The following is a 230,686-nucleotide window of genomic DNA, read 5'->3' as shown; positions in this document are numbered from 1 at the left end:
GAACGGTGTTTACGGATACCCCTGCATCTTTACATCGGGCTACATTTACATTGACTTCCAATTCTGGGAAGCCATTGTTGAATGGGCTGGTGGCATACATAATTTCCGGACGTTGATTGATGCCGGCCATGAATTTCCCAATAGACTTGCCAAAAGCTTCGTAATTTCCACCAGTTTTGTCTTGTAGTTGTACTTCAAAGCCGTTGCTATTTCCGAAGCCCTGCAAGGTTGGTGCGGCAAAAAAGATAATCTTAGCGCCCTTAATATGTGCGGTTTTCGCAAACAGCTGATTGACAACGCTGCCAACATCCTGATTTGGCCCTTTACGTTCGCTCCATGGTTTTAAACGGATAAACAATGCACCATAAGAACCGCCAAAACCATTGATCAGGTCCATTCCTGCAAGTCTGGAGGACAGTTCAACTTCAGGAATACTCCTAACAATACTGTCCACCAAATTGGTGATTTCTTCTGTGCGTTCCAATGTTGCGGCCGGTGGTAAAATGACGTCTCCATAAAGTGCGCCACCATCTTCATTAGGAACGAAACCGGTAGGTGTAGTTTTCAAAAGCATATAAAATACCAATCCAAAAACCGAGATACTCATAATGGAAAGCCATTTTCTACGTAAGAGGAACCTTACTGCCCGTAAATATTTACTGGTCAGGGATTCAAATGAAGCATTGAATCCTGCATAAAAACGGGTCATAAAACCTTGTTTTGGCTGCTCTTTGTGGGATTGATGAGGTTTTAAGAGCAGTGCACATAGTGCCGGACTTAAAGTCAGCGCATTTACGGCAGAAATCACGATGGCTACTGCTAAGGTTAATCCAAATTGTTTGTAAAATACCCCAGCAGAGCCGGTGATAAAAGTAACAGGAACAAACACTGCTGACATGATCAGAGTAATGGAAACAATTGCACCACTAATCTCAGACATCGCATGGATGGTTGCCTTTTTAGCAGATTTTGCTCCCTGGTCTAGCTTTGCATGTACGGCTTCGACCACTACAATGGCATCATCCACCACGATTCCTATGGCCAGTACCAAGGCAAAAAGGGTCAGTAAATTAATGGTAAAGCCGAAGAGTTTTAGAAAGAAGAAGGTACCAATGATGGCGACGGGTACGGCAATTGCGGGGATTAAGGTAGACCTGAAATCCTGCAGGAAAATAAATACCACTATGAATACCAGGATAAATGCTTCTATAATGGTATAGATTACCTTTTCAATAGAAGCGTCCAGAAATTCATTGGCATTTAGGAAGGTTTGGTATTCTACTCCCGGTGGGAAATCTTTGGAGGCTTCTTTCAAAATATTTTCACAGGCAATGATCAATTCTCTGGCATTGGAACCAGATGACTGGCTAACATCACCGCCGGAAGAAACTTTTCCCTGGGTCACTAGACTGGTTGTATAGTCCAATGCGCCAAATTCTACGCTGGCAATATCTTTTAAGCGAACCAGGCCACCTTGTCCAGCACTGCGGAGCACGATATTTTCAAATTCCGATGCCTCTTCCAATCTGCCGGTATATTTTAAAGCATACTGAATTGACTGCTTGCTGTTTTCCCCAATTTTACCAGGTGCTGCTTCTATATTTTGTTCTTTTAGGGCAGCGATCACATCATCAGGTACCAGGTGGTAACTGGCCATGGCATCTGGTTTTAGCCAGATCCTCATCGAGTATTCCTGATTTCCATAGATACTTGCTTCACCGACACCTTCCACACGTTTCATTTGTGGCATGATGTTAATCCTCAGGTAATTGTCCAGGAATTTCTGGTCATAAGCCCCATCTTTACTGAATAGTAGAAAGCTAAAAGCAGTGCTGCTCAGTTTTTTACTGGTAGTAATTCCCGCTTTAATCACCTCATTGGGCAACAGGCTTGTGGCTTTAGTGACCCGGTTTTGCACGTTTACTGCTGCCTGATCCGGGTCTGTTCCTTGTTTAAAATAAATGGTAATGGTGGCACTTCCGTTGTTACTTGCTTTAGAAGTCATGTAGGTCATGTTTTCTACCCCATTAATTTGTTCTTCCAATGGTACAATTACACTTTTCATGACCACATCTGCATTGGCACCCTGGTAAGCTGCAGACACTGCAACTGTAGGTGGGGCAATTTCAGGATATTGCGATATTGGGAGGGAGAATAGGCCTAAAAGACCAAGTATGACAATAATAATCGATATGACCGTAGACAATACCGGGTTTTCTATAAATTTTCTTAACATCTCTTTTATTATTTTGCAGCCAGAGTAGACACTTTTGCAGGTTTTGCTGACACTTTGATTTTCATACCATCTTTTAAATTGTCCAGTCCTTCGGTAACGATTTGATCGCCGGATTTTAAGCCCTTGCTTACGATATAATCTTTTGCTGTTCCGGTATTCATTACCTCAATTGCGGTATGGTGAACGGTAGCTTCAGGGTCGACGGTAAAAACAAAATATTTGCCCTGTAATTCGAAAGTAGCGGTTTTGGGTACCATAATGGCTGCGTTAAGCAGTGTTGGAATGCGCAATACTGCTGTCGCGCCGCTCCATAGTTTTCCTTCGGGGTTTGGGAAAATTGCTTTAAAGTTTGCGGCACCAGTACTGGCGTTCAATACCCCACTTAGTGTTTCAATTTTTCCTGCTGTTGGATATTCCGTTCCATCTGCGAGGATTAAAGAAACCTGGGGCATGTTTTTAAATTTATCATTTGCCTGTTTGCCATCATATTTATTTAAGAAAGCAGCGAGTTGCTGCTGACTTAAAGAGAAAAAGGCGTAGATTTTTGCGGTATTGGCGATACTGGTTAGTGGTGTTTCAGCGCTGCTGCTCACCAAACTTCCTATTTTATGAGGCAAGCTACCTACTACACCATTTATTGGACTTACGATATGCGTAAATGCCAGGTTAGATCTGGCGGCAGATAGACTGGCTTTTGCCTGTAATAGTGATGCTTTTTTAACGCGTACTACATTTTTAGCGGCAGTGAGCTCGAAATCGTTCACAATTTTTTTATCTACCAGCGCTTTTGTTCTTTCTGCCTGGATGCTGGCTGTTTCTAAATCTGCTTCGGCAGCAAGCACCGCAGCCTGTTTGCTGTTCATTTCTTGCTGGAAACTGTTGGCATCAATTTTAAATAAGGCTTGTCCCTTTGTTACGCTGGTACCCTCAGTTACATATACTTTTTCGATGTAGCCATCTACTTTCGATCTGATTTCTACCGTTTCTTCGCCCTGAAGGATGGCTGGGTATTCTACTGCTACTTCAGTTTTGCTGGGTTCAATCAACAGGCTTGGGTATTCCGGAAGTACTGTTTGCTGCGCTGGCTGCTGAGGTGCGGCGCAAGCACTGAAAATTGCGATTAATAATAGAGGGTAAGCGAGCAGTTTTGTTTCTTTAATGTTCATTGGATGACGTTGTTGTTGGTAAATAATTTGCTATTGTTCTTAAAAATTTGGGCATAGGGATACCTGCTCAATGAAATCTATAAAGATTACTGAGTGAAAGGTGAGGCGGTTCTGATCGCCGTAAGCAGGAAAAGCTTAGGTGTTACTTAAAGAGCACGTTCCAATAGGGAACGATGTAAACAGGCAGCAGGCCTGTTGCAGCAAAAGGAATAGTCATTGTATTTTTTTGTAACTTAATTTTCATAATCCTTGTGATCAATATTCAATAATTGTTAATCTCCCATTTCTTGACGTTATTAAAGCATAATTATCAGTTGATGGGCTTGATAAGTTCGACAAAGTTAGTACTTTTGTTAATATAACAAGCAAACACTTGTTTTATTAGATTATGAAGACAAACAGATTTTTAATGTTGCTAAAAACCAGGGGGGCACTCACTGCTGCTTCGATAGCGAAGGAGCTGGGGATCACGAATGAAGGGGCGAGGTTACAATTATTGAAATTTACGGAAGAGGGATTGGTGAATTCATTTAATGAATCGACAGGAGTAGGGAGGCCTAAGCAGTTTTTTAAACTGACAGCTGAGGGCAATGCCCAATTTCCAGACACCCATTCTGAATTAACGGTAAAGCTCATTGCGGGAATGCGTGATGTATTGGGGGAGGCTGCATTACAAAAAGTAATTGATGTTACTGAACAAGCGGGAAAAGAACGTTATTTCCAGGAATTATCACCGCTTAGGGATTTAGAGGATCGCATTGCAAAACTGGCAGAGATCAGGACCCGGGAGGGATACATGGCGGAATATACGAAAGATGAATCTGGGTATTTGCTGGTGGAGAACCATTGTCCGATTTGCGCTGCTGCAAAAACTTGTCAGGGGTTTTGTACAGCAGAGCTGAACATATTTAAATACGTTCTTGGAGAAAGTGTCAGTATTGATCGCATGGACCACATTGTGACTGGTGATCGGAGGTGTGCGTACCGGATTGCTAAAATACAGGATTAATTAACTGCGGATTAACTGCGGATCAGCAATTCGGTATCCAATACCTTATTTTCAAATTCCGTGACCGGATATTTGCTTTCAATCAGTTTGATCAGCATTTCTGTGGCCATACGGCCCATTTCGTAAGCGGGCTGTCTGACTGAGCTTAGGGGAGATTTGAATAAATCCAATACATCGGAATTGCTAAACCCAGAGACTGCAACTTCTTCAGGTACTGAGATGTTGAATTTCTTCAATACCGTTAAACAGCCAATACTTAGCCGGTCGCCGGCCACAAAGATTGCATCTGGCTTATCTTCCAGGGACATGAGTTCCTGAATGGCCTGTTCGGTTTCTTCCTGGAACATTCCTCCATGCGGGCAATATTTGATATATTCCTGCTGAACGGGAATTCCATATTTATTTAAAGCGGCAGTATAGCCTGCCAATCTTTCGATACTGATTGAAAGGTGGTCTGAGCTGGTCAGGTGGGCAATTTTTCTGCGTCCGGATTCCAAGAGCTGGATCGTAGCATCATAAGCACCCTGTTCATTATTGGCACTGATTTTATGTGTTTCAATATCTTTAGCTACCCTGTCGAAAAAGACCATCGGTAATCCGCGTTCGTGTAAACGCGCCAGATGACTGGTATCACTTGTCTCCGCAGATAAGGAGACCAATAATCCATCTACCCCTCTGGAAGCCAAATGCTGAATGTTTATTTTTTCTCTTTCGTAAGATTCATGTGTTTGCGTGATGATGACATGATACCCTCTATCATAAGCAATAGATTCAATTCCGCCAATGGCCTGGGAGAAATAATGGTTGGCTACTTCACTCACCAATACCCCAATAGATTTGGTCCGCCTTTCTTTTAAGCTTAAAGCAATGGGATTTGGTCGGTAGTTGATTTTTTCTGCGTATTCCAAAACTACTTTTTTTGTTTCCGCACTGATTTCGTGGGTGTCTCTTAAAGCCCTTGAAACGGTGGAAGTAGATAGGCCCAAGGCCTTTGCTATATCTTTTAAAGTAGTTGGTTCGAACATGAAAAAAGGAGGAAGAAGTTAAAATTTGGTCTATACAGGGCAATATAACAATTATCCTCCTAATTAAAAGCATCCGATTTCCAGGTCGGCAACGTTGTCGGGAACGATTGCGCAAATTTATCTGGCGCTACCATTACTTTATTAATAAAAACAATGTAGAATTGTTAATGGAAGGTTGAGCAGCCTTTCTACTAACCAAAATAAACTAAACCACCCCATATCCTAAATCTGGGGATTCTTAACCGAACGAGTATGAAAAAATTTTTACTACTGTTTGTATTGTTGGCTATCGTAATTTTCGAGGCGGATGCCCAGAAAATTCGCCAGGTAACTGGAAAAGTCACTGATAAAGCAAACAAGGAATCTATTCCTGGAGTGAGCATTTCGATCAAAGGTACTGCCATTGTGGTGAGTACAGATGATAAAGGCCAGTTCAAGATTTCTGTTCCTGACCAGGGGGAGACGATATTAATGGCCAGGTATATTGGTTATGTTCCACAGGAAATAGCCGTAGGCAATCAATCAAAAGTCAATTTCATTTTACAGGAAGATGTCTCTCAGCTGAATGAGGTGATGATCAATATTGGATATGGTACTGTAAAGAAAGAAATGCTGACCGGTTCGGTATCGGTATTGTCTAGTAAGGATGTGGCTGATTTTCCGGTAGGTACTTTAGCACAGGCATTGGCAGGCAAAATGGCCGGCTTATCAGTAACCACACCGGAGGGTAATCCGGGTGCCGATATTCAGGTAAAAGTGCGTGGTGGGAGTTCATTAACTGGTGATAACGCACCTTTATATATAGTAGATGGAATTCCTGTAGAGAATGCGCTGTCTATTTTATCCCCTGGGGAGATTGAATCGATCAATTTATTGAAAGATGTCGCTTCAACAGCAATTTATGGTTCCAGAGGTTCAAATGGAGTAATGATCATTACCACTAAAATTGGAAAACCGGGTAAAACCATGGTTTCTTTTGATGTATTTGGCGGTGCTCGTCAGATCGTCAACAAACTGGAGGTAATGGATCCTTACGATTTTGTAAAGTATCAGTATGAATTGTACAATAACAATACTTCTCAGCAAGTAAAAGATGATTTTACAAAAGCTTATGGAACTTATGAAGATTTAGATATTTATAAGAACATTGAGAAAGTAGATTGGCAGGATAAAGTCTTTGGTCGCCAGGCATGGTCAAGTACCCAGGTTCTGAATATCTCTGGAGGAACCGATAAAACGACCTTTAATTTTTCATTAAACAATACCAAAGAAGAAGGCATTATGCTGGAGTCTGGTTATAGAAGAACCTTTGCTTCTTTTCGTTTTGACCATAAGATCTCCGATAAATTACGTTTTGGTTTGAATGCAAGATATAGTCGCCAGCGTGTAGATGGGATTGGTACCAGCAGTACGCAATCTCAGAGTGCCAATCGTTTACGGAATGCGGTGCGTTACCTTCCTTATCTGGGTGGTGGTGATTCAGGTGATTTATTTGATGCAGATTTCCTGGCTACACAGTTGACCAATCCCATCAGTTTAGCACACAATGAACTAAAAGCCGATTACCGTAATGATTTAATCAGCAGTGCGTATGTGAGCTTTCAGATTTTAAAGAATCTAAGTTTAAAAAGTACGTTAGGGATGAACTTTAACGATCGTAATGTAGATATATTTAACGGTCTGCTGACTGGTGTGGCGAGAAACAACGCGAATATGCCGGCCATTCAGTTGGACAATTCCAATACCACTTCCTTTATCAATACCAATACTTTAACCTACAGACCGGATTTAGGAAAAAACCATAGTCTGGAGCTTTTGGCCGGACAGGAGCTGCGCAGAGATGATGTGAATTCCAATAGCATGACGATTAAATGGTTCCCGGCAAACATCAGCCCAGAGGAAGCTTTTGCCAATATTCAAAAGACAGACTTGCCAAATGGTGCGGTGCAGGATAAACCAACTTCTGCTGTAGCAGGGACTAGAAACCTTTCTGTTTTTGCACGTGCAGCTTATGCTTATAAAGGAAAATACCTGGCCACTTTCAACTTTAGAAGAGATGGTATTTCCGTATTTGCGCCAGAAAACCGTTACGGTAATTTTCCTTCTGCCCAAATTGCCTGGCGTACCTCCGAAGAAGAGTTTTTTAAACAAGCCAATATAAAATGGTTTAACAGTTTAAAACTTCGAGTGAGTTATGGTGCTGCAGGAAATAGCAGGATTGGACAGGATTTATTCAGAACAGTATTCCTGGCAAGTTCTACCGCAGGAGGCTATGCTGTAAATGATGCGTCCGTAAGTACAGGATTAATTTCGAACAAACTGGCCAACCCAAAAATTAAATGGGAAACCAACATGTCTGCGAATTTCGGTATGGATATGGAGTTTTTCGACAGCCGTTTAACAGCAACTGTTGATCTATATCAAAACAGGACGAAAAACCTATTGTTGGATGCGAATATTTCCACTATCTCCGGGTATCCTACACAACAACAAAATGTAGGGAAAACCCAAAATAGAGGATTGGAGCTGCAATTGGGTTTATTAGCGGTGAAAAGCAGGAATTTTACTTATAATACCAGTTTCAATATCTCCTTCAACCAGAATAAAATTCTTGAATTGCAAAATGGTGTGAATGCTTACCTGACACAATCAGGATGGGTAAATAGCCTTGCTGATGTGAAAGTAGAAGTAGGAAAACCGGTTGGACAATTCTATGGCTACATTTCTGATGGCAGATACACTGTCAATGACTTCAACTATGTACAGAATACCAATACCGGAGCCTATACCTATACATTGAAATCTGATGTACCTAATAGCAGGTCTTTAATCGGAAACAGAGAGCCACAGCCTGGAGACATGAAAGTGAGAAAGCTTTCTTCTTCGGAAAGCATGGTAATTACTGAAGACGACCGTACCGTATTAGGGAATGCACAGCCAAAGTTTATTGGTGGCTTCAACAACCAGTTTACCTATAAGAATTTTGACATGTCAGTATTCCTTAATTTTTCTGTTGGAAACAAGGTATACAATGCGAATACTTTAGAGTTTACTTCTCAGTTTAATGTGAAAGACAACAATCTGTTGAATATCATGACTGATCGCTGGCAGAACTTTGATGCTAAGGGGATTAAAGTAACAGATCCTGCGATGCTCAGTGCAATGAACGAAAATACAACTTACTGGACACCAACTCCAGGAAACTATGCACTAACTTCTTTTGCGGTAGAGGACGGTTCTTTCCTGCGCATTACCAATGTCACTTTGGGTTATACACTTCCACAAAGCCTATTGAAACGCAGCGGATTTATTTCCAAACTTCGCGTATATGGTACTGTAAATAATCTATTGACGATTACAGGTTATTCAGGATATGATCCGGAAGCGAATACCCGAAGGAACAATCCATTGACACCAGGAATCGATTATGCCGCTTATCCACGCAGCAGATACATTCTTGCCGGACTTAATCTTGTTTTTTAATCTACTCAGAATTAAAGAAATGAAAACGAAAATATTATCAGCGGCCGTTATGGCTTTTGCGATTGGTACTTTAAGCGTACTTCCTTCCTGTAAAAAAGCGTTGGAATTTGAATCTCCTTCTACTTCTTCGCCTACTACGGTTTTTGAAAGTACGGTATATACAAACAATGCCTTGATTGGCGTGTACAATAGGTTGGTGGGCGATAACGGCTATGGCAATAGATTGGCAACGATTTTAAACCTGAGTGCAGATGACTTCAAAACCTCCGGCAGTTACAGTTCTTCTGATCGCAGAGGGGTGAGCATGTACGGTGCCAGTGCAGACAATACAGAGCTTGCGAACCCTTTTGCACAATTGTATTCAGGTGTAGAGCGTGCCAATATTTGCATTAAATATATTCCTTTATCCAATATATATCAAAATGGCAGCACTAGCCAGAAAGAAGAAATGGGCAGATATTATGGAGAAGCATTGGCTTTAAGGGCTTTGTTTTACCATGAACTGATCCGCAATTGGGGTGATGTTCCGGGGACCTTTGTACCAGCTTCTGACGCACCAACTTTAAACTTTAGCAACAGTAACCGCGACGAAACTTACGATCAGCTCCTGAAAGACCTGGAACTGGCTGCTACGCTGGTGCCCTGGCGGTCTTTAACGAGCAATGATGGCAGCTTCCGTTTTACGAAAGGCGCTGTTAAAGGACTAAGAGCGCGTATTGCATTGGCTAGAGGTGGGTATTCCTTACGTACGGACAGTCGTAAAATGGAACGTAGGGCAGATTATTTAACCTATTATAAGATTGCTGCTACAGAGTGTGCAGAGGTGATTGCAGCGGCAGGTGTACATAATTTAAATCCAAACTATGAGGATGTGTTTAAGACTTTGCATGGCCAGCGTTTAGATGATGCCCATGAATTGATGCTGGAAGTGGCTGCTTATGGCGCCAATGCTTCTACAGATAGTAAATTGGGTTATTATAATGGTTTAAGGTATTCTGCAAAATCTACTTTCGGACAAGGTGGAGGAGGGATGAATGCGATTGCTACTTACTTTTATGAATTTGATCCTTCAATGGATTGCCGCAGGGATGTAACCATTGGTGTATTTGAGATCAATGACAATTCTAAGAAAACACTGAATACTGCGAATACCCTGACTGATGGGAAGTTCAGAAAGGCATGGACTGCATTTAACAATTCTTCTACCTCTCAGAATTTCGCAATCAACTGGCCAATTTTACGCTTTTCTGATGTGCTGCTGATGTTTGCAGAAGCGGAGAATGAAGTGAATGGTGGACCTACTGCAGCTGCACAAACAGCATTAGAAAGAGTACGCAGACGCGCTTATAAAGGTTTTGAAAATCTGATTCCAGCGACTCCGCAGGATAAACAAGCCTTTTTTGAGGCGATTGTAAAAGAACGATTGCTGGAATTTGGTGGAGAAGGGATTCGTAAATACGACTTGATCCGCTGGAACCTGATGGAGACTAAATTTAAAGAAACACGCGATAAATTGAGGGCTTTTATGCTGGGGCAGGGACCTTATGAAAATGTACCGCTATACATTTATGTGAAAGAAAATGATTATCTGAGAACAAACAGCGTAGCCGAAGTGGCGAATCTCGACCTGTATGGTGGTACCCCAAATACCGTGTTTTATACCAAAGGATTGGGAACATCTGGAGCGCCTGCAGGTGGTTATGTAACTAAAGCGTGGCGTTTTGCGGTCAATGATGATCCTATTTCCGGCTCTATTTCGGGTACCGCAAATGGTTTCGTTACCTACTTTAAAGCGAATGAAAGGGAGTTGTTGCCTTATCCTAGGACGGTAATGATTGAAACTCCGAATCTGATTCAAAATAATGGTTATTAAGTCTATACAATCATGAAAAGAAATATAATCACCGCTTGTCATTGCCTGATGATGGCAAGTTTATTCTTCTGCATTTCTTCCTGTAAAAAGGACGAACAACCAACTGAAGCCCCAAGAATTTTCAAGGTTTCTGCAGTGAAAGTCGTAGTTTCAGAAAACTCCGCGAAGTTAACCTGGGTTGCACCTTTGTTTACAGGGAATAATCAATATAATTACACCGTAGATTTCTCTACAGATTCGCTGTTCTCTACGACGGACTTTAGCGCCAAAACAGATACTACTGGTTACACCGTGAAAGAGGGAGACCTTAAATTAAGGCTTAAATATTTTGCCCGTGTAAAAGCAAATGCGACTGCATCACAACCGGAATCTAAATACATTGTCACCAATGGTGGATTTAAGATTGTAGGCACGCAGTTGTTCCGTGACGACCTGACTGTAGCTAGAGAAAGCAGTGTTACCTTATATTTTTCGACGGTACCTGAAGGTTCAAAAATTGTGGTTACCCCTGAAACAGGGCCGGCAATTACGACTGCCTTGAGCTCAGCAGATATTGCCAACAAGAAAGTGACCATTTCCGGACTCAGCAACAGCACGAAATATACTGCAGAACTGTTTTCCGGAACAAAAAGCAATGGTTATACAACTTTTAGCACTACTGCAGTAATTGTATACACCGTTAAAGTGAGTCCTGGAGATAACCTGGCTGCCATTATTGCGAATGCCGGAGATAATGCAGTGATCGGTCTGGAAAATGGAACTTACGAATTACCGGCAGTCATCACGCTTAGCGGGAAAATGATCAATTTGAGGTCTGTAAATGACAATCCAGAATTGGTAAAAGTAAACTTTAAAGGATTTGCATTATTTGGTACCGGAGCAGGCTTGGCAGTTACTGGGATTAACTTTGACGGAACAGCCTATATCGCTACTTATTTCTGCGATCTGACCAGTGCCAATTCAAATGCGGCAGCGGCGGCTTTCAAAACTGTGAGGGCAACCAACTCCTGGATTCACGGCATCAGTACTGGTATTGTAAGGTGTGATCGTGGCAGTCTGTTCACGATGGAAGATCTTGCCTTTAATAATTGCCTGATTTATGAGATATCGGGTGCGAATTATTACCTTTTTCACATGGATAAGCTGGCCTATAAATCATTAACCATTACCAATAGTACCATCTTTAACAGTTCTCCAGGCTTGGTGAGTTGTAGAACGGTGATACCTGGAACACCTGCTGAAATCACTATTCGCAGCTGTACCATCAATAACATTGGCTTTAACAGCAATTATCTATTGATTAATGCAGCAGCAAATCCAGTGAACTTTACCTTTAGAAATTCGATTCTAGCCAATGGGCCGCGCTCAGGGGTGATATTGGGAGTGATCAATAGTACTGCGGGATCTTCATCTATCTCTTTTACCAATAACAATACCTTTAACCTGAAAACAGCGATAGGTGGAACGGCATTGCCTTTGCCAGGCGCATCTACGCAGGGACAAACAGTTGATCCGGGATGGAATGCAGCAACGGTTAAGTTTAATTTACCTGCAGGATCATTACTATGGACGAGCAGTACAAGTGGAGGGCCCTTGGGTGATCCAAGATGGACATTTTAAAATATAATGATGAAAAGATATAATTGGCCGGTTGTTTTTATTTGTTTGGCTTTAGGAATGGTATCTTTTATTCCTGCCAGTAAAAAATTGACCATATACCTGATTGGGGATTCCACGCTTGCTGTTAAGTCAGCAAGCGCCTTCCCTGAAACAGGATGGGGAATGCCTTTTGCGAACTTTTTCAGTAAAGAAGTTCTGGTTGATAACCGGGCGAAGAATGGTAGAAGTACCAAAACCTTTATTGCAGAGAACTTATGGGCACCGGTGGTTTCGGAGCTTCAAAAAGGTGATTATGTGATGATTCAATTTGGACATAATGATGAAGTTAAAACCAAGGCTAGTTATACATCCGAAGTGGATTTCGTAAAGAACTTATCGAAGTTTGTTCTGGAGAGCCGGGCAAAGGGAGCGATACCCATATTGATTACGCCAGTCGCCAGAAGAAGTTTTGATACAGATGGAAAAGTTAAAGAAACACATCAGGTGTATGCTGATCTGGTTAGGGAACTGGCAAAATCAGCGGCAGTTCCGCTGATTGACCTGGACTTAAAGAGTCAGGTGTTATTACAGCAGTATGGTCCTGAGCAGAGTAAATTACTGTTCAATCATTTGGAACCGGGAGAGCATCCGAATTATCCGGAGGGAAAAAAAGACGATACACATTTTAATGAGCTTGGTGCAAGGGAAATGGCTCAGCTGGTTTTAAAGGAAATGAGGGCATTGCATTTACCGGTATTAGCGTATCTGGTTAAATAAGCAAAAGTAAATTTTACTATACTTCAGTAAAAAGATGATTAAATAAGCTGAATTGGAGGGTTGGTTTGTATGAAGATGGGGTTTGGCGAAATGAAAAATGAAGCAAGAAATGATTCAAATCTCTCGATTTAGAAAATTTAAAATAGCTGCAGTTGGCCTTTTGTGGGTATGCAGTGCATTTATCCCTTTCCGAAAACCAATTAATGTTTGGATGATTGGGGATTCGACGATGTGCAACTACGAAAGTTCCAGAGCACCATTAACGGGTTGGGGGATGCCTTTTGCCGGTTTCTTTAGTACGGAGGTGCAATTTAACAATCGTGCGAAGGGTGGTCGAAGCACCAGGACGTTCCTTTCTGAAAAACGTTGGGAAAATCTGGCAGACAGCTTAAGCAAAGGGGATTATGTACTGATACAGTTTGGCCATAATGATGAGGCTAAAGAAGAAAAGTATAAAGACAGGTATACACCTGTGGCCGATTATAAAGTAAACCTTGGTCGGTTTATCAAAGAAAGCAGGGCGAAAAATACGATTCCTGTGCTGATTACACCAGTATCCAGAATGAGCTTTGATCAAAACGGACAGGCAAAAGAAACACATGCGGAATATACCGCTGCGGTATACGAAGTGGCAAGAATGTATGGGGTACCTTTAATTGATTTGGATAGAGACAGTAGGGCGCTCTATCAGAAAATGGGTCCAGAGGCTACTAAAAAGTTGTTTATGCAGCTTGAACCAGCTGCTCATCCAAATTATCCGGAAGGAAAAAAAGACAATACTCATTTTAATGAATTTGGCGCCAGAAAAATAGCGCAGCTTGTGCTCTCGGAAATGAAAAAGCAACAACTGGAGCTTTGTAATTACATTGTTAAACCAAAACCAGCAAAGAAATGAAGATGATATTATGGCTCGCGGTCTTTGGTGTTTTTAGTCTTGGACAGCTAAAAGCGGAAGATCGGCGACTTGTGGTTGCCCAGGATGGCAGCGGTGATTTTAAAACGGTCCAGGAAGCGATCAATGCCGTTCCAGATTTTAGAAAGGTGACTACTACCATTTTTATAAAAAATGGAAAATACAAAGAGAAGCTGAATCTTTCGGCTTCTAAGAAAATGGTGACACTGATTGGGGAAGATGTAGAGAAGACTATCCTCACTTACGATGATTACGCGCAAAAGAAAAACCGCTTTGGTGAGGAAATGGGCACCTCAGGATCTGCTGGATTTTACATCTATGGAGATGAATTTACTGCAAAGAACATCACTTTTGAAAATACAGCTGGGCCGGTAGGTCAGGCTGTAGCGCTATGGGTAGCTGGTGATAAAGCCAGCTTTTTGAATTGTAGAATGCTGGGTTTTCAGGATACTTTGTATACTTATGGTCAGGGCAGTAAACAATACTTTTACCGGTGTTTTATCAGTGGAACGGTAGATTTTATCTTCGGATCAGCCACTGCGGTATTTGAAGATTGCGAGCTCTTTTGTAAGTCGCCGGGATTTGTTACTGCTTCTTCTGCACCGGATTCAGTAAAACATGGCTACGTGTTTTTGAATTGTAAGCTGACCGGAACTGCGGCTGCACAATCTGTTTATTTAGGCAGACCATGGCGTCCGTATGCTAAGGTTGTTTTTCTGAATTGTGACCTTGGTGCAATGATTAACGCAGCAGGATGGAACAATTGGGGTAAAACAAGCAATGAGCAAACTGCTTTTTATGCGGAATACAAGAATACAGGGCGAGGAAGTTCCATTGCTAATAGAGTGAGTTGGTCTAGGCAGCTGAATGATCAGGAAGCTGCAGAGTATACATTAGAAAAGATATTTAAAGGATGGGTGCCAGCAAAAAATTAATCTTATTCCTTTTGTTTTGCGTTTGTTTTGAAACGAAAGCACAGGATCAGAAAAAGGTTCAAAAGGTCCCTAGATCTTTTACCGTAAGTAAAGATGGTACTGCTGATTTTCAAACGATTCAGGCAGCCATCAATGCGGTGCGCGATTTCTCTGATTCAGTAGTCACCATCCACATTAAAAAAGGAGTTTATCAAGAGAAGCTGATCGTGCCTTCCTGGAAAACGAAAGTCTTTCTTTTAGGAGAAGATTCTGCTAATACGGTGATCTCTAACGGTGATTATTCGGGCAAGGAAGGTTTTAATACTTATAATTCCTATACGTTATTGGTTCAGGGAAATGATTTCAGGGCTGAACGACTGACGATTGAAAATAGCGCAGGACCGGTTGGCCAAGCGGTTGCGTTGCATACGGAGGGCGACCGCGTGGTGGTTAAGAATTGCCGGATATTAGGGAATCAGGATACACTTTTCCCTGCTGTAGATACCAGCAGGCAATATTATCTGGACTGTTATATCGAAGGAACCACTGATTTTATTTTTGGTGCAGCAACCGTCGTTTTTGAACGTTGTCATATTCATAGTAAGAAAAACTCCTACATCACCGCTGCTTCAACCACAGCGGCACAACGCTACGGTTTTGTCTTTATTGACTGTAAACTAACGGCAGCTCCTGGTATAGAAAAAGTAAACCTTGGCAGGCCATGGCGTCCTTATGCAAATACGGTATTTATAAACACGGATATGGATTCCCATATTTTACCTACGGGTTGGCGTGCCTGGAATGAAAACGATAACCATAAGTCCAGCTATTATGCAGAATATGGTTCGAAAGGTCCGGGAGGAGTTGCTAAGGAAAGAATCGAATGGTCAAAGCAGTTGTCAAAGCAAGAAGCCAAAGCATATACATTAGTCAAGATATTTTCAGGAAATAGTTTATGGAAGCCGAAACAATAATTAAAAATCGCCCTTTATGGAGGAGTAGTTTATGGATGGCAAGTTTTCTCCTTTGCGGAGGAACGGTGATGGCACAAGCTCCGAAAGATGTAAAAGGAAGTGTGGTCAAGATTGGAAGCACAGCAAGGGAAAGATCAGTCCCTGCTAAAACCAGCATCAGTAAAGTCTGGGTGGCCGACCTTGGGAATGGAAAGTATAAAAACCCAATTTTGAACGCTGATTATTCAGATCCAGATGCAATTCGTGTAGGCGATGATTATTACATGATTGCCTCAAGTTTTGATGGCGTACCTGGTTTGCCGATCCTTCATTCGAAAGATCTGGTGAATTGGTCAATTATCGGCCATGCTTTAACGCGTCAAATTCCGGAAGCTCATTTCTCGAAAACGCAACATGGAAATGGGGTTTGGGCACCAGCAATTCGTTATCATAAAGGAGAATTTTATATTTATTACCCGGATCCGGACTTTGGGATATACCTGATTAAAGCGAAAGATCCGCGCGGAGAATGGTCTGCACCAGTCATGGTGGCCGCAGGAAAAGGATTGATTGATCCTTGTCCGCTTTGGGATGAGGATGGCAAAGTTTATCTGGCATATGCTTATGCCGGTAGTCGGGCGGGAATTAAAAGTGTGCTAGCGGTTAAAAGGCTTAATGAAGCTGGAGATCGGGCCATCGATCAGGGCCAGTTGGTTTATGACGGTCATGAAGATGACCCAACCATTGAAGGGCCTAAATTTTATAAGCGAAACGGTTACTATTATCTGTTTGCACCTGCAGGGGGTGTTGCTACCGGATGGCAGCTGGTATTGCGTTCGAAAAACGTGTATGGTCCTTATGAAAGAAAAGTTGTGATGGATCAGGGGAAATCTCCAATAAACGGCCCTCATCAGGGGGCTTGGGTAGACACGCCAGGCGGTGAAGACTGGTTCTTGCATTTCCAGGATAAAGGCGTTTATGGCCGTGTGGTACATTTACAACCGATGAAATGGATTAAAGACTGGCCGGTCATCGGAATTGATCCTGCGGGAACAGGAATTGGAACTCCAGTTTTGGAATATAAAAAACCGGCTGTGGCAAAGGTTTACCCAATAACTACGCCAGCAGAAAGCGACGAGTTTAATGAAAATAGGATGGGCCTTCAGTGGCAGTGGCAGGCGAATCCTGAAGCGACCTGGGCATTTATGAATCCTGGAAAAGGAAGCTTAAGGTTTTTCACCCAAGCGGGCCCAGAAGAAATGAATAATTATTGGGAAGTACCCAACCTGCTCTTACAAAAATTCCCTGCAGAGGAGTTTATGGCTACGGCAAAAATTACATTTAATGCGAGTGTAAAATTGGAGGAAGAAAAAGTGGGTCTGATTATAATGGGCAGAAGCTATGCGAACCTTGCTTTGAAAAGTAATAAAGGAGTACTCTCTTTAGTGTATACCAACTGTATGGATGCAGCTAAAGGCAAAAGGGAACAGGAAATCAAGATTGCGGATTGGAAAGAGGTATTGGCAAAAGAAAAGATAAAAGGAAATTTCGCACCTCCAATCAGTCATGTTCAGGCAGAGGACGTTTATTTGCGGGTTCAGGTAAAGGAGGGAGCTGTCTGTACCTTTAGTTACAGCCTTGACGGGAAGGACTTTAAAGCGATTCCGGGATCTTTCCAGGCAGAAGAAGGGCAGTGGATAGGCGCAAAAATGGGCCTTTTTGCGGTTAAAAAAGGAAAAAGCAATGATTCTGGATATGTTGACCTGGATTGGTTCCGTGTAGAACCAATTAAATAGCAGCAATACGGGAACGATTGCGCAGTTATTTTGAGCGCTTTTGTTTTATTCTCTCACAAAACTATGTAGAATTGTGAACCAGCTGAAATCAGCGGTCACCAAATATATTACGATACCTAAACCTCCTTGTATGAACAAGATTAACCCTATGTTCTGGTCTTTATCTGTGGCGCTTTTGTTATGGAATCCGATGGTTTCCAAAGCACAAGCTTCCAGCAAAGAACAGCAGTATTCATTTGACAACTTACCGACAGTAAAAGGAACATCGTTTAAAAAAGATACGATTAATATTCTTAGCTATGGTGCAAAAAATGATGGCATCACTTTAAATACTAAAAGCATTAATTCTGCGATCCAGGCCATGAGCAAAAAAGGTGGGGGTGTTGTGGTCATCCCTGCTGGCTTATGGCTGAGCGGACCTGTAGAGTTAAAAAGCAATGTGAACCTTCACTTACAGAAGAATTCCTTACTGCAATTTACCAAGGATTTCAAACAGTATGAACTGGTGAAGGGAAATTGGGAAGGATTCCCTCAAATGCGCAATCAATCTCCAATCTGGGCAAATGACCAGGTAAATATTGCCATCACTGGTTTTGGAATTATTGATGGCGGCGGTGATGCCTGGAGAATGGTAAAAAGAGATAAGCTGACGGAAAGCCAATGGAAGAAATTATTGGCTTCAGGTGGTTTGGTAAGTGAGAATAAGAAAATATGGTATCCTTCGGCATTGACAATGAAAGGATCAACAATGAAGGATCCTGGAAAAATCAGTGCTGATAAAACTCCGGAGTTCTATGAAAGTATTAAAGACTTTTTACGTCCTAACTTAATGGTATTGTACCGTTGCAAGCAGATTTTGCTGGAGGGCGTGACTTTTCAGAATTCTCCGGCATGGAATCTCCATCCTTTGATGAGCGAGGACATTACCGTTAGAAATATTTACGTTAAGAACCCCTGGTATGCCCAGAATGGGGATGGTATAGACATTGAGTCTTGTAAAAATGTATTGATTGAAGGCAGTACATTTGATGTAGGTGATGATGGGATTTGCATTAAATCCGGTCGAGATGCTGCGGGAAGAGAACGTGGGGTGCCTACAGAAAATGTAATCATTAGAAACAGCACGGTTTACCATGCGCATGGTGGTTTCGTAATCGGCAGTGAAATGTCTGGCGGTGCTAAAAACATCTTTATCTCTGATTGTACTTTTATTGGGACTGATATCGGTTTGCGATTTAAAACTACCAGAGGAAGAGGCGGGGTTGTAGAAAACATCTACGCTAAAGACATCAATATGAAAGATATAGCTGGTGAAGCGATTCTTTTTGACATGTACTATGCTGCGGTGGATCCGGTTCCTCTAACAGGCGAGCAACGTACAGCGCCTAAAGTAGAATTATTACCTGTTACAGAAGAAACACCAGTATTCAGGAAGTTTTATATCGAGAATGTAGTTTGCGATGGAGCGGCCAAAGCTGTGTTTGTACGAGGTTTGCCGGAGATGAGTATTAGCGATATTTATCTCAATAATTTAGTGATTAAAGCTGATGAAGGTGTTGATATACAGGAGGCTAAAAATATTCAGTTGACGAATGTGCATTTGGATGTACCGAAAGCAAAGCCACTATTGTATGTCCAAAACGGAAAATCTGTTTACTTCAAAAATATAGACTATACCAATGCAGAAATACTGATCCGTGTTTCTGGAGACCAGAATAAAGACCTTAAAATGTCTGGTACTGCAACTGCTAAAGCCAGGGCACTTTCTGAATTTACCCATGATGCTAAGCCGGCGGTACTCGAAATAAAGAAATAATTAGGTAGGTACAAAACAGCTTGCTCCGGCAAAATGAGTTAAACTGAATTTCAATTAAAGAAATAAAATGAAAATAACCTGGATAAATACTGCGGCTGCTGTGCTGCTCCTGCAGGCAAGCTATGCTCCTGTAGCCAATGCGCAGGCGAATAAGCCGCTCTCAGCGCGTATGGCGGCTACAGTAATGGAAATATGGGCAGATTCACTGAACCTTAATCCTGAGCAGCCTAAGCCTGTAAAATGGGCTTATGACCAAGGGGTAATCTTGGAAGGAATTGATGGGCTTTGGAAAAGAACCGGAAAAGGCGAATATTTCAAATATATGCAGAAAAGCATGGACTTTTTTGTGACAAAAGACGGAGTGATTCAACGCTATAAGCCACAGGATTATAATATTGACAATATCAAGAATGGTCGGTCGCTGCTGACTTTATACAAAGTAACCGGTCAGGTGAAATATTTTAAAGCGGCTACCGCATTAAGGGAGCAGCTAAAGGGTCATCCTAGAACCAAAGAAGGCGGTTTCTGGCATAAAAAGATTTATCCTAGTCAGATGTGGCTGGATGGCTTGTACATGGGGCAGCCTTTTTATGCGGAATATGCCGCTTTAGTAGGTGATCAGGCTGCTTTTGACGACATTGCGAATCAGTTCATTCTGATGGAGAAATATAGTAAAGATCCGAAAACTGGTTTACTATATCATGGATGGGATGAATCTAAAGAACAGAAATGGGCAAATCCGGTGACGGGACAATCGCCTAATTTCTGGGGAAGGGCAATGGGTTGGTATGCTATGGCTTTAGTAGATGCCTTGGAATATTTCCCTAAGGACCATCCAAAACGAAAAGAACTTCAGGCGATTTTAAACAGGACAGCCGTAGCGATCAAAAAATATCAGGATCCTAAAAGCGGACTCTGGTATGATATATTAGACAAACCGAATGCGAAAGGAAACTATCCGGAAGCTTCTGCTTCGGCAATGTTTGTGTATAGCCTGGCTAAGGGGGTAAGGACTGGTGATTTGTCTAACATATATCTTGCTGTTGCAGAGAAGGCTTATCGCGGTATGGGTAAGGTATTCGTGGAGCAGGTTTCCGCAGACAGGGTAAACCTGAAAGGTACCGTTAGTGTTTCCGGTTTAGGCGGCAAACCTTACCGTGATGGCAGTTTTGCTTATTACATGAGCGAGCCGGTCATCACCAATGATCCTAAAGGTGTTGGCGCATTTTTACTAGCTGCGAATGAAATGGAGTGGGCAGCATCAGCAAAACCTGGTCAAGGAAAAACGGTGTTGCTCGACAATTACTTTAACCATGAAATCAAGAAAGACCAAAGTGGAAATGACCTGTCCTGGCATTATAAATGGGCAGAACGGGCAAATGGGGGCTTTTCTATGTGGGGTGGTATCTTTGAAAGGAATGGTTTCAAAACTAAAGAGTTGGATGAAGGACCAACCTTAAAAAACCTCAGCGATGCTGCAGTATACATTATTGTTGACCCAGATACAGAGAAAGAAAGCCCAAAGCCGAACTATATTGAGGTAAATCATATCAAAGACCTGACTGCCTGGGTGAAAGCAGGGGGCTTATTGGTGCTGATGGCGAATGATACTGGAAATACGGAATTGGATCATTTTAATCAACTGGCTAAACCTTTCGGTATACAGTTCAATAAGGATAGTAAAGGGCGGGTAAATAAGAACGAATATGAAACTGCTAGGATCGATATTCCTGCAAGAAATTCTATCTTCAAGAATTCAAAGCAGTTGTTTGTGAAGGAGTTTAGTAGTCTTTCATTAAGTAGTCCTGCAGTAGCGATTGTCAAGGATAGTGCCGGGAATAATGTCATTGCGATCTCTAAGTATGGCAAAGGGACGGTCTTCGTAATTGGCGATCCCTGGTTGTATAATGAGTATGTAGACGGTCGGAAATTGCCAGCCGACTATGATAATTTTGCTGCAGCAACAGACCTGGTTCAATGGCTTAGTCAGCAGTTACCTTCTAACTTAACAAAATGAAAAGATTAATATTCGCTCTTTTACCTGCTTTGCTGAGTTCTTGCGCAGTGGCGCAGAACCTCAGCGGGTCAGCTTTACAGCTGGATAGTACTGCAGAAAAGATGTTGGTTTATCAGCGTAGTGTGGGCGGATGGCCAAAAGCTGTTGGAAAGGTGCCAATTGATTATGACCAGCCGATTTCTACGAAGCTTCGACTGGAGATTAAAGCGGATTCTTTACATGATGATGCGACTATTGACAATAAAGCAACTACAAAAGAGCTGCGGTACTTAGTGAAAGCCTATGCGAATACCCGAAATCCAGCTTACCTTGCTGCGGTAAAAAAGGGTATCAATTACCTATTTAAGGCACAATATGAAAATGGCGGCTGGCCTCAATATTTCCCAGATCATCATTTATACCGTGCTCAAATCACCTATAACGACAATGCGATGGTGAATGTGTTGAATGTCATGCAGGATCTGGCAGAGGGAAAAGAGTGTTTTGAAGTATTGCCGGAAGCAGAACGTAAGCGCGCCCTGGCAGCCATTGATAAGGGGATTTCCTGCATTTTGAAGACACAGGTGCTACAGGATGGAAAGTTAACCGTATGGTGTGCACAATATGATCAGCATACTTTAAAACCAGCCCAGGCCCGTGCATTTGAGCCGATTTCATTGAGTGGTATGGAATCTGTGTATATTGTAGAATTTTTAATGCGCCAGAAAAATCCTTCTGCTGCAGTTGTAACGTCTATAAAATCTGCTGTAGACTGGTTTCAAAAGTCTAAGATTACAGGTTATGATTTTGTTTTCATCAAAGATCCTAATCAAGTTGGAGGTAAGGACCGAGTGTTGAAACCTGATGCTTCGAGTGTGATCTGGGCTAGGTTTTATGAGATTACAAATAATACACCTATTTTCATGGGCAGGGAAAGTATTCCTAAAAAGACACTCGCAGAGATTGAAGTGGAAAGACGTACAGGTTACGCCTGGTATGGCAAATGGCCTGAAAGTCTGATAGATAAGAAATACCCGGCATGGTTAAAAAAGCTTTAAGTACGGTTGGCCTGTTCCTTTTTGCTATGGCAATCAGTTGTGCTCAAAAGCCCTTTGATGTGCTGGATTGGAAGGGAGAGGCCAGTTTAAATACTTACCTCATTGGGAAAATGACCGCTCAATATGAAGCGAGGAGCAGCATGTTGAATGCTGCTAAGGGATCCAGGGACGCCACACTCCGTTATCAGGCCAAAGTGAGGGCTGGTATTGATGCGGTAATCAAAGGATTTCCTCTTAAATCGGCGTTAAATCCGAAGATTTCAGGAACTATATTACAGCCTGGTTATCGGATTGAAAAGATCATTTACGAAAGTTTCAGGAACCATCATGTGACTGCAAATCTTTACCTGCCAGCAGGTAAAGGGCCTTTCCCGACAGTGTTGATGTTTTGTGGACATGAAGATGCCGGAAAGGCGACACCGTCTTATCAGCAAGCTGCCATTCTTTTTGCAAAGAATGGTTTTGTTGTTTTTGTGATAGACCCGATTTCACAGTCGGAAAGGCATCAACTGCTGGATGAAGGAGGTAAGCCTCAAACTAAAGGAGGAACAACAGAGCATACGCTGCTCAATCAATCTGCCAATCTTTTAGGAAGTTCAGTGGCTGTATATGAGCTTTTCGACAATATGCGGGGACTCGATTACCTCTGTACAAGAAAAGAAGTAGATCCTTCCAGGATTGGCTGTATAGGAAATAGTGGTGGAGGGATGCAGGTGATCTATTTTGCAGCTATGGACGCGCGTGTAAAAGTACTTGCTCCCTGTAGTTATCTGGGTAGCAGAGCGCGTACCTTAGCCATGACTGGGCCTGCAGACGGCTGCGCACAAATACCTGGGGAGGGCGAAGCCCAATTGGAAATGAGCGATTATCTGATTGCGGCAGCACCGAAACCCTTGTTGGTATTGGCTGGGGAATACGATTTTATTGACTATCAGGGAACGCTGGAGTCTTATAGGGACCTTAGACAGGTCTATTTGGATTTGGGTGCTCAGGACGACTTGTCGCTGTTTAGCTATGCAGATGGTCATGGTTTATCTCAACCTAAAAGGGAGGCTGCTGTGACTTGGTTTCGTCAGCATTTTTATAAGGATTCCAGTCCGGTAAAGGAAGGAGATATGGAGGTGCTGCCAGCAGAGAAATTATTCGTTAGTCCGAAGGGATTACTGCAGTCTATCTATCCTAATGAACGAAGTTTGGCAGACTACCATCTTTCTTTATACCAGGATTTAGCCCCGCAAAGAACTGCTTTTTCCAACCAGGATCAGAGGGTTAGGCGCAACAAAATCAAACAATTATTGGCTTTGCCTGCTGGTAAATTAAAAGTAGAGTCATTTGTGGTTGACTCTTTGTGGCAGAATGGATTAAAGTTTTATAAAGTGATCCTCAGGACTCCGGGGGAAATCCCTTTGCCTTTCCTCTTGTTAAAGCCGACCGGTCAGGTTAAACAAGTTTTAATCTGGACAGCTGAGGCTGGTAAAGAGAGTCTGGCTATGGATACTGTTTCATTAAAGCAGTACCTGGATCAGGGCTGTGCATTGGTCCTGCCGGATTTGAGAGGGATGGGGGAAACCAAAGATAAAGCTGGTTTAAATGACCCTAAATATCAGAACAAAGAATACAGAAATGCAATGTTTGCCTTGCACATTGGAAAGCCGCTAGCTGGACAACGGGTTTATGATTTACTTTGCTTAGTTGAGTTTATTAAAACCAATCCATATTTTGCGAATGAAGCGGGGGCTTCTGGCGGCGAAGCTATAAAAGAATCATTTGCGGCTAAAAAAATAATGATTCGCAGTAATGGCTTGTTGAATGTTCCGGCAATGCATGCTGCCTTTCTGGAACCTGCTATTGTTCAGCTCGATTTATACCAAGGTACACCTTCTTACCTCAGCAGGTTACAAAATCCCTTACAAAAGGACGGATATAGCGAACTGATTCCGGGTGTGCTCGCGTATTATGACCTTCCGGATCTGATCCGCTGGTTGTCGCCAATACCCCTGAATTTCTTTAAATAAAGCCCTTTCTGATGAAATAGCCTGATATATTTTGCACGATAACGTTCCCGATAACGATTGCGCAAATAATTTCCAGTCAAGCCGATCATTCCTTATAATTATTATGTAGAATTGTTTCTAACCGAATGTAATTTAACAGATGATACTATCCAAAAACACCTTAAATGGTATGGGATCAGCGAAGCTAATCGTTCCTGATCAAAGGCATTTTAACCTTCCTGAAAGGGTCTTACAATTTGGAACTGGCGTACTATTACGTGGCCTCCCAGATTATTTTATCAATAAAGCAAATCTTATTGGTGCTTTTAATGGTAGGATTGCGGTGGTAAAATCGACCAGCAAGGGAGATACCAGTGCTTTTACCAAGCAAGATAGTTTGTACACGATATGTGTCCGAGGAATTGAAAAAGGAGAGAAAATAAAGGAAAATATTGTTTCTTCAGCGATCAGCCGTGTGTTAACAGCAGATAAAGATTGGGAGCGTATTTTAGCTATAGCGGTTAGCAAAGATTTAAGGTTGATCGTTTCTAATACAACTGAGGTTGGGATACAGCTGGTTAAGGAGGCTGTTCAGCAAGGTTCGCCCAGTTCATTTCCGGCGAAATTGCTGGCGGTACTGTACACGAGATTTAAAGCTTTAGCAAGCGAAACTGATGAATATGATTTGGTGGTCATTGCCACAGAATTGATTCCCGATAACGGAAAAAAGCTGGAAGCGATCGTTTTTGAATTGGCTGAGTACCAGGGTTTGGGAGTTGAATTTGTGGCTTGGTTGAAACAACATATACATTTTTGTAATTCATTGGTAGACAGAATTGTGCCCGGAAAACCTGATGCTGTGGTATTGAAAGAATTGGAAGAGGAGTTGGGTTATACCGATCAGCTGTTGATTATGGCCGAACCTTATCGCCTCTGGGCAATTGAAGGAGGGCCAAAAGTAGAAAGACTGCTTGGCTTAACAGGAGTTGATGAAGGGATTATTGTAAAACCTGATATTGAGATTTACAGAGAGTTGAAAGTTCGGCTGTTAAACGGATCGCATACCCTTGCAGCGGCAATTGCTTTTCTTTCTGGCATTCCAACAGTGGCTGAAGCGATGACAGAGGCACCTTTAAAAAGATACATTACCAAGGTGATGCAAAAAGAAATTGCCCCTGCAATTCCTTATGAGGTGGCTGTAGCGTTGTCTGCTGCTTTCGCGGATAGTGTAATTGATCGTTTTGCAAATCCTTTTATTGCACATTCCTGGATCAATATTACCTTCCAGTACACGATGAAAATCAAGATCCGTGTGATTCCGGTATTGCTGAATTACTATAAGAAGTACCATCAGGTTCCGACAAATATTGCCCTTGGTTTTGCTGCATATCTGGTATTTATGCGGGTAAGCAGGGCTTCTTCAAATGGACAGTACTTTGGGGCTTATCAAGGTAGAGAATATCAGATTACTGATGACCAAGTCGCTTATTTCCATGAAAAAAGCAGGTTGCCACAGGAAGAGTATGTGCAGCAGGTATTGGCGGATGCCGGGTTATGGGGAGCAGATTTGTCTGGGTTACCGGGTTTGAAAGAAACAATAACAGAACAATATCAACTGATTTTAACTTCAGGAATGAAGGAAGCATTACAGCAATCAGAAAAACATTTACAAAGCAATTAATGAAGCAAAGAATATTAAAGGTTCATCCAAAGGATAATGTGCTAGTGGCGTTAACAGACCTGTTGCAGGGCGAGACATTGAGCTATGATGGTGTGGATTATCTGTTACAAGACCAGGTGGCTGCTAAACATAAGTTCAATACGGTGGATTTAAAACCGAATGATGAATTGATCATGTATGGCGTGTTGGTGGGTAAAGCCCAAACTGACATTCCGGCTGGTTCTCTATTGACCACCACCAATATCAAACATGCAGCAACCAGTTTTGAAACCAATGAAGCACATTTATCATGGAATAAGCCGGATGTATCGGCTTGGAAAGACCGCACATTTAATGGTTTTCACCGAAGTGACGGGCAGGTAGGCACTGCCAATTATTGGTTAGTGATCCCAATGGTTTTCTGTGAAAATAGAAATCTGGAGGTCATTCAAGAGGCTTTGTTGAATAATTTAGGCTATGGTCGCAACGAAACTTATCAGCAGCAGGCCAAAGCGCTGATTTCTTTATATGAGGAAGGAAAAAGTCTGGACGATATTTTGAACGCCCAGTTGAGTTATACGGAGCAAAAAGAAAAGACAAACCGTTTGTTCCCGAATGTAGATGGCATTAAGTTTTTAACCCATACCGGTGGTTGTGGGGGCACGAGGCAAGATTCACAGACATTGTGTGGGTTATTGGCGGGGTACATTACACATCCTAATGTGGCTGGAGCAACGATTTTAAGTCTGGGTTGCCAGAATGCCCAGGTCAGTATTCTACAAGAGGAAATCCAAAGGCGTGTGGCCAATTTTGACAAACCTTTATACATCCTGGATCAGCAGACGATTGGCAAGGAATCTGAGTTGTTGAGTCTGGCAATTAAGCAAACGTTTGCAGGTTTAATTCAGGCGAATGAAAATTTTCGAAAACCGGCACCTTTGAGTAAATTATGCATCGGACTGGAATGTGGTGGTTCAGATGGATTTTCTGGAATTTCTGCAAACCCTGCAATTGGCTATACCTCTGATTTATTAGTGGCTCTGGGAGGTTCAGTAATTCTGGCAGAGTTCCCTGAATTGTGTGGAGTAGAGCAGAATTTAAGCGACAGATGCATGAACCGTGACGATGCGGCACGTTTTTCAGACCTGATGACTACCTATAGCAGCAGAGCAACTGCTGCAGGATCTGGATTTGACATGAACCCTTCTCCTGGAAATATTAAAGATGGATTGATTACAGATGCCATTAAATCAGCTGGTGCGGCAAAAAAGGGCGGTACTTCGCCGGTGGTCGCTGTATTAGACTATCCCGAAAAAGTGACAAAGCCTGGATTGAACCTTTTATGTACGCCTGGCAATGATGTTGAATCAACTACAGCTGAGGTTGGATCGGGTGCGAATGTAGTTTTATTCACCACAGGCTTGGGAACGCCAACCGGAAATCCCATCGCTCCAGTAGTGAAAATTGCGAGTAATACCCGCTTATTTGATAAAATGAGGGACATTATTGACCTGGATACGGGTTCTATCATCGATGGTGATGAAAGTATTGAAGCTGCAGGGATACGTATTTTAGAATACGTGATCGAAGTAGCCAGTGGAAACGTAGAGGTGAGTGCCTTACGTCATAGACAAGATGATTTTATTCCCTGGAAAAGGGGCGTTTCTTTATAAAATTTTATACATTTAGAAATATTATTGTGAAAAACTTTTTAGATAGCAACTTCTTACTACAGACAAAAACAGCGCAATCGCTGTATCATAACTTTGCAAAACAGATGCCCATTATTGATTATCATAATCATTTAATGCCGGATCAGATTGCAAACGATTTCATATTTGAAAATATTACTCAGGTCTGGCTTTATGGCGACCACTATAAGTGGCGTGCGATGCGTGCTAACGGCATTGATGAGTATTACATTACTGGAGGGGCAACCGACCTCGAAAAGTTCAAGAAATGGGCAGAAACGGTTCCTTATACCCTAAGAAATCCTTTATATCACTGGACCCACCTGGAATTACAGCGTTACTTCGATATTCATGAAGTACTTTCTCCTGAAAATGCGGAAAGGATTTATGAAGAATGTACCGCTAAATTGCAAACACCTGAATATTCTGTGCAGAACTTATTGCGCAAAATGAATGTAAAGGCCTTGTGTACTACGGATGATCCATTGGATTCACTGGAGTATCATCAGAAAATAAAAAGAGATCAGCTGGACATTAAAGTCCTGCCTGCTTTCCGTCCTGATAAAGCGATGAATGCTGATGATACGACTTTGTTAAATAAATACATAGACCAGCTGGCTGTTTTAACAGGTGCCGCACTGGAAGACCTGGATGCTTACCTGGCGGCTCTGAAGTCAAGACACGATTATTTTGCAGAAAATGGCTGTTCGGTTTCTGATCATGGTTTAGAGCAAATCTATGCTGAGGATTACACAGAGGAAGAAATCAAAGCAATTTACTTGAAAATAAGAAAGCAATCTGCGCTTACACCTGTTGAAATTGGGCAATTTAAATCAGCATTGCTGTTTCAATTTGCATTATGGGATCATGAAAAAGGATGGGTGCAACAATATCATTTGGGTGCTTTAAGAAATAATAATGATCGTTTATTGAGTCAGTTGGGGCCAGATACCGGCTTTGATTCAATAGGCGATTTTTCTCAAGGGAAAGCCCTGGCTAAATTCTTAAATAGACTGGATCGTGAAAATTGCCTGGCAAAAACGATTCTGTATAATTTGAATCCTGCGGACAACGAATTGATGGCCACCATGATTGGTAATTACAACGACGGTACTGTAGCTGGAAAAGTGCAGTGGGGTTCTGGGTGGTGGTTTTTAGATCAAAAGGACGGCATGATCAAACAATTAAATACCTTATCAAATATGGGCTTACTGAGTCGATTTGTAGGGATGTTAACCGACAGCAGAAGCTTCCTTTCTTATCCACGTCATGAATATTTCAGAAGGATTTTATGCAATCTGTTTGGGGATGATGTAGAAAATGGCGAATTGCCTGATGATCAGGAATGGCTAGGGAAAATAATTCAGGACATCTGCTATAATAACGCAAAAGAATACTTTAATTTTTAATAAATATGGGAAAGGTTTTAAACTTTGGTGAACTGTTATTGAGAATATCTCCGGATTTGGATGGGAACTGGCTCAAAGAAAACAACCTGTCCTTTTATGTAGGAGGTGCGGAGGCAAATGTTGCGGCTGCACTAGCGCTTTGGGGCGTCCCTTCGTCCTACCTTTCGGCAGTGCCAGATAATTTTATGAGTAAACAGGTGGTGAACTACCTGAATAAGCTGAACATTGATACCAGTCCGATGCAATATACGGGCGAGCGTATCGGTTTGTATTACCTGCCTAATGGCAAGGATTTGAAAAATGCAGGAGTGATCTATGACCGTAACCATTCTTCCTTTTCTAGCCTGAAAACAGGAACTATTGATTGGGATAAGGTATTGGAGGATGTTTCCTGGCTGCATTTTAGTGCAATTTGTCCGGCATTAAATGAAGGGGTTGTTGCGGTTTGTGAAGAGGCTTTAATTGCTGCTTCCGAGCGTAATATCCAGATCTCACTAGACCTGAATTTCAGAAGTAAACTCTGGCAGTATGGTAAAAAACCGTTAGAGGTTATGCCTGCATTGGCTAAATACTGTAACCTGATCATGGGCAATGTCTGGGCAGCAGAGCAGATGTTAGGTATTCCGGTAACTCCTGGATTAGCAGAGGAAAACCGCAAAGAAGCTTACCTGGAGCAATCTAAAAAAAGCGCGCAGGCCATTATGGCCGCTTTTCCAAAGTGTACTGCAGTAGCCAATACTTTCAGGTTTGATTTTAAGGAATCTGGAGTGAAGTATTATTGCGCATTGCATACTGCAGATGAACATTTGGTCTCTAAGGAATACCGTGCGGAAAGAATTATTGGAAAAATTGGTAGTGGCGATTGCTTTATGGCCGGCTTAATTTACGGTTTTTACAAGGAGCATTCTAAAGAAGAAATACTCGGTTTTGCTACCAGAGCGGCTTTTTCAAAGCTATTTACCCATACCGATTTTACGACTACCAAAATGGAGGATATTCCTAAGGTGGCTAAGATGTACGAAGCCGCCATTTAATGAAACACTCAGGATAAAATGGGGCGCATCATAGGACAATGGAAAGATGCAAAAATACTACAATAGAAATAGACCATAAGAACCGATACAAAACGATATAGAAATGAAAACGAAAGAAAACTCTTTAAAGGCCATTACAGATCAGGGAATCCTTCCTTTATTCTACTTTGAAGATGCGCAGGTGAGCCTGGAGATCATTAGAACCTTATATAAAGCAGGAATCAGAGTATTGGAGTATACCAATCGCGGGCCGGCTGCATTGCCGAATTTTAAAATCCTGATTGATGCTTTAAAAACAGAAATGCAAGACCTGTACCTAGGCATAGGAACCATTAAAACCATCGCAGAGGCAGAAGAATTTCTCGCTGCTGGTGCCCATTTTATCGTTTCTCCGATTGTAAATGAAGAAGTTGGAAAACTGGTTCATGAGCAAGGTATGCTGTGGGTTCCTGGCTGCTTTACACCAACGGAAATCAATACTGCACATCAAATGGGTGCTGGATTGATTAAGTTATTTCCTGCAAATATCCTTGGCCCATCCTATATGGCTGCCATTAGAGATCTTTTTCCAGGACAATTGTTCATTCCTACAGGTGGTGTTGAAATTGAGCAGAGCAACATCAGTAACTGGTTCAAATCAGGCGTGTGTGCCGTTGGAATGGGCAGTAAACTCATCAGTAAAGACATTTTAGAAAACAAAAACTATAACGAACTAGCGAATCTCACCAGAAAAACGATTGAACTGGTAAAAGCGGGTAGATAATACCCGTACAATCGAACCACAACCAACCAAAAACCAAATATAATGAAAGAGACTAAAATGAGTAATTACAGGTGGACAATCTGTGCATTACTGTTTTTCGCAACCACAGTCAATTACCTTGACCGACAAGTGTTAAGTCTCCTGCATCCCATGCTGGAGAAAGAATTTAACTGGACTAATAGTGATTATGCCAATATAACTGCTGCATTCCAATTCGTTTATGCAATTTCAATGCTCTTTGCAGGGCGTTTTGTAGATAAACTGGGTACGAAATGGGGCTATACCGTAGCCCTGATCATCTGGTCTATCGGGGCAATTATGCATGCCGTAGCCATTCCAATTGGAGAGGGGGCAACTACAGTGCTCACCTGGATTGGATTGGGTGCAATGCCGGTCTCTGTAGTCGGATTTATCATTGCGAGAGCGGTTCTTGCTTTTGGAGAATCGGCAAATTTTCCGGCAGCTATCAAAGCTACAGCTGAGTATTTCCCTAAAAAAGAACGTTCATTTGCTACGGGTATATTCAACTCTGGTGCCAATGTAGGTGCAATTTTAGCACCACTAACTGTGCCTTGGATCGCTACGGTTTGGGGATGGGAAGCCGCTTTCTTAATCATTGGTGCTGTGGGATTTGTTTGGCTTGCATTTTGGGGTATTTTCTATGAAAAACCTGAAAATCAGAAAAGAATGTGTGCGAATGAGCTGGCCTATGTGAATAGTGACCAGAATGATGAAGCACCCGTAGAAGTCATTGACGAAGGAAAAAAAGTGCCATGGACTAAGTTATTAGGTTATAAACAAACCTGGGCCTTTGCTTTTGGTAAATTTATGACTGATGGCGTATGGTGGTTCTTTTTGTTTTGGCTACCTTCTTACCTTAAGGTACAGTATAATTTACAAGGAACAGACATTATGCTGCCACTGACTGTATTGTATAGTATGACCATGATTGGCAGCGTTGGTGGTGGCTGGTTCCCGATGTATTTTATCAATAAAGGATATTCTCCTTACGATGGCAGGATGCGCGCCATGTTTGTGATCGCGTTATTCCCGCTGTTGGTATTGCTGGCACAGCCACTTGGGCATTACAGCTTTTGGATTCCTGTAGTATTGATCGGTATTGGTGCTTCTGCGCATCAGGCATGGTCCGCTAATATTTTCACTACAGTTTCAGATATGTTTCCTAAGAAAAGTATTGCTTCAGTGATTGGAATTGGCGGTATGGCCGGGGGAATGGGTGGAGTGGTGATGTCTAAACTAGGTGGTGCATTGTTTGACCATTATAAGTTGTTGGGGCATACCCAAACCGGTTATACAATTATGTTTGCTATCTGTGCTGTAGCTTATTTATTGGCTTGGATCGTGATGAAATCATTGGTTCCTAAATATGCACCGATCACTGATTTATAAATTTGAACTACTTACCTAACCGACTATATTACTATGAATTTTAATGACCGGCTCCAAACTATTTTTGTAGAGGAGCATCAAATTCCGGAGGAATTTAAATTGGCAGAAGAGGTTCACCAGCGCGAATATCTAAGCGATGGGGAACTACGTGCATGGGATGGAGAAATACATGAAGTTTTATCACCGATCTGCATCAAAACCCCAGAGGGGTTGAAGCGTAAAGTGATCGGAACCTACCCATTATGTAGCGAAAAGGAAGCGGCAGCAGCGCTGGCAGCAGCTGTGAAGGCGTACGATAATGGAAGAGGCGAGTGGCCGACCATGAGCGTTGCTGACCGGATCAATTGTGTAGAGAAATTTACGCACCGTATTATAGAGAAGAAAGCAATCGTTGTTAAACTCCTGATGTGGGAAATCGGCAAGTCTTATGCTGATTCTGTGAAGGAGTTTGACCGTACCGTAGAATATATTCATGCCACTATTGATGCTTTAAAAGACCTGGACAGACAATCGTCCAGATTTAGCATTGAGCAGGGGATTGTGGCGCAAATCAGACGTTCTCCCTTAGGCGTTGTTTTATGTATGGGGCCGTTTAATTATCCCTTGAACGAAACCTTTACCACTTTGATCCCGGCCTTGATCATGGGAAATACCTTGTTGTTCAAACCGCCTAAACATGGTACTTTATTGCATTATCCCTTGTTAGAGGCCTTTCGTGATTGTTTTCCGAAAGGAGTGGTAAATACCATTTATGGCAGAGGGAACAAGATTATCCCAGACCTGATGAAATCTGGTCAGATCAATGTATTGACTTTGATTGGTTCTAGTAAAGTGGCCAATGAATTGAAAAAACTCCACCCCAAAGTAAACCGCTTACGTGCTATTTTGGGCTTAGATGCAAAGAATGCCGCGATCATTACTGCTAAAGCAGATGTTGAACTGGCAGTTCAGGAAACCGTATTAGGCTCTTTGTCGTTTAACGGACAGCGTTGTACGGCTTTGAAAATCATATTTGTACACCGTAGTCTGGCAGATGAGTTTTTAAAACAGCTGACTGTAGCTGTTGGGCAGCTAAAGTTTGGAATGCCTTGGGAAAATGCAGTATCATTAACGCCATTGCCAGAACCTCATAAGCCGGCTTATCTGCAGGAATGTATTGCTGATGCGATTGCCCATGGTGCAAAAGTGATCAATGAAAACGGAGGAGCGGTAAACGAATCTTTTGTATACCCGGCAATTGTGTATCCGGTTACGAAAGACATGAAACTGTATACGGAAGAGCAATTTGGACCAGTTATCCCAGTTGTTCCTTTTGATGATTTGGAAGAAACAATTGAGTACCTGATTGAATCTACCCACGGACAGCAAGTGAGTATTTTCAGTAATGACAATGAAGAAATCGCCTCGCTGATTGATCCATTGGTGAATCAGGTGAGTCGCGTAAATATCAATTGTCAGTGTCAGCGTGGACCAGACGTGTTTCCATTTACCGGGAGAAAGGATAGTGCCGAAGGGACCCTTTCCGTAGTGGATGCATTGAGGTCATTTTCTATCCGTTCCCTGGTGGCTACGAAACTAAATGAAAATAATAAACACCTGATTAACGAGATTGTAGACAGTAACAGTTCAAACTTTTTAAGTACAAAATACCTGTTTTAATAGATTTATTAATGAAGCACAAATGATGTGATTGGAATAAAAACGCTCTATGTACTCTAAAAGCGAGTCTTTAAAATTGCATTGGCTTTAAATTTTGAACTCATTTTAGCCGGAATCATGGAATTTTTTTATTCCAATTTGATTCCGGCTTCTTTATAGGCTTTTAAACTTTCATCATTAGGGTCAATGTCTGTGATGATGATGTCAATATCGCTCATGCTGGTAATGTAATAAGGTTCTGTAGTCCCTAGTTTTTCTACAGTGGCCAATGCTACGATCTCTTTTGAAGTTTCTACCATTGCTTTTTTCACCTGGCAATCCTCATAATTGATTCCGGTTACACCAGAAATCAAGTCTATGCTACAAATTCCAAGAAAACAAAGGTCGGGACGTATGCCGCGGATCGTTTGAATCACTTCGAATCCTGTGGTAGAGAAAGAGGTTTTGTTTAATCTGCCGCCTAAAAAGATGACTTCTATGCAAGGATGATCCTCTAACACGGTTACTACCGGAAAACTATTGGTAATTACTGTGATTTGCAAATCCCGGGGCAGAAGCGTTGCTATTGCCAATGCAGAAGTTCCTGCGTCAAATAATACCACTTGTCCGTTTTTGATCAGTTTGACTGCTTTTTCGGCGATTATACCTTTATGGCTCATGTCATAATGCTCGCGTTCTCGAAAATGGTGCGGGATAGGAGACCTGGAAATGGCACCTCCACGAACGGCTTTCAGTAATCCCTGGTCAGAAAGCTCCTTGATGTCTCGCCTTACGGTGTCCTCAGAAACGCCCAGTATAGTGCTCAGGTCACCTAATAACACTTTTTTCTCTTTGCGAATGTGCTCTATGATCAACTGTAATCTTTCTTCCTTTATCATATTATTGCAAATGTAGGTAAATATTTCGAGCAATATCATGCAATATGTTGCAAAATATTGCTATATTTGTTGCAAGATATTACAATAGTATATGAACGAAATCAAAAAAACAATAGGAATTGACATGGATGGTGTTCTTGCAGATATAGAAGAGCAATTCATGGACTGGTATGAAAAAGAATATGGTGTGAGAGTGCCTAGATCAGAAAGATTAGGTGTATTGGAGCCTGAGGGTTTTCCTGAAAAAGGAGCAATCAGGAGGTATGTAAATACTCCTGGGTTTTTCAGAACCATCCCGTTAATGGAGGGTGCAGTGGAAGCAGTGAAAAAGTTGATGGAAGATTACGAGGTATACATCGTTTCTGCAGCAATGGAATTTCCACAGTGTTTATCAGAAAAACATGAGTGGTTAGCGGAACACTTCCCTTTCATCAACTGGAGAAATATCATTTTCTGTGGAGATAAGAGTGTGGTGGTTACAGATTACCTTATTGATGACCACTGTAAAAACCTGGACTTTTGTAAAGGAAAAGCAATTATGTTCGACGCTTCACATAATGTAAACCAACATCATCATGTAAGAGCGAAAAGCTGGACAGAAATTCTCGCTTTTTTTGAGCAAGAGAAATCAGGCGAGGAGCGCTTGGTGAATATTGAAACGGTTTAATCTAACTCTTTTAGGCCATAAATGAGTCTAGACTCTAGTTTCTTTTATCTATATTTCAAATTCCTAAAGGAACCACAAATATATGATAGAAGAAATAAAACAAAAGTATCCTAAGGCCTATATGGCTATTGATGAGGCGACTAAAGAAGCCGGTTTTTCTATGGCCTCTGCAACAATGACTTGTTCTTTGCTGCAAACACTGGCTGCTTCGAAACCTGGTGGCCGATTTCTGGAATTGGGAACTGGAACAGGTCTTTCTACTTCCTGGATATTGGAAGGGATGGATCAAGAGGCCAGTCTTTTATCCATTGACAATGATGCGCAATTTTTGGACATTGCAAAACGTTTTCTAGGTCAGGATAATCGCCTGGAGCTGCAATGTATGGAAGGGGAAGACTGGGTGCTTCAAAATGCAGGTCAGAAGTTCGACTACATTTTTGCAGATACCTGGCATGGAAAATACCTGCTGTTGGGCGAGGTATTGGACATGTTGAAACCAGGTGCGTTTTATATCATTGATGATATGCTTCCTCAGGAGAATTGGCCAGAAGGGCATGCTGAGAAAGCTACTCGCCTAATAGAAACCTTAGAACAACGCGAAGATTTGGTCCTCACCAAACAATGCTGGGCAACTGGAATTGTAATTGCTACAAAAAAAGCAGTATAGGTATTTCAAAATTGGACTACCTTTAGGGCTTGGAATCCGGAGCAAATGGAGGTTAGAAAAGAATACGTATTAGCAGATTTTGATTTCTCAGAATTAACAGACTTATATATACTAAAACACGTCAATGATCGGGTGGATACGGGAGTAAAGGGGTTTTATGACCTAGTTCCGCAGCACATAGACATTGACGTTGTTTTTTTTACGGATCCTGGAAGCAGTATTCCATTTCCGGGTGTGGGAATCAGCCAAAGAGACCGTAAAACGGTCATTACCTGCGGATGTTCAGATGCAAACCCTAAATTATGCAGTCACCAGGCTCAAGCCCTGCACAATATTTTGAATAGGCCTTCTTTACGTCTTTTCTTCGATTATAAATTGCGGCAAGAGCGGATGCTGCTGCAAGCGAAAGATTATGGATTAGAAACTGAAGCCAATCTGACTGATTTTTTCGAACTGGAATATCTGCAAGGGCAGACACAAATTAAAGCTAAAATGAGGGAGTTATATCCCTTGACTGGTCAGAGCAGACATGACCTTAAAAAGAAACTGCTTCCAAAAGAAGGATTGCAATTACCGGTTTCTGGAGGCTTAAAATCCAGACATAAAATGGGTCTCGTGTTCGGTCAGCACCGTTTCTATAGTCACCTAACGTTAGAGATTATTGAGGCGCAGACCACGCTTGAGGGCAAGTTTAAGAACCCAATTCAAACCATCAGTCCTTCTGATTTGCTTTGGAAAGCAGAAGACAATGCTGTGATAAAATTCTTTAGCGGGGTATTAAAATTTCAGAACAATTACAATGCAGAGCGTGCTGATTCAGATTTGGATGCACTTAGGGCTGTGGCAAAGAATCCCCTGAAAATGGAGGTCTTTTTACATGATACAAAAGTATCGATTAATGTGACTGCAAATGCGATCATTCCAATAAAACTAAACACACTAAATGTAGATATGGCGCTCCATGTGAGTCAGAGGCATGAATTTTATGAAGTCTCTGGGAAACTTACACTCAATGGAACGGTTTTTTCATTGGATCATATTCAGCTGAAATACAATTATTTTATACAAATAGACCAATGTCTGCATTTGATTGATAACCCTAACTATTTAAGGGTGATTGATTTCTTTAAGCAGCACCATGATCGGATATTGATCCACCATTCCAAATTCGAAGCTTTTCAAGAGGAGATTCTTTCTAAGTTAGAAAATAAAATCAAGGTGACTTATGATTACCTTAAACCTGCTACAAAAAAACAAATTGAAGAAAAAGGTTTTGACCTAGAGAATGAGCAGCTTATCTACCTTTCCGAATCTGAAGATTTTGTACTGCTGACTCCGGTTATGCGTTATGGAAGCCTGGAAATACCAGTGCTATCTAGGAAGCAAATCCAGTCGAGGGATAAAAATGGTAATTTATTTACTTTGAAAAGAGATACGGAAACGGAGCTTCAGTTTATTTCTAATATCATGAGGCAGCATCCTTATTTTGAGGATCAGATGGAGAGTAACGATTGCTTTTATCTGCATAAAACCAGACTGCTGGAGGATCAATGGTTTCTTCATGCTTTTGAAGAATGGCGGAATAAAAATATCAGTATCCTGGGATTTAATAAACTGAAAGACAATAATCTCAATCCCTATAAAGCTAATATTTCTATCAATGTGATGAGCGGAATAGACTGGTTTAAAACCGCGGTAAAGCTGAAATATGGCAATCAGGTAGTTTCTTTAAGACACTTACACAAATCTATCCGCAATAAAAGCAAGTTTATAAAGCTGGATGATGGGACGATGGGAATTCTTCCGGACGAATGGATTGAGAAATTCAGTAAGTATTTTAATGCTGGTGAAGTGGTAGAGGAGCACATTCAAACGCCAAGAATAAGCTTTACAGCTATAGAAGAGCTTTATGAAGCTCAGGTACTGGACGAATCGGTGAAAGATCAGTTGGCCATGTATAAAAGCCAGCTTTCTGGTTCTGCGAGTATGATCACCGCTATTAAGGTTCCAGAAGGATTAAACGCAACACTCAGACCATACCAAAAAGAAGGATTGAACTGGCTAAGTTTCCTAGATGAATTTAACTTTGGTGCTTGTCTGGCAGATGATATGGGCCTTGGAAAGACTATTCAGATCATTGCTTTTATTCTGGCACAAAGAGAAAAGGCACATCACAATACTAATTTGATTGTGGTACCAGCTTCCTTGATCTTCAATTGGCAACAGGAAATTCAAAAATTTGCACCATCTATCAAAGTAATGACAATATATGGCGCAGACCGGATTAAAGGCCATAAAGATTTCGATCAGTATGAAGTGATACTAACTTCCTATGGTACTTTGCTTACGGACATCCGGTTTTTAAAAGACTATAGGTTTAATTATGTCTTTTTAGATGAGTCGCAAACTATTAAGAATCCAGAATCCCAGCGATATAAAACGGTTCGTTTATTGCAATCCAGGAATAGGGTAGTGTTGACAGGTACGCCTATTGAAAACAACACTTTTGACCTTTATGGGCAATTGTCTTTTGCTTGTCCAGGTTTACTGGGCAGTAAACAGCATTTTAGAGAGATTTATTCTACGCCGATCGATCAGTTTAAAGACAAAAGAGCGGCCACACAATTGCAGCAGCGCATTAGTCCTTTCTTGCTGCGAAGAACCAAAGAACAAGTAGCAAAAGAATTACCGGATAAGACAGAAATGGTGATTTATTGTGAAATGGAGGCTGATCAGCGCAAAGTATACGATGGTTATGAAAAGGAAATTCGGGATTACCTGACCAATCAAACAGACGAAGAAGTAGCTAGTAACACGATGAACGTCTTAAAAGGCATTACTAAATTAAGGCAGATTTGTAATTCACCAGCGCTATTGAGCGAGGATGAGTTTTACGGCAGTTCTTCTGCTAAAATGGAGGTGTTGCTGGAGCAGATTGAAAACAAATCTTCAGCACATAAGATCCTTGTTTTTTCCCAATTTGTGGGCATGTTGGACTTGATTAGAAAAGAGTTGAAAGACCGCGGGATTAGTTTTGCTTACTTGAGCGGGCAGACAAAAAACCGGGAGGCAGTGGTCGATTCTTTTCAGAATGATCCGGAAATAAGGGTGTTTCTAATCAGCTTAAAAGCAGGAGGAGTGGGGTTAAATCTTACCCAGGCAGATTATGTGTATTTGGTAGATCCATGGTGGAACCCTGCAGTTGAAAATCAAGCTATCGATCGTACTTATCGAATCGGTCAGCAAAAGAATGTAATTGCTGTACGTTTGATTTGTCCTGATACTATTGAAGAGAAAATAATGAAACTACAGTCTTCGAAGAAAGACCTGGTCAAAGACCTCATCAAAACCGATCATTCCATCTATAAATCCTTATCTAAAAAGGACTTGTTGGGACTGTTCAGTTAAATAGGAATGCAAACGGTTGTGTGAAATTTGATGGGTTTTTCGGCTTGATGAATTGCGATTTCTGCCTAGTTCGCGCTGAATAGTAAAAAAACGTTAGAAATTTGAGTTGACCTATGGCTTAACATTAAATTTACGTATATTTAATAGGAAGCAATCCTTGGGTTATGGGCCATCTCTTAAAAATATTCGGGACTTTATCTTTAATGTTTACGCTGAGTACTAGTTATAGCCAGGGTAAGCAAGATATTTCCTTTGAGTTTTATGGGGGAATGTTCCATACCACATTGGATACCTCGGTTGTTGTTGTTGCTCCGGAACTTTCTATGGCTTCTATAAAACAGGCTTATAACCGTTTGAACTCTGCGGATTATCAACCTATTATAGATTCACTTTTAGCTTATAAAATAAAGCTAGAGCTAAATGATTGGTTGTACTATCAATTGATCAGAAGGACTGCAGAGCAATTGAGTCCTAAACTTGTGAATTATAGCCGTTATACTTTGTATAAATGGTTCTTGCTGGCAAAATCAGGTTATGATGCCCGTTTGGCATTGAGTAAAGATAAGATCATTTTCTACGTTTTTAATGATGAAGATATTACTGATATCCCCTTTTTCATGGTGGATAAAAAGAAATACATGTGCCTGAATTACCATGACTACCCTAAAGCCGACCTCAATCTTGATCCACCTGTTCCGGTAGAGATAAAGGTTCCTGAAGCTACGAAATCCTTTTCCTACAAAGTGACCAAACTGCCTGATTTCAAGCCAGAAAATTACCTGGAAAAGAAATTGGAGTTTGTATATAAACATAAAGCTTACCACTTCAATGTGAAGCTAAGCAAAGATGTGGAGGCCATATTTACCAATTATCCAGGAGTAGATTTTGAAACTTATTTTAACATTCCTTTAAGCAAAGAAACGTATGGTTCTTTAATTCCCTTGCTAAAAAAAAACACAAAAGGGATGAGTCAGAAAAAAGGAGTGGATTACCTGATGCGTTTCACCCGTTATGCTTTTCTTTATCAGGATGATGAAGAGAATTATGGTGGAGAGAAACGTCTTTCACCGGAAGAGACATTATTCGCAAGCCACAGTGATTGTGATGACCGTGTGGCCCTATTTTTCTATCTTGTAAAAGAGATCTACAATTTGCCCATGATTGCGATGCTTTATCCTACACACATCACCATGGGCGTTCAGTTTGATCAGCCCATTGGCGATGCAATTGTTTATAAAGGAAAGTTGTATTCCGTGTGTGAACCTACACCACAAAAGGAGGATCTGCCGATTGGTACAATTTCGGCCAAACTAAAAAACATTCCTTATCAGATTGTTTACCAGTATGATCCAAGCCATTAAATTCTTATCTTAATTGCTGAATAATTTCTGAAAATTTATGAACAAGGTACTTTTGTGTTTTTGCAGCAGTTTGCTATGCAGTATAATTATGTGTTATGGGCAAGTAAAATCATTGGATGATGGCAACTATATTGAGCATAGAGCTGGTTTAATTCATGCGGTTAAAGTTTTTCAACAAGGTAAAAAAGCCAGGGTTGCCTTTTTAGGTGGATCTATTACTTACAATCCAGGCTGGCGAGATAAAATATCGGCAGATCTGCAAAGCCGTTTTCCGGAAACCCAGTTTCATTTTATCGCGGCTGGAATCCCATCTTTAGGGAGTTTGCCTCATGCTTTTCGCTTGAAGCAGGACGTACTTGATTCTGGAAAGGTAGATTTACTATTTATTGAAGCCGCCGTAAATGATGAAGTTAATGGGACAGACAGCCTCACTCAAATCCGCGCTTTGGAAGGTATAGTAAGAAATGCTAAACTACATCAGCCAAAGATGGACATTGTTCTGATGTCTTTTGCAGATCCTGATAAAACAAAAACTTATTCTGAAGGAAAAATACCGGTATCGGTACATAATCATGAACTCGTGGCTGCACATTATGGTTTACCATCTATTAATCTCGCAAAAGCAGTGAGCGATAGGTTGGCAAATCAGGAATTTAGCTGGGAAAAAGATTTCAAAGATTTACATCCTTCGCCGTTTGGACAAGAACTCTATTATAAAGCGATACAACGTTTGTTAAAAGATGAAATCGGCTTAAAGAAAGGGCTGGCAACTAAATTGCCTGCACCTTTAATTGGCGGCAGTATTGAAAACGGTCATTATGTAGGTGTAGGAAATGCAAAACTCTCCAATGGCTGGTCGGTAAAAAATGACTGGAAACCAGAAGATGGAGGAAATACCCGCAAAGGTTTTGTGCATATTCCTATGCTGGTTTCTACTCAGCCTGGATCGGAATTGACACTTGACTTTAAAGGAAATGCTATAGGTATTGCTGTAGTTTCAGGTGCTGATGCTGGCATCCTTAAATATTCAATTGATGATAAACCAGAACAGGAAATTGATTTATTTACTAAATGGAGTAAGTCTCTTCATTTGCCTTGGTATCTATTGTTAGGCAGCGACTTAACCACAGGGCCTCATCAACTTAAATTAACAGTCAGCGGAAAGAAAAATGAAAACAGTAAGGGGAATTCAGCTCGCATCGCCCACTTTCTCGTGAATTGAGCATAATTTTTAAATTAACCACCTTTTATATAAGCTTAGGAGAGTTCCAAATTTTGGATTATTTTAGCGCCACACAAATGAACCATGAACAGACGATTTGCCATTAAACAGGTATTAATATTTGCAGGGGGAATGGCATTGTTGCCTTCCTGTTTGAGAGAGGAAGGAAAAGTTTCCATCCAACTTAAAAACCTCGATATTTCTGCTGCACAAGAAGGTCAGCTTGCAGAGATTGCCGAGTTGATTATCCCTAAAACTGATACATCCGGAGCTAAAGACCTAAAACTCCATTTGTATGTACTAAAGATGCTGGACGATTGCTTTGGCCCAGAAAGGCATCAGCAATTTCTTGCAGGCTTGAAAACTTTTGAAGGACTGGATAGTAAAGCACTTGCTCAATTGGTGATAGATGCCAATAGTGCTAAAGCTGGGCTTTCAGAAGAAACCATTGAGTTTTTCAAGTTTATGAAATGGAAAACCATTGATGGCTATCTCAATTCTAAATATGTGATGAGTAATCTCGTGATCTGGGAACTCGTTCCAGGTAGGTACAATGGTTTTTTTCGGGTTAAATCAGCTTAATTAATAGCAAAGAAATGTCAAACTTAAACATAGATAGTATTAAAGAACATACCTATGATGCCATTGTAATTGGCTCTGGGATTAGCGGTGGCTGGGCAGCTAAAGAATTTACAGAAAAAGGCTTGAAGACTTTGGTTCTGGAAAGAGGAAAAGACGTTAAACATATTATAGACTATCCAACCACAAATAAATACCCTTACGAATTTGAACATCGTGGAGAACCTACTTTTGCGATTCGTGAAGCGAACCCTGTGGTTAGTAAATGTTACGCCTTCAGAGAAGATGCAATGGATTTCTTCGTGAAGGATCAAGAGCATCCATATGTGCAGGAGAAACCTTTCGATTGGATCCGTGGTTATCAGGTTGGCGGTAAATCTCTGCTTTGGGCCAGACAAACCCAACGCTGGAGTGACCTGGATTTTGAAGGACCTTTACGTGATGATTTTGCAGTAGACTGGCCAATTAGATATAAGGATCTTGACTCCTGGTATACTTATGTGGAGCAGTTTGCAGGAATTTCTGGTAATAGGGATGGCTTGGCATCATTGCCTGACGGTGATTTCCTACCTGCTTTTCCACTCAATGCTGTAGAAGATTATTTTAGAAATACTATGAGGGATAAATATACAGGCCGTCATGTAATCAGTGCCCGCTGTGCACATTTATCTCAACCTAAGCAGATTCATTTTGATCAGGGCAGGGCGAAGTGTCAAAACCGTACTTTATGTCAGCGAGGTTGCCCATTTGGCGGCTATTTCAGTAGTAACTCTTCTACTTTACCTTGGGCAGAAAAGACAGGTAACTTAACTTTAAGGCCGTTTTCGGTAGTCGAATCTATCATTTATGATGAGAAATTAGGGAAAGCATCCGGTGTTCGGGTGATTGACACCAATACTAAGGAAGTTCGGGAATATCATGCGAAAGTGATTTTTGTAAATGCAGCGGCCATCAATACCAATTTGATTTTATTGAATTCTACTTCTTCACGTTTCCCGAATGGATTAGGAAATGACAGTGGAACTTTAGGGAAATATGTTGCTTTTCACAATTATAGTGCAAGGATCGGAGCGGAATATGATGGATTAAAAGAATTTACTACTGATGGCAGGAATCCCGCAGGTGGTGGATATATTCCGAGATTTAGAAATTTGCTGAAACAAGAAACGAACTTTAAACGTGGTTATGCCGCTGGATTTTCTGCCTATAGAAATACGGAAAGAGATACTTCTGGTTTAGGTACAGCTTTAAAATCACAATTGCTAAGTAAAAATCTGGGTCCCTGGCAAGTTGGCTCTCACATGATGGGAGAAACGATTCCTAAAGAAAGCAATTATGTGAAATTACATGCGGATAAAAAAGATGCCTGGGGAGTTCCATTGCTTCAAATTTCGGTGGACTATGACGATAATGATGCAAAAATGAAGAAGGATTATCTGGAGCAGATGACGGAGATGTTTACGGAAGCTGGATTCAAAAATATTCAGGTAAATGACGGCGGACAAGCACCAGGTTTAGACATCCATGAAATGGGTGGCGCTAGAATGGGACTTGATCCTAAAACGTCTATTCTGAATAAATGGAATCAGCTACATGATTGTAAGAATGTATTCGTTACTGATGGGGCTTGTATGACCTCTACGTCAACACAAAACCCATCATTAACTTATATGGCGCTTACTGCGCGTGCGGTTGATTACGCGGTTCTTTCGATGAAGAAAGGGGAGTTGTAAGCGCTTCCTCCATCTTTAGATATTCTTTTAACAGGGCGATTTGATTTTTTGCCCTGTTAAAATTATGCCCTTCATATTTAGCACCATAATAAATGTCGTTTTGTAGGTAGTCTGCCAGGAATCGAATGGCCTGCATATAGATGATGAACTTTCCTGCATAACTGAAATATTGTTTTTCAGTATCGGTCAATACATCAGCCATTTCTTCCATATAGCCTTCATAAATGGCTTTAAAAAAGTCTTTTCTGATGCTGATTTTACTCAAGTCATTTTCTTCTTCACTTGCAGCACATAAATAGGTTCTCATCATATCACCAACATCACTGATGAAATAACCCGGCATTACTGTATCCAGGTCAATGACACAGATGCCTTTATTATGTGCATCGAAAAGTACATTGTTGATTTTCGTATCATGGTGAATTACTCTTAAAGGGACTTCCTTGTTCGCTACCAGGTCCAGATAGGTGTCTACGATACTTTTGTTTTCGTTGATAAATTCCACATATTCCTTTGCCTGCTCCATTCGTTCTGGATTGGCATTTGCACAAGCTGTTTTAAACTGCTCGTACCTTAAATTGAGGTTATGAAAATCAGGGATAGTGATGTTTAATTCTTCTGCATTAAAGTCTGCCAGTAGAGCTGAGAATTTTCCAAATTGCCTAGCGGCTTCATAGGCTTCTTCTCTTTTCGTCAGTGCATTTAAAGAAATTGAGCCTTCTACGAATGGTGTCATACGAAAATACCCATCAGGTGTCTTCAATAGTGATGCACCAGATAAGGCATTTATTGGTGAAACAAACAGATATTTTGGATCTTTTTTATTTAAAAAGTCTTTTAACAGACAAAGGTTTTTATCAATATTTGAAGGCTCTTTAAATACATCGGTATTTACCTTTTGCAGGATATAGCTTTGCTCAGCGGCAGTTACTTTCCATGTATGGTTTATTAGGCCATCGCCAAATAGGTTAACAGTCGTATCATCAGAATTCAGGCCATACAATGGTAAGATATTTTCGAACATGCGTCTTTTCAAGATTGGTTATAGATTCAAACGTAATTATTTATGTGATTAAACCATTGAGCAAACGTTTGCGCAAAATTACTTAATGTTTGAAATAATTAATTCCGATTCCACAACTACGTTAAAATAAGCCTGTTCCGTTCCAGTTTCATTTTTAGGTCTGTTGATCAGATCAATTAGTATATCTGCTGCCTTCTTTCCTTGCTTGTAGGGAAACTGTTCAACAGAGGCAATCGGCGTATAATCCATATAATTAATAATGGGCAGATTTGCATAGCTGACGAAGTCAATTCCTTCCAGCTCCAGAGATCGGGTATGTCTCATCGCAAATAAGGCAACGTAATCATTAAAGGTGACGATGGCCGTCGGCTTACGTCTGTGGTTGAGCATGGTATTCATTACTTCAATTGTGCCGCTTTCAGAAAGATCACAGCTAACGATTAAAGATGGGTCAAATTTCAAGCGGTTAGAAATCATGGCTTTAATATAACCTTCCTTTCTTTCATGGCTGGCTACCAGTGTAGTAGGTCCATTGATCATTCCGATAGTACGGTGCCCTTTCTTTAGCAGGAAGTTGACTGCTTCATAAGTGCCATTTTCCAGATTCGAAGCCACATAGTGGATGTCTTTAATAGGGGGAATCCGATCGAAGAATACCACTGGGATGTTCAGCTTTTTAAATATCTCAAAATGTTCGTAGGTACTGGTTGTTTTTGAAACAGAGACCAATAGCCCATCTACACGCTGTGTTTTCATTTTTTCTACCAACAGCTTTTCGCGATCCGCATCATCATGTGATTGCGCAAGTAATACCGTATAATTTCTCTTATAGGCAACATCCTCAATGCCGCTAATGGCAGTAGAAAAGAAAGATTCAGATAATTCCGGTAAAATCACACCTATAATATGTGATTTTCCCTGTAGAAATTGTATCGCTTTCTGATTTGGTTCATAGTTTAACTCTGTAGCGAGCTTCTTGACCCTCATCTTTGTTGTTAAACCGATACTGGAATGATCATTTAAAGCCCTTGAAACGGTAGAAACCGAAATCTTGAGTATTTTGGCTATTTCTTTTATCGTGGTTGGTTTATCAGACATGATGTTCAAATATTGGCATAAACTTTCAATAACCTTCAATTATTTTAAAAAAACAATTCATGTAAAACTCAATTGTTTGATGCTTAGGTCTAAAATGTGCGCAAACGTTTGTTTGAAAATATAAGCCTGAATTCATGTTTAAGCGGACATTTTTTAAAGGTCAATGTCGTTTTTTTGATCTTCAGAAGCGTATTTTGGTGAATTATGTAAGATTTGTCTCGTAAAACGATCATGAAATTGTTACAAATATACTTAAGAACTATATTTTTCAGGAATTCTCTTTTTTTAATTATATAATATTAAAATATCAAACGTTTGCGTGTATTTTTTGAAGCGCGATGTGCAGGGGTTTTGGATATAGTCTATACCTTGTAATCGGATAATCGTGTATGGATACCATAATACCGATACTTTTGAACCGAACATATATAATGAACTGAATATTATGAATAGAAGACAATTTGTTAGAAATAGCGGGATTACTGCCGCAGCTATAACTGTTTTACCTGAGCAATCTATTTTTGCGAGCACTAAAGGTGAAAAGATTAAGGTAGCAATGATTGGAGTGGGAATGAGAGGCCAAAATCACCTTGATCTCTTATTGAAAAGAGATGATGTGGATTTAGTAGCAATCTGTGATGTAGATGAAAGAATGCTAAATTCGGCTAAAGCGCTGATTGCAAAATCGGGTAAAGCAATGCCAAAGATTTTTACTGGTGATGAGCATGCCTGGAAGAAACTTTTGGAAACAAAAGGGTTAAAAGCGATTGTAATTTCTACACCTTGGGAATTACACAAACCGATGATTATCAAATCTATGGAGGCTGGTCTTAAATATGTAGCTACTGAAGTGATGTTAGGAATTACGCTTCAGGACCACTGGGATGTAGTACAAGCAGCAGAAAAACACAATGCTCATGTGATGATGTTAGAAAACGTTTGTTACAGAAGAGACGTATTAGCTGCGTTAAATATGGTACGTCAAGGCGTATTCGGTGAAATTATGCACTTACAAGGAGGATACCAGCATGACCTTAGAGAGGTTAAATTTAACGATGGCAAAGGGCCTTATGGTGGTGGTGTAGAATTTAATGAGAAAGGTTTCTCTGAAGCAAAATGGAGAACGAACCATTCTGTACACCGTAATGGTGATTTATACCCAACTCATGGAATCGGTCCTGTGGCACAATGTATCAACATCAACAGAGGTAATAAATTCTTAAAATTGAACTCCTTTGCCACTAAAGCAAGAGGCCTACATAACTATATTGTAGAAAAAGGTGGTGAGAGTCATCCAAATGCGAAAGTAAACTTCCGTTTAGGAGATATCGTAACTACGACTATCGACTGTGCCAATGGCGAAACCATTATCTTGCAGCATGATACAAATCTTCCGAGACCTTATTCACTGGGCTTTAGAGTTCAGGGAACTAAAGGTCTATGGATGGATGTGAACAAAAGTGTCTACGTAGAAGGAGTAAGCAAACCTCACCAATGGGACCCTGCTGCAGCCTGGTTAGATAAATATGACCACCCACTTTGGAAAAAATATGGCAATGATGCACAAGGTGCAGGACATGGGGGAATGGACTTCTTCGTAATTCATGCTTTTATTGAAGCGGCAAAAAGAAATGAACCTACACCAATGGATGTTTATGATGCTGCAGCATGGAGTGCAATTACGCCATTAAGTGAGCAGTCTATAGAATTAGGAAATGAAACCGTTGATTTCCCTGATTTTACTAGTGGAAGCTGGATGACTAGAAAACCAATTTTCGCCTTAAACGACGATTATTAATCTTATTGAACTTTAGTGTCAATTTTGGAGGATTCTTAAGATGAATTAATTTAGTGTCAAAATTCTCCGAGATTACTAAATCTTCAATCCTCATATTTTCATAAAAGGAGCAAGTGATTTTTTACGTTTGCTCCTTTTTTTTGATAAAAAAAATGAAGGAAAACGTTTTTCTTAACGTTAACTTAACATTGGAAACGCATCTTTGTATATGTTTTTAACCATTCTTGCTTTAACCTTTTTATTGTTCGCTTTAATCGCAGCTTTTAAAATGGAGTCTTTTTTACAGGGATTCCTATTTATTGTTGCTTTAGCCGTCGTTGCTGGGATATTATATTTGTTTATTCTTTTTCCAGGATTCTCAGGGTTAGCGGTAGCCTTAATGTTGGGCGCTTTTATCTTTAGGCAGACTAAGAAATAATTGGCTTATCTAGCTACTGTGCAGCGATTTACCTGGTGACTAGCCTGGGCTTTCCGATGTTTTTTTACCTTTTGCAGCGTAAAAAAACACCGGGAATTTTACTCCTTTTGGTGTGATTTTTTTGCTAAAAAGTTTAGTTTTAAAAAGCTGTTTCAATTATTAATTTCAAAATTTTGTAATAATATGATAATATTATATTTAATATTTCTTAAATTTATTTCAATTAGGGGTTATTAAAAAATAATAATATTCATTATGAAAACATTAGGGGAGAAATTTAGAATTTTACGTCAAAAAAAAGGGGTCAACCAAAAAGCGATGGCCGATCTGTTGGATATCTCAATTCCAGCATACTCAAAACTAGAAACCAGCATTACTGATCCTAACTTTAGCCGCATCAATCAGATTGCTGAAGTGCATGGACTCAGCTTGAGAGAGTTTCTAGATGTAGGGGAAGAAGGCGTAAGTGAACACATCCAGATCATCGAACAATTGAAGGAAAAAATCAGTCAATTGGAGAGTTCTGTGATTCGTTTGCAAAGTAAACTGATTGATTTATATGATAAAGAAGATCAGCGTAATAAAAACGCTTAATCTTTAGCGAATCTGTAAGTGTCGGTGTTTCTGATTTATTTATAAGTATTTGATTGCTTTGGATTTATCTTGGCTATTGGTATTTCTTTTGAATATTTTAGGGATACTGATACTTATAAAATTTATCTACAGTTTTACTACAGAATAGGGGCCTATATTTGACCATATTTATTTGGTTTTATGAGCTTTTCTTTTCTGTTTAAATCAAGGTACAGTGTGCTTTTTTCTTATGTAGCAACCTTCATTGCCGGGTCGTTCCTGATTCGTCTTGGATTGATGGCTGCTACATTGGAAAAAACTGATTTTTCTTTTCTTTCCATCCTGCGTATTTTTGGTCAGGGCTTCATTTACGACTTTGGTGTGGCCATGTTCCTGGTTTTGTTTTACGCCATCTACTTGTGTTTTCTTCCTCAGCGATTTCTAAAATCCTGGTTCAATATTTTCCTTAGCTATTCGGTTTTATTTATAATGATATTGATTGCTATGTTTTCTTTTTTTGCAGAACTAACTTTTTGGCAGGAATTTGAAAGCCGCTTTAATTTTATTGCTGTTGATTATCTGGTTTATACTTACGAAGTGATAAACAATATCAATGAATCTTATCCTTTACCCTTTCTAATCGGTGGGGTGATGCTGATTAGCTTGCTGGTGTTGTTTGGTTTAGTAAAAATTGGTGCATTTAATCGTCATTTTCAGTCAGCTACTTCATTTAGGAAACGTGGAGCGACCTCTGGTATAATCGTATTGATCTCTTTGATTTTTGGGTTTTTTATCCCCAATTCATGGGCGGAAACAGGTTCCAATCGCTACCAGAATGAATTAGCTAAAGCCGGAATTTATTCCATCTTTTCAGCCTTTAAAAATAATGAACTTAATTACAATCATTTTTATAAAATGCTGGATAAACAGGAGGCTTTTCGAGTGATTAGGTCGATTCTTCAGGAAGATAATAGTCGGTATTTACAGTCTGATAACGGCATAAAAAGGGAGATCATAGGAACTGGTAATACGGCTTACAAACCGAATGTGATCATGATCACCGTGGAGAGTTTAAGTGCAGACTTTATGGCCCGTTTTGGAAATAACGAAGGTTTAACACCTGTCCTGGATTCTTTAGCTTCCACAAATTTAGTGTTTACTAATATGTATGCTACAGGAACAAGGACAGTAAGGGGGATGGAAGCACTTTCGCTAGCTATTCCACCAACACCTGGCAGCAGTATTGTTAGACGTCCTGACAATGACAGTTTAACTACTATAGGAAACATTTTTGCAAAAGAAGGTTACCATCGCAGTTTTTATTATGGAGGAGATGGATACTTTGATAATATGAACCAATATTTTGGCAGTAATGGTTATGATATTATTGACCGTGGCAGAAAGGTGATGGCCGGTGATCACTATCTGACCAAGCGAACTATCATTACCGATGATCAGGTCCATTTTGAAAATGCCTGGGGAATCAGTGATGAAGATCTTTATAGCGCTGTAATCAAAGGGTCTGATCATCAATTTGAAGAAGGAAAACCATTTTATAGTTTTGTGATGACCACCTCAAACCATCGGCCATTCACTTATCCGGCAGGAGAAATTAACATTCCTTCGGGAACAGGCCGAAATGGTGCTTTAAGGTATACAGATTATGCCATTGGTAAATTTTTGCGTGAAGCCAGCAACAAACCCTGGTACAAAAATACGGTTGTGATTATTGTGGCAGACCATTGCGCCAGTAGTGCGGGTAAAAATGAAATCGACATCGGCAAATATCATATTCCTTGTATAATATTGAATTTACCTGCGGCTAAAAGACGGGAAATTACCCCCTTATGCTCTCAAATAGATCTTTATCCAACTTTATTCAATTTGATGGGCTGGAGCTACGAAAGTAATATTTTTGGCAAAGATGTATTGGCTAAGTCTTATGTGCCAAGGACTTTTCTAGGCACTTATCAAAAGCTTGCCTATCTTAAAAATGACAGCTTAGTGGTACTGAGTCCACAGCAAAAAGTGGAAACTTATTTATACAACCAGAAGAAAAATGAACAGCTTCCCCGAAAATTCTCTGGGGAAGTAGTAAAAGAAGCCATTGCGAATTATCAAACTGCTTATGATCTTTTCAAGAATGGTGGTCTTCATCAATAATAATTATTAACTTATAACTCATCTAGCATACCTTATTTAATGAAATTACTATTAATTGAAGATGAGCAATCGCTCCGCGAAAGTGTACTTGCCTATTTTAGCGCAGAGGGAAATATCTGTGAATTTGCGGTCGACTTCCAATCTGCGATGGAAAAAATTAGCCTTTACCAATATGATTGTATCTTATTGGACCTTACTTTACCGGGCGGCGAGGGTATGGAAATTCTGCGTGCACTAAAAAAATTGAATAAGAAAGATGGAGTATTGATCATTTCCGCAAGGCATTCATTGGATGATAAAGTAGATGGTCTAAATCTAGGCGCAGATGATTATCTGGTGAAACCTTTTCATCTTTCAGAATTGCAGGCAAGGGTAACTGCTATTGTGCGCAGAAAAAGTTTTGATGGTAATAATACTATTGTATTTAATGAAATCAGCATTGATACCCTAGCTATGAAAGCGATGGTCAACGACCGTGTGCTAAATCTGACTAAGAAAGAATTTGATCTGCTCATCTACTTTACCTCCAATCAGCGGAAGGTGGTGACCAAGAACGCAATTGCGGAACATTTATGGGGCGATGAGATTGATTTGTCGGATGATTTTGATTTTATCTATACCCATATTAAAAACCTCCGTAAAAAACTGATCGAAGCCGGGAGTAAAGATTACATCAAATCAATGTATGGGGTAGGATATAAATTTGAAAATATATGAAACTTTCCAGTCGATATAATCGGGTAAACATATTGGTTTCTCTACTGGTATTATTACTTACCGGAGTTATTTATTATGTGGTGATCCATTTTATATTGACTGAGAAACTGGACCGCGATCTTCGGATTGAAGAAGAGGAAATACGCGCTTATGTCCAAAAATACCATAAACTTCCATTACCAGGGGATTTTCAGGATCAAAAGGTCAGCTATCGAGTAGTGAGCCCAACAGATACTGCTGGGCGGAGCTACACTAATAGTATATATGTGAATGAAAAGGAGCATGAGAAAGAACCAGGTAGAAGTCTGAAAACAGTTATGAAAGTAAATGATCAGTTGGTGGAGGTTACGGTGGTGAAATCCAGACTGGAAGCAGAAGATTTGGTACGCATCATTTTTCTGATCAGTTTGCTAATCATTGTTTTGCTGTTGGTCACGCTTTTTCTGGTAAACAGGTTTCTGCTGAATAGTTTATGGCGACCATTTTACCATATTCTAGATCAGATGAAAGCTTTTAACCTGACTGGTAAAAAAGAGGTTAAGGTAGAGCAAAGTAAGATTGATGAATTTGTTGAATTGAATCAAGCTGTTTTGTTAATGTCTCAGCGCGTAAAAGAAGACTATAAAGAGCTAAAATCTTTTACAGACAATGCTGCTCATGAAATGATGACACCATTGGCAGTGATCAATTCGAAACTGGACACCTTATTGCAAACCGCAGGTTTTAGTGATCGGCAAGGAGAGTTGATTGAGGATATTTACTTAGCCGTAGGCCGGCTATCCCGCTTAAATCACTCTTTGCTGCTGCTGGCTAAGATTGAAAACAATATGATCAAAAATGAAGAGCCAATTCCGCTTAAACCTTTGATCGAGCAGAAACTAAGACAGTTTCAGGAACTGCTGCAATCTGCAGAAATTGAGGTAGACATAGACTTACAGGATAAAGAGGTAGTGATGAGTAAGTATCTTGCTGATATTTTGCTGAATAACCTGATTAGTAATGCTATCCGTCATAATGTAAAGCCGGGAAGAATTGAAATTGTACTTACAGGAAATCAGTTAATTTTCAAAAACACTGGAATAGCCATGTCTCTAGATGGAACCAGACCTTTTGAACGTTTCAATAAAACCGCTAGTTCCGAAGGAATGGGCTTAGGTCTGGCGATCTCCCGACAAATATGTCAGCATTATGGATTTACAATGGCCTATGCTTATGCTAATCATCTGCATGTTTTTTCTGTTGTTTTTTAGCATTTAACTCCAGTTCAGTATGATCCTTCCCATATTTCGGTTGAATTGTACAAAAACGCAATCGTTATCGTAAATATTTAAGGGTGTTCGCCGGTATTCGATGTTAAATTTCCTTAACATTGGTTGAAGTATTTAACCTATATAATCATAAACTATGAAGGGCAAAGATCTGTTTTCATTAGAAAACAAGGTGATTGTAATTACCGGAGCTACTGGCGTATTAGGCGAGTCATTTGCACTCGCTGTTGCTGCTGCTGGGGCCAAAGTTGCCATTTTAGGCAGGAACGAGGAGAAAGCGAATGAACGCGTCAAAGCGATCACGATAAACGGTGGTGAGGCCATGGCTGTCATCACAGATGTGCTGGATGAAAAAGCATTGATTGCCGCAAGAACACAAATTTTAAACGCATGGGGAACCATTGATGGCTTGGTTAATGCTGCTGGAGGTAACATTCCCGGCGCAACGATCAGTCCAGATCAGAACATATTTGACATCAATATCGAGGATACTCAGAAAGCTGTAGAACTTAATCTTTTTGGCACAGTATTACCTACACACGTATTTGGTCGGGTAATCGCAGAAAAAGGAAAAGGATCGATTGTCAATATTTCTTCGCTGGCTGCACAGCGTCCTTTAACCAGAGTTTTGGGCTATACCTTAGGTAAAAATGCGATTGAAGGCTATACAAAATGGATGGCAATAGAGCTGGCACAACGTTATGGCGATCGGGTTAGAGTGAATGCGCTTGCACCAGGTGTGTTTTTGACTGAGCAAAATCGTTCATTGCTTACCAATCCAGATGGGTCTTACACAGATCGTGCACAACGTTTTGTAAATCATACCCCTTTTGGTAGATTAGGGAAACCTGAAGAATTGAATGGAACATTGATCTATTTATTGAGCGATGCTTCGGCTTTTGTAAATGGAGAAACAATATTAGTAGATGGTGGATTTAATGCCTACAGTGGCGTATAAAAATGGATAAAAAGAATCATAAATTATTACAGACATGGCGCTGGTATGGGCCATCAGATCCGGTGAGTTTATCAGATGTAAAACAAGCAGGTGCTACAGGAATTGTTACCGCATTACACCATATTCCCCATGGGGAAGTATGGCCAGTTGAGGATATTCTAGAAAGAAAATCAATCATTGAAGCTTCTGGATTACATTGGGCAGTTGTAGAGAGTGTACCCGTTCATGAGTCGATAAAAACCAGACGTAAAGATGCACATGTATACCTGGATAATTACAATCAAAGTTTAAAAAACCTCGCTTCATGTGGGATTAAAACGGTTTGTTACAATTTTATGCCGGTATTGGACTGGACGCGTACACAATTGGACCTAACCATGACAGACGGTTCTAAAGCGCTTTATTTCAATTGGACAGATTTAGCTGTGTTTGATCTTTTTATTTTGAAAAGGGAGGCTGCTTCTGCTGATTATCCTGAAGTGATCAGAGAAAGAGCCAGGTTGAGACATTCGAAGATGAATGCTGCCGAACTCGATTTATTGAGAATCAATGTGTTGATGGGTATTCCTAATGAGAAGGAAATTGAACTGGAAGCTTTACGTAACAGTATCGATGAGTATAAAGAAATTGGAACTGCTGGTTTGAAAGAGAATCTGACTTGGTTCCTGAATGGAATTGCTGAAGTATGTGAATCGGAAGGAATCAAAATGACCATCCATCCTGATGATCCGCCGTATCCAATTTTGGGCCTTCCCCGCATAGCGAGTACGAAAGAAGATTTGTTATATATTATTAATAGTGTAAATCTGGATTTTAATGGCATCTGTTTTTGTACAGGTTCATTGGGTGCAGGTTTAAATAATAACCTGCCGGAGATCTTTGAAACAGTAAAATCAAGGGTTCATTTTCTACACCTTAGAAATGTAACAAAGGATGAGGAAGGTAATTTTTATGAAGCAGACCATCTGGGAGGTGATGTAAATATGTATGAGGTTATGAAGGCAATTGTTGCAGAAAATATTTCCAGAGCATTTCCAATACCTTTTCGCCCGGATCATGGTCACCAGATGTTGGACGACCTTGCCAAACATACAAATCCGGGTTATTCCGCAATTGGCCGTTTACGTGGCCTGGCAGAACTACGAGGATTGGAATTAGGAATTAGTGGGAATTACTAGTTTTTTGAGTAGAAGCTCTGAACATGATTTGTGTATCCATTTTTATGGTTTCAAAATCTACTTCCCGGTGTTTTCTTTCAATTAATGAGATTAACTTTTCGGCAGCAAGCTGTCCGATTTCAAAAGCTGGTTGATGTATGGTACTCAAGGCAGGGTTCATTGCATCAGCCAGTTCTGTATTTGTGAAACCAATCAAGGCCAAATCCTGTGGAATTTTATAACCAAGCTTATTTAATAAAGAAAGACACCGCGTGGTAATCTGATCTGTAGCCGTAAAAATAGCATCTGGGGGTTCTGGTAAAGTCATATAATACCGAATTGCTGCTTCCAGATCATCATTTAATTTGTGGGTGTCCGTATAATCACAGGAGCGGAGATAAGTAGGGTTGAAGGTGATATTTTGATCTGAAAGCGCTTGTTTATAGCCGTTTAATCGATCTGTAGAGATACTGAGTTTGGTGTTAGTGTTCAGGTGAGCAATTCGCCTAAAGCCATTATTAATCAGGTGCATAGTGGCATCATAAGCACCTTTAAAGTTGTCTGCACCTACTTTATGAGTATTAATTTGATCTGTAAGCCGGTCAAATAAAACCATTGGCAGACCAGATTCCTGTAAGTTTTTAAGATAGCTGAAGTCGGTAGTTTCACAAGCAGGGGAGATGAGCAAGCCGTCTATGCCTCCTGAATACAGCAGGTCGATGCAGGCAATCTCTTGTTTTTGCGATTCCTTACTTTGCATAATGATGATCTGGTAGGATTTTTCAGTACTGATTTTATCGATACCATCTAACATCTGCGCCACAAAGTTATTGTCCAATGAACATACTACCACGCCAATCGAACGGCTTCTACCTTGTTTTAAACCTTTAGCCATACGATTTGGCACATAATGATGCGCTGTTGCATACGCAATCACCTTTTTTTTTGTCTCTTCGCCAATTTCATAGCTATCATTTAATGCTTTGGAAATTGTAGAAGTAGACAGGTTGAGAGCCTTTGCAATATCCTTCAATGTAATACTGTTGTTCATACCAGTTTATATTTAGGGACTAAAATGCAATTATTAGAGGAGATAAGGGAATCTTTTTTTATTAATCGACCTCAGAATGATGCTTGATCAAAGGATTTGTGATGTTTTTTTGTTTTCAGCTGATCTTTGATATCTTTAAGAAAGAAATATCTAATTCCAATCCAATGAAAATAACGCTCAGTTTAATTACAGTTGTTCTGTTTTTGGGATCCATGAAAAATGATAATTTGAAAACTGAAGTTCTGAAAAGTAATCTCCAGCCTCAGAAGAAGGTGGTCATTGGTTATGTAGGTGGCTTCAGAGGATTGGTAAATACAGATCGAATCTCTCCGGAAAAACTAACCCACATCAATTATGCTTTTGTGGATGTGCAGAGAAATCGTGCCTTCCTGACCAATGAAAAAACAGATACAGTAAATTTCAGGAAACTCTTGCTGTTAAAAAAGAAAAATCCTGCACTTCAGATTCTGATTTCAATTGGAGGTTGGGCATGGAGTAAAAATTTTTCTGATGCCATGCTAACAGATACTTCGAGAGCTGCTTTCGCGACAAGTGCAGTAAATATTATAAGAAAATATAAGCTGGATGGGGTTGATATTGATTGGGAATATCCAGGACAACCAGGAGAGGTTGGCAATATCTATCGCCCAGAAGATGGACGCAACTTCACCTTAATGTTTGAAGCACTCCGAAAAGAATTGGATGTTTTGGAAAAGGAAACTGCTCAAAAGAAATTACTAACTACTGCTGTTGGTGGTTTTTCAGACTTCTTGCTGCATACAGAAATGGATAAGGCAGCACAATATCTCGACTATATAAATTTGATGACTTATGATTATTATTCTGGTAAAATAGCAGGGCACCATACCAATTTATATTCTTCTAAGCTTTATCTATCGGCAAACTCTGCAGATTATGCAATTAGAGCTTATGTAAAAGCAGGTGTGCCTATTTCGAAATTAGTAATGGGTATCGCATTTTATGGTAGAAATAGCAAAGTAGAAGCGGGAACGTTAACAGGGCTAGGAGCTAATTACATTAAAGGTGAATTTGGAAGTGGTTATACACAGATAAAAGATAGCTTAATAAACAGAAAGGGATTTAAGGAATTTAAAGATTTGGCTGCAAGGGCATCCTACCTGTACAATGCAGCTACTCAAACCTTAATTACCTATGATGATGAATGGTCGGTCAGGGAAAAATGCAAATATGTAATAGACCAAAATATGGGAGGTGTTATGTTTTGGGAATATGCCTCAGATCCAAAGGAATACCTGTTAAATGAAGTGATAAAGTCTTTAAAATAAAGCGACATCAAAAGATTTTTATTTCATTTGCTGATCAACAGGACCTGTAATTTCTCAAATTATTAATAGTAAATTATATCTTTGGGAAATTATATAATTAATTATGGTTACAGAGAATATGTTAAGGAGAAATGCAAAGTACTTTTTATTAATACTAGTTTTATGTGTTTTTTCCTCCTGTTTTCAAATCATAGAAGAGATTAATGTAGCCAGTGATGGTTCAGGTACCGTTAATTTAACCCTTAATTTAAGCGCGAGCAAAACTAAGGTGGCCTCTATAATGCTGTTGGACAGTGTGAATGGCTATAAGGTTCCCAGTAAGCAGCAGATTCAGAAAGAGATGGAGGAAGCTGTAGCTTATCTAAAAAACTCTCCAGGGATTACTAATGTTAAGAAAACCATCGATTTTGCGAATTATATTGCTACGGTAAGCTTTGCTTTCAAAAACATCTCGAACATCAATAATGTTAACCAAAACGTACTGAAGAAGCTAAAAATCAAGGCTATTAACAATTCTTCTTATAGCTTTAGTCCGGAAACCGGGGTTTTTCAACGCAGGTACCTGCCTACAAAGGAAGCTTTGGTAGAGTATAATAAACTGAAACCAGAGGTTAAAAACGTCTTCAAAGAAGCCAGCTATACCAGTATTTACCGATTTGAAAAACCAGTTGCGCTAACAATGAATCCCTTATCTAAAATCTCAAAAACAAAGAAAGCGGTGATGCTAAACGCAGGGATAATGGGTTTGATTAATGGAAAAACTAATATTTCTAATCAAATTACACTCACAAAGTAAATACTCTTAAATCTACTATCTATTTAAAACACCTATACAAAAAACATGAAATACTATTTTAAATCCGCAATTGCCGGATCTTTTTTATTGAGCACGCTTGCAGTAAATGCCCAGGATCTTTCTCGTAAAATTCCGGCAGATGCATTGGCTGTTGCGACTATTAAGGGTGGAAATTTAACAGAGTTGATGTCTGTAACTGAATTTAACCAAAGGTTTTTTGGGAAAAAGCTGCTGGAAGAATTAACTAAAGACCAGCACGCTGATTTTCAAGGAATAGAAGATTTCGGCATTAACCTATCTTCTGATTTCTATTATTACAACCAAAGCAACGACAGTGTAAGTTATAATTGTTTTTTGCTCCCAGTTAAAGATGCAGCCAAAATTGATCTGTTCTTTTCAAAACGTGGAAAGAATTTTACACTTAAAGACCAGGTAAGATCTTACTTTAATATAGATTCTACTGAGATGGTTCATTGGAATGGCGAGATGTTATTGTCTGTAATTCCAAGTGAAAAAACAGCTTATTTTAACCGTCCTGAAGTTAGAGAGCGATTTGGTTTATCAAAAATTGATCAAATTAGCTTGTATCCAGATACTGTTACTGATTCCACGGTGGTTATGGAGGCCGCAACTGCAACAGAAGCAGTAGAGGAACCGGAAGAAATCGTAATTCCGGAACCAGTTAAGAAAAAAAAATCCATTCCTGCTAAGAATCGACCAAAAAAGTCAAACCTTAAAGGTAAAAAAACAGGGGCAAAAAATTATAAGAAGAAGCCCGCAGCAAAAAAGGTTATAGCAGTACAAGAAGAGACAGCGGAAATGGACACAGCAATCGATATGGTTGCTATTGATTCTGCTTATACTGAAAACGATGAACCAGGGGATAATCCTTTTTTTTATGATGTTAAATTGAAAAAAGGAGTACTGGCTAGATGGACAGCAAAAATGAGTGATGATTTTTTTGCAGGTAAGAATCAGGCATCAATTTTAAGCAATGCAGATTTCACTAAAAGCGTAGACCATAATGCAGAGGCGACCATCTGGATTTCTGGAGTAGAAAAGCTGAGTAATGCTTATCTGCCTTTAGATTATTTTAAAGGAGTTAATTTTATGGCTGGATATGGTACAGCCAATGCTAAATTATTCCTGGAAGATCAGTCGATTAAGATGAGTTCAGCAATGACATTTAACGATGATATGGGCAACGTTTTGAGAAAAGTGCATCAAAGAAAGTTGAACAAGAAATTTCTGAAATATGTAAATGAAGATCAAATGATCGGGTACATGGCGTATGCGATGGATACGAAAGCATATTTGCAAGAGTATCCTAAATTGATTTCTAAAATTTACGGTTCTGTATATTCAGATGAAATTGGGATGGCTACCGACTTGTTTTCTTTGTTATTGGATGAAGAAGCAATAGCGAAAGTGATTAAAGGAGATGGAATCTTCATTTTTAATGGCTTGTCGCAAAAAGAAGTTTCTTATAAATCGTATGATTATAATGAAGACAATTTTGAGACCACAGAGGTGATGAAGACAAAGAAAGAAACTTTGCCAGACTTCCTGATGATGATTTCTACAGAAGATACGCGTTTGATAGACAAACTGATTGCTTATGGCGTAAAAAAAGAACTGATAAAAAATAACAACAGCTATTACGAGATCTCTATTCCTAAAAGTCCGATGGCATTGTATTTTACTATTAAAGATGGCGTGATATTTTTGAGTACGAACGGAAAGGAAATGCAGCAGATTGTAAATAATACTTTCCAGGCAAAATTGAACAATAAACATAAAAAAGCATTATTGGGCAATAATTACGCGGCATATTTCAGTCCTAAAAAGCTGGCAGGTAAAATACCAGCAGAAGAACTGGGTAAATTGGCAAAAGTGGAGAAAACCAATAAAACACTCAACGCAATGGGTGATATTTATATCAGATCTTTTCCTATGAAGGGGAATACGTTTTCTGCTGAAGTGAGTATGGATCTTCCTACTGGTCATAAAAATGCTTTGAAATACCTATTCTCTATTACTGAGGATCTTCAAAAATAACCATATAAGAATGAAGTTAACATTAAAAATAGCAGCAGCAATAATTCTATTGCTGCTGCTTTCTGTTTACGGGTATTTGCAATTTCGGGAATCCCGATCTTATCAACAGCAAGTGGCCAAAAATGCCAGTGTGGTTTATAAATTAAATGTGGATGGTTTATTGCAAACTATGGCTGCAGATTTCGCTGGAAATCCAGGTTACTATTTGAAAGATAATGAAAAAGGAAACGGTAGACCTGACTTTTCTTTACCGGCTAATATATTTGTTTATTCGCTGGAAACAATGGCCCCAACTACGCTATTTTCAAGCATAGCCTTATCTGATACGATTGGATTATACGCTTATTTAAAACAGGTTTTGAAGGTTAAAGATTTTACTTTTATCGCTTCAAAAGATATAATGAATGGTTCAAATGCGACAGGGAGGACTATTGGTACTTCCCGAGATCATAAGCTAACCGTTGTTTATGATGCAAAAGTACTGGCCATTGCTTATTCTTTCAAAAAAGAGTTAGTCGTAGAAGAGTTAAACAATCTTATTGATCATAAAAACAGAATGAACCCTGCAGCTCCGCTAATGCTTGCTTTGAAAAAAGCAAAAGGGCATTTGAGTTGGACAGCTGTAGGATATAGTGGTCAGGTTAATTTCAAAGATGGAGAAGCTGAAATGGAAGGAAGCTTTCCAACGGAATATTTTGACATTCCTGATCATCCTAGAGTATCTGTTAAATTTGCCAATAATGCTTTAATAAAGATCTGGTTAAATGGAGGGTTTAAAAAGTTACAACTGTCTAAACCGGCTGTTTCTAAGCCTGAAGCAAAGCTTAAGGCGTTGGAAATGTTGAACTTAATTTCCTTAAATGGAATCCAGCTGTCATCAGATAGTTTGTTGAAATCATACCTAGGTTTCGCAGCTTTTGAAATGGGGCCAGGCATTACGCAAACTGATTCAGTCATTGCTTATGAATATAATGACGATTTTGAAAAAATAGCCAAGGTTCAATTGCGAAAAGTAACAGTACCCTATTTAAAGTTAAGTATTGCAGCTAAGGCTGGAGATTTGCTGAATTATCTAAGTACGAATCAGGTCATCAGTAATCCGCATAAAATAAGCGGGGAGGGTGAGGACAATGAAAACAGATTAAATAAAGAGCTATTTCCTTTATATCAAGTTTTTAGTAGCCACAATAATAACGTATGGCAGTTGAGTACACAAAAAAATGACGCTATAAAATTCGTATCATTGCCAAATTCAAATTTCTTTTCCGCATCATTGGATTTAAATGGCATTAAAAAACAACAATTATTCCCATTACTAAATAACTGGCTTAAGCCTTTTACTCATCTGCGAATTGAGGCAGCTAAGTTAGACAGTGGAGCGGCTAAATTAAGTGGAAAGTTGAAATTTCAAGAACAAGATGTCAATGCTTTTTTCCAAATGTTACGCTAGTCATTTTCATATAATTTGATCTGCGGCATGCAGACAGAAAAAAATCGGTTCTTAATTGAGGTTAAAGCCGGTTTTTTAGTATTTGACAAATTAATGATGAGATTATCAAGACAACTATTTACATTTGCTTAACAGTGTTAAATTATTTACACTATTATATTTTCTAAACATGGGCAGTAAAGAACGCATACAACGATTAAAAGAGGACACAAGACTCAATATATTGGATGCTGCACTCGAAATCGTTAAAGAAGATGGTTGGCAGTCGCTCAGCATGAGAAAGATTGCTGATAAAATTGAATATACCGCACCCATTATCTATGAGTATTTTGCTAATAAAGAAGGGATCTTACTGGAATTAACCAGAAAAGGATATGTGATTCTTTTACAGGAATTGAAAGCAGCAAAGAATCAGCATGAATTGCCACAAGACCAATTAGAGGGGATGTGGATGGCTTATTGGAATTTTGCCTTTAAATATAAAGAGCTGTACCAGTTGATGTATGGTGTAGACATGAGTTGCTGTGAGATAATGAAAGCGTTTCCTGAAGCAGAAGCGACTACAAATATTATTTGTGATACAATAAAGGAACTCATGATTGCTGATCCTATAGATGATGATTTGGTTTGTAGGAAGTATTTCACCTTTTGGTCTGTAGTACATGGTTTGATTTCTATCAATTTCGTTCGTAAGGGAACGGATAATACCACAAATCAACACATCCTTAGAGACGCCCTCAAAGGAATTATAAAATATGTTAACGATTAAAATCTCGGTTTAAAACTTAGTCATTAAATTACGAAAACACTGAAATTCCTTCTTTTCAACACGATATAAAAGATGATTGGTGACAAGGAAAAATTAATGTTTATTATAAAAGCATAGTCAATACCACATTAGCACAATAAAAAGCACATAAAACAAAATCAACATTGAACAATTCGGGTTTTAATTTAATCCGTTTTTTTATCTAAAGTTACTTAACACTGTTAAATCACTTATACCTGTTATTTGCCCCCAAAAGGCGAGAAATGGAGTAATTGAAGCCTTTATTTTTTCATTTAACAGCGTTAAATAATTTATACTCATTAACAACCCTTTAATCAAATAGATATGAAGCATTTACCAAATATCCGAAACTACTTAACGCTGTTAAATTACTTACGTCTGTTATTCAGAATCTAAATTAAATCCATCATGAAATATAACCCTCCGTCCATTAACAACTCAGCAATCAGCAATTGGTTGCCAATTAAAAAACTTTTTAACAACATTATGAAATCTATACTTTTACTCTCAACAGCGGTATTTTTATTCGGATGTAGTGCTGAACCTGCCACAGAAATTGCAGCTCCGGCACCATCATTACCAGTGATCTCTATTAGTCAATCTGCGGAAACGACTTACTCCGAATACCCTGCATCATTACAAGGTGCAGTAGACCTTGAAATCCGTCCTCAAGTTGGAGGTGCATTAGAACAGATTTATGTAAATGAAGGAGCGTTGGTTCATGCCGGACAACCTTTATTTAAAATCAATGCGCTTCCTTTTTTAGAACAGTTAAATAATGCCAAAGCAAATCAGCGTGCTGCAGAAGCAGCAGTGCTAAATGCACAGTTGGAAGTTGACAAGCTAATTCCTTTGGTACAAAATAAAGTAGTCTCTGATTTTCAATTGAAAACAGCTAAGACGGCTCATCAAATTGCGCTGGCAAATGTGGCACAAGCAAAAGCCAGTGTGGGAACAGCGCAGATTAACATGGGATACACGCTGATTAAAGCCCCTGTGAGTGGTTACATTGGACGTTTACCAAAAAAACAGGGTAGCTTAGTTTCGCCAGCGGATCCTTTGCCCTTGACCAATTTGTCTGATGTGCATGAAATACGTGTTTACTTTTCTTTAGGGGAGGCTGATTTTATCAACTTTAAAGCGAAGTATCCATCCGCTGCTGCTGCTGGAAACCTTAAAAACTTAGCTCCGGTATCTTTGATTTTATCGGATAACAGCGTATATGCACAGCAAGGTAAAATTGATATGATTGACGGGCAGTTTGATAAAAACACGGGTTCCATTACACTTAGAGCAAGCTTTCCAAATTCCGCCGGATTATTGAGGTCTGGGAATACCGGAAAAGTAAGGCTGAGCCTGGAGCATAATGATGCGATGTTGGTTCCACAATCTGCTACAGTAGAAGTACAGGATAAAGTATTTGTATATACAGTAGATCAGCATAATAAAGTAGCCAAACAGCCGATTAAAGTAATCGGAACCAGTGGCACAAACTACCTCATTAAAGATGGATTAAAATCGGGCGATCGCATTGTTTCTAAAGGATTTGAAATCCTGAAAGATGGAGATGCCATTGTTCCGGAAGCATCCACTGAAAAAACTCCAAAAATTGCCGCTAACTAATAACAGTCATGTTTAAGATATTCATACAAAGACCGGTCCTGGCCACAGTAATCTCTATTCTATTAGTGATTTTCGGGCTACTTGGACTTTCAAAATTACCATTGCAACAGTTTCCTGATATCGCACCACCTGCAGTTCAGGTAACTGCGCTATACCCTGGGGCAAATGCGGAAACGGTGTTGAGGGCTGTAGCACCATCACTGGAAGAGTCTATTAACGGGGTGGAAGGCATGAGTTACATGAGTTCTACCGCGAGTAACGATGGCTCATTAGTAATCACAGTTTACTTTAAGCTGGGAACAGATCCTGATCAGGCCGCTGTAAATGTACAGAACAGGGTAGCACAGGCCACTAGTCAACTGCCTGCAGAGGTAGTTCAGGCAGGCGTTTCAACTGCAAAACAGCAGAATAGTTTGATTATGGTGCTCGATATGTATACGGATAATGAAACCGAATACGATCAGACTTTCCTGGCCAATTACGCGCAGATCAACCTGATTCCAGAGATCAAAAGGATCCCTGGTGTAGGTTCTGCCAGTATTTTCGGTGGAAACAAAGATTATTCGATGCGTATCTGGCTGAATCCTTCGCAAATGGCGAGTTACAACCTGATGCCTAATGAAGTGATGGCTGCCATCCAAAATAAAAACGTAGAAGCTGCTCCAGGAAAATTTGGAGAAAGCAGCAAAAATGCTTTTGAATACGTTATTAAGTATAAAGGTAAGTTGAATCAGCCAAAAGATTATGAGAACATGGTGATCCGTTCAAATGCGGACGGTTCGATTTTGAGGCTGAAAGACGTAGCAAGGGTTGAATTCGGCGCTTATACTTATGGAAGTTTAACACGTATCAATGGTAAACCGGGAATTGATGTTGGTATTTTACAATTGGCAGGTTCTAATGCCAATGAAATTCAGATCAAGATTCAGGATTTCATGAAAAAAGCGGAAAAGGATTTTCCAAAAGGAGTAAAATATGATGTATTGTATAGTACCAAAGTATCTTTAGACCAGTCCATTGATCAGGTAAAACATACTTTGATTGAAGCTTTTATATTGGTATTTATCGTAGTATTTATCTTCCTTCAGGATTTCCGTTCGACATTGATCCCTGCTATTGCGGTTCCGGTCGCGATTATAGGAACATTTTTCTTTATGCAGTTGTTTGGTTTCTCGATCAATTTGCTGACTCTATTTGCATTAGTCCTAGCCATTGGTATTGTTGTGGATGATGCTATTGTAGTAGTGGAGGCAGTGCATGCGAAGATGGAGCAACAGCATTTGCCCCCAAAAGAAGCAACTGCCTCAGCGATGCAAGAAATTACAGGTGCCATCATTTCAATTACTTTGGTAATGTCGGCCGTATTTTTACCGGTAGGTTTCATGGAAGGCTCTACAGGGGTCTTTTATAGACAGTTTGCTTTTACTCTTGCCATTGCCATTGTCATTTCAGCAGTAAATGCCCTGACTTTAAGTCCAGCTTTGTGTGCTTTATTTTTAAAAGATAATCATTCAAACAAGATGGAAGTACCTAAGAGAACATTTTCAGAGCGTTTCTTTTTGGGCTTCAATACGGGGTTTAATAGCTTGACTAGTAAATATATTGGTAGCCTTAGATTCCTGATTCGCTTTAAGTGGATTGGTTTAGTTGGGCTTTTGTTGATCACGCTTTCTACCGTGTGGATGGTAAAGAAAACGCCAACAGGATTTATACCTTCGGAAGATCAGGGATTTATTGCGATAGCTTTATCAATGCCGGCTGGTGCTTCTCTAGAACGTACTACAGAAGCACTTAAATCTGCAGAAAAAATATTAATGCCATTAGAATCTAACCGGTTGCTAAATGTGCTTTCTGGTTTCAACATTATGACGCAAAGTACCAGCCCTTCTGCAGGCGTAGCCTTTGTATTGCTAAAACCAACAGAAGAACGTGGGAAGTTGAAAAACATCAATGATATCATGAATGATATCAGGACGAAACTAGCCAGCGTGAAAGGCGCCAGCTTCTTTGTCTTTACTTTTCCAACGGTTCCTGGTTTCAGCAATGTAGACGGATTGGACTTGGTATTACAGGATAAAACTGGTGGTAAACTGGATAAATTCAGCGGAATCGGCTATAATTTTATCGGAGAGTTGATGAAACGTAAGGAGATTGCAGTAGCCTTTACCACCTTTAAAGCGGATTATCCACAGTTAGAATTGAAAATTGATGAGGAGAAAGCAGAACAATTGGGTATTAATGTAAAAGACATCCTGCAAACGATGCAGGCTTATTTTGGTAGTGCGCAAGCCTCCGATTTTAATCGCTTTGGTAAATATTATCGGGTAATGGTGCAGGCAGATATTGCAGATCGTGCGGATGCTTCAGCAATGGACGCAGTATATGTTAAAAATAAGCAAGGGGAGATGGTACCGATTAATACAGTGGCCACCTTATCCAGAGTATATGGCGCGGAAACTGCATCTCGATATAATTTGTTTAATTCAATTGGTGTAAATGCCATTGCCAAAACAGGTTATAGTTCTGGTGATGCGATTAAAGCAGTAGAAGAAGTGGCGAAAAAACACCTTCCTTCAGGCTATTCATTCGAGTTCTCGGGATTAACAAAAGAAGAAATTTCATCGGGTGGACAGTCGACAATCATCTTTATGCTCTGTCTGATCTTTGTTTACTTTTTGTTAGCCGCACAATATGAGAGTTACATCTTACCTTTAGCAGTAGTGCTTTCTATACCAGCAGGTGTATTCGGAGTATTCGTAGCCATCGGTCTTACTGGAATTGAAAACAACATTTACGTTCAGGTAGCCCTGGTCATGTTGATTGGTTTACTGGCGAAGAACGCGATTCTGATTGTAGAATACGCTGTTCAACGTAGAAAAGCTGGAAAAACCTTGGTTTCCTCGGCTTTAGAGGCAGCTAAGTTACGTTTGCGTCCAATCATTATGACTTCACTGGCCTTTATCGTAGGATTGATTCCGATGATGAGTGCTACCGGTCCATCTGCAATGGGTAACCATTCGATCAGTATCGGCGCTGCCGGAGGAATGGTCTCTGGGGTAGTATTAGGCCTATTCATCATTCCGGTATTGTTTGTCATCTTCCAGTACTTACAGGAAAAAGTAAGTGGAAAACCTCCATTGGCAGAAGAAATAAAGAATGGTGTAAGTATTAAGCCAGATGCAACCATCATTTATTCTTAAGCTATTCTTACCATCACCAGCTTAACGCTTCAATTGAAGCGTTAAGCTGTAAAAGACAAATCAAAATGAAAACACCAATATATAAACTAACAGCACTGATACTTCTGGTATTTCTGGGAGGCTGTAAAGTTTCAAAAGACATCGTTGTACCTACGGCAAGTATTCCTGAATCTTTTAGGAATGTCGATATAGATAATGAAAATAGTATTGCTAAACTATCTGTAAAACAGTTTTTTACGGATGCTACCTTAGGTAGGCTTCTTGATACCGCTTTGTTGAGAAATTACGATTTGCAAATTGCGATGAAAAATATAGATGCTGCTCAATTGTTGTTTAGACAATCAAAATTGGGGAATTTACCTCAATTAAATTTAAACATCACTGCAAATAGTAGCAGACCTTCAGACAATAGTTTAAACGGTCTTAGTGCCGGTCAGTTTTTGAACACCAGACATATCGAAGATTACAATGCAAATCTGGGACTCAGCTGGGAAGCAGATATCTGGGGAAAGATTGGAAGTCAGAAAAAAGCAGCATTAGCTACTTATTTACAAAGTGCCGAAGCAAGGAAGGCAGTTCAAATGCGTCTGATTGCCAGTGTGGCCCAAGGATACTATAGGTTATTGATGCTGGATACACAGATGTCTGTCGCCAAAAGGAATTTAGCCTTAAATGACAGCACGCTAACGATGATAAAAATGCAGTTTGATGCCGGACAAGTAAGTTCTTTGGCCATTCAGCAAGCAGAAGCACAGCAATTAGTCGCTGCGCAATTGATTCCTGCTTTGCAGCAGGATATTAGTATTCAGGAAAATGCGTTGAGTATTTTAGCTGGACAGCTTCCTGCGGCAGTTATTCGCCAGGGAAGTTTGGATGAAGTTGCTTTTCCAGCACAATTGTCGGCCGGAATACCTTCCGCTTTATTGGCACAAAGGCCGGATGTACGATCTGCAGAGCTTGCGTTGGATTTGGCGAATGCACAGGTCGGCATAGCCAAAGCAAGCATGTACCCTAGCTTGAACATTACGGCAACAGCCGGATTAAATGCTTTTAAGGCTAGTAATTGGTTCAATGTGCCCGCTTCATTGTTCGGAATGGTTGCTGGTGGAATAACTCAGCCGCTATTTCAGCGTAAGCAGTTGAAGACTCAATTTGAAGTGGCAAAGATAGAAAGGGAAAAAGCCGTATTACAATTCCGACAATCGGTATTAAATGCTGTAGGAGAAGTTTCTGATGAACTTTCAAATATCGAAAAGCTTAAACAACAGCATGCGATTGCCCAACGTAGGGTAAACACGTTAAAAGATGCAGTTAAAAATGCAGGTTTGCTATTTAATAATGGAATGGCAACTTACCTGGAGGTCATTACTGCTCAAAGTAATGCTTTACAAAGTGAGTTGGCACTGGCCAGCATAAAAACTGCCGAACTACATGCTACAGTGGCACTTTACCGTGCACTGGGGGCTGGGTTTTAAGCAATGAAATTGATGAGTATGTAATTTTTATAGCCTCTCATGATAAAATTAATGTTTTAATTATTTAACATTGGCCCTTATTCTGATCTTTTATAAAGGCTATGTTTTCTAACAGACCCGCAGGGTTTACCGAACAAGAATTGCTGGAAGAAGTTGCAGGGGGCAACGAATCCGCGTTTAAACTGCTATATGAAAAGTATGCAGGAAAGGTGTATACCATGGGCATGAAATATCTTAAATCCCCATTTTTGGCCCAGGATGCTGTCCAGGAAGTTTTTGTGAAGGTTTGGAAAAACCGAAAGCAACTGACTAGCCTGAACAGCTTTCCTGCATGGCTAACCATTATTACAAGAAATCAATTGATCAATGACCTTCAGCGTCAGATCCCCATGGATTCTCTTGAAGCCCTTCATCCGGATGCGCTAGACCATCCGCGGGTCAGCATTAGTCATGACGTTGATTTTCGTGAACTGGAAAAAGTCATTAAAATTGGTATTGATCACTTTTCTCCCCGTCAGCAGCAAATTTATAGATTGAGCAGGGAAGAGGGCTTGAGTCATAAACAAATTGCTGCTCAACTCAATATCTCTTACGATATGGTGAGAGAACACATGAGCAATGCTCTCAAAAATCTCCGTAAATTTCTTGAAAATCATTATACCCATTTGCTGCTTCTGTGGTTGTTTTCAAGATATAATTAAAAAAAATAAAGAGTACCCCCCCACAACATTTCATTTTCACTGTCTATATTATTGTAATGACACCAGAAACATTTAAATCACTTTTAACAGGTTATCGTTTGGGCACTTTAAGTCCAGAAGAGCAGCAGCAGCTACAGGCTTTGTTGCATGATCCAGCCTATCGTGAACAACTGGAGAATCTATTTACGGAAGACTTGTCCGCTCCGGATTTTCCAGTTACTACCGGAAAAGAAACGCTGGATATGGTGTTTGAACAGGTTAAATTACAAACTGAGGAAATTAAGATTGTCTCTTTCCGGCCAATGCGCTGGGCAGTAGCAGCAGCAGTAGTACTGGCAGTGGGAATTGGCGGTTATTACCTGAGTTCCATGCCTGGATCACCGCAAGGCGATGCCATCAGCAGTGTTGCCGAAAAGGGAGAAAATATTCTTCCTGGTGGCAATAAAGCGATGCTCACCTTGTCTGATGGTTCCAAAATTGCACTAGATGATATGGCCAATGGCGAGATTGCTAAAGAGTCAGGTGTGAAGATTACAAAAACTGCAGATGGCAGAATATTATATAGTGTGCGGAAAGGTTTATCTCACGTAAAGCCGTCCTATAACACCATTTCTACTCCTAAAGGCGGACAATATCAGATTGCTCTGCCGGATGGAACCATCGTCTGGTTGAATGCTGCTTCTTCTTTGAAGTATCCTTCTTCCTTTACTGGAAAAGATAGGTTGGTTACTTTAACTGGTGAAGCATATTTTGAAGTGGCCAAAGATAAAAAAAGGCCTTTTCGAGTAGAAACAGTACAGCAGGAGGTGGAAGTTTTAGGTACACACTTTAATATCAACGCTTATGATGACGAAGAAGTGGTTAAAACGACCCTAATTGAAGGTAGCGTAAAGGTGAAACTGCCTTCTAATCAATCAACAGTACTTAAACCTGGGGAACAATCTTCAGTCTTAAATGATATTAAAGTATATCCGGTGGATGCAAATTCCGCCATAGACTGGAAGCAAGGGTTGTTCTGGTTTAATGATGAAAGTATATACAGTATTATGCGTCAGTTTTCGAGATGGTATAATATTGATGTAGAATATAGGGGGAATGTAAGCAATATCCGTTTCGGCGGACAGGTTTCCCGGATGAAGAATTTATCACAGGTACTACGCATTATGGAACTTACAAAGTCCGTTCAATTTAAAGTGGAAGGTAATAAGATCATTGTAATGCCGTATGTGATCTCAATCCAAAACCAGACAAAATAAACAATTAATGACAACAACAGAATTAACAACCGACCGCTGTTTATCTATCGACCTCGCTAGTAAGTTTAAGCATTTATGGCATTTAGTAGGTAATACGCCAATGCTAGAGCTGCATTATCAATACAAAGGTAAACCGGGTAAAATCTATGTGAAATGTGAACATTATAACCTGACTGGAAGTATCAAGGATAGAATGGCACTTAATATTATGTATGAAGCGTATAATTCTTGTGCAATTAAACCAGGCGATACGATTATCGAGGCCACTAGTGGCAATACAGGAATTGCATTTGCAGCCATAGGCCGTGCTTTAGGTCATCCGGTAAAAATTATAATGCCGAACTGGTTGAGTAAAGAACGCATTGATATCATTAAGAGTATGGGGGCAGAGGTTGTTTTAGTAAGTAAAGAAGAAGGTGGGTTTCTAGGAAGCATTAAGATGTGCGAAGAACTAGCTAAAAAGGGTGATGTATTTCTACCAAGACAGTTTGAGAACCGTTACAACGAAGAAGCACATGAGAAAACAACTGGAATGGAAATCTGGGAACAATTAAAATCGAGCGGATTAATACCGGATGCCTTTGTTGCTGGAGTAGGAACAGGTGGTACTGTTATGGGCGTTGGTAAGTGTCTGAAAGGAAAACAACCTGCGATTAAAATTCATCCATTGGAGCCAGCCGAAAGTCCAACTTTAACTACCGGATATAAGGTTGGAAGCCATAGGATTCAAGGTATTTCTGATGAATTTATTCCAGAAATAGTTCGTTTAAACGAGTTAGATGAGGTGATTCAAGCAAATGATGGAGATTCTATTATTATGGCGCAAAAGTTGGCTAAAGAACTTGGGCTTGCAGTTGGAATTTCTTCAGGAGCCAATGTGATTGGTGCAATTAAACTGAAAGAGAAGATGGGTGATAGTGCTGTGGTAGTGACTTTACTTTGTGATAGTAACAAAAAATACCTGAGTACAGATCTGGTTAAGGAAGAACCAATTCAATCATCTTTTATATCTACAGCTGTTGAATTTACTGGATACCACCCAATATGTCGCCTTTAAATAACTTTAAGTTAAAAAAATAACCACTGTATGTCTATAAATATATAAGTTCGTACCACACATAAAAACAATAATATGAAAAATCTATTTTTATTTGCAGCTGCCTTACTTTTCAGTATGACCGCGAGCAGTCAGATTCTAAAGCCAGTAAAATGGAGTTATGCCGCAAAAAAAACTTCTAAGACAGAAGCTATTTTATATATAAAGGCAACAATTGATGAAGGTTGGCACCTCTATTCTCAAAATATACCTGATGGTGGCCCGGTAAAAACCTCTTTTACCTTTACACCGGCAAGTACTTATAAGCTAAACGGAAAAACCACTGAACCAAAACCGATCGTTAAATTTGAGAAAGCCTTTGATATGAATGTTGGCTATTTTGAGAATTCAGCGATTTTTCAACAAAAAATCAAGTTAACAGGAGCAAATGCAACGGTTAAAGGAACTTTAGAATATATGGTTTGTGATGATTCACAATGTCTTCCTCCAGAAACTGTTCAGTTTTCGATTCCAGTAAAATAAGCTAAATATGATGATTAAATTTGATCAGACAAGCATTAAAATGCTTGTCATGGGACTCTTATTGCTTTTTTGTTCGGTAACTGTAGCATTTTCACAGGAAACTGACAGTACAATGGAGGGCTTGGAATTTACAGAAATTAAAGCCGATACTGCGATAAAAGATAGTGTTACGGCAACGATTGTTGCGGTAAGTAAGGACAATAATGCAGGAGCAACAGCGAAACTGGTTGCTCCTGAAAAAGAAGAACAAGGGCTGACTGGGATATTTATCGCTGGTTTTATTGGTGGATTAGCGGCCTTGCTGATGCCTTGTATTTTTCCTATGCTGCCTTTAACAGTTAGTTTTTTTACGAAAGGGAGTCAAACTAAAGGTAAAGCGGTAAGCCGTGCACTATTTTATGGCCTGTCTATCATCGTTATTTATGTGGTACTGGGCTTGTTGGTAACGGTCATATTTGGTGCCGATGCCCTGAACAGTTTATCAACCAACGGTATCTTCAATTTCTTGTTTTTTATCTTACTATTGATTTTCGCGGTCTCCTTTTTAGGCGCATTTGAAATTACCCTGCCATCTTCATGGGTAAATAAAATGGATGCGAATTCTGATAAAGGTGGCTTGGCTGGCTTGTTCTTTATGGCCGGGACATTAGCACTGGTTTCTTTTTCATGTACAGGGCCGATTATCGGAACTTTACTGGTTCAGGCGGCTACAAGTGGTGCTTTACTAGGACCGGCGATTGGGATGTTTGGCTTCTCTTTCGCCTTGGCAATTCCTTTTGCCTTATTTGCTTTGTTTCCGTCCTGGTTGAGCGCTTTACCTAAATCGGGTGGTTGGTTAAACAGTGTTAAAGTAGTGCTTGGCTTTCTGGAATTGGCTCTAGCCATGAAATTCCTTAGCAACGTAGATCTGGCTTATCACTGGAACTGGTTTGATCGGGAAGTATTCCTGGTCCTCTGGATCGTCATCTTCGGATTAATGGGCTTATACCTTTTAGGGAAACTTAAATTTTCTCATGATAGCCCGGTTAATTTCATTTCAGTTCCGCGGTTAATGATCGCTGTAATTGTGCTTTCCTTTACTGTATACATGATTCCTGGTTTATGGGGTGCACCATTAAAATCGATTTCTGCATTCTTGCCTCCGCAAGCAAGCCAGGATTTTGATTTGTATACACCAACATTAACTGGTGGTAATACTACAGCATTAGTAAAACATGACGATGGGCCACATAAGTATGCAGATATATTTCATGCACCATTAAACCTAAATGTTTTCTTTGATTATGATGAAGGAATGGCTTATGCTAAAAAGGTGAATAAGCCGGTCATGATTGATTTTACAGGACATGCCTGTGTGAATTGCCGTAAGATGGAAGCCAATGTATGGCCAGATAAAAATGTTTACAGTGTCTTAAATAATGACTTCGTGATCATTCAGCTTTATGTAGATGATAAAACTGAATTGGCACAAGATGAAAAATTTACTTCAGCATTTAGCGGTAAGGCGGTAAATACAATAGGAAATAAATGGAGTGACTTTCAGGCCGCAAAATTCAATTCCAATTCACAGCCATATTATGTGCTTTTAGGACACGACGAAAAGTTGCTGGTGCAGCCTACAGGTGCAAATTATAATGCAGAGGAATACCTTAAATTCCTCAATAGTGGCTTAAGTATTTTCAATAAATAATTGAAATATTAGGTTAATAGTTAATAGTCTAAATGATGGCCTGTGGATGCAGGTCATCATTTTAGTTAAGCAACATTCATTTCGGCTGGTAAAAAAACTGTTAATCTCCGTTTCCTATGGCAGATCATCTTGTAAAAAAGATACTTTAGAAAAATATAAACCAATTACTAAGAATGAAACAATTAAGTTTGATTACACTGGTGCTGTTAGGTGCCGGAGTTCAGGGTTTTTCTCAACAGAAAAATCCTAAAAAAGGATCTATAGTCCCTCCAGGGAATCCAAATCCAGTAAACCGACCAGTTACAAATGGACCTAAGCCTTATACAGAGGTGATTACTGCAAAAGCAAAAACAGACAAAGGTTTGTTTAAAGTACATACCATAGAAGATCGTTATTTCTTCGAAATTCCAGATTCTTTAATGGATAGGGATATTTTAGTGGTCAATAGAATCAGTAAAGCTGCTGCTGGAAATCGTTCTCAGATGATGGGTTATGGTGGTGATCAGATTGGTGACAACGTGATTTCATTTCAGAAAGGCCCTGCAAACAAATTGTTTCTAAAGAGTATTTCTTATACTGAACGTTCTCAGGACACAACTGCACAAGGCTTATATAAGTCTGTCATGAACTCAAATTTACAGCCATTAGTGGCTTCTTTTGATATTAAAGCCCTAGCAAAGGATTCTGTGTCTGGTGCTAAGGGAGTAGTGATTGATGTAACCGAATACATGAATGGTGACAATGAGATTTTCTTCTTTGATCCAAACGTGAAAAAAGCCTTGAACTTAACCGGTTTAATGCCTGATAGAAGTTACATCAAAGAAATCAAAGCGTATCCGATGAATATTGAGATCCGTACTTTGAAAACCTATATGAAAACTGGTACATCCTTTCCAGGAATGTCCGGACCTCCAAGTGCTACGCCAGCAACTTATGAATTAAACAGTTCGATGGTATTGCTGCCGGAAAGCCAAATGAAAGCCAGGTATTTTGACCCTCGCGTAGGTTATTTTGCAACTGGATATGTAGATTTTGATGCCAATCCTCAAGGGGTAAAAAACCTTTCTTTGATTACAAGATGGAGATTAGAGCCAAAAACGGAAGATATTGAAAAATATAAAAGAGGAGAATTGGTAGAGCCTAAAAAGCAAATCGTTTACTATATTGATCCGGCCACACCAAAAAAATGGGTGCCTTATCTGATGCAAGGTGTGAACGATTGGCAGGCTGCTTTTGAAAAAGCAGGGTTTAAAAATGCGATTGTCGCTAAAGAAGCTCCTACAGATCCGTCTTGGAGCATTGAAGATGCGAGACACAACGTAATTGTTTACAAACCTTCGGATATTCCTAATGCTAGCGGACCACACGTTCATGATCCACGCACTGGCGAAATTCTGGAAACGCATGTCAATTGGTACCATAATGTTATGTTGATACTGAGAAACTGGTATCTGATTCAAGCCGGAGCTGTAGATCCTGAGGCTCGTAAGATGAAGTTTGATGATAAACTGATGGGTGAGCTGATCCGTTTTGTATCTTCTCATGAGATTGGACACACGCTTGGCTTACGTCATAATTTTGGTTCTTCTGCAACTGTACCTGTGGAAAACCTTAGAAATAAGCAGTGGGTAGAGAAAAACGGTCATACGCCATCTATTATGGATTATGCACGTTTCAACTATGTAGCTCAACCGGAAGACAACATCAGTTCCAAAGGGATTTTTCCAAGAATTGGTGATTATGACCTTTGGGCAATTGAATGGGGTTATAAATGGAAGCCTGAGTTTAAAGGTCCAGCAGAAGAACTTTCTGCTTCCAATAAAGAGATCATCAGCAGACTTAAAAACAAGCGTTTAGTTTTCGGTACGGAATCTGATCCTAATGATCCACGTAATCAGAATGAGGATTTGGGTGACAATGCGATGTTAGCTTCTGCTTATGGCATTAAAAACTTGAAGCGGATTCTTCCGAATCTGTTGAGTTGGAGCAAGGAGCCAAATGAAGGCTACCAGAATGCAAGAACACTTTATGGAGAATTAATTGGACAGTATGGCCGTTATATGGGGCATGTTACTAAAAATGTAGGTGGTATTTATACTACACCAAAAACAGTAGAAGAAGCTGGAGCGGTATATGTTGCAGTGCCTTATGCTACTCAGAAAGAAGCAATGACTTTCTTAAATACCCAGTTATTTAACAGTCCTACATGGTTAATCAATAAAGAATTAATAGAACGCACAGGATATAATGCTGTTGATGTTTTTCAGGGTGTTCAGAAAAGCACATTGAGCAGGTTGTTGAGTGCAGCTACTATTGGCAAATTGATCAACGCGGAGGTAATGAGTGGTGCCAAAGCCTATACCGCGGACCATCTTTTTGCCGACCTTAAAAGCGGTATCTGGTCTGAGTTATACAGCCATAAGCCAATTGATGTTTATAGAAGGAACCTTCAGAAAGCTTATGTAGATAACTTAAGTAAACTGATGGTGGCTCCTTCAGTGACTACTTCAGGAGGAGGTTTTCCAGGCATGAGAACAATGGATCCTACCAGTTCAGATGTATCCAGTATTGCACGTGCTAACATGGCGGCTTTAGCTAAAGACATCCGTATTGCCATTCCTACGGCTACAGGATTGAGTAAATACCATTTACAAGACCTTTTGGTGCGTGTAAATAATGTATTGAATCCAAAGTCTTAATTATTGGGGATGCCTATTTTTAACAGGCCATCCGGGATATTGCTAAAGCAGTATCCTGGATGGCCTGTTTTATTTTACCTGTTTTCGAATGCAGGTTTTAAATGTGTGCTAATCGCGATCCTGTTCCAGGCATTGATGGTGACAATAGCCATGATGATCTCTGACAATTGTATTGCTGTGAATAAGCCTGCCACACGCTCATATGTTTCCTCAGAAACACCTGAGCTGATTAAAGTAACTTCTTCTGTTAAAGTGAGTATGGCCATCTCTTCTTCAGTAAAGAATGAAGTTTCTCTCCAGGCACTTAAAGTATAAATTCTTTGTGGGCTTTCTCCATTCTTTAGCGCATCTTTGATGTGCATATCTAAACAAAAAGCACAGCCATTGATCTGTGAAGTACGAATTTTGATCAGCTCTTTATGGCTTTTGCTAATGGAAGTAGTTGCTAAAAAACCTTCTAATGCAAACATTGCCTGATAAGCTTTAGGATTGATTTCTTGAATATTGATACGGTCTTTCATGTATGTATATTTATTTTCTGAATCAAAATTGCAAAATAGAAAGCCTAAAAAACTTAATCTGGTTTAAGAAATGTGTCGATCTTTCTTTGCCCGGATCTTGCTTAAAAACTCGGGCGTAAAGCCAAGGAAGGAGGCTAGCATATATTGTGGGATGCGTTGCACGAAATCTGGAAAAGATTTGCTAAAATGGAGATAATGCGCTTCTCTGGATAAGTTATGGTTGTATCTGGCAAGGTATTGACTTGCGGCAAAAGCGCGTTTAAAAATTAGCCTGAAATATCGCTCTAACTTTGGTACCTCTTTAAAAAGTGCTTCTTCAACGCTGCTTTCAAGTATTAGAATCGTGCTTTCTTCTACGGTCTGCAGGTAAAAATCCGAGGCTTTTTGAAGCGTAAAACTGGTATAATCACTGATCCACCAATTTTCAATTGCAAACTGAGTGGTTTGTTCTACACCTTTATCGTCAAAAAAATACATTCTTAAACAACCTTTGGCTACAAAATAATTGCCTTTGCAGATTTCTCCAGGTTTTAAAATCAAAGCCTTCTTCTTTAGCTGTAGTACCTTAACATGCTGAGCTATGGCTTGCTTTTCCGTTTCATTTAAGGGAATGTATTGTTGGATGTGGTGAAGAAGCTCAGTATGCATAAACCTTTTATAAGTATGCAAAGATAAGCATCCAGGTAGGATACTAAAGCAAAACTTCAGGTGATTTTACTTCACCTGAAGTTGATTATTCTGTTGTATATTAGATTTTTAATGGATTGTCGGATGGGTCCGTGTGAGGAGGGATGGCAATATCATTAGCGGCAAACATCGCTGCAACATGTGTGTTTAAATACCTTGACGTATAATATGGATCGCTTACATTGATAAACAAAACTGTTCCCCCTTCAATGGAGTCAATGACCTGATTGGCCAGTTCTGGTGCTACTGCAGGGCAGCCCTGGCTACGTCCTAATCTTCCAAGTGCATTGATGGTACCCTGGCTTACATAATCTGCTCCATGAACCACAATAGAACGTTTGCGGGCATTAGAGTTAAATCCCTCGTCCATTCCATCCAACCTCAAAGATTTGCCATGTTGTCCTCTATAAACTTCTGCGGTTAAATAGAAACCAATGCTACTCTGAAAGGAGTCATTTGTATTTGAAAAACGGGTAGCTTTGTCATTTCCACTGCGCTGTCCATGAGCAACCCAGGTATTGAGCAATAATTTTTTCTTATCGAGATCGATAATCCAGAGCCGTTTTTTGGTACTGTTCTGATCAAAATCTGCAATCGTTAAAATGTCTTTGTGTGCAGCAAGTTGTCCTGCCTTCTTAAGGTTATAAAAGCCTGTAACAGCTTTTTCAAATACAGATTCTGTTAATCCGCTTTCAGCAAGATGTGCTGATTGATATAACTCAGTAACATGCTTGTTGTAAATACTGTCTGTAGTCAATTTTACAACCGTAGTCGCCGAGGCTATTGGGGTACTTACCGATTCCCGGTTCACCAAGGTTAGGGCTAGAGATATAGTAATCAATCCCGCTCCACCAAAAAGGTATTTCATCATAGAATTGGGTTTTATTATTTAAGTTTGGTTCTCTCTATAAGCGTATCTTTTTTTTTACAAATGTATTGATTAGTTGATGTTTAGGTGAATATATTTTAATTTTTTCTTTTAAAATGACGGTCTGGCTACAAGTTACATGCTGACTAACGCTTAATTGACCTTGAATAAGATAAAAGGTTTAAATCATAACTTTTGTCTTATGTAGACGTATTTCGCGTAAGCCCAGGGCTATTTGGTGTAATAGATTAGGATCATTTCTAAATGTACAAGAAATTGTACGAAGAAAAGATAAAGTAATTCGTTATGGATGTAATATTAAATATCAGCCCTGTAGTATTATTGAGAATTCCGGCATTTTCAATGTGCGATGAATTAGTTGAAGTTTGGGAAGATTTAAAAGGTGCTATCTATCACTCATCCAGTGATTTTTATGAAAAAATAAAACATGTGCCTGCTGCTGGAATTAAAGATTTGGACAGCCGAACACAATATACCATCTGGAAATATTATAATCGCTCTAAATACCGGGGTACGCCATTCGGTAATTTTGCAGGCTTTGCTGTTGCTGGCTTAGGAGAAGTTGAAGAAAACGTGGTTTTCTCTAAAGAACAGTATTTACATCGTTTCAAGGACTGGTCAGGATATAAGTCAGTACAACTGCATGAAAACGAATTGAATGCCTCAGATCGCTTGTATTTATCAAATTCCAGCCATTATACTGTTGCTGATCATATTCGTTTTATTTCAATGGGAGATCAGGTATTTGAGCTCTCGGAGATTGCATATAGTGGATTTATCCAGGAACTACTGGTTCTATGTGCTGAAAAAGCAAGCTATTCCAGCATACTCGAATTTGCAGGCGCAAAGTCGGTCACCGAAGAAGTATTATTAGGCATCCTGAAAGCAATGGTTGAGGCCCAGCTGCTATTTACTGAGTTAAATGCGAACATTATTGGACCAGATTATTTCGGCCGTATTCAAAAGGAACCCCATCAGAATGAACAAGGTGATTATTTGATTGCGGAAAGGAAAATGATTTCCGGTAAGTTGTCCAAGTCGGTTTTTAAACATCTGCCGTCTTGCATAAATACCTTACTTTCTTTGAACCTATCAAAAGTAAATGAGGGACTTAAACGATTTGCAATAGACTTTCAGAAGCGATACGAGGGGCAGGAAGTTCCTTTACTAAAAATCCTTGATCCTGAACTAGGTCTTGGATATGGTCAGTTTACCTCAGCTGCCTATGAGAATGATTTAGCTCAGGAGCTGAGCAGTCATTCTGAACAGAGGGGGCCTGCCATGTTGCCCTGGATCGGCCTAAGCACTGAACTGCTGAAAGCGATTCTTAAGGAGAAGCCAGGAGTGCTGCAGTTGAAAGATCTCATGAAAACAAAACTGCAGGAAGCGGATTTAAAACCAGCGAATAGTTTTAGTATACTGGCAAGATTTGCTGGGGATCTCTTGGTGCTGGATAACGTTGGCGGATGTACGGCAAATGCATTATCTGGCCGCTTTACATTGGCTAGCGAAACACTTACCATACATTGTAAATCGATTGCCGCCGCGGAATCAAATGCTAATCCGGAAGTGATTTTCTTTGATCTCGCCTATATGGCTGAGGGCAGAGTCGATAATATCAACCGTAGAAAGCAAATCTATGAACATGAACTGCCCATTTTGAATTATTCCTGCAGTGAGCAGTTGATTGCTTTGCAGGATATATTGGTCACTGTCCAGAAGGGAGAAGTAATTCTTTTCTCTAAAAAGTATGGCAAAAGACTTATTCCACGGTTGGCTTCTGCTTATAATTATACAAGATCTGACCTTTCTGTATATCGGTTTTTGTGCGATCTTCAGCACCAGGGCATTCAATCTCAATTGTTATTTGATGTTCAGGAGCTATTGCCAGGATTAGATTATTATCCTAGAATTCAATATGAAAACCTGGTTTTATCTGCAGCAAAATGGAGGATAAAAGGAGTAGAGTTGAAAGGAAAAGATACGTTAGAGATATTGGATCAACTTGGAGTAAGTCGTTACTTCTCAGTTGGGGAAGGTGACCAGACTTTATGTTTTGATCGGACTAAGTCCGAAGATCTTTCTTTTTTTAAACAGTATGCAAATCAATATAACGATTTCGTTATAACTGAAGTTATTGTTTCAGATAGTCAGTTGTTTATGGATGATGATAAGAAGTGTTACTTCACTCAGGTTTTATTGGCAATCGGTCATCAGGAACAACTGTATCCTGGATATAGTTCCCATGCTGAAGCTGATGAATCGCAGATAGAAACTATCATTATGCCTGGGAAAGATTGGTTGTCATATGAAATTTATTGTCATCCCGACAGGTGTGAATTCCTATTGTCAACTCTTATTTCAGCATTCATTGCGGAGCATGCCGCTGCTTTTAAAACCTGGTTTTTTATCAGGTATAATGATCCTGGTCCGCACTTAAGGTTAAGGTTCCAATTGAAGGATCGGCAGACAGGTTATTTTTACATGACGAGGCTAATGGAGTTGCTTGCAGCAGACCTTCAGGAAGGCTTAATAAAAGATGTGCAATTGAAAACCTATTACCGGGAGATTGCGCGCTATGGTGTACAGCAAATGGGACTAACAGAATGCCATTTCGGGAGGGATAGTGAGTATGCCTTGGAGGTTATTGCACATCATCTGGATAGTTTTTCTATTTATGCAAATTGTATTGGACTGATGAAAGCTGCAATTGGCCTATTGTCTTTGGAAAAGAAAGCGGAGCTGACATTTATCAAGGGGATACAAAGATCATTCGAAAAAGAACATGAGCTAACGCGTGATGATTTCAAAATGGTAAATCGGGAATGGACAAATTTTAAAAGGCTGGTTCAATCCAATGACTCTGCGCTGGCTTTACATTTACAGGGACTCCAGCAGTCCTTCCTGGATACGCTCAGAGCTACAGCCGTAGAACAAAGGCCAGCATTGTTCTGCAGCTTATTTCACATGCACATCAACCGGCTTTTTTCTGAGCAGCAGAGGACGCATGAGCTGATCATTTATAGTTTTTTATATAAGCAGTTACAGATGGATCAGCAAAGGCTGGTAGTGGTTTAGCAAATTGTTAATTGTCCGATATCAGGTTGATTTCGAGCAATGCTCTAAATTGGTCATCTTGTTGAATTGTATGGAGTGAAGCCCGCTCTCCATATGTTGCTTTTAATCGTTTTTTCACGTTTTCCAGGCCAATATGATGGCTTGGCTGTGTTTGCTTTTTGCTGATGAGGTTATTCGTTTCAACCAGCAGTATGCCGGCATTGCACCTCAGCTTGAGGGAAGCAGGATAGGCCTCTTGCAATAAATCACCATGCTTAAACATATTTTCTACAAGTGTCATCACTAGTAAAGGGACGATTTCCAGTTCTGTGACTTCCTCATCATATTCCATGGTGATATAGAGATTCTGATGTGATTTAATCTTATGTAGTTTTATTAGATTTTCTACTTGTTCTAGTTCTCCAGCAAGTGGAGTATTGGAATGACTGACTTCTTCAATAGAGTACCTCATCATTTCCGACAAAGCTAATATGGCTTCGGCTGCCTCCGGTGTAGTTTTCCGTGTGCTGGTGTAAATGAAATTTAATGTGTTAAACAGAAAGTGCGGATTGATTTGTGCTTTCAGATGTGCGTGCTGGGATTTAATCAGATCAGCATAAATCCTTTGGTTCTCAATAATTACCAACAGCCGCTCTTTTTCCTTTTCTTCTACGAGTTTTCTTTCTTCAAAATAACGTAAGATGTAATAATAAGCACTAGAAAATAGGATGAAATAGATGACCCGATAAGACATTCCAATATAGGCATCCATGTTAAATGCAGGTGGACTCAGGAAAGTAATATACCCTTTTTCATGAAGGAAGTTTGAGAGGTTAAGTGTAATGGTGATATAGACAATCACCTCTATTGCAATGAATAAAGGGAGCCTCCAGAGTGCTTGTGCCGTCTTCATCTTTGCAGCAGGCATGACGAAATGTGCATGAAAATAAAACAGCAGAATATTAAAGATGTAAAAGAAGACGTAATTTCCTACAGGGGAGAATTGTTTTCTTATTAAGCCCATGATAACTACTTCGTAAAAAATAAAGATAGACCAGCCGATGAAATGGATCTTGTATTTACGTAGAAAGTTAATGAACTCGGTAGGGGTAAATTTCATTTTGTGTAATAAAAAAAGGCGTTAACGTAATACTTTTTTAAGGGCTATTGATCCTGGCTAATTTTCATAAAAAAACAAACATTATGAAAAAAGAAATCATCTCCTTCGACCTTAAAAAAAGTACATTATTTGTATTCAAATCTAAAAAGAGCAGATCAGGATTCACACCTACTGTTACCGCTACTGATCCCACGAATGGAACTGCAACTTCACATACCAGTTCTGTAATTACCTTCCCTGCTGGATAAATCTGCACTATACGATGAAATCTATTCGGAGATACTTCGGTTAGATTTCATCGTTTTTTCTGCCAGAAACATCAGAAATTGCTTTTTATAAGTTGTTCCCAAAGGAATCTCCATCTTATTACTCAATATAATCGTATTTCCTTCAACTTTCTGGATGTAATTTACCGCTACAATAAAAGAGCGCTGTACGCGTACAAAATTATTGATGTCCTGAAGTTTATATTCCAACTCCTTCATCGTTAGATAAGCCACATGTGTTTCTGAACAGGTGTGAATCTTTACATAATTGTTCAAGCCTTCGATCGTAATGATGTCCTTAATATTGATTTTTGTGTATTTCTGGATCTGATCAGTTTTGATAAAGAAAAAATCATCCACAGCGGTCGTATTTTTAATTGTATTTTCCAAACTGAGCAATCTCTTTATCATGAGCGCAAATTTACTCATGGAAATAGGCTTCAGTAAATATTCATTCGCCTGTACGCCAAAAGCTTCATAAGCATATTTGGAATGGCCGGTAGTAATGATTAGGTATTTTGTTTTCGCTCTGATGGCTACAGAAAGATCTAACCCTGATATACCTGGCATATCCATGTCCATAAAGACAATGTCAATATGATCATCTTCGGAAATATCCATTAATGCCTGTAATGGATCAGTAAAATACTTTAGCAGCTGTAGATTAGGCATAGCGTCAATATAATCTGCCAGGAGTTCTACAGCATGCTTCTCATCGTCAATAATGACACAGTTTAATTTCTTATCCATTGATCTCCTCCTATAATTCGAATACTTTTAATAAATCTAATCAAAAAAATATTCGCAACGTAAAAACTTCATTTGGCGTAATACTTTTTTTTGTTTCATGAAATTTATTAAGGATCTGTAAAGATAAATCAAATTTGGGGATAAAACTATATTTTAAGCGCTAGGGAGTGGTTTTTTAAGGTTTGGTAGGCTTTAGAACACGCAAAGGCAGTTTTAAAAAAGTATTAAAATCATTAACCACATATTTATGGGCATTCACCACGTAGAGACGGGTATTGGCGTAAAAGAATTCTTGAATCAAACTTCCTTGTTTACTTTTAGAACATCCCCCCTATAAAACAAGATTCCTGGTGCATGGAGGTGCATCAGGGATTTTAATAAAAAGATATCCATACGCGCTCAAATTATTATATAAGGGGGTCATTCCCCTTATTAATTGATTACTCTCCACACCTTTTCTAGCTTTCAGTGATGTCCCTATAAGAATAGACGAACAATTTACTGCTTTTGTTATATTTGAAATTAAATATAAGAATATGCAAAGTGAGTGTTTTCAAATTGAAGCAGAAATGCCATGGGAAGATCTTGGCAATGGAATACAAAGACAAGTATTTGGTTATAATGATCAAGTTATGCTGGTGAAAGCTAAATTTGAAGTTGGTGCCATTGGAACTTTACACGAGCATCACCATACCCAGGTAACCTATGTAGACAGTGGGGTATTTGAAATGACAATTGGTACAGAACAAAAAATTATCAGAAAAGGGGATGGATTTTATGTCCCGCCACATACAATCCACGGTTGCGTATGTATTGCGGCAGGTACATTGATTGATGCTTTTAGTCCTGCAAGGGAGGATTTTCTGAAGTAGGCATGTCTACTGCCTTCATAAATTTGTATAAGTAAGCACAAGCCAACAAAAGGCAGGTCAGGATGAACCATAGGGTGTTATAGCCATGATGCTCGGCGATATAAAATCCTGCGGAAGGCCCAACAACCTGGGCAACTGACCATACCAGCATATATCCGGCAGCATATTGTCCTCGGTTAAATTCGTTTGCTCTACTCATTACAAAAGTGTTGACAAAAGGTAGGGCAAACATTTCTCCGAAGGTGAAAAGCACAATACACAAAACTCCAAGTACAAGGGGAGCGCCAAAGGGTAACATCAGTACAAGAAAAGATGCTGCAATCAGGAGTACACCCAAGGTGATAAAAAATACCGATGATTTCTTTCCTTCAATCTTATGGATCATCACCATTTCAAATAATGCGATGATTACCCCGTTAAGGCCTAGAATCAAGCCAATCATAAACTCATCAATTTTCCAGGATTCCTTAAAAAATACTGGAACCACCCTAAACATAAGGAAAAAGCAGATGATAAAAATAGTACTCAGTAGCAGGAATTTGATGAATAAGATATCTTCCCATGGTTTCCGTACCACAATCCCTTTTACCTTTTCTTTAATTGCTTTTCTATAGCCTCTTATTTTCGGCAGAAACCATAAAATGCTCAGTCCGGCAAAAATCCCAACTGCACCATCTACATAAAATAACAGCCTATAATTATAGGAAGCAATTAATCCCCCCATACTTACTCCAAAAGCCCATCCTATATTTGTAGCCAAACGATTCAAAGAGTAGGATCTGGTTTCCAATCCTGGTTTCGCATAAGCTGCAATTGCTGCAAAATTTGCCGGACGAAAAGCTTCTGCAAAGAAACTAATCACGATTGCCAGCACACAAAGCGTTTCGAAATGCGTTATGCTGGCAAAAAATAAAAAAAAGCCACCACCTATGACGGCAGAAATAATCTGAACAGGTCTGAAACCAATTACATCCGTCAGTTTTCCTCCCGCAGTAGAACCCATAATTGAGCCTACACCAAACAAGGTGATAATCAATCCTGCATCAGCAGCAGAGCGATGTAAGGATTGGGTGACATATAAGCCCATAAATGGGACTGCCATGTAACCGCTGCGATTAATGAGCATAACTATGCTCAAAATCCAGGTTTCCCTGCTCAGTCCAGAAAACGATCGTTTGTAGTTCCCTGCAATATCGTGAAGTAAGTTCATGATTTTATTTTATTCCGCCAAAAGCTGCAAAACATAGGTTTTTATGCAATACTTCTACATGTTTAAAGCCGACTTTCCGCATCAATTCCAGCTGATAATTGATTGATCTAGGCGTGTCTTCATGTTCGATATAATCCAATACTTTTTGGCAATATTCTGGTCCACCTAATTCCTCCAGATAATCTGCATAACGCTGCTGAAATAATAAATTCAAGTGTGGAGTATCATGGCTGATCAGGTCCGAAATCCAAAAACACCCCCCAGGTTTCAATGCACGGTAAATTTTATTGAAAACAAGATCCCAGTCTTCATCTCCACGAAGATGATGTAAGGTTGCAGCTGCAAAGATAATATCATATTTGTCGGCCTCCAATTCTAAAGCCCTCATATCCATTTGGATGGTATGAACTTTTCCATTGGTAACTTCACTTACACGTTGTTCCGCTCTTCTCAGCATTGGTAAACTCAGATCATTTAAAGTGCAATTTAAATGCTGAATTTTCCCCAGCATTTTCAAGGTGTAATTTCCAGCACCACAGCCAATATCTAAAAGTTCTTTTGCTTCCGGAACTACATGTTTTGCAGCTTCTGTACATAGCTCCATGGTCAATGCAGCATCAAGGGTAGTCAGCTGGCCGGTATCCAGATTAGAAAAACGCTCTACATCCTGGTCAAATCTATGTTCGATTTCCAGATTACTTGCTTTAGCTGAATAGTCACTTTTCATAACACATGTAATATTTGTGCCAAGATAAATAAATAGAATTGCGATTCTTATAAAACATCCTAACTTTAAAAAGTTCAAATGAAGAAAATATGGCAATTAACTTACGTAAAGGCGAAAAGATTAACATTGGTCTCACTAAAATTAGTGTAGGCTTAGGTTGGGATCCTAATGAAGGGACAGGACATGATTTTGACTTAGATGCTTCTGCATTTATGGTAGATGGGAGCAGGATGATTCCTGCGGAAGAGTATTTCGTTTTTTATGGTAATGATAAATCACCTGATGGCGCATTGTTCCATACAGGTGATGATCCTACTGGTGGTAATAGCGCTACCGGAGATGATGAAATTGTGAAAGTAGACCTTTCTCTGGTAGATGAGCGCATTCAGGAAATCCTGTTTGTGGTGACTATTCATGATGCTCAAGTCAGGAGGCAAAATTTCGGACAAGTACGCAGTTCATACATTAGAATTGTAGATGATACTAACGGCGAAGAAGTGGCAAAGTATGAATTAGACGAGGATTTCTCCATTGAAACCGCTATTGAATTTGGCAGACTCTATAAAAGAAATGGCAGTTGGAAATTCGAAGCTTCCGGCAGGGGATACAAAGAAGACCTCGCTTTTTTTCTAGCTAAATATTATACAGGGGAAATTATCAAATAAATTCCCCTGTAATGCTATCGTAAACTAAGTACGGTAGGTGGATTATTTACTGGGAGAAGGATATGAAATTTAGTTCCTTTTCCCGGTTCACTAAATACTTGAATAGTGCCGCCGAGATCTTCCACCTGAGTTTTTACCATAAAAAGTCCCATGCCTTTTCCATCCACGTCTACATCAAATCTTTTATAAAGACCAAACAGCTGACTGCCATATTTCTTTAAATCAATTCCTTTTCCATTGTCCTCAAATATAATATTCAAATGCTTTTCTGTCAGATAGGTTTTTATAATCATTCTTGGTGAAATTTTCGGCTGCCTGTACTTTATGCTATTGAGGATCAGGTTGTAAAAAACACTGTATAGATAGCCTCGTACGGTATAAATCTTTTCTTCCTCCAGCTGATATTCAAAAGTCATATTCTCACTTACAATCAGGTTGTTAATGCTATCTTTGATTTCCTCTACCAAAATTTGTATGGTTACTAGTTCCTTAAGTCGTTCAGGAGCGTCTTTTTTTACGGTCAATACATAATTCAAGTCTTTAATTACCGTATCCAGATTTTTAATAGAACTACGCAATCCATGTATTAGTTCCCTGACTGAAGAGGGGTCGGTTTCCACTTCACTGAGTAAATCACTGATACCAATAATATTGGCTACAGGTGCGCGTAAATTATGGGATACTACATAGGTGAATTGTTCCAGGTCTTTATTTCTGCGAATGAGCTCAGAGGTCATATTATCCTGTGCTTTTGCGATGTTTTTTTGTTCGGTGATGTCTTTGATAGACAGAATGAAACCCCAGTATTGATGATCATCATCATTTACTGCAATCCATTTTAGTGCATACCATTTTTCCGAACCATCTTTTTCAATAACATTTGTTTCATAAGACATGTTTTTTCCATTGATCACATCATCTACAATCTTTTGAAGCCTTGCCCGCTTATTTTTGGCAAAATAATCTAAAATGCTATTTCCCTCCAACTCCTTATAATGTCCCCTAAATTCAGCAATTTGCTTGGCCATTTGACTATAAGAAATGATCTTCAACTGTTGATCCACTAATATATAAGCTGCATCAGTATGGTCTAATAATGTGCGGAGGTTAGCTTCAGATTTTTTAAGCGTATCTTCTGCAGCTCTAACGGAAGTAACGTCCTGTAAAGTCCCAAATAACCGGGTAGTTATACCTTCAGCATTAAATTCAATCCGGTTTTCTCCTTCCAGTATTTTCACTTCTCCTGCAGGATTCCTGATCCGAAAACTAGTTTTCATATTTTTTCCTATACGAATCAATTTATCCACTTCATATTCTACTCGAAGTTTATCGTCAGGATGAATAAGGTTATCAAAGTATTCATTGACAGGAACCAGGGATTCATCTCCCCAATAAATCTCTTTCAACGCATCAGACCAAGTGAGTTCCTGCTTAATCAGGTCGAAATTCCAGTTGCCAATCTGTGCCATCTTTTGTGCTTCAGAAAGTACAGCTTCTGCTTGTTTGATTTTTTCCTCCGTTTGTTTCCATTGGGTAATATCGCTAATCACGCCCTCTACAGAATATATTTCTCCATTCAGATGATGGGGGACTGCTTTTATTTCAATCCAGCGAATGCTTTTATCTTTACAGATAATCCGATATTGACTTTTTGTTTGGCCACCTTTTTCCAATGCCAATCCATCTCGTTCTGCAATATGGCGATCTTCCGGGTGAATTACATCGTACCATAGATTGGGGTTTTCATGAAACTCTGCCAAACTATAACCGTATATTTTAGCACAGCCGGCCGACAATTTTAGGTATCGGTTACTGCGAATATCTTTCAGGTAAAAGCCTTCATTTACTTCATCCAGTAATTTTTCAATTTCATGGCTAAACTGGTCTTTTTCTTTTCTGTACTGCACCTGTTCCGTTACTTCCTGGCCAGAGAGGAGAAGACCCTCAATAGTTCCATTTTCATCGCGTAAAGCTTGTAGGACAAAATTGAAATAAGCACCATGAAAGTCGGCACTGGTGATTTCTTTGACCACATAACTAATGCCGGTATTATAAACAGAATCTGCTTTTTCAATTAGAAAAGCAAGCGCTGTATGTGCATATACCTCTTGGAGATTTTTATTTAAAATATAGCTTTCTCCAATTTTTTGTTGAAAAAAATTATTCACAAAAGTGAAAATGTGTTCCTTACCCATGAGAATTGCAATCGCATAAGGGATTTCCTGGAGCACATTGTAGTTCATATCCGGGCTATTTGAAGCGGAATTATTTAGTGCTTTTAAAATAACATCGGGTAATCTGAGTAAGCGATCAGACAATAGGTAATCTGCAGCACCAGAACGTAATAATGTTAAGGCCTGTTGTTCAAATTCTGGTGGGCTGATACAGATAAAAACAGACTGATGACCACTTTCTTGCAAAAGCTCAAAAGCTTTATGTCCATTGGAATTTTCATCACCGCAAAATGCAAGTATAACATCTGGAACGAAGCGCTGTAAAGTAAATTGAAAATCAGAAATTGCCGTTATTCTTAGTTGTTGAAAAGGGAATTTTGATGGATCTAAGATATTGGTTATTAAATTACTATCATTAGCTGGATCTCCAAAAATAAGGATTCTCAGAATGTTTCTCATTAGTTAAACGTGTTTTTATGATGTAGGTAAAGGATAATATAGACATAATTTTAAAATCCTTACCAATATTTTTATAAAAAACAAAATGCCCTCATAAAGTCAGTAACTTTTTGAGGGCATGTACAATAAAGAGGCTTTATTTTTCGTTATAAATAGAGTTCCTAAGGCAATTGTTTGAAAATGTTCTGCACTACTTTAGGAATTTCATTAATTGCTTTTTGTGGATCAGTCAATTCACCTTCGGCCCAACCTCTCCAGATTACTTTGGAGCTGCTGCGTTCGATAATATCAATCATGATGTTTCCTTCTTTGATTGGCATTTTTCGCTCTCTGCTGCCTACATATACTGGAAATGGATTGTCATAAACGTAAAAGAATCTTGCGCGACCTTTGTAATAAGCCACTCTAGGACTTAACATTGGTGGCTGATTATAATAAATTGGCTCATCGTAAACTTTCATACTATTATTCACAATAGCAGAATAGCGGATGAGCAAATCAGGGTTTTTACTGTCAAGCGTTAAACCTTTTTTAGCAAGTTCCGTTTCAGTAGTCTCTACAATTTTATCAGTTACGATATCATTGTTGTAAATACTGTTTGTTTTTTCATCTACTGGAGGAAGCCATGCGTATGTTTTGAAATCGGTTCCAACAGGCTTACTACCAACCGCGTAGTAATTGTAAGGCGAGCAAGCCGACAGCATCCCTGTGGCTACTAGTAAGAATAATAGTTGTCTTTTCATGGTAAACGTTTTTTAGAGTAGAATAAAGTTATTTAGGTTACCACCGTTCTGGTTTTTATTTAACCTAATAACAGTATTACAATAAAAGCTCTAAAATGTTTAACCAATTTTAAAATAAATGAAAATTAATTTTTACTGCTACAACAAATCCAGAAATGGATGGCGTTAGAACTTAACACGCATGCCTATTCCCAATTGAAAAATATCTGCAAGCGTAAGCGCAGAAGTGTTTTGAAAATAGTTTACAATGTAATAATCATTGGTATTCATTTCCGAATATAAACTGATGGCTTTAATACCCGAATCTTTCCATATCTTTTTCATATTGAACTCAATTTCATTGCCTATAGACAGATTTGGGCGTAATGCTTCAGACCAATAATAGTAATTATCAGGATACCTGTGCTCACTAAATTTATAAGATAAGGAAGGATGAAAAGTATAACTTGCAAAGAATCCTGGGTTAAACGGATAGAATTTACCCCAGTCTTTAAGTTTTATTTCATAAAATTTATAGGCGAATTTTGCAGTAACAATATGCAATTCTCCACCTTTAGTTGCAGGAACATACCCATAATTGAAATCAAGAATCCCCTTTTTATTCTTGAAAACGTCGTACCCAGCACCTACACTAAAGTAGCCAATACTGCCTGCAAATTGTACAATTGCATTATCGGGAACCAGGAATTTAAAACGCTGAGCTGATGTTTTACCCGAAAAAATAATCAGGAATGCCAATAATATATAGATGCGCTTAAAATGATATCCGTTCAAAACTTATTTTATGATTAATGATTTCAACTAGTAAAAATTCTTCATTGCCCATGGCACTTGTGATGACATAAGGGATCCCAGAATCGTCAGGATAGTAAAGGTCATACACATGGGTATGTGCATGTAATGAAGCGAGAAATCCTGGTGTTTGCGAAAAAATCCCTGTATAATCTTTGACCAGATTTTGGTCAAAATCTGAATTAATAGTCGGAACATGAGATACCGCCACATAATTACTAATACCTTCCTCTGGCTGCAGCTGAGTTTTTAACCAGGGAATGCTAGGAACCTGACCATTAAAGTTGTACTCCCTGCTATTGGTATCATGGCAGATAAATTTTGTTCCCCCGTAGCTGAAGGAATAATTTAAGGCACCGAACATTCGCTCAAAAACTTCTCTTCCACGTGAGGTCAGATCATGGTTTCCAATAACGCCCATATATGGGACATTTAGCTTAGATAAACTTCTGGCGATCCACTCCATTTCTTTTAGCACACCAAATTCAGTAAAATCACCAGCAACCAGTACGAAATCAATACCCGGCATCTCATTAACTTTTTTAACAAAAGCAACAGTCTCATCACGTGAACGTTGAGTATCTCCGGTTAAAATAAACCTGATATGATCATCATTTTTGCCATGCCCAAGCCACTGTAAATTTTTTGCATTAATGTCTGTAGGGGAGTTCCTGTCAAAAATCTGATTTGGACTATATTCAAAACGGTTACAGCTCAGCAAACCAGTACCTAAAACAAGCCCTAGAATTATAAATTTGTTCATCGAAAATTCTGATATTTTCGCAAACCTAAGGTTTAAAAAAAGAGTTTAAACATCTAATAATGGGTTGTGGCATTAGTATAACCGTTAAATGGCATTAATTTAACATTTCTGTCAAACTTAGAAAAACTATAATTCAGGAAAAATGCTGGAAAGGAGGGTAACAGCCTGAGCCTCTTTTACTGCAGCCTGAAAGAAGGAAAGGGGAATGAATTTCCAGGTAATTTGATGGTCTTCCGATACATTTAATACTTCGATGGCCTGATTTATTAGATGCTGCTCAAAAAATAGATATTTACTGGATGCCCAGGCTTTGGGGTCACCTAAATTTGCTGGCCAGGTGTACAGTTTATGAGCTTCTATAAGTTTTTCTTCAATCACATGGGTGGATCTTTTAGAAATCAAGGGACTAATATCATATTCTTGAATGGAGGCAGCAGCTCCCGATTCATGACTCTGAATGGCAATGGCTTTAGCGCTAAAGCCAGCAACCACCACATTGTGTCCTTCCTGTTGTACAGGGCTTCCAAAAAACAAATATTTTCCGGTGCTTAATTGCTGAAGTTCAGTGGTCATAATCATTTTTTGCCAAAGCTACATTTTATAGGGTATGGTTTTCAACTATTAGGAGTAGATTATTAAATAATAACCAACGAAAAAGGGCCGGATTTCTCCAGCCCTTTTTAAACATACATTATATTGTTGGTTTTTGTTATTGAATGATCTTTCCGTCAACTCCAATTTTGATCGCTGCAGTTTCTGCATCTTTCTTCACTTCAATTTCATAATATTGTGTTTTGTCAGCATTAGTAACCAATGATGCTGCAGTTGGTGTCCATGCTTTAACTGGCTCTGATTGTAAAGTTGTTTTTACCGCCTCTGGAAGATCTTTCAATTCAACCGGAGTTTTTGTAGTACTATCTTGTTTTACAGTAATAGCTTCTGGACTTTTCACTTCTGATGCGTTTACTGCTGTAATGGATGCGAAAGCTAAAAATGCTGCTGATAAAATGATCTTTTTCATATCTTATGTATTTCAGTTAAATATTCTTGTTAATAATGTTTAAAATTGGTTCATAATGATGCCATAAATAATATATATTGGTATACTGCTGTTATTCAGTTGGTTATATTGATGTTTTGAATTTTAGCTGTAGAGACATTCCACACTTTGTAGCTTAATGAAGCGCTTTTAAATAAATTCTTCAATATTATTTATGTCTTTGTCCCATAAGATGGATTTTATCCAACCATTTTTGCCGTTGTTTTGGGCTGGCAGTCTTAATAATTCCAATAGTACTTACCTTAACGGGCTTTATACCACAAAATTCCAGGGTGCTTTTTTTTAACTGGCGTATGCTTGGACTCCCATATACCAAACGGTAATACCATCCCGGCTGGTCCATAGTGGTAATGATCCTGGCTGTTTTTCCAGTTAAGAGTCCATCCCAAAAAAGAGAATTTTCGCGATATTGATATGTCAGACCCGGTAAAAATAAGCGGTCGATAAAGCCCTTCATAAGCGCAGGCAAACCTCCCCACCAAACCGGATGTATCCAAACCAAGTGGTTAGCGGCTTTGATTTTTTCTAAGCTTTCCAGTAAATCTGGCTCAAGATCCACTCTTTTAGTGTAACCATAAGCAAGATTTGGATCAAAACGTAGTGTTGAAATGTTAATCTCAGTGATGGATGCTCCTGTTTTTAAAGCACCAGCTCGGTAAGCTGCTGCTAGCGCATGGTTGAAGCTATCCGGATTAGGATGCCCGTTTATAATAAGTATGTTGTTCATTTTGTACAATTGTGAAATGCTGGTACAAAAGTAAGGAGTGGTAGCTCCCTGGCTCAGGACAAATGTCTAAAAGGAAATCTCTTTTCTCAGGCGACTAAGGTGCCTGGAGGTGATGCCTAAATACGAAGCCAGATATTGTAATGGAATTTGCTGCACATAAATTGGTTGGTGCTCTAACAAATCTAAATATCGTTTTTTGGCTTTCTCCTGTTGGAATTGAAAGACTCTTTTTTCCAATTCGAGGTACTGTTGTTCGGCAATAAGCTTTAAAAATTTGCTCCAATTGGGATTCGTATTCGATAAATGATCTAAGTCAATTTTTTGGATCAGCAGTATTTCTGTGGGTACTAATGCTTGTATATTTTCTAATGTAGGTTTACCAGTGATAAAAGAGGAATACGCAGTCATTAATGCCCCCGGAAAAGTGATACAATAAGTCGTTTCTTCACCAGATTCCGCACGAAAAAATGTTCTCAGAATACCACTAATCAGGAAAGCAACTTCCTTACAAGTTTTTCCTTCTTGGATAAATAAATCGCCTTTTTGTAGTTTTTTCGGCCTCATCAGCGCTATCACTTCATTAATTTCTGTAGGACTGAAAAGTTGAAATGAGGTTAAAAATTCTTGGATCATCTGTATTAAAATACATTGCTAAAGCGTACAGGCCTCAAATATATCATAAAACACAAAAACGACAGCAAATCCTGCCTGAATAACTGCAAATAATTAAAACTTATTCGAACACCCATCCTAAAGGAATGCCTAACAAATTGTTTAGTCATTTATAAAATCAACAACAAAGAAGAAGCCGAATTGCTTCGGCTTCTTCCTGTAAAAATATTGCTTCAATTATCATTTACCATCGCTGGTATTATTGTTTAACGGGCTTACCGTCTTTATCTAATTTCACTGCAGCAGTTTCATCACCTTTTTTAATATCAATGTGATAATAACTTGACTTATCGGCTTTAGTTACTAGAAATGCTGCTGTTGGTGTCCATTGTTTTACTGGTTCAGTTTGCAAAGTTGCTTTAACTGGTTCTGGTAAGTCAGCCAACTCTACTGGAACTTTAGTGGTACTATCTTGTTTAACTGTAATCGCTAAAGGTTCTTTTAATTCAATTGCGTTTGCTGCAGTCATTCCTGCGAAAGCTAAAAATGCTGCTGATAAAATGATCTTTTTCATATCTCTTGTGTTTCAGTTAATATTCTAATTAATTACGTTTAGAGTAGGTTTAAGAATAATGCCGTAAATGATTGATTCTGGCATGTTGTTGAAAAACAATAGATTATGATTTTATGTGTAATGATTTAATGTAGCATTATTCCACAATTTGTGGGTTATAGAAGCAGTAAGGAGTAGATCAAGAGATAGCCGGGCTTTTCTGATTAATAAACAGGCCTGCTATTTTTTGAAAAGCAGGCCTGTTTATTAAAGAATGTAAATGATTAAGTATTTATTTATTTCATGTCGTTTTCAACTTTTCTAGCTGTACTTCTGCCTGGTAAATAAATTTGGAAACCAATACCTAAACTTAAGGTATGGCTATAAGCACTACTTCCAAAACCTACGATTCCATTGTATTTTAGCAATGTTTCTAATCCAATAGAGCGGGTTACAAAATAGGTGAAGCCAGGACCAAAACTAAATCCAAGACCATTAGTCGAGCCTCCGGATCCTGCCGGGTTAATCCCGTTTACCCCTACAGTAGCCTCTCCAAAGAATTTAGAGTTTTTAACCACCTCATCAGTACCTTTTGACCCGTAATACCTTCCCAAAGCACCAATACCATAAGAGATGCTCGTACCTGCACCTTTTGCGGTAGCAAGCCCAAAATTAACATCTCCACCTAGTGCCAAACCATCCTGTATAAACCAGGCTGCTTTTGGGTTGATATTTAAACTAAAGATATTTGGTTTGTCTAAACCAAATTTAATGTCGGAAATGTTGGCACCCATCATTACATTTCCTTTTTGTATCTGTGCCGATGCTCCATAAAGCAGGCCGATACTCAAACAAATTGTTAAGCATAATTTTTTCATGATATAGGATTTAAATGTATTTAGGTAACAATATATAAAGAATTTGGTTTTTGAAAACTCCTATTAACAAGCACTTTATGGAAAATATTCACTAAGGAACTTTGCTTAAAAAACTTGATTTCCTTGATTCTGGCTTACATAATAGCCTTCGTAAAATATCTTACTACCTTTGGAAGTAGAAATAAATATTATACTAATGAAATTATCATTTGGAACTGTCATTCAAGGCCAGCCTAATTACTTTATTGAAAAAATATGGAAAGGTTTAACCAATCTTTCCGATCAGATGGAGGGAGAGTATTACCGCTACTTACAGCGCCATTTAGAAAAATTCAACAGAAGTTGGGATGGAGATCAGTATACTGAATTTCTGGAACCAAAAATACATACTATTCGTAAAGATACAGCTGATTTATGGCATTCTGGAATGGAAATCACTATGGTAATTGATCAGGATAGCACTGAAGAATTTCAATTTACCCCAGGTTTGATTTGTCAGCATATTCAATATATTGAAATTAAAAAAGAAGAAAATAAGCCCTTCAGACTACGTGTTGATGGCCAGCTATTTACCGAATCAGCCTTGCATGAGTTTGCTGTAAACGATGGTTTTTCGGACGAGGCAGCATTGTTCGCTTATTTTGGTGGAAATTTTAAAGGAAAGCTAATTCACTGGACTCCATTTAAATACTAAGCAACGGTATGATGATTACGACTTATCATATTGAAGACTTCAGCTCTCCATGTACAATTCCGAATCAGTTTATCATGGATAGATTTGAAAATGTTGGACGCCCTATAAATATGGTCTGGCCCCATAAACATAGTTTCTATGAAATTTTATGGCTGGAAAAGGGACCTTCTTTGCATACTATAGATCAGCATTCTTTTGAATTGTCCCTGGATTCGATCTTTTTTATCGCTCCAGGACAAATTCACGAATTGGAGAAAGAAGAAGATTTAAGGGGATACAGTGTGATGTTTACGGAGGATTTCTTAGCCTTAAGCGATGGTGGGCAGGATGTACTTAAAGGGCTCTCTTTTATGGAAAACACTTATACTAAGCCAGCTTTAAAATTGGTAGAAAAAGAATTAAATGGACTCTCTGCCTCTCTAAATATGCTCCATCTGGAAACAGCAAGAGTGGACCGTTCTGCACATGTCATCCGTCACTTACTCCTGACTTTCCTTTTTCAAATCAAAAGAATGGTCGCTGAAGCACCTGTTCCAGCAAAGGACAACCTGCAGGTAACCAGGGTTAAGAAATTCAAAAAACTTGTTGAATGCCATTATAAAGAGGAAACAAGACTTTCCTTTTTTGCGGATTCCCTTTTTATAACAACGGCACAGCTCAACGAATTAGTAAAAGCAATTACCGGAAAAACAGCTGGTGAAACCATCAGAGAACGCCTATTACTGGAAGCCAAAAGAATGTTGATTCATGGCCACCTCACTGTAGGGCAGATTGCGGCTGAACTTGGATTTACCGACTTTTCTTATTTCTCCAGACAGTTTAAGAAGCAAGAAGGCTTGAGTCCAGCTGCTTTTCGTAAGCTAAAAATGAATTAGTTGTATTCAAAAGTGCCAATAAAGGCTTGCATTGTCCTAAAATTTGAAATGGTTTCCAGATACCTTTGCAGCTTAGTAATTAAGCGATAAGATAGCATGGAAATTAAACTGAATACAATTCCTGAAGCAATTGAAGCATTAAAAGAGGGAAAAGTAATCATTGTAGTAGACGATGAAAACAGGGAAAATGAAGGTGATTTTATTAGCACCGCGCAAAATGCAAGCCCAGAGGTCATCAATTTTATGGTCACCCATGGCCGTGGATTAGTTTGTGCACCGTTGACTGCTCAGCGTTGTGATGAACTTGAACTTCCTCAAATGGTTAAACAGAACACTGCCGCTTACGAAACCAGTTTCACCATTTCTGTGGATTTATTAGGTAAAGACTGTACTACTGGGATTTCTGCTTCTGATCGTTCCAAAACCATCCGTGCCTTAATCGATCCGGAGATTAAAGGTTATGACCTGGGAAGACCGGGGCATATTTTTCCATTACGCGCTGCAGAGGGCGGTGTATTGGCCAGGCCAGGACACACGGAAGCTACAGTAGATCTTGCACGTTTGGCAGGGATGGCTCCAGCCGGCGTATTGGTCGAGATTCTGAAAGAAGACGGAGAAATGGCACGGATGCCAGATCTGATAAAAATTGCAGCAAAGCATCAATTGAAAATCGTTTCTATTGAAGACCTTATTGTTTACCTCCGGAAACAAAAAGTCGCTGAGCCCAAAAAAATCCCCGTATTTACTGACTGAATAACAAGATAAACGGCTTTTAAGGTAAATAGGTTTGATCAGATAATCTCTTGATCATTTGAGAACTCTGTTCACGCCCATGCTCCAATCGATCTTTAAAAAATAGCTTGGTTTGATCGAAATGCTGTTTATAACCTTCCATATCCCCATAACCAATGATAGAAGCCCATTCGCGCACTGCGGAATGAAATTCGAGGTCGTCTGCACGTATGCTTTTATCGAATAAGGCAGCTGTGATCGATTCCTCCAACAGTTCTTCATTGCGGAAAAGGTATTCTACAATCCCAAGTCTCAGGCGAAAGGGCGGAGTCTGGCAGATCAAATTGTCATAAGGGTTGGTATTTAAATGATACCAGGCATCTGCCATACTCAGTAAACTAAGGTGGGAATTCGCTTTTCTAACTCCTGGACTGGCAGAAAGCGAGAATTCCCTCATGATCTGATCATCCAGTAACAGCGGCTTTCTGCTTTCATGGAAAACAAAATCCCGTACTTTATAAAGCCTGGCTCTGAAATCCTGTTCTTCTTCCATGATCATCATTTTGAAAAGCTCAGATTCCGATTGTGCATATCGTTTTACCTGCTGACGGGCAAAGGGGTTTAATACGGCGAGACCTGCATAAATGTGTGCTTTATAACTGAAAATCCTCAGTGTAGTCAGAATTTTCACGTTGTCTATTCCGCCCAGATAAGAAGCATTTTCCCAAGGGAAAAAACCTGCACTAGCCCAGGCAGTCCCCATACTTTCAAAGCCAACATGTGTCGCTGCCTGAGTATCAGCAACAATACGGTCATGGTCATTATAATCCTTCATTTCGACCATTTCTGAGCCTAAACAGGAGAGGAGGTCCGTCATTCTCTGGTAAGCTTCCGCTGTAGTTCTGTGTGGGATCACAATCATTTTTTGTCCTGCAGGATCAAAGCCAGGGCCATGAAGGGAATGACAGGTGATGATATGTACATCTTTAGGCAGGTGCTTTTCAAATGCCATAATCTCAGGATGCTTTACAGAAGTTTGTCCAGCCACAATAGCTCCATATTTCGTAGAACTGCCGTACCATCCTAGCACTTCTTCAATCCGTTCAGATTCTACCGCATAAAAAATCACATCGCAGATGCGTGACACTTCTTTGCCATCATAAAGGATGGAAATGCCTAAAGGATTCAATTCTTCTTCCAGTTGTGTCCGCCTTTGCGGGAGATCTGAACCATATACGGGATATCCTGCCTTGGCAAAACCTTTGGCATACATTTTCCCCATATCTCCCAGACCAATGATTCCTACATTCATAAAATCTTTTCTTGATACAAATAACCGAAATTGCGCTGGATTACAAAGTGACGCACATCACAAGTCTTTATTTATCGTTAGTAAACGACGATTTCATCACTAAACATAAATCCTTTTTTCTCATTTTTTGCGGTAATCCGAATATAACGTGCAGTGTTGCCTTTAAGGTCAAAAAGGAAAGTTTTAAATCTTAAAGAATCATCCGTATAAGGCACGTCGTTGTCTATCTGCGGAAGTGCTTTAAAGTTGATTCCATCATTGGAAAGTGCTACTTTAACGTTGGCAGGCATGTATACGCCTGGTCCGGTCAGCTGCATATACCTCATTTTCAGTTGCTGTAATGCCTGAGGATTTTCCAGGTCTATCGTTACATCCAGGTCCCCTAAAAAGCCTTGCCACTGTCCATCTCCATAAGTTAAATCTCCAGTTTGCCCGTTTACCAAGGTGAGCTCCTTTTGCGCCGGATAATTACTGCTATATTTATTATTGTAGGTTACTTTTTTTCCGATCGCTTTGTGCAGATCTATTTCCAGCTCTTGTATTTTCCCTATAGGAAGCTGGTCCTTGAAAATCACTGCTTTTACAGTTCCACTGTGGTTCAAGGAAATACCATCTTTATAGATTGGAGAATTAACGGTCGGTATACTGCCGTCTATTGTATACCTGATTTCTGGCTGAAATTGTTCCGAATTGATGGTCACCTGTGCCAATTTACTAGTCATATCAAAGCTGGATAGGATACTCAGGTTATTAGATGGCGGATAATAATTGACATTAAATTGTTGTAATAATCGATAATGTTTCTGTAAACGGGCCTGAAAATCATCCCAGTTTTTATGGCTCTCCGGAGTCCAGGCCACTTCCGAAAGTGCAATTGCCCTGGGGAAAACCATATAGTCTACCTGATTGGAGGTCGGCATATATTCTGCCCATACATTGGCCTGAACGCCTAGTATGTGTTTCTGCTTTGTTAGCTCAATTTCCGCTGGAACAGGCTGGTAACTGTATACCTTTTTCAAAGGAAGGTAACCACCGATGGATTCTGGCTGACCGATGGGGTTGGTCTGATAAGAATCCAGATAAAGGTGCGAACCCGGTGTCATGATCACATCATGCCCTGAATTAGCCGCCTCAATACCACCTTTTTCGCCTCTCCAGCTCATTACTGTCGCATCAGGGGCTAAGCCACCTTCTAGAATTTCATCCCAACCAATTAATTTTCTTCCTTTGCTGCTCAGGTAAGTCTCCATTCTTTTGATCGCATAACTTTGAAGACCATGTTCGTCTTTCAGGTCAAAATCTTTAATTACTTTCTGACATTTTGGACATTGCTTCCAGGCTGTTTTATCTGCCTCATCTCCACCAATGTGAATGTATTTGGAAGGAAATATTTCCAAAACTTCATCCAGCACGTTCTCCAGAAATTTAAAAGTATCTTCATTACCAATACAGAACTCTGAATTTTTATAAGGAAGGCCATAACACGATAAATTAGGGTAGGCAGCAAGTACCTCTTCACTATGTGCCGGCATTTCAATTTCAGGAATCACGGTTATACCTCTTTTAGCAGCATAAGCAATCAACTCTCTTGCTTGTTCAGCAGTATAAAAACCACCCGAAGCATTCGGGGTCCCCATTTCTACGTATTTTCTGCCGTTGTTCCACCAGTTTTTCCAGCTGGCATCAGTTCTCCAGGCTGCAAATTTGGTCAGTTCCGGGTATTTTTTTATTTCCAGGCGCCAACCTGCACCATCTGTGAGGTGCCAATGAAAAGTGTTTAACTTATAGATAGATAAAAGATCAACGTATTTTTTTAAAAAAGTAAGAGGTAAAAAGTGACGCGATACGTCGAGCATTAATCCACGGTAGCCGAAAGCAGGTCGATCCTCGATCCATACTGCAGGCAGAGATTTAGTGTCTTTTCTGGTATAGGCAATCTGACGTAATGTCGATATGCCTTGAAGTAATGCTTGCGGCTGATGTGCAGTAACCACAATTCTGTCTGGGGTAATTTCCAGGCGATAAGCATCCTGGGCAAGGGTATCATCTTTAGCAGCTTTCAGTAAAGCAACACCTTGTTTTGGTAGGTGCTTAGCATTTTTAATTGTTTTTACTTCCTCAAATTTCAGGTAAGGATGTTCCTTCAGCAGTGCTGCCGCTTCTTTAAAATCTGAACTTGCAAAAACGTCTGTGCGGGTAGTATATATATAGTGCCCTTTTTTAGCTAACTGGACAAGTGGTTTTGGAATGATAAATAATGAATCCTGTGCGTACGTAATTTGCGGTGTTAAATATAATGTTGCAGCAAAAGAAAGGGCTGCAGCCCATTTAGTCGTATTCATGATTTTTGGTTTCAGGTTTGTGTAGTGCAAATTTACGGATTATAAGGACAAAAGAAACTGCGATTAAATTTTGTTTCGATAGCAACCATTAAATTTATTTTATTAATCTTAAAAGAAATAATTATATTTATATAACCAAAAATTACACGCTCATGGGTTTCTTATCGTCGTTTTTTAAAAAAGGCAAGTCAATAGGAGGAGAAAAAGAATTTGGTCTCGGCTATATTCCCAGAGAAGATGCTGAGCTGAGTTGGGCAACAGAAAAAGCAAGGTTAACACTGTGGTATTTTGAGGAACACCTGAAAAGACCAACCTTAGGTCAAGATTATTTTTCTATAAAAGTAAAGGTAAAGGAAGAGGGACGTGTAGAACACCTATGGCTATCAGCGCCAGATTTTGATGAGGAAGGAAACTTCTATGGAAAAGTCGGCAATGAACCGATTCAGGTGAAAAACATAAAATTGGGACAGGAAATAGGAGTTGGCAGATCTTTGATCTCCGATTGGTTGATTGTAGAACAAGGGACCTTACTTGGCGGATATACCATTCGGGCAATTCGCGATGGACTGCCGCAGGTAGAAAAACAATTCTTTGATGAATCCATCGGCATTGCCATAGATGCCGGAGCAGATCATTTTATCCCGGACTTTAATACACCGGAAGGAGCGATCACTGCTTTAGAACAAGCTTACACAAACAAAGATCTCCAGGCAGCCATTATTTGCAAGGATTTTCGGGAAGAAGCACGCATGGTTTTGGGAGAAGTCAATATGGCTGATTTTGACCTGATTCAGGAAACTTCAGAAGTGCTGGAGGCTGCTTACATAGAAAGTCTGAAGAAATGTGGAATGCCCGATTTATCTCATGCAAAGCGCGCATTTACTAAAAGAGAGCAATTTAATAAGAATACCTGTATCGTGACAGAAGTCTGTACTTTTCCTAATGGAGTAGTGAGTACACAAAAACTGCTGACCATTAAAACCAGCCAGGGTTGGAAAGTCATAGGATTGTACGATGAAAACATTGCTTCCTAAATCCTAGAAAGCAATGTGTAAAATATAACTAATGAGGATCGCTTGTATCTATAGGTCTTTTAATAAAGGATAGATAATATGCGGACACCATAATGATCACCACAAGTGAAAGTAAGAAAGCTACCATACGTATTGCTATTTAAAGTTGATAATAAAATATGGTATGAAGGTAATGATTCTTTTTAATACCCCCGACTGATATCGTTACTGTTTTTTTACATTCAGAATAACCCACTCTTTTTCATTGCCTTATCTGCGTTTTATCCGCTGTATCTCTGCCAGCATCACATTCTTTATAATTGGTATAGGAATAAATTGCTTTTACAATCGTAAATTAGCCGCGCCTGGACCCTTAATCCCCCAATTGAATATGGCCTTAAAGAGAGTATTAAAAGTCGGTTTAGACTCTGCCGCACCCTTCCCAATGCACTCAGACTATAATTCTGAAAGATTTGAAGGTTTTGAAGTAGATCTGCTCAGCGAAATTGCCAAGCAACTTGATTTTGAAATACAGTATGAAGTTTCTTTATGGAAGAAAATCCTTGGGAAATTATTTAAAGGTGAATTGGATCTGATCTGCTCTGCAGTAACGATGACTGCTACCCGTAAACATATCCTTGAATTTACCGAACCTTATTTACATTTCAAGTTATGCGCAGTAGTGGCTGCTGATGACGTGCAGATCAATGAAGTAAAGGATTTTAAAGAAAAAAGAATTGGGGTAAGGATTGCCGCAGAAGCAGAACGTCATGTACATAATAAATTTCCTGAAGCAAATATGGTGCATGCTGACACCAATAAAGAATTATACGAACAATTGGAATCTGGCGAAATTGATGCCTTAATTGATGATTCCCCAATTGCCAATGGTTTTCTGCAAAACAATGACAAGTTAAAAATCGGACTGTTTTTACCAGGCACTGATTCACAATATGCCATTGCTATGAAAAAAGGAGACCTTGAATTGAAAGACCAGCTCAATGAAGCTTTAAAACTGCTTAGAGAGAACGGAATTTATGATCAACTTTATCAGAAATGGTTTTCTGGAATGGAATTCTAAAGTTTTGTTGCACAATATTTACAGTACTTAGCATCGTCATCGTGGCCTTCGCGGCCACAACCCGGACAAACTTCATGGTGAAAACCCTTCTTTCTGGCGGCAACAGCCATCTCAGTGGTAATAATCCCTGTGGGTACCGCAATAATGGCATAGCCAGTCAGCATGATTAAGGAAGCTACAAATTTCCCCAATGGAGTAACAGGTGAAATATCCCCGTAACCAACGGTAGTAATGGTCACAATTGCCCAGTAAATGCTCTCAGGGATGCTGGAAAATCCATTCTCACGATTTTCTACCAGGTACATAATAGAACCAAGAACCACCACAAGAGCCAGTACTGTGAGCATGAAGATGCTGATTTTTCGCATACTTCCACGGAGTGCCACCGTCAGGAATTTCATTTCCGAAAGGTATCTTCCTAGTTTGAAAATCCGGAATACACGAAGTAATCTTAAGGCACGAAGGGCAAGGAGAGATTGTCCACCCACAAAAATCACACTCAGATAGGAAGGAATCAGTGCCAGTAAATCCACAATTCCCAATGGGCTTTTGATGTAATTAATAGGGTGTTTGATGATAATGAGCCTCAGAATATATTCTATGGTGAACAACACTGTGAAAGTCCATTCTATAATAGAGAATAATCCACCATATTTTTGATGATAACTGTTTACGCTATCCAGCATCACAATCAGAATGCTGGCAAAGATGGCAATCAGCAAGGCGACATCAAATGCCTTGCCGGCATAAGTGTTAGACTCATAAATAATTTCATGGAGCTTTTCCCGCCAATCCTGTTTTTTCTGTTTCTCCATATTTTGCTCCTCTTTCAAGGATTTAGCTGAAAATTCTTAAAAAGTGATTCTCCAGGTGATTCCGCATCGCATTTCTAAATAGTTCTGGAGAGCCGTTCTCCAGGATATCTACCAGGCCTTTGTGGGAAACGAATTTTTTGATGGTTGCCTGTTTCTTTAACAATCCACTATTATGTACGTAATCAAAAACTGGAAGTAATAGCTTTTGGAACTTCTTTAAAGTTTGATTTCCAGTGATTTCATACAATTTCCCATGAAAGGTAATCTCATGATCAATATGGAAAACGTAATCTTCGGAGGTGTCAGGTTCATTTTTAACGATTTCCTTTAACTCCTTAATGTGTTCAGGGCTGATATTTTGAAAGAGAAAGTCAGCCATACCTATCTCTAAAACAAGGCGCATTTCAAAAATCTCTTTTAAGGTTTCCTGATCCAGTAAATGTGGGTCCATAGACTTACCGATGATGCTGAAAATATCTGGGCTGGTAATCACAGAGCCTTTCTTTTTTTTCGTCTCTATTAGTCCTCTCATTCTTAATCTCAATAAAGCTTCGCGGGTAACGGTACGACTTACGCCAAGATTTTTTGATAAATCTATTTCTGTAGGAATCACATCTCCAATTTTCAACTTCCTGTCTACCAGTAACTGTACAAGATTGGCTTCTACCTTATCTACCAAACTGCTGGTATCCATCTGGATAAATGTATTCACTATGCTGCTGTCCATATTATGTATAATAATAAATTATGAGAGAATACCTCTAAATTAATACTAATAAAGCGGTTTATCAAAAATGACAATAAAAAAAACATAAATAATTCTTGCTTTCAAATAATATTTATCTCAACTTAGTAGTATTATGTATAACATAATGCTAACCAAAAACTAATAGTATGAAACAGTTTTACCTAAAAACGATTGTTTTAGTGTGCTGCCTATCCTCCTTTATAGGCGCATTTGCACAAAACAAAAAGGTAACCGGTACGGTTACTGGCGAAGATGACGGACAGGGGATTCCAAGCGTCAGCATTTCAATTAAAGGAACAAAATCGGGTGGGCAAACAGATGTGAATGGAAAATTCATCATCGAAGCTAGTTCAAACGACATACTCGTGTTTACTTATGTTGGGTACCTTACTCAAGAACAAAAAGTAGGCAATAACACCAATTTAAAAGTAGTAATGAAACCAGCCAATGCCAATCTGGATGAAGTGGTAGTGGTGGGGTATGGTACGCAAAATCGACGTACAGTAACTAACTCGATCGCAAAGCTGGATAAAGAGGTGCTGGCAAACGCACCACGTGCCAATGTAGGGAGTGCTTTGCAAGGAACAATTGCTGGTATTCAGGCTATTAGCAAAAGTGGGCAGCCAGGCGTTGGTCCGACTGTATTTTTAAGGGGAGGGGCATCCATCAATAATCCTGGTGGACCATTAGTGATTGTAGATGGAGTAATCAGAGATTACAATGATATCTCTTCTGAAAATATCCAGTCTATCGAGGTGCTTAAAGATGCTGCTTCTACTGCAATTTACGGTGCTAGAGCCAACAATGGGGTAATTTTAATTACCACCAAGACAGGTGCCGCAGGCGTTGCCCAAATCAATTACAAATTTACCGGGGGTTACAATGTCAGAAGAGATGGCTATACCTATTTAGGGGCAAAAGATTATATATACTATACGCGTTTGGGATACCTGAATTCAGGTAAGCCAATTACAGATGCAAATAATGCAAGAGGATTAGGCTTACTTCCAGATGCGGCTAACCTTGCAAGTTTCGATATCAGGAAATATGTTGAAGGTACTACTGTTTTGCCAGCAGGATGGGGTATCGTTGATGATCCTTACGGAGGTCAAATGATGTATAAAGACCATGGTGGTGAAATTGAAGACCTGGTATTTAGAAATACTTATACCAAAGATCACTATGTTAGTGCTTCAGGGGGTAATGATAAAGGCAAGTTCTTTGCCGCATTTGATTCCTATAATGAGGATGGTGTGATTGTAGGCTCTAACTATAAACGCTATACTGCAGATCTTAATGGTTCTTACAAAGTGAGGTCTAACGTGGAGGTTTCCGGTGGTGCTACACTTTCTACTTCTTCCCAGTTAGGTACTGTAGGTGGAGAAGTGAATTCATTGTATAGAAGTTTGGCGATATGGCCAACGTTTAATCCCTGGATAGATGAAGCGAAAACATCGCCAAATCCCGGAAATAGTGCTAGTGATGGTAACCCGTTATACTGGTTAAGCAGATTGAACCGCCAGAATGAAGTGAATAAAGTTGTAGTTAATGGTGCCGTAAAATGGGATTTATTACCTGGCTTATACTTTAAAGCTACTGCCAATGCTTATTTATTAGATAGAAAAGATGAGTCTTTTCAAAAATCAACACAAACATACGCCAACATTTTTGCTACGCCACAGTCGATAGGCTCTGCCAGTAGAGATGCGATTCTCTTGTCAAGAAGAGATTTTCAAACGCAATTTAACGGTATTGTGAATTATAACAAATCACTAAACCTGCATAATTTTGCTGCCATGGTTGGTGCGGAAACCTTCCAGATTAAAACGTTAAATTCACAATTGTATGGTCAGAATGCCCCTACAGATGAGATTCCGACGATCAATGCTTCTACCGTTTTCCCTGCAACACTGAATGGTGCAAAAGCTAATTATAGCGAGAAATCACAATACCGCATCAATTCACTTTTCGGAAGATTTACTTATGATTTTGATCAAAAATATTTATTTACCGCAGTGTTTCGTGCTGATGGTGCTTCCAACTTACCAGATCAACATAAATGGGGTTATTTCCCGGGCGTATCTGCAGGATGGAACCTTCAAAAAGAGAATTTCTATGTGAACTCTGGTCTTAATAAATATGTTTCAACCATAAAACCTAGACTGAGCTATGGTGTTAACGGTAACATCGCAGGTTTGGGTAGATATGTAGTTCAAGGTGTATATTCATCGCCTGTGAATAACTACGATGGTGTCGGAGGTTTCTTCCACGATAAACTGGCAAATCAGGATTTAAGATGGGAGCGTAGCAAAACTTTTGGTGCTGGTTTAGACCTGGGTTTACTACAAGATAGAATCACCTTGTTATTTGATTATTATGATCGCAGAACTTCTGACTTGTTAACAGATCTACCACTGCCGGATTATATCGGTTACCCTCCAATCACAACGAACTCCGGTACATTGCAGAATAAAGGGTATGAGTTTGCAGTGAATGCAAAAGTGTTGAGCACTGATGGCGGTTTTACTTTAAGCCTGGGTGCAAATGCGAGTTTTGTGAAAAACAAAGTATTGAAACTTCCTTTCAACGGTAATGAAAACAACAGACAAGGTGGGATACAAGTCTTTGATGCCGCATCAGGCCAGTTAAAATGGGTAGGTGGATATCAGGAAGGACAAACTATCGGTGATATTTATGGCTTTAAACAAGTGTCAATTTTTCAGGATGCTGCAGAAGTGCAAAGAATTGCAGGCAATAGAAAAGACGCGATCGCCAATGTAAACGGACCAAATTTACCTAAAGGAACGGCCCCTGGACCTGGTGCAGATGCAGGTAGAATCACCCCTGGTGATGTGAACTGGTTAGATGTAAATGGCGACGATATTATTGATTCAAGAGATCAGGTATATCTGGGTAACATGGCCCCAAAATGGACTGGTGGTTTTAATGTAAATGCAAATTACAAAGGCTTCAACCTATATACTAGATTTGAGTTTGCCTTGGGACACACGGTTTATAATGATTTATTAGCCCGTACGCTTGGAAATTATCAGGGAACTTTCAACTATACAGATTTGATGCTTAAATCATGGACTCCGAATAACACGGTGACTGATATTCCAAAAGTATATTTTGCGGATCAGGTACAAGGTTCTAAGCAAAATTATACCCGGGCAAATAATGCTAGTACAGTCGTAAATGGAAACAACTCAAATCTTTATGAAAAAGGGGATTACCTGGCATTAAGAGAGGTAACACTTTCTTATACGCTGCCTAAATCATTAATGGCTAAAACCAAATTCTTATCTAACTCAAGAATCTATGCAACAGGAAGTAACCTGTTCTATATCACAAAGTTCAGCGGTTCTTCTCCGGAAGCACCTTTAGATGCGAACAACAGACTTACCGGTGTGTATTTAGGTGCATATCCTACTGCAAGATCCTTTGTTTTTGGTTTAGAAGTTTCCTTTTAATCACTTATAAGATTAAACATCATGAAAAATAATTATAAAAATATAATCGCAGCCGCCTTAATGGTATTGAGCCTTGGCGCCTGTAAAAAAAGTCTGGAATTAAAACCAATCAGTAACTTGAGTGATGATAATTTTTGGAAAACAAATGATCAGTACGATGCTTTTGTAGCTGCAATTCATAATAAATTCCGTGGTCATAATAGTAATTTTATGTTCCTTGGGGAGTTGAGGTCTGATATTTACGGAACCGATCCGGGTACCACCGCTTCTTTTACCGGCGAGGCTTCTCAGGGATTGGAGCGTATGTGGTTGCAAACACTCACCTTAGATGCTGCAGGTGTAAGTTCTTTTGGTACTTTCTATAGTAATATCAACCAGTTGAATTTGTTAATCTATAAACTCAATACCGGAAATGTGGTTTCTGAGGCTACTAAAAAGTATGAATTGGGGATCGCTTATGGAATGAGAGCATTTTATTACTACCAATTGTACCGTAGCTGGGGAGATGTGGTCATCATCACAGATTATATCGATGCCGCTAACCTGGATCTGTTTAACCTTTCTAAAGCGGCTTCGCCAGCAGCAGATGTACTGAAACTGGTTAGAGCGGATATTGAATTGTCACTGGAGAATTTTGGGGCTGATTATTCTATTAAACGCAATAAAGGGTATTGGTCTAAGTCTGCAACCTTAATGCTAAAAGCAGATACTTACCTGTGGACTGCCCATAGAACTGGCGGTCCTGCAGATGCGACAATAGCTAAAAATGCCTTAACAGACATTCAAACCAGTGTTCCTGCATTGGGCTTATTAACCACCTCTGCTAATCCATTGAATACCCCTTTTGCGGATCTTTTCTCTACTACAAACAGGGGAAATAAAGAGATCATTCTGGCAAGCAGAAACGGATTGAATGAAGCCGAAATGACCTTTATACCAGGTTCATTTACACCCCAGACAGGCTTAATCGCGAATTATTTCGACTCTTTGGCTAACAGACAATTTAATGTAACCACTGATAATTACGCTGGTTTGTTACGTGCACCAGTGAAAATTGCGACCTACAGAAAATTTGATGCAAAGGATACCCGAAGAGAAGGTACCATTCAGGCTGCTTATAGAAGGCCAACTCCTGGAACTTATGTAATTGCAGGGACGTTCCTGAAAAAATATCAGGGACAACAAGATGCTGCAACAAGGAAATACACCAACGATTTTCCAATTTATCGTTATGCTGACCTGCTATTATTACTCGCAGAAGCTAAAGAAGTATTAGGAGAAAGTCCTGCCGCTGAAATTAATGCCGTAAGAGCGAGAGCCTATGGCGCAAATTATAATCCAGCAATTCAGGGTTTCCCAAATATGCCGGGTGATGGAGATATCAAACAAGCTATTTTAAAGGAGCGTTTGTTTGAGTTTATTGGAGAAGGAAAACGCTGGTATGATTTAAGACGTATGGGAGACAATTATGTCTATACAAATACCACCTTAACATCTGCAGAATCCTATAAATTATTATGGCCAATTGACCGTACTTCTTTAACCAATAACAGAGCTCTGGTTCAAACCACTGGATATCCTCAATTCTAATAATATTTGGTGTAGGAGTGGAGACCGTAATGGTCGACACTCCTAATTATCCTTTCCTGATTTCCATTCTTTAAACACTATATAAAATGACTATTCAACACTTACAAGGCCTGATTGCTGCTCCATTTACACCAATGAATGAAAATGGACAATTAAATGTAGCCTTGATTCCAAGTTATTACCAATTTTTAAAAGCTAACAAAGTAACCGGCGCATTTATATGTGGTTCTACTGGAGAGGGCGTATCTTTAACCAACCCAGAGAAAAAGGAAGTCGCAAAGGCATGGGCAGATTGCACACGTGGCGATAAAGACTTTAAGGTAATGATGTTTCTGGGGGGAACCAGTATTGCCGATTGTAAAGATCTGGCCTTATATTCTAAAGAAATTGGTCTTTATGCCATCTCTTTTACTGCACCTTTCTACTTTAAACCTGCAAATGTAGAAGTCCTGGCCACAATATGTGCTGAAATTGCCGCTGTAGCACCGGATATGCCTTTCTATTATTACCACATTCCAGTATTGACAGGAGTAGGTTTTGCGATGTACGACCTCTTACAGGCCATTGATGGGAAGGTTCCTAACTTTGCAGGAGTAAAATATACGCATGAAGATTTCATGGATTTCCTATCTTGTATCCATTTTCAAAATGGCAAATATGATATGCTGTGGGGCCGTGATGAAAATATGCTTTCCGCATTGGTGTTAGGCACTAAAGGCGCAGTAGGAAGTACCTTTAATTATGCAGCCCCATTGTACTACGATATGATCGAGGCTTTTGAAAACAATGATTTGAAAAAAGCGCAGCTGTTACAGCAAACGTCAATTGATATGATCAGGTTATTAGGCAAATACGGTGGTATTGCTACGGGAAAGGCCTATTTAAAATTAGTTGGTGTAGATTGCGGTGAATTTAGACTGCCTGTAAAAAATATGACTGCAGCACAATTCGAGAGTTTTAAACAAGATGTAGCCGCTGTTGGTTTCGATAACTTTAAATCAATAGCTGCTCATTAATCTAATTAATGTGATGAGCAAGTACTTATTTTATCTATCAGTCCCACTTATGTTGACAACAACAGCCGTTTTCGCTCAGAAAACTACTGCTGAGCAGATCGAATGGTCTATTGCAGCGAAATTACAAACGTCCGATGGGCAAACTTCTATCGGCTTTGCCGGAGCAATCAATGCCGTTCTTCAAAATCGGCTGATTGTTGCTGGTGGCGCCAATTTTCCAGACAAAAAGCCTTGGGAAGGCGGAAAGAAGCACTATTCAAACGAGATTCATCTATTGGAGCAAAAAGGGAATTCATTTTCCTGGAATAAACAAAAAGCATTTTTGCCGGAAGCTATTGCCTATTGCGGGAATATCAGTACCAAATTTGGAATTGTGTACGCAGGTGGGGAGAATGAAAAAGGCTTATCTAAAAAGGTTTTCCTAATCAAATGGGATCAGGCGAAACAAACTCCTGTGGTAAAACCTTTAGCCGACTTACCTGTCGCATTGACAAATGTTGCCTTGACCAATATTGGGAATCTGGTATACGCGATTGGTGGAGACCAGGAAAAGGAAACTTCCAAAGCCGTTTTTAGCCTTGATTTAAGCTCGGCTGATGGACTTTGGCAAGTATTGCCTGAGCTGCCAATTGCGCTGGCGAATTCAGTTGTGGTAGCGGAGAAATCCTTAATTTATGTAATTGGCGGGCGTACAAAAACACCTTCTGGCATTAGCGATCTTCATTCCACTGTATTTATTTATCATCCTGAAAAAGGCGTGTGGAAAGAAGGTGCAGCAATTAGTGATGGTAAAGAAGTCACAAATTTTTCTGCAGGAACAGGTCTGGCTTTTGGGAAAAATGAGATTCTAATCTTTGGTGGTGACAATGGAAAGACCTTCCACCAGATAGAAACTTACCTCTCCAGAATCGCTAAAACAGAAGATCCAGCGGAAAAAGCAAAATTAACCGCTGAAAAGAACCAGTTGAGTATTCAGCATACAGGTTTTTACAAAGGTATTTTGCGATATGATATCTTAAAGAATACCTGGTCAAAATTGGGCGAATTGCCTTTTCCTGCGCAAGTGACGGCCATGGCCACAAAATGGAATAATAATATCATTATTTCCAGCGGAGAGGTGCAGCCTGGTGTCAGGACACCAAACATTACGCTTGGAAAAATTAAAGATTAGAAAATGAAAAACACAAACAGATATGCCTGGGTGGTAGTGGGATTATTGTGGGTGGTGGCGCTATTAAATTATATGGACAGACAAATGCTGTCTACCATGAAGCCGGCAATGCAGATCGATATTCATGAACTGCAATCGGCCACAAACTTCGGATACCTGATGGCTATTTTCTTATGGATTTATGGTTTTATGAGCCCGGTTTCTGGAATTATTGCCGATAAATTCAATCGGAAATGGCTGATTGTTGGCAGTTTGTTCGTCTGGTCTTTGGTCACTTATTTAATGGGGTATGCAACCACCTTTAACCAAATTTATTGGCTTCGGGCATTGATGGGTGTGAGTGAAGCATTATATATCCCTGCGGGATTGTCGCTGATTGCTGATTTTCACTCCTCGAAAACACGGTCGCTCGCCATTGGCATTCACATGACTGGCCTTTACATGGGCCAGGCATTGGGAGGTTTCGGGGCAACTATCGCCGACAAATTTTCCTGGCAAGCCACCTTTCATTCTTTTGGAATGGTAGGAGTGGTGTATGCATTGGTGCTGGTCTTTTTCCTTAGAGAGAAAAAAGCAAGCGAAAGCCTAGAAATGGATGATGAGATAAAAATGAAAGCAAAGCCTTCTATTTTTAAAGGCTTTGCCATTCTTTTTACCAATATTTCTTTTTGGATTATCCTATTTTATTTTGCCATTCCAAGCTTACCAGGCTGGGCAGCAAAAAATTGGTTACCAACACTTTTTGCTCAGAATCTGAACATCCCAATGTCTACCGCTGGCCCTTTGTCTACCATTACCATTGCTTTCTCTTCTTTTGTAGGCGTGATATTTGGTGGAATTCTCTCCGATAGATGGGTGCAGAAAAATATTAAAGGACGAATTTATACCAGTGCAATTGGTCTGGCTTTAACGATTCCTTCTTTACTGTTTTTAGGATTCGGTCATTCTTTGTTTCATGTAATGGGGGCTGCACTTTGTTTTGGACTGGGCTTCGGAATGTTTGATGCCAATAATATGCCGATTCTTTGTCAGTTTGTTTCCTCAAAATACCGGGCAACTGCTTATGGTCTAATGAACATGACGGGTGTGTTTTTTGGTGCATTTATTACCGATCTGCTGGGGAAATCTTCGGATGCCGGGCACCTTGGACAAGATTTTGCGATGCTGGCCGGCATTGTTTGCCTTGCGCTATTTGTACAGCTCTACTTCCTTAGACCAGTTGCGAATGATTTTGCCGATGCCTAATGGTGGTGGATGAAGCTTAGCTCCTGGAGCCATAATCAAATTATAAAATACGATTTTAACTATAAATGCCGATACCAATAAGCTGAGCTAATGACCATTATTTACTAGCCGAAACTTTTTAACACGATAAAACTAAACATGATGATTTCACAACACTACAAATGCGCTGCTCTTTCTCTCTTTTTATTAGCCACTGGCTTAACCGCCAGCAGCCAAAAAGTTCAATCCAATGCGATTGATTTAAAGATCAGCGCGCAGCAAACCATAAACCCGATTCTAAAAAGGAAAGTGATTAATCCGCTGTGGCGCATGGAAATTGATGTTCCGACAGCAGGATTAGCATTTAAAACGCTGTTAGGTACGCTAAATAAAGCAGGTTTGAATGATCTTCAATCTTTAGAAGTTTATTTAAGTACGGAGAATAAGGAAAAAAAACAAGTGCTGGATGCGAAGAAAAAGATTGGTGCCGCAACGGTTTCTGGAAAAAAAATCCGCATTCCCCTTGATGGGAAGTTAGCTCCAGGCAAACAAGTGATCTGGATCAGTGCTACTTTAAAACCAGAAGCAAATATCGACGACCGGGTGGAACTAAAGGTTTCAGATTTAATAGATGTTGCCGACATAAAACATAAAATAAGTATCCAGGGCCCAGTTGTGGCCAGTAGATTAGGAATCGCCATCAGAAATCCTAATGATGATGAGGTTAATTCTTACCGCATTCCCGGAATTATCGATACGGATAAAGGAACATTGATCTCTGTTTATGATGCGCGTTATAAAAACAGTGGTGATTTGCCGGGTAATATTGATGTGGGAATGAGTAGAAGTAAAGATGGTGGCAAGACCTGGGAACCCATGAAAATCATTATGGATATGGGGGCTCCTCATGAAAATAATGGCGTTGGTGACCCTTCAGTTTTATTCGACCCCGTTACCAAAACCATTTGGGTAGCCGCATTATGGAGCAAAGGCAACCGCTCTATTGCAGGTTCTGGCCCAGGTCTTTCAGAAGAAGAAACCGGTCAGTTTGCGCTAACCAGCAGCAATGATGATGGCTTAACCTGGACAAAACCATATAGCATTACCACACAAGTGAAAAATCCAATATGGAGATTGTTTTTCCCTGGCCCGGGAAATGGAATCGCAATGGCAGATGGTAAAATTGTATTCCCTGCACAATATTGGGATGAAAATAAAATGCCGCATTCCACATTGATTTATAGTGCTGATCATGGTAAAACCTGGAAAGCAGGAGTAGGTGCCAAATCAAATACCACAGAAAGTCAGCTGGTAGAAACTACACCAGGAAAAATCATGCTGAACATGCGCGATAACCGTGGGAAATTCAGAAGTGTTGCGACAACTATGGATATGGGCTTAAACTGGGAAACACATCCTACTTCTGTGAAAGCATTGATTGACCCGGTTTGTATGGCCAGTTTGATTAAAGCCCGCGTGAAAGTAAAAGGGAAAATGAAAGAGGTATTGTTCTTCAGTAATCCTAACTCTTCAAAAGATAGAAAAGACATGACCATTAAAATGAGTCTTGATCTTGGAGAAACTTGGCAAGATGCCAGTTTATTGGTAGACGAAAGAGATTCTTTCGGATATTCAGCACTAACAAAAATTGATGATGAGACTTTAGGTTTACTATATGAAGGTGTACGTGATTTATACTTCGTACGCATCCCCGTAAAAGATCTTGTAAAATAATTCATCACCAACGCATCCAGGAAAACCTGATTACCTGGATGCGTTCCTTGCAGTTTGAGGCTGCTGAAACCCTAAACCATGCTGATCAATGATCAGCAAGAAATTCAACAAAACGGAATGAGAACCACCATAAGAATCATCCTTGTCGTTTGTTTATTGTCACTTTCTTTGCAAAATAACCTGTTTGCACAAGGGAAGAAAATCAAAGTTGCCTGCATCGGAAATTCCGTTACCGCAGGTTATTTGCTTAAAAATCCAGCTGCTGAATCCTATCCAGCTGTACTGCAAGGCCTACTGGGCAACTCCTATGAAGTAGGAAACTTTGGCCTGAGCGGCGCTACTTTATTGAAGAAAGGACACAGACCTTATAATAAAACCAAAGAATTTACTAAAGCCCTTGATTTCAATGCAGATATTGCCATTGTTCATCTTGGGCTAAATGATACAGATCCAAGAAATTGGCCGGAATACCGCGATGAATTTCAGCAGGATTATGCCTGGCTACTGGATACCTTAAAAAAGAATAATCCTAAAATCAAGTTATATGTTTGTCGGTTAACACCCATTTTCAGTGAACACCCAAGATTTAAATCAGGGACCCGGGACTGGTACTGGCAGATTCAAAAAGAGATTCTTTTGATAGCTAAAGACAATCAGGCCTCCCTGATTGATTTGAACAGTCCTTTAAATAATCGTCCGGATCTATTTGCAGACAACCTTCATCCAGATCAGGAAGGGGCTGCGATCATTGCCCGTACAGTATATGAAAACCTTAGTGGTCATTACGGAGGATTGAAATTGCCTTTACTGTTTAGTGATCACATGGTATTGCAGCGCGATCAGGCGATCCCAATTTATGGAACTGCAGATGCAGATCAACCAGTAACCGTCGCTTTTAACGGGACAAAGAAAACGGTGCTTAGCGGAAAAGATGGTAAATGGAAAGTGGTGTTTCCAGCAATGCCGCATGGCGGTCCTTATCAGATGAGCATCAGTGATAAAAAAAAGACAATCATTTTAAGAGATCTGCTGCTTGGCGATGTTTGGCTGTGCTCCGGCCAGTCAAATATGTATTTCAAGCTGCAGCAATCCGCAACAGGAACTGCTGAACTAAAGCAATTTCCGGAACAGCCGAAATTAAGATTGATGAAGTTTAATCCGGTTGCTGAAACTGATGGCCTATCCTGGGACAGTACCACATTGGCCAAATTAAATCATCTGGACTATTTCTCTGGAAATTGGGAACCTGCAGCTTCAAATACGGCCGCAGGCTTTTCTGCCATCGGGTATTATTTTGGGCAGCAGCTAGTACAAGAAGAAGGGGTTCCAATTGGCCTGATCCAAATGGCCGTTGGCGGTTCTACGCTGGAGTCCTGGATCGATCGTTACACATTAGAGCATGATCCTCAGCTGGTAGATGTACTGAGCAATTGGCGGAAATCCGATTTTGTCCAGGCATGGGCACGCGGACGTGCAGATTTAAACCTTAAAAATTCTTTGAATCCCAGACAGCGTCATCCTTACGAGCCGGCCTATAATTATGAAGCTGGAATTGCCCAGTTGATCGGATCTCCAATAAAAGGGGTAATCTGGTATCAGGGAGAAAGTAATACTCAAAATCCAGAATTGTATGCCCATAGCTTTCCGGTGCTGATCAAAAGCTGGAGAGAAAAATGGGGGATAGACTTCCCTTTTTATTATGTACAGCTTTCTGGAATAAACCGTCCTTCATGGCCGTATTTTAGAACAATGCAAGATCAGGTTCAGCATCAGGTTCCTAATACATATATGGCGGTGAGCTCAGACCTGGGGGATTCACTGGATGTTCACCCCATCAGGAAAAAAGAGATTGGACAACGCCTGGCCTTACAGGCACTGCAGCATAGTTATGGCAAAACGGTAGTTGCAGATGGTCCGATTCCAGGAAAAGCAGTGCTGAAAGACCATACGATTGAGATTTCCTTTATAGCAGGAAGCCCGCTCGCAGTAAAAGATGCTCAGCCATTACAGGGATTTGATGTAGTGCTGGAAAAAGGAACCATCCTACCGATTTCCGCAAGGCTGATGAATAATAAAGTGGTGCTCCAGCTTCCTAAAGAAATAAAAGCAGAAAAAGTAAGAACAGTACGGTACAGTTATGCTCCTTTTAGTCGAGCCAATCTGATCAATCAGCATGGTTTGCCGGCTTCAACCTTCACTATACCCCTTAACTAAAAATTTAAAGAAATGAATTATACTAAAGAAGACCTTCAGCAATTACAGCAATTTTATAACAATCAACTTTTAAATGATACGGTTCCTTTCTGGTTTCCAAGGTCTGTAGATACCGAATTCGGCGGGTACTTATTGATGAGAGATCAAGATGGGACGCTGATAGATGACGATAAGGCCGTATGGATACAGGGGAGGGCAGCATGGCTGCTTTCTACGCTTTACAATACAATTGAACCAAAAGAAGAATGGCTATCTGCCGCAAAATCCGGAATAGATTTTCTGAATAAATACTGCTTTGATGACGATGGACAAATGTTTTTCCATGTCACGCGTGATGGTCAGCCCATTAGAAAACGGAGATATTATTTTTCAGAAACCTTTGCTGTCATTGCCAATGCTGCCTATGCAAAAGCCAGTGGTGATCCAGCAGCGGCTGAAATGGCAAGATACCTTTTTGGGAAATGCATTGAGTATTCCACAACTCCAGGTATTTTGCCGCCAAAATTTACCGGAACCAGGCCAACAAAAGGAATTGGCGTGCCGATGATTATGATGAATACTGCTCAGCAGCTTAGGGAAAACATTGGAGATCCACGCTGTGACGAATGGATCGACAAATGGATCGCTGAAATAGAGACTTATTTTGTTAAAGATGACATTCGATGTGTCATGGAACAAGTGGCTCCTGATGGCAGCATTATAGACCATATTGATGGAAGAACACTAAATCCTGGTCATGCGATTGAAGGGGCCTGGTTTATTCTTCATGAAGCTAAATACAGAAATAATGATCCTAAACTGATTGCATTGGGATGTAAAATGCTCGACTATATGTGGGAGCGTGGCTGGGATAAAGAACATGGTGGTATTATGTATTTCAAAGATGTATACGATAAACCCGTACAGGAATATTGGCAGGATATGAAGTTCTGGTGGCCGCATAATGAGGTGATCATTGCAACTCTATTGGCTTACACCATCACAGGGGATGAAAAATATGCAAAATGGCATAAAATGGTTCATGATTATGCATATGGTCATTTTCACGACAAAAAGAACGGGGAGTGGTTTGGTTACCTGCATAGAGATGGAAGTTTAGCGCAAACGGCTAAGGGAAATCTCTTTAAAGGACCTTTTCATTTACCACGCCAGGAATGGTATTGTGCCGCTTTGTTAACAGAACACCTAGAGAAATAAGTACTACTATTCTGAATGATCATGATGTTTAACCGAAACTTTTTAATACTTATCATTTTGTTGCTCTCCATTGATATGTTGTATGCTCAGGTCCCAACTCTGAAAGAGGACCAAAGGGCAATGCCTGCTTTAATGCCCCTTCCACAACACCTGGAAAGGAAATCTGGTGTTTTTGATCTTAAAAGTTGCCGGGCAATTGTAGTTCAGGATGATTTGTTTATTCCAGAAGCTAAATTCCTGCAAATAGCACTGAAAAGTCAAGGAATAGAGGTTAAAATAGGCAAATTGCCAGTCGATGGTTCTCCATATATCCTATTGGCAAAGGATGGAATGCTCGATGCCGAATTTAAGGACGAAGCCTATCGCCTTACGGTAAGCCCCGATAAGATTACAATTAAAGGATTGCATAAAAAAGGGGTGTTTTATGGCATTCAAACGTTGAAACAACTGATTTCAGTAGATAAAAAGGTACTGTCATGTGAGGTGGTCGATTGGCCTGCATTTTCATGGAGAGGATATATGGTGGATGTAGGGCGCAATTTCCAATCCCTTGCACTGTTGAAACAACAAATTGATGTCATGGCAGCGTACAAGCTCAATATTTTTCATTTTCATGCCACAGAAGATATTGCCTGGAGATTGGAAAGTAAGCAATATCCGCAGCTGACAGCACCAGAAACAATGCTGCGCAATAAAGGTGATTTTTATACCGTAGCGCAAATGAAGGAGCTGATTGCTTATTGTAAAGAACGGCACATTACGCTGGTACCAGAAATAGATATGCCTGGTCATAGTGAAGCTTTTAAAAGAGCAATGAAAACGGAAATGCAAAGTGATACCGGACTTATGATTGTTAAAAATCTCATTAGAGAGTTTATCAAAACTTATAACCTTCCTTATTTACACATTGGTGCAGATGAAGTTAAAATTACGAATGCTAATTTCCTTCCGGAAGTGACAAAACTGATAGAACAACTCGGTAAAAAGGTAATTGGATGGGAGCCAGGAGGGAACTTTACGGAAAGTACCATCCGACAATTGTGGATGGAAGGTGCAACAAAAGTAAGTAAGAATAAAAACATACAATATATAGACTCCAGGCACCTTTACCTGAACCATATGGATCCTTTGGAGAGTGTGGTGACCATTTTTAACAGGAAAATTTCGAACCTGGATAAAGGGGATGCCAATGCTTTAGGCGGCGTGATTTGTAACTGGCCAGACCGGAACGTTCAGAAACAAGAAGATGCTTTAATTCAAAATCCGGTTTATCCCGCTATGCTGGCTTTCTCTGAACGCAGCTGGAGAGGTGGGGGAATACCCGGTTGGATGGCTAAAATCGGGCAACCTGGATCTACGGACGCCATGGGCTTCTCCGAGTTTGAAAACCGCTTGATGCAGCATAAGCAGCGTTATTTTTCAGGCCTGCCATTTCCTTATACCACACAAGCAGATGTGACCTGGAAACTGATTGGTCCTTTTGCTAATGGAGGTGATTTAACGGCTTCATTTGAGCCGGAAGCAGCAACAGTAAATCTGGATAGTCTGCCGGTTGCCATGGAAGTGAGGGGTGGGACAATCATACTCAGACATTGGTGGACACCACAAGTGACCGGGGTGTTGGATAAACCTCAGGAAAATACCACCTGGTACGCTTATCGTAAAATATGGGCTGATGCCGATGAATCCAAGGATTTCTGGATCGGTTTTAACAATATGTCCCGTTCCTACGCTTCTAATTCACCTGAAAAAGGAACCTGGGACAACCGCAAAAGCAATGTTCATGTGAATGGAGTCCTGATTGATCCACCAGCCTGGAAGCAGGCCGGTTTATCTGGAAACATGGAAATCCCATTGATCGATGAAGGCTATGAATTCAGGGCAGCCACAAAAATCGCCTTAAAACAAGGTTGGAATGAAGTGTTGATCAAATTGCCAATTGCCAGTTTCAAAGGCGCAGATTGGAAAAATCCACAGAAATGGATGTTTACTTTCGTAGCCCTGGATGCTTTATAGAATAGGTTTTAACTGCAGCCATACATTCTCTGCAAGGAGTTTTTGTCCCTCTGCGGTAGGGTGAATCCCATCTCCCTGATTCAGTTTTGGCACTCCACCAACACCCTGAAGTAGGAAAGGTACCAATACCAAATCGTTTTTCCTGGCCAGTTCCGGGAAAAGCGATTTGAACTCAGTGGCATAATCGGCCCCCATGCTCGGTGGGATTTGCATTCCCGCAAGTACAATTTTCACTTCAGGATTCTTTTTTCTGACTTTGTCAATAATCTGCTGAAGATTGCGCTTTGTTTCCTTTAAAGGAAGACCTCGTAATCCATCATTAGCCCCTAATTCCAAAACTAATATGGCTATCGGCTGTTTCAATAGCCAGTCGATCCTAGTGTTGCCGGCAGCAGAGGTTTCACCGCTTAAACCCGCATTGATCACTTTATAAGGAAGTTTGGCCTCGTTTATTTTTTCCTGTATTAAAGCAGGAAAAGCTTCATTAACGGTTAAGCCATAGCCAGCGGTAAGGCTCGTTCCAAAAAATAAGATGTTTTTTTCTTTCGTCAGCTCTTTTGCTGTACTGCTGTTTTTCTGTTGCCCTTCAACATTTGTGGAGGGTTTATCCGAGGCTGATTTTGCTGGGTCAGCACTACTGGATCCTTGCTTTTCAGTGCAGGCAGTCAATAAGGACATGATAGAAAACAGCGCAATCAATACCCAGGAATCTTTAAAATTTAGCTGTAACATATATAATTATTATGAATCAAAATACCGTGAATACTTGTTAAAGGCAGTATATTTAGCTGTTTGCCGCATTGAAATGTCGATCAAAATTCTATTTTCTAAAACTAAAACAAGACCCTAATTATATCGCCTTGGAACATATCCTTAACATTCGAAATGTAAGTAAAATTTACGAAAATGCAGGTCATAAATTGACTGTACTCGATCAGATTAATTTTTCAATTCAAAGAGGGACTACCGTTGCCATCACTGGGCCCTCTGGAAGTGGAAAGACCACTTTACTCGGTTTATGTGCAGGATTAGATCGCTCCAGTTCAGGAACGGTATCCTTGAATGAGATTGATCTGGATAATTTAACAGAAGACCAAAGAGCCTCAGTAAGAAACCGCTATGTAGGTTTTATCTTCCAAAATTTTCAGCTGTTACCAACCCTGACAGCGCTGGAGAATGTCATGGTACCTTTAGAATTGAGAGGGGAAAAGAACATAAAGCAGCATGCGATGGAATTATTAGATAAGGTAGGCCTTGCCGACCGCTCTCGTCATTACCCGATACAGCTATCCGGTGGAGAGCAGCAGAGGGTTTCTCTGGCGAGAGCCTTTTCAAATCAACCAGCCATATTATTTGCAGATGAACCCACTGGAAATCTGGATGCTGAAACCAGTGATAAAGTGATAAAACTAATGTTTGACCTCAACAAAGAGGCTGGAACAACACTGGTGATTGTGACCCACGATCTGGATCTGGCGGCAAAAACCAATAGGATGATCAAATTAAAAGGAGGTGTAGTAATTGCTGATTTAGAACTGAACCATGGCTGATTTCCCTTCAATTAAAAGAACCATTAATTTTTCCTGGTTGATAAAAATGGCTTGGCGTGATAGCAGGAAAAATCGTTCCCGGCTGCTCCTGTTTATGTCTTCTATTGTTTTAGGAATTGCAGCACTAGTCGCTGTTTACTCCTTTAAAGCCAATTTACAGCGTGACATCGACGAACAGGCAAAGACCTTGACCGGAGCTGACCTGATTGTAGAAAGTCGCAGGCCCTGGAGTCCAGCTGTTAAAGCTTTACTGGATACCCTGGGCACTGAACGGGCTTTGGAAAGAAATTTTGTCTCCATGGTCTACTTCATTAAAGGTGAAGGCAGCCGATTGGTTCAAATCAGGGCCTTAAAAGGCAATTATCCCTTTTATGGTACCATAGAAACTCTTCCAGCTGCTGCTGCGAAAAATTTTAAAACAGGTAGAAAGGCACTGGTAGACCAAACACTAATGCTGCAATATCAGGCAAAACCTGGCGACTCGATAAAGATTGGCAGCTTAAGCTTTGCTATTGAAGGAAGCCTGGAAGGTGTGCCCGGGCAAACTGGCCTTGCGAGCACAGTGACTCCAGTGGTGTACATCCCCTTAGAATACCTGGAGCAGACCGGCTTAATGCAGCTAGGCAGTAGGATCCAATCCCGTTATTTTTATAAATATAAAGACGCTGCTACTGTTAATAGAGATTTAAAACGCCACCAGAAATTTCTGGATAAGGAGCAGCTGAGTACTGAAACTGTGGCCACAAAGAAGGAAAGTACAGGCCGGGCTTTTAAAAATCTCAATCAGTTTCTAGCCTTATCAGGTTTTATAGCCTTGCTATTAGGTTGTATTGGTGTAGGAACCTCTATTCAAGTATACATCAAAGAGAAGTTGAGCACCATAGCTACTTTAAGGTGCCTGGGTTTAAATGCAAGTGAAGCTTTTCTCATCTATCTGATTCAGGTAGGGGTCATCGGTCTGTTAGGTGCAATTGTAGGTGCCTTTTTAGGTACTGCCCTGCAGTTTTTACTTCCAGTGGTATTGAAAGATTTTATTCCTCTCGAGTTATCCATAGGCATTTCCTGGTCGGCAATTGGACAAGGACTGGCAACGGGATTGATTATTTCTGTGTTATTTGCATTGCCATCCCTGATTGCTGTTCGGAATATATCTCCTTTAAATGCCATCCGAGCCTCTTTTGAAGCAGTAAAACCAAAAATAGACCTCCTCAAATGGTTGGTGTACCTGCTGATGATCGGCTTCATTTATGGCTTTACTTATTTGCAGATGAAGGATGCAATTCAAGCCATCGCTTTTGTGCTTGGTATATTGCTGGCCTTTCTGCTGCTGGTGGGCCAGGCTCAGGTACTGATGTTCGCGGTAAGAAAACTGATCCCTGAGCGTATGGCTTATGTATGGCGTCAGGGTTTTGCCAATCTTTACCGTCCCAATAATCAAACTATGGTACTTAGCTTGGCGATTGGTTTATCTACGATGTTCATTGTGACACTTTATTTGGTTCAAGGGGTACTTTTAAATAAAGTAGAGGTATCTGGCGATGGGACGAAATCTAATATGGTGCTGTTTGATATTCAGCCTGTTCAAAAAGAACCTTTAGCAAAACTGATCCAGACGAATCATTTGCCGGTTTTAGGGCAGGTACCTATTGTGACCATGAGGATAATTGAAATCAATGGGAAGACAGCCGAACAGTATGGAGACACCAGCAAAGCTAAAGACATAAAGAAGTCAATCGTCAACGCCTTTAAGGGGGAGGTCAGAGCCTCCTATCAGCAAAAATTAAGGGCTACAGAAAAAATTACTGCAGGAAACTGGACTGGTACAACACCAGAAGGTGGAACGGTAATTATCTCTTTAGAAAATGGATATGCGGAAAGGCTAAATGTAAATATTGGCGATTCAATTGTGTTTGATGTTCAGGGAATGCTGGTTAAAACAAAAATAGGAAGTTTCAGAGCTGTCGATTGGAATACGGTACAGCCTAATTTCAGGGTGGTATTCCCTTCAGGTGTACTGGAAGAAGCGCCGCAGTTTTATGTCTTTATGACCCATGTTGCCGCCGCTGAAAAGTCTGCTCAATTACAGGCAGATGTTTTGAAACAATTTCCTAATGTCTCAATAATTAATTTAGATATGATTATTAAAACCATTGATAATCTATTAAATAAGATAAACTTTGTGATTCGGTTTATGGCTGGGTTTAGTATGGCTACAGGTTGGATTGTGTTGCTTTCTTCCGTAATGAGCAGTAAAGGGCAGCGATTGAAAGAAAGTGTTTTGCTGAGAACCATGGGAGCAAGTAGGAAGCAGATCCTAACGATTACTGGCCTGGAATACCTAATCTTAGGATTTATTGCCACAGCTGCTGGAATTATTCTGGCGGTACTGGGCAGCTGGGCCCTGGCCGTATTTGCGCTGAAAGGGAACTATGCACCAGAGATTTTACCTTTAATTGTATTCCTGGTGGTGATTCCTGTACTGGTGATGTTCACTGGGCTTTATAGCAGTAGAAGTGTATTGAATCATCCCCCTTTAGAAATTTTAAGAAAAGAATCATAATGAGCTTGATAGCACTGGACTATTTTTATACGCTGATCCATTTATTAATTATAGGATTTAACCTCTTTGCATGGGCATTTCCCGTTACCAGACGGCTGCATCTATATGGTGTAGCCATTACTTTAGGCTGCTGGCTGATCTTAGGAATCTGGTATGGCATCGGTTATTGTCCGGTCACGGATTGGCAGTGGCAGGTAAAAGAGCAATTGGGAGAACATAACTTACCAAATTCTTTTGTTAAATATTATGCTGATAAATTAACCGGTTCGAATATCAATCCCGAAATTATTGACGGGTTAACACTTGGTTCTTTTCTGATTTCCATCTCTATTTCTCTATATCTTAACTTTTTCAGAAAAAATACCAGATAAAAAAATAAGTCTAAAGGAGCAGTGTAACAGCCCTGTTACTCTGCTGTTTAGCTGCTAATGCACTTCTGGACAGCTGATTATTCTAGTAATATGCCTGTATAATCCGGTAAATTTGATCCTAAATCCCTACTTTTAGAAATTTATAAGTAAAAAACACATTTTATTATTGCTTTGTTAATGCAGTTACGATGATGAATAAATACCTGATAGTTCCCCTTTTTTGTGTTGCCAGCATTTGGAGTTCCTGTTCTTCCCTATATATGCCCAATGTCCCTAACACACCTATGTTGAGTGAAAAAGGTGAGCTGAGTGCAGGGGTACACATTTCGCCAAAAGGAAATGCGAGCATCAATGGTGCTTATGCAGTTTCAAATCATTTTGGGGTGTTGTTTAGTGGCTCATATATGAAAAATGAGCGCAGCACAAAAGATTTTCGACATAAATTGCTGGAAGTTGGTGGAGGGTATATTGATACTTTTGGACCAGACAACAACCGGATCATAGAGATTTATGCTGGATATGGTGGTGGAAGTGCCGACCGTAATTTTAGGTCGTATGATGATCATCAGGTGCTGACCAGTAGTAGTCAGGAAGAAATTACCTTTACAAAAACATTTATTCAGGTAAACTATAGTTCTAAAAAGAACAATTACCTGAAGCTGTTTGGAAATAGCTACGCCTTAAATTATGGTACCGCAATTCGCATTAGCCATGTAGGGATGAATACTTTTCTGATTAACAATATTGGCCAGCCCAAAGAAGACAATATGTTCATAGAGCCGGTATTCTTTACCCGCATGAGGCTGAGTGACGCGGTACAGCTACAGTATACTTCCAGCGGTAATTTTGGACTAAAAGACAGAAAGTTTATGACAGCTGGAAATTCCATTTTTACCATCGGGGCAGTCGTTAATTTAGGCGGGAAGAAGCCCGGTCTAAAATAAAATCTGAACTATTCATTAAAGCAAGCAATTACTAAATAGATAGCATCGCCTTTAAATTCCTAAGTTTGGTCGTTAAACTACTGCCGTTTTTTAAAAAGGCAGGGTAACCTTTTAAGGTTTTTATCGATTTAACCGCCTCATATCCTAGAGCGAAGCTTCTGATCTTATTCAGGAGGAAAGTATCGTCTTTAAAGAGATCAGCTTCCTGAAGAAAACCATTTCTAAGGAAATCCCTGATGATAAGGGCCATCTGTTGGTTGGCATAAAGATGCAGCGGAAGCTCAAATACCTCTTTTTTTAGCCGTTCATATACGGCATTAATCCAATTTACCTGTTCTTCATTGGTCACAACGATTCGACCCCCTTGTATCCTGATATGCTCCAGGAACAACTTCGCCGCAGGTCTGTTGATCAATCCTGCATGGACTGCATCTCTCAGTGTGTAATCTAACCTGTCTGCACAGAGATCTGGTAAGGGCTGCTCCAGAAGTGGAAAAGTTCCATCCAGAATCTCATCCAGATGATAGCCATGTTTCTGCAGCACAGCCGGAATATCTGAGTTCATCAGGACCTCTGCAAACATTTCCTCATGATAATTCTCCTCCTTATTTTTAAAGACATAATCACCAACATGTGAAAAGGCAGTATGGGAAGCGTCGTGAAGCAGGCCGGCGATCTGTTCCAGTTCTGAGCCTCCAAGCTTCCTGATCAATAGCAATACGCCAATAGAGTGTTCCAAGCGGGTATGGCAAAGCTCTGGGTTAACCAGGAAGATCGCACCGCTTTGATGAACACCGCCTAGCCTTTTTAAAGTCGGACTAGCCAATAAATCATCAAAAACCGCAGGGAGTTCCACATTTCCGTATAGCAAATCATTTACAGTGATCATGTCTTTCTAAATTAGAGTATATTTAAATTACTACCAACAAGGTATTGTTGAGCATGCAATTATACTAATTATTTTAGTTTTATCATGAGATATTACTAATATAAATAGATTATCCGTTGATAATTTCACCACCATTGGGGTGCAATACCTGTCCCGTCATATAACTTGCTGCTTCAGAAGCCAGGAAAACATAACATGGAGCGACTTCATTAGGCTCAGCAGCTCTTTTTAAAGGAACATCAGATCCAAAAACGGCGACTTCCGCCGCAGTAAAAGTGGAGGGAATCAATGGCGTCCAAATAGGACCGGGAGCGACGCCGTTGACTCTTATCTTTTTGTCGGCAAGCGCAGTGGAAAGCGAGCGGATAAAACCCACAATCGCAGCTTTAGTGGAAGCATAATCAATCAGATGGTCGCTGCCTCGATAAGCGGTAACAGAAGTAGTGCAAATGATGCTGCTTCCTGCTTTAAGGTGCTTTAACGCAGCTTTGCTCAGGTAAAAATGCGGAAACACATTGACACGAAAAGTCTTTTCCAACTGAGCAGCACTGATCTTTTCCAGACTTTTTTGAGGATACTGTACCGCTGCATTGTTCACCAGGATATCTAATTGCCCGAATTCTTTAATCGTTTTACGGACTAAAAGCTGACAATGTTTTTCATTCGCAATATCACCCGGCAGCAATATGGCCTTTCTGCCATGAGCTGCAACTGCCGCTGCAGTAATTTTTGCATCTTCGTGCTCATTTAAATAGCTTAAAACTACATCTGCACCGGCGGCTGCAAATGCCACTGCTACAGCCCGTCCTATTCCGCTATCACCACCTGTGATCAAGGCCACTTTCCCGGCCAGTTTTTCTGTAGAAAGGATCGGTTCAAACGCTGGTTTCGGCCGCATCAGTGTTTCAGATCCAGGCTGTTTCCTTTGATGCTGTTTAGGACGGATTGCTTTTTCTTGTGCTTTCTTCATCATATAGTGTTTAAAAAATTATAGGGCTTCTGGTAATACAGCTTTAAAACAATTTGGTGACTAAAACAGTTTTTCTCTTACCTTTGGCCCTTCATTCATCATTTTCAATGCAGCAATCTTCCGGTTCTATTTATACTTTTCAATTTGGTCTAGTCTGTTTAAGCTCTTTTCTTTTTTCTGCCAGTTTTAACATGCTCATTCCCGAACTGCCCGCTTATTTAACAGCGATGGGTGGTGCAGCGTATAAAGGGTTTATCATCGCGCTATTTACGCTTACTGCGGGTATATCCAGGCCCTTTAGCGGGAAGCTAACAGATACCATCGGAAGAGTTCCAGTAATGGCTGTAGGCTCTTTAGTCTGCTTTTTATGCGGATTTTTATACCCTATGCTGACTACCGTTGCAGGCTTTCTATTCTTAAGACTGATTCATGGCTTCTCTACCGGATTTAAACCTACAGCTACGGCAGCTTATGTGGCAGATCTTGTGCCTGTTAACAGATGGGGAGAGGCCATGGGTGTACACGGTGTTTGTTTTAGTACCGGCCTGGCCATCGGCCCCGCAATTGGAAGCTTGATTACCGATCATTTTGACATCAATATCCTATTTTACTGCTCCTCATTATTTGCTTTATTATCTATCGTGATTTTGGCAAACATGAAAGAAACGCTGCCAAATAAAGAGAAATTTAGGTTTAAGCATTTGAAGATCAGTAGAAAAGATATTATCGAATGGCGTGTGATCCCTTCGGTAATTATCATTTTCATGACGTATATCAGTTATGGTGCTATCCTTACGGTGATCTCCGACTGGAGTAAAGCTTTAGGAACTAGCAATAAGGGGATGTTCTTTATGGTATTTACTTTAACTTCTCTGTTGATCAGATTTGTGGCAGGAAAGGCTTCCGATAAATACGGCAGACCAGTGATCTTAAAAATTTCTTTGGCACTGCTGGCATTGTCCACTTTTTGGATTGCAGTCGCAGATAGTTCAGTGATGTTGATGTCAGCTTCAGCACTGTATGGTGTCGCTACGGGGATGTTATCGCCAACAGCAACTGCATGGACAGTTGACCTGAGTGATCCACAGCACCGCGGGAAGGCAATGGCGACCATGTATATCGCGCTTGAAGCCGGAATTGGCTTGGGTGCCTTGTTAGCTGGCTGGTTATTTATCGATGATCTGACGATGATCCCAGTCACTTTTTACGCTTGCACAGGAATTACCCTAATCGCCTTGGTTTACCTGCAATTGATCTATAAGCCAGCACCATTAGATAAAGCGCCGATTATGAAATAATCAGCGCATTTGGCATTAACTTAAATTAATTTGGTTTTTCTGTGATTTTGTGAAAAGTTATGGCAAATAAATTTATATTTTAGCCAGCTAATCAACATTTAAACCACAATGAGCGGACTTCACAAATACGACTACATCGTATTTTTTATTTACTTCATTATCGTATCTTCTTACGGTTTCTGGATTTACTACAAAAAGAAAACTGCAGCAGCAGATTCCAAAGATTATTTTTTAGCAGAAGGTTCTCTAACCTGGTGGGCTATTGGCGCCTCACTTATTGCTTCTAACATCTCAGCCGAACAAATGATTGGAATGAGTGGTTCAGGTTTTAAACTTGGATTAGCCATTTCCGCTTATGAATGGATGGCCTCTGCAACATTAATCATTGTAGCAGTGTTCTTTATGCCAGTCTATTTAAAGAATAAGATCTTTACGATGCCCCAGTTTTTAAGTCAGCGTTACAATGAGAAAGTAGCGATGATCATGGCGGTATTCTGGTTGATGTTATACATCGTAGTAAACCTGATGTCTATTCTTTACCTTGGGGCGCTGGCCATCAGTGGGATATCCGGACTCGACCTCACTGCCTGTATTTTAGCATTGGCTATTTTCGCAATTTTCATCACCCTTGGTGGTATGAAAGTAATTGGATATACAGATGTGATCCAGGTGTTCTTTTTAATTCTTGGAGGCCTGGTGGCTACTTATCTTGCCTTAAACTTGATTTCAGGAGGAGATGGGATCATCAAAGGCTTCGGTATGCTAAAATCAGGCGCTTCAGAACATTTCCATCTGATCTTCAGAAAAGACAACCCAAATTACATGGACCTTCCAGGTTTAAGTGTATTGATCGGGGGGATGTGGATCGCCAACTTAAGTTACTGGGGATGTAACCAATACATCACTCAAAGAGCATTGGGTGCTTCTTTACCAGTAGCAAGAGCAGGACTTTTATTCGCAGCATTCCTTAAAATGCTAATGCCGGTGATCGTTGTGATTCCAGGTATTGCAGTATATTTTATTGTTAAAGAAAATATGGGCGGCATCAAAGCAAGTGATTTATTGACTGCTTCTGGTGTAGAAGATCCTAATAAAGCATACCCTGCCTTATTAGGTCTGTTGCCTATCGGCTTAAAAGGATTGTCTTTTGCAGCTTTAACCGCAGCAATTGTAGCCTCCCTTGCTGGAAAAGCCAATAGTATTGCTACCATCTTTACCCTGGATATCTATAAGAAAGCATTTAACCCAGGTGCAGCTGAGCGTACCATGGTGAACGTAGGTAAAATTACCGTAGTGGTTTCTATGTTAATGGCAGTAGTGCTTTCTCTGATTGTGGGTGATGCCCTGATGGGAGAAGGAAAACAAGGTTTCCAATACATTCAGGAATATACCGGATTCGTATCGCCAGGTATTTTTGCCATGTTTATCCTTGGATTTTTCTGGAAGAAAACGACTTCAAATGCAGCTATGTTTGCTACTGTAGGTGGTTTTATTGTTTCAGTACTCCTTAAATTCCTACCTGGATGGGTGGATTTATCTGCTTTACATGAATATGGATGGGCGATTGCCAATTCAAGCGGTGTGTTCGAGATTCCATTTATGGACAGAATGCTCATCGTTTTCGCAATTTGTATTTTAGGAATGTACATCATCAGTATTTATGAAGGTAAAAAAGGTGTGGTGACTAATGGATTGGAGATCGACGCTAAAATGTTTAGGGTTTCGACTTCATTTGCAATAGGCGCTTTAATCATTTTCGCTATGTTGGTAGCCTTATACTCAGCCTTCTGGTAGGCAATTCAAATATGTATTTAAAGCGGCTTCTTTGCATAAAGAAGCCGCTTTTTTTATATTTGCTCCATTATCCCTTTCCAATTACACTCCTTTATGGTTTATAAAACCGACAACCATTATCTCTAACTTAAAATTTATTGACAATTGTGTCAGTAAAATAAAATTATGTCAATAATAGTTGTTGATGAGCAAAATATTTGTTCGTTTTAGGTTTGTTTAAATGGCGCTTACTGGTTAGCTTAGTACTCACGTCTTTTGTTCGATGGACGTATGAAATACAATAGGGATTCCATGAGGAAAGGATGGTTTTTAGTAAACGTGTTACTGAGTTTCACTTTGCTGTGCGATGCGCAGCAAAGACCTCAGTATACCCAGTATGTTTTTAACAATTACATTCTGAACCCTGCCATTTCTGGAATCGAAAATTATACGGATGTCCGGTTTGGCTATAGAAACCAATGGAATGGGATTGAACAGTCCCCAATTACAGCCTATTTTTCGCTGCACTTCCCATTAGGGAAGAATTACCTGACCGGGAATTCTAATTCCTTTGCAGAAAATGGAGAGAATCCGATGAAACGTAGCCTGGTACACACCTATATGGCCTCAGAGCCGCATCATGGATTGGGTGTGTTTGGTGTAGTAGACCGTACCGGGCCCATTACCAGTTCCGATTTTAAGCTGACCTATGCTTATCACCTCGGTTTAAGCCCAAAAATTAACCTAAGCCTGGGCGTAGCGGCAGGGATATCAAGGCTCATGCTGGATATTTCTAAAATTACCTTAGAGAACAGTCTGGATCCGGCAATTTCAGCAAATGCCAATAATAAAATGCAGCCAGATCTGGGTGCTGGTTTATGGCTATATGGGCCTGACTTCTTTGCCGGGATTTCTGCCCAGCAATTACTCAACAGACCCATTAGCTTTACTGAGGAAGCCGGATACAATACAGGAAAGCTAGTGCCCCACATTTTTGTGACTGGTGGTTATAAGTATTTCCTTACCGAAGATATAGCCGCAGTTCCCTCTGTAATGTTTAAATATGTGTCACCTACACCTTTATCTACGGACATTAATTTGAAATTCGCTTTCAAAGACAAGTTTTGGTTAGGGGGGAGTTATCGGACTAACGATGCAGCAGCGATCATTGCCGGATTCAATATCAATGCACTATTCGTATTGGGATATTCTTATGATTTTACGACTTCAGCGCTAGGAAAAGTCAGCAATGGGAGCCATGAGATCGTACTGGGCATTTTACTCAACAACAGGTATAAAGTCTCTTGTCCGCAGAGGAACTGGTAGCCAAAAAGCCCTCTCAGCAATTCTATAGCAGCGAAGAGGGCTTTAAGAAGACCTGAATTCAGGCAATAAACCAATTTATAAGTTGTATTTCGGTTCCCAACGCTCTATTTGCTGTCCATACATCGCTTTATTGGCCAGGTGTACACAAATAGCTGTAGTGGCACCGGTAATCACATTAGAATCAGGTTGTTTCTTTTCCAGGATAGAAGTATGGAAATCCTTTAATGCGTAGTAAGTGCCGTCTTTGGCTGGTAAGTCTGTTTTAATCGGAATTCCACCATTTTTATCCCATACAATTTTAGTGGCTCCAGTAACACCATCTACCGTTTCCAACTCTTTTTTATGCGTTTTTTCAGGATAATAAATAGCTTCATTGACCAATAAAGAAATGGTTCCTTTGGTGCCTTTGAGTTTAAACAGGTAGCCATCTCTTTCATTTCCTAAGGTCGTTCCAAAATTCCCAATCATATCTTGATAACGGAACATCACCTGAACATTGTCGTATGTCTCCCTGCCATCTTTATAAGTGTCTATGCCACCTGTGGCCATGATTTCCTGAGGATGCGTTTTAAATGCCCAATTGATAAAATCTATCTGATGTGATAACAATTCGGCCATCAATCCACCTGAATACGCTTTATACATTCTCCAATTCACTTTTCTTTCTAAGGATGGATTGGCAATGGGACGTCTCCAGTTGTTATTTCTATCCCAGCGACTTTCTATCTGGCTGACCTTGCCCAGATACCCATTGTCGATCATTTCCTTAACTTTATAATAAATTGGGGCGTAGCGGTATTGATGTCCTACCTGAAGGGTTTGTTTGGGGTGTTTCTTCATCAATTCTACCAGGGCAAAAGCCTCGGGGATATCGTAGGTCATGGTTTTTTCCAAATAAACATGTTTACCAGCCTTTAAGGCATCATTTGCAATAGGGAAGTGCATGTTCAATGGAGTAGAGATAAATACAGCCGTAATTTGCGGATCATTGAGTAGGTCCCGATAATCCGCATAAGATTTTACGCCAGCAGCACCGGGCTGCTGCAAAGTTTCTTTGATTCTAAAATCCAGCACATCCGCAATGCCCCTCAACTCAAATTCTTCGGGTAATTGTCGAGCGATATGAATTAACCCTTTTCCACGGTCTCCACAACCAATCACACCTATTTTAATCTTATTTTCAGGGGCCGAAAGGTCAAAACCCGACAGTTGATCAGCAGCAAAGCCACCAGTAGGCAGTAATAAGCCTCCGGCAAGAATGCTGCTGTTTTGTATAAATTTCCTTCTGAACATCATTAATATTTGAAAGGCTTACCATCTACCATTACTTCTTGCTTCAGCTCATCAAATACTGCTTTTTTACCCGTTCTTGCCGCCGCATTGGTCATAATATTGGCGATGGAATGGTAGTAACCGGCTTCAACAGGAGCATTGGTCTGTTGTCGGCTGCGCACGCATTCCATCCAGTTTCGCATGTGGGCAGATGTCAGCTTATCGCCTCCAGTATTGGCAGAAGCGGCCACTTTTTCTACCATATCCGTCAGTTTCAATTCTGGTAATAAATTTGGCTGCATGTTCATGGCACTTGCTGCACCAGCTTTTAAACCGCCTCGTGGGGAAACAGAATTGGTGTTCAGGTTGAGTTCCCCACCATTCGAATAGTAGATTTCTGCCGGATTTTCATCGCCATTGTGCATGCGGGAAGTGAACACCACCTGAAATCCTTTTTCCTGATCGTTTTCCGGACCATAGTCAAATACTGCGGTGGTGGTGTCCCAGTTTCTGCGACCATCTTTCCATTGGTAAATGCCGCCATTGGCGACTACACTTCTAGGATGTTTTAAGCCCGTAAACCAGTGAACCGTATCAATCTGGTGTGACATCCATTGCCCAGGCATTCCAGAAGAATAAGGCCAGAATAAGCGGTATTCCAGGTATTTTCTAGGATCCCATGCTTCAAATGGTCGGTTGATCAGGAAGCGTTTCCAATCGGTATCTTCCTGTTTGAGTTTAGCAACCAGCTCAGGCCTGCGCCATCTTCCCGGTTGGTTTACATTCCAGCTCAGCTCTACCATGGTGATGTCGCCAAACTTGCCATCCTGAATAAACTTTGACGCCGCCTTATAATTTCCGCCACTTCTCCTTTGAGAACCAATCTGAACAATCTGCTGTGATCCTTTTACAGCTTTTAAAGCTGCTCTGGCATCCTCCATTGTTTCAGCGAAAGGTTTCTCGCAATACACATCGCATTTTGCTTTAATGGCTTCTATGGTATGTACAGCATGTTGGAAATCGGCTGTGCTTACAATTACTGCATCAATATCTTTTAAATTGTATAATTCTTCATTATTACGACAAGCAGTAATGTCGTGACCAAATTTTGATTTTAATAGATCCTGACCTAAACCTCGGCGGTAATTCCATAAATCTGAGACCGCTACAATGTCAAAATTGAGTTCTTTGTGATGATTTAGGAAACTTGGCAGGAGGGAACCGGTAAAACGATCCGAGAATCCAACCACACCAACCCGTACACGGTCGTTGGCCCCAATAATATTTCCATAACTTTTTGCGGATAGACCCATTGTTCCCATATAGGTTCCTGCTGCAGCAATCGCTGATTGTTTGATGAATTTTCTTCTTGAAGATAACATAGGGATGGGATTAAAGTTGTTTCAATTTAAGACTTCTAAAAAATACCTGATCGCCATGATCCTGCAACAGGATATGACCTTTGGCCGCCATTCCGAAATCCTTCCAGTTTTTATATTTACTATCGGCCACCAAAGCAAGGAATTCTGCCGAACCTCTGGTGTATTCCAGGATTTTATAGCCATTTAACCAATATTCGATCTTGTTGTCTGGATAAACACGGATCAGGCCTCTGTTCCAATCTCCAATTTTGCGTTGCGCATTTGGAATCTTTTTGCTGGTCATCAGGTCATATAAAGAGCCCAAAGTACGATTTCCATTTTTTCCAAGTTTCGCATCCGGATGTCTGGCATCGTCAAGGATTTGATATTCGGGGCCAATAGCAGAACCTTTATTTCCTTCCGTTAAAGTCACAAAATATTTTACACCGCTGTTTGCACCTTCTGTAAGTTTAAAATCAAATTTAAGCTCAAAAGCACCATACTGTTTTTCAGTTACGATATCACCACCATTGGTAGACTCGGCGCCATTCGATTTCTGTACACTCAGCTCGCCGTTATGGATCAACCAGCCACTTTCCGGGAAACCCGGTTTATAAGCACCTTTCCATCCTTTACTTGTTTTCCCGTCCCATAACAACGAATATCCTTCTGCCTTTTCCTGAGCAGAAAGATCATTTGGTACCATATTCACCACAAAGATCTGGTCAGTTTTTGAAGGCTTAAGATTTTCTGTCTGAATGCGGATATTACGCCAGCGGATTTGTTTTCCAGGCACATCATTTTTTCCAATGGCATGAACCTGTAAAGCAATGAAGCCTGCAGGAGTCATGGCATCCACCACATTTGCTGCCGGAACCCCATTCACCCAGGTGCGAATAGAGTTTCCTATGCATTCCACCCTATATTTATTCCATTGCTGATTTTTAAAGGCCATTTTTCCTTTTGGATTAATGTCCATTGGGTATAGCCATCCTCTTCTGGACTCATCATAAATCCCGCCGCTGAATTTCCTGTCGGATGGGTCAATCTCCACCTGATAACCATGGACTCTGCCATTTAGGTAATCTGCCTTGCTTTCGCTTCGGATTTGTACCCCAGAATTCATAGAATCATCTACTAACAGTTCAAGTTCCAGGATAAAATCGCCATAATTTTTTTCGGTGCTCAGAAAAGAGTTGGGCTGATCAGGTACCGTTGTACCTACGATCTCTCCATTTACCACCTCATATTTTGCTTGTCCATTGAGCTGTTTCCAGCCCTGAAGGTCTTTGCCATTAAATAAGTTTTGCCATTTTTGAGTCTGTGCCTGTAGTCCAACAGGGCTCCCTGCCCATAGCAAGGCAGCTAAAAGTAGTACGGGTTTGGTTTTCATTTGTGTGGTTCTATTAGGTTTTAAAGGGTAGTTTATAGATGAAATTATTTTTGGTTAAAATTTTTGCTGAATGCGGATGCCTGCTCGTTTAAAACAGCTGCTCCCGGTGTTTCATCGGAACTGACAAGCACACGATAGCGAAAAGTGATAGACTCACCAGGGGCAAGGCTAAGGTTCAGGCGTTCTTTACCATTGCTAAATACTTGCTGGCCTAAGGGATTCGCGGCGAATAAACCATAATCCCGGGCATGCCAATAGGTTGGATATCCTGGGTTTTTCGGATGATCAATAATGGCAATAGCAACTTTCTGCTGATCTTTAACACCTTCCAGCAAGCACCAATTGGCCCTTGTACCCCAGGCATCATTTCCTTTTTTTCCAGCACTGGTCAGGTAATTTCCATTTGCACCATTGCCGGATGCGGAAACCTTGGTGCGGTTTCCATGGCTGTCAGTGAATTCTGTAGTTTGATTCGAGGGCATCTCCAATTCTTTGGTGACCCGAACTGCAATCATGCCGTCCTTAACATCTTTAAATTTTACGGTATCTTTAACTGCGGTAAGCGTAGTGATACGGTCTATAGTCCGGGTATGTTCTGTGCCGGAAAAAATAAAAGAAGTTTGTTCCTTTAGTAAAACCTGGCGATCCTGTCTTTCCCAATTCGCAGTGTAGCTCAATTCTCCTTTTTGAGAACCCGGTTTCAAAGCCGTTACCTTTACGTTTCTGATCCAGCCATATTTGTTTTTCTTTTCTTTTGGGATATTATAGGAATTGTTCCAAAAATCAAGGCCATTTACACTTTCATAATTGAGCCATAATCCTACATGATGTGGATGATCTGTACGTTCATGATCTCTGGTGTTTAATGGGAAACCACGGGTTAAGGTAAGCCCACTGGCTGTATTAATTGGGTATAGGATAGGTTTTTCTAAACTATCAGGGTACATAAAACTGCTGAAAAACTTTCCATCCACCATGATATCTACCTGTTTTCCTTTCTTTTGCGGTTGGAAACTCACGCGTTTGGTCTGCGCATTTAATTGCAGGCTAAACCCACAAAGGGCAAGAATCAGATATTTATTCATACTTGGTTAGGTTTTTAATTCGGCTAAACTGTAAAACAGGGCAGTCGTGATAAGCTAATATACTTTTCTTCCTGCAAAACCGCTTTAAAGAATGACTTAATCACATATAAAAATTACGAAAACGATGGAGTAGATAGGAAGTATTTCCTCAATTTGACTTATCATTGCATTACGCCAATACAGGAGAAATAGGCAATACAGGTTATGAATAGGAAACATTTTCTCTCTTCAATGCTGACTGCAGGATTAACCATTCCTGTTCATGGAGCTTTTGGATTCAGCGCTGAATTTTTAAATGATGCGATAGTACAGCCAACTTACTTGAAAACAGGAGATACCATTGGCATCACCAGTCCGGCGGGATTTATAACCACTCCAGAAATATTACCGGCTATTGCAATGATAGAAAGCTGGGGCTTTAATGTCAAAATTGGGAAAACAATAGATAAAAGGGATTTTACGATGGGAGGGACAGACCAGGAGCGGGCTGCAGACCTTCAGGAAATGTTGGACAACCCAGAAATTAAGGCCATTATGTGTGCGAGGGGTGGTTATGGCCTGGTTAGAATTCTAGACTTGCTGAATTTTGATCGCTTTCTTCAAATGCCAAAATGGATCATTGGCTTTAGTGATGTAACCGTTTTACACTGCCATTTAAACCGCCAATACGGAATAGCTTCCATACATTCAAAAATGTGTAACTCGTTCCCTACAGATCCAGCGCTGGCAGATGCCATGCAGCTGGAAACTATTTCATCGATCAGAAAAGTCCTCAAAGGTGAAAATCTCCAATATCAAGGTCCATTCCTAAATATCAATAAACCTGGCAAGGCATCCGCGGAGCTTGTTGGTGGAAACCTCAGCATCATTGAAACGATGGCCGGCACGAAATCCGACCTCCATACCGCCGGTAAGATTTTATTTGTAGAAGATACAGGAGAATACCTATACCGACTGGACCGCATATTCTGGAACCTCAAAAGATCAGGCAAACTAGATCATCTGGCCGGTTTGATTATCGGAGGTTTTAAAGTAAAGCCCGATGATCCAGGTGAAGAATTCGGAAAAACGATCTACGACATCGTATTGGAGAAAGTAAAAACCTATGGATATCCTGTTGCTTTCGATTTTCCTGTAGGCCATCAAAAAAACAATTTCGCACTGAAATGCGGCGTAAAACATAGCCTGGAAGTAGGGCCTAATGGAAGCCGCCTGGTTGCTTTAAGTTAAGCTTTTGGCTTTTTCTTAAACCATGATTTTACCTTATTAAATAAAGAAGCGACTTTTTCTTTTGGCTTCTCGGTATACTTATGGGCAAGATATCCTGGACTAAACTGGTGGATATAAGTTTTTAAATCCCGTTTGATGGTTTCCTGGTATCGCTCTCCAGCCAACAATAACTCAGCTTTCCTATTTTTAAGATCTTTTAGATTGTTAATATCTTTGTAATTTTTTCCCATCAAATCCCTCTTTTTCTATCTATTTCCTTTTTAATTGTCTTATTAAACATGTTCCACATGATCATTAAAGTCGTCCTTTTCAAAAGTATTCATCAAGCGCTCTTTAATTTGATCCAGATGCTGGATCTGTTTTGCGCTGAAATCCTCAGTCTGATGTCCGCTATCTGCAGCAGCAATCGCATGACCATTCAAATTTCCATTTTTCTCTTGAGGGGCTAATAATAAGCCCAATGCAGCACCAGCTGCCAATCCTGCAAATATGCCTAGGAGTATTTTCGTGTCTTGATCCATGTCCTTATTTAAAGCTTTGTTGCTCCATTATAAACTATCAAAGAGTTGATTTGGTTTTAGATTTCCTAACTTTAGGCGATAATCACACATATAATAGAACACTTGAGCACCATCCCTTCCATAAAACTGTCCGAACTAACCCGCCAGATTCAACAGGCAATTGATGGTGTTTTTGGACAGCAGACTTTTTGGATCATCGCCGATATTACCAATTATACCTATAAGCCTCAAAGCAATTACCACTATTTTGAGCTGGTAGAAAAAGATAAGAATGCCGCAAGGATTCTAGCAAAAGTTGCCGGAAGAGCCTGGGGGAATGCTTCGCTGAATATCACCAATTTTGAAAAGGCTACCGGACAGAAATTCAAGAATGACATCAATGTATTGGTACAGGTATCCGTTCAATATAACCCCGCATTTGGATTACAGCTCAACCTGCTGGACATTGATACGAATTTCACACTCGGTTTATTCGAGCAGCAGCGTAAAGAAACACTGGAGCGATTGCTTCGGGATAACCCCGGTTTCATCCAAAAGGCAGGAGATCGCTACCTGACCAGAAACAACAGTTTAACATTTAGACCCGTTATCCAGCGGATTGCAGTGATCTCTTCTGATACCTCTGCAGGATTCCAGGATTTCAGGCATAGTTTAGAGCACAATCCTTTCGGGTATAAATTTGAAATCGACGATTATTTTGCCTTGGTGCAGGGCGATGGCAATGCCAAACAATTCCTGGCTCAGATTATCGCCGTTTATGAATCTAAAAAGCCTTATGATGCCTTAATTATCATTAGGGGTGGCGGTTCACAGACTGATTTCCTGCTGTACGACAATTACGAATTGAACCGTGCGATCGCTAAATTCCCTATTCCAGTCATCACCGGGATCGGACATCAAAAAAATGAAACGATTGCTGATTTAATGGCCCATACTTCCACGAAAACGCCAACTAAAGCTGCAGAGTTCATCATCTCGCACAACCGTAATTTTGAAGATCGCTTAACCGATATTCAAAAGATGATCCTCATCAAGACTTATCAAATGATCAATCACCATAAAGACCGACTGGTGCAACTGAATCAATCTACCATTAATACCAGTCGCCAGCTCTTACATGGCCACCATAACCACATCCTGCAATTGTCTGGACTGATCCTGACCAACCCAAGGATCCTGATTTCAAATAAAAGAAAAGACCTGAGCAACCTGACTCAAAATATGCAGTCTTACAGCAGGATGTATTTTTTGAACAAAATAGGCAACATTGCCCATTTCCAGTCTGTCATGAGAATCATGAGCCCGCAAAACATCCTGAACAAAGGTTTTGCAATCTTAAAGGTAAATGGAAAAATCACCAGTAATGCGGATCAGATCAGCATAGGGGAGGAATTGACCATTCGATTGGCCGATTCAGAAATCAAAACAACAGTAAAATCAAAATCAGCATACGATGAAAACGAATTTAACTTATGAGTTAGCTTATAAAGAACTGGCAGAAATTGCACAGGAAATAGAAACAGAATCCGTTTCTGTGGATGTTTTGGCAGAAAAGGTGAAAAGGGCATCAGAACTCATTGAATTCTGCCAGAACAAGTTGCGTGCAACGGAGACAGAAGTAAATAAGATCATTAAACAAATGGAACAACAAAAATAGTATCTTAGTCACATTCGTAAACCATTTAAGTTTAAACAATATGTCTACACAAGGGAATTTTAACGCCGAACAAGAGGAAGAGTTTTTCAATAAGATTGACCAGGTTTATGATTTAACGGAGGCTTCAAACTTTGATGCCGCGGAACAATTGTTAATGGAGATCAATGGTTCTATAAGAGGACCTAAGGAAAACAGTAGTGTAGGAGGAGTAGTGCTCGACAGCATTTATTCCTTTTATGAGCAAACGGGAACTTTAGAAAAGGCCTTGCCTTTCTTCCTTGAAGAGACCGAGTACCTGAAAGAAAAGATGGCCCATGAAAAAATCCATTCCACGCGTCATTTCCTGACTACCGGAGCAATTTACTATGCTTTAAAAGATCTGGACAATGCCAGGGCAAACTTTTTAATTGCGTATGAAAAAGATGGCAGCAAGATTTTTATTGATGAAAATTCTGACTACCTGAAGATCGCTTTAATGGACGATCCGGAATTCGTCGCTTTTAAGGAAACTTTCGTTCCTAATGAAGACGAAGAGCAATTGGAGCTAACGGAAGAAGAGAACGAGTTGCTGGACAAGTACTGTGAAGAAGGAAATGCAGAGATGGACAAGGAGAACTATGCCGGAGCAATTGCTGCTTTCACTAAAGCATTAGAAGTATTGCCTGCACCGAAAGACGAGTGGGAAGCTACTGCATGGATTTCAGCTTCTATTGGTGATGCTTACTTCGCTGAGCAGAAGTATAAAGAAGCATTAGACCATTTGCACCGCGCCTATCAGATTTACGGAGAAGAAGATCCGAATTCATTTGTATTGCTGCGTATGGGACAAAGTTACCTGGAGCTGAAGGAAGAAAAGCATGCTACAGATTACCTGCACCATGCTTATAAGTTAGCAGGTAAAGAGTTATTTGAAGATGATAAGAAATACCTTAAATTTTTAGCATCTAAAGTGGCACTTTAATTTAAGCACCACTGTATAAAACTATAACCAGTTATTATTTTTATACCAGCTGACGGTTTCTATGATTCCTTTTTCAAGGTTATGGATGGGTTCAAACCCCAAATCAGCTTTTAAATGGCCGATATTACATGCCCAGTTAATGGCAGTAAGCTCGGCCATTTTCTCTTTGTTTAAAGTTGGGGTATTCTTGCTATTCGCATAGAAAATATCCATCATAGCCGCCATAAAACCTACGATAGCTACCGGCAAATGGAATTTTAACGTTTTCTTGTTCAAGGCTTTTTTAATCACAGCTGCCAAAGCATAGCGATCATAGATATGGCCATCAGAAACATTGTAGCTTTTTCCAATTAATGTAGAAGAGAGTGCCTTGACAATCACCGAGGCCAGGTCTTTTACATAAATGAAGCTCAGCTGCTGCTTAAAACTTCCGATATGAGGTTCTAAACCCTTGTTAATCGTATTAAACAAGATGAACAGGTCTTTTTCCCTTGGTCCATAGACTGCTGTTGGACGAATCACCAGCAAAGGGAGATTTGAAATCTCCGATAAATACTGTTCTGCCAATAGCTTGCTGGCGCCATAATTAGTTACCGGATGACCGGGAGAATTGTCTTGAATTTCAGCTGATAAGTCTGTTAAAGGACCTATTGCTGCTAAACTGCTTACAAATACAAACTTATGCAGGTCAATATTAGCAGTACTTGCTGCAATTGCCAGGTTTCTGGAAAATTCTGCATTTACTTTATTGTAAGCGTCCCTGGTCTTTGCTTTGGTAATTCCCGCAGCATGAATGATGTAGTGGTATTGATGCGCTTCTAAAGCGATTTTAAGACGATCTACGGAAGTATAATCCAAAGTAGTGTATTGGATGTCAAAATCTTTCAAATGAGATTTATCAGTACCCGGACGGACTGCTGCATGCACTTCCAGTCCGGCTCCTAATGCTTTTTCTATCAAATGATAGCCCACGAATCCTGTTGCACCGGTAATTAATACCTTTTTTATCATATTGATTTCTCGAAAATCCTATATTTTCTGTAAAGCTTGCCATTGATTTGCTCAATCGCACTATTTACCATAGTGTTGTGTTCTAAAGTCCAGGAAGCTTCTGCATAGTCAAATTTCTTTTCTTGGAAGGTTTTAATCGTTAATCCGTAAAGACAGGCTTCGATGCCCATTTTACGATAACCGTCTAACACGCCTAATGCCATGATCCGCAATCCTTTAATTTTGCGTTTGTACCATAGCAATTTGAAAATACCAAATGGCAGTAAACGGCCTCTTTTGATTTTAATCAAAGCCTGGTTAATGTCCGGAATAGATAAAGAAATGCCCACCATTTTACCTTCCTGTTCTGCAACATAGATAAAGTCCGGGTCTACAATCATTTTCAAGTCCTTTGCCAGATAATGAAATTCCTTATCTGTGGCCGGAACAAAACCGGTATTGTGATCCCAGGCCCCATTATATACCTCGCGTACTTTTACCACCTCATTCCAAAAATCATTCATATTGATTTTTCTAATGATGATGTTATTGCGTTTCAAGCGCTCACGAATCGCTTCGGTCAGCTTTAATGAACGGTCATTGTAATCACCGGCAATAAATTTATAAGCCCTTAGGTCTACCTTTTTTGCTAAGCCTGTATTTTCCAGCAATTGCTGATAATAGGGCGCATTATAGGGCATCATGGCCACTGGAGGGCCATCAAAACCTTCAATTAACAAAGCACAGATGTCGTTTGTAGAGAAATTAACCGGACCAATCATGCTGGTCATATTTCTTTCTTTGAGCCATTTTGCAGCGGCATCTACCAATAGCTGAGCAGTTTCCTGATCATTTATGCAATCGAAAAAGCCAAAATGACCTTCGGTTGTTTTATTGATTTTATTGTGGTTATTATTTTGAATGGCGGCAATCCTTCCAACAATTGTATTCCCTTCATAAGCCAAAAAAAGCTGTAAAGTAGAATGCTCATGAAAAGGATGCTTACCTGGGGTAAGCATATCCTGTTGTGCGATAAAAAGTTCAGGAACATAGTTCGAGTCGTTTTTATACAAGTCGTGCGGGAAATCAATAAAAGATGCCAGTTGTTTCTTGTCGTTTACAGCAACGATGTTTTTCATATAGCTACTTGAGATGGGGCTAATTGTACTTCTTTAGCTGCAAGGGCGATTTTCTCTACCGCTTCTTCAATCTGAGCAAAAGTATGTGTCGCCATCAAGGAGAACCTGATCAATGAAGCATCTGAAGGTACAGCAGGAGAAACTACAGGGTTCACAAAAATTCCGTTATTACTTAGGATATTGGTGATCATGAAAGTTTTGTCGTTGTCTCTGATGTATACCGGGATGATTGGACTATCGGTATGACCGATGTCAAATCCAGCTTCCAGTAATAGTTTTTTAGCATAGTTCGTATTTGCCCACAATTGGTCAATACGTTCTGGTTCGGCTTCAATGATATCTAAAGCGGCGATAACACTAGCTACTGCCGAAGGAGGCATACTTGCGCTGAACATCAATGAACGTGCTCTGTGTTTCACATACTCAATCGTTTCTTCTGTACCGGCGATGAAACCACCAAGAGAAGCTAAAGATTTACTGAAAGTACCCATAATCAGGTCTACCTGATCAGTTAAGCCGAAATGTGAAGCAGTTCCTGAACCATTTACACCAATTACACCTAAACTGTGTGCATCATCCATCATGATATTTGCACCAAATTCTTCGGCAATTTTAACGATTTCCGGTAATTTTACTAAGTCACCTTCCATACTGAAAATACCGTCAGCAACAATAAGTTTAGCGGCATCTTCTGGTAAGCGGCTTAATTTCTTACGAAGATCGTCCATGTCATTATGGGCGTATTTAATAGATCTTGAAAAAGAAAGACGGCTACCATCAATGATAGAAGCGTGGTCATATTCATCCAAAATCAGGTAGTCATTTCTATCCAATAGACAAGAGATCACCCCAAGGTTTACCTGAAATCCAGTACTAAAAAGTACGGCAGCTTCCTTACCCACATAAGCAGCAAGTCGTCTTTCCAGTTCAATGTGAATATCTAATGTACCATTAAGGAATCTTGAACCGGCACAGCCAGTTCCATATTTATCAATTGCAGCTTTTGAAGCTTCTTTAATTTTTGGGTGATTAGTTAGTCCCAGATAGGAGTTGGAGCCAAACATCAACACCTTTTTTCCATCAATAACCACTTCTGTATCTTGTCCTGATTCAATGGCTCGGAAATAAGGGTATAAGCCTCTGTCCTTGATTGCTGTAGCGTCTTTAAAAGCGGCTATCCTATCGTGTAATTTTTTGCGCATGCTAGTACTGTATGTTTAGATCACGGAGCTTTTTGTTGATGTTTGTCGGTTTGTTCGAAAAATCATTAGCTCTGTATTTAATAATTTCTCCCGTAAAGTTGTCTGTTCAATTTGACAAATTTGTCAAATAATGAAAAACTTCCCAAAGCTAAGATCATAAACACAGAAAACAAAACTTGAGGTCCTACAAGTTTGAATATATTACTTTTTAAAACAAAAATTACAATTTTCTTATAAATTATGTGATTTTGGGCCACGAATAATCTGTCTGCTGCATTATGATTTGCAAGCAAGGATACAATATTGATACCAAAAAACAAAACTTAGTTGAGGTTAAACATCATAAAAACCTAATTTAAGCGTTTAGATCGAATAATATCCCGTATAAATGACCGGGTTTCTACCTGATCAAAAGATTTTATGTATTTTTGGAAAAAAAGATTACATGAGCACTATTAATGTTATACCAACGTTCGAAAATTTCACTGATTTTTATAAACAGGCTGTTGAGCCTTTAAAGCAAGCCAATATTGCCCACATCAGACTAGATGGGAAATTAAAAGGAAAAACCAGGAACGTCTTTGCCTACTTCATGTATAAAGATAAAAAATGGAGAGTAGATGCCGATACTTATATCGATAGATTGAAACTGGCTTATGAAGCAGCACAGCAATCAGAAGAACCATTTGTAATCAAAGCAACCAGAAATGATAAAGGTGAATCCTTACATATCAAAGGACAACCCGTTAGAAATGACAAATTCAACGTTTACCGCGTAGGTTAATTTAACCCGATCATAAGCAAAAAATAAAGGCGGTATCACCAACATGATGATACCGTTTTTTTGTGTCTGATTGCTTGCATGCAGCAATAGCTATTCCTTCCTTTTATGGGGGAAATATAAAATCTCAGCTAGAAATATTAATTTCGCCATGAGCTGTTCTATGAAAACGAAAAATCCCATTAAATAATTTGTACGCTTCCAGTTCGTCTAAAAATAATCCTGATTTCAGCCGGGATTACAGCGAATGCTGACCGCCTTTTCAAGCCTATCTGTTTTGCTCTTGTTTTGCTCTTATTTTAATTTTCTTTTGCTGTGCTTTTACCTAAGCAAAACAACAGCAAAAATAGAGCAACGGAAATTCAATAGAAAAATGAAAAAAAGTGGGGTTAACTCCTGGTTAAAATGGAAGCTGGGGCCTGCTGCTTTGCCAATAAAAAAGCGATCGTGTAAAAAGATGAATTTTTACACGATCGCTTCTGAATTAAGGTTTAGCAGGAAGTCCTTTAGATTAACCTTCTCTTTTTATATAAGTTTTATTACCGTTTTTATTGATATAATATTTACCACCTCTTGGACCTGTTAAAATCTCTTCTCCGTTTGGTCCTTTAAGACTTCTGTCTACCGTAGGTTTGTAATCTTTTACCGCAGTTGCCGCTTTAGCCTTTGTTGTTTTAGTAGTCGTGGTTGTCGCCGTTGCTGGAGCTGCTGCTGCAGTCGCTGGCGTTTTGTAACGTTTATCTGGGGTACCATCTTTTTTCATCCCCGGAGTGCTGGTGGCTACGGTTTTTACCGCTGCTTCTTTTTTAGTCACTGCCGCCGCTTTTGTTTCTGCTGCAGTTGTTTTTGCCGCTGCAGAATAACGCTTATCAGGCGTACCATCTTTTTTCAGCTTTGTGCCAGCTGCTGCTGCTGTTGCCGCATCCGCTTTAGCAGCTTTTTTAGCTGCTGCTGCCTCTTTCTTGGCCGCCGCCGCCTTCGCTTTTGATTCAGCAGTAGCAGAACTCACTTCTTTTTTAGCTTTTTGTTTAGCAGTTGTGGCAGGAGCTGCAGTTTGAGCCATACTTAAACTTACACAGAAGCCTAGCATGGTGAATAGTGAAAGTACTTTTTTCATGGTTTCTTTTTTTGATACGAGATTAATAATTAAGATTGATCTACAGGGAGATACAAACATTAAACCAATTTAAATATTTATACAGACAAGTTTTACGAAAGGCATAGGGTATTTTCATTAATTTTCTAAGGACCAGCACAATAATGCCATTTTTACGCTTTAAATAACGTTTTTAAACCAAGAAAAAACCTATATTGGATTTAGTTTTACTCATATAAAATAAATCACCATGGATCAAAGAATTATCAACCTTTACGATCAATACACACATAGCAGCATTAACAGGAAAGATTTTCTAAAAAAACTAGCACTTTTAACCGGGAGCACCGCCCTTGCGCTGAGTGTTCTTCCTTTGCTGGAAAATAACTATGCTGCTGCCGCAATGGTAAACGAGGATGACCTGAGCACAGAAAACATCACTTACAAGGGTGTTAAGGGCGATATGAAGGGGTTTTTAGCGAAACCAAAAGGAAAAAGGAACTTAGGAGCGGTACTGGTGATTCATGAAAACCGCGGCCTCAATCCACATACCATAGCGGTCACTAAAAGAGTCGCTGCTGAAGGTTTTTTAGCACTAGGCGTAGATGCATTGTCTCCTTTTGGGGGCACTCCTGCGGATGAAGATAAAGCAAGAGAGCTGATCGGACAGCTCAACCCGGAAGAAAACCTTCAAAATTACCTCTATGGACTAGATTATTTAAGAAAACACCCGGATGGAAATGGAAAAGTTGGCTGTGTTGGCTTTTGTTGGGGTGGAGGGATGGCCAATAAATTAGCTGTAAACGACCCTACGCTTCAGGCCGCTGTTGCTTATTATGGTGCCCAGGCAAAGACTGCAGATGTTCCGATGATCAAAGCAGACCTGATGCTGCATTACGCAGGCTTAGATGAAAGAATCAATGCTGGGATTCCTGAATTTGAAGCGGCATTGAAAGAAAACCATATTCCCTATCAATTGTTCATTTATGAAGGCGTGAATCATGCTTTTAACAATGATACTTCCCCAACAAGGTATAATGAGGCCGCAGCAAAGCTTGCCTGGGAGAGAACAATAGGATTGTTTAAGAAAGATTTAGGATAAAGGGATCCGGATGACTACAAGGGTGCCATGTTCAGGTTTTCTTGTGATTTCCATCTCCCCATGATAAAGCGAAAGTTTGGCCCGGATATTCTCCAGGCCAATACCAGAGGAGCGCATTGCTAAACTGCTGTCAAATCCTTTTCCATTGTCTTCTACAATAATGCTCAGCTGACCTTGCTCTGCAATCAACTCCAGGTAAGCATTGGATGCTCCAGCATGTTTTATGATGTTGTTCAGTAATTCCTGAATGATCCGGTAGAGGTTGTTGAGCAGTGCAAGGGGGTAATCGGTGCTGGATTCAAAACCAATGACTACATATTCCAGGGCAATTTTCTCAGAAATATTGATTTGATAGGCGAGTGTGGTAATCGCTCTGTTGAGTCCATATTTCTGAATGGCCCAGGGGCTGAGGTTATGTCCGAGTTTACGAATCGTTGCCGATACATTTTCCAAAGCTTCCGTCGCTTTTTCGAGTTTTATTTTTGCTTTTTCAGACAAGGGATAGGCGGTACTCAACACCTCATTAATTTGCCAATTCGCAATGGAAAGCATCGTTCCGACCTCATCATGCAATTGATCGGAAATTTTTCTCCGCTCATTTTCCTGACTTTCCATGATCATGCCGGTCATTTCCCGCTGTTCTTTGTTCAGTTCCAACAGCAATTGCTCCCGATCGAGCCGATAAATGTTAAAACGATACGCAAGGCCGAAAGTTAAAATAACCACCTGGATGACCAGTGCCACCTGCATCCAGGAGCTGGAAAGAAAAGGTATGGGCATTTGTACTGTACCGGCATGGGAAAATATCTCCAGCATGGCGAAAAAGAAAACAGGAACAATAGAAGCAAGGTAAAACCAGGCTTGTTTATCACCCGCTTTAAGCCGCTCAAATACACTCCAGATGATCAGAATGATACTTGCTCCATTTAAAAACAGCAGCAGCAATAAAAACTGACCGAATTTTACAGTTACAGGCGGAGACAATGGAATTAAACACACTGCGGCCAAGGCTAGAAAAATCAATTTTAATAGCGTAATCATCCTGAAAAGCTGTTTCTCCCTGGTTTGCCCGATAAATAGCTGCATAAAATGCAAAGCGGTTAGGTTCATCAGGCAGTTAAATATAGGTTTAGTGGATTCCTCATCTGCCATGACCCATAAATAAACCGCGGCTACGTAACTCAGATAAAACAGGTAGAGTGGATCCCTAACCGTTATAAACAGAAATAATCCATAAACGACCAGCAGGGATACTACTCCTGTTAAAATACCATTGACAAAGTAATGATTTTCTGGTTTGGAATGAAATGCTGCGACTTCGAATAGAGTCGGATGCTGTACGGTGTAAATATTCCTTTTTTGAGCAGAAATCTGAGCATGACAAGAGAGATAAGCGAGGAAAACGCCTATTATCAAGCAAAAACCGAGGAGCGAAGGCCTGCAAAATTTCATATCATTGAAAAGAAATCAGCTTCAATTTACGGCTTAAGATTAACTAAAGTATTTAACATTCAAAAATTAAATGCATTTTTTTAGGTTTTAAAAAAATCTTCTTCTACACACATTATGAGTGGGTTGTATTTTCAGAATCTTCATTTCAGTGTCATGAATGCTATAAATTCAGTTATTTTTATAAAATTAAAGTAGCGTTTAAAACAAAAAATAAGGCCCGTCTGTTTGAAAAGTAATTAGATAATTATACTTATAACTGACACTAGCATTGGAATTTAAGCTAAAAATGCTTAACTTTGTGCAAATTTTTAAACATTAATGAAGATATTTATTACAGGCCTTCCGTTAGAAGTAGGGGAAGATGAATTAACAGCCGTTTTTGGTGATTTCGGTCAAGTAAAATCACTTAGAATTATCAAAGATCGCGAAACTGGTCAGAGTCGTGGGTTTGGTTTTGTGGAAATGCCAGTAGAAGAAGAGGCAAAAGAAGCAATCAAACGCATGAACGGTGGCGATTATAACGGTAATAGAATTAAAGTTGCTGAAGCTCAAGAGAAACCAGGTACTGGTGGCGCTGGAGGCGGTGGTGGCTTTAAACGCAATAACCGTACAGAGAAAAGCTATTAATAGCTTTTTTCTTTTTATAGTCTATAAACTCTATTTTTAGAGGTATCCATATCAGGACAGGGAATATAATGCAAATTATATTCCCTGTTTTTTTTGTGCAATATTCCTGTAACCAGTCTTTTCTAGCACTAAACCCATCTATTTCCTTTCTTAAGCTGAATCACTGCTCAATTTATAATTTTTCTCAGTATTGCCTTAACAGTAAGGCTTTTATCGTGTATTTTATTAAATTAGGTATATGAAAGTTGATTATATCGCATTGTCTGTCCCTGTGTTTTTCATTCTGATCGGAATCGAACTCGCCTGGTCGTTTTATAAAAAGCTGGACTATTACCGCCTCAACGATTCCATTTCTAATCTGAGCCAGGGGATAGGGCAGCAGCTCACCGGGATCTTCATGAAAACGGTGCTGTTTTTTGGGTATATGTATAGCTATGAGCACTGGCGCATGTTTGATTTACCGCAAACCATCTGGGTTTGGATTCTTTTGTTCATTGGGGTGGATTTCTTTTATTATTGGTTCCACCGGATGAGTCATCAGGTAAATGCATTATGGGCTGCACACATTGTACATCATCAATCAGAAGAGTATAATTTAACGGTTGCGCTGAGACAATCCTGGTTTCAGGGATGGTTTTCCTGGGTATTCTATTTGCCTTTGGCCTTCCTGGGTTTTGAACCTTTAATGTTCCTGACGCTGAGTGCTTTTAATACGCTGTATCAATTCTGGATCCATACGAGGCTCATCAAAAATATGGGGCCATTGGAATACATTTTGAATACGCCATCACATCACCGGGTACATCATGGCTCTAATCCTAAATACATCGACAAGAACCATGCAGGTACCCTGATCATCTGGGACCGGCTGTTTGGGACTTTTCAAAAAGAAGAAGAGGATGTTTATTATGGGATTACCACACCACTTGCCAGCTGGAACCCTTTATGGGCAAATGTTCATTACTGGGATGAGCTCTGGAATACGGCCAGAAACAGCCCCAGATGGGCCGACAAGATCAATGTATTCATCAAGCCCCCAGGTTGGTTTCCAGCGCATCTGGGAGGCTTTAAAAGCGCTCCGGAAATAGATCCTGTACGCTATCAGAAGTATAACCCGCTGTATCAGAAAAGACTGGTGCCTTATGTGCTTTTCCAATTTGTAATGGGCCTGATCGCTGCCATACCTATTCTATTTTTATATCATAAATTACCCGCCATCGCAGTGGGAACCGGCGTTATTTACGTCATCTTAACCTTGCTCAGCTGCACCGCCTTACTCGAAGAAAAGAAATGGCAGGTAAAATTCGAATATGCTCGTCTGCTAATGGGGATTTTGATAGTTTTGCTGCAAGATTTCCCTGTGGGATATCAGGTCATAATTTCTGGCCTGAATATCTGCTCGGCCGCCTGGTTTTTTAACCTTCAAAAAAAGAACAATAATGCTGAAGAAATACCTGAAGTTTAACCTCTTATTTGCGCTGATCTTTGTTTTACAGCTCATCGCAGAATTCCAACAAATTACCGCATTAAGGTATTTTATTAAACCGTGTATCGTCATTTCCCTAATGGTAATGCTGTATCTGAGCACCAATCTACAGGGCCGTTTCCATAAACGCCTGTTTACTGGTCTGTTTTTCGCCTTGGCGGGAGATGTGTTACTGATGTTTGCCTGGCAAAGTCCAAACTATTTCATCTATGGTTTAGTCGCTTTCTTATTAGGTCATATCTTTTATATCAGCGCATTTTACCTCGACTTTCGCTCTGCACAGGAGCTGGATAAAAAAGGAGCGAGGCTGGCTATTGTCTTATGCGCAATCTTTAGTATTGCTTTTTATTTCTATTTAAGACCACATTTAGGCAACATGAAGCTGCCAGTCATGGTTTATACTTTTGTGATTAGTTTAATGATGATGATGGCCGCTTTTAGAAATCAAAGGGTGAATGTAATTAGTTTTAACCTGATCCTTTTCGGAGCCTTGTTTTTCCTGATCTCTGATGCCACTCTAGCTTACAATAAGTTTGTGAAAGGTTTTGACTTTGCAGGGGTTTTAATTATGGCCACTTATATGATCGCTCAATACCTGATTACCATGGGAGGTATGGAAAGAAAACTGCGCCAGCACGATTAATCTTTTTCTTTGCTGAGGATCGTAAAGGACTGCACCAGTCTTTCCCCGTCTTCGTCAACAAGCGTCAGGGTGTGTTTCCCTGGCGCCGGATTCAATGCCAGCTGGTGAAAATTCTTCGTTGTACCCACATATTCCTCATCAATATGCCAGTAAATCTTTGCGTTGGTATTGCGGTGAGAAACGTTGAACACCACCTTACCTCTGGTACCATCCAACTCCAGAGGAATGTAAATCTGCGCATTTGGCTTAGGATAGATCATTTCCATCACAAAATTACTTCCCGCATCCCCACAGCCAGGCATAAAGGCAGGCAGCAGTTTGTAATCACTGTGTTTCACCTTGTAGTAATATTCCATGGCGGGGGGAAGGATAAACCAGGGCTGATGCAGCATCATGGCCGTCGATTCACATTCATCCGTAGCGCGATAAGTCCCCGTTCTGTCTAGATGGATCAGCTTATGGTAAGGGCAAATGCTGGTCTTTTCTGCTGCCGGCGGCACCAATTCTTCTATGATTTCCCTGCAATATTCTCCGGCCTTATAGCCACTTTGTTTACATACCCGCATTTTTCGCAGCTGATGCTTTGGCGTAGTAAACCATTTTTCATTTGGAAGTTCCCTGAAAATATCGAATAAAACCGGCGCAGCAATGTCTACACCAGTTAAACCAGGTCTGCCTTCACCATTTGTATTACCCACCCATACGCAAACCACATATCCTGGAGTCAGGCCAACGGCCCAGGCATCTCTGGAACCTACACTGGTACCCGTTTTCCAGGCCACCCTTTGCGAAGAAGAAAACTGCTCCCAAAGTCCTTCCTCACCAGGTCTCATCAGCTCTTCCATGGCATTAAAAGTATTCCATATGGAAGCATAATCCAGTGTTCCATTAATTTCAGCGTCTTCCTGCGCAAAACGAGGTTTAGCTGCCGCTTGCTGAATATAAACTGGCGCGTCGTAATCCTGCGGATTATAGCGCCCCTGGTAATCGTTAAAATGATTTAAAGTCCTGGCCATGCCCATATAGGTTTTAGCGAGATCCCACATCGTGACCTCACTTCCGCCAAGGATGATAGACAGGCCATAATGATCAGCGGGTTTATTCAAAGTTTTTATACCGAGCTTTTTCAGCTGATCATAAAAGCGCTGATACTTATAGTTTTGCAGCATTTTAACTGCAGGGATGTTTAAGGACCGACTCAGGGCCCGATCTGCTGGAATGGCACCATCATAGCCCAAATCATAATTCTGAGGCGAGTAGCCGTTAATCTGCGTAGGAATATCAGGAATTAAGGTGCGGGGTAAAATAAACCCATCATTCAGCATACTGGCATAAAGTAAAGGTTTCAGTGTACTGCCGGGACTTCTTGGCGCTTTAATCATGTCTACGTGGCTTTGCAATTCTTTATGATCCGGCTGATAAATATTGCCTACATAGCTTTGAACTGTACCTGTTTTCACATTCAGCACCAGTGCTGCAATGTTATTGATGTCGTTGGCCTGATACCTGTTTTGATAGCGTTTCAGCAGGTTGCTGACTTTCAATTGCAGGTTGTAATCAAGCGTAGAAGTGATCCGGGTAACTGGGATTTCCAATTGCGCCCTTTCTACTTTAAAGCGTTGCAGCAGGTGCGGCGCATTTTGAGGCAATGCCAATGGTTTCCCAGGAATAGGCTCTAATTTAGAAAGATTGGCTGTTTCCTGGTCAATGATCTTTAAGGATGCCAGTTTATCCAGCAGGTCATTCCGCTTTTTGATGAGTTTAACGGAATTTTTGCCTGGATGAACAAGAGAAGGACTATTTGGCAGCACGGCCAGGGTAGCCATTTCTCCCCAGGATAAGCTTTCCGGACTTCGGGCAAAGTAACGCCAGGAAGCTGCATCCAGTCCAACCACATTGCTTCCAAAAGGGGCATTGGCGGCATAAAGTTTTAAAATGTCTTCTTTTGAGTTGCTGAACTCCAATCGGGCAGCCATGATGACTTCCACTATTTTCTGCCATACCGTTCGGCTTTCTCTTCTGGACAAACGGATCACCTGCATCGTTAAGGTACTGCCACCGCTCAGCACGGCTTTGGCCTTAAAATTCTGCTGCATGGCCCTGGCCATCGCCAAAATATCCACACCTGGATGCCGATAGAACCGTTGGTCTTCAAAAGCGACAATACACTGCTGAAATTTTAGGGGAATGGTGTCTGCAACCGGAAATCGCCACTGGCCGTCCTTTGCAATAGCTGCACTTAACAACTCGCCATTGGAGGCTTCAACCACATAAGAAGTGGGGCTTAAAAATAACTTTGAAGGCAAAAGGAACCAAAACCAGAGCAGCAGAAACAGGCAAAGCAAGTCGCTGATGAATAGTTTTGGTTCGTAAACTAATTTTTTAAACATTTTATTTAATTACCTGCACCCATTTCCCTGCTGCTGTAGAACTTATATTGTTGTTGTACATCGCTTCACACTGCACTGCAGACAAATAATATCGGCCAATATAAGCCGCATTCAGCAATACTTTGTAAGTCACCGTTTCATTTTCCCTCAGATTGAAATACGTAAAGACACGGTCGTCCCTGATGTCTCTGTAAATATACGGAGAGGAGGCAATGGCACTTTCTGTATCACTGATTCTGGTATTGATGATTTCCCATCCTGAAGGGAAGATTTGCGTCAATGCCATTTGCTCATAGTAGCCCATTTTTCCAGGATTCTTCACTGTTACTTCCGCATAAAAATCTGTGCTTTGTTTTAAGACAGTCGGATCTATGGGTTTGCCATTTAACAATTTGTAGCTGATGTTCATTTCCAATGCTTCCGAATTGTTTGGAAGGAAGGTATTCTGATCAGCTGCAGGCTGGCCTTGTAAGATCAAACGAGCAAACAATACCCGGTTTCCTGTATTTGTGACCGATACTGTAGGGTTCTTAAAGGTCAAAGGAATACTGTTGAGGAATTCTTTCGAATCCCTGCTTCCTTTTCTACCATCAATCAGGTAGCTATATTTAAGGTTATTGGAGCTGGTATTGGCACCACAGAATTTGGCAATCGCCAATAAGCTATACGCCGTAGTTTGTGTACTATACCATTCATTAGTCCCCAGTTTAGAGGCTACTGGCTGCAATAGCTTCGCTGCTTCGCCTTTGCGGCCTAATAAAGTCAGTGTTTCCAAAATCATGGCTTCATCTCTTAAATCAGAACCATAGGTTCCACCGAGTTGCTGATAAGGCTGTACTTCAATAGACAGGCCTTTAATCAAACCATTTGCTGCTACGGCTTGTCCGGCGAGCTGATAACCTGATGCCAGACGCCATTTTGCCGCTACCGACAAGTATTGGAATGCTTTCAGTCTATTCATTGCCGCCATTTCAGGTTTTTTAGCTAGCGCAAGGACATATAACCGGTAAGCTTGAGTTAGATCAGCTCCGTAGAAATTGCTGCTGTTAGGCGCCCAATTTGAAGCTTTACCTTTCAGGTAACGCAACAGTTCATCCAATAAACCAACCGGCAGACTGTAACCTGCATTTTGTGCTTCAATCAGGAAGTGTGCGCCATAAATACTGCCCCATTCATCAGCGCTGGTTGCACCTGGCCAGTAACCAAGGCCACCATCACCAGTTTGGAAGGCACGTAATTTATTGATCCCTGCTTTAATATTTCTTTCTGTCGTTGTTTTTTGCTGCTCGCTAAGTGGCGTTAATTTATTCAAAAACAGCTGTGGAAATACACCAGATGTAGTCTGCTCTACACAGCCATGTGGGTATTGCATTAAATAACCCAATCGTTTTTTAAGGTCAATCGGAGGGATAGCCGACAACTCCAGACTTCCGGAATTACTTCCTACCATGCCAATTGGCGCATAATTCATTCCCCAGTTTTTACCGGGTTCTATCGTTGCTGAAACTACATTACTTACATAGGGATTGGGATTACGAATATCCAGCTCCACATCGTAAGCAATTTTCTCGCTGCCACTTTGAGCGATCAGTTTCACTTTCGCAATTCCAGTCATTTCAGGAGCTTTAATCTCAAAATAAGCCATTTGCTCACCTGGTTGTTTAAATGTCAGTTGCTGGGTTTTGCTGCCGATAACTTCCAGGTTACTGGCTTGCAATTGTAAGGTCACGTTTTTCAGGTTTGGCTCTGTCGCGAATACGGTTGCAGGCAAGGTAAAGCTTTCCCCTGGGCCAATCACCCTTGGGAGTGTTGCCAATAACATCAATGGCTTTTTCACTTGTACGCTTTTTTCAGCAGCACCATAAGCACCATCCTGACCCGCAACTACCATTGCCCTAACGGCACCAATGTATTGTGGCAATTTGAACTTATGGGTATTACTGCCACCTTTAGAAAGGCTGAAAGGCCCCATATATTTGACCACTGGCACAAAGCGATTCGCTTTAGCAGGGTTTAAGTTTTTGTTGATACTGCCGTCACCACCGATGCTGAGAATCCTTTCAAGATTTCCGCCCCAGGCACCCAGGACATAATCAAACAGATCCCATGTTTTTACACCCAGACCTTCTCTGGCATAGAAAACAGGGTGGGGGTCAGGGGTTTTAAATCGGGTTAAGTCGAGTAAACCTTCATCAACAATGGCAATGGTATAGGTCATTGCTTTTCCATTCTGCTCGGAAACAGTGATGGTACTTTCTGTTTCAGGTTTCAGCTTATCCGCCATTTTGATCTGCGGTTTCAGTATGGTTTCAGGGTCTTGAATCAGTAAAGGAATGACACCGTACATCCGGATAGGCAAATCATTTACGGTTTGTGCATGCGGCTGTAAAAGCGTGATATTGGCAAACACATTTGGTGTCATGCCTTTTTCTGCTTTGAATTTAAACTGCGTTTGCCCGGCTTTTGTATCCGTCCAAAAGGTTTTTATCACTCTGCTGCCGTTTTCTATAGAGATCAGGGCTTTGCCGTCCTGACCGGAAGGAATCGTCAGGACGATTTCTTCTCCAACTTTAAATTTGGTTTTATTGGCGGTAAAGGATAGCATAGCTGCTTCGGTAGGGTTATTACCTTGTTCACGCTGTGCCCATCCTGGCCAGTCAATATAAACTGATTTTCCAGTCACGTGACCACTTTTACGATCTCTAACCAATAGCAGGTAACGGCCCCATTCCGGTTCATCAATCCTTAAGTTCCATTTGCCTTTTCCATTATTCAGCGATACTGTTTCTTTTTTCACCAGTTTGTTGTAGGAATTTTGGGTGAAATTCGCATAAGCGTCTTCCTGTTCGCGTTCCCACCACCAGCGCCATTGCACCTTATAAAGTTCCACATCTACATCCTTGCTGCCTGCCAGTAACTTTCCATCTCTGTTCACATTGACAATGTCAATCTGATGGTCTTTGCCTGTGAGCAGCATTCCCGTTAATTTGTCGCCAGCAGGAGTTTTAATCCCGTAATAATCGGCGTATACATGGTAGGGGATGCTAAAATTGTCAATGCTGAAATTACCGCCTGCTTCGAATACTTTGATCGAGAAATTGGCTTTCAGCATACCTGGTGCTGTATTATTTTCATTCAGGTTGGTGTTTACAGTAGCTGTTCCATTTTCATTTAATGTTCCTTCAAAAATGGTTTTCAACTGCGATTCGAAAACCACTGTCGGGTTGTCGAAACTATAATCTTCATATCCTTTAAACGTCGTTTTCATGGTATTCAGGCTGACATCTACTTTTGCTTTTAGATGTTTTCCTGGCGCACCAAACAACCAGTTTGCGGATAATACCGCTGTAGATGGTCCACCAGAACCTAAGTAAGGGCGATTGCCATAATTGAAATTGATTTTAAGCCGGTTTGGCATCACCGTCTCAATTTTAATCGTTTTGGAGAATACAGCGCCGCCGGCTTTTACTTTGGCCAGCCAGTTGCCCGTAGGGGCAGTGCTCTCTGTGGCCGTTCTAAAAGCGTAGAAACCATTTAAAGGTTTACCATTCACCGCTCTTTTAACCAGTTGCCCTTTAGGATTGTATAATTCGAAAGTAACGGGATAAGCGCCAGGTAGTTTTTTAAGTTTGTCTTCCAGAATGAAAGATAAGAACAAGGAGTCCCCGGGACGCCAAACACCGCGTTCCCCATAAATAAAGCCTTTTAAACCATGCTGTACCTGATCACCTGCGACGTCAAATCTGCTCAATGGCAACGCGTTTTCATCATTTACCTTCAGGTATCCACGTTCGTCACCCATTTTGGCCACCAATAAAAATGGCTTTCTTTTGTTGTCAATAGTAACCATACCATCGCCGTCGGTTTTAACCGTTTCAATAACCTGTCGCTGGTAATCCTGTAATTCTATCGATACACCACTTAGGGGCTTGGCGGTTAATAAATCTGTTGCGATGATCAGCATACTGCCATCATTGCCACCTTTGGCAATCAAACCAATGTTGGAGGCAATCAAATTTCGACTGGCAAATCTATCAGTTCTGTAATAGGATGGGGTACAAGGGTTGTCTCTATCTTCCCAGCTATAGCCACTTGGATAATAATTATCATACCTCAGCCAGAAATCATCGAATTCATCCAGGTGCTCCCTGCTGTAATTTTCAAATTCATCTTCAGTGGAATCACCTTCTTTTGAAGACTCCTCCGCGCATTTGAAAAGATTATAGGCGCTTCTAAAGCCAATGGTCACACGGTACATGGCACCAGGTTCTGTACGAATGATCTTGTCCAGGTCTAAAGTAAAGCGATTTTTTTTATGCAGGTTCAGTGATTTATCCTCATCCAAACGAATCGTTTTCTGAACAATCGGTTTACCTACACGTCTTAGTTCCTGATTGCCATCAAATCCATTGGTCTGAAAGAATTGAGGGATATTGTTCTCATAAATCTTGATGATGGTTACGTCTACTGCTTTCAAATTCACCGCATCAAAAGGCAATACCAATTTCCCTGAATTGGGAAGGATCGTTCCTTTTCCGGAAATCTCTACAGATGGAAGTTTGTTCTCAAAAATAATATTGGCTGTTTTTGCCGCATTTAGTGTTTTGTTATTGATATTCTCTACACCTTCATTCACGGTAAACTGGTAATTACCTTCCAGTTTATCAGGGCTATACACCTTCACCTGACTGGCATCAATGGTAAACCGAAGGTTTGACAATTGCGACAAGGTGATCAATCCATTCAGATCCTGACCTACATTGACTGGTTCAGAGAATTGTACCAATGCAAAATCTTCCATGTCCTGCACTGCTTTCATATTCAGGATTTTAAATACTCCTTTAGCAGGAACCACCAATTCTTCTTGTCCTCTTCTTTCTGCTTTAATTGGATCGCCATTCCAGTTTAAGTTCAATGGAGTTTCAGATTTCCCTTTAGGAATACTGTCTATGGTAAAGCTGGAGGTGTTTTTTGCGGGTGTGTGCTGCCATTTTACTTTTAAAGCGCCTGGGAAATCAACCTTTAAACATTGTTCAATCAATTTAGGATCTTCCTGATCGGCAGTGTTGATCTCTCCTTTGAGCTTCATGTAGTCCAGCGAAGTGTTGTTCTGAGAAACAAGACCTTCCTGACTCAGATCTAATCCGGGGTTAATGACTTTAAAGTCAAAATCAAAATCTCCCAAACCTTTTTCCGTTTCTGTCACCTCATCCAGGTGAAAAGTAACGTCATACGTTTCGCCGGATTTCAACGCTTCATCCGGGCGAAATTCTAAGGTTTGCGCATCGATCCAATAGGTTTTTCCTTTGATGGAAGGGGAACTGCTAAATAGGTCCCTTTTATCAGCCACACCAATATCGCCCATGGTTTTCACCTGACTGGCCAATCTGATTCTGATATTGCTTTTTTTGGATACGGTACCAGAAGTATAAGCTTCTATGTATTTGGCATAGGCCTGATTGTCTTTAGTAGGCTTCCTTTTTAGGAGGAAGAAGGTAGTAAGGCCGATAATGACGAGCAGAGCTGCGCCAATAAAAAATCCTTTTCGTGTAATTTTCATGAAATCTGTTCTTATAGGTAAAGATCATGGAAATTAACAAAAAGGATTGAGATCGGGAATTAAACCGAAATTATTTTATCATTACTCCTGGCTTGTTTACCAGTGGAATTCGGATTAGGTTCTCATCTACAATGCTTTCAGGAAGAAAAATAAACTTTTTGTCATAGATCACATTGTTGATATAATAGCTGAGCCAGTATTCATTTGTTAAGCCCAATACTTCTGGAGCAATGGCTTCTACACCGGCAAAAGATTGCGGCATTACATTTCCCAGAGAGTGGCGCAGTACAGAAGTCTGCACTTTTCTACCATCTTTTTCTCCATATCCCTTTGAACTGATCATGACATTTTCCAAAACCTCATTTTTTAGGTTAACCAGATATACCGTCCAGTTTTTAAACTCCGGACTTTCGCTGGTCAATACCACCGCAACGGCAATATCTTCTACTATGTTTTCTGGGAGATCCTTTTTCATAATTACGCTTGCAGGGTTTACCTACCTTCTTATTTTTTTGCTACTGTTTTCTTTTTTGCTGGTGCTTTTGCCGCTTTAGCAGTGGTTTTAGCTGCTGCTTTTTTCTTAGTTGCTTTAGGCTCAAACGCATTTGGTACCTGCTCAACGATTAGTTTTTTCACTTCTTCCAAAGAAACGGATGCCAGATCTTCAGGTGTATATTTTTCACCTGTAGCCGGGTTTTTACCCAATTTCAGCATGTCTTTTCCGAAACGGATGAAAGGTCCCCATCTGCCGTTTTCAATCGCAATTTTCTCCTCATTCCACTGCTGGATGAATCTGTTGGCTTCTTTCTCTACTTTTTTACCAATTAATTCATTGATATCTGCAGCCGAAAGTTCTTCAAAGTTATAGGCTTTTGGTACGTTGATGAACAAGTCGTTCCATTTGATGAAAGGACCGAAACGGCCTTTACCTTTAGTGACCGGTAAACCTTCATAATGAGCAACAGGGGCATCAGCAGTAATTTTCTCCTGAATAATTTCTATCGCACGGTCTCTGTCTACTGATAAAGGCTCTTCATTTTTAGGAATAGAGATGTAAGCATCTCCCCATTTCACGTAAGGTCCAAAGCGGCCTACACCTACAGAAACTTCTTTCCCTTCATAGTCTTCTAATTGGAAAGGCAGTTTAAACTGCTCTAAAGCATCCTCAAGCGTCACTGTGGCCACCGACTGAGATTTTGCCAAACTTGCGTAACGCGGTTTCTCTTCATCGTCGTTCTGACCGATTTGCACCAATGGACCAAACTTACCCACTTTAGCATATACGTTCTTTCCTGAAGTAGGATCCACACCTAGTAAACGTTCTCCGTTTGCACGTTCTGCGTTTTCCAAAGTAGTTTCTACCTCCTGATGGAAAGGGGTGTAGAAGGAGTGGAGCATCTTCGTCCATTCCTGTAAACCTTGAGCGATCTCATCAAATTCCTTCTCTACATTGGCTGTAAAGTTGAAATCGACAATGCCTTTAAAGTGTTCTACGAGGAAGTCGTTGACTACTTCACCTATATCTGTTGGGAAGAGTTTTGATTTCTCTGCACCGGTAATTTCTGTTTTAATTTGTTTTTTGACTTCGCCATTTGCCAATACAATGGAGGTAAAGGAACGCTGACGACCATCACGGTCTTCTTTTACCACGTAACCACGATTTTGAATCGTAGAAATCGTTGGTGCATACGTAGAGGGACGACCGATACCCAGTTCTTCCAGTTTCTTGATCATGCTGGCCTCCGTATATCTTGCCGGTGGACGAGAGAAACGCTCTGTTGCATTCATTTCTCTTAAGCTCAATTCCTGGCCTTTAGCCAATGGAGGCAGCATGTTGTTGTCTTCCGAATCTTCTGCATCATCGTCATCGCTGGATTCCAGGTATACTTTTAGGAAACCATCAAATTTCAATACTTCACCTTCGGCAACTAAATGCTCTTTGCGGGTACTAATGGCAATCTGTGCCGTTGTTTTTTCAAACTGTGCTTCAGACATCTGAGAAGCGATGGCGCGCTTCCAGATCAATTCATACAAACGCTGTTCTGAACTGTCGCCGGTAACGGTATGGTGATTGAAATAAGTAGGGCGGATGGCCTCGTGAGCTTCCTGTGCGCCTGCAGATTTCGTTTTATAAGTTCTTTGGTGGTGGTATTTCTCGCCCCATGCAGAATTAATTTCCGCTGCCGCTGCCTGTAATGCAGTCTCCGATAAATTCACGGAATCGGTACGCATATAGGTGATACGTCCACTTTCATACAGTCGCTGAGCGATCTGCATCGTCCTTGACACGGAATATCCCAGTTTTCGGGAAGCTTCCTGCTGTAAAGTCGAAGTTGTAAATGGAGGCGCTGGGTTTCTTTTTGCAGGTCTGGTTTCTAAACTGGCCACGCTGAATCCTGCCTGGATACAGTCGTTTAAGAATTTCTCCGCATCTGCTTCTTTTTCAAAACGCTGTGGCAATTCTGCTTTCACCACTTCTTTACCTTTTCCGGTGCTGAATTGTGCAGATACCTTAAATGCAGCGGTTGCATTAAATTTATTAACTTCTCGCTCTCTATCTACAATTAAACGTACGGCCACCGACTGTACTCTACCTGCAGATAAAGAGGGTTTGATTTTTTTCCATAATACCGGAGAAAGTTCAAAACCTACCAATCTATCCAATACACGGCGTGCCTGCTGAGCATTGACCAGGTTATAATCGATGGTACGCGGATTTTCTATCGCCTTTAATATTGCAGGCTTAGTGATCTCGTGAAATACAATCCGTTTGGTTTTATTTTCTTTTAGTCCTAATGTCTCATATAAGTGCCAGGAAATTGCTTCCCCTTCACGGTCCTCATCGGACGCTAGCCATACCATTTCGGCTTCCTTGGCTAACTTCTTAAGCTCGGCTACTACATGCTTTTTATCGGCAGGGACCTCATAGGTCTGGGCGAAATTATTGGCTACATCGATGCCCATATCCCCCTTAACCAAATCCCGGATGTGTCCGTAACTTGATTTAACAAGGAAATCTTTTCCTAAATACCCTTCAATGGTTTTAGCTTTTGCAGGTGACTCAACTATTAATAAATTCTTCGCCATTCAGAACGTTTTTCTGCAAATAAAGCTATAAATAAGGCTAATTTCAAAATCCGATATGATTTTTATAGTAAATAAATTTGAAAAAGTCTCATTTTACGCGGTATAAAGTGGTGATTATAGCATATTTATGAAGCTTATTCGAGGTAATGTGTTTTTTTTGATAAAAAAATGGGGATGTGCTGAATAGGGTGAATGCAGCAATATATTTGAAGTAATTTGTTCTGATCATGCGGGAATAGCTTCGATTCTACCTTTATAGCAAGTAAATATTTCTTTGATACTTATAAATAGGATACATTATCTTGTTCAAAATCGCCCATTTAACATAGCAGCCTAGGAATGTTTAATCCGCTGGACATCTTTCGGTAATAAATAAAGTTTTTTTACTATTTCCAAGCTTATTTTAGTTTCAAACAATCTTTTTGTGCTTAACTTCGTTTATACATTAAAAATATCAAACTATGAATACATTATTAATATTACTGAGCCTGATCTTTACCCCGCCAGCAAAAAGTATTTATGATTTCAACTTTAGGACTATCGATGGTAAAGTGATGAAGATGTCGCAATTTAAAGGAAAGAAGATCCTGATTGTGAACACCGCTTCTAAATGTGGGTATACCCCTCAATATGAAGACTTAGAAAAACTGAGCAAGCAATATGGTAAGAATGTTGTGTTAATCGGATTCCCAGCTGGTAATTTCGGTGGACAGGAATTGGCCACCAATTCAGAGATCCAGGACTTTTGTAAAAAGAATTTTGGAGTTACCTTTTTATTAAGTGAAAAGGTGAGTGTTAAAGGTGATGACATTAATCCTTTGTTCAAATACCTGACGACTGCTGCAAACCCAGATTTCACGGGCGACATCAACTGGAACTTTGAGAAGTTCTTAATCAATGAAAAAGGAGAATTGGTACACCGTTTCCGCTCTAAAGTGAAACCTTTAAGCGAAGAGCTGACTAAAAACCTTTAGTAATTAGCTGGCAATTTTATTTAAACCTGTTTCTTTTGAGACAGGTTTTTTTATGGGCTGATGTTCAGGAGGTACTTTATAAAAAGTAATTTCTCCATTTTGCAATGCCACCTTTTAGACTATAGATCTGCTTGCTGGAACCCTGTTTATCATGCAAGGCCTCTGCCGCCGCAACACTTCGGATCCCATGCTGACAAATAAACACGATGTTTTTTTCTTCGACAGCAGTATTTAAAAATTCAGCAAACTCAGACATTGGCACTTTTTTGTAGATTTCGCTATCAAGTACTGGCACTTCATGGCGTTCTCTTACGTCTATAAGTAAGGTTGATGCTTCTTTTTGAAGCGCAGTCAATTGTGTAATGTCTATTTCAGTGTAAGCTTGCATGATTTGAGAAAAATTGTGGAGTTCGATTTCCATGACGCAAATTTACCGTTTAAATACGGGTTATGCCGAGGTTTTTTGTAAAACAGATGGCAATAACCTTAATTGGGTTTATCGGGAAGCTTACTCTTTGGATGTGGCTGAAATTTTAACTTTGCACTAAGTGTGGTTTTGCCAATAGCTCCAGTTCACCCTTTGGTATGCTCCGGTTTATTGGCCGCAGTGCTTTGCATTAATTTGTCAGGTACGCTAATTTTTCTTCGGGTTTGCAGCTGGAATCTTTAAAAGAGTCACTTGGAGAAGAATTAAAAGATCTATTAGGAAACACAAGAAATTAAGGGGGATTGACCTATTAGCTGAGCTACTCAAAAAGGAGTTGATAAGTCCCTTCAGTAGATTTTGAACTGGAGTGCTATCCGGTCATACTCATTTTCGGGTATTTAATGCACTTTAATGTTTTATATTTTTCAAGTAGCATATAAAACAATTTTCTTCTTAGCCTAGTTTATTGTCATTGTGAAACCTTAAGTATTTAATGAATACTAAGATTTTCAATTTAAGCGTAAAAAAATACCATGGAAAAAGAAGCTTTTAACATTCGGGTCGGTTACGGCAAAAAGGAAGTCACATTGACGATCCTTAAAGAAAAAGATTATTATAAGGTGATTTATTTTGGGGGTATCATGGGCGCTGTTCGTCATGACCGGAACGAATGGGTATTAATGAAAACGACGGAAATTCCAGCCGGAGATCTTCCAATATATACCCCAGAATTGAAAGGGGAGCGTCTAGAGATTGTATTTGATGAGCATACAGCACGGGCTATCGGAAAGGAAATTGAGCACCTCATTGATTAAGCAACTGTTAGATCTACTTAAGGACCAAAGGCTTTTCAGATTTAAATTTTGGCGCTGCAGCACGCGTCCCATTGTTACATTTACCCAGCATCATGTAAATCACCGCAAATATGATGATCGTAGACAAACAGCCGCCGCCTAATTTTTTTGCTCCCCAACCCGCAATAATGGTTCTAAAAAAGTTATTCATAAGTTTATTTTTTGATAGAAAGTTTGTAGACAACCATAACACTTGTGAGCATCATAAGGTTTAAATCAAATAGAACAATGACCTAAAATGAGTGTTAACATAAGTACTGATCTTTTATTAAAGAAAATTTATGACCAAAAATCTAGCTGAACACCAAGCATTCGAATGGATTGACCTCACTGCTCCCACAAAAGAAGAGCTTTCCAGCATCGCCGAAAAGTACAAATTACATCCTGCCTTGGTGAATGATTGTCTTCAGCCGGATCATTTGCCAAAATATGAAAGGATGGAGGATTATGCATTTATTATATTTAGGATACATACACAAAGAAATGTCGAGGAAGCGGATACCGTACAAGAGCTTACCCATAAAATAGCGTTTTTCTACTCCGATAAATTCCTGATTACTGTTCATCGCAGAACACATGATTTGATCGCACCAATAGCCAAACTGATTAAACATGAAAAATGCAGCAGCACCCTTGACTTATTGAATCTGTTGATTAATGCTTGTTTAAATACTTATACAGCACCTTTAAATAAACTAGCTAAAGCTGTTGACTATTATGAAGAGATCGTTTTTTTAAGACCTAAAAAAGCACCATTGCTAAAAGGACTATACTATTTAAAGCGGAAAATAGACCTGTTGAAAAGGATGCTGATTCTCTCCTATGATATCATTGATGCATTGGATGGGCAAGAGGGAAATGTGAATACCCGGGATACCCGGGATTTATATGTTAAACATCAGAGCATGCTGGACTCACTGGCTGAAAACATCCATCAGCTGCTGGCCATTTATTTCTCCGCATCTTCTCAGAAAACGAACGAAATTATGCGGGTGCTGACCATCTTTTCAGTATTCTTTATGCCCTTGACATTTATTGTTGGGATCTATGGAATGAACTTCGAGTTTATGCCGGAAGTACATTGGAGAATGGGATATCCGGGAGTGATGGGCTTGATGGTGGTGGTGACGGTGGCCATTTATTTTTGGTTCAAAAGAAAAGGCTGGCTTTAATGTTATTGTTGTTTTTTTATCAGTTTAGTAGATGATATGAATGCCGGCAGTGCTTTGACTACCGGCTTGAGAGGCTACAGGTTTGGCTTTTCATGCCTTTATTGTCGCTATGGTTTACCCTTCGAAAATTTGTATTGGATTAAAGAAGGGAATAGATTCATTGATTGCTTAAGACAAACATACAAGGCTAAAAAGTATTATTTCCCACCCGAATGGGTAGGTTTCATAATTTAATGCATTTAAATCAACCCACCCATTCGGGTAGGTTAAGAAATACACTTTATATTCTATTGGAATTCAATAAGTTGTATTTTTATCTTTGTTTTTGGTCATCTAAAGCCTATTTTCAAGAAGAAAAGAAAACTCAAATTACACAAGGTTATTACAATGAGGACGGCCGAAAAAGATTAGTTTTGAGTTCTATTTTAGCCGTTTCTTGTATAAATGAATTGTTTTAAACCTACTCAATACCGAACTTTTTATCCCCGAATCATCGTTCTGCTGCTGCTGCTGTTATTGCCAGGTATTTTTGTGAATGGACAAACTGCTGATCGCAGCAGAATTTTAGAAAAAGAGGTTTCAAGTTTGATTTTCAAACCACTCGAAAAAGCACCTTCTTTTAGTTTTGCAGAACAACCAGGCCAAAAGAAAGAACAGGCTACCTACTGGTTAAAAGGTAAACTTGATTCTAATCAGCTGAATCAGCCTTTAACTTTACAGATTTCTTCCTCACACCTGCACCATACCGCACTTTATAGTTATAAAAATGGGCAGCTAATTGACATAAAAGAGCAGGAAAATTTGGCCAGATACGACCAATTTAATTTTCAAACAGACAGTAACGTCTATTATTTGAAAAGTTCAGATGCACTGTTGAAACAGTTGCCCTTGGTGCTGATGGATGCTCAGTCCTTCCAGGAAAAAGAGGGGAAGAGGCTGCTCAGGATTGGTTTTTATTACGGCCTTGGATTGATGTCGATTATATTCAATTTTGTGTTCTTCCTGATCTTCAAAGATAAACGCTTCATTGCCTATTGTTTTTTACAGATTGGTGTTTTTGTGGAGTTTTTCTATGAAGATGGAATGTTTTATTACTTGTCGTCCGGAGCATTAGTGATGAATAACCTATTGGTTTATACCGTCCCATTTACTGCTGCTTTTGCCTGTATTTTTTCTTACTATTTCCTGGATTTGAAAGATACGCATAAGAACTACTGGCGTTATGTGGGCCCGGTGATCGCCCTGGCATTATTGACCTTGATTTTATTTACCATTTTCAAATGGGAAGGCTTCCTTCCGATGGTAGATTTGCTCAGCTTTTTAAGTGCCATAATTCCCATCAGTATTGCCATTTCCAGGTTTAAGAAAGATATTTATGCCCGGTTTTTAGTGTTAACTTTTGGCGTCATCGTTATTTTTGGAGCTGGCTTTGTGCTCAATATGAATTTTAACCTACCTTGGTTAGCTGCTTTTGATATGGATGCCCTGCGGATGGTGAGTGCTTTTGAAATTATCTCGATCGGCTTTGCCATTACCTTTAAAGTTCGGGCGCTGCAGGAAGAGAAAGAACATTACCGTACTGAAATCAACAAATACCTGGTAGAATTTAAAGAAAGTGCTTTAGCTGTACCTGGGATCTCCAATTTTCAGCTGAGTAATGAGGAGGATACCCTGATGGTTTTACAAAAGGATTTCCTGCTTACTGAGCGCGAAACAGAGGTGTTACAAGGGATTTGGGAAGGTTTAACCAATCAGGAACTGGCGAATAAACTGTTCATTTCTCCAAATACAGTGAAGTATCACATCAGTAATTTATATGTGAAGCTGGATGTGAAGAGCAGGACACAGGCCCTCAGGATCAAAGATAAGGTCAATGTATAAAGAACTGTATATCAGAAATTGTTCCATGACCTCAGTGTAGTCATATCCATAAAAAAACATCCATTTTTTGAGCTGATTAAAAACTACACCCAAGTGTAGCAGTTATCAAAATAAGCGCTGATATTTTTGAAAAAAATTGACTGTAGTCTTAAAAAAACATTAAAATGAAAAATATCATCTTAATTCTTGGAATCTTTATTTATGGAAACTCATTTGGACAAAAAGTGAAAGTTTTAAATTTTGCAACTTTTCACATGGTATATACCCCGGATGCACACAAAGTGAAATTTGATCAAAATGATGATAAGAGTAAAGCTGAAACTTACAGAATAGCAAAAATGCTGGCTGAGTTTAAACCCACAATAATTTGTGTGGAAATTCTTCCAAAAAAAAATGAAGATTTGAATAGTGACTATGCTAACTTTTTGAAAGACAAAAATTATAAAACTAAATTTGGCGGTGAGGTTGCTTTAATTGCTTATGAAGTTGGTAAAATCTCGGGAGTAAAGAAAATTTATGGGATTGATGAACAAGAAACTGCTCCATACAACTATAATATTGGGAATGAATTGGAAAATCAAGTAGATAGCCTGACTTCAAAGAATTACTATAATGGCGTTTACAAAGCGTTTGCAGCCATGGAAAAATTGTCAATATCAGACAAATTGAAAACCTTTAACCAGAAGGAAACGCTCGAAAAATTCATCAATGTCAATGCGGATATTTTAACCTATAACAGCACTAAAGGAAACTTTGAAGGAGCTGATGAAGCCAGTAAATTTTATAGAAGGAATTTGAGGATATTTTCAAATCTAAATCAGGTTCCTGTGACAGAAAATGATAGAGTTTTTATCATTATGGGCGCTACTCACACCGCTTTTCTTAATGAATTCATGCAAAGAAGTCCTAAATATGATCCTGTAAATGTTGCGGACTATCTAAAGTAAGCGCATTAAACCGGAAGGATATGGATAGCTAAGGCTATTACAACTATTACTTTAATCAGAATTAACACTATATTTAGTTTTGGCTAATATGTATCTAATAGTTTTGTGCAGAAATGTTAAGCTATATCCATAATTTAAAATCAGGTAATCACGAGTCTTTTGAAATGGTCTTCAGACTATCTCATAAAAAGGTATATGCCTATTTTTTTAAGAAAACAAACGATGAAGATAAGGCCCAGGACTTAACTCAGCTGGCTTTTATCAAATTATGGAACTTCCGACACACCTTATCGGAGGAGCACGAACTGGATGTTCAGCTCTTCCGGATTGCAAGAACGACCTTACTCGACTATTTCAAAAAGGAAAGTAATGACGAACGTAATTTGAAATTATATTATACCCACATTTCCGGACAAGCCACAGAACAGCATCAAAAGTTCGAAATCGATCAGCAGTTGGAAGTTGCACTAAGCGTACTTCCGCCAACCAGGAAAAAGGTTTTCATCTTAAGTCGACTGCAAGGGTATTCTTATAAAGAAATCTCAGAACAGCTTTGTATTTCTCCGAGAACTGTTGAAAAGCACATCTCATTAGCGATTAAACAGCTTGATGGCTATGCTTATGTTCCAGTGCTGGTGCTGCTGGCAAAAATCTTAGACTAATTTAAATATATTTTTATTTCGTTACGGGTTTCTCTCAAATCCAATCGTATTGGTAGTATGAGTGTGTTTGAAGCATTATTAGATAAATATTTTAAAGGACAGTGCAGCCCGGAGGAAAAACTTGAGGTACTGAACTATTTAAATGCTATTGACGAATTGCCGGACCATTTATTGAGCCAGACCGAATGGGAGGAAACGAATGATGCACAGTTGGATGAGGTTAAAACTGAGGAGATGTTTAGCGCGATAAAAAAAGAGACCATCGCTAAAGTTTATCACTTAAAATGGATAAAGATCGTTTCTGCAGCTGCCATTTTACTGGCTGTACTTTCAATTGGACTTTTCAATTTGAATTGGAACCCGAGCGCTTCAAAAATAACGCTGGCCGGCAATAAGGTGTCAACTCCTGAAAAAACAAACCCGATCAATTGGAAATCAGTGGTCAATTATACAGATCATCAGCAACTGGTCAACCTTCCCGATGGTTCTACCGTTAAAATATTTCCTGGAGCAGAATTAAGGTACGCCATTCCATTTGTGAAAAATAAAAGAGAAGTATTCTTAAATGGAAAAAGCTTTTTTGAGGTTTCAAAAGATACAAACCATCCTTTTGTAGTGTATGCGAAAGGCATTGCCACCACAGCTTTGGGTACTTCATTTACCATTACTGCTTTAGAAAAAAGCAAGTTCATCAAAGTTGAACTGCATACGGGAAAGGTTTTAGTTAAAAACATAGATACGGTGCGGAATATTTCAGCATTCAGCGAAGTGCTGCTTCCAGGAAAAGAACTGGTTTATAATAGTATGCTGAATAAAATCAGCGTATCGGACAAGGGTACTTTACTTGCAAAAGGGAAGAACAGCAGTCGGGAGCTCAACTTCCAGCAGGCTTCCCTGGTGGATGTGTTCGATCAATTGGAAAAACACTATAAAGTTAAAATTACATACGACCGTGCTGATTTGGCGGAAATGTCATTTACAGGAATTATAAAATCTACACAATCTATAGACACCATACTGGAAGAAATCGCTGAACTAAACAAACTTAACCAAATTAAAACTGCCGAAGGGTTCCTGATCAGAAAGTAAATCAAAGGACCATATTAAAAACACATGAACCTGCAAGAAAATGGCGGGAGAGGAATCTTTTTGCCAAAAAAACAACAATCAAACAAATTAGACTATGCTAAAAAAATTTACTACACACTTGTTCTTTTGCCTGCTGATGATGTCAGTATCGGCAAAGACCTGGGCTCAGACTTCTGAGATTACCGGGATTGTAAAAGACGAAACCGGGCAGCCTTTACTCGGTGCTTCTGTACTTTTACTGAACGTCAAAACCAATGAAAAGAAAGGAATCATGGTCAATTCTGAAGGTCAGTTTTCGATAAAAGGGCTTTCTGCAAATGTTCCCTATAGCATCAGCGCCTCTTATATTGGCTATGAAACTAAAACCATCAGCAATTACATACTGAAACCCGGTGAACAGGCGACGCTGCTGATCCAGTTAAATCCAAGCTCGAACAACCTTTCTGATGTCGTTGTAGTGGGTTATGGCAGTCAGAAGAAGAAGGATGTGACCACCGCTATTGCGAGTATCAAAGCTTCAGATCTGGAGAATCAGCCGATTAGTAATGCGGCAGAGGCCATGGTTGGAAAGATGGCCGGAGTACAGGTTTCACAAGGTTCTGGCGCACCAGGTGGCGCACTTTCTATTAAAGTGAGAGGGGTTGGGACCATCACTGCAGGTTCAAATCCGCTGTATGTGATTGACGGCGTACCGATCTCAAATGACAACATCAATACCCTGAATACCAATGATATTGCTTCCATAGAAGTATTAAAAGATGCTTCCTCTGCTGCAATTTATGGTTCCAGAGGTTCTAATGGTGTGGTATTGATCACGACCAAACAAGGCAAGAATGGCGTAACTACGGTAAATGTAAACAGTTATACCGGCTGGCAGTCGCTGGCGCATAAAATCAAAATGATGGATGCGTATCAGTATGCACAAATGGTCCTGGAATCCAGAAACAATTCTTATGTAGATGTAATGGAAGCCAACAACAGAAAGTATCTGGCTACTGGAAAGCCACTAGTTAATTATAGTGTGAATGATAATAATGGTCTACGCTTGTTTAATACTGGAAATAATACCAATACGGTGTTGCCATTAGAGGTTTTACCTTATTTACAAGGTCAGCCAGGTTTAACAAATACGGATTGGCAGGACCAGATTTTTAGAACAGCACCAATTCAAGACCATTCGATTTCGGCAGCGGGTGGATCTGAGTCCATGAAATACTATGGTTCCCTGGAATATTTTGATCAGGATGGGATTATTTTGAATAGCGGTTTCAAGCGTTATAGCGGTAGGGTAAACCTGGAAGGTAAAAAAGGAGTGGTGAAATATGGCATTAACTTTAGTCCTTCGGTAACCAATGAAAAGAGAGTGAATGCGAATGGTGCTTACAATGCTAACGGAGGTGGTATTGTAGCTTCAGCATTGCACTATGCGCCGATTTTCCCAGTGTATAACCCTGATGGCAGTTATAATTTTGATCAGAATTCATGGAGTGCCGGCACAAAAACGACCTTACCTGACAACAGAACAGCGGATGGAAATGGGGGCACACAAGCCTGGAATCCAGTAGCTCTAGCGATGCTTCAAAAAGACGATGTGGCGACAACCAGGATGACTGGAAGTGCCTTTTTAGAAGCAGAATTGTCAAAAGATTTAAAATACAGAGTTCAGTTGGGTGTGGATTTGTTTAACAGCTCAGAAGATACCTTCAGACCTTCTACATTTCCTCAGTCTAATACCGCAGGAAACCCAATTTCGGAGGCTACAGGCTCTTCACGTACGATAAAAGAAACCAACTGGCTGTTAGAACAAACCTTGAATTATGCAAAAACAATAGGGGATCATAATATTAACGCGTTGGTCGGCTGGTCTACTCAGAAAGATGATTTAAGCGGTAATTATGCTTTTGCTTCCAAAGGATTTATCAGTGATCAGGTAGAGTTTATCAAAGCAGGTTTGGTGACTAACGGTACAGCTACAAGAACACAATGGGCTTTAGCTTCAGGTATCGCAAGGTTGCAATATGGCTATAAAGGCAAGTATTTGTTTACAGGATCGATCAGAGCTGATGGTTCTTCTAAATTCGGAAAGAACAACAAATGGGGTTATTTCCCTTCTGCATCCCTTGGCTGGAGGTTATCAGAAGAAGATTTCCTGAAAAACTCGGAAACGATTTCTGACCTGAAATTAAGGGCTAGTTATGGATTAACGGGTAACTTCAATATTCCTAATTATGCGGCTCAAGGATCAATGAACAATTTTGGTTATGTCTTTGGTGGTTCTACTCCAGGCGTCATCAATGGGGCCGCACCAATTGCGAAGCCTAATGACGACTTACAATGGGAAAAGACCGCACAATTAAACGTAGGTTTTGATGCTGCATTTTTCAAGAATCAGCTGACTTTATCAGTAGATGTATATAATAGTAATACGAATAACCTGTTATTGGATGTTCCAGTACCGATTTCAACCGGTTTTGCTACAGAACTGAAAAATATTGGTAAAGTGAACAATAAAGGGATTGACATCAATTTAGGTACACAACAGCAGTTTGGTGCTGTCAAATGGACTGCAAGTGGAAACTTTTCCAAGAACATCAATAAGGTAGTGGAATTGGGCCCTGGAAATGCAGACATTATCAAAACAGGTTCTGTTGCCAATGCTTATTTTATCACTAGAGTAGGTGAGCCTATCGGTTCCTATTATTTGCCAGTAGTTTTAGGCGTATTTAAAAATCAGGCAGAGGTGGATGCTTATCCTCATTACACGGACACTCAGGGCAATTATGATGTGAATACCTCTAAACCAGGTGATTTTAAGTTTAAGGATGTAGATGGTGACGGGGTGATTGACCTTACCAAAGACAGAGAGATCGTAGGAAATTACCTGCCTAAATTCACCTATGGATTTGCGACTTCATTTGAATACAAAGGGATAGATTTAAATGTAGCCATGCAAGGCGTTTATGGCAATCAGATCCTAAATCTTTCTCGCAGATATTTTGCCAATAAAGAAGGAAATATGAACAACTTGATCAGTTCATTGAACCGATGGAAATCGGAAAGTGACCCAGGCAGTGGTCAGGATGTCAGGGCCAATCGCGCGGCTAAAGGCAGCAATGGAACAACTTCCACCTGGCATATTGAAGATGGATCTTACTTGCGTATCCGTAATATTGCTTTAGGTTATACTTTACCGGAAAATATAGCTAAAAAACTAGCAATGAGTAAGGTGAGGATTTATGTAGCCATGCAAAACCCATTCACCTTTACCAAATATACCGGCTATAATCCAGAGGTAACCAACCGCAGCGATGCCACCACAAATGGCGAAGATTATGGGGTTTATCCAACAGCAAAAACAACGTCAATAGGCATTAACATCACTTTATAATCATAGAAAGATGAAAAAATATATCATACTCATTTGTGTGCTAATCACAGCAACTTCCTGCAAGAAATTTTTAGACTTAAAACCACTGGACTCTTATACAGAAAGTACTTTTTACCTGGATGAGAAGGGATTACAAGGTGGTTTGGTCACTTGTTACGACGCTTTACAGAGCGATAGTCTTTATGGAAACAATTTATTGACACTAGGCGAACTTCGCGGTGATAACCTAATTGACAATGACCCTGGATCTGGTGCAGGGGTACGTAATCAGATTGAAGTATTTGCTGAAACTTCGGCCAATAGTATACTTTCGGCCACCTGGATGGGACATTACAAAGCGATATACAGGTGTAATATTATTCTGGACCGTGCGCCTGCAATTACGATGAATGAAACCATTAAGGGACAGATTATTGGTCAGGCGAAATTTATCAGGGCCTTAAGTTATTTCAATCTGACCCGGATCTGGGGCAAGGTTCCTTTGGTGCTCACTGTTCAAACCACAGAGCAGGCCAGACAAAATACGCGTGCTTCATCTGAACAGGTCTATCAGCAGGTGATTGATGATTTAAAAGATGCGGCCACAAAATTACCGACATCCTGGCCAGATGCGCAGCGCGGAAAGGCAACCAGCTTTGCGGCGACTAGCTTATTAGGCAAGGTGTACCTGTATCAAAAGAAATTTGACCTGGTAGCGAGCACATTGCAACCTGTGGTGACTGCTATTTATGCAAGAAATCTATTAGATACGGTGCCACAGAACCGAACTTTCCCTAATAACCTAAAAACCAGTAAGGACATTATATTTGCAGTGCAGTACCTACAAGGCGGTGTAAAAGAGTTTGTACATCAAGACAATCGTTATAGAAATAACAACAACACAAACATCATTAATATTCCTCAATCGTTATTTGAAACTGGCGACAATCGTCGGCCATTAGTGGCGATAACCGGAACAGGCGGTAGGCCAGGGAAGTTTAATTCGCCTCAGCTGAACAATGAAACCAGCGGTGATTTCCCGGTGTTGCGTACCGCTGATGTGTTACTGATGTATGCGGAAGCGCTCAATGAAACCGCTTATGGCAATACAGAAGCTTTTAAAGCACTGAATGCGGTTCGTAAAAATGCGAATGCTTCGCTAAAAACATCGGCATTGCTCACTACACAGGCGGAATTTAGGACCGCAGTGTATTTGGAAAGAAGATTGGAACTGGCTTTAGAAGCTGATCGTTGGTTTGATATTGTAAGAACCAATCAGATGGCGGCTATTTTCCCAGGCATTCCAGCTTTCAGAAGCCTTTATCCGGTACCACAAGTTGAGATAGATAACATCAACAATAAAAGTGGCTATCAGAATGACGGCTATTAACCTGCATACCTAATTCTGACCGGCAGCTTGAACACTGATTAATCCTGTAATGAACTAAATTGCAGGAAACAATCCAGGTTTAGGCTGCCGGTTTTTTGTTTTAAATTTTGACCAGCTATGAAAATGAGATTCCTTTTCTTTTTACTCTTTGGAGGATTATGCAGTTTAAATGTCTGCGCACAAGATCCACAATACGTGTTTTCGGAGCATTTAAATCCGATACAGTATAAGAATTATTACCTGCTTACCTTATTTCAGCAGGATGCTGCCGTTAAAAAAGAGCTTCAAAATGATCCGGAATTGGACTCCTTGTTTAAAAGTAAATCGCTGAATATAGCAGAAGCCATAAAAAATTGTGAAACTGACATTACCTGTCTCAGCAGCGCTTTTAAATTTACAGCAGGAGAAATTGCTGCCGTCAGCAAGCGTTTAGCTTTTCTTTTTAAACAGAATGAAGCATTCAGCAGCATGGTCAAAAATGAACTGATTCCTTCGGGCTGTTATCTGAAATATAAGGATCTTAAGCCCGGAGCGTTGTTGGTTAAGGCCTGGGAACAGGATGCGAAAGCTGTTAATTTTACGATTGACGTTTATGTTGCAGGTGCAAACCCTAACTATCCGAAAATAGATGCCATCGCCTTTGATGTGAAAGATAAAAGCTACCCGGAGCTGGTTCGCACCAATGCGGTATTGAGTTCAGGCATGACAAATTCGATGTTTTTTGAGCCTGCAATTACTTTTGCCTTGACCGCGCTGGAAATTAATGGGCGTGATGAAGCTGGTGATTTTGAACCTTTACGGAGCGGCGTAAATAAAGCCAGTATTTCAGCAATTCATAAAACAAATTTTGCTTCCTATAAGTACAGTTTAATTTTGGTGCCAGGCGAAGGCCCTGAAGAGCGGGAAGTGGAATTAAGTGCGGGTGGTATGCTGCGCTGCAGATTGGCAGCAGTAGAATATCATAAAGGACTGGCGCCATTTATTATGGTTTCGGGTGGGAGAGTACACCCATTTAAAACAAAATACAATGAGGCCTACGAGATGAAAAAATACTTAGTGGAGCAATTGCAGATTCCAGATAGCGTGGTGATTATGGAGCCTCATGCCCGACACACGACTACCAATATGCGGAATGCAGCCAGAATCATGTTCAGGTATGGAATGCCTATGGATAAAGCAGCGCTGACAGTGACGGCCAAATCTCAAAGTATGTACATCAGTGGCGCTTTATTGGGTCGTTGTGTGCAGGAGTTAGGCTATGAGCCTTATAAATTAGGAAAACGCTTATCTGACTTTACATTGGAGTTTTATCCTAATGTCCTGTCCCTGCAAATTGATTTTGATGAACCGATGGATCCTTAGTTCAGCTAATGGTTTGTTTTATGGTGATTTTACACCTAAATAGGAAGGGCAATTCAATTAATAAGTTGAATTGCCCTTAGTTTTAAGTAGATTTATCATTCTGCACATTCCTATTTCCCCAATCCATGAAAACAACAGTTTTAAATTTAAAAAGAGCATGAGTGCTCCATCATATATTATTGCAATTGGTGCATCAGCCGGTGGCTTAGAGGAAATTAACACTTTCTTTGATCATACTCCTCTAGATGGGGTCTCTTATGTAGTTGTTCAGCATCTTTCCGCTACTTTTAAAAGCAGAATGGCAGAGGTTTTGGCTAGACATAGCAAACTAATTGTCACAGAAGCCAGCGATGGTGTTTTAGTGGAATGTAATAAAGTGTACCTTATTCCACATGATAAGTACATGACCATTTCTGGCAGCAGACTATATTTAAGTGCTAAAGATGAAATCAGAGCCGCACACCTCACTATCAATACATTTTTTAATTCCTTGGCAGCAGATTGCGGCAGTAAAGCAATAGGCGTTGTCCTCTCTGGTTTAGGAAGTGATGGTTCTGAAGGACTTGTTTCAATTAAAAAAGCTGGAGGAATGGTGATCGCCAGAAACCCTGATACTTCCAGCTTTCCAAGTATGCCTTCTAAAGCGATTGCTACAGGAGTGATCGATTTTATATTAGAACCAGCGGCAATGCCTGGTGCTATTGAAGACTATGTACAGCATCAGCGGACTTTGAAGATTGAAAATTCTAACGATGAGCTCAGCCTAAAAGCAATCATACAACTCATCAAACAGCAGTCTCCTCATGACTTTTCCGATTATAAAACCTCTACAATTTTGCGGCGGACTAAAAGAAGAGCGGCTGCACATGATTTTGATAACCTCGATAAATATTTTAGCTACTTAAAGACCTCGCAAGAAGAAATTGAAGCTTTATCAAAAGAGTTTTTGATTAGTGTGACCTCTTTTTTTAGGGATAAAGAAGCATTTCAGTACATACAGCACAATGTATTACCAGCGATTTTGAAAAGCCTTGGCCCAAAAGAAGAGCTTAAAATCTGGGTAGCAGGCTGTGCCACAGGTGAAGAGGTTTATTCTCTGGCCATTTTGATTACCGAATTGTTAACCGACGATCTTAAACAGATTGTGGTTAAAATATTTGCCACAGACATAGATAGTGCCGCACTAGTTCATGCCGGGAAAGGATTGTATCACCCAGATACGTTGAAAGAGGTATCGAAAGAGCGGTTAAGTACCCATTTTGTAAAGGAAGGCAATCATTATCAAGTTAAACCCAGCCTTCGGAAAATGGCCATTTTTGCACAGCATGATTTAGTTAAAAATCCGCCTTATTGCAATATGCATTTCATCAGCTGTCGGAATTTGCTGATTTATATGGCTCCAATATTGCAAAAGAAAATATTTGAAATGTTGCTGTTTGGGCTTAAAATGGATGGTTATTTATTTTTAGGATCCAGTGAAAATCCAATGCCGATTATTCAGAACCTGGAAATTGTAAATAAACAATACAAGCTATACAAGAATATAAAATCGAAACGGATGGCTAGTTTTGAGGCTTTTTCAATGCCCGATTCATTGGAAGTTAAAAACCGCCCTGTTTACGTCAGCCGTCAGGAGACAGGTACTGATCAATTTCCCTCTCTAACGGAGTTGATGCAAACTAATCTTGCGGAAGAATTGGGTTATCTGGTGCTGTGCGTTGACGAAAACAAGGAGGTTGTCAGGTCTTACGGAGACACTTCTAAATATTTACTCCCCAAACATTTTACCATTAATCTGGAAATGTTATTGCCAAAAAAATTGGCTATGGTCTTTAACACCTTAAGCAATAAGGTATTAAAGACTAATAAAAAAGCCAGTCTGAATCGTATCAAAATTAAACAGGCTGATCAATTGATGATGGTAAATATGATGGTGAGCCCGATGCTGATCGACAGAAAATCACCAAAATTTTTTATGGTCACTTTCACTGAAGATAAAGTTATTGCAACTGCTGAACACGAAGGCAAAGACTTTGATGAGACTGGCTTTCAGGATGAGTATACCCTTAATTTGGAGCAGGAGCTGAAAGAAGTAAAAGAGAAGCTCAATTCTGTATATGAGCAACTGGATGCCTCTAATGAAAATATGCAGTCTTTTAATGAGGAAATGATCTCTGCGAATGAGGAGATGCAGAGTACAAATGAAGAAATGCAGTCTGTGAATGAAGAGCTGGATACCATTAATTCTGAGTATCAGCTAAAAAATAAGGAGTTGCTGGAGATTAATGATGACCTGAATAACTATTTCAGAAGCAATGTCAATGGCCAGCTGTTTATCAATAACGACTTGCTCTTAATGAAATTCTCTCCAGGCACAGTGAAGCAGATCAATCTATTAGAATCAGATATTGGAAGGCCATTGAGCAATATCACTACGAATATAAAGTTTGAAACGATTATTGAAGATATTAAAAAGGTACTGCGTGATGGAATTGTGATTACCAAAGAGATTGAAACCAATAACGGGAAGTGGTATCAGGTGATGACGATGCCCTATATGCGTCAATCTGACCAGCAGAATAACGGGGCAATCATTACTTTTAATGACATTACGGAATTAAAAAATACACAGCTTAATTTGGATATCAGCAATAAGATGCTTGGAATGACTATTGATTCGGCTGAATTGGGTACTTGTTCTATTGATGCTAAAACCCGTGAATTTTCACCATCTACACATTTTAAGGAGATTTTTGGCTTTTATTCTGATGAAAAACTAACTTATCAAGCGGCTGTCGACCGAATTGTGGAAACACACAGGGAAAAATTCATTAATGCCATTGAAGCAAATATTCTTGGTGGCGAGAGGTGTGATTTGGAATTTCCTTTATTAGGCTTTAACAATAATCAATCGAGGTGGGCAAGGCTAATTGGAAATCTTTCTTATGATAATGAAAAAAATCCAGCTTATTTCACTGGGGTCTTGAATGACATTACCATTCATAAGCAAGATGAATTGCGTAAAAATGACTTTATAGCCATGGTCAGTCATGATTTAAGGTCGCCGCTGACTTCTATTCAGGCTTACGTGCAAATGATTACTAAAAAGGTGGAAAAAACAGATGATTCCTTTATTGGGCCTTCCTTATCGAGGGTAAATTTGCTGATCAAGAAAATGAACAGCATGATTAATGGATTTCTATCCGTTTCCGGTTCTGATGGAGGAAAAATTCATTTAGACCTTGAAATATTTGAAATAAACGAATTAATTGAGGAGGCAATTCAAGAATCACTTTTTATAAATCCGACGATTGATATCGTTTTCACAAAGGGAACGGTAACGATGGTAAAAGCAGATCGTGATAAGGTAGGACAGGTGCTTAACAATTTTCTAAGCAATGCGATTAAATATTCTATAAACCCTAAAAAGATAATTGAAGTATCATCGGTAGCCGCTTCTGGCATGGTTCAGGTTTGCGTGAAAGATAATGGAATTGGGATCAAGAAAAAAGATTTGGAACAGCTTTTTGAGCGCTATTATAGGGTGAAAAGTGAGCATAATAAATTTATTTCTGGTTTTGGTCTAGGGCTGCATTTATCTGCTGAGATTATTAAAAGGCATAATGGAAAAGTTTGGGTGGAAAGTGAAATTAATCAGGGATCTTCTTTTTACTTCAGTCTGCCAATTTAGGAGTCTTTATTTCCAGGATGTTAACGCTGATTTATATTTTTTTCGGATAGATTATTTGCGAGTTAGCTATAATCTTTATATTTGCATAACTAGTTATGTAATTGATTATATCTATGGAGTTATTTAAGAAAACAGGAAAGATGGCATTAGGAAGCAGGTTAAGAATGCTGACTTCCAAGGTCACAGATGATGCAGCTCGGATTTATGAGTTATACCAGATGGAGTTTGCTCCAAAATGGTTTCCTGCATTTTTCGTGCTTGCAGAAGAAGGGGAAAAGACCATCACTGAAATTGCAGTCGAAATTGGGCATTCACAACCTTCAGTGAGCAAGATCATTCAGGAAATGACGCTGGCAGGATTGGTTCAGGAAAACCGTGACGCTCCGGATAAAAGACGAAATGTAGTGGAACTGACCAACAAAGGAATCGAATTTGCGAAAGAACTTAAGGTTCAATGTGCAGATGTAGACGCTGCGATTGACAGTGTGATTTCGGAGGCAAGACACAACCTTTGGGAAGCCATTGAAGAGTGGGAGTTCCTCTTGGATCAAAAATCGTTGTTTAGAAGGGTTCAGGAACAGAAAAAAAGAAGGGAAAGTAAGGAGGTGCAGATTGTGCCTTATGAGGAAAAATATCATGTGGCATTTAAAGCTTTGAATGCCGAATGGATTTCTACTTATTTTAAAATGGAAGAAGCCGATTATAAGGCTTTAGATGATCCAGAGGCTTATATTTTGGATAAAGGCGGGAAAATATTTGTGGCGCTCTACCAGAATGAACCGGTAGGGGTATGTGCGCTGATTAAAATGAACGATCCTGATTACGACTATGAACTGGCAAAAATGGCAGTTTCACCGAAGATTCAGGGTAAAAGCATTGGCTGGCTGCTTGGTCAGGCTATTGTAAATGCGGCTAAAGAATTAGGTGCTTCCAAAATTTATCTGGAAAGCAATACTTCCTTAAAGCCAGCGATTAATCTTTATCAGAAAATAGGATTTAAGAAAGTAGTGGGCAGATCTACGCCTTATGAACGCTGTAATATTCAAATGGAACTGGATTTAACCAGCATTTAATAGCTGAATTAATAGGAGTTTTATGACAAGTGAAAATTTAGTTTAACTGGACAGTTCCTTTCTTTTTAATCAGATGGTATGAGGCTCGATTATACCGTATGGAGATATTTGAGTTTAATGCCATCGATTTTTTCGATTTTCCCCAAAACCTGGTTGAGTTGAGCTTTTCTGACTTCAAACTTAATGCTGCAGGAATTGTCGAATTCCTGTGAAAGTATCTGCAGCTGTTCCTCTTTAAATAAGCGCATCACATCGTTCATACTCAAGTAATCGAAAGTAAGTTCATATACATCGTTTACCGTTTTTTCTACGATTTCTGCAGCTTGAATGGCTTCAATTGCCGCTGATTTATAGGCATTGATCAAGCCTGGGACGCCCAATAATGTTCCTCCAAAATAACGTACTACCACGATCAGGATGTTGGTAATATCAGCAGAAAGCAGCGCATTTAAGATTGGTCTTCCTGCAGTTCCAGAAGGTTCTCCATCATCCTGGATTCTGAAAACGGCACGATCAGGACTTAAGCGTAGTGCCCAGCAAAAATGCCTGGCCTTTCCATGTTCTGAACGCAATTGTGCCAGTATCGGTTTTACTTCTTCTTCAGATCTGATCGGATAAGCAAAGGCAATAAATTTACTGCCACGGTCTTTAAACAGTCCTTCAGCAGGAGCAGTTATGGTTTTATAAGTATCGTCAAATAGCATGAAACTGTGATAAGGTAATGAAGATGATCGCGATTAAAGCCAGCGCCAGTCCTACATAATTTAGCTTGTTCAGCTTTTCTTTAAATAGGAATATGCCAACCAGTGTGCCTAGAATAATCACCCCAATGTTCATGGCCGCAAATACGGTAGATGGATTTTCAGCCATTGCCCGGTGTGCTTTCAGGTAAAAAAGGATATTTCCAAAATTGAAAAGTCCTAATATGGCTCCACAGGCAAAATTGACCAGTTCTAGTTTCTGCTTCTTAAATACAGACAGGTAAATGATCCCGAGCAGAGACAAAATGAAAGCAATTGCAAAAGTCAGGATTAAGGAACTGGTATAGGCAAGGCCTTTAATCTGGGCAATCTGCTTAAATAAAATGTCAATAAAGCCAAAACCAAGGAAAACCAGGAGGGGATATATCCAGTTCCCACCAGCGGCAGGCGCATTGGATTTACGGTAAAGCGTGAAAATAATTGCCGCAAAGCCGAAAAATAACCCGAAGATTTTTAAGGTGTTAAACTGATCTCCAAATAGGAAATAGGCTGCCAGAATAGAAATAAACAAGGATAATCGCTGCGCAATGTCTGTCTTTGCGATACCAATACTTCTAATGGATGCACCAAGAAACCAAAATACGACAGGCAGTAAAACACCAAGCCCCAAATATACAGGAGATATTTTTGCCGTCGTTAGTTCTGTGATCGAAGGTTTGAAAAAGAAGAAACTCAAGGCAATCGCAAACAGATAGTTCCAGGTGATGGCTTGTAAAATATTAATTTTGTACCTACGTGCAAGTTTTAGTAAAACGGCTACGGTAACGCTGCAAAAAATGCTGATGATTAAATAGATCATGCTTCCTGGTTTGTATAAATGCTTAGCTGATCATTTCCAATCTGATGTTGAGCAGTAATCACCTTATTGATTTTTGGTGCGTAAATACCATCTGTCCAGGAGTTTTTTGAAGTAAAGACACGGGCTTCGTCCCATAATCCAGCTTCAATAAATTGGTTCAGCAGATGTGCGCCACCGTCTATGATAACGGATTGTATATCCATTAAGTACAATTGAAAAGCAATTTTTTGCGGGAGGTAAAAAGACATGTCCTCCATTTGGATGAAGTGTATGTTCTCAACTACATCAGTTTTTATTTCGTTGAATATGATGGTTTTAGCGTCTTCGTTATAAATATGATGTGTAGCTGGAACTTCCAGATTTCGATCAATGATGATCCGAATCGGATTTCTACCTGGCCATTCGCGGGCGTTCAGCTGGGGGTTGTCGACCATTGCAGTTCTTTTACCTACAATGACGGCATCTTCTTCTGTTCTCCATTTATGCACGAGACGTTTGGCCAATGGACCAGAGATCCATTTTTGTTCTTCCTTTATGGGGGCAAAATAGCCATTGGCTGTACTTGCCCATTTTAAAATAATATATGGTCTTTGCTGACGAATCCTGGTGAAAAACCGACGGTTTAAATGCGCACATTCTTTGTCGAGGATACCCGATTCTACGGCTATTCCCGCATTTTTCAGCTTAGTAATCCCTTTTCCATCCACGGCATCAAAAGGATCTTTATTGCCAATAACCACTCTTCTAACCTCATGTCTGATCAGGAGGTCTGCACATGGAGGCGTTTTTCCAAAATGAGCACAAGGCTCCAGACTGACATAAGCAGTTGCTTGTTTTAGCAATAATGCGCCCTCTGTTTCTCCATATTTGGCAAATACAGCTTTTATGGCATTTACCTCAGCATGTGCTTCGCCGATTTGCTGATGATACCCTTCTCCGATAATGATTCCATCAGTAACAATCACACAGCCTACCATTGGATTTGGACTTACGTTTCCAGCGCCAAGAATAGCGAGCTCCAAACATCTTTTAATATATAATTCGTCGGCCATTAAGGCAAAAGTAAGGTATATTGTTTGATTTAATTACTTTTGCAAGGCATGAATTTAAGCCAGTTATTATCACATTTTAAGACAGAATTGAAAGATGTTTATGAGGAAGAGGAAGTTAAGTCTATTTTCTCTGTCGCCGTTGAACATTTGTTAAAGCTCAGCAGGAGCAAGTTGATGATGAATTATGACAAAGAACTGAGCAACGAAGAGCAGGAGCAGTTTTTTGCTGTTGCTGCAGGGCTGAAAGTACATCAGCCCATTCAATACTTATTAGGTGAAGCTTATTTTTATGGTGCTTTTTTTAAAGTAAATGAAGCGGTATTAATTCCAAGACCTGAAACTGAAGAGTTGGTAGACTGGATTTTAGAAGATAGCCTGCTGAATAAATCGGTGATAGATTTTGGAACGGGAAGCGGTTGTATTGCAATCAGTCTAAAGAAACATGGCAAAGCTTTAGAAGTAACTGCGGTAGACATATCTGAGGAAGCCTTGAAACTGGCCTCGGAAAATGCTTTGCGACTGGAGAGCCCTGTTCATTTTATCCATGCAGATATGTTAACTTTTGATATTGATCATCAATTCGATATCATCGTGAGCAATCCTCCTTATATCACCGGGAAAGAAATGGCCGAAATGCATCCAAATGTATTGGCGCATGAACCTCATCTGGCATTATTTGTTCCGGATGAAAGACCTTTGTTGTTTTATGAAGCGATTGCTGATTTTGCGGTTTCGCATCTAAAGGAAAATGGAAAGCTATTCTTTGAAATCAATGAATACCTATCAAAAGAGACTGTTGAGATGTTGAATGATAAAGGGTTTAAATACATTAAATTAAGGAAAGATATGCAAGGAAAACCAAGAATGATCCTGGCGTCAAAAAATCCAGTTGTTCATTAGCTGATCTCACGAAAACCGTTTAACTCCTGGGGTGAAAGCCGGTAATGACGCCCCTTAGGTAATCTCTGTCGAGGTGTGTATAAATTTCAGTGGTGGTAATGCTGGAATGTCCCAGCATTTCTTGGACCGCACGCAGGTCTGCACCACCTTCAATGAGATGAGTAGCAAAAGAATGGCGGAAGGTGTGGGGGCTAATGCTTTTCTTTAACCCTGAGGCTAAAGCCAGATCTTTGATGATCGTAAACACAGATATTCTGGATAAACCTGTCCCTCTGCGGTTTAAAAAAATATAATCTTCATAACCTTTTTTGATGGGAATGTGAACACGGCTGGCTTCCAGGTAAATCTTTATATATTTTAATGCGGTAGCGCCAATTGGGATAATCCTTTCCTTATTTCCTTTTCCAACGATCTTTACAAATTCGCTGTCGGCAAAAATATTGGATATTCTGATGTTAGTGAGTTCTGAAACCCTAAGACCACAGCCATACAAAAGCTCAATAATCGCCTTGTTTCTCATCCCTTCCGGTTTCGAAGCATCAATTGCCTCAATTAGGCCGTTGATTTCTTCGATATTCAAAACATCAGGTAGTTTTTTGCCTAATCTTGGAGTTTCCAACAAAGCTGAAGGATCTTCCACAATAATTTGCTCCAACATCAGGAAGCTGAAAAATGATTTTAGTCCCGAGATTACTCTCGCTTGAGTGGTTGGTAACATCCCCAGCTCATTGATCCAGCTGATAAATTTTTTTAAATCAGCGCTGGTAATTTCTTTCACTGAAGGACGCTGATCAATGGATTCAAAATACTGGGATAGTTTCTGAACATCATTGATATAGGCCGCAATGGAGTTTCCGGAAAGCGAGCGTTCCAGTTTCAAATAGGCTTTAAAAGCCGGTATATAAGGGTTATTAATCACACAAAAATTTTCTACTGTAAGTTTTTAGCTTTAAGTTTGAGCTAATGAAGATACAAATTATTAACGGCCCAAATTTAAACCTTTTAGGCGTTCGCGAACCAGGAATCTATGGAAATTTAGGTTTTGATGAATATATCACACAATTGAGAACGATGTACAGCATCCTACAAATCGATTACTATCAGAGTAATGTGGAGGGAGAGCTGATCAATAAATTGCATGAAGTTGGTTTTGAATATGATGGTATTGTGATCAATGCAGGAGGGTATACACATACTTCTGTGGCATTAGCAGATGCGATTGCTGCTATAAATACACCTGTAATAGAGGTTCACGTATCTAATATTTACGCCAGGGAAGAATATAGACATGTTTCATTAACCGGAAAAAACTGTAAAGGCGTGCTGACAGGATTTGGCCTGGATGGTTACCGTTTAGCAATAGAAAGTCTTTTGAAAAGCTAAAATCAGCAAATGAGAAAGATTTTATTATCGGCAGTATGCGTTGCCATCAGCGCATCTGCATTCGCGCAGGCAGATATTACTGAAAAGGAAATTAAGGACCACATCTGGACGTTAGCATCACCGCAAATGAAAGGACGTTTTCCTGGAACTGCAGAAAACAAAAAGACAGTGCGTTATTTGGTGAAGCAGTTCAAGAAATCAGGAATTGCAGCTTATCATGGAAGTTATATCCAGGAATTTACTGCAAAAATGAGGGTTAAAAAAGGGGTACAGGATACGCCTTATGTGAAAACTCAGAATGTAATCGGTTATATTGAGGGTTCTGATCCAGTTTTAAAGCAGGAATTCATTGTGATTGGTGCGCATTATGACCACCTTGGAATGGGAGGGGCTTCCTCTAAAAAACCAGATACGGTAGGCATTCATTTAGGTGCTGATGACAATGCAAGCGGTACCGCTGCGCTTTTGGAAATCGCAGAAAAGCTGGCTGCAAATAAAGCTACATTGAAACGCAGTGTGATGGTGATAGCTTTTGGTGCAGAGGAACAAGGTTTATTAGGTTCTAAATATTTCACAGCGCACCCGCTGATTCCTTTGTCTCAGATTAAGCTGATGATCAATATGGATATGGTGGGGAGGATGAATTCAGAGAAACACCTGTATATGGGCGGCGCGGCAACATTTGATGGCGGTGTAGAATTATTGACGAAGCTGGGGCCGGAAATTGGTGTGCATCCATTCGTGAACCATTACGATGTAGGTGGTTCTGATCATGTATCATTTTACAAGAAAGATATCCCAGTATTAGGATTTCATACCGGCGGACATCCTCAATACCATACTCCAGAAGACGATAGAAGATTGATTAATGTACCAGGAGAAAAACTGGTTTGTGATTATATCTATAAGGCGCTAACGACAGTTGCCAACAGACCGGAACCAATTATCTTTGTCCCTGAAAAGAAATAATTCTTGAAATCTATCTTAAACTTTAAATATCCCCTTACTGAATCCTTTGTTTATCATGGGTTGGCAGGGGGATTTTTAAATACCTAATCCGCTAAAAAACCTGATTTTCTTGATAAAATAAGCGTACACAATGCTGGAAGAATATTGCCCGGTATGTTTATGATAAGGAATCTGCTGTTTTGTCCTTTTCTTTCCATTGGTAAATATCATCTGGAAGAAATGAAAATGTGCCTTACTGACTGCCATTGCGAAATCTACCTTACCTTGTGCCAGGAAGTGAACCAGGGCTACGAAGTCTATAAAAAAACGAATGAAGATCCTGAAATAAGCATCTGACAAAGGCAGGTTTTTCTGCATAATAATCAGGTTATTTCTAAAATTCAGATAGGTTTTATAAGGATTATTGGCATTCAATGTACCACCACCAACATGGTATATTTCAGCATCCGGGCAGTATATAATTTTATATCCCATATTTTTTAAGCGCCAGCAAAGGTCGATTTCTTCCATGTGTGCGAAAAAGTCAGCGTCTAAGCCCCCAGCTTCTTTCCAGCATTTGCTTCTAATAAAAAGTGCAGCACCACTTGCCCAGAAGATCTCTTTTGCGTCGTTGTACTGGCCATGATCATCTTCTACGGTATCAAACAAGCGCCCTCTGCAGAATGGAAAACAGTGTAAATCCAGGTATCCACCTGCGGCACCGGCATATTCAAATTTCGTCTTGTCTTTTTGCCATTTGATCTTTGGTTGTGCAGCTGCAATTTTATCGTCTGTTTCCATCAGATCGATCACTGGCTGGATCCAATTTTCAGGAACTTCGACATCAGAATTCAGTAATACATAATATTCTGCATCAACCTGATCCAATAATCTTCGATAACCTTCTGCAAAGCCGTAATTGCCATCATTTTCAATTAAACGGATCTCCGGGTAGTGCTTACGCACAAATGCAACAGAATCATCCGTAGAAGCATTGTCGCCCACTATAATTTGTAAATTGGGATAGGAGGACTGCACTACACCCGGTAAAAATTTTTCCAGAAGTGTTTTTCCGTTCCAATTTAAAATTACTACTGCTACACTTGCTGCTGTCATGATGCGTATTCTCGTTTTGTTTTCCATCGCCTATGGCTCCAAAGCCAATAAGACGGTTCTTCGTTAATTATTTGTTCCAGGAAACTGAAATGGGTATCGGTAATTTCGTGTTCTTTTGTCTCTTTTGGTACTGGACAGATGGGTACACAATCTACTTCATAATAACCTCTTTTAAGGTATTTCAATTTAAAGTAAAAGATAGGTCTGTTTGTTTGTAAAGCTATTTTTTCCAGTCCCAATAATGCTGCAGTATCCTGATGCAGGAAGTTTAGCCAATAATGCGCTTCACCTCGAACCGGACTTTGATCACTTGCAAAGCAGAACATCGTGGCTTCGTTTCTGGTGCTGGCAAGGCTGCGTAAAGTTTGTCGCATAGGTACGCCAATATTGCCGAACTTACTTCTCATTTTGAGAAACCAATCGTCAAAAACAGTATTGTTAAGCGGTTTATAGATCACATAAGCTTTCTTGGAAAGCTGTGCGCCTAATGCCAGCATTCCCCATTCCCAATTGCCGTAATGCCCGGTGCAGGCCAGCACACTTTCTTCTCTGCTAAAATAGTCCTCCACCAAATGGAGATTAGTGAATTTGACCCGTTTCTGGACTTCCTTCTGAGAAATAGATTGCATTTTGATCACTTCAACGGTTAAATCAGAGAAATATTTAAAGAATCTTTTTTCTATACGGATGATTTCTGCCATACTTTTATCCGGGAAAGAATTAACTAAGTTTTCACGCACCACCTTTTTCCTATAACCTACCACATAATATAGGATATAGTAACAGATTGCTGAAATAAAATATAGCAACTGCATTGGTAGAAGAGATAAAAAGTTTAAAAAAACTACTCCTATATAAGAAAAGCTTTTTTTTATCATTATTTTGGCGGATTAAGAGTGCAAACATAAAATAACAGATGCAAAGTTTAGCTATATTCCCCCTTTTTTATCTTCCCCCAGTAAGTTATTTCAAAGAATTGAAACATTTTGGAAATGAGTTTATGCTGGAAAAAGAGGAACATTTTCCGAAACAAACCTTTAGAAATCGTGCCTCAATTTACTCACCCAATGGGAGTTTAGACCTCATTGTTCCTGTGATCCGCGGCAAGAAATTACACACCAAAATGAAGGATGTTAAAATCAGCAATGATTTCAACTGGCAGCGCTTGCATTGGAAGAGTTTAGAGAGCTGCTACCGCAATTCCGCTTATTTTGAATATTACGAGGATGAATTTGCCAGATTTTACCACCAGAAATTCGATTCTCTTTTTGATTACAATCAGGAAATCATGGATTGGCTGTTCAAGCAATTGAAAATTACACCGAAATTTGAATTGACTGAGGAATATTTTGATGATGTTCCGGCAGCACTTGATTTCCGTTCCGGGCCAGTCTTTAAAAAACCAGCAGGAGAATTTAAACCTTATTTCCAGGTCTTTGACGACAGAGAAGGATTTAAGCCAAACTTAAGTATTGTGGACTTGTTGTTTAACCAAGGCCCGCAAGCGAAATCTTATTTTTAAAAATGGCTAAACCAGCAAAGCATAAAAAGAAACGTCAGCATTTAGCGCTGCCTCATGCCGGATCTAGTCCGGGGATGATTTATATTGATCCAAATGCTTTAAAACCCATCATCACACTGTACAAATACACCGCAGACAGTTATGAATCACGGGAATTGAATGACATCAGTATGCTGAAGCCCTTGCTGCAAGATAAAAGGTATACCTTTTGGGTGGAGATTAAAGGCTTTAATTCTTTGGCTTTGTTTGAAACATTAAGCAGGGATTTCGATGTCAATAAACTGATTCTGGAAGACATAACCAGAACTTATCAGCGGCCAAAGCAAGAAGAGTATGCGCATCATGTTTTTGCGGTGAGTAGAATGCTGCAATTGGATGAGGCTCAAAACCTGGAAAACCAGCAATATTCTTTTTTACTAACTGATAATGCATTGTTTACTTTTCAGGAGAAATATGAGGACTGTCTGGCGCCAGTGCGTTCCCGATTAAAAATAGGGAAGGGCAACATCCGGATCGGCGGAAGTAGCTACCTGATGTATGCGCTTATGGACATCATAATAGATACTTATTTTGAAATTCTGGGGGCCTGGGGTGATGAATTAGACAACATTGAAGATCGTTTATTTGATAAACCAGATAAGTCGGTCATGTTTGATACGCAATTGATCAAAAGAAACCTGATCAATATCAGAAGGGTAGCCTGGCCGGAAAGAGATAAATTGAATGACATCCTACGCAGCGATTCTCATTTGATTTCTGATCAGACAAAGCTGTATATCCGTGATGCTTACGATCACTGCATCCAGATTATAGATATTGTAGAATCACTAAAAGAAATTTCTGCAAGTAATATAGACATGTATTTGTCGATCATCAGCAACCGGATGAATGAGATTATGAAGGTGCTGACCATCATTTCTTCGATTTTTATTCCTTTAACTTTCATTGCCGGAATTTACGGAATGAACTTTGCAAACGTTGATCCAATCAGTGGTAAACTACTGCCTCAGAACATGCCAGAGCTTTATCAGGCGAATGGTTATTTGTATACGATGCTCGTGATGGCTGCTATTGCAGTATTGCAGGTCATATATTTCTGGCGTAAGGGATGGTTTAAATAGCCCTGATTATTGTAACTTTGACAACACATGCAATCATTCGACCTGGACAAAACAGACGTTTCTAAATTAAGGAACGCCTTAAATAGCGATGATGAACAACTTAAAGTTATTCTTTCGGAGTATCATGCCTCAGAAATAGCGATACTTTTCGAAAGCATCAACAAAGAAGATCAGGAACGAATCATTAATCTTTTGCCAGTAGAGATCGCATCAGAAGTAATTTCTGAGATGCACGAAGAATCTCACCCAGAGGAATTATTACTGCAGCTGCATCCCGATAAACGTACGGAGATTGTAGAAGAGCTGGATTATGATGATGCTACCGACATCATTTCTCAGCTGGAAGAACATGAGCAAAAAGAAATTCTTGAGGATTTAAGTGAAGACGATGCTTCCAATATCCGGAATTTATTGAGCTACGACGAGAAGACCGCGGGTGGTTTAATGAACACCGAGTTTATCCGCGTCAATCTTAACCTTACTAAAAAGGATGCCATTGATGAGATCATTCGCCAGAGTGAAGAGATCGAAGAATTCTATACCATTTTTGTAATTGATGACGACAATGTGTTTCAGGGAATTGTTTCTTTGAAAGACATCATTAAGGCAAAAGGAAATGTACACATTACTGAGCTAGTGAAAGCGGAAGTGGCTTGGGTAACACCAGATACCGATCAGGAGGAGGTGGCCAGGTTGATATCTCAATATAACATCACCAGTATTCCAGTTGTAGATAATGATATGAAGCTGCTGGGAAGGGTTACTTTCGATGACGTTATTGACGTGTTGGAAGATGAAAATACGGAAGATATCCTGAAAATTTCCGGGGTATCTGAGGATGAGGAGTTGAGTGGTAACTGGGTGGAAGCGGTGAAATCCCGTTTGCCATGGTTGATTTTAAACTTAGGAACCGCATTTTTAGCATCTGCTGTAGTGCGGCATTTTGGTTCTACCATTGAAAAGATCGCCGTACTTTCTGCTTACATGACAATTATAGCGGGGATGGGTGGAAATGCGGCAACACAAGCGCTGGCAGTTACCGTAAGGAGGATTTCCTTATACGACCTAACCGATAATCAAGCATATCGAACCGTATTGAAAGAGTTTACCGTAGGATTGATCAATGGTGCGGTTACTGGATTGATCGTGTTTATGTTCGCCATATTTTTTGACAGCAACCCGCTGCTGGGCGTCGTTATTTTTCTGGCGATGACTGGAAATTTATTAATCGCCGGTGTAACTGGTGCGGGCATCCCATTGATTTTAAAAAGGGTCGGAATTGATCCGGCTATCGCATCTTCTATTATCATCACCACATTTACAGATGTTTTCGGATTCTTACTGCTCTTAGGATTGGCGAGCAAACTTTTGCTCTAATTTAAAAGCTGCAGGGCCTTCAAAAAATTAGCTACTCCTAATCAATGTTTATGTGGCTTTAATATTCAATGCCCTGGTTTTATTCTGGAATCTAAGGAAGAGTAATACTGAGGCCGTCAGCAAACCAAATGTTAAGCCGTACCATATTCCGTTTACGCCTAAGCCCAATTGAATTCCCAGAAAATATCCGAGTGGAATTCCTATGATCCAATAAGCTACAAAGGTGATGAAGGTTGGAATATTCACATCACCAATTCCTCTTAAAACGCCTAATCCGACCACTTGAGTACCATCAAAAAGTTGGAAAAACCCTGCGATGATCAGTAATTGAGCAGCAATAGTGATAACGGCTGTATCTTCGGTATAAATGTAGGGAAGCAGGTTGTTGGCTACGATAAACAGGATTGCAGTGATACTCATGAACAAAATAATGACATGATAACTGGCAATTGCCGATTGTCTGAGGTCCAGGAAGTTCTTTTTCCCAAAATTATTTCCGGTTTTGATGGTCGCCGCAGATGCGATGCCGCTAGCCATCATATAGGTTACTGAGGCCAGGTTAATGGCCACTTGGTGTGCTGCTTGTTCGACCGCCCCAATGGTACCTATTAGAATTGCAGCACCACTGAATGCGCTGATTTCAAAGGAATACTGCAAAGCAACGGGAGCACCAATTTTGATAATTTTTAGCGCCCTTACTTTATCGAAGAAAGTGACTTTGAAGCTTTTGATATAGTCTTTGAAATATCTAGATTTCAATACATAAACAGACATGACTATGGCCATTAAGGTTCGGTCTACCAGTGTGCTGATTCCGACACCTTTAACGCCCATAGGAGTGATTCCAAACATTCCTTTGACCAGGATGATCCCTAAAATAATATTCAGCAGGTTTCCCCAGATGGATACAAACATCGCTTGTTTAGTGAAACCAAGGCCTTCTGCAAACTGCTTAAAGGTTTGAAAGATCATCAAAGGAATAATCGAAATTGCCAGATAACCTAAATAAGGCTTTGCATAAGCCACTACTTCCGGTGATTGTCCGAGATGGTCGATGACAAGTAAAGTTCCAAGGTGAACAAAACCATAGAGTAAAATAGAGGTAATGATGTTAATGATTAAACTGTTGGATAGTAATTTACCGCATTCATCATAGTTTTTACGCCCATTTTCTTGTGCCATCAGTGGGGTTAATCCATAAGAAATCCCCATTCCAATCACGAGGATGAGCATAAAAAGACTATTGACGAGAGAGACTGCCGCGAGTTGAATCGTACCGGCGAAATGCCCAACAATTACACTGTCGGCTAAATGAACAAGGGTATGTCCCAATTGTGACACCACAATCGGCATGGCCAATCGCAGGTTATCGGAATAATAGGGTTTATATTTTGAATAAAGTGTTTGTAGCATTGCTACAAAAGTCGGCATTTCTATCCTGATTTTTTGAGGTAGGGATTATTTAACCTGAAGTTGTTGTGGAATTGATGTAAAATATTCTTCCTTTTCCGAGCTATGGGGTCGAATGGCGCCTCCAAGAATTTGGGACACTAATATCTTTTGTGCTTTTTTATAGGAGGATTTGATGATTTTACTGTATTCCTTTAAAGTGATGCGCCCTTCCTGTTTCAGGTATTCAAATAGCATGTTTTCCTCTTTTCCATGAGGAATGGGGCTGCTTTGATGCTCTGTACTCTTTTTAATGACGTCTACCAGAATTTTACTCGCCAGCAGTGTTTTATCCTGGATCCTGAAATAAACCCACCACTTCTTATTTTCATCCAAGGCGTAATGAGGCTTGGTTTCGCTGGCGCTGATATTTACTATAAGAACAAGTTTATCTTCAACATATACTTCTTCGAAAGTTAAATCTATTGCTGGCCTGCAGAATTGCTGTGCGGATTTGAGCAGCATGTATCTTTCTTCATCTTCAGATTTTACGCCCTTAATCGTACCATCATCGGCTACGCCAATCAGCAATTGGCCACCTTTATGATTGGCAAAAGCGACAATACTGCGGGCAATCTTTTCATGGTTGTTAATGGTCTTCTTGAAATCAAGGGTAGTTCCTTCACCCTGCAGGATAAGTTTCTTGACATTCATAGTTTAATAAGCAATACGTGGTTTTTCTCCCTGGTGTAAGTTGCGTACATAGATTTCATTCATGACTGTAGCACACAATTCGCCTGCTGCATTAGTGATTTCCATCGGATAAGCTTTTACAAATTTACCTGTAGTATTCATCGCCTCTATGGCTTCATTCAGCATATCATCTGTCACTGTGATGGTAAAAAACAAATCTCCGTGCCCCGGCTTCAGGTACTGTATGGAAGCACTTTTCAACCAGACTCTGACTTTAAAGCCTTCACGCCTGAGCAGCTGATCAAATAATAAAGCATAGAACGGATCTGTAGCGGCATAAATCGTTCCTCCGAATATGGATCCATTGTAATTCTTATTGAATAGACTTTTGTTGATTTTTACATCTACACTTCGAAAACCTTTATGGAATCTTTTTACCCAAATACGCTGGAATAATAAAGGTGGATACAAACAAAGTCCCCATTTTAGCGTTTTTTCTGATACAACCATGATGCTTAAATATCAGAAAGTTTATTGAACTATGAAATTTAAAAAGACACATACTACAATTATTTTTAATTAAATTAGAGCTATGTATATTTATGACACCCTTACCGCTGCTGTTGCCGATCTTGAGAAGAGAGGTTATGAGCATGATTTCATCCTGGCGCCAGATTGCATCGAATGTAAAGCGATCGATTTGCAGCTGATGCCTGAAGAGTTTGAAATTGATGAATTTTACCGTTTTGAAGGGATGAATGATCCGGGCGACAGTGCCGTGATTTATGCGATTTCTTCTCCGGTAGGGAATCTGAAAGGAGTATTAATTGATGCTTATGGGGTCTATGCTGAAAACATTTCCCCGGAGCTCTTAGATAAGTTGAAAATGCACCACGATTCTTAAAAATAGCTGTTTTCTGGCCATTATGTCAAAAAAATGTACTATCTCAACTTAAAGCTCAAAGGCAATTTTTATAAAGTTAACTTTGAGGATAAGTTTAAGAGAAATGGTATTTAAAGATAAAGTAGTCGCAGCTTTCCAGAAAATTCAGGACTCCATTTGCCAGGGTTTAGAACAATCTGATGGTAAAGGAAAATTTGAAGAAGAAATATGGAGCCGTGAAGGTGGCGGTGGCGGCAGGACAAGAATTCTGCAAAATGGAAATGTAATCGAAAAAGGGGGCGTAAACTTCTCCGCGGTACATGGTAAATTGCCGGACGCAATAAAGAAGTCTTTTAAGCTGGATAGCGATGAATTCTTTGCAACCGGGGTTTCTATTGTGATGCACCCTAATAATCCCTTCGTGCCTATTATACACATGAATATTCGTTATTTTGAGATGGATGACCAGACCCGTTGGTTTGGTGGCGGGATAGACCTGACGCCTCATTATGTAATTGATACGGATGTTCGCTTTTTTCATCATTTGCTGAAACAGACTTGTGATGAGTTTGATGCTTCTTTTTATCCTAAATTTAAAGCACATGCAGATGATTATTTTTTCATCAAGCATAGAGAAGAAACTCGGGGTGTTGGCGGTATTTTTTATGATAAACTAAAACCAGAGAACACAGGATTGGATTTTGACCGTTTACTGAGCTTTTCTGAAGCCGTAGGAAATACGTTCCTTCCTGCCTATACAGAGTTGATCGACAGGAATCGTGACGCTGATTTTAGTGTTGAAGAACAGGAGTGGCAGTACTTGAGAAGGTCCCGTTATGCAGAGTTCAATTTAGTGTATGATGCAGGAACTAAATTCGGCCTGGAGACCAATGGGAGAATCGAATCTATCCTAATGAGCTTACCACCAATGGCCAAATGGGTGTATAATCATCAGCCAATCCCAGATAGCCCGGAAGCAGATACTTTAAGTAAGCTAAAAAAAGGCATTGACTGGGCTTAATTCCCCTTTTTAGCCCTAAAATATATACGATAAATTTTTTCCACAATGCGCCTTTATGGCGCATTTTTTATTAAATTCGCAAGGTTATAAGAATACCACGTTTAAATCGTTCTTAGGGAACATTACTATTTATGGCAGAAGATTTAGAAAATCAAGAAAACGACAAAATAATAAAAATCAATATTGACGAGCAGATGAAATCCGCTTACATCGATTATTCGATGTCGGTTATTGTATCAAGGGCTTTACCTGATGTTCGTGATGGATTAAAACCAGTTCACCGCCGTGTTTTATACGGAATGCTGGATCTGGGACTTGCAAACAATAAACCTTATAAGAAATCTGCCCGTATTGTTGGGGAGGTTTTAGGTAAGTATCACCCACATGGTGATGCCTCAGTTTATAATACGATGGTAAGGATGGCTCAGGAGTGGAGTTTGAGATACCTGATGGTAGAAGGACAAGGTAACTTTGGATCTATTGATGGTGACTCTCCTGCAGCAATGCGTTATACGGAGGCCCGTTTCCAGAAGATCGCAGAAGATATGCTTGCCGATATCAATAAAGATACCGTAGATTTCCAGCTTAACTTTGATGATTCCCTGCAAGAGCCAACGGTTCTTCCAGCTAAAGTTCCAAACTTATTGATCAATGGTTCTTCAGGTATTGCGGTGGGTATGGCTACAAATATGCCGCCACACAACATTACTGAGGTAATCAACGGAACCATTGCCTACATCGAAAACAAAGAAATCACTATAGCTGAATTAATGAAGCACATAAAGGCACCTGATTTTCCTACAGGAGCAATTATTTATGGCTACACAGGTGTTCAGGAAGCTTTCGAAACAGGTAGAGGCCGTATTGTAATGCGTGCCAAAGCAGAGATTGAAACGCATAAAGATCGTGAAACGATTATCGTTACAGAAATCCCTTATCAGGTAAATAAAGCGATGATGATTGAGCGTACCGCTGAACTGGTAGGTGAGAAAAAAATCGAAGGTATTTCCAATATTAAAGATGAATCTAACAAAGATGGTATCCGTATCGTTTATGAAATTAAACGTGATGCGAATGCTTCAATTGTTTTAAATAATCTATTCAAACAGACTGCTTTACAAACTTCATTCAGTGTCAACAATATTGCGCTTGTCAATGGCAGACCGCAAATGCTGAACGTGAAAGATTTGATTCGTCATTTCGTTGACCACAGACATGATGTAGTGGTGAGAAGAACGAAATTTGAACTTGCAGAAGCTAAGAAAAGAGCGCATATTCTGGAAGGTTTATTAATTGCTTTGGATCATATTGAAGAAGTAATTAAATTAATTCGTGCTTCTAATACGCCTGAGGAAGCCAGAGTAGGATTAATGGAGAAATTCGGTTTGAGTGATATTCAAGCCAGAGCAATCCTTGACATGACCTTACGTAGGTTAACAGGTCTGGAACGCGATAAAATCAAAGAAGAATTCGAGGAATTAATGAAAACTATTGAGTACTTACAATCTATTCTGGATTCAGAAGATTTACGTATGAAAATCATTAAGGATGAGTTGACTGAAATGATGGAGAAATATGGTGATGAGCGTAGAACTCAGATCGTACATTCTGCAGAAGACATGAGCATGGAAGATTTCATCGAAGATGAAGACGTAGTGATCACGATTTCACATGAAGGTTATATCAAACGTACGCCTGCAACTGAATACCGTACTCAAGGTAGAGGTGGTAAAGGATCTAAAGGTAGTGATTCAAGAAATGAAGATTTCATTGAGCACCTATTGGTGGCTTCAAACCACAATTACATGTTGTTCTTTACAGAATCAGGACGTTGTTTCTGGTTGAGAGTTTATGAAATTCCTGAAGGATCGAGACTAAGTAAGGGTAGAGCAATTCAGAACATCATCAATATTCCTAAAGAGGAAAAAATCAAAGCATACATTAAGGTAAAGAATTTGAAGGACCAGGAGTATCTGGAAAACAATTACATTATCATGTGTACTAAAAAGGGAACGATCAAAAAGACCTCTTTAGAAGCTTATTCAAGACCACGTGTAAATGGTATAAATGCGATTAACATCAACGAAGGTGATCAACTTCTAGAAGCAAGTTTAACAACTGGAAAGAGCGAAATTGTTATGGCGCTGCGTTCTGGAAGGGCAATTCGTTTCAATGAGGAGAAGGTGAGACCAATGGGTAGAACTGCAACCGGAGTAAGAGGTGTAACGCTTGCACATGACCAGGATGAGGTTGTTGGCATGATTGCTGTTGATGATCCGGGTGTAACTATTTTGGTAGTTTCAGAAAAAGGATACGGTAAACGTACTGATATTGAAGATTACCGCGTTACAAATAGAGGTGGTAAAGGTGTTAAAACCATTAGTGTAACGGAAAAAACCGGTGCATTAGTAGCCATTAAAAACGTAACTGATGCGGATGATTTAATGATCATCAACAAATCAGGTATCGTGATCCGAATTGTTGTTAGCCAATTAAGGGTAATGGGAAGAGCAACTCAAGGGGTGCGCTTAATCAACCTGAAAGGAAATGACGAAATTGCATCTGTTGCTAAAATCGAACATGAAGACGAAGAAGTTGAATTGGAAGAGGGAGAAGAAGGCGCAGTTGTAGTAAATGATGCTATCGTTACTGACGAAATTGCAGGATCAGAATCAGAAGAAATCATCGAAGAGGAAGAAGAAACAGAAGAAGATGATGAAGAGGCTGAAGATGATACAGAAGAAGAAGAAAATTAAATTTTTGACCCATAAATTAACAAGATGAAAAAAGTACTTTTTAGTATGCTATTAGTAGGTGCTGCCACCTATGCAAATGCGCAAAAAAGTGAAGTAAACGAAGCCAAAAAAGCATGGACATTGTTGGCTATTGCAAAAACATCAACTTTAGCAGACAATTTGAAGACCTTAAATGAAGGTTTAGCCCATACTGATAAAGCGATTGTTCATGAGAAATCTAAGGACATGCCAGAAGCATGGTCTTATAGAGCCTTATTTGCATCTAGAATTGCATTGGTAGATTCCTTGGATCTTAACAATGCTAAAGCAAACCAAAAGATTGCAGAAGAAGCAATCGTTAAAGCAAAGGCTTTAGATACTAAAAATGCAGAGAAGGACAATATTCAGCAAGCAGAAATCAATGTGGATAATGCTTTGAGAAATCGTGCAATTTTTGCTTATAACAAAAAAGATTTCGCAAGTGCATTAGCAGCCTTTAATGAAGTAACCACTAAAAACCCAACAGATACTTCTATGTATGTGAACGCTGGTGTAACCGCGAAATCAATAGAAAACTATCCAGAGGTAGTTAGAAATTTCAAAAAAGCAATTGATTTAGGTTATAAAGACTCAAAAGTTCTTTATTCTGAAATCGTAAATATTACTTTTGATAAACTGAAAGACAGTGTTGCAGGCTTAGCTCTATTAAAAGAAGCAGGAAGCAAATTCCCTGATGATTCTTACTTCATCGGTTTAGAAACTGATCTTTATATCAAATCTGGTAACATTGCTAAATCTCAAGAGATGTTGACTAAATTAATTGCAAAAGATCCAAAAAATGCAATTTATCAATATTTATTAGGTGATACTTACTATAAACAAGCTTTAGCCTTACAAACGGAGAGAAATAAAATTGACCCTAAAAAAACGAAAGAATTCAATGCCATCAGTGCAAAGATGATCGCGTTTATTGATCAGTCAACTCCTTACTACAAAGCAGCGTTAGAGTTGGATCCTAAAAATGAAAATGCATTAGAGAACTTGAAAATCATTTATTTATTTAAAGATGACAAGGTGAACTATGAAGCGACGAAGAAAAAATTAGACGCTTTAAGAGCTACACAGCCTTAATTAGGAAGCATTAATCATATTAAAAAGGAGGGGTAATTTTTATCCCTCCTTTTTTTTTATAAGTTTGTAGCTAGAACACACCCTAGTATGAAAAAGATCTATTTATTTAATGCTGCTATCCTGGTTTTATTGAGTGCTAACCATGCTTTTTCGCAAAAAAGCCAATTACAAATTGCGAGAAATAGCGTCGGAAAACTTCAACTGGCTATTGCTGGTAAACAGGATGAAAAAAAACAGCTGAGTATACTAGGAGAGGGGATTAAAGCAGCTGAAGCTGCACAGAATGACAAGAAGACGAAAAAATGGCCGGAAACCTGGGCAATTAAAGCTTATTTAAGCGCGTACGTATCTATTATTGATGCGGATGTGAGTAATTCTGATCGTTATTATACCTTAGCTGTGGAAGCAATTGACTCAGCCAAAAGACTGGATAAATTCCAGGCAAATACACAGCTGATTTCTGCGGCAGTGTACAATGTGAATATTAAAAAACAAGATAAAGGAAATACTGCTTTTGCAAGTAATGATTTTAGCACAGCGTATGAGCTATTAAAAGAAGTAAGTGATTTCTTTCCAAAAGATACCACTTTAGCCATTAATACGGCCTTAGCCGCACAGAATATGCAGTCTTTAGACAAAGCATTGGTCTATTATAAAAGGGCTAAAGATAACGGAATTAAAAATCCGATCGTCTATCAAAAGCTAAGCGGTATATATTCTTCTAAATTTGAACATGAGTTGGCCTTGAAATCATTAGAGGATGGCATAAAAGTGAACCCTTATAATATTTACCTGACCAATGATTACATCAATCTGCTGTTAGATACAGAAAAATATGACGATGCAATTCGTGTTATTGAAGCTACGTTAAAAGTAGAGAGTAAAAACAAACTGCTGTATTTTCTTTATGGATATTTACATCAAACTAAATCAAATAACAACACTGCAATATTGGCTTATAACAAAGCTTTGAGTATCGATGAGAATTATTTTGACGCGCTGCATCAATTAGGAATCGCTTATATTAACGCTGCAAACGAATCGCTAAAGGCCAAAAAGAATGATAGCGGACCATCGTTTACATCCTTAATCAACCGTGCTGAAATTGCTTTATTACAAGCTCATGAAATCAATCAGAATGACAAATCTACTGTTCAATTACTGATTGATATTTACACGAGAAAAAACAGACTTGATAAAGTTCAAGAGCTGAAAGGGAAGCTCGAAGAGTTTTAAAACTCATCATCTTTATTATTCCAGATCGATCTTGATTATTCATACATACAGCCTAAGAATAGGTTGTTGTAAAACACTACTTAACATAATATTAATTATCAGACATAATATAAAAAAGAATATTGTAGAGGGCCTGGAACCAATTTAGTGTCCTACGTTTTGATATTCCAGTGTTCTGCCTTGGAATTTAATTATACGCGATTCTCAGCGATCCTGAAAGATCCTAAAATTATTTAATATTCTTGCTTTATATCCTAACGAATAAATATCAGCTTCGTCATGACTGCCGCATCATACAAAAAAAATTTATTTAGCTGATTTAAAGCAGTTTAAGGTACATTCAACCTATACTACATGCCTTATTTTAACCTCGATCCTGGCTCAAATTCTAAATAACAGAAATTGAGCGCTCTAAATGTCTATTACGGCCGTTTTATCAAGGATAAATTCTTTTCAAGAACTAAAATGGATAAAAACGTTTACATTTCTTAAAGTAATATTATCAGAAATAAAATTTTTATTAGATACGAGGCAATATATGTTAATACTGTGGTATGATTTTGTTATTTTGCATAAAGCAGTTGTTAATGGCACAATTGATGATTGTAAATCTATTTTTACGCTATGTTCAATCGTCCAATCAGAAGCATCCAGGATTTTTTATTAAGCACCTATTTCGCTGATGGCCTCAGAATTACTATCGGGGTACTTTGTCCTTCACTTATTCTTGCTCAATTTGGTCTGCTGCAATACGGAATGACCTTGTCCTTAGGCGCTTTGTGCGTGAGCGTTGTAGATACTCCAGGCCCAATTGTCCACCGAAGAAATGCCATGCTGATCACAACTGGTTTGATCACGCTCATTTCAATTGTTGTAGGCTTAACCAATAGTAATGTCTATTTCATTGGCGCTCTGCTTTTTATCTGTAGTTTCATCTTTTCTATGTTTTTTTTGTATGGATTAAGATCTGCTGCGATTGGTACCGCTGCCCTACTCATTATGGTATTGAGTATTGATGATGTGAGGCCATGGAAAGAGGTGCTGGTATTCGCATTGCTCATTTTTATAGGTAGTATTTGGTACACTTTGCTGAGCTATTTTGTGTACAGAATTAGGCCGTTTCGCTTGGTTCAGCAAACTTTAAGTGATTCCATCCATGAAATTTCTGAATTTTTAAGGGCAAAAGCCAGATTTTATCACCAGAACACAGACTACGATGCAAACTATGCAAAGCTATTACAGCTGCAGGTACTGGTTCATGAAAAGCAGGATGCTGTTCGTGAAGTATTGTTTAAAACCAGAGAAATCATTAGAGAATCTACTCCGGAAGGGCGTTTTCTCTTACTGGTATTTGTGGATATGGTGGATCTTTTTGAACAGGTCATGTCTACTTATTATAACTATGAACAACTCCATGAGCAATTTGACGAATCAGGTATTTTAGCAAATTATGAATCTGTTATCATCAAGATCGCCGATGAATTAGATGAGATTGCATTTGCTTTAAAAAGTGGCGGTGTCCCTAAGCTTCCAACCTCATTAATTCAAGATGTAGAGCGACTTAGAAATGAAATTACTGCCCTTGAAAGTAATAATACAGAAGGAAAATACAATACTTTAGGAATTATTGCGCTTAAAAATATAGAGGTAAATATTGAGAATATACTCTCCAGAGTGAAGACGATCAATGGTTATTTTAATAAAAAAGAAAAGAAAAACCTAAAGCCCAGAGAGATTGATGTAGAGCGTTTTATCACTAGACAGCCTATTGATTTAAAATTACTGTTTGAAAATTTAACCTTTACCTCCTCCACATTCCGACATTCTTTAAGGGTAGCGATCGTAATGTTGGTCGGATTTGTAGTGGCCAGGCTATTGAATTTCTCCCATAGTTACTGGATTTTATTAACCATTCTCGTAATCTCCAAACCTGGTTTTAGCCTGACAAAAAAGCGAAACTATGAGCGATTAATCGGTACGGTAATCGGCGCATTTATTGGAATGGGAATATTGGTTTATGTACAGGATAAACATACTTTATTTATCATTCTGCTTTTCTGCATGATTGGCTGTTATAGCTTTCAGCGTAAAAACTATGTGGTAAGTGTTTTATTTATGACCCCATATATTTTGGTTCTTTTCGACTTTCTTGGTATGGGTGGATTATCTGTCGCGCGTGAACGCATTTATGATACCCTGATTGGCTCAGGAATCGCCTTATTAGCAAGTTATTCTTTATTTCCGAACTGGGAACACCAAAAACTAAAAGAGGCCATGTTAGATACACTAAAAGCGAACATGAATTATTTTGAACAAGTTACCTTTTTGTATACAGATGAAGCGCATAACCTCACTAATTATAAGGTGGCCAGGAAAGAAGTGTATGTAACGACGGCCAATTTAGCCTCCCTATTTCAACGCATGTTTTCAGAACCTAAAAGCAAGCAGTTACGAATGAAGGAACTGCATCAGTTTACAGCTTTAAATCACCTGTTATCGTCTTATGTAGCTACGCTTTCCTTATATAACAAGGAACATGCCTTTAAGATTTCAAATTACGAAGATCTTAAGCCAGTGGTAAATAACACTACCTATTTGATGAATTTATCAATTGAAGTATTAAATAATCATAGTAATTCTTTGAGTAATGTCCCTTTGATCAGACAGCCGGTAAAAAGCAAAAATCAATATCAAAATGGCAATGATGATATTATACATGAACAGTTTGATTTGATTCAAAAAGTAGCTTATGATATCTTTAAGCTATGTGAAAAAATTAAAATCTAAAACTTTAGCTCATTAAGAACTGTTGTAGTGGTATTAAATTTAAATGAAATTATGGAAAAAATATATACCGCTTCCGTTACAGCAAAAGGTGGCCGCGACGGACATATCAAATCAAGCGATGGAACAATAGAATTTGACTTAAGAAAACCAAGGGAAATGGGCGGACAAGGTGGCGCCACTAATCCTGAGCAATTATTTGCAGCAGCATGGGGTCCATGTTATTTGGGAGCTTTAGGTTCCATAGCCGCAAATGATGGTGTAGATGTTTCTGAAGCTACTGTAGAAGTACATGTGTCTTTTAACAAGGATGACAACTCTTTTGTATTGTCAGCTGATCTGGATGTACACATTCCTGGTATCACTACAGAAGAAGCTCAAAAATTAGCAGACAAAGCGCATCGTGCTTGTCCTTATTCAAAAGCAACCAGAGGTAACATTGAAACTCGTGTAACTGCGATTTAAATCATAAACTCAAAAATTATATCATAAAAGACAAAGGGTCCTGAAGTTAGTTTCAGGACCCTTTGTCTTTTTCTAAATTCTATAGATGGATGGCCACTGCTATCCTATATTTCTTCGATCAAAAAGTTCCCCCTCTCCTTTTTATAATTTTTACTTGTTAATGCCTGTTTTAACAGTTTAGCTCAATAAAGAATCGGCTAGTTAATAGTTTATCCTATTGTGAAGCCATGTATTCCAATTAAAACAATACAAATTATTTTGTTTATTCGAAAAGTTAGCATATTATTGTCTACTAAATCAATAGACTTTATAAGGTTCGTTGATTAGACCATCTTCTTTCAAGATGATTAACCAATAACATGTTAGCTAGTACTATAATGAGTTTAGAAGAAAAAGAAATCACTTTAAGCCTTAAGCGCAGCCCATCGCAGGAAAAGAAATGGAAACGTATAGCTTACCTATGCTTATTGATTTTAGCCGCACTTTTTGTCGGCTATGCGAGCGTTTCCTACTTGAATTACGAATCTGTTGTTGCTTTTGGACATGAGGTTTATCTTCAAATTGACGACAAATTTCTATGGATGCTGATGGTTGGTTTTTTGGCACAAATGGTAGATGGCGCCTTAGGGATGGGTTATGGTGTGATATCTACTACATTATTATTATCCGGAGGCTTAAATCCGGCTATAATTTCGGGTAGCATTCATACTGCAGAAATGTTTTCAAGTGGGGCTTCAGGCTTCAGTCACTATAGATTTGGAAACGTCAATAAGAAGCTTTTTAAAACCTTGCTGATCCCTGGTGTATTAGGAGCAATTGCTGGAGCACTTTTATTGGGATATGCGGGTGAGAAATTCTCTGAGTACATCAGACCTGTCATATCCATTTATACCTTGGCATTGGGCATAAAGATCCTGACCAATGCATTCAAAGAAAAACCCAAACTTCAGAAAGTGAAAAGAGCAGGCTGGTTAGCTGGTGCAGGAGGATTTTTAGATTCTTTTGGTGGCGGTGGATGGGGTCCCTTAGTCACTTCTACCCTAATCTCAAAAGGACGTACCCCAAAGTATGTGATTGGTTCTGTGAGTTTGACTGAATTCTTTGTGACCATGGCGAGTGCAGTCACCTTTTTCTTTATACTAGGTGTCAGTCATTGGCAATCTATTTTAGGACTACTGATCGGCGGGATAATTGCAGCGCCGATTGCAGCGAAACTGGTAGGAAAACTGCCAATTAAAAAGATGTTTATTGGAGTGGCTGTAATTGTGATACTTTCTAGTCTCAGAATTATATGGAATGCTGCTGATAAATTACTGTAGAACAGTAGGCTAAAAGAAATCTCACTTCATATTTATGCTTAAAAGCAATTTCTTTTATTTAAATACTAAATATATACCCTATCGCCCCAGAAATAAAAAGCACATGACTACTTCATTTTCAAAAGATTAGCTATTTGTAAAATAAAAGAATAGATTTGTTCTATTATCAAAATGGCAAACGCTCTCAATCTATTTCTGAGGTACTTTAAAAGACCGCCCCTAGACAAAATGATCATGGAAGATGAAGTTAGTTCTACTAACCTCAGTCGATGTATCACTATAACCAGTTTATTTGTACCAATTACTTTAATCATCCACCTTTATTTCAGGTATGGAAATTTTAAAGTTGGCCCTCAGGAAGTTACCTGGCTAAATGATCTTTTCTTTATAAACATGATCATGGGGCCTGTGTGCTTGTTCTTAAGCTTAATTGGGTTCCTGTTAAAATTCACTAGAAGAGAGTATTCTTTGCTCAGCAAGCTATTGCCTCATTTTGTTTTCTTTGTATTTGCTTCCTGCGGTGCCCTCTGCTCCATTTTTGGGCAATCTTTGGACAATGCAATCATCACTTTCATGCTGGCATGTGTATTAAATGCAGCGACAATTTTAATCAGGCCTTTATATGCGGCTATTTATTTTATATTGATTTATTGTTTTTTCATCTATGGCGTAACATTAACTCAGCCAAACCAAAATACAGTATTGTTCAATGCAATAGATGGACTTTGTGTTATAGCTGTTTCTTTTGTCATCTCCTGGGTTTTGTGGAACAATAATATGACCCGTTTTAAGCAAGATCGGCTCATACAATCACAAAAGCAGATATTGGAATACCAATACGAAAAACTATCTGTTGCCAACCAGGAACTTGAAGATACAAATGCCAGTAAAGACCAGTTTTTCTCCATATTGGCGCATGACCTTCGCGGTCCGCTAAATTCAGCACTTGCCCTCACCACGTTTTTGGAAGAAGGCGTATTTGAGGAGGATACAGATGAACGGAATAAAACCTACAACTTATTGCAGGATAGTCTCAGCAATAGCGCTAAATTATTGGAAAATGTACTTTTATGGTCTACAAATCAAGCGGGAATATTGAATTTTAAACCCCAGATCCTTGATGTAAAGGAAACATTGCAGTCCAGCATAGAGGTACTAAAGATCGTTGCCGCTCAAAAAAACATCGAAATCATCAATAAGGTGCCCGGTCAGTTGTTGATTTCTGCTGACATTGACATGATTCATACGGTCTTTAGAAATCTGCTGTCAAATGCTATTAAATTCACCCCTAACTTCGGCAGTGTCGAAATACAAGCAGAATTATTGAATAAAGCGGTGCGGATTTCTGTGATTGACTATGGTGTGGGGATGAACAGTAAAACGCTGAGCAATCTATTTCGTATTGAAAAGAAAATGCCTGGTAGAGGAACAAACAATGAAAGCGGGACTGGTTTGGGCTTAGTATTATGTAAAGATTTTATAGAGAAACATGAAGGAAGTATAGTTGTTGAAAGTAAGGAGAATGAAGGAAGTAAATTTATTATAACTTTACCAGGAAGAACCTAAAAACCTAATTGATGACTCCCGCTTTTAAGCAGCATTTTTCTCAGACTTTTTCAAATTTCCGTTGGTTGCTACATCTTATATTTTGGATGGTTTTTATTGGCTTAGTATATTTTTCAGCGATTAAAGGCGGATTATTTAATAACCCGAAGTTTCCAAAGCCGTTTCCACTGCTCTTCATTTCCACATTTTGTCTGGTTATATTTTTGCAGTCTTACACTTTTCTTCTGTGGATCATCCCACTGCACAAACAGCAAAAGAAATACATATTTTGGTTGTGCCTGCCCAGCTCTTTTTTGCTTTGGTTTCTGATCAATGCCTCTTTGATTAGTTTGATTATCAGCAAGATCCCTATGATGAGCAACAGACCGGAATTTGGCTTATGGCACCTATTGAACACTCATTTGCTCTTGTATATTTTCATCTCTTCGATATTTATCGCCTTTTATTATTTTATTGACATTTATGACAGACAAAAGGAAATACAACGCTTAGAGGGTTTTAAATCCCAAAAAATTGAACTGGAAAGCCGTTTTCTGAAGTCGCAGGTCAATCCTCACTTTCTTTTCAATACACTCAATAATATTTATGCGCTAAGTTTAAAGAAATCTGAACGGACGCCAATCATCATTGAAAGATTAGAATCTTTATTACATTATATGCTATACGAATGTAAAGAGGATCTTGTGGAATTGAATGATGAATTTACATTTACCAATAGCTATATTTCGCTCGAAAAGCTACGCCATAAGGAAGAGCAATGTACGATTACAACGAGTATAAAAGGAAATACTGAAGGACATAAAATTGCGCCTTTACTCTTGATTAATTTTTTGGAAAACGCGTTTAAACATGGGACTAAAACAAGTTTTGGTCAGTCTTGGATAAATATGGAAATTGAAGTGCAAAAAAAAGAGCTGCACTTTAAACTTCAAAACAGCAAGCCTGAAGCACCTGTTCTTCAAGCTTTTTCTGAATATCAGGGAGGAATTGGGTTGAAGAATGTGAGACGAAGGTTGGAAATTCTTTATCCGAGGCGCCATAAATTGACGATAAATAATGCCCCTGATTATTTTGAAATTGACCTTATCCTTATTTTTTAATCATGAGTAATTTCGCACAACTAGAGATTAACGAACGTAACAGGTGGGTTTATTTTAATAAATACCGCTGGGTAGCACATGCAGCCTACTGGATTTGGGTATTGATCATCAGTACCATTATGCCGGCAAAAGGACCGATTACATTTTCCTTGATCTTCAATCATTTCTTTCTGTCGAATATAATGATTGCTACTTTTTTTTATCTCTACTGTTTGTATTTTATTCCTTATTTTTTCAAAAGGAATAAAAATCTGCAGTTCTGGTTATTGATGTTGGTTTCTTTACTGGGGATTTCTGCGCTGGATGTTTTCTTTGGAAGGGCCTTTGTTCATTTGACAGACCCTGTTCCAATGGACACTGACAAAAGCTTTTCAAAAGTTTATATAGGCAACCTGGCCAGTTATCTATTAAATTTTCTATTCTTCTCCATTATGCTATTTTTTATGGAAAAGAATGAAGAAAACAGTACGCTTCTGGAGTTAGAAAAAGAAAAAAGGGAAATTGAGCAGGTTAAACTGGATCTGTTAAAAGGTAATATCAATCCAGAATTCTTAATGAGGTCATTACATCAATTAAAAGAATCTGCTAAAATACCTGAAGAAACTACACCTGAAGCGATCCTGACCTTTTCGGATTTACTGAGGTATAGATTATACAGAGGCAGACAGCTATATAGTCCGTTAAAAGAAGAACTTTCTGCCTTTCAATCCTTTTTACATTTTATTGGCCTGGACCATTTGCATCACCAGCTTCATATCAAATTAGCAATTCAGGGAGATGAAAATAATAAATACATTACGCCGCTAGCCATAGTTAATCTTTTGGAGCCTTTTTGTAAAATAATGCACCACCAAGCTGTTGCGCTTAGCATTATAATATTGATTGAAGCTAATGAATTACACTTGGAAATGGAATATGGATCAACTTCCACCCCACAGCTTTTAGCAGATCTTGAAGTATACCGTGATAATTATAGTCAGCTTTATGGAAATGTGATCAAAATTCATTACCAGGAAGACGAAAAGGAACAGTCATTTTTTGTGCGGCTGAGCCTGCCCATAGTAGATCAACCGGTTATGATGGAAGCCTGATCGCTGCTGATAAATTTTCATAAAAAAGCTCAAACATTATAAATCATGTTTGAGCTTTTTTATGAAATCTTTGGCAAGAATATTTAGCTTGATCAACGGGATTCCCAGGCTTGATTTAGGGCGCCTAGAAACGTTTCCGGAGGTTGCGCACCAGAAACTGCTAGTTTTTCGTTGAATACAAAGAATGGCACACCACGAACACCAATTGTTTCCGCCGTTTTCTCATCGTATCTTACCTCAGCGGTAAAACGATCACTATTTAACATTTCTTTGATTTCTAATGCGTCTAAACCAACTGAAACACCGATTTCTTGCAATGCTTCATGATTATCGATATTTTTTCCGTCAGTAAAATGAGCCTTAAACATTGCTTCTTCTATTGCATCCCCAAGTCCTTTGGTTTTTGCAAGTTGAATTAACCGGTGGGCATCAAAAGAATTAGCAACTACTGCCTGATCGAAATTGAAAGTCAGCCCAACTTCAGCAGCTGCGTTGGCTACATTTTTATGAGTTTCCGCTGCCCATTCTTTTGATTTTCCATAACGTTCAGCTAAATATTCTTCAGAAGTTTTGTCAAGTAAAGTCACTGCATTTGGATCCAGCTCGAAACTATGCCATTCCACTTCTATTTCTCCTTTATGATCGAAGTCTGCCAGGGCAGCCTCAAACTTTCTCTTTCCTATGTAGCAAAACGGACATCTAACGTCCGACCAGATATCGACTTTCATATTAATTATGTTCTATTTTATAAACTGTAGTTTGTGTGTAAGTCTCTCCAGGTCTCAAAACTGTACTTGGGAAAGAAGGGATATTAATCGCGTTTGGATGGTGCTGTGTTTCTACACAAAAGGCTTCAGAAGCATGATAAGTCGCCCCTCCTTTTCCACCTACTACTGACAAGTATTTGGAAGTATAAAGGTGTGCAACTGGTTCAGTCGTATATACTGATAGTTTCAAGCCACTTTTCTCCTCAGAAGTTTCAGAGGCTAAAGTGAATTCACCATAGGGTTTATCTAAAACATACGTCTGATCATAGCCTTCTTCCGGATTCCAGTCATGGGCAAAGGTTTTTCCGCCAAGGAAGTCGTGATTCGTGCCTTCTACAGGGATCAACTTGCCGGTTACGACATAATTATCATCCTGTTCCAGATAGTTGCTTGCAGGCATTCTATGGAAGTGCTCGTCTATTACACCTAGATCTGGAGACAAATTGAAATAACTGTGGTGAGTTAAGTTAATGGCAGTTGCTTCATCTGTAATCGCTTTATAATCCAGTCTCAATTCGTTATCATCTGTAAGCTTAAAAGTAAGCTGTACGGTCAGGTTTCCAGGGAAATTCTCTTCTCCGGCAGGGGAAATATATTGCAAGGTCAAACTCGGATCAATGGTTGGTAAAATTGTCCATACTTTTCTATCAAAGCCAATGTCACCACCATGCAGGCAATCTCCGCCTTTTGCTTGTGACAACTGATACACCTTTCCGTCAATACTGAACCTGCCACTTTTAATACGGTTGGCATAGCGTCCGATTACTGCGCCCAGATACGGATAGTTAGCCAGATAATCTTCACTGATATAGCCTTCAAAATCATCAAAACCTAATACAATATCCTGTTTTTCACCATGTTTATTCGTCACGATGAACTTATTGATGATTGCACCATAGTTGTATATTTTCACATAAGTACCATGTGTATTTGTTAACTCAATTCCGAAGACTTCTTTATCATCAATAAATTTCCCGGTCTTGATTAGCTTTGTTTCCATAAATTGTATATTAGGGCGGTTGTTATTTATAACAATACTATCAATACTTTACTTAAAACAAAAACATTAATTTAAAAAATTACAATGAAAGCGGAATTGACCGAAAAATTCTCAGCGCTATACGGACAAGAACCAAAGGCGAATTATTTTACCCCTGGCCGTGTAAACCTGATTGGCGAGCATATTGATTATAACGGTGGATTAGTAATGCCATGTGCAGTTACTTTAGGCACCTGGTTGAGCATTGCGCCTAACAATGATCAGGTGATCCGCTTTAAAAGCCTTAATTTCCCTGAAGAACAGGAGATTCCATTACAAGACGCTTATACTAAAACTGGCCCGGAATGGTACAACTATCCTTTGGGAGTTTTCCATGAAATCCTTAAAAAACATAAAATCCCTACCGGAATGGATTTGCTATTTTATGGCAATATTCCGATCGGATCAGGCCTCTCCTCTTCTGCATCTATTGAAGTGGCAATGGCTTATGCATTGAATGATTTCTTTGGTTTAGGATACGAAAAGATCGAGATTCCTTTATTGGCACAGAAAGTTGAAAATGAATTTATAGGGGTCAACTGTGGCATTATGGACCAATTTGCCGTTGCATTTGGAGAAGAAAATAAAGCGTTAGTACTGAATTGTGATACTTTAAAATACAAATCGGTAGACTGTAACCTGGGTGATTACGTGTTGGCCATCATCAATACAAATAAGCCAAGAAAGCTGGCAGAATCTAAATATAATGAAAGAGTAACTGAATGTCAAACGGCTTTAACAGACCTTAACCAGGAAATTAAGCTCAATAACCTATGTGAGTTGAATGCAGAGAAATTTGCTTTACATAGTCAGCTGATCAAAGATGAAACTGTATTGAAAAGAGCTACTCACGTGATCAGAGAAAATGATCGTGTTCACCTTGCTGCAAAAGCATTAAATGAAGGCGATTTGAAAGAATTTGGTCGTTTAATGTATGCTTCTCATCAGTCTTTAAAAGACCTTTATGAGGTTAGCGGTAAAGAATTAGATGCGGTTGTTGAATTTTGCAGCGAATATGAGCATGTGATAGGTGCCAGGATGACTGGAGCTGGTTTTGGTGGATGTGCGATCGCCCTGCTGAAAAAAGGTCAGGAAGAAGATTTTTCGAAACAACTGACAGATTTTTATGTAGAACGCATCGGATATCCCGCTTCTATCTATATCAGTGACATCGGCAATGGTGCATCTGCAATTTAAATCATATTTTTGCCGCATAGAATAGAATAATAGTCCTTAATGAAGAAATTAAAAACAGACGAGTTAAACCGCGTAGGTGTAGAAGAGTTTAAAGAACAGGAAAAATTACCGGTTATTGTAGTGTTGGATAATGTGCGAAGTATGCACAATATAGGCTCTGTATTTAGAACAGCTGATGGTTTTGCCATAGAGAAATTATACCTCTGTGGCATTACTGCTCAACCTCCACATCGTGAAATAGAAAAGACGGCACTGGGCGCCACGCAGTCGGTAGCCTGGGCGCACTTTGAAACCACTTTAGATGCCGTTGCCAGTTTACGCAAGGATGGATATGAGATCATCGCTATTGAACAGGCTTCAGGGAGTACCATGCTGAACACCTTTCAGCCAGATGCCCATAAAAAATATGCTTTGATTTTTGGAAATGAAGTGAATGGTGTGAGTGATGAGGTGATGACACAAATTGACGAATGTATTGAAATTCCACAATTTGGAACGAAGCATTCTTTCAATATCGTGATCTCGGCAGGGATTGTACTATGGGACTTCTTTGCTAAATTAAGATTGTAAACCACAGTGTCTGAGGTATGGAAAATCTTTTACTTAAAAAGCTGCATGTAAAATCCGGATACAAAGTGCTCATTGTGAATGCTCCGGAAGATTTAGTGGAATTAATTGGTGATTTTGATGCCATCCAACTCAGTTTCAATCCAGAGCACGCATTTGACGCGCTGCTCCTCTTTGTGTTGAATGGCTATGAATTGGAAGAGCAGTTGAATGAATTACATAAAAAACTACAGCAGGATACCTTACTATGGGTCGCTTATCCTAAAAAAAGCTCGGGGATCCCTACTGATTTAAACATGATGGGCCCATGGGATGAGCTGAAAGCTTATCAACTGACACCCTGTGCTTCTGTCTCAATTTCTGAGATTTGGACCGGACTTCGATTGAAGCCAATTTCATTGGTTAAGGCCTCTCCAGTTAGAAATGAAAACATTCAAAAGAATGATTTCTCTAATTATATTGATGTGGGGAATAAACAGGTGAAAATGCCTGAAGATTTTGAATCCGCATTAGAGCAATACCCAAAAGCATTGGAATATTTCCTTTCGCTGGCCTACTCGCATAAAAAAGAGTATGTACTGTGGATATTGACTGCGAAACAAGATAAAACCAGAAGGAGTAGAATAGAGAAAAGCATTGAAATGTTATTGTCAGGCAAGAAAAACCCAAATGAAAAATAATAAGAGAGGAGCTTACCTAAAGTAAGCTCCTCTCTTATTCAAATTAGTCTTGTTGCTACAAATTATTTTGCCCACCATACTGGTACAGAAGTCAATATTGACTGTTGTGGTTGTGGATTTGACGTAATCTCCTGAGAAGGATAAGGAAAACGCTGTGGGATATAAGGACGGAATGGATTAACGACGACATTCAGCGTTGGGAATCCTGTTCTTCGCCAATCATTATAGGCTTCAAGCGATAAGAAATTCGACACATACTTTTCTCCAATTAAGCTCTTTAGTGGAGTAGTTGGATCAAGTGTTCCATGTGCAGCGGTATACGTATTGATATCATTTGTAGCCACACCTAATGAAAGCATATTTTGTCTGATGGCTTCAACGAATATAGGTTGAGCAGCAGCTGCACCAGACTTAATTAATGTAGCTTCAGCTTTAATAAATAAGGCTTCAGCATAGGTCGCCAAAAAAACTGGTGCTGAGGGGCCCACCTGATCTAAGAGTAAATACCCACCCACTTTAGGTCCTACAGTTGCATATATTTTTGGATTTGGATTTGGATCTGTACCGCTTTCTCTCCCTAAAAAACCTCCACCTGAACCCGCAAGTCCCAGAATAGGTAATCTCGGGTCGTTATTTGCAAGTAATAAATTGACGAAAGTTTTGTTTAACACTACACCACCTGCTCCAGGTAAGGTTCCTCTATACCAAGGATTTTGTGATTTATCACCACCTTTATAGGCTACTTTAGCATTATCATTATTTTCAGAAAATCCGTTTTGCAAAGCAGCGAGGGCGAGGTCAGCTTGTGTTGAAGCAGTATACCCTGCTGCCTTACTTAAACGCAGGTAATATCTGGCTTTAAGCGTATAGGCAAACTTCTTCCAGGAAGGAAAATCACCACCATAAATCAAGTCATCTGCTTTTACAGTGATGCCTGTAGGCTGGGTATTCAAGATGGCAATGGCTTGATCTAGATTTTGTTGAATTACCTTGTAAATATCTTCCTGGCTATCATATTTTGGCTTTAATCCATCAAGTGCTCCAAATGCTTCAGAGTACGGAATATCTCCAAACAGATCGGTACAAATGGCCAGATTATAAGCTAACATTACTTTTCCAATAGCTGCATAGCCATTGTTTCCTCCTGTTTCTGCTTTACCTATCATGATCCTCAGGTTGTTGAAAATTGCAGGATAAAGGTCAAAACTCCAGGTATTGTTAACATCACTTGGGGTAATTCTATAACTATCAATTTCCGGTGGCGATTGATTTATAGCCAGCTGTTGTGTCCAATAAGCAGCAACAGAGCCGGGATATCCTCCGAGGATATTTGTGGTGGTATAGAGCTGAACAGGTGTTAAGATCAGCGCCTCTTGAACGTCTAATGGATTATTCGGATCTTTATTGATATCCAAAAATTTCTTACATCCAGTTGCAGAAATCAGCATTAAAAATGCTACGAATAAATAATATGTCTTTTTCATGATTGGTCGATTTAAAAGGTAACTTTTACAGCAAAATTGAAGCTTTTGTTAGATGGCGTTACAAAGTTGGTAAAGCCACCACCGTTTCCTGTACCATACAAACTTACTTCAGGATCTGAGCCTGTGTAGTGTGGGGTATAAAACCATAGGTTTCTACCTGTAGCAGATAGACTTAACCCTTTAAATGGAGTTTTCCTTAATAGCTCTGCAGGGAAAGTATAAGCCAGAGTGACTTGTCTTAGCTTGATGTAGGTCCCATCTTCTACCCCATTTTCATCCACTGCTGAAAAATTTTCCTGATAGTATCTTTGATCCAGTGTAACTTGCTTTGTATTCTCTGATCCATCTTCAGTTACCCCATCAAAGACTTTAGTCGCAGTCCTGTCTTCGGTAACTTTAGTAACCCCATAAAAATTAAGGTAAAAATTATCAAGATTGTATACATCACCACCTTTTTTCATGTCAAGTACCGCAGATAGGCTAATGCCTTTATAGTTCAGCGTTGTGGTTAGTCCTGCATTCCATTTTGGGACAGTATTACCAATTGGACCAAGCTGCTCATCAATAATAGGGTAACCTTCATCATCAATGACTAACCTTCCTGCATCATTTCGAAGGTACCGAGAACCAAATATAACGGCATAAGGCTGATCTTTATAAGCAAATACACCAGGGCTCACAAAACCTGCAAACTGAATATTGTCAAGACCTTGTCCAATCTCAGTCACTTTATTATTGATTTTTGTGAAATTCAGGGCAATATCCCAGGTAAGATCTTTTGTTTTAATAGGCGTACCACCTAATACAAATTCAACACCTCTATTGTACATACTTGCGGCATTGATAACGGCCGCATTAAATCCACTTGAAGGGGTTATAGGTGTGGTACTAATCAAATCCTGACTTACTTTATTAAAATAGGTAGCTTCAAAATTCAGCCTGCTTTTAAGGAATTTGAATTCAAAACCAGTCTCGAATTCCTTCAAGCCTTCATTCTTCAGATTTTTATCACCGTAAGTATTGGTCAACAAAAATCCATTCAGATTGTCGTAAGGGAATTCTATATTTCCAATAATTGGTTTTATATAAGGAGTACCGATACTATAAGGTGCAACATTATCATTTCCTACATAAGAATAGGAAATACGGAATTTACCGAAATTCATAATCGGATTATTATTCATTCCTAATGCTTCTGTAAAGATAAAAGCACCAGATGCTGAACCATAAGGATAAAATTGCTTATCGCTATTCAATACAGACGTTCCGTCATATCTTCCTGTGAGTGACAATGATAACATTTTCTTATATTCTCCTGTCAACTGTGCATATACACCTACTTTTCTGTAATTACTTTCCGTAATGGTGGAGATCTGCGTAGATGCATTACTAATATTATAGAAATCTTTGGCGGATAAACCTATCCCCTTGTCAAAAACTGTTTTCTGATCAGAAGCTAGAATATTATTACCAATCAAAATACTTCCAAAGAAATCATCGCTGAAGTTCTTTTTCGCTTCTATAATCAAATCATGATTATATTGTCTGAAATTTATCTCCCTATTGTACATTTTACCATTATCAGATTCTCCACCCACAATTCCAGGAGCTTCATGATAATGCGTAGCATCATTAAAGATGTCTGCTCCCACACGCTCGGTGATTGTTAGCCAGGGTGTTGGATTATACGTAACCGTAAAAACCGGTAAAAATCTATTGACCAGGGAGTTGAATTTCACATTATCTACTAGCCAATAAGGGTTATTTCTTGCAGCACGGAATACTCGCTGAGTTCCATCCGGATAAGTGGTAGGGAATGGATCCCAGGATATAGGTGCGGCATAAACCGTCCAAAATGGACTTGCCAGACTATTTCCTTCAGGCAAACGATCATTAGAAGTGTTGACATAGTTTAGTTGTCCAATGACGTTTATTTTATCGGTAATGTTATTCGAGAATTTAGTAAAGAAAGAATGACGACCAAAATCAGTACCTGGCATAGTTCCTTTGGTTTTTAGGTAGGAATAGGAAACCAAATAGGTTGATTTATCAGTAGCGCCACTTACAGCAACGGTATTGTCTGTAGTGAAGCCCGTCCTGAAAAACTCTTTCCTGGGATCATGTTTTTGTACAGGAACACCATTCACCGTCAGGCCATCAATAAGTGGTCCCCAGGAACCTGAACCCAATTCACCATTATTTCCATCTATATACTCGCCATTACTACCCTGAGCATATTTATCCTGAAATTCTGGAAATATTGGATGGTCTACCGTAACTCCTGAAGAAATAGAAACTGAAGGTTTTCCCTTGCCCGTTTTGGTGGTAATAATAACGACACCTCTTGCAGCAGCAGAACCATATAATGCACTGGCAGCTGCGCCTTTTAGTATCGTCACACTTTCTATAATGTTGGGATCGATGTCAATGGCCCTATTGGCTGTTCCTCCTGCACTTAATGCACCATCTGGATTTCCAGCTTCTGAGTTGTTAATCGGTACACCGTCCACGACAAATAGCGCTCCATTCTCACCAGTTAAAGAAGTGTTACCACGGATCACAATTTTCGAAGAGCTACCTGCGGCACCGCTGGAATTCGTAATTTGAACCCCTGCCACCTTACCTGCTAATGCATTCACTAAATTGTTTTCCTTTGCAGCGACTAAGGCATTTCCTCCTACTTCCTGCGTAGAGTACGTTAGCGTTCGCTTTTCCCGCTTGATACCCAAGGCGGTCACCACAATTTCATTTAAATTTGTTTCTTCGTCAACTAAAGAAACATTTACCTCATCGTTACTTCCTATTGTTTTCGTCTGGCTTTTAAAACCGAGATAAGAAAACTCCAGACTCAGGTTTGTACCTGTTACTTGAATACTGTACTTACCAGCAGCATTCGTTAAGGTACCGGTTTTTTGTCCAACCACCCTTATGGATACTCCAGGAAGAGGTTTTTGGTCACTAACAGCTGTCACAGTTCCCGTAATCGTACGGGTTTGTGCCCATGCGGCTATACTAAATAGCACTAGCAGCATTAAAAGTGGTAATGATTTTTTCATAAGTTGCTTAGTTTTAGTTTGTCACTTAAATTTAAGCTATTAAAAACACTATTTTGTTTACATTGTCATATTTTTATTACAATCTGTTCAAATATTGATTTAGCATGTAAAATATTGCATTTTTTATCGTAAAAGAGAGAACAATCACAGTCTGAAATAAGGCTAAAAACCTAAGTTTTATTCTCATATAAAGACTAGAAGAGAAGTTAAACAGTCAGTTTTTATGCCATCTACAGAGGATAGTCAGCGTATGTTCTTTTTTTGAAATTTCAGAAGAGAACTAAGGCGAATGATTTCTTTGTAAAAAAATGCACAAAAAAAAACAGCTATTATCTAAAAGATAATAGCTGTTTTTTTTGATCTGGTGGAATAATTTCCACCAGCTTTATTTTATGTCACTTACGCGTAAGGAATGCCGTCTTTTGAAGCCAATCTGCTGTGCCCCATTAAATATTCATCTACCTTACGGGCAGCTTCTCTACCTTCAGAAATCGCCCAAACCACTAATGATTGTCCGCGACGCATATCTCCTGCTGCAAAGATTTTTGCAATATTGGTTTGATATTTACCTTCTTCGGCTTTCACATTACCTCTATTGTCCAGTTCTACTCCTAATTTTTCAATTAAGCCTTCTTTTTGAGGATGTAAGAAACCCATTGCTAATAAAACCAGCTGACAAGGCAAATCTCTTTCCGTACCTGGTTTCTCTTTGAAGTTCAAAGGTCTGCCTGTAGGATCCATTTCCCATTCTACATCTACTACTTTTAAGGCTTTAAGGTTTCCGTTTTCATCTTTGATAAATTCCTTAGTATTTACACCCCATGCTCTTTCGCAGCCTTCTTCATGCGAAGAAGTCACTTTTAACAGCATTGGAAAGGTTGGCCAAGGCATATTTGAAGTACGCTGTGAAGCAGGCATTGGCATGATTTCAAACTGCATGACAGATTTCGCACCTTGACGGTTTGAAGTACCGATACAATCAGAACCTGTATCACCACCACCAATCACAATCACATCTTTACCAGTTGCCAGGATCGCCTCTTCTTCGAAGCTAATGTGCTTCACACGTTTATTCTGCTGTTTCAGGAAATCCATCGCATAATGAACACCTTTCGCCTCACGGCCGGTGATATTCAAATCTCTTGGGATGGTAGAACCACCTGCCAGGACGATACTTTGGAACTCTCTTAACAGCGTATTCAGTTCTACATTAACTCCAACATTGGAGTTACATTTGAAAACAATACCTTCTTTTTCCATCAGGTTGATGCGTCTTGTAACTACATCTTTCTGAAGTTTAAAATCAGGAATACCATAACTTAACAAACCTCCTGGCGCATCATCGCGTTCGTAAACCACTACCTCATGGCCGGCTCTGTTCAGCTGTGCTGCTGCTGCAAGTCCTGCAGGACCTGATCCAATCACTGCAACCTTTTTACCGGTACGGATCAATGGCTCTTCTGCTTTGATATACCCTTTATTGAAGGCTATTTCAATAATATGTTTCTCGATTTCTTCAATAGATACAGGAGATTTGTTGATTCCTAATACGCATGCAGATTCGCATGGCGCCGGACAAATTCTTCCGGTGAATTCAGGAAAGTTATTGGTGCTCAACAATATAGTTGAAGCCAACTGCCAATCTCCTTTATATACCGCGTCGTTAAATTCCGGAATTACATTTCCAAGCGGGCAGCCCGACTGGCAAAATGGAACGCCGCAATCCATACACCTTGCGGCTTCACGGTTTACCTGCTCTAGTTCAAAATTCTCTACAAATTCATTATAATGCTTTAAACGTTCTTTAGCATCTTCTTTTATAGGAGCAGTTCTCTCATACTCTAAAAATCCGGTTACTTTTCCCATAGTTAAGCTATATTTAGTTTAGTGGTTCTCGTCATTTTGTGTTTCAATTTACTCTGGTGGATCTTGCTTGTGCGGTGCTGAAAATAATTAAACACTTACAGCCGCTCTTTTCATCATTACTGCTTTGTATTCTTTAGGGAATACCTTGATAAAGTGTGCAGATTGAGTAGCCCAATCACTTAAGATAAACTTAGCTAAGCTACTATCTGTAAGCTGAATGTGTTTCTTTAACAACACATTGATGCGTAACTCATCCTGTTCGTCCAGTGGATCAAGGTCTACCATTTCCTTATTACATTTATTGGTAAATTCTTGCTTCACATCGTAGATCCAGGCTACACCACCGCTCATACCTGCAGCGAAGTTACTGCCAGTATCACCGATCACTAACACTTCACCACCAGTCATGTATTCACAACCATGATCACCTAAACCTTCTACTACAGCTGTAGCACCAGAGTTTCTTACGGCAAATCTTTCACCAGCCTGACCTCTTACATATAGCTCACCAGAAGTTGCACCATATAAGGCAACGTTACCAATGATGATATTTTGTTCCGGCACATAGCTGATGGTACTGAAAGGATAGATGGATAATCTAGCTCCAGAAAGGCCTTTACCTACGTAATCATTGGCTTCACCTTCCAGTTGCAGGGAGATCCCTTTGGCTGCGAAAGCACCAAAACTTTGTCCGGCAGAACCTTTGAATTTGAAGTTGATCGTATCTGCTGGCAATCCTTGCGATTTATAGATTTTAGAAACCTCATTTGAAAGCATCGTACCTAAAGCACGGTTGGTGTTCTTCACTTCAAACTCTCTGTAAATCGGCTCTTTATTCAATAGTGCTGGGGCTGCAGCCTTGATCAATTGGTGGTCTAAAATATCTGCCAATCCATGGTCCTGAGTTTCTGTCTGATACAAGCTCAAGCCATTATCTGGTGCTTTATATAAGATTGCAGAAAGGTCCAGGTCTTTTAATTTCCAGTCGCTAGGATCAATTGCACGTAAGCTTAAGGCATCTGCCTGACCTACCATTTCTTCAACAGTTCTGAAACCAAGTTCAGCCATTGTTTCTCTCAACTCTTCCGCTAAGAAATGGAACAGGTTCACGACGTGGTCTGCTTCACCGGTAAACAACTTTCTCAAGTTAGGATCCTGTGTTGCCACACCTACCGGACAAGTATTCAGATGACATTTTCTCATCATGATACAGCCAGAAGTCACTAAAGCTGCGGTAGCCACACCCCATTCTTCAGCACCTAAAAGGGCCGCGATGGCGATGTCTTTACCTGTTTTCAATTGACCATCTGTTTGTAATACTACTCTGCTGCGCAGGCGGTTTTTAACCAAAGTCTGGTGCGCTTCTGCTAAACCAAGTTCCCATGGTAAACCAGCGTGCTGGATAGATGTTAAAGGAGATGCACCTGTACCACCGTCAAATCCAGAAACCAGGATCACATCAGCATGAGCTTTCGCTACACCGGCAGCAATTGTACCTACACCAGCTTTAGAAACTAATTTCACATTGATTCTTGCTTCACGGTTGGCATTTTTCAAGTCAAAAATCAGCTGTGCTAAATCTTCAATAGAATAAATATCATGGTGTGGCGGCGGCGAAATTAAACCTACACCAGGCGTAGCATGACGAACTTTTGCAATCCACTCATCTACTTTATCACCAGGTAATTGTCCACCTTCACCAGGTTTTGCACCTTGTGCCATTTTAATTTGTAACTCATCTGCATTGCTCAGGTAATAACTAGTCACACCAAAACGTGCAGAAGCAATTTGCTTGATCGCAGAACGCATAGAATCACCGTTAGGTAAAGTCTCATAGCGCAATTCATCTTCACCACCTTCTCCGGTATTACTCTTTCCGCCAATGCGGTTCATGGCAATCGCCAAAGTAGAGTGTGCTTCATGAGAGATCGAACCGAAAGACATTGCCCCCGTTGCAAAACGCTTCAGGATCTGTTCAACTGGTTCTACTTCTGATAAAGATACTGCAGGGCGTTTATAGTTAAATTCAAATAATCCGCGAATGGTAAATGCTTGATGCATTTGCTCATTTACAAGCTTAGAATATTGTTTGTATACGTTATAATCATTCTTTCTGGTCGCATTTTGTAACAAGTGAATCGTTTGAGGATTGAACAAATGCTGCTCACCTTTACGTTTCCATTTGTAATTACCACCTGTTGGCAAGATCATATCCGGACGTGTAGCCGAACCAAAAATCCTGTTGTGTTTGATCAAAGTTTCTCTGGCAATCTCATCCAATCCTAAACCGCCGATTCTGGAAACCGCACCGGTAAAGTAATTGTCGACCACCTGTTTATTCAAACCAAGAATTTCAAAGATCTGCGCACCATGATAAGATTGTAGTGTAGAAATCCCCATTTTAGAGAAGATCTTCAGCAATCCATTATTTACAGCATATATATAGTTCTGTATCAGTTTCGCTGGTTTAACTTCCAGTTCTGTTTCAAAACCAGTAATCGTTTCTTCTGCTAAGTAAGGGTTTACTGCAGTTGCACCGAAGCCGATTAAACAAGCAAAATGGTGAACTTCCCAAACATCACCAGCTTCTACTACTAATCCCACATCACCTCTATAACCTTTGCGGATCAAATGGTGGTGAACTGTAGAAACAGCCAATAAAGAAGGAATGGCAGCATGTTCAGAGTCTAAAGCACGATCTGATAAAATAATCACCTGGAATCCGTCTTCTACAGCATCTACTGCATAACGACATAACCTGTCCAGTGCTTTTGCCATAGCGCCAGGTTTTCCTGTAGCTCTGAAATAAGTTTGTAAAGTTTTAGATTGGAAAACTCCGGTATCTATACTTCTAAGTTTTTCTAACTCTAAATTCGTTAATATCGGATGTTTGATGCCGACACAATGACATTGCAAAGCATTTTCTTCCAGAATATTTCCATTATTCCCCATGAATCCCGCAAGACTCATGACCACTTTTTCCCTGATTGGGTCGATTGGTGGATTGGTTACCTGAGCGAATAATTGTTTGAAATAAGAAGAAAGGTGCTGTGGTTTTTGAGATAAAATCGCCAAAGGAATATCTGTACCCATAGATCCGATTGGCTCTTTCCCGTCCTTAGCCATTGGCTTCAGGATTAAATCGATGTCTTCACGGCTATATCCGAATACCTGCTGATATTTAAAAATAGACTCTTGAGAAAGACCGCTAAAGACTACTCTTGGGTCAGAAAGCTCTTCTAATCTGATCTGGTATTGATTTAACCAATCTGCATACGGCCTGCGGCTGCATACTTGTTGTTTAATTTCTGTATCGGAAATGATTCTTCCCTGCTCCATATCTACAACAAACATCTTTCCAGGGGTCAACCTACCCTTTTCAATAATTTTGCTTTGATCTAAAGCCAATGCACCAGCTTCGGATGCCATAATCACATGGTCATCTTCCGTAATGGCATATCTTTGCGGACGCAATCCGTTTCTATCTAATGTTGCTCCAATCAGGTTACCATCTGTAAAGGAAACCGCTGCTGGTCCATCCCAAGGCTCCATTAAAGTCGCATGGAACTTATAGAATGCTTGTTTAAGCTCGTCCATATCCTCATTACCATCCCATGCTTCAGGAATTAACATCATCAAAACATGTGGCAGAGAACGACCTGCATGCACTAAAAGCTCTACTATATTATCTAAACAACCTGAATCGGAATTGGATTCATCAATTACAGGAAGTAAAATATTCAATTCTTCAGGTGTAAAGTGCGAAGAAGCCAATGACTTCACGCTTGCTCTAAACCAGTTCAGGTTACCCTGAAGGGTATTTATCTCTCCATTATGGGCGATGTACCTAAAAGGCTGCGCCAATTTCCAGGAAGGGAAAGTATTCGTTGCAAAGCGACTATGAATTAGGCCAAAAGCGGAAACAACGCGCTTATCGCTGAGCTCAGTAAAATAGGATCTTACCTGCAATGAGGTCAGCTGTCCTTTATATACTATAGTTCTTGAAGAAAAGGAAGCGATGTAAAAATCGCCATTAATCCCCTTTACCGTATTGTTAATCGTCTTTGACAGGTAGTTCTTGAAAACGTAAAGCTTACGTTCAAAGTCTGCACCAGCAGCGATTGCGTACGGGCGGGCTATAAATACCTGCTCCATTTCTGGTTCTACAGATAGGGCCATGTCTCCAATGCCTTCTGTATTGGTTTGTACTTTTCTAAAGCCCAGAACTTCCAGTCCCAACTTCTCTCCTGCACGATAAATGATTTCTCTGCACTCTTCTCTCGCCTTAACATCTTTCGGCAAAAACAACATCCCTACCCCATAGTCTCCGGATTCATTCAGACTGAATCCTATTTTAAGACATTCGTCATAAAGAAATTCATGCGGTATCTGTATCATGATACCTGCACCATCTCCGGTGTTAATTTCAGCGCCGCAAGCTCCGCGGTGATCAAGATTTTCAAGAATGGTTATTGCGTCGGAAATGATTTGTTGCGATTTTCTCCCCTTGATATGAGCAACGAAACCAATGCCACATGCGTCATGTTCAAAACGCTGGTCGTATAACCCTTGCTGATCTTGTGTTTGTTCCATAAGTTTAATTTATTGTTGGTTGGTATAGTGTGATTCGAACACTAAGTTACGAAAAAAAATCAAGTAATTATAATATCGGCATCTTTTTTAGGAAAAATGCAGAACATTTAAAATATAAAGTCTTTATATTATAATATTGATACCTGCAATCGATGTAAAATGCAATATTGGCAATGAAGATTCCCATATATAAGTGAGTTATCATCAAAACAAGCGCTTATCAGCTGCAAGGCCCTCTCGACCCAAAAAAAAAATTAAAATTATTTTCAGCTTCAAATCCTTTAATTTCAATCAATTAACTAAAAAACCCCCTTAAAATTGAAATAAAAGCATTTTTTACTTTGGTAGATTCAGATCTTTTCCTACTTTTGTGACGGGCAAGTATTACACGATCAGCTCCTTTTGAACTCCCCCAGGGCGGGAACGAAGCAAGGGTAGAAAGTTGTAGCGATGCGATGTAAAGTGCTTGCCCATTTTTATTTTTTTTAGATTGATATGCTTCAACTGCATCCTCTTCTTTCTAACAACCAACTCGAGTTAAATAAAACCATATATTTTCTTAAACTATATATCTTATGAAATTTTTCATAGACACAGCTAATCTTGATGAAATCAGAGCAGCTCAAGACCTTGGCGTTCTAGACGGCGTAACTACCAACCCTAGCTTAATGGCTAAAGAAGGTATCACTGGCGAACAAAATGTAATTAACCACTACAAAGCAATCTGTGACATCGTTGATGCGAATGTAAGTGCAGAAGTGATCTCGACTGATTATGAGAGCATGATCAAAGAAGGTGAAGCATTAGCTAAATTAGATCCAAAAATCGTTGTTAAAGTTCCTATGATTAAAGATGGTGTTAAAGCCATTAAATACCTTTCCTCTAAAGGGATCAGAACAAACTGTACATTGATCTTCTCTGCCGGACAAGCTTTAATCGCTGCAAAAGCAGGTGCATCTTATGTATCTCCATTCTTAGGTCGTTTAGACGACATTTCTACAGATGGTTTTCAATTGATCGAAGACATCAGATTGATTTTTGATAACTACCAATACGAAACTGAAATTCTTGCAGCTTCAGTAAGAGGACCAATGCACATCGTTAACTGCGCTAAATTAGGTGCTGACGTAATGACTGGCCCACTTTCTGCCATCCTTGCATTAATGAAACACCCATTAACCGATAGCGGTCTTGCTCAATTCTTAGCTGATCATGCGAAAGCAGCAGCATCAGCAGCTAAATAGGTTTAAATAACATCTCATAAAAAAGTCCTGTTGAATTAATTCGACAGGACTTTTTTTATGGCTTCATAACTGATTTGTTCGTCAGGCTCGATCAGGATACCCTTCACTCCTGCTCCATTTGCCGCTTCTACGTCTCTTGGTTTATCTCCAATCATTACAGATAAAGCTGGATCAATAGCATAAGTTGCAATCGCTTCTAATACCATTCCCGACAAAGGTTTTCTACAGTTGCAAGGCTCAGAAACTGTGGGGTGATGTGGACAATAATACGCATGTGTAATTTTCGCGCCCTGTGCCTCAAACTTTTCGCCTAAAATACGATGCATCTCTGCCAGTGTTTCTTCTGTATAACGTTTTAAGGCAATTCCTCCTTGATTGGTAATGATAATCAGCATATAACCCTCGTCATATAGCTTCTTTAATGGTGGAATCTGGTATTCTAAGACTTCAAAATCTTCTACTTTACAGATGTAATCATAGATTTCGTGATTTAAAACTCCATCACGATCTAGAAATATTGCTTTATTCATTTAATTATTCTTTTTTGCCAAATATGGCAATATTATAATTGTTTATTCCCTTCAAATAATGGTTTTATTAAACATAATCACGATATATGGTGTTATTAACCGTTGAACCTTTAAAATTATAATATGCCATATATCAAAAGAAACCCCGAAAACAGTAAATCTGTCAATATATTTTACGAAGATCTTGGTTCAGGAAAACCAGTCATTTTAATTCATGGCTGGCCAGTATCACACGAAATGTGGGAATACCAGGTCTCCTCAATTGTATATAGTGGATATCGCTGTATCGCGTACGACAGACGTGGCTTTGGTCAGTCTGATAAACCCTGGACCGGTTACGACTACGATACCCTTGCTTCCGATCTGAATGAATTGATCCTTGCCCTAGATTTATCTGAAGTTACCCTCGTTGGATTCTCTATGGGTGGCGGAGAAGTGGTCCGTTATTTAGGTAAATACGGCAGTTCTAAAATTGAAAAGGCAGTATTGATCAGCACCGTAGTTCCTTTGATGCTGAAAACAGACGATCATGAGGAAGGTGTACCAAAAGAGGTTTTTGATGAAATTATTGCAAATATCCATCAGGATCGTCCAGCATTCTTAACAGGTTTTGGTAAACAATTCTTTGGTGAAGGGATTTTAAATAAACCAGTAAGCCAGGATATACAAAACTGGATGCATCAGCTAGCCATTGTAGCTAGCCCAAAAGCAACTGTAGATTGTGTAAGATCCTTCTCTGAAACGGATTTTAGAACAGATCTAAGCACCATTACCATCCCTGTAATGATCGTACATGGTGATGATGATCAAGTCGTACCTATTAAAGCCACCAGTGCGATTACTGCAATGCTACTTCCTAATGCTGATTATTACGTAATGGAAGGTGCATCACATGGATTATTTATCACTCATAAAGACGAATTAAACCAGTTACTGGTTAATTTTCTAAAAAGATAATGCAAAACGAGAGGAATTTGAGAAGAAATATAGGGATGAGCCCTGTAATTCATGATCAAATTCCTCTTTTTTTAGGGGTTTTATACTCCTAATAGTTGATTTTAGTACCAAAAAAAGGCGCTAATTAAGAAGTAAAATAAATAATCTAGCTTAAAATCAGTACAGTATAGATTTTATGTTTTTTTAATTTGCACTTAATATAAGCTAATCCTATATTTGCATCACTTTAAACGGAAACGCTTAGAGTAAAGCTAAAAAAGCTTTGATTCCGTAGCTCAGCTGGTAGAGCATTACACTTTTAATGTAGTGGTCCTGGGTTCGAATCCCAGCGGGATCACA

General features: G+C 39.7%; 179 protein-coding genes, 1 tRNA gene, 1 other RNA gene and 1 pseudogene (1 of these 182 cut by a window edge). 118 read left to right on the top strand and 64 right to left on the bottom strand.

Features of this window, described 5'->3' with window-relative positions:
* Window positions 1–2,236: the 5' portion of an efflux RND transporter permease subunit gene (locus tag K7X70_RS08715; RefSeq protein WP_222536690.1), read on the bottom strand. Its footprint begins 923 nt before the window's first position; the window shows 2,236 of its 3,159 coding nt (coding positions 1–2,236); its start codon is at window positions 2,234–2,236; its stop codon lies beyond the left edge, outside the window.
* A gap of 8 nt (window positions 2,237–2,244) precedes the next feature.
* Entirely contained in the window at window positions 2,245–3,402 is a 1,158-nt protein-coding gene (locus K7X70_RS08710; RefSeq protein ID WP_222536689.1) for an efflux RND transporter periplasmic adaptor subunit, read from the bottom strand.
* A gap of 388 nt (window positions 3,403–3,790) precedes the next feature.
* Here K7X70_RS08710 and K7X70_RS08705 point away from each other — a divergent pair, with 388 nt between their 5' ends.
* Window positions 3,791–4,411: a helix-turn-helix transcriptional regulator gene (locus K7X70_RS08705; protein WP_222536688.1), complete on the top strand. Its 621-nt coding sequence runs from the start codon at window positions 3,791–3,793 to the stop codon at window positions 4,409–4,411.
* An 11-nt stretch (window positions 4,412–4,422) separates the two neighbouring features.
* Here the strand turns inward: K7X70_RS08705 and K7X70_RS08700 are convergent, their stop codons facing one another.
* Entirely contained in the window at window positions 4,423–5,436 is a 1,014-nt protein-coding gene (locus K7X70_RS08700; RefSeq protein WP_222536687.1) for a LacI family DNA-binding transcriptional regulator, read from the bottom strand.
* A 252-nt stretch (window positions 5,437–5,688) separates the two neighbouring features.
* Between K7X70_RS08700 and K7X70_RS08695 the strand changes: the two genes are divergently transcribed.
* From K7X70_RS08695 to K7X70_RS08605, 19 genes are all read left to right on the top strand, one after another.
* Entirely contained in the window at window positions 5,689–8,919 is a 3,231-nt protein-coding gene (locus K7X70_RS08695) for a SusC/RagA family TonB-linked outer membrane protein (protein WP_222536686.1), read from the top strand.
* Between the two features lie 19 nt (window positions 8,920–8,938).
* On the top strand, window positions 8,939–10,792 hold the full coding sequence (locus K7X70_RS08690) for a RagB/SusD family nutrient uptake outer membrane protein (protein ID WP_222536685.1): 1,854 nt from the start codon (window positions 8,939–8,941) through the stop codon (window positions 10,790–10,792).
* Window positions 10,793–10,804: 12 nt separating this feature from the next.
* Window positions 10,805–12,412 carry a DUF4957 domain-containing protein gene (locus K7X70_RS08685; RefSeq protein ID WP_222536684.1) on the top strand — a complete coding sequence of 536 codons (1,608 nt, stop codon included), beginning with the start codon at window positions 10,805–10,807 and terminating at the stop codon, window positions 12,410–12,412.
* A gap of 9 nt (window positions 12,413–12,421) precedes the next feature.
* Window positions 12,422–13,168, top strand: a complete 747-nt coding sequence (locus K7X70_RS08680; RefSeq protein ID WP_222536683.1) for a rhamnogalacturonan acetylesterase — start codon at window positions 12,422–12,424, stop codon at window positions 13,166–13,168.
* Window positions 13,169–13,277: 109 nt separating this feature from the next.
* The gene (locus tag K7X70_RS08675; protein ID WP_222536682.1) at window positions 13,278–14,063 is read left to right on the top strand and encodes a rhamnogalacturonan acetylesterase; all 786 of its coding nucleotides are present in this window, start codon (window positions 13,278–13,280) and stop codon (window positions 14,061–14,063) included.
* Window positions 14,060–15,016, top strand: a complete 957-nt coding sequence (locus tag K7X70_RS08670) for a pectinesterase family protein (RefSeq protein ID WP_222536681.1) — start codon at window positions 14,060–14,062, stop codon at window positions 15,014–15,016. Before K7X70_RS08675 ends, K7X70_RS08670 begins: the two co-directional genes overlap by 4 nt.
* An 11-nt stretch (window positions 15,017–15,027) precedes the next feature.
* The gene (locus K7X70_RS08665) at window positions 15,028–15,969 is read left to right on the top strand and encodes a pectinesterase family protein (RefSeq protein WP_255607018.1); all 942 of its coding nucleotides are present in this window, start codon (window positions 15,028–15,030) and stop codon (window positions 15,967–15,969) included.
* Window positions 15,970–16,004: 35 nt separating this feature from the next.
* Window positions 16,005–17,744, top strand: a complete 1,740-nt coding sequence (locus K7X70_RS08660; protein ID WP_255607017.1) for a glycoside hydrolase family 43 protein — start codon at window positions 16,005–16,007, stop codon at window positions 17,742–17,744.
* A 130-nt stretch (window positions 17,745–17,874) separates the two neighbouring features.
* The gene (locus K7X70_RS08655; RefSeq protein ID WP_222536679.1) at window positions 17,875–19,560 is read left to right on the top strand and encodes a glycoside hydrolase family 28 protein; all 1,686 of its coding nucleotides are present in this window, start codon (window positions 17,875–17,877) and stop codon (window positions 19,558–19,560) included.
* A gap of 67 nt (window positions 19,561–19,627) precedes the next feature.
* On the top strand, window positions 19,628–21,577 hold the full coding sequence (locus K7X70_RS08650) for a DUF4350 domain-containing protein (RefSeq protein WP_222536678.1): 1,950 nt from the start codon (window positions 19,628–19,630) through the stop codon (window positions 21,575–21,577).
* The gene (gene pelA / locus K7X70_RS08645) at window positions 21,574–22,614 is read left to right on the top strand and encodes a pectate lyase (protein WP_222536677.1); all 1,041 of its coding nucleotides are present in this window, start codon (window positions 21,574–21,576) and stop codon (window positions 22,612–22,614) included. Before K7X70_RS08650 ends, pelA begins: the two co-directional genes overlap by 4 nt.
* Window positions 22,596–24,629 (top strand): alpha/beta hydrolase family protein, encoded by a 2,034-nt coding sequence (locus K7X70_RS08640; RefSeq protein ID WP_222536676.1) that lies wholly within the window; start codon window positions 22,596–22,598, stop codon window positions 24,627–24,629. The genes pelA and K7X70_RS08640 overlap by 19 nt, the downstream gene beginning before the upstream one ends.
* A 139-nt stretch (window positions 24,630–24,768) precedes the next feature.
* Entirely contained in the window at window positions 24,769–26,289 is a 1,521-nt protein-coding gene (locus tag K7X70_RS08635; protein WP_222536675.1) for a tagaturonate reductase, read from the top strand.
* The gene (locus tag K7X70_RS08630) at window positions 26,289–27,941 is read left to right on the top strand and encodes a UxaA family hydrolase (RefSeq protein ID WP_222536674.1); all 1,653 of its coding nucleotides are present in this window, start codon (window positions 26,289–26,291) and stop codon (window positions 27,939–27,941) included. The genes K7X70_RS08635 and K7X70_RS08630 overlap by 1 nt, the downstream gene beginning before the upstream one ends.
* A gap of 26 nt (window positions 27,942–27,967) precedes the next feature.
* A complete protein-coding gene (gene uxaC, locus K7X70_RS08625; RefSeq protein ID WP_222536673.1) occupies window positions 27,968–29,368 on the top strand; it encodes a glucuronate isomerase in 1,401 nt (466 codons plus the stop codon).
* 5 nt (window positions 29,369–29,373) lie between these two features.
* Window positions 29,374–30,402 carry a PfkB family carbohydrate kinase gene (locus K7X70_RS08620; RefSeq protein WP_222536672.1) on the top strand — a complete coding sequence of 343 codons (1,029 nt, stop codon included), beginning with the start codon at window positions 29,374–29,376 and terminating at the stop codon, window positions 30,400–30,402.
* A 103-nt stretch (window positions 30,403–30,505) separates the two neighbouring features.
* Complete coding sequence (locus tag K7X70_RS08615; protein ID WP_222536671.1) at window positions 30,506–31,165, top strand: bifunctional 4-hydroxy-2-oxoglutarate aldolase/2-dehydro-3-deoxy-phosphogluconate aldolase; 660 nt, start codon at window positions 30,506–30,508, stop codon at window positions 31,163–31,165.
* Between the two features lie 42 nt (window positions 31,166–31,207).
* Complete coding sequence (locus K7X70_RS08610) at window positions 31,208–32,575, top strand: MFS transporter (RefSeq protein WP_222536670.1); 1,368 nt, start codon at window positions 31,208–31,210, stop codon at window positions 32,573–32,575.
* A 33-nt stretch (window positions 32,576–32,608) separates the two neighbouring features.
* Window positions 32,609–34,234 carry an NADP-dependent glyceraldehyde-3-phosphate dehydrogenase gene (locus K7X70_RS08605; RefSeq protein WP_222536669.1) on the top strand — a complete coding sequence of 542 codons (1,626 nt, stop codon included), beginning with the start codon at window positions 32,609–32,611 and terminating at the stop codon, window positions 34,232–34,234.
* Between the two features lie 128 nt (window positions 34,235–34,362).
* On the opposite strand, the gene K7X70_RS08600 is transcribed toward K7X70_RS08605, so the two are convergent.
* Window positions 34,363–35,112, bottom strand: coding sequence for a DeoR/GlpR family DNA-binding transcription regulator (locus tag K7X70_RS08600; RefSeq protein ID WP_222536668.1), 750 nt, complete (start codon window positions 35,110–35,112; stop codon window positions 34,363–34,365).
* A gap of 91 nt (window positions 35,113–35,203) precedes the next feature.
* Here K7X70_RS08600 and K7X70_RS08595 point away from each other — a divergent pair, with 91 nt between their 5' ends.
* The 7 genes from K7X70_RS08595 to K7X70_RS08565 all read left to right on the top strand — a co-directional run bounded on the left by K7X70_RS08595 (window position 35,204) and on the right by K7X70_RS08565 (window position 44,749).
* Entirely contained in the window at window positions 35,204–35,779 is a 576-nt protein-coding gene (locus tag K7X70_RS08595; RefSeq protein ID WP_222536667.1) for a 5' nucleotidase, NT5C type, read from the top strand.
* An 82-nt stretch (window positions 35,780–35,861) separates the two neighbouring features.
* On the top strand, window positions 35,862–36,446 hold the full coding sequence (locus K7X70_RS08590) for an O-methyltransferase (RefSeq protein WP_222536666.1): 585 nt from the start codon (window positions 35,862–35,864) through the stop codon (window positions 36,444–36,446).
* Between the two features lie 45 nt (window positions 36,447–36,491).
* On the top strand, window positions 36,492–39,854 hold the full coding sequence (locus tag K7X70_RS08585) for a DEAD/DEAH box helicase (RefSeq protein ID WP_222536665.1): 3,363 nt from the start codon (window positions 36,492–36,494) through the stop codon (window positions 39,852–39,854).
* Between the two features lie 164 nt (window positions 39,855–40,018).
* On the top strand, window positions 40,019–41,215 hold the full coding sequence (locus K7X70_RS08580) for a hypothetical protein (RefSeq protein WP_222536664.1): 1,197 nt from the start codon (window positions 40,019–40,021) through the stop codon (window positions 41,213–41,215).
* 37 nt (window positions 41,216–41,252) lie between these two features.
* Complete coding sequence (locus tag K7X70_RS08575; RefSeq protein WP_222536663.1) at window positions 41,253–42,437, top strand: SGNH/GDSL hydrolase family protein; 1,185 nt, start codon at window positions 41,253–41,255, stop codon at window positions 42,435–42,437.
* Window positions 42,438–42,521: 84 nt separating this feature from the next.
* Window positions 42,522–43,019 carry a gluconate 2-dehydrogenase subunit 3 family protein gene (locus K7X70_RS08570; RefSeq protein ID WP_222536662.1) on the top strand — a complete coding sequence of 166 codons (498 nt, stop codon included), beginning with the start codon at window positions 42,522–42,524 and terminating at the stop codon, window positions 43,017–43,019.
* 14 nt (window positions 43,020–43,033) lie between these two features.
* Complete coding sequence (locus K7X70_RS08565) at window positions 43,034–44,749, top strand: GMC oxidoreductase (RefSeq protein ID WP_222536661.1); 1,716 nt, start codon at window positions 43,034–43,036, stop codon at window positions 44,747–44,749.
* Here the strand turns inward: K7X70_RS08565 and K7X70_RS08560 are convergent.
* Both K7X70_RS08560 and K7X70_RS08555 read right to left on the bottom strand, forming a co-directional pair.
* Window positions 44,694–45,785: a phosphotransferase enzyme family protein gene (locus tag K7X70_RS08560; protein WP_255607014.1), complete on the bottom strand. Its 1,092-nt coding sequence runs from the start codon at window positions 45,783–45,785 to the stop codon at window positions 44,694–44,696. The genes K7X70_RS08565 and K7X70_RS08560 overlap by 56 nt on opposite strands.
* Before the next feature lie 66 nt (window positions 45,786–45,851).
* Window positions 45,852–46,871: a LacI family DNA-binding transcriptional regulator gene (locus tag K7X70_RS08555; RefSeq protein WP_062548873.1), complete on the bottom strand. Its 1,020-nt coding sequence runs from the start codon at window positions 46,869–46,871 to the stop codon at window positions 45,852–45,854.
* Window positions 46,872–47,316: 445 nt separating this feature from the next.
* Here K7X70_RS08555 and K7X70_RS08550 point away from each other — a divergent pair, with 445 nt between their 5' ends.
* The 7 genes from K7X70_RS08550 (at window position 47,317) to uxuA (ending at window position 55,944) form a co-directional block, all read left to right on the top strand.
* Window positions 47,317–48,669: a Gfo/Idh/MocA family protein gene (locus tag K7X70_RS08550; RefSeq protein WP_222536660.1), complete on the top strand. Its 1,353-nt coding sequence runs from the start codon at window positions 47,317–47,319 to the stop codon at window positions 48,667–48,669.
* A 673-nt stretch (window positions 48,670–49,342) separates the two neighbouring features.
* A complete protein-coding gene (locus K7X70_RS08545; protein ID WP_062548871.1) occupies window positions 49,343–49,681 on the top strand; it encodes a helix-turn-helix domain-containing protein in 339 nt (112 codons plus the stop codon).
* Window positions 49,682–49,861: 180 nt separating this feature from the next.
* Window positions 49,862–51,823, top strand: coding sequence for an LTA synthase family protein (locus K7X70_RS08540; protein WP_222536659.1), 1,962 nt, complete (start codon window positions 49,862–49,864; stop codon window positions 51,821–51,823).
* 39 nt (window positions 51,824–51,862) lie between these two features.
* Entirely contained in the window at window positions 51,863–52,540 is a 678-nt protein-coding gene (locus K7X70_RS08535) for a response regulator transcription factor (protein WP_222536658.1), read from the top strand.
* Window positions 52,537–53,790 (top strand): sensor histidine kinase, encoded by a 1,254-nt coding sequence (locus tag K7X70_RS08530; RefSeq protein ID WP_222536657.1) that lies wholly within the window; start codon window positions 52,537–52,539, stop codon window positions 53,788–53,790. Before K7X70_RS08535 ends, K7X70_RS08530 begins: the two co-directional genes overlap by 4 nt.
* Window positions 53,791–53,944: 154 nt before the next feature.
* Window positions 53,945–54,766 (top strand): SDR family oxidoreductase, encoded by an 822-nt coding sequence (locus tag K7X70_RS08525; RefSeq protein ID WP_222536656.1) that lies wholly within the window; start codon window positions 53,945–53,947, stop codon window positions 54,764–54,766.
* A 2-nt stretch (window positions 54,767–54,768) separates the two neighbouring features.
* A complete protein-coding gene (uxuA, locus tag K7X70_RS08520; protein WP_222536655.1) occupies window positions 54,769–55,944 on the top strand; it encodes a mannonate dehydratase in 1,176 nt (391 codons plus the stop codon).
* On the opposite strand, the gene K7X70_RS08515 is transcribed toward uxuA, so the two are convergent.
* Entirely contained in the window at window positions 55,928–56,974 is a 1,047-nt protein-coding gene (locus K7X70_RS08515; RefSeq protein WP_222536654.1) for a LacI family DNA-binding transcriptional regulator, read from the bottom strand. The genes uxuA and K7X70_RS08515 overlap by 17 nt on opposite strands.
* A gap of 227 nt (window positions 56,975–57,201) precedes the next feature.
* Between K7X70_RS08515 and K7X70_RS08510 the strand changes: the two genes are divergently transcribed.
* The 14 genes from K7X70_RS08510 (at window position 57,202) to K7X70_RS08445 (ending at window position 77,598) form a co-directional block, all read left to right on the top strand.
* Window positions 57,202–58,281 (top strand): glycoside hydrolase family 18 protein, encoded by a 1,080-nt coding sequence (locus K7X70_RS08510; protein WP_255607012.1) that lies wholly within the window; start codon window positions 57,202–57,204, stop codon window positions 58,279–58,281.
* A 103-nt stretch (window positions 58,282–58,384) separates the two neighbouring features.
* On the top strand, window positions 58,385–59,077 hold the full coding sequence (locus tag K7X70_RS08505) for a hypothetical protein (RefSeq protein ID WP_255607011.1): 693 nt from the start codon (window positions 58,385–58,387) through the stop codon (window positions 59,075–59,077).
* 45 nt (window positions 59,078–59,122) lie between these two features.
* A complete protein-coding gene (locus K7X70_RS08500; protein WP_222536653.1) occupies window positions 59,123–61,135 on the top strand; it encodes a hypothetical protein in 2,013 nt (670 codons plus the stop codon).
* Between the two features lie 10 nt (window positions 61,136–61,145).
* Entirely contained in the window at window positions 61,146–62,585 is a 1,440-nt protein-coding gene (locus tag K7X70_RS08495) for a hypothetical protein (protein WP_222536652.1), read from the top strand.
* Between the two features lie 169 nt (window positions 62,586–62,754).
* Window positions 62,755–63,354 (top strand): TetR/AcrR family transcriptional regulator, encoded by a 600-nt coding sequence (locus tag K7X70_RS08490; RefSeq protein WP_222536651.1) that lies wholly within the window; start codon window positions 62,755–62,757, stop codon window positions 63,352–63,354.
* A 507-nt stretch (window positions 63,355–63,861) separates the two neighbouring features.
* The gene (locus tag K7X70_RS08485) at window positions 63,862–64,998 is read left to right on the top strand and encodes an efflux RND transporter periplasmic adaptor subunit (protein ID WP_222536650.1); all 1,137 of its coding nucleotides are present in this window, start codon (window positions 63,862–63,864) and stop codon (window positions 64,996–64,998) included.
* An 8-nt stretch (window positions 64,999–65,006) separates the two neighbouring features.
* Entirely contained in the window at window positions 65,007–68,198 is a 3,192-nt protein-coding gene (locus tag K7X70_RS08480; protein ID WP_222536649.1) for an efflux RND transporter permease subunit, read from the top strand.
* A 65-nt stretch (window positions 68,199–68,263) separates the two neighbouring features.
* Window positions 68,264–69,673, top strand: a complete 1,410-nt coding sequence (locus K7X70_RS08475; RefSeq protein WP_222536648.1) for a TolC family protein — start codon at window positions 68,264–68,266, stop codon at window positions 69,671–69,673.
* Window positions 69,674–69,774: 101 nt separating this feature from the next.
* A complete protein-coding gene (locus K7X70_RS08470) occupies window positions 69,775–70,374 on the top strand; it encodes an RNA polymerase sigma factor (RefSeq protein ID WP_222536647.1) in 600 nt (199 codons plus the stop codon).
* 56 nt (window positions 70,375–70,430) lie between these two features.
* Complete coding sequence (locus tag K7X70_RS08465; protein WP_222536646.1) at window positions 70,431–71,630, top strand: FecR family protein; 1,200 nt, start codon at window positions 70,431–70,433, stop codon at window positions 71,628–71,630.
* A gap of 7 nt (window positions 71,631–71,637) precedes the next feature.
* On the top strand, window positions 71,638–72,687 hold the full coding sequence (locus tag K7X70_RS08460; RefSeq protein ID WP_222536645.1) for a PLP-dependent cysteine synthase family protein: 1,050 nt from the start codon (window positions 71,638–71,640) through the stop codon (window positions 72,685–72,687).
* Window positions 72,688–72,762: 75 nt separating this feature from the next.
* Window positions 72,763–73,209 (top strand): protein-disulfide reductase DsbD N-terminal domain-containing protein, encoded by a 447-nt coding sequence (locus tag K7X70_RS08455; protein ID WP_222536644.1) that lies wholly within the window; start codon window positions 72,763–72,765, stop codon window positions 73,207–73,209.
* Between the two features lie 7 nt (window positions 73,210–73,216).
* Window positions 73,217–74,899: a protein-disulfide reductase DsbD family protein gene (locus K7X70_RS08450; RefSeq protein WP_222536643.1), complete on the top strand. Its 1,683-nt coding sequence runs from the start codon at window positions 73,217–73,219 to the stop codon at window positions 74,897–74,899.
* A gap of 173 nt (window positions 74,900–75,072) precedes the next feature.
* Complete coding sequence (locus tag K7X70_RS08445) at window positions 75,073–77,598, top strand: zinc-dependent metalloprotease (RefSeq protein WP_222536642.1); 2,526 nt, start codon at window positions 75,073–75,075, stop codon at window positions 77,596–77,598.
* Between the two features lie 74 nt (window positions 77,599–77,672).
* Here K7X70_RS08445 and K7X70_RS08440 read toward each other — a convergent pair whose 3' ends face one another.
* From K7X70_RS08440 to K7X70_RS08430, 3 genes are all read right to left on the bottom strand, one after another.
* Complete coding sequence (locus K7X70_RS08440) at window positions 77,673–78,119, bottom strand: carboxymuconolactone decarboxylase family protein (RefSeq protein WP_222536641.1); 447 nt, start codon at window positions 78,117–78,119, stop codon at window positions 77,673–77,675.
* 63 nt (window positions 78,120–78,182) lie between these two features.
* Complete coding sequence (locus K7X70_RS08435) at window positions 78,183–78,767, bottom strand: Crp/Fnr family transcriptional regulator (protein WP_222536640.1); 585 nt, start codon at window positions 78,765–78,767, stop codon at window positions 78,183–78,185.
* Between the two features lie 100 nt (window positions 78,768–78,867).
* Window positions 78,868–79,677: a murein L,D-transpeptidase catalytic domain family protein gene (locus tag K7X70_RS08430; protein WP_222536639.1), complete on the bottom strand. Its 810-nt coding sequence runs from the start codon at window positions 79,675–79,677 to the stop codon at window positions 78,868–78,870.
* A gap of 303 nt (window positions 79,678–79,980) precedes the next feature.
* Here K7X70_RS08430 and K7X70_RS08425 point away from each other — a divergent pair, with 303 nt between their 5' ends.
* On the top strand, window positions 79,981–82,773 hold the full coding sequence (locus K7X70_RS08425) for a lantibiotic dehydratase (protein WP_222536638.1): 2,793 nt from the start codon (window positions 79,981–79,983) through the stop codon (window positions 82,771–82,773).
* Between the two features lie 7 nt (window positions 82,774–82,780).
* On the opposite strand, the gene K7X70_RS08420 is transcribed toward K7X70_RS08425, so the two are convergent.
* Window positions 82,781–83,872 carry a sensor histidine kinase gene (locus tag K7X70_RS08420; RefSeq protein ID WP_222536637.1) on the bottom strand — a complete coding sequence of 364 codons (1,092 nt, stop codon included), beginning with the start codon at window positions 83,870–83,872 and terminating at the stop codon, window positions 82,781–82,783.
* Window positions 83,873–83,955: 83 nt separating this feature from the next.
* On the opposite strand from K7X70_RS08420, the gene K7X70_RS08415 reads away from it, so the two are divergent.
* Window positions 83,956–84,120, top strand: coding sequence for a hypothetical protein (locus tag K7X70_RS08415; protein ID WP_222536636.1), 165 nt, complete (start codon window positions 83,956–83,958; stop codon window positions 84,118–84,120).
* Window positions 84,121–84,141: 21 nt separating this feature from the next.
* On the opposite strand, the gene K7X70_RS08410 is transcribed toward K7X70_RS08415, so the two are convergent.
* The gene (locus K7X70_RS08410; RefSeq protein ID WP_222536635.1) at window positions 84,142–84,888 is read right to left on the bottom strand and encodes a LytR/AlgR family response regulator transcription factor; all 747 of its coding nucleotides are present in this window, start codon (window positions 84,886–84,888) and stop codon (window positions 84,142–84,144) included.
* A gap of 536 nt (window positions 84,889–85,424) precedes the next feature.
* On the opposite strand from K7X70_RS08410, the gene K7X70_RS08405 reads away from it, so the two are divergent.
* Window positions 85,425–85,760, top strand: coding sequence for a cupin domain-containing protein (locus K7X70_RS08405; protein ID WP_222536634.1), 336 nt, complete (start codon window positions 85,425–85,427; stop codon window positions 85,758–85,760).
* Here the strand turns inward: K7X70_RS08405 and K7X70_RS08400 are convergent.
* Window positions 85,729–86,970, bottom strand: coding sequence for an MFS transporter (locus K7X70_RS08400; RefSeq protein WP_222536633.1), 1,242 nt, complete (start codon window positions 86,968–86,970; stop codon window positions 85,729–85,731). The genes K7X70_RS08405 and K7X70_RS08400 overlap by 32 nt on opposite strands.
* A 4-nt stretch (window positions 86,971–86,974) precedes the next feature.
* Window positions 86,975–87,697, bottom strand: coding sequence for a class I SAM-dependent methyltransferase (locus tag K7X70_RS08395; protein WP_222536632.1), 723 nt, complete (start codon window positions 87,695–87,697; stop codon window positions 86,975–86,977).
* 89 nt (window positions 87,698–87,786) lie between these two features.
* Between K7X70_RS08395 and K7X70_RS08390 the strand changes: the two genes are divergently transcribed.
* The gene (locus K7X70_RS08390) at window positions 87,787–88,362 is read left to right on the top strand and encodes a TerD family protein (protein WP_062548842.1); all 576 of its coding nucleotides are present in this window, start codon (window positions 87,787–87,789) and stop codon (window positions 88,360–88,362) included.
* Window positions 88,363–88,376: 14 nt separating this feature from the next.
* On the opposite strand, the gene K7X70_RS08385 is transcribed toward K7X70_RS08390, so the two are convergent.
* From K7X70_RS08385 to K7X70_RS08340, 10 genes are all read right to left on the bottom strand, one after another.
* Window positions 88,377–90,995 carry a PAS domain-containing sensor histidine kinase gene (locus K7X70_RS08385; protein WP_222536631.1) on the bottom strand — a complete coding sequence of 873 codons (2,619 nt, stop codon included), beginning with the start codon at window positions 90,993–90,995 and terminating at the stop codon, window positions 88,377–88,379.
* 161 nt (window positions 90,996–91,156) lie between these two features.
* The gene (locus K7X70_RS08380; protein ID WP_222536630.1) at window positions 91,157–91,738 is read right to left on the bottom strand and encodes a DUF4136 domain-containing protein; all 582 of its coding nucleotides are present in this window, start codon (window positions 91,736–91,738) and stop codon (window positions 91,157–91,159) included.
* Window positions 91,739–91,903: 165 nt separating this feature from the next.
* The gene (locus tag K7X70_RS08375) at window positions 91,904–92,512 is read right to left on the bottom strand and encodes a hypothetical protein (RefSeq protein WP_255607010.1); all 609 of its coding nucleotides are present in this window, start codon (window positions 92,510–92,512) and stop codon (window positions 91,904–91,906) included.
* A complete protein-coding gene (locus K7X70_RS08370; RefSeq protein ID WP_222536629.1) occupies window positions 92,493–93,293 on the bottom strand; it encodes a metallophosphoesterase family protein in 801 nt (266 codons plus the stop codon). The genes K7X70_RS08375 and K7X70_RS08370 overlap by 20 nt, the downstream gene beginning before the upstream one ends.
* 126 nt (window positions 93,294–93,419) lie before the next feature.
* Window positions 93,420–93,866, bottom strand: a complete 447-nt coding sequence (locus K7X70_RS08365; RefSeq protein ID WP_222536628.1) for a hypothetical protein — start codon at window positions 93,864–93,866, stop codon at window positions 93,420–93,422.
* 136 nt (window positions 93,867–94,002) lie between these two features.
* A complete protein-coding gene (locus tag K7X70_RS08360; RefSeq protein ID WP_222536627.1) occupies window positions 94,003–94,314 on the bottom strand; it encodes a hypothetical protein in 312 nt (103 codons plus the stop codon).
* A gap of 187 nt (window positions 94,315–94,501) precedes the next feature.
* Window positions 94,502–95,080: an NAD(P)H-dependent oxidoreductase gene (locus tag K7X70_RS08355; RefSeq protein WP_222536626.1), complete on the bottom strand. Its 579-nt coding sequence runs from the start codon at window positions 95,078–95,080 to the stop codon at window positions 94,502–94,504.
* Window positions 95,081–95,146: 66 nt separating this feature from the next.
* Window positions 95,147–95,713 carry a Crp/Fnr family transcriptional regulator gene (locus tag K7X70_RS08350; protein WP_222536625.1) on the bottom strand — a complete coding sequence of 189 codons (567 nt, stop codon included), beginning with the start codon at window positions 95,711–95,713 and terminating at the stop codon, window positions 95,147–95,149.
* Window positions 95,714–95,951: 238 nt separating this feature from the next.
* A complete protein-coding gene (locus tag K7X70_RS08345) occupies window positions 95,952–96,266 on the bottom strand; it encodes a hypothetical protein (RefSeq protein ID WP_222536624.1) in 315 nt (104 codons plus the stop codon).
* Window positions 96,267–96,541: 275 nt separating this feature from the next.
* Complete coding sequence (locus K7X70_RS08340) at window positions 96,542–97,123, bottom strand: hypothetical protein (protein WP_222536623.1); 582 nt, start codon at window positions 97,121–97,123, stop codon at window positions 96,542–96,544.
* 196 nt (window positions 97,124–97,319) lie between these two features.
* On the opposite strand from K7X70_RS08340, the gene K7X70_RS08335 reads away from it, so the two are divergent.
* The 3 genes and pseudogenes from K7X70_RS08335 to ribB form a co-directional block, all read left to right on the top strand.
* Window positions 97,320–97,817, top strand: a complete 498-nt coding sequence (locus tag K7X70_RS08335) for a hypothetical protein (RefSeq protein ID WP_222536622.1) — start codon at window positions 97,320–97,322, stop codon at window positions 97,815–97,817.
* 74 nt (window positions 97,818–97,891) lie between these two features.
* Entirely contained in the window at window positions 97,892–98,692 is an 801-nt protein-coding gene (locus tag K7X70_RS08330; RefSeq protein ID WP_222536621.1) for an AraC family transcriptional regulator, read from the top strand.
* Window positions 98,693–98,788: 96 nt separating this feature from the next.
* A pseudogene (gene ribB, locus K7X70_RS08325) lies at window positions 98,789–99,391 on the top strand (3,4-dihydroxy-2-butanone-4-phosphate synthase); the annotation flags it as partial.
* Between the two features lie 73 nt (window positions 99,392–99,464).
* On the opposite strand, the gene K7X70_RS08320 reads toward ribB, so the two are convergent.
* Together K7X70_RS08320 and K7X70_RS08315 are read right to left on the bottom strand one after the other, a co-directional pair.
* Window positions 99,465–100,736 (bottom strand): prephenate dehydrogenase, encoded by a 1,272-nt coding sequence (locus K7X70_RS08320; RefSeq protein ID WP_222536619.1) that lies wholly within the window; start codon window positions 100,734–100,736, stop codon window positions 99,465–99,467.
* Between the two features lie 77 nt (window positions 100,737–100,813).
* Window positions 100,814–103,078 (bottom strand): glycoside hydrolase family 20 protein, encoded by a 2,265-nt coding sequence (locus tag K7X70_RS08315; protein WP_222536618.1) that lies wholly within the window; start codon window positions 103,076–103,078, stop codon window positions 100,814–100,816.
* A gap of 152 nt (window positions 103,079–103,230) precedes the next feature.
* Between K7X70_RS08315 and K7X70_RS08310 the strand changes: the two genes are divergently transcribed.
* Together K7X70_RS08310 and K7X70_RS08305 are read left to right on the top strand one after the other, a co-directional pair.
* The gene (locus tag K7X70_RS08310; RefSeq protein ID WP_222536617.1) at window positions 103,231–104,112 is read left to right on the top strand and encodes a YegJ family protein; all 882 of its coding nucleotides are present in this window, start codon (window positions 103,231–103,233) and stop codon (window positions 104,110–104,112) included.
* A 370-nt stretch (window positions 104,113–104,482) separates the two neighbouring features.
* Window positions 104,483–105,172: a substrate-binding periplasmic protein gene (locus K7X70_RS08305; protein ID WP_222536616.1), complete on the top strand. Its 690-nt coding sequence runs from the start codon at window positions 104,483–104,485 to the stop codon at window positions 105,170–105,172.
* On the opposite strand, the gene K7X70_RS08300 is transcribed toward K7X70_RS08305, so the two are convergent.
* Both K7X70_RS08300 and K7X70_RS08295 read right to left on the bottom strand, forming a co-directional pair.
* Window positions 105,169–105,987, bottom strand: coding sequence for an ion transporter (locus K7X70_RS08300; protein WP_222536615.1), 819 nt, complete (start codon window positions 105,985–105,987; stop codon window positions 105,169–105,171). The two genes, K7X70_RS08305 and K7X70_RS08300, sit on opposite strands and share 4 nt — an antisense overlap.
* A gap of 22 nt (window positions 105,988–106,009) precedes the next feature.
* On the bottom strand, window positions 106,010–106,714 hold the full coding sequence (locus K7X70_RS08295) for a FadR/GntR family transcriptional regulator (RefSeq protein ID WP_222536614.1): 705 nt from the start codon (window positions 106,712–106,714) through the stop codon (window positions 106,010–106,012).
* A 167-nt stretch (window positions 106,715–106,881) separates the two neighbouring features.
* Between K7X70_RS08295 and K7X70_RS08290 the strand changes: the two genes are divergently transcribed.
* The 9 genes from K7X70_RS08290 (at window position 106,882) to K7X70_RS08250 (ending at window position 122,370) form a co-directional block, all read left to right on the top strand.
* On the top strand, window positions 106,882–110,208 hold the full coding sequence (locus K7X70_RS08290) for a SusC/RagA family TonB-linked outer membrane protein (RefSeq protein ID WP_222536613.1): 3,327 nt from the start codon (window positions 106,882–106,884) through the stop codon (window positions 110,206–110,208).
* Window positions 110,209–110,229: 21 nt separating this feature from the next.
* Entirely contained in the window at window positions 110,230–111,798 is a 1,569-nt protein-coding gene (gene nanU, locus K7X70_RS08285; RefSeq protein ID WP_222536612.1) for a SusD family outer membrane lipoprotein NanU, read from the top strand.
* A gap of 86 nt (window positions 111,799–111,884) precedes the next feature.
* Window positions 111,885–112,814, top strand: a complete 930-nt coding sequence (locus tag K7X70_RS08280) for a dihydrodipicolinate synthase family protein (RefSeq protein WP_222536611.1) — start codon at window positions 111,885–111,887, stop codon at window positions 112,812–112,814.
* A 49-nt stretch (window positions 112,815–112,863) separates the two neighbouring features.
* A complete protein-coding gene (locus K7X70_RS08275; RefSeq protein ID WP_255607009.1) occupies window positions 112,864–113,985 on the top strand; it encodes a galactose oxidase in 1,122 nt (373 codons plus the stop codon).
* 3 nt (window positions 113,986–113,988) lie between these two features.
* Window positions 113,989–115,230 (top strand): MFS transporter, encoded by a 1,242-nt coding sequence (locus K7X70_RS08270; RefSeq protein WP_222536609.1) that lies wholly within the window; start codon window positions 113,989–113,991, stop codon window positions 115,228–115,230.
* A 138-nt stretch (window positions 115,231–115,368) separates the two neighbouring features.
* Complete coding sequence (locus K7X70_RS08265) at window positions 115,369–116,943, top strand: sialidase family protein (RefSeq protein WP_222536608.1); 1,575 nt, start codon at window positions 115,369–115,371, stop codon at window positions 116,941–116,943.
* A 78-nt stretch (window positions 116,944–117,021) separates the two neighbouring features.
* Window positions 117,022–119,157 (top strand): GDSL-type esterase/lipase family protein, encoded by a 2,136-nt coding sequence (locus K7X70_RS08260; RefSeq protein ID WP_255607006.1) that lies wholly within the window; start codon window positions 117,022–117,024, stop codon window positions 119,155–119,157.
* Between the two features lie 12 nt (window positions 119,158–119,169).
* Window positions 119,170–120,354 carry an AGE family epimerase/isomerase gene (locus K7X70_RS08255; RefSeq protein WP_222536607.1) on the top strand — a complete coding sequence of 395 codons (1,185 nt, stop codon included), beginning with the start codon at window positions 119,170–119,172 and terminating at the stop codon, window positions 120,352–120,354.
* A 132-nt stretch (window positions 120,355–120,486) separates the two neighbouring features.
* Window positions 120,487–122,370: a beta-N-acetylhexosaminidase gene (locus K7X70_RS08250; RefSeq protein ID WP_255607005.1), complete on the top strand. Its 1,884-nt coding sequence runs from the start codon at window positions 120,487–120,489 to the stop codon at window positions 122,368–122,370.
* Here the strand turns inward: K7X70_RS08250 and K7X70_RS08245 are convergent.
* Window positions 122,365–123,102 carry an arylesterase gene (locus K7X70_RS08245; protein ID WP_255607003.1) on the bottom strand — a complete coding sequence of 246 codons (738 nt, stop codon included), beginning with the start codon at window positions 123,100–123,102 and terminating at the stop codon, window positions 122,365–122,367. The genes K7X70_RS08250 and K7X70_RS08245 overlap by 6 nt on opposite strands.
* 128 nt (window positions 123,103–123,230) lie before the next feature.
* Between K7X70_RS08245 and K7X70_RS08240 the strand changes: the two genes are divergently transcribed.
* The 4 genes from K7X70_RS08240 (at window position 123,231) to K7X70_RS08225 (ending at window position 127,795) form a co-directional block, all read left to right on the top strand.
* Window positions 123,231–123,920, top strand: a complete 690-nt coding sequence (locus K7X70_RS08240) for an ABC transporter ATP-binding protein (protein ID WP_222536606.1) — start codon at window positions 123,231–123,233, stop codon at window positions 123,918–123,920.
* Between the two features lie 46 nt (window positions 123,921–123,966).
* Window positions 123,967–126,480: an ABC transporter permease gene (locus K7X70_RS08235; RefSeq protein ID WP_255607002.1), complete on the top strand. Its 2,514-nt coding sequence runs from the start codon at window positions 123,967–123,969 to the stop codon at window positions 126,478–126,480.
* Window positions 126,480–126,851, top strand: a complete 372-nt coding sequence (locus K7X70_RS08230; RefSeq protein WP_255607001.1) for a DUF2784 domain-containing protein — start codon at window positions 126,480–126,482, stop codon at window positions 126,849–126,851. Before K7X70_RS08235 ends, K7X70_RS08230 begins: the two co-directional genes overlap by 1 nt.
* A 188-nt stretch (window positions 126,852–127,039) precedes the next feature.
* A complete protein-coding gene (locus K7X70_RS08225) occupies window positions 127,040–127,795 on the top strand; it encodes a hypothetical protein (RefSeq protein ID WP_255606999.1) in 756 nt (251 codons plus the stop codon).
* A 31-nt stretch (window positions 127,796–127,826) separates the two neighbouring features.
* On the opposite strand, the gene K7X70_RS08220 is transcribed toward K7X70_RS08225, so the two are convergent.
* Entirely contained in the window at window positions 127,827–128,684 is an 858-nt protein-coding gene (locus K7X70_RS08220) for an HD domain-containing protein (protein WP_222536604.1), read from the bottom strand.
* 109 nt (window positions 128,685–128,793) lie between these two features.
* Entirely contained in the window at window positions 128,794–129,654 is an 861-nt protein-coding gene (locus K7X70_RS08215) for an SDR family oxidoreductase (RefSeq protein ID WP_368388496.1), read from the bottom strand.
* Between the two features lie 128 nt (window positions 129,655–129,782).
* On the opposite strand from K7X70_RS08215, the gene K7X70_RS08210 reads away from it, so the two are divergent.
* From K7X70_RS08210 to K7X70_RS08200, 3 genes are all read left to right on the top strand, one after another.
* On the top strand, window positions 129,783–130,952 hold the full coding sequence (locus tag K7X70_RS08210) for an MFS transporter (protein ID WP_432443882.1): 1,170 nt from the start codon (window positions 129,783–129,785) through the stop codon (window positions 130,950–130,952).
* Between the two features lie 108 nt (window positions 130,953–131,060).
* Entirely contained in the window at window positions 131,061–132,746 is a 1,686-nt protein-coding gene (locus K7X70_RS08205) for a sodium:solute symporter family transporter (protein ID WP_222536601.1), read from the top strand.
* 270 nt (window positions 132,747–133,016) lie between these two features.
* On the top strand, window positions 133,017–134,051 hold the full coding sequence (locus K7X70_RS08200) for a PorP/SprF family type IX secretion system membrane protein (protein ID WP_255606997.1): 1,035 nt from the start codon (window positions 133,017–133,019) through the stop codon (window positions 134,049–134,051).
* Window positions 134,052–134,126: 75 nt separating this feature from the next.
* On the opposite strand, the gene K7X70_RS08195 is transcribed toward K7X70_RS08200, so the two are convergent.
* The 4 genes from K7X70_RS08195 to K7X70_RS08180 are packed head-to-tail and all read right to left on the bottom strand — an operon-like array spanning window position 134,127 to window position 139,162.
* The gene (locus K7X70_RS08195) at window positions 134,127–135,347 is read right to left on the bottom strand and encodes a Gfo/Idh/MocA family protein (RefSeq protein WP_255606995.1); all 1,221 of its coding nucleotides are present in this window, start codon (window positions 135,345–135,347) and stop codon (window positions 134,127–134,129) included.
* The gene (locus tag K7X70_RS08190) at window positions 135,347–136,705 is read right to left on the bottom strand and encodes a Gfo/Idh/MocA family protein (RefSeq protein ID WP_222536600.1); all 1,359 of its coding nucleotides are present in this window, start codon (window positions 136,703–136,705) and stop codon (window positions 135,347–135,349) included. The genes K7X70_RS08195 and K7X70_RS08190 overlap by 1 nt, the downstream gene beginning before the upstream one ends.
* Window positions 136,706–136,715: 10 nt before the next feature.
* The gene (locus tag K7X70_RS08185; RefSeq protein WP_222536599.1) at window positions 136,716–138,077 is read right to left on the bottom strand and encodes a 3-keto-disaccharide hydrolase; all 1,362 of its coding nucleotides are present in this window, start codon (window positions 138,075–138,077) and stop codon (window positions 136,716–136,718) included.
* Between the two features lie 44 nt (window positions 138,078–138,121).
* Complete coding sequence (locus K7X70_RS08180; RefSeq protein WP_222536598.1) at window positions 138,122–139,162, bottom strand: DUF6807 domain-containing protein; 1,041 nt, start codon at window positions 139,160–139,162, stop codon at window positions 138,122–138,124.
* A gap of 204 nt (window positions 139,163–139,366) precedes the next feature.
* Between K7X70_RS08180 and K7X70_RS08175 the strand changes: the two genes are divergently transcribed.
* Entirely contained in the window at window positions 139,367–140,392 is a 1,026-nt protein-coding gene (locus tag K7X70_RS08175; protein WP_222536597.1) for a S66 peptidase family protein, read from the top strand.
* Here the strand turns inward: K7X70_RS08175 and K7X70_RS08170 are convergent.
* Window positions 140,389–140,622 (bottom strand): hypothetical protein, encoded by a 234-nt coding sequence (locus K7X70_RS08170; RefSeq protein ID WP_222536596.1) that lies wholly within the window; start codon window positions 140,620–140,622, stop codon window positions 140,389–140,391. The two genes, K7X70_RS08175 and K7X70_RS08170, sit on opposite strands and share 4 nt — an antisense overlap.
* A 42-nt stretch (window positions 140,623–140,664) precedes the next feature.
* A complete protein-coding gene (locus tag K7X70_RS08165) occupies window positions 140,665–140,913 on the bottom strand; it encodes a YtxH domain-containing protein (RefSeq protein ID WP_222536595.1) in 249 nt (82 codons plus the stop codon).
* Between the two features lie 102 nt (window positions 140,914–141,015).
* Between K7X70_RS08165 and xseA the strand changes: the two genes are divergently transcribed.
* Genes xseA through K7X70_RS08150 form a run of 3 tightly spaced genes read left to right on the top strand, consistent with a single transcriptional unit; the run spans window position 141,016 to window position 143,531 of the window.
* Window positions 141,016–142,389, top strand: coding sequence for an exodeoxyribonuclease VII large subunit (xseA, locus tag K7X70_RS08160; protein WP_255606992.1), 1,374 nt, complete (start codon window positions 141,016–141,018; stop codon window positions 142,387–142,389).
* Complete coding sequence (gene xseB, locus K7X70_RS08155; RefSeq protein WP_062548805.1) at window positions 142,367–142,570, top strand: exodeoxyribonuclease VII small subunit; 204 nt, start codon at window positions 142,367–142,369, stop codon at window positions 142,568–142,570. Before xseA ends, xseB begins: the two co-directional genes overlap by 23 nt.
* Before the next feature lie 40 nt (window positions 142,571–142,610).
* Complete coding sequence (locus K7X70_RS08150) at window positions 142,611–143,531, top strand: tetratricopeptide repeat protein (protein ID WP_222536594.1); 921 nt, start codon at window positions 142,611–142,613, stop codon at window positions 143,529–143,531.
* A gap of 21 nt (window positions 143,532–143,552) precedes the next feature.
* Here the strand turns inward: K7X70_RS08150 and K7X70_RS08145 are convergent, their stop codons facing one another.
* Genes K7X70_RS08145 through spt form a run of 3 tightly spaced genes read right to left on the bottom strand, consistent with a single transcriptional unit; the run spans window position 143,553 to window position 146,862 of the window.
* Window positions 143,553–144,542, bottom strand: a complete 990-nt coding sequence (locus tag K7X70_RS08145; RefSeq protein ID WP_222536593.1) for an NAD-dependent epimerase/dehydratase family protein — start codon at window positions 144,540–144,542, stop codon at window positions 143,553–143,555.
* On the bottom strand, window positions 144,539–145,660 hold the full coding sequence (locus K7X70_RS08140; protein WP_222536592.1) for a hypothetical protein: 1,122 nt from the start codon (window positions 145,658–145,660) through the stop codon (window positions 144,539–144,541). Before K7X70_RS08140 ends, K7X70_RS08145 begins: the two co-directional genes overlap by 4 nt.
* Window positions 145,657–146,862: a serine palmitoyltransferase gene (gene spt, locus K7X70_RS08135; RefSeq protein WP_222536591.1), complete on the bottom strand. Its 1,206-nt coding sequence runs from the start codon at window positions 146,860–146,862 to the stop codon at window positions 145,657–145,659. Before spt ends, K7X70_RS08140 begins: the two co-directional genes overlap by 4 nt.
* Window positions 146,863–147,307: 445 nt before the next feature.
* On the opposite strand from spt, the gene K7X70_RS08130 reads away from it, so the two are divergent.
* Window positions 147,308–147,646: a hypothetical protein gene (locus K7X70_RS08130; protein ID WP_222536590.1), complete on the top strand. Its 339-nt coding sequence runs from the start codon at window positions 147,308–147,310 to the stop codon at window positions 147,644–147,646.
* Window positions 147,647–148,154: 508 nt separating this feature from the next.
* Here K7X70_RS08130 and K7X70_RS08125 read toward each other — a convergent pair.
* Window positions 148,155–148,760, bottom strand: a complete 606-nt coding sequence (locus K7X70_RS08125) for a hypothetical protein (protein WP_222536589.1) — start codon at window positions 148,758–148,760, stop codon at window positions 148,155–148,157.
* A gap of 229 nt (window positions 148,761–148,989) precedes the next feature.
* Here K7X70_RS08125 and K7X70_RS08120 point away from each other — a divergent pair, with 229 nt between their 5' ends.
* Complete coding sequence (locus K7X70_RS08120) at window positions 148,990–149,841, top strand: dienelactone hydrolase family protein (RefSeq protein ID WP_222536588.1); 852 nt, start codon at window positions 148,990–148,992, stop codon at window positions 149,839–149,841.
* On the opposite strand, the gene K7X70_RS08115 is transcribed toward K7X70_RS08120, so the two are convergent.
* The gene (locus K7X70_RS08115; RefSeq protein WP_222536587.1) at window positions 149,833–151,257 is read right to left on the bottom strand and encodes a sensor histidine kinase; all 1,425 of its coding nucleotides are present in this window, start codon (window positions 151,255–151,257) and stop codon (window positions 149,833–149,835) included. The genes K7X70_RS08120 and K7X70_RS08115 overlap by 9 nt on opposite strands.
* Before the next feature lie 354 nt (window positions 151,258–151,611).
* On the opposite strand from K7X70_RS08115, the gene K7X70_RS08110 reads away from it, so the two are divergent.
* The 3 genes from K7X70_RS08110 (at window position 151,612) to K7X70_RS08100 (ending at window position 154,049) form a co-directional block, all read left to right on the top strand.
* On the top strand, window positions 151,612–151,920 hold the full coding sequence (locus K7X70_RS08110; RefSeq protein WP_062548794.1) for an RNA recognition motif domain-containing protein: 309 nt from the start codon (window positions 151,612–151,614) through the stop codon (window positions 151,918–151,920).
* A 238-nt stretch (window positions 151,921–152,158) separates the two neighbouring features.
* Window positions 152,159–153,385 carry a sterol desaturase family protein gene (locus K7X70_RS08105; RefSeq protein ID WP_222536586.1) on the top strand — a complete coding sequence of 409 codons (1,227 nt, stop codon included), beginning with the start codon at window positions 152,159–152,161 and terminating at the stop codon, window positions 153,383–153,385.
* A complete protein-coding gene (locus K7X70_RS08100; protein ID WP_222536585.1) occupies window positions 153,360–154,049 on the top strand; it encodes a lysoplasmalogenase in 690 nt (229 codons plus the stop codon). Before K7X70_RS08105 ends, K7X70_RS08100 begins: the two co-directional genes overlap by 26 nt.
* Here the strand turns inward: K7X70_RS08100 and pbpC are convergent.
* From pbpC to topA, 4 genes are all read right to left on the bottom strand, one after another.
* On the bottom strand, window positions 154,046–156,439 hold the full coding sequence (gene pbpC, locus K7X70_RS08095) for a penicillin-binding protein 1C (RefSeq protein WP_222536584.1): 2,394 nt from the start codon (window positions 156,437–156,439) through the stop codon (window positions 154,046–154,048). The genes K7X70_RS08100 and pbpC overlap by 4 nt on opposite strands.
* 1 nt (window position 156,440) lies before the next feature.
* Entirely contained in the window at window positions 156,441–161,999 is a 5,559-nt protein-coding gene (locus tag K7X70_RS08090) for an alpha-2-macroglobulin family protein (protein ID WP_222536583.1), read from the bottom strand.
* 70 nt (window positions 162,000–162,069) lie between these two features.
* Window positions 162,070–162,474, bottom strand: a complete 405-nt coding sequence (locus K7X70_RS08085; RefSeq protein ID WP_222536582.1) for a hypothetical protein — start codon at window positions 162,472–162,474, stop codon at window positions 162,070–162,072.
* 29 nt (window positions 162,475–162,503) lie between these two features.
* Window positions 162,504–165,086 (bottom strand): type I DNA topoisomerase, encoded by a 2,583-nt coding sequence (gene topA, locus K7X70_RS08080; RefSeq protein WP_222536581.1) that lies wholly within the window; start codon window positions 165,084–165,086, stop codon window positions 162,504–162,506.
* Window positions 165,087–165,547: 461 nt separating this feature from the next.
* Between topA and K7X70_RS08075 the strand changes: the two genes are divergently transcribed.
* Window positions 165,548–166,060 carry a glutathione peroxidase gene (locus K7X70_RS08075; protein ID WP_222536580.1) on the top strand — a complete coding sequence of 171 codons (513 nt, stop codon included), beginning with the start codon at window positions 165,548–165,550 and terminating at the stop codon, window positions 166,058–166,060.
* 76 nt (window positions 166,061–166,136) lie between these two features.
* On the opposite strand, the gene K7X70_RS08070 is transcribed toward K7X70_RS08075, so the two are convergent.
* Window positions 166,137–166,481, bottom strand: a complete 345-nt coding sequence (locus K7X70_RS08070; protein ID WP_222536579.1) for a rhodanese-like domain-containing protein — start codon at window positions 166,479–166,481, stop codon at window positions 166,137–166,139.
* Window positions 166,482–167,020: 539 nt separating this feature from the next.
* Between K7X70_RS08070 and K7X70_RS08065 the strand changes: the two genes are divergently transcribed.
* Entirely contained in the window at window positions 167,021–167,302 is a 282-nt protein-coding gene (locus K7X70_RS08065; RefSeq protein ID WP_222536578.1) for a hypothetical protein, read from the top strand.
* A 13-nt stretch (window positions 167,303–167,315) separates the two neighbouring features.
* Here K7X70_RS08065 and K7X70_RS08060 read toward each other — a convergent pair whose 3' ends face one another.
* The gene (locus tag K7X70_RS08060; RefSeq protein ID WP_222536577.1) at window positions 167,316–167,492 is read right to left on the bottom strand and encodes a hypothetical protein; all 177 of its coding nucleotides are present in this window, start codon (window positions 167,490–167,492) and stop codon (window positions 167,316–167,318) included.
* A 130-nt stretch (window positions 167,493–167,622) separates the two neighbouring features.
* Between K7X70_RS08060 and corA (K7X70_RS08055) the strand changes: the two genes are divergently transcribed.
* The 10 genes from corA (K7X70_RS08055) to K7X70_RS08010 all read left to right on the top strand — a co-directional run bounded on the left by corA (K7X70_RS08055) (window position 167,623) and on the right by K7X70_RS08010 (window position 183,975).
* Window positions 167,623–168,513: a magnesium/cobalt transporter CorA gene (gene corA / locus K7X70_RS08055; RefSeq protein WP_222536576.1), complete on the top strand. Its 891-nt coding sequence runs from the start codon at window positions 167,623–167,625 to the stop codon at window positions 168,511–168,513.
* A gap of 444 nt (window positions 168,514–168,957) precedes the next feature.
* Complete coding sequence (locus K7X70_RS24400; protein WP_255606988.1) at window positions 168,958–170,394, top strand: LuxR C-terminal-related transcriptional regulator; 1,437 nt, start codon at window positions 168,958–168,960, stop codon at window positions 170,392–170,394.
* Between the two features lie 164 nt (window positions 170,395–170,558).
* On the top strand, window positions 170,559–171,341 hold the full coding sequence (locus tag K7X70_RS08045; RefSeq protein WP_222536575.1) for a DUF5694 domain-containing protein: 783 nt from the start codon (window positions 170,559–170,561) through the stop codon (window positions 171,339–171,341).
* A 113-nt stretch (window positions 171,342–171,454) separates the two neighbouring features.
* A complete protein-coding gene (locus K7X70_RS08040) occupies window positions 171,455–172,003 on the top strand; it encodes an RNA polymerase sigma factor (protein WP_222536574.1) in 549 nt (182 codons plus the stop codon).
* Between the two features lie 57 nt (window positions 172,004–172,060).
* Window positions 172,061–173,092: a FecR family protein gene (locus K7X70_RS08035; RefSeq protein ID WP_222536573.1), complete on the top strand. Its 1,032-nt coding sequence runs from the start codon at window positions 172,061–172,063 to the stop codon at window positions 173,090–173,092.
* Window positions 173,093–173,186: 94 nt separating this feature from the next.
* On the top strand, window positions 173,187–176,480 hold the full coding sequence (locus K7X70_RS08030) for a SusC/RagA family TonB-linked outer membrane protein (RefSeq protein ID WP_222536572.1): 3,294 nt from the start codon (window positions 173,187–173,189) through the stop codon (window positions 176,478–176,480).
* Window positions 176,481–176,490: 10 nt separating this feature from the next.
* The gene (locus K7X70_RS08025) at window positions 176,491–177,849 is read left to right on the top strand and encodes a RagB/SusD family nutrient uptake outer membrane protein (protein ID WP_222536571.1); all 1,359 of its coding nucleotides are present in this window, start codon (window positions 176,491–176,493) and stop codon (window positions 177,847–177,849) included.
* Window positions 177,850–177,966: 117 nt separating this feature from the next.
* Window positions 177,967–179,211, top strand: coding sequence for a YdcF family protein (locus K7X70_RS08020; protein WP_222536570.1), 1,245 nt, complete (start codon window positions 177,967–177,969; stop codon window positions 179,209–179,211).
* Window positions 179,212–179,368: 157 nt separating this feature from the next.
* Entirely contained in the window at window positions 179,369–182,902 is a 3,534-nt protein-coding gene (locus K7X70_RS08015) for a chemotaxis protein CheB (RefSeq protein ID WP_222536569.1), read from the top strand.
* Between the two features lie 113 nt (window positions 182,903–183,015).
* Window positions 183,016–183,975: a bifunctional helix-turn-helix transcriptional regulator/GNAT family N-acetyltransferase gene (locus K7X70_RS08010; protein ID WP_222536568.1), complete on the top strand. Its 960-nt coding sequence runs from the start codon at window positions 183,016–183,018 to the stop codon at window positions 183,973–183,975.
* A gap of 89 nt (window positions 183,976–184,064) precedes the next feature.
* On the opposite strand, the gene K7X70_RS08005 is transcribed toward K7X70_RS08010, so the two are convergent.
* Genes K7X70_RS08005 through ribD form a run of 3 tightly spaced genes read right to left on the bottom strand, consistent with a single transcriptional unit; the run spans window position 184,065 to window position 186,587 of the window.
* Entirely contained in the window at window positions 184,065–184,679 is a 615-nt protein-coding gene (locus tag K7X70_RS08005) for an IMPACT family protein (RefSeq protein WP_222536567.1), read from the bottom strand.
* A complete protein-coding gene (locus K7X70_RS08000) occupies window positions 184,669–185,535 on the bottom strand; it encodes a DMT family transporter (protein ID WP_222536566.1) in 867 nt (288 codons plus the stop codon). The genes K7X70_RS08005 and K7X70_RS08000 overlap by 11 nt, the downstream gene beginning before the upstream one ends.
* Window positions 185,532–186,587 carry a bifunctional diaminohydroxyphosphoribosylaminopyrimidine deaminase/5-amino-6-(5-phosphoribosylamino)uracil reductase RibD gene (ribD, locus tag K7X70_RS07995; RefSeq protein ID WP_222536565.1) on the bottom strand — a complete coding sequence of 352 codons (1,056 nt, stop codon included), beginning with the start codon at window positions 186,585–186,587 and terminating at the stop codon, window positions 185,532–185,534. The genes K7X70_RS08000 and ribD overlap by 4 nt, the downstream gene beginning before the upstream one ends.
* A 48-nt stretch (window positions 186,588–186,635) precedes the next feature.
* Between ribD and prmC the strand changes: the two genes are divergently transcribed.
* The gene (gene prmC / locus K7X70_RS07990) at window positions 186,636–187,487 is read left to right on the top strand and encodes a peptide chain release factor N(5)-glutamine methyltransferase (RefSeq protein WP_222536564.1); all 852 of its coding nucleotides are present in this window, start codon (window positions 186,636–186,638) and stop codon (window positions 187,485–187,487) included.
* 19 nt (window positions 187,488–187,506) lie between these two features.
* On the opposite strand, the gene xerD is transcribed toward prmC, so the two are convergent.
* Window positions 187,507–188,406, bottom strand: a complete 900-nt coding sequence (gene xerD, locus K7X70_RS07985) for a site-specific tyrosine recombinase XerD (protein ID WP_222536563.1) — start codon at window positions 188,404–188,406, stop codon at window positions 187,507–187,509.
* A 44-nt stretch (window positions 188,407–188,450) separates the two neighbouring features.
* On the opposite strand from xerD, the gene aroQ reads away from it, so the two are divergent.
* Both aroQ and K7X70_RS07975 read left to right on the top strand, forming a co-directional pair.
* Window positions 188,451–188,870, top strand: coding sequence for a type II 3-dehydroquinate dehydratase (aroQ, locus tag K7X70_RS07980; protein WP_187665341.1), 420 nt, complete (start codon window positions 188,451–188,453; stop codon window positions 188,868–188,870).
* A 9-nt stretch (window positions 188,871–188,879) separates the two neighbouring features.
* On the top strand, window positions 188,880–189,839 hold the full coding sequence (locus K7X70_RS07975) for a M20/M25/M40 family metallo-hydrolase (protein WP_222536562.1): 960 nt from the start codon (window positions 188,880–188,882) through the stop codon (window positions 189,837–189,839).
* A 75-nt stretch (window positions 189,840–189,914) separates the two neighbouring features.
* Here the strand turns inward: K7X70_RS07975 and K7X70_RS07970 are convergent, their stop codons facing one another.
* Window positions 189,915–190,934, bottom strand: coding sequence for a glycosyltransferase family 2 protein (locus K7X70_RS07970; protein WP_222537138.1), 1,020 nt, complete (start codon window positions 190,932–190,934; stop codon window positions 189,915–189,917).
* The gene (locus K7X70_RS07965; RefSeq protein ID WP_255606986.1) at window positions 190,931–191,749 is read right to left on the bottom strand and encodes a lysophospholipid acyltransferase family protein; all 819 of its coding nucleotides are present in this window, start codon (window positions 191,747–191,749) and stop codon (window positions 190,931–190,933) included. The genes K7X70_RS07970 and K7X70_RS07965 overlap by 4 nt, the downstream gene beginning before the upstream one ends.
* A 101-nt stretch (window positions 191,750–191,850) precedes the next feature.
* Here K7X70_RS07965 and K7X70_RS07960 point away from each other — a divergent pair, with 101 nt between their 5' ends.
* Genes K7X70_RS07960 through mgtE form a run of 3 tightly spaced genes read left to right on the top strand, consistent with a single transcriptional unit; the run spans window position 191,851 to window position 194,954 of the window.
* Entirely contained in the window at window positions 191,851–192,456 is a 606-nt protein-coding gene (locus K7X70_RS07960; RefSeq protein WP_222536560.1) for a WbqC family protein, read from the top strand.
* Window positions 192,457–192,458: 2 nt separating this feature from the next.
* The gene (gene corA, locus K7X70_RS07955) at window positions 192,459–193,577 is read left to right on the top strand and encodes a magnesium/cobalt transporter CorA (protein WP_222536559.1); all 1,119 of its coding nucleotides are present in this window, start codon (window positions 192,459–192,461) and stop codon (window positions 193,575–193,577) included.
* 27 nt (window positions 193,578–193,604) lie between these two features.
* On the top strand, window positions 193,605–194,954 hold the full coding sequence (gene mgtE, locus K7X70_RS07950) for a magnesium transporter (RefSeq protein WP_222536558.1): 1,350 nt from the start codon (window positions 193,605–193,607) through the stop codon (window positions 194,952–194,954).
* 48 nt (window positions 194,955–195,002) lie between these two features.
* Here mgtE and K7X70_RS07945 read toward each other — a convergent pair whose 3' ends face one another.
* From K7X70_RS07945 to K7X70_RS07935, 3 genes are read right to left on the bottom strand one after another with little or no spacing between them, the layout of a single operon-like run.
* Entirely contained in the window at window positions 195,003–196,385 is a 1,383-nt protein-coding gene (locus tag K7X70_RS07945; protein ID WP_255606985.1) for an MATE family efflux transporter, read from the bottom strand.
* Window positions 196,386–196,412: 27 nt separating this feature from the next.
* Complete coding sequence (locus K7X70_RS07940; RefSeq protein WP_222536557.1) at window positions 196,413–197,057, bottom strand: AlbA family DNA-binding domain-containing protein; 645 nt, start codon at window positions 197,055–197,057, stop codon at window positions 196,413–196,415.
* A 3-nt stretch (window positions 197,058–197,060) separates the two neighbouring features.
* A complete protein-coding gene (locus tag K7X70_RS07935; protein WP_222536556.1) occupies window positions 197,061–197,546 on the bottom strand; it encodes a DUF4442 domain-containing protein in 486 nt (161 codons plus the stop codon).
* Between the two features lie 82 nt (window positions 197,547–197,628).
* On the opposite strand from K7X70_RS07935, the gene K7X70_RS07930 reads away from it, so the two are divergent.
* The 11 genes from K7X70_RS07930 to K7X70_RS07880 all read left to right on the top strand — a co-directional run bounded on the left by K7X70_RS07930 (window position 197,629) and on the right by K7X70_RS07880 (window position 212,367).
* A complete protein-coding gene (locus K7X70_RS07930; RefSeq protein ID WP_222536555.1) occupies window positions 197,629–197,940 on the top strand; it encodes a phosphoribosylpyrophosphate synthetase in 312 nt (103 codons plus the stop codon).
* A 103-nt stretch (window positions 197,941–198,043) separates the two neighbouring features.
* On the top strand, window positions 198,044–198,940 hold the full coding sequence (hemF, locus tag K7X70_RS07925) for an oxygen-dependent coproporphyrinogen oxidase (RefSeq protein ID WP_222536554.1): 897 nt from the start codon (window positions 198,044–198,046) through the stop codon (window positions 198,938–198,940).
* Between the two features lie 131 nt (window positions 198,941–199,071).
* Window positions 199,072–201,696 (top strand): DNA gyrase subunit A, encoded by a 2,625-nt coding sequence (gene gyrA / locus K7X70_RS07920; RefSeq protein WP_222536553.1) that lies wholly within the window; start codon window positions 199,072–199,074, stop codon window positions 201,694–201,696.
* A 24-nt stretch (window positions 201,697–201,720) separates the two neighbouring features.
* Entirely contained in the window at window positions 201,721–202,806 is a 1,086-nt protein-coding gene (locus K7X70_RS07915; protein ID WP_222536552.1) for a tetratricopeptide repeat protein, read from the top strand.
* Window positions 202,807–202,893: 87 nt separating this feature from the next.
* A complete protein-coding gene (locus K7X70_RS07910) occupies window positions 202,894–204,042 on the top strand; it encodes a tetratricopeptide repeat protein (protein WP_222536551.1) in 1,149 nt (382 codons plus the stop codon).
* A gap of 624 nt (window positions 204,043–204,666) precedes the next feature.
* Window positions 204,667–206,829 (top strand): FUSC family protein, encoded by a 2,163-nt coding sequence (locus K7X70_RS07905; RefSeq protein ID WP_222536550.1) that lies wholly within the window; start codon window positions 204,667–204,669, stop codon window positions 206,827–206,829.
* A gap of 51 nt (window positions 206,830–206,880) precedes the next feature.
* Window positions 206,881–207,291: an organic hydroperoxide resistance protein gene (locus K7X70_RS07900; RefSeq protein WP_222536549.1), complete on the top strand. Its 411-nt coding sequence runs from the start codon at window positions 206,881–206,883 to the stop codon at window positions 207,289–207,291.
* A 377-nt stretch (window positions 207,292–207,668) separates the two neighbouring features.
* Window positions 207,669–208,610: a sulfite exporter TauE/SafE family protein gene (locus K7X70_RS07895; RefSeq protein WP_222536548.1), complete on the top strand. Its 942-nt coding sequence runs from the start codon at window positions 207,669–207,671 to the stop codon at window positions 208,608–208,610.
* Window positions 208,611–208,844: 234 nt separating this feature from the next.
* A complete protein-coding gene (locus K7X70_RS07890; protein WP_222536547.1) occupies window positions 208,845–210,176 on the top strand; it encodes a sensor histidine kinase in 1,332 nt (443 codons plus the stop codon).
* Window positions 210,177–210,583: 407 nt separating this feature from the next.
* On the top strand, window positions 210,584–211,276 hold the full coding sequence (locus K7X70_RS07885) for a sensor histidine kinase (protein WP_222536546.1): 693 nt from the start codon (window positions 210,584–210,586) through the stop codon (window positions 211,274–211,276).
* A 2-nt stretch (window positions 211,277–211,278) separates the two neighbouring features.
* The gene (locus K7X70_RS07880) at window positions 211,279–212,367 is read left to right on the top strand and encodes a histidine kinase (protein WP_222536545.1); all 1,089 of its coding nucleotides are present in this window, start codon (window positions 211,279–211,281) and stop codon (window positions 212,365–212,367) included.
* Window positions 212,368–212,459: 92 nt separating this feature from the next.
* On the opposite strand, the gene K7X70_RS07875 is transcribed toward K7X70_RS07880, so the two are convergent.
* Together K7X70_RS07875 and K7X70_RS07870 are read right to left on the bottom strand one after the other, a co-directional pair.
* Window positions 212,460–213,095, bottom strand: coding sequence for a DsbA family oxidoreductase (locus tag K7X70_RS07875; protein WP_222536544.1), 636 nt, complete (start codon window positions 213,093–213,095; stop codon window positions 212,460–212,462).
* Between the two features lies 1 nt (window position 213,096).
* Window positions 213,097–214,134, bottom strand: a complete 1,038-nt coding sequence (locus tag K7X70_RS07870) for an aldose epimerase family protein (protein ID WP_222536543.1) — start codon at window positions 214,132–214,134, stop codon at window positions 213,097–213,099.
* Between the two features lie 84 nt (window positions 214,135–214,218).
* Between K7X70_RS07870 and K7X70_RS07865 the strand changes: the two genes are divergently transcribed.
* Genes K7X70_RS07865 through K7X70_RS07855 form a run of 3 tightly spaced genes read left to right on the top strand, consistent with a single transcriptional unit; the run spans window position 214,219 to window position 216,617 of the window.
* Window positions 214,219–215,370 carry a galactokinase gene (locus K7X70_RS07865; RefSeq protein ID WP_222536542.1) on the top strand — a complete coding sequence of 384 codons (1,152 nt, stop codon included), beginning with the start codon at window positions 214,219–214,221 and terminating at the stop codon, window positions 215,368–215,370.
* Between the two features lie 39 nt (window positions 215,371–215,409).
* Window positions 215,410–215,940, top strand: a complete 531-nt coding sequence (locus tag K7X70_RS07860; protein WP_222536541.1) for an RNA methyltransferase — start codon at window positions 215,410–215,412, stop codon at window positions 215,938–215,940.
* A 17-nt stretch (window positions 215,941–215,957) separates the two neighbouring features.
* A complete protein-coding gene (locus K7X70_RS07855; protein WP_222536540.1) occupies window positions 215,958–216,617 on the top strand; it encodes a YdeI/OmpD-associated family protein in 660 nt (219 codons plus the stop codon).
* Window positions 216,618–216,679: 62 nt separating this feature from the next.
* Here K7X70_RS07855 and K7X70_RS07850 read toward each other — a convergent pair whose 3' ends face one another.
* The 4 genes from K7X70_RS07850 to gltB form a co-directional block, all read right to left on the bottom strand.
* Window positions 216,680–218,101 carry a SusD/RagB family nutrient-binding outer membrane lipoprotein gene (locus K7X70_RS07850; protein WP_222536539.1) on the bottom strand — a complete coding sequence of 474 codons (1,422 nt, stop codon included), beginning with the start codon at window positions 218,099–218,101 and terminating at the stop codon, window positions 216,680–216,682.
* 11 nt (window positions 218,102–218,112) lie between these two features.
* Window positions 218,113–221,157: a SusC/RagA family TonB-linked outer membrane protein gene (locus K7X70_RS07845; RefSeq protein ID WP_222536538.1), complete on the bottom strand. Its 3,045-nt coding sequence runs from the start codon at window positions 221,155–221,157 to the stop codon at window positions 218,113–218,115.
* A 399-nt stretch (window positions 221,158–221,556) separates the two neighbouring features.
* Window positions 221,557–223,023, bottom strand: coding sequence for a glutamate synthase subunit beta (locus tag K7X70_RS07840; protein WP_222536537.1), 1,467 nt, complete (start codon window positions 223,021–223,023; stop codon window positions 221,557–221,559).
* A gap of 87 nt (window positions 223,024–223,110) precedes the next feature.
* A complete protein-coding gene (gltB, locus tag K7X70_RS07835) occupies window positions 223,111–227,616 on the bottom strand; it encodes a glutamate synthase large subunit (RefSeq protein ID WP_222536536.1) in 4,506 nt (1,501 codons plus the stop codon).
* A gap of 375 nt (window positions 227,617–227,991) precedes the next feature.
* On the opposite strand from gltB, the gene ffs reads away from it, so the two are divergent.
* Window positions 227,992–228,091, top strand: an RNA gene (gene ffs, locus K7X70_RS07830) — signal recognition particle sRNA small type.
* Window positions 228,092–228,191: 100 nt separating this feature from the next.
* Window positions 228,192–228,860 carry a fructose-6-phosphate aldolase gene (gene fsa / locus K7X70_RS07825; protein WP_222536535.1) on the top strand — a complete coding sequence of 223 codons (669 nt, stop codon included), beginning with the start codon at window positions 228,192–228,194 and terminating at the stop codon, window positions 228,858–228,860.
* A gap of 35 nt (window positions 228,861–228,895) precedes the next feature.
* On the opposite strand, the gene K7X70_RS07820 is transcribed toward fsa, so the two are convergent.
* Window positions 228,896–229,390, bottom strand: coding sequence for a D-glycero-alpha-D-manno-heptose-1,7-bisphosphate 7-phosphatase (locus tag K7X70_RS07820; protein WP_222536534.1), 495 nt, complete (start codon window positions 229,388–229,390; stop codon window positions 228,896–228,898).
* 123 nt (window positions 229,391–229,513) lie between these two features.
* Here K7X70_RS07820 and K7X70_RS07815 point away from each other — a divergent pair, with 123 nt between their 5' ends.
* Together K7X70_RS07815 and K7X70_RS07810 are read left to right on the top strand one after the other, a co-directional pair.
* The gene (locus K7X70_RS07815; protein ID WP_222536533.1) at window positions 229,514–230,347 is read left to right on the top strand and encodes an alpha/beta fold hydrolase; all 834 of its coding nucleotides are present in this window, start codon (window positions 229,514–229,516) and stop codon (window positions 230,345–230,347) included.
* 264 nt (window positions 230,348–230,611) lie between these two features.
* Window positions 230,612–230,684: transfer RNA gene (locus K7X70_RS07810), tRNA-Lys, on the top strand.
* Window positions 230,685–230,686: the final 2 nt, after the last annotated feature.

This window comes from Pedobacter polysacchareus (assembly GCF_019802255.1).
Taxonomy (GTDB): domain Bacteria; phylum Bacteroidota; class Bacteroidia; order Sphingobacteriales; family Sphingobacteriaceae; genus Pedobacter; species Pedobacter polysacchareus.
Note: the sequence above shows the minus strand (reverse complement) of the source record. Positions and strands in the feature narration are given on the sequence as shown.

Coding starts and splice junctions, on each gene's coding strand:
- K7X70_RS08710 (WP_222536689.1), bottom strand. CDS start 3,402: ATGAACATTAAAGAAACAAAACTGCTCGCTTACCCTCTATTATTAATC.
- K7X70_RS08705 (WP_222536688.1), top strand. CDS start 3,791: ATGAAGACAAACAGATTTTTAATGTTGCTAAAAACCAGGGGGGCACTC.
- K7X70_RS08700 (WP_222536687.1), bottom strand. CDS start 5,436: ATGTTCGAACCAACTACTTTAAAAGATATAGCAAAGGCCTTGGGCCTA.
- K7X70_RS08695 (WP_222536686.1), top strand. CDS start 5,689: ATGAAAAAATTTTTACTACTGTTTGTATTGTTGGCTATCGTAATTTTC.
- K7X70_RS08690 (WP_222536685.1), top strand. CDS start 8,939: ATGAAAACGAAAATATTATCAGCGGCCGTTATGGCTTTTGCGATTGGT.
- K7X70_RS08685 (WP_222536684.1), top strand. CDS start 10,805: ATGAAAAGAAATATAATCACCGCTTGTCATTGCCTGATGATGGCAAGT.
- K7X70_RS08680 (WP_222536683.1), top strand. CDS start 12,422: ATGAAAAGATATAATTGGCCGGTTGTTTTTATTTGTTTGGCTTTAGGA.
- K7X70_RS08675 (WP_222536682.1), top strand. CDS start 13,278: ATGATTCAAATCTCTCGATTTAGAAAATTTAAAATAGCTGCAGTTGGC.
- K7X70_RS08670 (WP_222536681.1), top strand. CDS start 14,060: ATGAAGATGATATTATGGCTCGCGGTCTTTGGTGTTTTTAGTCTTGGA.
- K7X70_RS08660 (WP_255607017.1), top strand. CDS start 16,005: ATGGCAAGTTTTCTCCTTTGCGGAGGAACGGTGATGGCACAAGCTCCG.
- K7X70_RS08655 (WP_222536679.1), top strand. CDS start 17,875: ATGAACAAGATTAACCCTATGTTCTGGTCTTTATCTGTGGCGCTTTTG.
- K7X70_RS08650 (WP_222536678.1), top strand. CDS start 19,628: ATGAAAATAACCTGGATAAATACTGCGGCTGCTGTGCTGCTCCTGCAG.
- pelA (WP_222536677.1), top strand. CDS start 21,574: ATGAAAAGATTAATATTCGCTCTTTTACCTGCTTTGCTGAGTTCTTGC.
- K7X70_RS08640 (WP_222536676.1), top strand. CDS start 22,596: ATGGTTAAAAAAGCTTTAAGTACGGTTGGCCTGTTCCTTTTTGCTATG.
- K7X70_RS08635 (WP_222536675.1), top strand. CDS start 24,769: ATGATACTATCCAAAAACACCTTAAATGGTATGGGATCAGCGAAGCTA.
- K7X70_RS08630 (WP_222536674.1), top strand. CDS start 26,289: ATGAAGCAAAGAATATTAAAGGTTCATCCAAAGGATAATGTGCTAGTG.
- K7X70_RS08620 (WP_222536672.1), top strand. CDS start 29,374: ATGGGAAAGGTTTTAAACTTTGGTGAACTGTTATTGAGAATATCTCCG.
- K7X70_RS08615 (WP_222536671.1), top strand. CDS start 30,506: ATGAAAACGAAAGAAAACTCTTTAAAGGCCATTACAGATCAGGGAATC.
- K7X70_RS08610 (WP_222536670.1), top strand. CDS start 31,208: ATGAAAGAGACTAAAATGAGTAATTACAGGTGGACAATCTGTGCATTA.
- K7X70_RS08605 (WP_222536669.1), top strand. CDS start 32,609: ATGAATTTTAATGACCGGCTCCAAACTATTTTTGTAGAGGAGCATCAA.
- K7X70_RS08600 (WP_222536668.1), bottom strand. CDS start 35,112: ATGATAAAGGAAGAAAGATTACAGTTGATCATAGAGCACATTCGCAAA.
- K7X70_RS08595 (WP_222536667.1), top strand. CDS start 35,204: ATGAACGAAATCAAAAAAACAATAGGAATTGACATGGATGGTGTTCTT.
- K7X70_RS08590 (WP_222536666.1), top strand. CDS start 35,862: ATGATAGAAGAAATAAAACAAAAGTATCCTAAGGCCTATATGGCTATT.
- K7X70_RS08585 (WP_222536665.1), top strand. CDS start 36,492: ATGGAGGTTAGAAAAGAATACGTATTAGCAGATTTTGATTTCTCAGAA.
- K7X70_RS08580 (WP_222536664.1), top strand. CDS start 40,019: ATGGGCCATCTCTTAAAAATATTCGGGACTTTATCTTTAATGTTTACG.
- K7X70_RS08575 (WP_222536663.1), top strand. CDS start 41,253: ATGAACAAGGTACTTTTGTGTTTTTGCAGCAGTTTGCTATGCAGTATA.
- K7X70_RS08570 (WP_222536662.1), top strand. CDS start 42,522: ATGAACAGACGATTTGCCATTAAACAGGTATTAATATTTGCAGGGGGA.
- K7X70_RS08565 (WP_222536661.1), top strand. CDS start 43,034: ATGTCAAACTTAAACATAGATAGTATTAAAGAACATACCTATGATGCC.
- K7X70_RS08555 (WP_062548873.1), bottom strand. CDS start 46,871: ATGTCTGATAAACCAACCACGATAAAAGAAATAGCCAAAATACTCAAG.
- K7X70_RS08550 (WP_222536660.1), top strand. CDS start 47,317: ATGAATAGAAGACAATTTGTTAGAAATAGCGGGATTACTGCCGCAGCT.
- K7X70_RS08545 (WP_062548871.1), top strand. CDS start 49,343: ATGAAAACATTAGGGGAGAAATTTAGAATTTTACGTCAAAAAAAAGGG.
- K7X70_RS08540 (WP_222536659.1), top strand. CDS start 49,862: ATGAGCTTTTCTTTTCTGTTTAAATCAAGGTACAGTGTGCTTTTTTCT.
- K7X70_RS08535 (WP_222536658.1), top strand. CDS start 51,863: ATGAAATTACTATTAATTGAAGATGAGCAATCGCTCCGCGAAAGTGTA.
- K7X70_RS08530 (WP_222536657.1), top strand. CDS start 52,537: ATGAAACTTTCCAGTCGATATAATCGGGTAAACATATTGGTTTCTCTA.
- K7X70_RS08525 (WP_222536656.1), top strand. CDS start 53,945: ATGAAGGGCAAAGATCTGTTTTCATTAGAAAACAAGGTGATTGTAATT.
- uxuA (WP_222536655.1), top strand. CDS start 54,769: ATGGATAAAAAGAATCATAAATTATTACAGACATGGCGCTGGTATGGG.
- K7X70_RS08515 (WP_222536654.1), bottom strand. CDS start 56,974: ATGAACAACAGTATTACATTGAAGGATATTGCAAAGGCTCTCAACCTG.
- K7X70_RS08505 (WP_255607011.1), top strand. CDS start 58,385: ATGGTTACAGAGAATATGTTAAGGAGAAATGCAAAGTACTTTTTATTA.
- K7X70_RS08500 (WP_222536653.1), top strand. CDS start 59,123: ATGAAATACTATTTTAAATCCGCAATTGCCGGATCTTTTTTATTGAGC.
- K7X70_RS08495 (WP_222536652.1), top strand. CDS start 61,146: ATGAAGTTAACATTAAAAATAGCAGCAGCAATAATTCTATTGCTGCTG.
- K7X70_RS08490 (WP_222536651.1), top strand. CDS start 62,755: ATGGGCAGTAAAGAACGCATACAACGATTAAAAGAGGACACAAGACTC.
- K7X70_RS08485 (WP_222536650.1), top strand. CDS start 63,862: ATGAAATCTATACTTTTACTCTCAACAGCGGTATTTTTATTCGGATGT.
- K7X70_RS08480 (WP_222536649.1), top strand. CDS start 65,007: ATGTTTAAGATATTCATACAAAGACCGGTCCTGGCCACAGTAATCTCT.
- K7X70_RS08475 (WP_222536648.1), top strand. CDS start 68,264: ATGAAAACACCAATATATAAACTAACAGCACTGATACTTCTGGTATTT.
- K7X70_RS08470 (WP_222536647.1), top strand. CDS start 69,775: ATGTTTTCTAACAGACCCGCAGGGTTTACCGAACAAGAATTGCTGGAA.
- K7X70_RS08465 (WP_222536646.1), top strand. CDS start 70,431: ATGACACCAGAAACATTTAAATCACTTTTAACAGGTTATCGTTTGGGC.
- K7X70_RS08460 (WP_222536645.1), top strand. CDS start 71,638: ATGACAACAACAGAATTAACAACCGACCGCTGTTTATCTATCGACCTC.
- K7X70_RS08455 (WP_222536644.1), top strand. CDS start 72,763: ATGAAAAATCTATTTTTATTTGCAGCTGCCTTACTTTTCAGTATGACC.
- K7X70_RS08450 (WP_222536643.1), top strand. CDS start 73,217: ATGATGATTAAATTTGATCAGACAAGCATTAAAATGCTTGTCATGGGA.
- K7X70_RS08445 (WP_222536642.1), top strand. CDS start 75,073: ATGAAACAATTAAGTTTGATTACACTGGTGCTGTTAGGTGCCGGAGTT.
- K7X70_RS08440 (WP_222536641.1), bottom strand. CDS start 78,119: ATGAAAGACCGTATCAATATTCAAGAAATCAATCCTAAAGCTTATCAG.
- K7X70_RS08435 (WP_222536640.1), bottom strand. CDS start 78,767: ATGCATACTGAGCTTCTTCACCACATCCAACAATACATTCCCTTAAAT.
- K7X70_RS08430 (WP_222536639.1), bottom strand. CDS start 79,677: ATGATGAAATACCTTTTTGGTGGAGCGGGATTGATTACTATATCTCTA.
- K7X70_RS08425 (WP_222536638.1), top strand. CDS start 79,981: ATGGATGTAATATTAAATATCAGCCCTGTAGTATTATTGAGAATTCCG.
- K7X70_RS08420 (WP_222536637.1), bottom strand. CDS start 83,872: ATGAAATTTACCCCTACCGAGTTCATTAACTTTCTACGTAAATACAAG.
- K7X70_RS08415 (WP_222536636.1), top strand. CDS start 83,956: ATGAAAAAAGAAATCATCTCCTTCGACCTTAAAAAAAGTACATTATTT.
- K7X70_RS08410 (WP_222536635.1), bottom strand. CDS start 84,888: ATGGATAAGAAATTAAACTGTGTCATTATTGACGATGAGAAGCATGCT.
- K7X70_RS08405 (WP_222536634.1), top strand. CDS start 85,425: ATGCAAAGTGAGTGTTTTCAAATTGAAGCAGAAATGCCATGGGAAGAT.
- K7X70_RS08400 (WP_222536633.1), bottom strand. CDS start 86,970: ATGAACTTACTTCACGATATTGCAGGGAACTACAAACGATCGTTTTCT.
- K7X70_RS08395 (WP_222536632.1), bottom strand. CDS start 87,697: ATGAAAAGTGACTATTCAGCTAAAGCAAGTAATCTGGAAATCGAACAT.
- K7X70_RS08390 (WP_062548842.1), top strand. CDS start 87,787: ATGGCAATTAACTTACGTAAAGGCGAAAAGATTAACATTGGTCTCACT.
- K7X70_RS08385 (WP_222536631.1), bottom strand. CDS start 90,995: ATGAGAAACATTCTGAGAATCCTTATTTTTGGAGATCCAGCTAATGAT.
- K7X70_RS08380 (WP_222536630.1), bottom strand. CDS start 91,738: ATGAAAAGACAACTATTATTCTTACTAGTAGCCACAGGGATGCTGTCG.
- K7X70_RS08370 (WP_222536629.1), bottom strand. CDS start 93,293: ATGAACAAATTTATAATTCTAGGGCTTGTTTTAGGTACTGGTTTGCTG.
- K7X70_RS08365 (WP_222536628.1), bottom strand. CDS start 93,866: ATGACCACTGAACTTCAGCAATTAAGCACCGGAAAATATTTGTTTTTT.
- K7X70_RS08360 (WP_222536627.1), bottom strand. CDS start 94,314: ATGAAAAAGATCATTTTATCAGCAGCATTTTTAGCTTTCGCATCCATT.
- K7X70_RS08355 (WP_222536626.1), bottom strand. CDS start 95,080: ATGAACAACATACTTATTATAAACGGGCATCCTAATCCGGATAGCTTC.
- K7X70_RS08350 (WP_222536625.1), bottom strand. CDS start 95,713: ATGATCCAAGAATTTTTAACCTCATTTCAACTTTTCAGTCCTACAGAA.
- K7X70_RS08345 (WP_222536624.1), bottom strand. CDS start 96,266: ATGAAAAAGATCATTTTATCAGCAGCATTTTTAGCTTTCGCAGGAATG.
- K7X70_RS08340 (WP_222536623.1), bottom strand. CDS start 97,123: ATGAAAAAATTATGCTTAACAATTTGTTTGAGTATCGGCCTGCTTTAT.
- K7X70_RS08335 (WP_222536622.1), top strand. CDS start 97,320: ATGAAATTATCATTTGGAACTGTCATTCAAGGCCAGCCTAATTACTTT.
- K7X70_RS08330 (WP_222536621.1), top strand. CDS start 97,892: ATGGATAGATTTGAAAATGTTGGACGCCCTATAAATATGGTCTGGCCC.
- K7X70_RS08320 (WP_222536619.1), bottom strand. CDS start 100,736: ATGAATGTAGGAATCATTGGTCTGGGAGATATGGGGAAAATGTATGCC.
- K7X70_RS08315 (WP_222536618.1), bottom strand. CDS start 103,078: ATGAATACGACTAAATGGGCTGCAGCCCTTTCTTTTGCTGCAACATTA.
- K7X70_RS08310 (WP_222536617.1), top strand. CDS start 103,231: ATGGGTTTCTTATCGTCGTTTTTTAAAAAAGGCAAGTCAATAGGAGGA.
- K7X70_RS08305 (WP_222536616.1), top strand. CDS start 104,483: ATGGCCTTAAAGAGAGTATTAAAAGTCGGTTTAGACTCTGCCGCACCC.
- K7X70_RS08300 (WP_222536615.1), bottom strand. CDS start 105,987: ATGGAGAAACAGAAAAAACAGGATTGGCGGGAAAAGCTCCATGAAATT.
- K7X70_RS08295 (WP_222536614.1), bottom strand. CDS start 106,714: ATGGACAGCAGCATAGTGAATACATTTATCCAGATGGATACCAGCAGT.
- K7X70_RS08290 (WP_222536613.1), top strand. CDS start 106,882: ATGAAACAGTTTTACCTAAAAACGATTGTTTTAGTGTGCTGCCTATCC.
- nanU (WP_222536612.1), top strand. CDS start 110,230: ATGAAAAATAATTATAAAAATATAATCGCAGCCGCCTTAATGGTATTG.
- K7X70_RS08280 (WP_222536611.1), top strand. CDS start 111,885: ATGACTATTCAACACTTACAAGGCCTGATTGCTGCTCCATTTACACCA.
- K7X70_RS08275 (WP_255607009.1), top strand. CDS start 112,864: ATGTTGACAACAACAGCCGTTTTCGCTCAGAAAACTACTGCTGAGCAG.
- K7X70_RS08270 (WP_222536609.1), top strand. CDS start 113,989: ATGAAAAACACAAACAGATATGCCTGGGTGGTAGTGGGATTATTGTGG.
- K7X70_RS08265 (WP_222536608.1), top strand. CDS start 115,369: ATGATGATTTCACAACACTACAAATGCGCTGCTCTTTCTCTCTTTTTA.
- K7X70_RS08260 (WP_255607006.1), top strand. CDS start 117,022: ATGCTGATCAATGATCAGCAAGAAATTCAACAAAACGGAATGAGAACC.
- K7X70_RS08255 (WP_222536607.1), top strand. CDS start 119,170: ATGAATTATACTAAAGAAGACCTTCAGCAATTACAGCAATTTTATAAC.
- K7X70_RS08250 (WP_255607005.1), top strand. CDS start 120,487: ATGCCCCTTCCACAACACCTGGAAAGGAAATCTGGTGTTTTTGATCTT.
- K7X70_RS08245 (WP_255607003.1), bottom strand. CDS start 123,102: ATGTTACAGCTAAATTTTAAAGATTCCTGGGTATTGATTGCGCTGTTT.
- K7X70_RS08235 (WP_255607002.1), top strand. CDS start 123,967: ATGGCTTGGCGTGATAGCAGGAAAAATCGTTCCCGGCTGCTCCTGTTT.
- K7X70_RS08230 (WP_255607001.1), top strand. CDS start 126,480: ATGAGCTTGATAGCACTGGACTATTTTTATACGCTGATCCATTTATTA.
- K7X70_RS08225 (WP_255606999.1), top strand. CDS start 127,040: ATGATGAATAAATACCTGATAGTTCCCCTTTTTTGTGTTGCCAGCATT.
- K7X70_RS08220 (WP_222536604.1), bottom strand. CDS start 128,684: ATGATCACTGTAAATGATTTGCTATACGGAAATGTGGAACTCCCTGCG.
- K7X70_RS08215 (WP_368388496.1), bottom strand. CDS start 129,654: ATGAAGAAAGCACAAGAAAAAGCAATCCGTCCTAAACAGCATCAAAGG.
- K7X70_RS08205 (WP_222536601.1), top strand. CDS start 131,061: ATGAGCGGACTTCACAAATACGACTACATCGTATTTTTTATTTACTTC.
- K7X70_RS08200 (WP_255606997.1), top strand. CDS start 133,017: ATGAAATACAATAGGGATTCCATGAGGAAAGGATGGTTTTTAGTAAAC.
- K7X70_RS08195 (WP_255606995.1), bottom strand. CDS start 135,347: ATGATGTTCAGAAGGAAATTTATACAAAACAGCAGCATTCTTGCCGGA.
- K7X70_RS08190 (WP_222536600.1), bottom strand. CDS start 136,705: ATGTTATCTTCAAGAAGAAAATTCATCAAACAATCAGCGATTGCTGCA.
- K7X70_RS08185 (WP_222536599.1), bottom strand. CDS start 138,077: ATGAAAACCAAACCCGTACTACTTTTAGCTGCCTTGCTATGGGCAGGG.
- K7X70_RS08180 (WP_222536598.1), bottom strand. CDS start 139,162: ATGAATAAATATCTGATTCTTGCCCTTTGTGGGTTTAGCCTGCAATTA.
- K7X70_RS08175 (WP_222536597.1), top strand. CDS start 139,367: ATGAATAGGAAACATTTTCTCTCTTCAATGCTGACTGCAGGATTAACC.
- K7X70_RS08170 (WP_222536596.1), bottom strand. CDS start 140,622: ATGGGAAAAAATTACAAAGATATTAACAATCTAAAAGATCTTAAAAAT.
- K7X70_RS08165 (WP_222536595.1), bottom strand. CDS start 140,913: ATGGATCAAGACACGAAAATACTCCTAGGCATATTTGCAGGATTGGCA.
- xseB (WP_062548805.1), top strand. CDS start 142,367: ATGAAAACGAATTTAACTTATGAGTTAGCTTATAAAGAACTGGCAGAA.
- K7X70_RS08150 (WP_222536594.1), top strand. CDS start 142,611: ATGTCTACACAAGGGAATTTTAACGCCGAACAAGAGGAAGAGTTTTTC.
- K7X70_RS08145 (WP_222536593.1), bottom strand. CDS start 144,542: ATGATAAAAAAGGTATTAATTACCGGTGCAACAGGATTCGTGGGCTAT.
- K7X70_RS08140 (WP_222536592.1), bottom strand. CDS start 145,660: ATGAAAAACATCGTTGCTGTAAACGACAAGAAACAACTGGCATCTTTT.
- spt (WP_222536591.1), bottom strand. CDS start 146,862: ATGCGCAAAAAATTACACGATAGGATAGCCGCTTTTAAAGACGCTACA.
- K7X70_RS08130 (WP_222536590.1), top strand. CDS start 147,308: ATGAGCACTATTAATGTTATACCAACGTTCGAAAATTTCACTGATTTT.
- K7X70_RS08125 (WP_222536589.1), bottom strand. CDS start 148,760: ATGAAAAAAGTACTTTCACTATTCACCATGCTAGGCTTCTGTGTAAGT.
- K7X70_RS08120 (WP_222536588.1), top strand. CDS start 148,990: ATGGATCAAAGAATTATCAACCTTTACGATCAATACACACATAGCAGC.
- K7X70_RS08110 (WP_062548794.1), top strand. CDS start 151,612: ATGAAGATATTTATTACAGGCCTTCCGTTAGAAGTAGGGGAAGATGAA.
- K7X70_RS08105 (WP_222536586.1), top strand. CDS start 152,159: ATGAAAGTTGATTATATCGCATTGTCTGTCCCTGTGTTTTTCATTCTG.
- K7X70_RS08100 (WP_222536585.1), top strand. CDS start 153,360: ATGCTGAAGAAATACCTGAAGTTTAACCTCTTATTTGCGCTGATCTTT.
- pbpC (WP_222536584.1), bottom strand. CDS start 156,439: ATGTTTAAAAAATTAGTTTACGAACCAAAACTATTCATCAGCGACTTG.
- K7X70_RS08090 (WP_222536583.1), bottom strand. CDS start 161,999: ATGAAAATTACACGAAAAGGATTTTTTATTGGCGCAGCTCTGCTCGTC.
- K7X70_RS08085 (WP_222536582.1), bottom strand. CDS start 162,474: ATGAAAAAGGATCTCCCAGAAAACATAGTAGAAGATATTGCCGTTGCG.
- topA (WP_222536581.1), bottom strand. CDS start 165,086: ATGGCGAAGAATTTATTAATAGTTGAGTCACCTGCAAAAGCTAAAACC.
- K7X70_RS08075 (WP_222536580.1), top strand. CDS start 165,548: ATGAATACATTATTAATATTACTGAGCCTGATCTTTACCCCGCCAGCA.
- K7X70_RS08070 (WP_222536579.1), bottom strand. CDS start 166,481: ATGGAAATCGAACTCCACAATTTTTCTCAAATCATGCAAGCTTACACT.
- K7X70_RS08065 (WP_222536578.1), top strand. CDS start 167,021: ATGGAAAAAGAAGCTTTTAACATTCGGGTCGGTTACGGCAAAAAGGAA.
- K7X70_RS08060 (WP_222536577.1), bottom strand. CDS start 167,492: ATGAATAACTTTTTTAGAACCATTATTGCGGGTTGGGGAGCAAAAAAA.
- corA (WP_222536576.1), top strand. CDS start 167,623: ATGACCAAAAATCTAGCTGAACACCAAGCATTCGAATGGATTGACCTC.
- K7X70_RS24400 (WP_255606988.1), top strand. CDS start 168,958: ATGAATTGTTTTAAACCTACTCAATACCGAACTTTTTATCCCCGAATC.
- K7X70_RS08045 (WP_222536575.1), top strand. CDS start 170,559: ATGAAAAATATCATCTTAATTCTTGGAATCTTTATTTATGGAAACTCA.
- K7X70_RS08040 (WP_222536574.1), top strand. CDS start 171,455: ATGTTAAGCTATATCCATAATTTAAAATCAGGTAATCACGAGTCTTTT.
- K7X70_RS08035 (WP_222536573.1), top strand. CDS start 172,061: ATGAGTGTGTTTGAAGCATTATTAGATAAATATTTTAAAGGACAGTGC.
- K7X70_RS08030 (WP_222536572.1), top strand. CDS start 173,187: ATGCTAAAAAAATTTACTACACACTTGTTCTTTTGCCTGCTGATGATG.
- K7X70_RS08025 (WP_222536571.1), top strand. CDS start 176,491: ATGAAAAAATATATCATACTCATTTGTGTGCTAATCACAGCAACTTCC.
- K7X70_RS08020 (WP_222536570.1), top strand. CDS start 177,967: ATGAAAATGAGATTCCTTTTCTTTTTACTCTTTGGAGGATTATGCAGT.
- K7X70_RS08015 (WP_222536569.1), top strand. CDS start 179,369: ATGAGTGCTCCATCATATATTATTGCAATTGGTGCATCAGCCGGTGGC.
- K7X70_RS08010 (WP_222536568.1), top strand. CDS start 183,016: ATGGAGTTATTTAAGAAAACAGGAAAGATGGCATTAGGAAGCAGGTTA.
- K7X70_RS08005 (WP_222536567.1), bottom strand. CDS start 184,679: ATGCTATTTGACGATACTTATAAAACCATAACTGCTCCTGCTGAAGGA.
- K7X70_RS08000 (WP_222536566.1), bottom strand. CDS start 185,535: ATGATCTATTTAATCATCAGCATTTTTTGCAGCGTTACCGTAGCCGTT.
- ribD (WP_222536565.1), bottom strand. CDS start 186,587: ATGGCCGACGAATTATATATTAAAAGATGTTTGGAGCTCGCTATTCTT.
- prmC (WP_222536564.1), top strand. CDS start 186,636: ATGAATTTAAGCCAGTTATTATCACATTTTAAGACAGAATTGAAAGAT.
- aroQ (WP_187665341.1), top strand. CDS start 188,451: ATGAAGATACAAATTATTAACGGCCCAAATTTAAACCTTTTAGGCGTT.
- K7X70_RS07975 (WP_222536562.1), top strand. CDS start 188,880: ATGAGAAAGATTTTATTATCGGCAGTATGCGTTGCCATCAGCGCATCT.
- K7X70_RS07970 (WP_222537138.1), bottom strand. CDS start 190,934: ATGACAGCAGCAAGTGTAGCAGTAGTAATTTTAAATTGGAACGGAAAA.
- K7X70_RS07965 (WP_255606986.1), bottom strand. CDS start 191,749: ATGCAGTTGCTATATTTTATTTCAGCAATCTGTTACTATATCCTATAT.
- K7X70_RS07960 (WP_222536560.1), top strand. CDS start 191,851: ATGCAAAGTTTAGCTATATTCCCCCTTTTTTATCTTCCCCCAGTAAGT.
- corA (WP_222536559.1), top strand. CDS start 192,459: ATGGCTAAACCAGCAAAGCATAAAAAGAAACGTCAGCATTTAGCGCTG.
- mgtE (WP_222536558.1), top strand. CDS start 193,605: ATGCAATCATTCGACCTGGACAAAACAGACGTTTCTAAATTAAGGAAC.
- K7X70_RS07945 (WP_255606985.1), bottom strand. CDS start 196,385: ATGCCGACTTTTGTAGCAATGCTACAAACACTTTATTCAAAATATAAA.
- K7X70_RS07940 (WP_222536557.1), bottom strand. CDS start 197,057: ATGAATGTCAAGAAACTTATCCTGCAGGGTGAAGGAACTACCCTTGAT.
- K7X70_RS07935 (WP_222536556.1), bottom strand. CDS start 197,546: ATGGTTGTATCAGAAAAAACGCTAAAATGGGGACTTTGTTTGTATCCA.
- K7X70_RS07930 (WP_222536555.1), top strand. CDS start 197,629: ATGTATATTTATGACACCCTTACCGCTGCTGTTGCCGATCTTGAGAAG.
- hemF (WP_222536554.1), top strand. CDS start 198,044: ATGGTATTTAAAGATAAAGTAGTCGCAGCTTTCCAGAAAATTCAGGAC.
- gyrA (WP_222536553.1), top strand. CDS start 199,072: ATGGCAGAAGATTTAGAAAATCAAGAAAACGACAAAATAATAAAAATC.
- K7X70_RS07915 (WP_222536552.1), top strand. CDS start 201,721: ATGAAAAAAGTACTTTTTAGTATGCTATTAGTAGGTGCTGCCACCTAT.
- K7X70_RS07910 (WP_222536551.1), top strand. CDS start 202,894: ATGAAAAAGATCTATTTATTTAATGCTGCTATCCTGGTTTTATTGAGT.
- K7X70_RS07905 (WP_222536550.1), top strand. CDS start 204,667: ATGTTCAATCGTCCAATCAGAAGCATCCAGGATTTTTTATTAAGCACC.
- K7X70_RS07900 (WP_222536549.1), top strand. CDS start 206,881: ATGGAAAAAATATATACCGCTTCCGTTACAGCAAAAGGTGGCCGCGAC.
- K7X70_RS07895 (WP_222536548.1), top strand. CDS start 207,669: ATGAGTTTAGAAGAAAAAGAAATCACTTTAAGCCTTAAGCGCAGCCCA.
- K7X70_RS07890 (WP_222536547.1), top strand. CDS start 208,845: ATGGAAGATGAAGTTAGTTCTACTAACCTCAGTCGATGTATCACTATA.
- K7X70_RS07880 (WP_222536545.1), top strand. CDS start 211,279: ATGAGTAATTTCGCACAACTAGAGATTAACGAACGTAACAGGTGGGTT.
- K7X70_RS07875 (WP_222536544.1), bottom strand. CDS start 213,095: ATGAAAGTCGATATCTGGTCGGACGTTAGATGTCCGTTTTGCTACATA.
- K7X70_RS07870 (WP_222536543.1), bottom strand. CDS start 214,134: ATGGAAACAAAGCTAATCAAGACCGGGAAATTTATTGATGATAAAGAA.
- K7X70_RS07865 (WP_222536542.1), top strand. CDS start 214,219: ATGAAAGCGGAATTGACCGAAAAATTCTCAGCGCTATACGGACAAGAA.
- K7X70_RS07860 (WP_222536541.1), top strand. CDS start 215,410: ATGAAGAAATTAAAAACAGACGAGTTAAACCGCGTAGGTGTAGAAGAG.
- K7X70_RS07855 (WP_222536540.1), top strand. CDS start 215,958: ATGGAAAATCTTTTACTTAAAAAGCTGCATGTAAAATCCGGATACAAA.
- K7X70_RS07850 (WP_222536539.1), bottom strand. CDS start 218,101: ATGAAAAAGACATATTATTTATTCGTAGCATTTTTAATGCTGATTTCT.
- K7X70_RS07845 (WP_222536538.1), bottom strand. CDS start 221,157: ATGAAAAAATCATTACCACTTTTAATGCTGCTAGTGCTATTTAGTATA.
- K7X70_RS07840 (WP_222536537.1), bottom strand. CDS start 223,023: ATGGGAAAAGTAACCGGATTTTTAGAGTATGAGAGAACTGCTCCTATA.
- gltB (WP_222536536.1), bottom strand. CDS start 227,616: ATGGAACAAACACAAGATCAGCAAGGGTTATACGACCAGCGTTTTGAA.
- fsa (WP_222536535.1), top strand. CDS start 228,192: ATGAAATTTTTCATAGACACAGCTAATCTTGATGAAATCAGAGCAGCT.
- K7X70_RS07820 (WP_222536534.1), bottom strand. CDS start 229,390: ATGAATAAAGCAATATTTCTAGATCGTGATGGAGTTTTAAATCACGAA.
- K7X70_RS07815 (WP_222536533.1), top strand. CDS start 229,514: ATGCCATATATCAAAAGAAACCCCGAAAACAGTAAATCTGTCAATATA.